Below are 230,686 nucleotides of genomic sequence, written 5' to 3'. Positions count from 1 at the left end.
TGCCGCTTCCACGGCTGCGTTGAGCGCCAGGATGTTGGTCTGGAAGGCGATGCCGTCGATCACGCCGATGATGTCGACGATGCGGCGCGAGGAGTCATTGATCAGCGACATCGTCGATACCACCTCGTTGACCACCTGACCACCCTGCGCGGCCACTGCCACTGCCCCACCCACCAGTTGATTGGCCTGCACGGCGTTGTCGGCGGTACGCCTCACGGTGGCCGTCAGGCCCCTCATGGAAACGGCGGTTTCTTCCAGTGCGGCTGCCTGCTGCTCGGTGCGAACGGAAAGGTCGCTGTTGCCTTCTGCGATCTCGCTGGCACCCACTGCGATGGTGTCTGCCGCCAGCTTGATCTGGGCGATGATGCCGGCCATCGCTTCGACCAGCGCATTGATGCCTGCGCAGAGCTCGCCGATCGGCCCGCTCTTGTCCTGTGTGTCGATATGCCCGGTCAGATCCCCGCTCTGGGCGGCCGCGACCACTTCGCGCGTCTGGGACACCGCCGCCTGCAGCGCCTGCGTGTCGCGTACCTGCGCGGTGATGTCGGTGGCGTACTTGACGACCTTGAACGGCCGCCCGTTCATATCGTAGATCGGGTTGTACGAGGCCTGGATCCAGACCTCACGTCCGCCCTTGCCCAGTCGCTTGTACTGGCCCGCATCGTACTCGCCACGGCCGAGTTTCAGCCAGAACGCGCGGTACTCGGCACTCTCGCGATATCCGGCCTCGGCGAACATCGAATGGTGCTGCCCGCGCACTTCGTCCAGCGTATACCCCATGGCCGCGAGGAAGTTCTCGTTGGCCGCCAGGATACGGCCGTCCAAGTCGAACTCGATCACCGCCTGGGACTTGTTGATCGCCGCCAACTGGCCGGCAAAATCGGCGGTCTGGAATTTCTGCGCGGTGATGTCGGTGGCGAACTTGACCACCTTGTAGGGCCGCCCGTTGGCGTCGAAGACCGGGTTGTACGAGGCCTGGATCCAGATATCCCGCCCCCCCTTGCCGATGCGGCGGTACTGCCCCGCGTCGAACTCACCGCGGCCCAGATTGGCCCAGAAGTCCCGGTACTCGCTGCTCTGCGCGTACTCGGGATCGACAAACATGGCGTGATGCCTGCCTTGGATTTCCTCCAGGGTGTAGCCCAGCGTCTGCAGGAAATTGTCATTGGCGTGCACGATGGTGCCATCGAGCTGGAACTCGATGACCGCCTGCACCCGATGCAGGGCCTTGACCTGGTCTTCCAGCTCGCACTGACGCTGTCGGGCGGCGGAAACAGCGCCCTCCGTGCTGCGGCGGGAAGCGAACAATGCGGCGAAAGCGTGTCGCGGGGACCATGCACCTCTATCGGAGGCACGGTCGGGCACATGCGTGTGCAAGCCTGAAGTAAGCATCGTTAGACCTCGGTGTCCGTTTAGCGAATAGGTCAACCCCGGGCGGTGGCCCGGTAGCGGTATTCCGTTGGCTGGACTCACGAAGATCGCCAGTGCGGCTGACGTTGCTTCAGTGCGCTTCAAACACCGCGCCAGGCGGCGGCAATGAACCGTTCGAACAGGTGTAAAGCCAGATATCCACGTGAGTGTGCAGGCAATGACTGCGAGTCATATAACGGCCGCGATTGCGCGAGCTTTAGGGCGCGCCGCAGTTCACCCTGAACCGGCTCACTCGCCACCCTCCGAGCCGTCCTGGCTCTCAAACACCTCCACGTCCCCCGCCACCAGAGTCTCCACCTGCACGTTGTCACGCCCCATCGCCTTGGCCCGGTAGCACTGCGCATCGGCGGCGGCCACTGCATCGTCCACGCTCATGCTGCCGCCGATCCGGGCGATGCCGATGCTGGCGCCCACCTTCAGCCGCTGCAGGTCCCAGGGAATGGACAGCCCGCGCAGCGACTCCAGCAGGTCGCTGGCGATCCGGCGCGCGCGTTTGAGCGAACAGCCGGCCAGGATCACCGCGAATTCATCGCCCCCCAGCCGCGCCACGATGTCCGAATCACGCACGCCATGGCGCAGCAGACTTGCCACCGCCCACAGCACGGCATCGCCGGCGAGATGACCATGGGTATCGTTGACCGGCTTGAAGCGGTCCAGATCGATGTACATCAGTGATGCCGACTGCCCGGTCCGCGCGACCCGGGTGATCGCCTGCTGCAGGTGGGCTTCAAACCCGCGCCGGTTGCTCAGTTCGGTGAGCGGGTCGACCTCGGCCAGGTGCCGTGCTTCCCGCTGTCGGGCGCGCTGCTGGGTGACATCACGGATGACCCAGACCGCGCCGGTCGTCTGCCCGTCCTCGCCGCGCAGCCAGGCGCGGGTGACATCCACCGGCAGCAGGTGGGCCCCCACCGACAGCAGTAGATCCGAATGGAGATCGACCGCATTGCTCTCCGGGTCCAGCAGCACCGCCAGGTCCAGCGGCGAGCGCGGCGCGTATTCGGTGGTCAGCTCCATGACGTCCTGCAGCTGACTGCCCGCCAGCGACTCGGCGCCCTCGCCGGCCAGCGCGCGCGTGGCTGCGGCGTTCGCGTACTGGATGCCACCGTGCAGGTCCAGGGTCAGCACCATGTCGGCGACCGCATCCAGGGTGACCCGGGTGCGCTGTTCTGATTCGCGTAGCTGCTGGCTACTCTGGTGCTGCACCGTCACGTCCTGGATCTGTGACACGAAATGCAGCGGCTCGCCGCTCTCCGAACGCACCAGCGAGACCGACAGGCGCCCCCAGACTAGGTTGCCGGCCTTGCCCAGGTAGCGTTTGTCCATGTGGTAGTGGTCGCGGCGCCCGGCCAGCAGATCGCCAAGCAGGGCCAGATCGGTGTTCAGGTCATCGGCGTGGGTGAGAGTCTGGAAATCGATCAGCAGCAGTTCGGCACGGGTGTAGCCGAGAATCCCGCACAGCGCATCATTGACGTCCAGCCAGCGCCCTTCCAGCGAGACCAGGGCCATGCCCAGCGCTGCCGAGGAAAACGCACCGGCAAACTTCTTCGCCGCCACGTACGCCCGTTCGCGCACTTCCAGCAGCGGGGTCAGATCCACTGCCATGCCGACGTAGCCGATCAATCCGCCCGCACCGTCGAGCGGACTGATCGACAAGCGGACCTGGCGTCGTTCACCATCCTTGCGCACGAAGGTCCACTGGCGTGACCACGTCCCCTGCGCCGCCCGTGCAGTGAGTGCCTGGAAGATGGTCGGCAGGCGCCCATCGGCATCGGTGTCGGCCTGCAGATAGGCGCGCATCTCATCAGGATCGTGGAACTGCCCAAGGTCGAGCCGGCCGATCACGTCCTCGGCGGCGTAGCCCAGCAACTTCTGTGCTCCGGTGTTGAACAGATTGATCACGCCGTTGACGTCCGTGGCGATCACCGCCACTTCGTCGGACGCATCGACCACGGCCTGCAGCCGCTGGCGCATCTCCGCCGCGTCCTGTCGGGCCTGCTGCAGATCGGTGACATCGGCATGCGCGCCGGCCATCCAGACCGGCCGGCCCTGCGCGTCCCGTTCGTAGACACGCCCGCGATCCTGCACCCATATCCAGTGCCCGCGCTTGTGGCGCATCCGGCACAGGCTCTCGTAATGCGCCGAGCGCCCCGCCAGGTGCTCGTCCAACAACATGTTGGACTGCGCCAGATCCTCGGGATGGACCAGCCGGAAAAAGGTCTCCGGCGTGATCGGCGCCAACTCCTCACGTGTATAGCCGACGATCTGCGCCCAACGCTCGTTGACCCGCATCAGGCCGTCGGGAATGTTCCAGTCCCAGGTGCCGGCCGCAGTGCCCTCGATGATCATTTCCAGGCGTCGGGCGTGTTCAGCCATGGCCGGCAGGGCGGCCTCGGCTTGAACACTGTGGCCCGGCCGGTCGCCCGGTTCTGCCTGTTTGTCGGTCATCTGGCCTCCCCGCCGCCCGTCCACCATACGGGCATTCAACAGGAAGTCTGCGTAAACGCACGTCAAACCAGAAGTGCCTTCGGCACGAACGGGTGGCCAGAAACCCCAAAGGCCGCCCGAAGGCGGCCTTTAAGGTGTACCCGAGCCGGACTCAACCGCCGCGCTTGGCCCGCGCGAAGGCATCGGCCAGCGCATTGTTGGCCGGCGGCGCGGCACTGCCCGGCCGCGGGCCGGACGGGGTGCCACGACCACCACCGCGCGGCCCATTGCCTGCCCCACCCTCGCGGCGACCGCCACCGGCTGGGCGCGCATCGCGCTCGCCGGGGGCCTTGGCCGGGGCAGGGGTGTCGTCCAGGCGGCGGGTCAGCGCGATGCGCTTGCGCGCCACGTCCACCTCCAGCACCTTCACCTTGACGATGTCACCGGCCTTGACCACGTCACGCGGGTCCTTGACGTAGGTGTCCGACAGCGCGGAGATGTGGATCAGGCCATCCTGGTGCACGCCGATGTCCACGAAGGCACCGAACGCGGCCACGTTGCTGACCACGCCTTCCAGAATCATCCCGACCTTGAGATCCTTCAGTTCCTCGACACCGTCGGCGAAGCGCGCGGCCTTGAACTCGGGGCGTGGATCGCGGCCCGGCTTTTCCAGCTCCTTGAGGATGTCGCGCACGGTCGGCACACCGAACGTCTCGTCGGTGAACTGCTCCGCCTTGAGCCCACGCAGGAAACTGCCGTCACCGATCAGCGCCTTGATCGGGCGCGCGGTGGCGGCCACGATGCGCTCGACCACCGGGTAGGCTTCCGGGTGCACCGAGGAGGCATCCAGTGGCTGATCGCCATCGGCGATGCGCAGGAAGCCGGCGCACTGCTCGAAGGTCTTCTCGCCCAGGCGCGGCACCTTGAGCAGGTCCTTGCGGCGCTTGAACGGGCCGTTGTCATCGCGGTGCCGCACGATGTTCTCGGCCACGGTGGACGACAGCCCGGACACGCGCGAGAGCAGCGCGGCAGAAGCCGTATTGACGTGCACGCCGACCGCGTTGACGCAGTCTTCCACGCGCGCATCCAACGCGCGCGCCAGGCGGTACTGATCCACATCGTGCTGGTACTGGCCCACGCCGATCGCCTTGGGCTCGATCTTGACCAGTTCGGCCAGCGGATCCTGCAGGCGGCGGGCGATCGAGACCGCACCGCGGATGGACACGTCCAGGTTCGGGAATTCCTTGGCCGCAAACTCCGACGCCGAGTACACCGACGCACCGGCTTCGCTCACGACGATCTTCTGCAGCTTGGTGTCACCCAGCGCCTTGATCACCTCACCGGCCAGCTTGTCGGTTTCGCGGCTGGCGGTGCCGTTGCCGATCGCGATCAGCTCCACGTTGTGCTGCACGCACAGCTGCTTGATGGTGTGCAGCGACTGGTCCCACTGGCGGCGCGGTTCGTGCGGGTAGATGGTGTCGGTCGCGACCAGCTTGCCGGTGGCATCCACCACGGCGATCTTGCAGCCGGTGCGGATGCCCGGATCCAGGCCGAGCACGGCCTTCGGGCCGGCCGGGGCGGACAGCAGCAGGTCCTTGAGGTTGTCCCCGAACACCGAGATCGCCTCGGCCTCGGCTTTCTCACGCGCTTGGTTGAACAGGTCCAGCAGCAGGTGCATGTGCAGCTTGGCGCGCCAGGTCAGGCGGCAGGCGTCGAGCAGCCACCGATCGCCGGGGCGGCCGGCATCGCGGATGCCCGCGTTGTGCGCCACGCGCCCTTCGGCATACAGATTACCAGCCTCCGCATCGCTGCCCGGGTCCAGCTCCAGGAACAGGATCTCTTCGCGGCGCGCGCGGAACAGGGCCAGCAAACGGTGTGAGGGAATCTTCGCCAGCGATTCTGAATGCTCGAAGTAATCACGGTACTTGGCGCCCTGCTCTTCCTTGCCCTCGGCGACACGCGCGCGGATCACGCCGTTCTCGCCCAGCCAGGTGCGCAGCTCGCCGACCAGCGCGGCATCTTCGCCCCAGCGCTCCATCAGGATCGCGCGGGCACCTTCCAGGGCTGCCTTGACGTCGGCCACGCCCCTGTCGCTATCGACAAAGGTCGCGCCGAACACCTGCGGGTCCAGGCCCGGATCGGCCAGCAGGCCATCGGCGAGCGGCTCCAGGCCGGCTTCGCGCGCGATCTGGGCACGGGTGCGGCGCTTGGGCTTGTAGGGCAGGTACAGATCTTCCAGTCGCGACTTGGTGTCCGCGCCGAGGATCTCGTTGCGCAGCTCGTCGCTGAGCTTGCCCTGTTCGTCGATGCTGGACAGCACCGCGGCGCGGCGGTCTTCCAGCTCGCGCAGGTAAGTCAGCCGCGTTTCGAGGTTGCGCAGCTGGGTATCGTCCAGACCGCCGGTGACTTCCTTGCGGTAGCGGGCGATGAACGGGACGCTGGCACCTTCGTCCAACAGGGCGATGGCGGCGAGGGCCTGGGCGGTCTGGGCACCGATCTCATCGGCGATGGTCTGGGCGATCTGCTGGGCGAGCTTGATGTCAGGCATTGCTTCCGGCCGGAGCCGCTTTGCGGAAAGAACCCATTCTGGCGATGCGCGGCGGCGGGGGAAAGCCGTTGACAGGCCGTGCCGAACCTGTCGCCCCGTGGCGATGAGCACACGAGGGGTCCTGCATTCACGCCGGCATCCTTGCGTGGGGCTGGGATGCCGGCGCGGGCGCCCGCGACAACCGGGCGCCTGAGCGGTGTGGCTGGCTTACCGGTAATGCACGGCTGCGCGCTGGTGGACGATCTCATCCTGCATCGACTCCAGCGCCATCACCCGCACCTTGCCCACACCCTGCAGTTCCATGAACCGTTCGGTGTAGATTTCCGGGCCCAGCTCGGTATCGGCCTGGGACTTGCTGAAACCATGGGGCACCAGGCCCTTGTCGCCATCCTTGCTACCACCGACATAAAGAACGATTGCCATGTGATGTATTCCTCCAGGTAACGTTACTGCTCATACAGCCATGCAAGCTTACCCCGGCAAACCTGACTGATTCGTCATGGAGGCTAATGACGTTTTTTTGCATGCAGATGACGTCGCGTTGTCGACGTTTTTCTTACATGGATTTAACGCGGAGATAACGTCACTGCGCAGCGCGCCGTGACGGCCACCAGCCGCGCCCCTGCAGCGCATAGACATCGGCCGCGCGCTCGAACGGATTGCGTGCACTGACCCCACCGCACAACAGGTACACCGGCAGGTACAACGGCCCCAGCACCAGATACTGGTAGACGTGCGCACGCTCGTGGTCGTGCAGCCCGATCACCGGCTCGGTGGCGTGACCGGCCTGGTGCGCATAGGTGCGGCACGGCACGTCCAGCACCGGACCGGTGTGCAGGATGACGTTGCCCAGCGTAATCGCCCCGCCCGGCCCCCAGGGAAACTCACGGAACACGATTGCGCAGTCGCGTGCGTTCCACGAAGGACGGGCACCGGCCAACATCCCGGCAGTGCCGGCAGCCAGGCCGATCAGGGTATTGGGCGACGTCCACAGCGCGCCCAGCCCCTGCAAGGCGCGCAGCAGCACCGGCGCCAAGGTCAATCGGCCTCGTTGGGGATCAACAGCCACAGGATCAGGTAGACCAGGATGCCCGGGAAGGCCGCCGAGCCGATCGACACCAGCACGAACAGCACCCGCACCAGGGTGACGTTCCAGCCGTAGCGATGTGCGATCCCGCCCATTACCCCGGCGATCATGCGGTCGTTGAGCGAACGGGACAGGGGGCGTGGCGGTGTGTTCATGCACGGGGTCTCGGTCCGGAATGGGCCGACTCTAGCGCGAACCGTGTCTACGGGGTGCGTTGGCGCAATGCCTTGAGCCGGGCAGCGAACCAGACGGCGGCGGTCTGCTCCGGCTGGCCCGGGCAGGCGATCCGGTACGGCTTGCCGCTCATGCTGCTCTGGCTGGCGGCCCGCTCGATGAACTGCTCGGCGGTGTCCACCTTGTCCTTCTTGAGCAGGTAGTCGTACTTGCGCTGCAGATGCGCGCGCGCCTCGGGCGCATCGTGCCAACTGCCGTTGCGCTGGAACCGGCAGCGCGAGCCATCCAGCGCACCGATCAGGCCGGCGATCTCGCGGCGGGCAGTCTCACTGGGGGCCGCGTGCGCGGTACCGATGCTCAACAGACCCACGGCCAGCCAGATGAGGTGACGCATCTTCATCGCGAGCGCTCGTTCAACCAACCGGTGATGGTCGCGGGCACTTCGCGCTGGGCGCGCCCGGACACGTAAATACCGATATGACCGCCGCGGAAACTGCTCTCCGTATAGTCCGTGCTGCCGATGCGGCCACGCAGCGCGCGGGACGCATCCGGCGGGACCAGATGGTCCTGCTCGGCGTAGATGTTCAGTACCGGCAACGTGACCTGCTTGAGGTCGACGGTGTCCTCACCGATGCGCACGCCATCGTGCATCAGGCCATTGCCCTGGTAGAACTGCTTGATGAAGTCACGGAAGGCTTCGCCGGCGAGATCAGGCGAGTCGAAAATCCACTTCTCCATGCGCAGGAAATCTTCCAGCGCGTCCTTGTCGTCCAGGATGTCGAGCAGCCCCACGTACTTCTGCACGTTGAGCCGGAACGGCTTGAGCATCAGGTAGCTGGCATTCATCAGGTCGGCCGGGATGTTGCCGAGCGTGTCCACCAGCAGGTCCACGTCCACCTGGCGCGCCCAATGCGAAAGCATGTTGTCCGGCGTGTGGAAATCGACGGGGGTGACCATCGTGATCAGATTGGCCAGCTTGGCTTGGCGCAATGCGGCGTAGCACAGCGCGAACACGCCGCCCTGGCAGATGCCGAGCATGTTGATCGGCTCGCCACCGTTATGCGCCTGCAGATGATCCACCGCGCCATCCACGAAGCGCAGCAGGTAATCCTCCAGCGTCTGGTAGCGCTCGGAGCGGTCCGGGTAGCCCCAGTCCAGTACATAGACGTCGTGCCCGAGCGCCAGCAGTTTCTGCACCAGCGAGCGGTCGGTCTGCAGGTCGACCATGTACGGCCGGTTCACCAGCGCGTAGACGATCAGAAGTGGTGTGGCATGCAACGGCGGCTCGCTGCCGACGAAGCGGTACAGCGTGACCTTGCCGTCTCGCCAGACCTCCTCGCGGGTGGTCGCGCCGTAATCGACATCGTCCACCGAGGGCAGCAGCTTCAGCCCGTCCATCAGCTTGCGCTGCATGGCCAGGGTTTCCTGCAGCAGGTCTTCGGCGTTGAAGCCCAAGGGGCCTTTCATGCGCTGCGCTTCCTGGGCTTGGTCGTGGGCTTGGTCGTGGGCTTGGTCGTGGGCTTGGTGGCCTTGGCCGGCGTGGACGCCTTGGCTGCGCGCTGGGTCGCAGCGGCTGGTTTGGCTTCTGGGTTGCTTGCCTTGGCCGGACGCGCTGCGGCAGGTGCCTTGCCCTGCTTCGGTGCTGCCTTGCCGGGTGCTGATTTCTTCGCGCTCGCCTTCTTCGCACCTGACTTCTTCGGCTCTGCCGACCTGGTGGCTGATCCAGCACCAGTTCCCGCCGCACCCGCCCCCGTGCCTGCACCGCTGGCCATACGCCGCACCAGCCGCTCCAGCTCGGCAATCCGGCGATGGGCGGCATCCATTTCGGTGCGCGTCGGCAGGCCGAAACTCTCGGTCAGCCGTTCGATTTCCTGCTGGGTGGCTGCGCGCAGCCGCATCTGGGCGTTGCCCAGCGAGGCATATACCGCCTGGAACGGCTCGGACAGCGCGACCTTCGCATAGGCTTCCTCGGCCGCGTCGATCCACAGATCGAACATCGCACGCGCGCTGGTCAGCTGGTTGCCCGGCTGTTCGTGCTCGGCCAGGCGCTGCTCGAACAGGGTGAACGCATCGTCCAGCGCCTGCTTGATCTGCTCCACGTAATCGCGCGAGTGCGCCTGGTAGTCCTGCTGGGCGCGCAACAGCGCCTGCCAGCGGGCCTGGTGCTCGCGTCCGGGACCGAATGCCGGGCTCTGCAACCACGGCCCGAGCTGGCGCTGCAACGTTTCCAGCAGCTGCAGCAGATCCGGCCCGTCGGCGTGGGTATGCCCGCGTGCGCCCTGCAGCATCCACTGCAGCAGCCCGTCGCCCTGCCCCAGCACGGCCGTGCGCCAGGCCTGTGCGACGTCGGCGCTGGTGGTGTCGCGGCCGGCGAACTGCGCGGCCACCTGTTGCATGGTGCCGTACCAGCCACCGGCCTGCTCGCGGAAGCGGTGCACGGCCTCGTCGGCCGGACCGCTGGCGGCATTGGGCATCATCTGCGCCCAGCTGTCGATTGCCTGCTGCCAGCTGCCCTGGCCTTCAGGGCCGGGGGTGTAGCCAGGCGGTGCCGCAGCGTGCCGCAGAGCATCGCCCCAGGCACTGAAATACTGCCGCGCCAAGGCTTCCACATCGCCTGCGCCGCTGCCGCTGCCCGCCGTGGTCATGACCGTCCTCCCGTCTCGGGAAACGATGATAGCAATGCCGCGCTGCCGTGCCTCACGGCTTGGGGATGCGCAGGGTCTTGCTGATCATCAGCGAGCCGGACAGCGCGAACAGCAGCACCAGCGGGTGCAGCTGCCACGGGCCCAACTGCCACTGGCCCAGCCACAGGTCCGCGCCGGTCGCGCCGACGCTCGCCGCCACGGCCAGCACCACCACCAGCGCCAGACTGGTCGGAATCGGGGTGCCCTCGAAGTACGGCACCTTGTCGCCTTCGCCCGCCAGTGCCTCGGCGGTCACGTTGTAACGCGCCAGGCGACTGACGCCGCAGCAGACGAAGTAGCTGAGCACCAGCCAGTCCCAGCCGCCCTGCATGCCGCAGGCGTAGGCCAGCGCGGCCGGGGCGACGCCGAAGGAGATGATGTCCGACAGCGAATCCAGCTCACGCCCCAGGGTGGAGCTGGATTTGCGCCAGCGGGCGATGCGCCCGTCCAGCGCGTCGAAAATGAAGGCCAGGGGGATCAGGGCCATGCCGAACAGCAGATAGCTGCGCTCGCCATCCTGCAGGTAGCGCATGGCGGCGAAGACCGCACCGGTGCCGCAGAACGCGTTGGCCAGGGTGAACCAGTCGGCCAGGTGGAACTCGCGCAACATCGAGAAATGACGTTTCATGGAAGATCGGGTGGCGGCAATCGCAAGAGAGTACCGCGAGCGGCCACACCGGGACACCCCACCCTACGCCACCGTACCCCCGCCTTGCCGCGCCGTTCACGCCGGGGCGACCTGCGGTGAATTTTTGGCCACCCATCTTGACAGCGAGTGCCAGCGGGGGCCGAAGCGGCTTATCCACAAACTTGCCCACGAGTCATCCACACCCCCTGTGGACAACTCGATCTCAATAGACGCGACGATGGTCATTTGTTGATCACCTCTCCGCATTGCGTCGGCCCGATTTCCGCGTGGATGCCTCCCAACAGCGGTCTCCCGTCGGCTAAGCTGGTCGATGGACTCCGCCGCCGCCAGGTCCTGCCGCCCACCGACAGGATTCTTGCGCGTGCTTTCCCCCGATGATCTGGCCGCCCAGTTGCGCCACCCCCATGGCGAGCATGCGCTTGCCGTGGCCGAATCGATGAACCACAGCAATGGCGAGCTCAACCGTGCCGCCATCGCCCTGCTCTCGGTCACTCCGGGCGAGCAGGTGCTGGAGATCGGCCCAGGCAATGCGGCCTTCGCGCAGGACCTGCTGCGCACGCCGCGCAGCCGCTACGTGGGTGTCGATGTCTCTGCGGCGATGGTCGACGCGGGTAACGCGCTGCTGGCCGCGCACGGGCTGCAGGATCGCGCCGACGTCCGCCTGGGCGATGCCCATGCCCTGCCCTTGGACTCGGCCTGCATCGATGCGGCGCTGGCGGTGAACACCCTGTATTTCTGGGACGAACTGAAATTCCCGTTCGCCGAACTCACCCGCGTGCTCCGCCCCGGGGGTCGGCTCTGCCTGGCCTTCGGCGATGCCGCCTTCATGCGCACCCTGCCGTTCACCGGCTACGGATTCCATCTGCACGAGCTGGCCGAGGTCGAGCAGGCGCTGCGCAGCGCCGGATTGACCGTGCAGGCCTGGCGCACGCATCGCGAAACCGGGTGCAGCAACGACGGGCGCGAAGTGAACAAGCACTTCCACCTGCTGCTCGCCCGCCGATAGTTCCGGCCGCTGGCCGGCAACCACGCACTACAGCCGGGTGTAACTCCACGACTGCATGGCGCCGTCACGGTACGGCATCACCCCATGGAACGCGCGCGGTTCATCGTCGAAGACCAGCGGCAGGAAGCTGCGATCGCCCTCCCACAGCGGCAGGCTGTCGATCTTGTCCACGTCCACCCACTCCAGCGTGCCCTCCGGGTTGGAGGTCAGCGGCGTGCCGGTGAAGTCATCGATGACGAACACGAAGCCGAACCAGTCCTCACCGTTCTTGCCGAAGCCCGGCCAGCTGATCGTGCCGCGCAGACGCATGGTGCCGCACTCGATCCCGGCCTCTTCGCGGATCTCGCGGCGCATGCAGGCGGCGGCATCTTCATCGCGCTCCATCTTGCCGCCCAGCCCGTTGTATTTACCCAGGTGCAGGTCACCGGGGCGGGCGTTGCGGTGGATCATCAGCACTTGCTTGCCGTCGGCGGACAGCACGTAGCCCAGGGTGGCCACGATGGGGGTATAGGGCATATCGCACAGGCTCGGGAACACAGACCCCCGATTATGCGTGATCCGCCCGGGGGTGGCTCAGGGCACCAGGCTGGCGCGGCGTGCGTCGGCCGGTGCGGTGACCGCGCCATCGCGGCGCAGGGTAGCCACGCCGTGGCCGCGTTCGGCCAGGTATTCCAGCCATTTGCCGAGGAAGGTGTTCATGCGCATGCGGTGGCTGATCAGCTCGGCCGGCGGCGGGTACATGCCCACCACGTCCTGCCAGCGGCGGCCCACGTAGCAATGGGTGGTCTCGGCCTGGCGGGCGTCGCGGTACAGGCGCACGTAGGCCGACGGATCCGGCTGCCCGGTGACCGGGTCGGCGAAGTCATAGGTCAGCCGAAGTTCGACCGTATAGCGGTGGCATTCGATCACGTCCAGGCGCACATCCAGCCCATCGCCGATCGAAGAAACGTAGCTGCCGGGGACGAGCTCGGCGGGTGCGAACAGGCGCACGAGGTGCTGGTAGTTCTCGGCGTACAGGCCCATCAGCCAGCTCAAGCGGCTGAGCCGGGGGATGCGTTCGATACGGGGCGATGCCTGGGCCATGGGTCGATCCTACACGTTGATCTCCCAACGTGGGGGCGGCGCCGCCCCGGCCAAAGGGGCGGCCCGCCACCGGTTCACGTCGGTCAATACATCTCGCGCTGCAACCCCAGCGTGCCCAGCACCTTGCTCGAGATTTCCTCGATCGAGGTATGGGTGGTGCTCAACGTCGGGATCCGCTCCATCCGGAACATGGTCTCGGCGGCGGCGACCTCGCGGCGGCAGGTCTCCAGGTTCGCGTAGCGCGAGTTCGGGCGGCGCTCCTGGCGGATCTGCTGCAGGCGGTCGGGGTCGATGGTCAGGCCAAACAGCTTTTTGCGGTACGGGCGCAGCCGCGGCGGCAGGCGATCCTGCTCCAGGTCCTCATCCGTCAGCGGGTAATTGGCCGCGCGGACCCCGTAATGCAGGGCCAGGTAGATGCAGGTCGGGGTCTTGCCAGCCCGGGACACGGCCACCAGGATCACGTCGGCATCGTCGTAATTGATGGCAATGCCGTCGTCATGGGTCAGCGCGAAGTTCATCGCGTTGATGCGGCGGTGGTAGGTCTCGAAGTCGACCATGCCGTGCGCCTGGCCGACCCGGGAATGCCGATTGACGGCGAGTTCGCGCTCCAGCGGCTCGATGAAGGGGGCGAACACGTCCAGCATCAATCCGCCGCTTTCGGCCAGGATGATGCTCAGCCCGCTGTCCACGCAGGAACTGACCACGATGGGCCGAACCTGGTACCGCTCCCCCGCTGCACGGATCCTTTCACAGGCTTCGCGCGCTTTTTCCGGATCATCGATGAACGACATCCGGTCGGTGATGAAGCTGAACCCGGAGAACTGGGTCAGGAGGCTATGCCCAATGGTTTCAGCGGTGATACCGGTTCCATCGGACACGTAGAACACCGGACGGATCGTCGACATACGGCTTTTACCCCCTCCGAAGCTTAAAAAGGCTGTCGATACAAGCTTGTGCCGACAGCGGTCTGCCCGGCATCATATCGGCTTCTTCCTACGGACGTGGCCATCCAGCCCGCCTCGGGCGATGGCCAAACGGAGCATCGCGCTTGAACGAGAACATCCTGTGGTTGCACGAACTGCGCCTGGCCGATCTGGCCCGCGTAGGCGGCAAGAATTCGTCGCTTGGCGAAATGATCGGCAATCTTGCCGGTCTGGGGGTGTCTGTCCCCGGCGGTTACGCAACCACCTCTGAAGCCTTCAAGGACTTCATCGCCCACAACGATCTGTCCAAGCGCATCTTCGACAAGCTGGCCACGCTGGACGTGGAAGATGTCGGTGCCCTGACGGTGGCCGGCAAGGAAATCCGCGGCTGGGTGATCGATGCCCCGCTGCACCCGGCGCTGGACCAGGACATCCGCACCGCCTACGCCAAACTGTGCAGCGAAAACGGCGGCGGCGATGTCGCGGTCGCGGTGCGCTCCTCGGCCACTGCCGAAGATCTGCCCGATGCGTCCTTCGCCGGCCAGCAGGAGACCTTCCTCAACGTGACCGGCGCCGACGATGTCGTGCACAAGGTCAAGGAAGTGTTCGCCTCCCTGTACAACGACCGTGCTATCGCCTACCGCGTCCACCATGGCTTCAAGCACGAGGACGTGTTCCTGTCCGCCGGCGTGCAGCTGATGGTGCGCTCGGGCGTGGGCTCCTCCGGCGTGCTGTTCACCCTGGACACCGAATCCGGCTTCCGCGACGTGGTGTTCGTCACCTCCTCGTTCGGCCTGGGCGAAATGGTCGTGCAGGGTGCGGTCAACCCGGACGAGTTCTACGTCTACAAGCCCACCTTGAGCGCGGGCAAGCCGGCGATCCTGCGCCGCTCGCTCGGCAGCAAGGCGATCCGCATGGTGTATTCGGATGTTCCCGGTGAGCGCGTGCGCATCGAAGACACCCCGGCCGAGCTGCGCAACACCTTCTCCATCAGCGACGAGGACGTGCAGGAACTGTCCAAGCAGGCGCTGGTGATCGAACAGCATTACGGCCGCCCGATGGATATCGAGTGGGCCAAGGACGGCGTCAGCGGCAAGCTGTTCATCGTGCAGGCGCGTCCGGAGACCGTGAAGTCGCGTGGCCATGCCACCCAGATCGAACGCTTCGCGCTGAACCAGAAGGACGGCAAGGTACTGGCCGAAGGCCGCGCCGTCGGCGCCAAGATCGGTGCCGGTACCGCCCGCGTGGTGCGTACCTTGGACGACATGGCCCGCGTGCAGCCCGGCGACGTGCTGATCGCCGACATGACCGATCCCGATTGGGAGCCCGTGATGAAGCGCGCCTCGGCCATCGTAACCAACCGTGGCGGCCGCACCTGCCACGCGGCGATCATCGCGCGTGAGCTGGGCGTGCCGGCCGTGGTCGGCTCGGGCAACGCCACCCAGCTGATCCAGGATGGCCAGGAAGTGACCGTCAGCTGCGCCGAGGGTGACACCGGCTTCATCTACGACGGCATCCTCGAGTTCGAGCGCACCACCACGGATCTGGGCAACATGCCGCCGGCGCCGCTGAAGATCATGATGAACGTGGCCAACCCGGAACGTGCCTTCGATTTCGGCCAGCTGCCGAACGCCGGCATCGGCCTGGCCCGTCTGGAAATGATCATCGCCAGCCACATCGGCATCCACCCGAACGCGCTGCTCGAGTACGACCGCCAGGACGCGGCGACCAAGAAGAAGATCGACGAGAAGATCGCCGGTTACGCCGATCCGGTCAGCTTCTACGTCGGTCGTCTGGCCGAAGGCATCGCCACCCTGACCGCGTCGGTCGCCCCGAACCCGGTGATCGTGCGCCTGTCGGACTTCAAGTCCAACGAGTACGCCAACCTGATCGGCGGTACCAACTACGAGCCGCACGAAGAGAACCCGATGATCGGCTTCCGCGGCGCCAGCCGTTACGTCGATCCGAGCTTCTCGGCCGCCTTCGCCCTGGAATGCCAGGCGGTGCTGCGCGTGCGCAACGAGATGGGCCTGGACAACCTGTGGGTCATGATCCCGTTCGTGCGCACCCTGGAAGAGGGCCGCAAGGTCGTCGAGGTGCTGGAACAGAACGGCCTCAAGCAGGGCGAGAACGGCCTGAAGATCATCATGATGTGCGAAGTGCCGTCCAATGCACTGCTCGCCGATGAGTTCCTGGAGATCTTCGACGGCTTCTCGATCGGCTCCAACGACCTGACCCAGCTGACCCTGGGCCTGGACCGTGATTCCTCGATCGTCGCGCACCTGTTCGACGAGCGGAACCCGGCGGTGAAGAAGCTGCTGTCGATGGCGATCAAGTCCGCGCGCGCCAAGGGCAAGTACGTCGGCATCTGCGGCCAGGGCCCGTCCGATCACCCGGATCTGGCCGAATGGCTGATGCAGGAAGGGATCGAGTCGGTGTCGCTGAATCCAGATACCGTGGTGGATACCTGGCTGCGCCTGGCCAAGCTCAAAGCCAAGGGTTGATCCTTCCGGCAATGAGATGAAGAACAACACCCCGCGCAAGCGGGGTGTTGTTTTATGCGGCGCCGGTAGAGCCGACCGCTGGTCGGCCGCAGCGCATCGCGCGACGGTTTCCTTCCCGCATAACGCGAGCGCCTTCAGGCCTCGGCGGTTGAGGCGATCAAGTACGCTCGGCCGCCAGCATCGAATAGGCCGCCCGAACGGTCTCGTAGCCGTAGGTCCGCTCCAGCCGGCGCACGATGAAATGACCGCGCGCCACGTCCTGGTAGTAGTCGGTGAACATGGTGTTGAGCGTCGCACCGGCCACCGCCCCCACGATCGGGACCGCCTGCGCGGCGAACTTCTCGGTGACCACCACGCCGAAACGCGCGGCGACCTTCTCCACGAGCTTGGCCAGCCACTTCCCCGCTTCCTTCGGGGTCAGCCCGATCATCACCGGGCTGCCGCCGACCGCGCGGCCGGCCAGCTCGGCGGACAGGTGACGCATCACCTCGGCAGTGAAGCCACGCGTAATGTAGTAGCCGGTCTCACTGGCATCGTCCTTGCCGGAGTTGCCACCCAAGGCAAACACCTCCAGGCAGGCATGCCGGGTGCTCATCTCACGCAGGTCGAAGCCCTCGCTGCGGGCCACGTCCGCCACCGAACGCATCATGATCGTGGTGGACACCGGCAGCTCGATGAACAGCGTGGTGAAGCCGAACGCGCCGCCCACCGCACCGGAGGTGGCCGCGGCCAGCTTATGCCAGCGCGTGGACGCTGCTTTGCCCGGTGTGTTGTCCATCGTCCACAACGCGGCCTGGGCGGATTTGAACAGCGCCGCTTCGACCGCGCCGTGGATGCGGCGTGACACCGAATCCGGCAGGCGTTTGACCGCGAATTCCAGCGGCGAACCGATCAGGTTGGCCATCTTGGCAGTCAGCGTGGGCGATTCCAACAGGTCCACCGCACGCTGCAGGTCGCGCCAATCCTGCGAGGTCGGCAGGATCGAGGAGGACAGCGGCGGCGGTTGCGGCGAGGTGATGGCGTTCATGGCCGCGATCATAGCGCTGCCGATGTATACCGCTCGTTGCCACGCCTGACGCTGGCTGAACGCCTGTGCACAGGCCGCGTTGCCACGCAGACGTGGCGGTTGGATCAGGCCGGCAGGCCCGACAGCGCGCCCATGAACTGGCGGTAATGGCGAAGCTCTTCAATGGAATCGTGCACGTCGCTCAGCGCGGTATGGCTGGCCGTCTTGCCGACGCCGGCAGCGACGCCGGGGGCCCAGCGCTTGGCCAGTTCCTTGATCGTGGAGACGTCCAGATTGCGGTAGTGGAAGTACTTCTCCAGGCGCGGCATTTCACGGTGCAGGAAGCGACGGTCCTGGCAGATCGAGTTGCCGCACATCGGCGACGCGCCGGCCTTGATCCACTGCTGCAGGAAGGCGATGGTCTGCGCTTCGGCCTGGCCCAGGGTGACGGTGCTGTCGACAACACGCTGCCACAACCCCGAGCGACGATGCTGGTTGCGATTCCACTCGTCCATGGACTCCAGGCGCTCGACCGGATGATGGATCGCGAACTCCGGACCTTCGGCCAGCACGTTCAACTGCGCATCGGTGACCACGGTGGCGATCTCGATGATTGCATCGTTGTCCGTGTCCAGACCGGTCATTTCCAGATCGATCCAGATCAGTCGCTCGCCTTCTGCGCCGTTGTCCGCCATGTGTTCGCCTTGTGCTGGGCCGCCGCTTGCGCCGCGACCAGGAATGGATAAGGCCACATGATACCGCCAACCCGTCACGACCCTGTCGCTGTGGCGCCCTTATTCCAGCAGCAGCGGTGGTTTGCCGCGCTTGGCGCGGAAATAGTTGGTCAGCCGGGTACTCGCATCCTTGGCCAGTACGCCACCGTGGATCTCCACACGGTGGTTGTGCCGGGGGTCGCCGATCAGGTCGAACACGCTGCCGCAGGCACCGGTCTTGGGGTCGGTGGCGGCGTACACCAGCCGCGCTACGCGTGCGTGCACGATGGCCATCGCACACATCGCACACGGCTCCAGGGTGACGTACAGCGTGCTGCCGATCAGCCGGTGGTTGGTGATCGCCCTGCCCGCCTGCCGCATCGCCACGATCTCGGCATGCGCGCTGGGGTCATGGTCGGCGATGTTGAGGTTCCAGCCTTCGCCGAGCACGGTGCCATCGGCACCGACGAGGACTGCGCCGACCGGAATCTCATCGAATTCGCGCTCGGCACGCTCGGCCAGGCCCAGCGCGTGGCGCATCCAATGCTCATCCTGGTCGTGCACGGGCACGCCCAACGGGGGTGGCGGCGTGAGGCGCTCAACCATGGCCGTTGGCCTTGCGCACGAAGGCCTCGAACGCGGCCAGGGTGGCCTCACTGACGTGATGCTCGATCCCTTCCGCGTCGCGTCGCGCCGAATCGGCGTCCACGCCCAGCGCCAGCAGGAACTGCTCCACGGTCTGATGGCGGGCGCGCATCTCCACCGCCAACTGCTCGCCGGCCGGGGTCAGGAACACGCCGCGATACGGCCGTTGGATCGCCCAGCCTTCCTTGACCAGCCGCTTGAGGGCCTTGGCGACGGTGGGCTGCGCTACGCCGAGCCGGGTGGCGATATCCACCTGCCGGGCCTCGCGGCCATCGGCGATCAGGTCCGCGATCAGCTCCACGTAATCCTCGACCAGCTCGGACCGGCGCGCTTCGCGCACCTGCACGAAGCCCTCGACATGCACCTGGGCATCGATCAGGGGCGAGGCGGCTTTACGGGTCGAGGACGGCATGGTGGCTCCAGCAATGGGCCGGTGGCGAAGGGCTGCGGCGCCGGAACAGTTTACCTAACGCCGTACCTCAGCGAGGCCGCCGCTGCAATACCGTCTCGAACAACACGGTCCCGTCTTCGTTGACGGCCACCAGTGTGCCCCCATGCGCACGCGCGAACTCGCTGGCGATGAACAGCCCCAGCCCCAAGCCGCGACTGTCGTGGAAACTGGCCTTGAACGGCTCGAACAGCCGCGGCAGCAAGGCCTCGGGGATCTGCCCCGCATTGCGCACCTGCAGCCGCAGCGGTCCATTGCGCTCCCCTTCCAGGCGGACAAGCACCGGCGCATCGCCGCCGTGCAGCACCGCATTGCTCACCAGGTTGGACAGCAGCTGCGCCAATCGATCCGGGTCGCCCTGGACATGCGCATCGCCATGTACCTTCAGCTCGATCGTTGCCTGCGGGTGGGCGCGGCCGATCTCGGCCACCACCAGCGAGGCAAGCTCGGCGAGGTCGCACTCGGTGCTGTGCAGGCGCAGGCCGCCGGTACGGATCCTGGAGAAATCCAGCAGCTGCTCGACCATCCGCACCATGCGCTGGGCACTGTTCTCCAGATGCACCAGCGTGCGTTGGACCTGGCTGTCGTCGGGCAGGTCCAGCGACAGCTTGTCGGCACACAGCAGGATCGCGGCCAGTGGCGTCCGCAGGTCGTGGGTCAGCACCGCCATCATCGTTTCATTGAGCTTGAGGGCATGCTCCAGCGCCTCGTTGCGCGCCTTGAGCAGCTGTTTCTGCTGGTAAAGCTCGATGAAGACGTTGACCTTGCTCATGATCACCTGCGGCTCGATCGGCTTGTGCAGGAAATCGACCGCGCCGGTCTCGTAGCCCTTGAAGGCGCGCACGGGATCGTTGGGGGACGCGGTCAGGAAGATGATCGGCACGTCGCGGCTGCGCTGGGAGCCACGCATCAGTTCGGCGAGCGAAAAGCCGTCGATCTCCGGCATGTGCACATCCAGCAGCGCCAGCGCCACCTCATGCTCGAGCAGCAGTTCAAGCGCTTCAGCGCCGGAAGCGGCACACAGGATCTCCAGGCCCGGGCGGCGCAGCAGCGCTTCCATCGCAACCAGGTTCTGCGGAATGTCATCGACAATCAGCAGCTTCACGCAATCGGTGGTGGCAGTCGACCCGGCGGGCTCGATCAGGTTCATCGGGTAAGACCTTTCATACGCGTGCAGATGGAGGTGAGCGGGAGCACCGCGTCGGCGCCGGCGTGCGCCAGGGCCGAGGCGGGCATCATCGAGGAATACGCCTCCTCAGGGCATTGGATCCAGGCTTCGCCGCCGGCCTGGCGGACCGCGGCGACCCCATCACTGCCGTCGCTGCTGGCACCGGTGAGCAGGATCGCCAGCACACCGTCGCCAAACACGTCGGCAGCGCTTTCGAACAGGGGGTCGATCGCCGGGCGCGAGAACAGCACGGGCGGATCGATGGACAGCGCGAGCGTGGCGCGGTCCTCCACCAGCAGGTGGTAGTCCGGTGGGGCGAAGGTCACGGTACCGGGGTGCAGCGGCTGCTTGTCCTCGGCCTCGCGCACCGGCAGCGGGCAGCCGGCGTCGAGCAGGTCGGCGATGCGGCTGGGCCGGTCGCGCGGCAAATGCAGCACCACCAGCACGGGCAGATCCAGCGTCGCCGGGAAAGCGGACAACAGCGACTGCAGCGCACTGACGCCGCCGGCGGACGCACCGATGACCACCAGATCGAACCGGCTGCGCTGCGACGTACCGATCATCAGGCCAGCTTCCGATACAGGCGCTGGTCGCGCGCGCAGGCTTCGAAGGCGCCTGCGTGTTCACCGAACTGCAGCGATTCCTTGCTGCCCAGCCCCAGGAAGCCCCGATGTACCAAGGCCTCATGGAACAGACCGATGGCACGGTTCTGCAGCGGGCGCTGGAAATAGATCAGCACGTTGCGGCAGGAGACCAGGTGCACTTCGGAGAACACGGTGTCGGTGGCCAGGCTGTGGTCGGCGAAGACGATGTTGCGCTTCAGGCGGCGGTCGAAGACCACGCTGCCATACCCGCTGCTGTAGTAATCCGACAGCGAGCCGGTGCCGCCGGCGGCCAGGTAGTTGCGGCTGAACTGCGCCAGCCGGTCCAGCGCAAACGCACCGGACTCGGCGGCCTGCAGCGCCTCGGGATTGATGTCGGTGGCGTAGATGATCGCCCGATCCAGCAGGCCCTCCTCATGCAGCAGGATCGCCAGCGACCACACCTCTTCGCCGGTGCTGCAGCCGGCCACCCACAGCTTGATCGAGGGATAGGTGCGCAGTACCGGTACCGCATGCTCGCGCAGCACCTTGAAGTACGGCGGGTCACGGAACATCTCCGAGACCTGCACGGTAAAGTACTGCATCGCCTGGGCGAACGTCTCCGGCTCGTGCAGCAGCCGGTGCTGCAATGCGCCCATGGTCGGGCACTCGAAGCGCGACATGGCATGCCGCATACGCCGCCGCAACGACGCCAACGCGTAGTCACGGAAGTCGTAATGGTAGCGCTGGTAGACCGCCTCCAGCAGTACCTTCAGCTCCAGATCGAACAGCTCCGTTTCATTCATCGGCGCGAGCACCACACGCGGCACAGCGAGACCAGCTTGTCCACGTCGATCGGCTTGGCGATGTAATCGTTGGCGCCGGCCTGCAGGCAATGCTCACGGTCATCGGGCATCGCCTTGGCGGTCAGCGCGATGATCGGCAGGTCGCGCCAGCGGTTGTCCGCGCGGATTTCGCGCATGGCGGTCAGCCCGTCCATCTCCGGCATCATGATGTCCATCAGCACCAGGTCGATCTCGGGGCGCAGCTTGTCCAGCGCCTCGCGACCATTGCGCGCGATTTCCAGGGTGACGCCCAACGGCTCGAGCACGCTGGACAGCGCGAAGATGTTGCGCACATCGTCCTCGGCCAGCAGCACGATGCGGCCATCAAGCACCGCATCGCGGCGGCGTGCTTCGCGCAGCAGACGCTGCTGGTCGGTCGGCAGCGAGGCCTCGACGCTGTGCAGGAACAGGGTCACTTCGTCGAGCAGGCGCTCCGGCGAGCGCGCACCCTTGATGATGATGCTCTTGGAATAGCGGCGCAGGCGCTGTTCTTCATCGCGGGTCAGCGCGCGGCCGGTGTAGACGATCACCGGCGGGAAGGCGACGGCATCGTTGCCCGCCATCCGCTCGAGCAGGTCGTAGCCGGTGCCATCGGGCAACGCCAGATCGGTGACCATGCAATCGAAGGTGGAGCCGGCCAGTTCGGCCATCGCCTCGGTGATGGTGCCCACCGCGGTGATTTCGAGCTGGTCGCGGCCGAGCAGCAGCTGCAGGTTGGAGCGCAGCTCGCTGTCATCCTCGACGATCAGCAGGCGGCGCACATCGCGCTGGCTGGTGGCTTCCAGCTGCTGGATCGCCCCGACCAGGCGCTCGCGCGTGGCCGGCTTGATCACGTAGCCGATCGCGCCCAGCTCCATCGCCACTTGGGACCGCTCCAGGCCGGAGACCACATGCACCGGGATATGGCGCGTCGCCGGGTCGCGCTTGAGGCGCTCGAGCACGCTCAACCCGGACACATCGGGCAGGCCGATATCGAGCAGGATGCCGTTCGGGCGCAGCTCGGTGGCCAGGCCCAGGGCTTCCTCGGCAGTACCGGCGACCACGCAGTCGAAATCCAGCTCGTGCGCCATCGAGACCAGCGCGCCGGCGAAGGTCGCATCGTCCTCCACCACCAGAATCATGCGGCCGGCACGGCTGCGACGGCCACGGTCATCGATGACCTTCGCCGCAGGTGCAGGCGCCTGCGCAGGGGCGGATTCGGCGTGGGCGCGGCCCAGCGGAGCAGCGGCAGGCAGGGCCGGTGCCGCCACGGCGGCGGGACGGACGTCGTGCACGACGCTGTGCGCGCTGCCGGTGCCACCGCCCGCCAGCAGCGGCAGTTCAAGCGTGAAGCAGCTGCCCCGACCCGGCTCGCTGGAGACGGTGATGCTGCCTCCCATGCGTGCCGCCAGATCGCGCGAGATCGACAGCCCCAACCCAGTGCCGCCGTAACGGCGGCGGGTGCTGCCATCGGCCTGGCGGAAAGCCTCGAAGATCACCGCCGTCTGTTCTTCCGGAATGCCGATACCGGTATCGGACACCGCGAACTGGATTCGCCCTGCCCCGGCACTGCGCACCTTCAACGACACGCTGCCGTGTTCGGTGAACTTGACCGCATTGGCCAGCAGGTTCTTGAGGATCTGCTGCAGGCGCTGGCTGTCGGCCAGCAGTTGGGTCGGTGCGTCCGGCGTGGCGCTGATCTCCAGGCTCAACCCCTTCTGCACGGCCATCGGCTCGAAGGTTTCCTTCAGGCGCTGCAGGACGCTGGACACCGCGAGGTTTTCCTCGACCAGCTCGACATGGCCGGCCTCGATCCGCGACAGGTCCAGAATGTCGTTGATCAGCGCCAGCAGGTCGTTGTTGGAGGAATGGATCGCCTGGGCGTATTTGACCTGCTCGGCGGTCAGCGTGCTTTCCTTGTTGTCGGCCAGCAGCTTGGCCAGGATCAGCGAGCTGTTGAGCGGCGTGCGCAGCTCGTGGGACATGTTGGCCAGGAACTCGGATTTGTAACGCGAGCTGGCTTCCAGCTCCGCGCTGTTCTGCACCAGCTGGGCCTGGGCCAGCAGCAGCGCCTGCTGGCGCGACTCCAGCTCGTGGGTGCGCTCTTCGAGCTGCACATTGGTCTGTTCCAGTTCGGCCTGCTGCTGCTCCAGGTTGGCCTGGGAATGCAGCAGGCTGCGGCTCTGCTCTTCCAGTTCCTCGTTGGCCACGCGCAGCTCTTCCTGCTGCGTCTGAAGCTCTTCGCTCTGGCGCTGGGTCTCTTCCAGCAGCTCCACCAGCTGCGCATTGAGCAATGCCGCGCGCAGCGCAATGCCGATCGGCTCGGCGCACTGCAGCAGCAGGGCCATCTCCAGGCCTCGCGCAGGCGAGACGCCGGCACGGCCCAGTTCAATCACGCCGATCACCGCGCCGTCGGCCGTGATCGGGCCCAGCAGGCGCTGGTGGACCGTGGTGCGGCCCAGCGGAGTATCGATATCCAGCGGGCTGTCACTGTCTTCCAGCCGACGCGCGCGGCCCTCGCGGATGATCTCGCCCCATTGGCCGGCATGCGCCGGCAGGGTCTCCGGCAGCTGCGAAGGCAGCGCGGCGCCACCGACCAACACCAGCCGCTCACCCTGCAGGCGGTACATCGCACCGACATCGGCGTTGAGCTGCGCGCACAACGCGCGCATGGCCTGGTCAGCCAGCTCACGCGGGGTGGGATCGCCCTGCAGGCTGGTGCCGACCACGTTCTCGCCGGCCTGCAGCCACAACGCATCGGCGGCTTCGCGGCGGGCGCCGATGGCCTTCATCACCGTCAGGGCCATCATCAGGAAAGCAACGCCACCGATGCTGCGGTTGACGAAAGAGAAGGCCGAATTGCTGCTGGCGGGCGCCACGTTGTAGCCCACGGCCAGCAGGATGCAGGACCCGATTGCCACCAGCAGAGGCACCTCCATCCGGCGCTGGAACAGCGTGATGCCCACCGCCATGAAGTAGGTCAGCCAGACCGCGTAGCCCAGTGGCACCACCATCTCCGTGCCCAGCGTGGCCGCCATCAAGGCGGCCGACGCAAGCCAGATCCAACGGTCACGGGAGGTGGGCGCAGAATTCATGCCGTGTTCCAGCTCAAAAGGGGGCTGATGGTACCCGAAGCAGTAAACGGCTGTTAAGCGCCAGAAGTCAGCGTGTTTGATGCACGTTCTTGACACTTTCTTCACATGATGGCCCCTACGGTTCGGTCCCTGATCGGGGGAGTCGATAGCCGTCGTGGTCCAGGCCGTATCCAGCGTCACACCGCTCGCCGATGAAAGCCGGCAGCTGAAGCTGTTGATCGACAACGTGAGCGATCACGCGATCTATCTGCTTGATACGCAAGGCAGCATCTGCAGCTGGAACCGGGGCTGCGAGCGGGTCAAGGGCTATACCGCCGACGCGGTGATCGGCAAGCATGTCGGCCTGTTCTATACCCCCGAGGACCAGCAGCTGGGTGTCCCGCAGCAGGCACTGGAGTATGCGCGTGACCATGGCCGCTTCGTCGGTGAAGGCTGGCGCGTGCGCTGCAATGGCGAGCGCTTCCGTGCCGGCGAGGTGATCGAGCCGGTGCGCGAGGATGGCTGCCTGCTCGGCTTTGTCAAAGTCACCCAGGACGTCACCGAGCGCTACCAGGCCCAACGTCTGCTGCAGGATGCGCAGCGCGCGCACGTGCAGCAGCGGCAACTGGACAATGTCGGCCGGCTGACCCGTGGCCTGGCCCATGAATTCAACAACCTGCTGACCACCATCGGCAACGCACTGGATATGATCGCCCTGCGCCCCGGCGCCGACGGGCGCACCCAGGAGCTGGTGGACCTGGCGCAGGCGGCTGCCGACCGCGGCTCGCTGCTGACCCGCCAGTTGCTGGCGTTTTCCTCGGATCAGACCCTGGTGCGCGAGCCGGTGGTGGTGCAGGACTTCCTGCTCGATGCCCTGCCCGTGCTGCGTCGCGCGTGCCCGGTCGGGATCGAAGTGAAGCTGGACCTGACTCCGAATCTGCCCCCGATCATCACCGATGGCGTACAGTTGCACAGCGCCGTGTTGAATCTGGTGCTCAATAGTGGCGAAGCGATGCCCCAGGGCGGCACGGTCACGATCACGGCCGAGGTCGAACAGCGACTGGCACCGGATCTGTCCCAGCCCATGCGCCGCCACTATGTCGCCATCGCAGTGACCGATGAGGGCAACGGGATGCCCCCGGACATCGCCGAGCGCGCCAGCGAGCCATTCTTCACCACCAAGGAAGTCGGCAAAGGCAGCGGGCTGGGCCTGAGCCAGGTATTTGGCTTCGTGTCCCAGTGCGACGGCTTTGTCGACGTACAAACCGCCCCCGGACGGGGCACCACCGTCCGCCTGTTGTTACCTGTCATTGAGGAAGTCGAGCATGTCTGAGCCCCTACGCGTATTGATGGTCGAAGACCAGCAGGACCTGCGTGAACTGATTGGCCAGGCGCTGCAGGACTTCGGCATCGAGATCCATACCGCCGATGACGGCCCGGCCGCGCTGCGGCTGATGCAGGATCCGGGTGGGTTCGATGTGGTGTTCAGCGATATCAGCATGCCAAATGGCATGAGTGGCGTAGAGCTGAGCGAGCATGTGGCCGATGTGCTGCCCAATGCGCGCATCATCCTGGCCTCCGGTTATGCGCGCTCCCAGCTGCCGCCGCTGCCGGAACATGTCGAGTTCCTGCCCAAGCCGTATCGCCTGCGCCAGCTGGTGACCCTGCTGCAGTCTCCCGTCTCGCCCTGAGCGGGCGAAACGCGCCCAGCGTGAACGCTTCATCCCAGCTGCATCTGCTTCACACCGGTTCTGCACGACACCCCGGATAGTAGCCGTGACGTCGGCACAGGGCGCGGTAGATGCTGGACAGGGGCAATGATGCAGATCGGATCGCGTTGATCGAGGCGCTCAACGTGATGGATCCAGCGTTGGGTACCGCGCTCGATCCCATTGCCGAGTTGACCGCCTTCAGCTTTGGCGTCCCGATCGCATGGGTGTCCATCCTCGATGCCGATCACCAGCACATCATCTCCCAGGTCGGCCTGGCCATCAGCCACACCGAACGGCATGCCTCCATCTGCGCACGGACGCTGGCAACCAACACCGTCATGCAGGTCGCCGATCTGCGACAGGACCCGCGCTTTGCCGACAACCCGTTGGTGACCGGACCGGAGCAGCTGCGCTTCTACGCCGGCGCGCCGCTGGTGACCAAAGCCGGCGTTGCGCTCGGCACGCTGTGCATCATGGACCGTACGCCACGGCAGCTCGGCGCTGAAGAGCAGCTGCAGCTGCAGACCTTGTCGCGGGTGGTGGTTGCGCAGATGGAGCTGAAGATGTCGTTGGGCCGACGCGAGCAGATCAGCGGGTTGCCCAACCGGCACCAGTTCCAGGCCGATCTCAACGCCTTGGCCCGCCATGCCGACGCGCGTGCATTCACGGCCGTGGTGCTGGATGTATTCGATCTGCAGAGCGCCAACGATGCTGGCCAGGCGCTGGGCATGAAGCCGGTGGAAACCCTGCTGCGGCAGGCCGCCCTGCGCGTGCAGGATGTGCTGCGTGACCTGGCGCAGGTGTACCACATCGGCGTGACCCGCTTTGCGTTCCTGCTGGCCGACCACTCGCATGAGCAGACCGAAGCGCTGCTGGATCGGCTGCGCATCCGCATGCGTCGGCCACTGATGGCCGGCAGCATTCCGATGTCGCCGCAGTTCCATGCCGGTGTCTGCGATTTCCTCTCAGTGCCTGAGCAGACCGGCGATCTGGTCCGCAAATGCCTGGTCGCCATGCACCACGCCATCCAGACGGACGCCTGCCTGTGCTGGTACTCGCAGGAGCGTGACGATGCACTGCGCCGCCGCTATCGGTTGGCCTCCGATGCCGGGCGCGGTCTGGCCCAGCACCAGTTCAGCCTGGTCTATCAGCCGCGCTTCGATCTGATCACCGGGCTGCCGGTATCGGCCGAGGCGCTGCTGCGCTGGACCCACCCGATGCTCGGTCCGGTCAGCCCCGGCGAGTTCATTCCGGTGCTGGAGCGCACCGCGCTGATGCCGGCCATCAGCCGGTGGGTGATCGATCATGCGCTGGCCCAGGCGGCGCAGTGGCAGAAGATCGTGCCCGGCTTCAGCCTATCGCTCAATCTTTCCCCGCGCGATTTCGACGACCAGCGGGTATGGAACGTGCTGTCCGAACGGCTGCACGCACATGGGCTGGTACCGGGACTGATCGAAATCGAGATCACCGAAGGCCAATGGCTGAACCACCACCCCGCGGCCCTTCCCCAGCTGCGGGAGATGGCCGCCGCCGGCATACGCATCGCGATCGATGATTTCGGCAGTGGGTACAGCAACTTCGGTTACCTCAGCGAGGTGCCGATCAGCCATATCAAGATCGACCAGACCCTGGTCACCGGACTGGCGCGCTCGCGCACGGCACGCCTGAAGGTGGAAGCCATCATCAAGCTGGCCCGCCAGCTTGGCTATCGCACCGTGGCAGAGGGCGTGGAGAACGAGGCCGAGTTGTCCCTGTTGCGCCTGTGGGGCTGCAATGAAGCGCAGGGCTATCACCTCGCCCGCCCGATGCATCCCGACGCCGTGCTGCACCTGGTCAGCGCCTGCCGGGCGGGGCCACTGCCGGACGCGGGCTGATCGCGCGACGGCGTCTGCACCTCAGGCGATAATGTCCAGCCCGCCTGCCTCACGTGCCAGACTCATGTCCGATCTCGCCCCACTGCCCACTCTGCCGCTCGGTCACTACCGCCACTTCAAAGGCGGCAACTACGAAGTGATCGGCGTCGTGCGCCACAGCGAGACCCTGATGCCGATGGTGCTGTACCGGCCGTTGGATTCGGAGATCGGCCTGTGGGTGCGTCCGTTCGAGATGTTCGTCGCGCAGGTGGAGGTGGATGGGCAGTGGCGTGCGCGCTTTGCGCGGGTCGATTTGGACGGCTGAGGGGCCAAAGACCTGCGCGTCGCTGCCCAGCGGCGCGATCAGCCCAGGACCGCCCGTCGCGCGTCCACCAGCTCACGCAACCGCGCGGTCACCGTGCGGAACTGCTCCGGCAGCATCGTCGCATCCAGGGCCTCGACCTGCCGGGACAGCACAGATAGTGCCTCGCTCATGCTGGTCACCGGCTGGCCTGTCTCGTCAGACCCGTGCGGCACGTCCAGTTGCGCGCCGATGATGCCCGCCAGTACCTCGAATGCCTTCACCGTGGCGGCATCGAGCTTGGAGGGGTTCGGGTCCAGCGCGCACAGGGTGCCGTGGAAGCCACCATCGCGGCGGAACATCGGCACCGAGATGTAGCTCTCGAAACCGTACAACGCCGGCGTGCGGTGGCTGGAAAATACCGGGTGGGTGCTCGCCTGGTCGAACTGCACCAGATGGCGATGCTCACGGATTTCATCGCAGATGGTGGTTTCCAGCACCAGGTCTTCGCCCGGCCGCAGACCAAAATCCAGGCCGTCATGGACGGCGCACGCCGTCCATCGATCCGCCGTGACGCGTGCCACGGCGACAAAACGCATGCCGGTCATCGCACTGGCCAACTCCAGCATGCCCGGCACGGCGGGCATCGCCAGCAGTGCGGCAACATCCGCCAGACGCGGGTCGGACGAGCTGGCAATCAGCGCCACCGGCGCGGAGCCCGGGCCATCCTCCTCAAGCGGATTGTCCATCGCTGCCAAACGGCGATCCAGTGCTTTCGCGTTGATCTCGTTGAACAGAGTACGCACCGAGGCTGACAACGCGCGCGGGTCCTTGATGGCGCCCACAAAGTGGATGCCCTGCCCGACCAGCCGGATCTGCTCGACGCCATGATCCAGCCGCAGCGATGGCCACGCCTGCCGATGCAGCATGCGCATCCAATCGTTGGGGGGCGTGTCATCCAGAAGTGCGGTGACGATCACGCGTGGCGCGCCGGCGGCCTCCTGGTGACCCGGCAGATCAAAGCCGATGAGCGCTGGAAAGCCCGCACTGGTAGACATCTCAACCCCTTTGGCCGCATGGCGCAGCCATCGACAGGTGGTGGCTTTGACGCTGAATTGTCGCACGAATGGACGAGACTGGCCGTGGCGCTGGCCGCGACCGCACTCGAGATTGATGCCGATACCGCCGTACAGCGCTGCGGCTATCATTCACGAACGGACTTTCTGACAGGTACAAAGGAATGCGCATCGCTGACGGTTTCTCCCTTTTCCTTGCGCTCGGCTGGGCGGTGTTCGGGCTGTTGTGGATCTTGGTTCCCTTCGCCATCTTCGGCATCAAGGGGCTGCTACGCGAGATGCTGGCCGAACAGAAGCAGACCAACGAGATTCTCAGGCGTGCGCATGGGGCCAGCACACCGCTGGACATGCAGGATTCCCAGCCGTTCAGGCCCGTGCGATATCCGTGAAGAACCGGCAATAGCCAGTCAGGACGGGCCTCGCAGGCCTCAACGGCCAGCGAGGGTGCGGGTACGCACGGCCGCCCGAATCCAGCGTTCTACCCGATGCACTGATTATGCTGCGCTGCAGCAGTACAATGCCGCGCTCCCCCGTTCGACGCCGCCTGAATGAGCTCTTCTTCCGTCCCCCTGGCCGCCCGGCTCTCGCCGCGCGAGCGCACCCTGATCCTGCTGGCCTTGTCGCTGGGCGGCTTTGCCATCGGCACCAGCGAGTTCGCCAGCATGGGGCTGATGCTGGAGATCAGTCGCGGGCTGTCCATCAGTGAGACCCAGGTCGGTCACCTGATCAGTGCCTACGCCGTCGGCGTGGTGGTCGGCGCCCCGGTGCTGGCCTTCGCCGGTGCAGGCTTCGCCCGCCGCAACCTGCTGCTGGCGCTGATGGGCTTCTACGCCATCGGCAACCTAGCGAGTGCACTGGCCCCCAACTACGGCACGATGCTGCTGGCCCGGTTCGTCGCGGGTCTGCCGCATGGCGCGTACTTCGGCGTGGCGATGCTGGTGGCCGCCGCGATCAGTCCCCCGGCCCAGCGCGGCGCGGCGGTATCGAAGGTCTTGCTCGGCCTGTCCGTCGCCATTCTGGTCGGCAATCCGCTCACCACGTGGCTCGGCCAGCAGCTCAGCTGGCGCACTGCATTCGCCGTGGTCAGCGTGTTGGCGATTGCCACGGTGGCCATGATCGCGCGCTTCCTGCTGCCCGATCCGGATGAAGTGCGCACCTCGCCGATGCGCGAACTGCGCGCGTTCAACCGCACCCAGGTGTGGCTGGCGCTGGCGATCGGTTCGGTGGGCTTTGCCGGCATGTTCTGCGTCTTCACCTACCTCGCCCCGACTCTGGTGCAGGTCACCGGGCTGGCCGAATCGTGGATGCCGCTGGCGGTAGGCATCTTCGGCATCGGTGCGATCATCGGCAACGTGGCGGGCGGCTGGCTGGTCGACCGCTTCCAGTTCCGCGCGGCGGCCGTGGTGCTGGTCTGGTCGATCATCGTGCTGCTGGCGTTCCCGCTGGCCGCGCAGTCGGTGTGGAGCGTGTTCCCGATGATCATCGCGGTGGGCACCATGGGCGCTCTGGCCGCAGTACTACAGACCCGCCTGATGGATGTGGCCGGCGAAGCGCAGACCCTGGCGGCGGCCTCCAACCACGCCGCGTTCAACACCGCCAACGCGCTGGGCCCGTGGTTCGGCGGCATGGCCATCGGCGCCGGCTTCAGCCCGGCCGTGACCGGTTACGTCGGCGCGGCCACCGCGCTGGGCGGCCTGCTGCTGTGGGGCGTGGCGATGCTGGTGGATCGCCGTTCCCGCAGCGAGCCTGTGCTGCAACAGTAAGCGCACCGCACCACCGCAGACCGACTCGACATCCCCGCCCAGGCGGGGATTTTTTCATTTCCTTATCATGGGTGTCCGATCAAACAGCGCTTACCGATGACGTACGAATGGGCCCCGAGCGACTGGGGTCAACGCCTCACGCGATCGCCGCACTGGCGCCTGCGCCTGGAAGACGACCAGCTGCTGCTGACCATCGACGGTCATCCGTACCACGCGCCCCTCTCCGCGCTGCAGGTGCACCCGCGCCTGCCGTGGGCGCGGCTCACCCTGCACCGCGATGGGCAAGCGCCCCTGACGCTGGGTGGCCTGTCTCCGGCCGCTGCCCGGCTGCTGGCGTCCGCCCTGGCCGACCGACGTGGCGCGCAGCATCAACGCGACCATGTCGCGCTGTTCCAGCAGGCCCACGCCGCGATCCAGCGCTGGCTTGCGCAGGTGCAGACCGCTACCGACCTGGCCGACGATGAGTCCCTGTGGTTTACGCATGAGCAGCAGCAGGCACTGCTGCGGGCGCGCCCTGACCTGCCGCTCGATGAGGACGCACTGTGGGCGGTCTTCGATGACGCCGAGCTGCGCAGTGCGTTGGACGGCGATCCCTCGGCCATCGAAGAAGCCCTGATGCTGTGGCTGGCCGACTGGCCGGCCGTGTGGGCGCGCCGCAATGAAGCGCATGAGGCGCGCGAGTTGATCGCCTGCCGGCCCCTGCTGGACCGTGTTGAAAGCCGCCCGCTCACCGACGAGCAGGCCCGTGCGGTGATCTGCTTTGACAGCCGCGTCCAGCTGGTGGCGGCAGCCGGTTCCGGTAAAACCTCGACCATGGTCGCCAAGGCGGCCTACGCCGTCGAGCGCGGCCTGGTCGCGCCCGAGCGCATCGTCATGCTTGCCTTCAACAAGGATGCCGCTACGGAACTGCAGGCGCGTGCCGACCGCGCCTTTCAGCGTCTCGGCCTGGGCGAGGTGCGGGTGGAAGCGCGCACCTTCCATGCGCTGGGCCGGCACATCATCGCCCAGGCCACTGGGCGGATGCCGCAGGTACCCGAGTGGGCCGTCGATGCCACGCAGGGGTTCCATCGGCTGGCCGAGATCATCGACGCGCTGAAAGACCGCTCCCTCCACTTCCGCACGCAGTGGGACATGTTCCGGCTGGTGTTCGGCCGTGATCTGCCCGTCATCGGCGGGCCCTTGGAGGCCGAAGAATGGGACAAGGACGGCCAAGGGTACGTGCGTACCTTGCAGGGCGAGCGCGTGTGCAGCATCGAGCACTGCGTGATCGCCGACTGGCTGTTCTACAACGGCGTGGCGTACACCTATGCACGGCGCAACACATTCGATGCCGGGACCGATGCGTACCGCCAGTACCGCCCGGATTTCCACTATCCGGGCATCGCGCTGTATCACGACCATCTCACCCCGGAGGGACACGACCAGGCGCCGGCCGATCACGGTCGCGCTCCGGTCACTGGCCATGGCATCGAGCGGGTCCAGACCACCTCTCACCAGTTGCGGACCGGCGACCTGTTCGTGCGGCTGGGCGAGGCCTTGTCACAGCGTGGCATCGAACTGGACCCGAATCCCGACCGCGAGCTGCCTGACGGCGGTGCAACGCCGATGCCGGACACCGAGCTGATCGGCCTGGTCCGCACCTTCATCAGCCACGCCAAGAGCAATGGCCTGCAGGTAGAGGACATGGTCGAGCGTCTGCGCCGCCTGCCCGACGATCACTTCAAGCACCGCTACCGGCTCTTCCTCGAACTCATCATCCCGATCCTGGACGGCTGGGACGATGCGCTGGTCGCCGAGGGCGGCATCGACTTCGAGGACATGCTGAACCAGGCCGCCGAACACCTGGAACAGGGCCGCTTTGTCGCGCCGTTCGATCTGGTGATGGCCGACGAATTCCAGGATGCCTCGCGCGCGCGGGCACGTCTGTGCCGAGCGCTGGTGCAGGCGCCGGGCAAGCATCTGTTCGCGGTCGGCGACGATTGGCAGTCCATCAACCGGTTCGCCGGCGCGGACGTCTCGGTGATGACCGGCTTCGTGGACTGGTTCGGCCAAGGACAGGTGCTCAAGCTCGAGCAGACCTTCCGCTGCCCGCAGGCGCTGTGCAATGTCTCCAGCGCGTTCGTGTCACGTAATCCGGCGCAGATTCCCAAACAGGTCCGTTCGGTCACGCCCGCGTATGGGGCGGTACTCCAGGCCTTCCAGGTGGCCTCGCGCGACCGGCTGGTCGGGGCGGTCGAACAGCATCTGGCGCAGTTGCACCAGCAGTTGCTGACCGGTCAGGTCCCGCCAGGCCGCGATGGCAAGGTCACGGTGTTCGTGCTCGGTCGCTACAACGCCGACCGTGCAATGCTGCCGGCCACGTGGCGCGCACGCCATGGGCAGCACATGGAGGTCAGCTTCCTTACCGCGCACCGCTCCAAGGGCACCGAGGCGGACTACGTCATCCTGCCCGGCATGCTGGATCGGCGCTTTCCCAACACGCGTGCCGACGACCCGGTACTGGCCCTGGCGATGCCCGAGAGCGACGCCTATCCACTGGGCGAGGAGCGTCGCCTGTTCTACGTCGCGCTGACGCGCGCGCGCCGCTCGGTAGCGATGTTCACCGTACAGGGGCGCCGCTCGTCGTTCCTGACCGAACTGGTCAACGACGGCGCGGTACGGGTCACCTCGATGACCGGCGATGCGATTCACGAGCAGGCCTGCCCGGCCTGCAGCGTGGGCGTGATCGTGCCGCGGACCGGGCCGTACGGCGCGTTCCAGTCGTGCTCGGGGTATCCACGCTGCGAGTACAAACCGCCGAAGGTGGGCGGGCCGGCAAACACCGATCCTCGCGCCTATGGCTAGATCAACCGGCAGTCGACACGCGCCAGGTCAGTGCGAGGCAGCCGCCAACTGCGCATCGATCTGTTCAATCAGCACCCGCCGCTCCGGAACGCCGGGCATCACCCGCACCAGATTGCGGACCATGCGCAGGTCCTGCTGCCAGCCCAGCTGATCGCTCAGCGCATGCAGGGCACGCGCGTGCCTGGTGTGCCCGGGTCCCTTGATCGGCACCGCGCGGGACGGCGCCAACCGCGGCACCGCCTCCAGTTGCATGCGCAGGCGACGCACCCTGCGGCGCCAGCGATGCAGGTCGTCGGCATCGTGGCTGCGTGTCGCGCGCTTCTCCGCCTTCTGCGTACGCCGTTCACTGCGCGCCAGCCCCTTGCGGATATCACTGCCTCTCAGGGATTCCCATGGCTGCGCCTGGAGATCGGTCGCGATACGCAGCAGGGCCGCCTGGCGGCGTGCAAAGGCAGGATCGCGCGCCAGCACGCGGGCGAGGACCGCCTCGCGCCGCGCGGTCAAGCGCATGCACACCGCCTCCCACCGTTGGTCGGGCTGCGCTGACGCCAGCCGTGCGCAGGTTTCCACCACCACGTGCGCGTCACGCAACGCCGAGAGGCCATCTCCCAGCCGACGCAGCGCGGCGTCCGCCGCGGCTGTCTCGAGCGCGCTGCTTTCCAGCAACGCCAGCAGGGCACGAAGGCGCCGGATGGTCTTGCGCGCCCGGTGCACCGCCTCGTGCACCTCCGGCGTGCGCTCAAATGCGTCGGCGATGGCCTTGCACTCACCGTGTGCCAGCGCACGGGCGGCAGGACCGATCTCAGGTGGCGTCATCGCGGTCTCCCCTGGGGGCGTCCGGCGATTGTACTCATGCCGTCGCGCGAGGTCCGCTCAGCCCGGATTGAACATCTGCCGCACGCCCCGGAGCAGCTCGTTCACGCTGAACGGCTTGGGCAGCAGGGACATGCCCTGCCCGAGGAACTCGTTGCGGACCACCGCGCTTTCCGTATAGCCGGTCACGAACAGCACCGGCAGATGGGGGCGCAATGCCCGCGCCGCATCGGCGAGCTCGCGGCCGTTCATGCCGGGCAGGCCCACGTCGGACAACAGCAGGTCCAGCTCGCGGTCCGAATGCAGCTCCAACAGGGCCTGCTGCGCATTGATGGCCTCCACGACCTGGTAGCCGGCCTCGACCAGCATTTCCCGGACCATCATGCGTACCGAATCGGTATCGTCGACCAGCAGAATCCGCTCGGCACTGCCACGGGGCAGTTGTGCAGGCGCCGATGGGTGCGCTGCGGCGGGCTGGAGCTGCCCCTCGGGCAGCAGCAGCTCGATCTCCGTCCCCTCGCCGCGCTCGCTGGCGATGCGCGCACTGCCACCGGACTGACGCGCGAACCCGTAGGTCATCGACAGCCCCAGACCGGTCCCCTCGCCCTGCGGCTTGGTGGTGAAGAACGGCTCGAACACCTTGGTCAACAGCTCTGCGGGGATGCCCACGCCGTTGTCGAGCACGGTCACGGTGATGTAGTGGCCAGGTGCCAGCTCATGGTCGCGCTCGATCTCGGCACGCCCGGCGCGGATGCGGATCAGGCCTTGGCCGGCCAACGCATCGCGGGCATTGATGACCAGATTGAGGATCACGTTCTCGAACTGGTTCGGGTCGGCCACCGCAATCAGCGGTTCAATGCCCAGTTCCAGCTCAAGCTCGATGTTCTCACCGATCGACCGCTGCAGCATGTCTTCCAGCGAGCGCACCCGCGCCACGACATCGAAGGTCTGCGGGTCGAGCGGTTGTTTGCGGGCAAAGGCGAGCATGCGCTGGGTCAGCGCGGCCGCACGGTGTGCCGAGCCGGTGGCGATCTCGACGTAGCGGGATGCCTTGTCCCATTTGCCGCTGGAGGCGGCGATCTCGATCATGTCCAGCCCGGAAATGATCGTGGTCAGCAGATTGTTGAAATCGTGCGCGATGCCGCCGGTGAGCTGACCCAGCGCGTCCATCTTCTGCGCCTGCATCAACTCGATTTCAGTGCGCTCGCGCTCAGCGATCTGGAAGGCGAGCTCGGAGGTCGCACTCTCCAGTTCCTGCCGCTGTTCATTGGCGCGCGCATGCTGTTCAGTGGTGTCTTCGATCAGCACCAGCCCCTGCCCGGCGGCCTGGTACGGCGTCACCCGCCATTCCGTCATGCGGGTGGCGCCACCGACACGAAGGCTGAAGGTGCCCTGCCAGCGCTCGCCTTCGGCCAAGGCCACTTTCAACGCGCTGAGCGGAGCGACCTGGTCCTGCAACAACTGATCAAGCTGCCCCGGCCCCACCTGCTGGCCCAGCAGGCGGGTAAAGGCATCGTTGGCATCGTGGGCATTGAGCGAGGCATCCAACACCGCGATCGGGGCATTGATGTGCCGGAAAATCTCGCGGAAGCGTGCCTCGGTCTCGCGCAACGCCTCCTCGGCGCGGCGGGCGCGCAGCAGACTGCGCAGTGTGGCCAGCAGCACGTCCGGATCGACGGGATGGATCAGATACGCATCCGCGCCCGCGTTGAGGCCGGTGATCATGTCACCGGTGGCGATCGATGCGGCCGAGACATGCACTACCGGCAGCAACTGCAGCCGGCTGTGTTCGCGCAACTGCCGCACCACATCGAACCCGCTCATGTCCGGCAGATTCACATCCAGCACCAGCGCGCCGAAATCATGCTCGGCCAGCCGTCCCAGGCCCTCACCGCCGGTACCGGCTTCCTCCACATGGAACCCGTGGTGCTCCAGCACGCGGCGCACCGCGTAACGGGTCGCCACGTTGTCATCCACGACGAGGATGCGATCAGGAATCGCCATGCACGGCCTCCGTGGCCAGGGTCAGCGGCAACACGACGTAGAAATGCGAGCCGGTACCGATTTCGCTCTCGACGCCGACATGGCCACCGAGCAGCTCGGCGAAACGCTTGCACAGCGACAGCCCCAACCCGGTGCCGCGCAGGCGCTTCTGCAGCGGGGTATCGACCTGCACGAAATCCTCGAAGAGGGTCGACTGCAGTTCGGCCGGTATGCCGATACCGGTATCGCGCACGCTGAAGCGCACCGCGTTCTCACCCTCCAGCTGGGTCGAGACCACCACCTGGCCGCTGGGCGTGAACTTCAGCGCGTTGGAAATGAAATTGCGCAGGATCTGCGCCAGCTTCTTGTCATCCGTGTACAGCATCGGCATCACCGGCGGGTCCTCGAACAGCAGGTCCACCTGATTGCCTTCCACCAACGGGCGGAACATGCCACGCAGTGCCGAGAACAGGTCCATCAGATCGAACCAGGCCGGCGAGATGGTGATGCGCCCGGCCTCGATCTTGGCCAGATCCAGCAGGTCGTCCACCATCTCGCGCAGCTCACTGGTGGAGGCGCTGATGAAACGCACCTGTCGGCGCTGCTCCGCGGTCAGCGGGCCATCCATCCCATCCTCCAGCAGCCGCGTCATGCTCAGGATCGAGCCCAGTGGCGTGCGGAACTCATGGCTCATGTAGGACAGGAACCGGCTCTTCAGCTCGGACACCTCACGCAGCTGCTCGGCCTGCTGATCCAGCTCGGCGTACAGCGCCAGCACGCCCTGATTGGTTTCATCCAATTCAGCGCGCAGCGCATCGGCTTCCAGGCGCAGCTGCTGCAGCTCCTGATCATGGGGTGAGGCGCTCAATGCAGGTCTCCAAGACGCAGGGCAACGATGCCGGCGTCATCCCGGCCACGATCGAAATCCCGGTGCAGCACCGCCACGATCAACGCGGGGTGGCGGTGGAACAGGCCGGGGTAGTCGCGCAGGCTCCAACGCGCCTGCAGTCCATCACTGTGCATGACCAGCAGCGTGCCTGCCGCGGCGTGAAAATGGAATGGTTGTGCCTTGCGGTACTGCACCCCGACGATGCCCGGGTGCGAGGCCATTCCGCGTGAGCCGGTGGGCTCGCACAGGCTGGCGGCAATGTTGCCGATGCCGGCGAACTCCACCTGACCGCTCGCCACGTCCACGCAGGCCACCGCTGCCGCACCGCCGCGGGTGCCGGACATGCCCGCGTGCAGGATGCCGATCAAGGCCGGTGCCCCCGCCGCGGAGGCCTGTGAAACGGCAGCCACACCGGCCTGCGCCGCATCGGCGGCCGGGAGTCCATGCCCCAGCCCATCGATCACGGTGACCGCCACGGTGTGTGCATCGGCACGCAGATGCCAGGCATCGCCACAGGCCAGCTCGTGGCGCATCGGAATCCGCAGCGCACCGTAGGGCACGTCGATATCGCCAGGCGCACGGCTGGCATAGATGCGCGCCACCACAACGGCACCTTTGGCATCGGACCAGGCATCCAGCACGGTGGCCTGGCGCTGGATCGCGCCCAGCCCCAGCCCTTGGGTGCCGCCTGTCGAATAACCGTCCGGAAGACACTCGGCCAACGAGAACCCAGGGCCGGCATCCACCGTCACCAGTTCCACCCCGTTGCCGCCGCGACCGCACACTGCGGACAGGTACATGCGGCCACTGCGGCCGTGCTTGAGCACATTGGTGGCCATCTCGGTGGCCACCAATGCCGCACGGCCGGCGTCCATTTCGTCCAGGCCGACATGATCGGCCAGCGCCAGCGCTTCGCGCCGGGCCTGCCCGACCTGTGAGGATTCCTCGACCACCACGATCCGCGTCACCTGGCCGCCGAAGTTCAGCTCCATTTGGTGATCGTGATACGGGTGCCCTGCCCCGGTGCACTCTCCAGTTCGAACTCATCCACCAACCGGCGCGAACCGGACAGGCCCAGGCCCATGCCGGAGCCGGACGACCAGCCATCGGTCAGGGCCTGTGCGACATCCGGGATGCCAGGACCGTCATCGGCGAACACCAGCCGTACGCCCTTGCGCAGTCCCTTCTCGACCACTTCCCAGCCCATGGTCCCGCCGCCACCGTAGATGACGGCATTGCGCGCCAGCTCGCTGGCCGCGGTGACCAGCTTGGTCTGGTCGATCAGGCGCAACTTGCACGCCACGCAGATCTGCCGCGCGGCCTGGCGGGCGAGCACGACATCCTGCTCGATACGGATCGGCAGCGAACCACTGGAAGCACTCATAAGGCGGCGTCGTCTTCGTCGTTACGCTGCAGCAGCTTCATGCCCCGCTCCACATTCAATGCGGTGCGCACGCCACTGAGGGTCAGGCCCAGCTCGACCAGGGTGATCGCCACGGCAGGCTGCATGCCGACCACCACCGTGGTGGCATCCATGATCCGGGCCAGCGATGAAATCGTGGCGATCATCCGCCCGATGAACGAATCAACGATATCCAGTGCGGAGATGTCGATCAGCACACCGCGTGCAGAGGTGCTGCGGATCTTTTCCGTGAGGTCGTCCTGCAGGGTCAGCGCGAGCTGGTCATGCATGTCCACCTGGATGGTCACCAGCAGCAGATCGCCCATCTGCAGGATCGGGATGCGCTCCATCTCAGCGGGCGGTCCGGGTAACGGTCTGGCCGGTGCGCTTGAGCGCCAGCGCCAGTGCGTCGGCCAGGTTGGCCTTGGTCACGATCCCCTGCAGGTCCAGCCCGAGGTGGACGATGGTCTGGGCGATCTGCGGACGCACACCGCTGATGATTGCGTCAGCGCCCATCAGCCGGATCGCGGTGACGGTCTTCAGCAGATGCTGGGCCACCAGCGTATCCACGGTCGGGACGCCGGTGATATCGATGATGGCGATTTCCGAACCGGTATCCACGATCCGCTGCAGCAGCGATTCCATCACCACCTGGGTGCGCTGGGAATCCAGCGTGCCGATCATCGGCAATGCCAGCACACCCTCCCACAGCTTCACCACCGGCGTGGACAGCTCGAGCATCTCTTCCTGCTGGCGCTGGATCACGTCTTCGCGGGTCCTCTGGAACACGGTGACCGTGTGCAGACCCAGCTGATCGATCAGTTCAGAGATCGCCCACAACTGGTCGCCCAGCTGGGCCGGATCGTCCGCGTATGCCTGCTGGATCACCTCGAACAGCGGTCGCTTCAGCGAGAAGATGAAGCTGGCGGTTTCCGAGGAGTTGAACCCCTTCAGCACGCGCTCGCGCGACAGCTCCTCCAGGAACCGCCGGACGTCCTGCCACTCGGCCCGAGCCACGGAGCTGACGTCGGCCGGGGACAGCGCCTCCAGAAACAGGCGCCAGAACTCGCGGACCTGGGTATCCAGCTCACGGGAAGAAAGGCGGCCGTCCTGTGCCTGGCCGGAACCGGCGAGAGTGCCGGCCCACGCGGCCAACAAGGGCTCCTGAAGGCTGCGGATGAGATCAATCGTGCGCTGCTGCAAAGCCGCCATGGAAATGTCCTGGAAGATGAGGGAACACCGGATGCGCTGGCGACCCATCACCCCTATGAATGGGGGCCGCAATCTCGAAAGCTTAAATGAATTCAGGAAGATTGGGCATCACGGGTGATGCTGAAGATGTGAAGACGATCTGCACGTGGCTGACTGGTTCATGCAGCCGCCGTGCTGCGCCATGTTGATGCGATCAATCCGCCGCCCTGCAAACGCATCAGGCCGCCCGAAGGCGGCCTGATGAGGGGTGCTCAGCGCAACAGCGCGAACAGGAGCAAGAGCGGAATCGGAATGCCCAGCATCCACAACAGAATGTACTTCATGGTGTTTCCTCCTTAAGGATGGTCAGGCTCACAGGTCGCGGCGGCGGCCGCCCCAGGTAGCACTCAGGCTGGCGATGAAGGCACCGATCAGCAGCGTGATGAACAGCCACAGCGCGGCATACGCGGTTGCCTTGCGTGCATCGTCCGCCGCCTGCTTGGCCTGCTGCGTGGCGTTGTCCAGTGCCGCACGCAGGCGCGTCTGCACATCGGTCACGCGGGCCTGCGCTTCGGCTTGGCTCATGCCGGTCTGTGCCGCCACCAGCTGGGCCAGGTACTGCGTATCGGCCGGGTCCATCGTGTCGGACTTCAGGCTGTTGAGGATGATGCGGTTGACCTCGGTACGCACCTCACGGCTGTCCGGGCGACGGTCGGCACCCGGCATCGGGCGCGGCGGCGGCGCACCGTTGGCAACCGGTGCCGGGGGAGCGAGGGCGGGCGCATCGGCCGGACCGGCGGGACCGGCCGGCGGCGCCGGTTGCGCTGCGGCCGGGTTGGCACGGAACAGCGAGTCCACCCAGTACTGCACGTCGCCCTCATCGCTGCCCATCGCCGCAGAACCTGCACCTGCGGCGGCAATACCGCCCGCGGTCGAGGCCGCAGCGCCGGCAGTGGCACCGGCCACCTTGGCACCTGCACCAAGAATGCCGCCGATCGCCGACGTCAACAGCGCAGCGGTCAGCAAGGTAGCCACGGCCCACGACACGAACCCATGTGCGGTATCGCGGAAATAGGTTTCATCGCCGTGGAGGTTGCTCCACTTCGTCCGCAGGCGGCCGGCCAGATAGCCGCCCAGGCCGGAGGCTGCGATCGCAGTGAAGGTCAGCCAGGCAATACTGGACCAACCGAACGTTTCAGCGGTCACCCCTTCAAACGACCAGGGCGACACCGACGACAGGCCCAGGCCCACACCAAGGATGACAAGAATCAGCGAGAGCGCAGCGGCGGCGATCGCACCGGCGAGAATCGCGCCCCACGACACTGCGCTGTCGCGCGGAATATCCACCACCGGCGGTGGGGTGACCACGGCCACGGTCGCTGCGGCGACGGGCTCGGGGTGGGCGTAATCGCCTCGGGTATTCATAGCAGGTGACACTCCTTTTCAAGCACTGCGGACGCAGCGCGCACCGGCAGGCTGCGCCTCAGGTTGTGAAATACGCGAGAGGCTGAAAACAAGATGGTGTGGATGCTGGGCCGGGATAACACCGGCACTCGCCCGTGCGATGGATGGCGCAGGATGTGCATGGACGGCACACGGCGCTGATATCAAAACGGTTATCAGCCTGCCATCGTCGCGCCGCTGAATATGCTGATGAAGATGCGTTCCAAGCCGCGATGAACTTTTACGACAATCACGTGGCAATAATCCCATCACGCCATGGATGGCACAGGACCGGCCACGGACGGCCATTCTGCGGATGCAGTGGAACGGGGGCTGCATCGCCGGCGACTTGGCGCGACCAAGGGGATTATCTGGAAGCACTCTCATGACACTGGCATTATCCGGTCGCGTCGTCGCGACCCTGTTCCTCGCCTCAAGCCTCTTGTTCGCTGCGCCTGCATCTGCTGCGGCGAAAGCACCGTTCCCCGCCGAAGGCATCTGGCGGGGCGAGTTCACCATCGATGGCGACCCGATTCCCTTCAATTTCGAAGTGAAGGGCAAGCGTGCGCAGGACGCGACCTTCACCCTGCTCAACGGCACGCGTACGGATAGATTCAACGTCACACCGCGCGATGACGGGACGTTCTCGGTGCGGATGAACACCTACGATGCCGTACTGGAGGGCAAGGTGTCCGAAGATGGAAAGCACCTCGCCGGCCAGTACAAGGACCTGGTGCCCAGCCGCAACGGTGCGCGCAACCTGGCCTTCACCGCCGAACACGATGCAGCCTGGCGCTTCGTCAAACCCGGCCAGGACGAGGCACCGGCGGCAGACCTCAGCGGCAAATGGGCCGTGCAGACGATCGACAAGGCCGCCCGCCAGGACAAGCGCAACCAGGTCGCCCTGCTCAAGCAGGAAGGCAATCGCCTCTCCGGCGTGTTCATGACCGTCGTCGGCGATACCCGCGAGCTGGAAGGCACCGTGCAGGGCAACCGTTTCTACCTGTCCGGCTTCAGTGGGCCCAGCCCGCTGCTGATCCGCGGCACGATCGATGAGGACGGCAACATCCAGGGCGCATTCGGCAGCGGCATCTACAACGTGGTCAAGTTCGAGGCCGAGAAAAGTGACAAAGTGGAGCTGCCCGATCCGTACAAGCTCACCTTCCTCAAGGATGGCCAGGAACGCATCGATTTCAGCTTCCCCGATCTGCAGGGCAAGCCGGTCTCGCTGCGGGATGACAAGTACCGCGGCAAGGTGGTGATCGTCGAAGTGATCGGCACCTGGTGCCCGAACTGCACCGACCAGACCTACTTCCTGGCACCGTGGTTCAAGCAGAACCAGCACCGTGGGGTGGAAGCGGTGGCCGTGGCTTTCGAGCAGGAAGACAACTTCGATTATTTCCAGAAGACCCTGACCACGTTCAAGGATTACTTCGACATCCGCTACGACATCGTATTCGGCGGCATCGCCGACAAGAAGGTGGCGACCGAGAAACTCAAGGGCCTGAACTATATGGCCGCCTTCCCGACCACGATCATCATCGGCCGCGACGGCAAGGTCCGCGAGATCTATACCGGCTATACCGGCACGGTCACCGGCGAGTATCACAAGGACTATGTGACCCGCTTCAACAGCCTGCTCGATGGGCTGATCGCCGAGCCGGATCCGTACGCCGTCAGCGCCGCCACACCCAGCACCGCAGCGTCCTTGGCGGTCGCTCCGTAATTCCCTGTGGCGGCCAGCACGCCTGGCCGCTGCTTCCCCTCCTGCACCGCACACCCCGCACGGCGTCTTCGTGATGCCGCGGGCGACTGCGCGCCACTGCCTAGAGACCTTCTCATGCGTCCTTCCCTGTTCCTGGCCCTGCTTGTCATTTCCAGCGCCCCCGCCGTGGCGAACGCCGCGCCGGTGACCTACCAGCTCGATCCCACCCACACCGACGTGCTGTTCACCTGGAACCACAACGGCTTCTCCTTCCCGACCGGCCGCGCGGCGATCAGCAGCGGCACGCTCATCTACGACGCGGCCAAGCCTGCTGCTTCGCAGGTACAGGTGGAGCTGCCACTGGCTGAGCTGGCCACCCACGTCCCGAAACTGGACGAGATCGTCAAGGGCGACAAGCTGTTCGATGTCGCCACGCACCCGCAGGCCAGCTTCCGCAGTACCTCGGTGGTGCCGCAAGGCACCGGTCGTCTGAAAATCACCGGTGATCTGACCCTGCATGGCGTCACCCGCCCGGTCGTACTCGACGCCACCCTCAACAAGGTCGGCGAGCATCCCAGCCGCAAGGTCCCCACGATCGGGTTCAACGCCACGGCCGTCATCCGCCGCAGCGAGTTCGGCCTGACCGGGTTCCTGCCCAACATCGCCGACGAGGTGCAGCTGCGCATCACCACCGAGGGCCAGGGGGCGAAGGAGTGAATCGCAGCCTTGCCCCATGGGTCGCCGCGCTGCTGCTCATCCCGTTCGGCGCGGCCGCCGCCGATACCCCGAAGGTCGCCCTCGATCCGCGCGTGGAAGCGCGCCCCGACGGCACCCGTGAACTGGTGATCGACGCCCACATCGAACCGGGTTGGATTCTGTATGCCTCCGATTTCGAGCAGCCGCAGATCGGCCCGCGGGCGGCGCGGATCAGCCTGGCGAACGGGGTGCAGACCGAAGGGCCGCTGCGCTCGGTAGATGCACGCGAGGGCCACGGCCGCAGCTTCGCCGGCGACTATCGCTACACCTTCTTCAGCGAGCGTGGGCAGCTGCGTCTGCCCATCGCCGCAGGCAGCGCCCCGGTGAACGGCACCCTGCGTGCGCAGGTCTGCTTTGAAGAGAGCGGCCTGTGCGAACTGGTCCAGCAGGAGATCGCTGCGCGTTGAGCGCGGCAATGTCATGCGCCGTCCTGCCCGCTCCCTCGCCCTGCTGACCACACTGATCGGTGTTGCCGTGCTGTCGCCGGTGTTTTCCGCCGATGCGCCGACCTATGACGGCGATCTGAGCGGCAACCCACGCGCCCAGCTCGGCCGGCAGCTGTTTTTCGATCCCATCCTCTCGCGTGATCGTACCGTCTCGTGTGCGAGCTGCCATCAGCCTGTGCGCGCCTTCGCCGATGACCGCGCCGTCAGCCTGGGCGTAGAAGGCCGCGCAGGCACCCGCAATACCCCCAGCGTCATGAACAGCGCCGGCCGGACCCGGTTCTTCTGGGATGGCCGTAGCGAAACCCTGGAAGAACAGGCCTTGGGGCCGATCGCCAACCCGCTGGAAATGGACCTGCCGGTGGATGACGCCGTCGCCCGCCTGCTTGCCGATCCGACCTGGGTGGCGCGCTTCCAGGACACCTACAACGCACCGCCCAGCCCGCGCACCCTGGGCCGTGCCCTGGCGGCCTACCAGAAGACCCTCAATACCGTGGACAGTCCTTACGACCGTTATGCCCTGGGCCAGGAAGACGCGATCAGCGATGCCGCCAAGCGTGGCCGCCTGCTGTTCATCACCAAGGCGCAGTGCGTGAGCTGCCATGCCGGCGAGGACTTCACCTCGGACCGCTTCAAGAACATCGGCATCTACAACGGCCGCCAGTTCAACGACGAGGGTCGCGGCGGCATCACCGGCGATCCGGCGCAGAAAGGCGAGTTCAAAGTGCCGGGCCTGCGCAACGTCGCGCTGACCGCCCCATATATGCACAACGGCATGTTCAACACCCTGCGCGAGGTGATCGTCTACTACGACGATCCCGGCAAGGTGATCCCCGATTCGATCGGCCGCGATGCGCAGCTGCGCGACCCGCTGCACCTGACCGAAGCGGAGATCGATGACATCGAGCAGTTCCTGCATACCCTCACCGACGATCGCTTCGCCGCCCGCACGACCTCCCCGACGGCCTCCCCGCCATGACGCTGCCCCACGTCCGTTTCGCCATCGTGCTGGCCATCGCGCTGTCCGTCACCCTGCCGATCGCCTCCCGCGCCGCCCCGCTGACCACTGCGCCGCCCGCGGGCCAAGTTGCACCTGCCCTGCAGTGGACGGATCTGGACGGCAGACGCGCGACGTTGGCGCAATGGCGCGGCCGCCCGGTCCTGCTCAACTACTGGGCCAGCTGGTGCGGGCCGTGCCTGAAGGAACTGCCCGATCTGCAGCGCTTCTCGCAGGCGCAGACGCCCCTGCCTGACGGCGTACACGTGGTCGGCATCGCCCTGGACGATATCGACGCCGCCAAGGCCTTGCGCGACCAGCTTCAACTCACCTACCCGCAACTGGTGGAGGGCGACGGCCCGCCCGGCACCGCGGCCGCCTTCGGGAACCGCATCGGCACGCTGCCGTTCTCGGTCCTGATCGATGCGCACGGCAAGGTGCTGCAGGTCCACAACGGGCCCCTGCATCCGGCCGACCTTGCTCGCTGGGCGGCTGCCGCAGGCGGGGCGCCGTGATCGGCACCAGGCGCATTGCCGCTGCCGGGCAACGCTGTTGTCCAGGCCAGTCGCGCCAACACACCTGCTGACCCGACCGTTCCAGTGCCGACTGCCGGTGTGCATGTCTGCACCTGTGTCCATCTGTCCGCCGCCATCGCTGCCGCACCGGCCCACCATTTCCCCGGGGGATCTTCCATGCTGTCCACGCACCATCGCCTGCCACTGGTTGTCGCCGTCCTGTCGGCACTGTCGCTGCCCCTCACCGCCCACGGCGCGCCCGAGGTGGACGCCGCCACCAGCGTCAACACCGCCACCCTGGATACCGTCACCGTGACCGGCACCCGCGCGCAGGGCCGCACCGTGCGGGAGAGTGCCGCGCCGATCGATGTGCTGTCGGCCGAGGACATCCGCGCCGCCAACGCGACCAGCCTGCTGGATGTGCTCAACACCACGGTGCCGAGTTTCAACCTGCCGCTGGAAACCGGCGATCTGAACAGCATGGTGCGCGCCGGGCAACTGCGCGGGCTGAACTCCAGCCACGTGCTGGTGCTGGTGGATGGCAAGCGCCGCCACGCCACTGCACTGCTGGGCGCGGGCGGCTTTGGTGGCGCTGCCCCGGCCGATCTGGCCTTGATCCCCACCGGCGCAATCGAACGCATCGAGGTGCTGCGTGATGGCGCTTCGGCAATCTATGGCTCGGACGCGATCGCCGGCGTGATCAACATCGTGACCAACAAAGCCGCACGGGGGGGCAACGTCTCCTACCGCGATGGCACCTACTTCGCCGGCGATGGACGTTCGCGCGTGGTCCAGGCCGATGCGGGGTTCGGCATCGGCGATGGCGGCTACCTGCATCTGGCCGCCCAGCTGGACGACCAGCACGCCACCGACTACACCAGCCCCGCGCGCGACACGTTCCTGTACTACTTCCCCCGCAACGCCGCCGGCAATGCGATCCGGCCCGGCGGCAACCAGGCCAGCAACCCGACGCTGCCGGCCGGTGCCACGCCGGACCCGCGCGAAGCCACACGCGACAACAACGCCTGGCGCAACCGCGGCATCCGCGCCTTCCGCACCAAGACCGCCACTGCCAATGCCAGCATTCCGCTGGCCGCGACGGTCGACGCGTACGGGCTGTTGACCCTCGCCCAGCGCGACGCGTGGGCACCGCAGAACTTCCGCCAGCCGCTGCGCAACGAAGTCGTGCGTGCCATCGATCCGGATGGCTTCGCCCCTACCGAGCACATCGATGAGAACGATGGCGCGCTGACGCTCGGCCTGCGCGGCCAGCTAGGCCAGTGGGATTGGGATCTGAGCAGTGGCTACGGGCGCGATGCGATGGACATCAATCTGCACAACAGCATCAACCCGACCTACGGGCTGGACAGCCAGACCGACTTCTACATCGGCGACCTGCGCTACAGCGCCTGGACCCACAACCTGGACCTGCGCCGCCAGCTTCAGACGGCGTCGCTGGCCGCGCCGCTGGAGTTCAGTGCAGGCGCGGAATACCGCGACGAGCGCTACCGGATCGGGGCCGGCGATGTGCAGTCCTACACCCATGGCGGGCAGCGGGTGCTGGATGGACCGTATGCCGGCACGGTGCTGGGCATCGGCCTGGGTGGATCGCAGGCACTGCCGGGCTATCGGCCGGAGGACGCGGTAGATGTCAGCCGCAACAGCGGCGCGATCTACCTCGGGGTCGCCGCCGATCTGGGCGCGCGCTGGCGCGTCGATCTGGCCGGCCGCCACGAGCGCTATTCGGATTTCGGCAGCGAGACCACCGGCCGTCTGTCCACCCGCTTCGCGCTGCATCCCCGGCTCGCCCTGCGCGGCACGATCAGCAACGGCTTCCAGGCGCCGTCGCTGGCGGCGCAGGCCTATCGCAACACCTCCAATGGCAACTTCTACACCGACCACATCCTGCAGGCCGGCTCGCCCCAGGCCATCGCCCTCGGCGCGCAACCACTTCGCCCTGAAACGTCCCGCAGCCTCAGCCTGGGCATCGTCGCCGAGCCGTGGCAGGGCGCCTCGCTGACGGTGGATGCCTACCGCATTGATGTGGACGACCGCATCGCGCTGTCCACCACCTTCCGCGAAGGGCTGTACCCGGGCTCGGGGGCGCTGGTCACCTCGGTAGGCCTGGGCGCCCAGGATGGCGTGCGCTACTTCATCAACGCTGCCGACACCCGCACCGAAGGCGTGGAGGCCACCCTGGAAGGCCGCTGGGACCTCGGGCGCGGTGGCAGCCTGCGCTGGACGCTGGCCAGCAGCCACACGCGCGCCAAGATCACCGGTCTGGCCCCCACGCCGCCAGTGCTGGCGGCCTTCAACGTGCCGGTGTTCAGTACCGGCTCGCAGAACGACCTGCTGTACAAGGCGCCCCGGTCGCGGCAGGTGCTGGGATTGGACTGGACCCTCGGGCGCTACCGGGTCGGCCTGCGCCAGAGCCGTTATGGCGACGTCCAGCGCTACGGCTCCCCCACCACCGTGGCCACCAGCGGCCCTTACGCCGGCCAGGCCGAGATCGCCTACGACATCGGGGGGCTGTGGATCACCGATCTGGAACTCGGTGCCACGCTTTCGCGCGGATGGGACGTATCCCTGAACGCCAACAACGTCTTCGACCGCAAGGTCACGAAACTGCCCGCGCCGCTGCTTGCGGCGAACGAGTACTACCGTTACGCCAATGGCGGCCCGATCGATGGCTCGGGGGGGCTGTGGTCGGCCACCGTGCGTTACCGCTGGGAATGAGCTTCGCGTGTCGCAAGGAACCCCGTCGCATCCTCACAGATCAGGACCGTCGCCTATGTAAAAATACAGGAACTGTGGCACACCGCGTCGCAGTGGACGGTGTGTGCTCCTGAGGGTCAGGCGGCGCCGTGCCATTCGAACGGTTTCCAGCACTATCAGGAGTCAATGAATGTCCTCGAGGAATTCCGGCGCAAGCGCCTTGGATCTGTCCAGCTGCGCGCGTGAGCCGATACGGACCCCGGGGGCGATCCAGCCCTACGGACTGGTCCTGGTCCTCGATCAGGCGACCTTGACCGTCAACGCCCGTGCCGTTGCCCGGCCGGAGCTGCTGGAGCACCTGGGCGATCCGCTGGGCCAACCGCTGGATCACGTGCTGGACGGTACCCTTGCCCACTGCGGGCCGGTCCTGGCGGCGCTGCAGGACGGCGCCTCCCATTTCCTCGGCGCGTACCAGGTAGGGCGCGCGGGCAACCACCACACGGTGGCGCACCGGATCGGGACGGACATCATCGTGGAGCTCGAGGCGCCGGTCGCCGGCGAACCAGGCTCCCTGGAAGACCTGTACCCCTCGATCCGCCGCTTCATGGCCGCCATCGAGCACGCGCCGACGACCCAGGCATTGTGCGAACTCGCTGCCGCGCATATCCGCGAGCTGACCGGCTTCGACCGCACGATGATCTACCAGTTCGACACGGACTGGAACGGCGCCGTAGTGGCCGAAGACCGCAACACGGTGCTGCCCTCCTACCTCGACCTGCGCTTCCCCGAATCGGACATCCCCGCCCAGGCGCGCGAGCTGTACCGGCAGAACCGGGTCCGGCTGATCGCCGACAGCCATTACACCGCGGTGCCGCTTGTGCGTGTGCCGGCCTTCGCCGATGCCCCGCCGACCGATCTCGGCCCGGCGATGCTGCGCAGCGTCTCCACGGTCCACCTGCAGTACATGCGCAACATGGGCACCGGTGCATCGATGTCGGTCTCGGTGCTGTGCGAGGGTGAGCTGTGGGGTCTGATTTCCTGCCACAACCAGGTCGCGCGCCGGGTGCCCTACCACGTGCGCACGGCCTGCGAGTTCATCGGCCAGATCCTGTCGCTGCAGATCTCGGTGAAGCAGCGCGCGGTGCTGATCGAAGAACGCATCGCGCGCCGGGCGATCCAGGTCCGGCTGCTCGGGCGGATGGCCGGCGATACCGACTTCATGGCCGCGCTCGGCCGCGACCAGCAGAGCCTGCTCGCGCTGACCCAGTCCGCGGGTGCGGCGATCGTGCACCGTGGCGAGTGCATCCTGCATGGCGAGTGCCCGAGCCAGCGCCAGGTGATGCAGCTGGTGCAGTGGCTGACCGCGCAGCAGATCGAGGGCGACATCTTCTGCACCGACACGTTGCCACAGGACTGGAAGGAGGCCGAGGCCTTCGCCGGTGTGGCCAGTGGCGTGCTGGCCATCTCGATCTCGCAGATCCACGACAGCTTCGTGATCTGGTTCCGGCCGGAGGTGGTCCGTACCGTGCGATGGGGCGGCGACCCGCGCAAGGAAGAGACCGGTCAGCCGCTGTCGCCGCGCACCTCCTTCGAGGGCTGGAAGCAGACCGTGCGCCAACAGTCGCTTCCCTGGAACGATGTGGACCGCGATGCCTCGCTGGAGCTGCGCGCGGCGATCGTGGACATCGTGCTGCGCAAGGCCGAAGAAATGGCCGCGTTGAACGAACAGCTGCTGCGCAGCAACAAGGAGCTCGAAGCGTTTTCCTATTCGGTGAGCCATGACCTGCGTGCGCCCTTCCGCCACATCGTGGGCTACTCGGAGCTGTTGTGGTCCTCGGCCGGCGAGAGGTTGAACGATTCAGAAAAGAGATTCCTCGAGACCATCGTGGAGTCGGCAAAATCAGCGGGAACGCTGGTGGATGACCTGCTCAGCTTCTCGCAGATGGGCCGCTCGACGATGGGCCAGATCGCGATGGACATGACCGCCCTGGTGGATGACGTGCGCCACAAGCTCGACATGGAATACACCGGCCGCGCCATCGACTGGCAGATCGCGGGCCTGCCCAAGGTGCTGGCCGACCCCGGCATGCTGCGGCTGGTCTGGCAGAACCTGCTGGCCAACGCGATCAAGTTCACCCGGGACACGGCCGAGCCACGCATCCAGATCGGGCACGAACGCAACGACACGGAGGACATCTTCTTCGTGAAAGACAACGGCTGCGGTTTCGACATGCGCTATGTGGACAAGCTGTTTGGCGTGTTCCAGCGGCTGCATCACGTCGATGAGTACGAAGGCACCGGCATCGGCCTGGCCAACGTGCACCGCATCATCACCCGCCATGGCGGCCGGACCTGGGCCGAAGGCCAGGTTGGCGCTGGCGCGACCTTCTATTTCACCATCCCCTTTGTTACTGGAGACCACCTATGAGAGATCTGCGACCGATCCTGCTCGTAGAAGACAACCCGAATGACGCAGAATTGACCATGGCAGCGCTTGCACGCTGCCAGCTGCTCAATGATGTGACCCATGTGCGCGACGGCGTGGAAGCGCTGGAGTATCTCCGCTGCCAGGGTCGTTATGAAGGCGCCATGCACGGCGGGCCCGTGGTCGTGCTGCTGGATCTGAAGCTGCCCAAGCTCAATGGCCTGGAAGTGCTCAAGGAAATCCGCACCGACCGCGCGCTGAGCAGCACCCCGGTGGTGATGCTGACCTCCTCACGCGAAGAGCAGGACCTGATCCGCAGCTATGAGCTCGGTGTCAACGCGTTCGTGGTCAAGCCGGTGGACTTCAAGGAGTTCCTCGAGGCCATCCAGGGCTTGGGCATGTTCTGGGGCATCACCAACCAGCCCCCGCCCCACGGCACTCTGTTTGGCGGGAAGAGTAGACAAGATGGCTGAGGCTGCCACAACAAAGACCATCAGGATTCTGATGGTCGAAGACAGTGCGCTGGATGCCGAGCTGATCACGGCCCAGCTGCGACGCGCCGGCCTGCCCTTCACCTTCGAACGGACCTGGTCCCACGATGGTCTGGTCCAGGCGCTGGCCGCTGGCGGCTTCGATGTGATCCTGGCCGATCACGTCCTGCCCGGGTTCGACGGCGATGCCGCGCTCGCCCTGGCCAGTGAGTTGGCCCCCGAGATTCCCTTCATTTTCGTTTCCGGCACGCTCAGTGAAGAGCTTGCCGTCAAAGCCCTCAAGCGAGGTGCCCGCGACTACGTGGTCAAGTCGCGTCTGCAGCGCCTGCCCGATGCCGTGGTCCGGGCCATCCATGAAGCTGACGAGCGCCGCCGCCTGCAGCGCGTGGAGGCCGAGCTGCACGACAGCCACCAGCGGCTGCGGCTGATCACCGATTCATTGCCCGCGCTGATCGCCTACTTCGGGCACGACCACCGCTTCCGCTTTGCCAACAATGCCTACGTGGAATGGCATGGCCTGACGCCGGACAGCCTGGTCGGCAGGCATACCCGCGAAATCATCGGCGAGGAAAGCTTCACCGAGGTGCAGCGTCACCTGGAGCGCGTCCTGGGCGGGGAGAAAGTCAGCTTCGAAATGCTGTCCCGTCGCAGCATTGGCGAGTCACGCCACGCCCAGATCGACTGCGTCCCCGAGCTGGCGCCGGATGGGTCGGTGCTGGGGTATTACGCCATGGCACGCGATATCAGCGAGCTCAAACTGGCGCAGTCGCTGTTGACCGCCAGCAATGCCTCGCTCGAGCGCCAGGTGGGTGAGCGCACCGCCGAACTGCATCGCAGCGAGAGCCGCCTGCAAGCCCTGTTCGAGTCCAGCTTCCAGCACCAGAATCTGCTGAGTCTGGACGGGCGCATCATCGACACCAACTCCGCCTCGTTGGCTGCCATCCTGGCCGACAAGGAGGACGTCCGTGACGCCGTGTACTGCGAGTCGGCGTGGTTCGCCGATACCCCCGGCATACCCCAGGTCGTCTGCGCGGCCGTTGATCAGGCGGCGGCGGGCACTGCCTCCCGGCATGAGCTCGAACTGCGCCTGCCGACCGGCAAACGCGCCTTCGAGTTTTCCTTCCGGCCATTGCTCGATCACAACGGCCAGATCACCGCCGTGGTGTCTGAAGCGGTGGAAACCACGGCCCGTCGCCAGGCCGAAGAGGCGCTGCGGCAGAGCCAGAAGATCGAGGCGGTCGGCCAGCTGACCGGCGGCATCGCGCACGACTTCAACAACATCCTGACCGTCATCGCCGGAAACATCGAGTACGCCAAGATGTTGACCGACCGGCTGGGCGACACGGCCGGCAATTCGTCGCGCTCGCTGGACAATGCGATGAAGGGCGTGATGCGCGCGGCCAACGTCACCCAGCGCTTGCTGGCGTTTTCGCGCCGGCAGCCGCTGAAGAACATGCCGGTGGATCTCAACGAGCAGCTGCGTGGCATGCAGGACATGCTGCAGCGCTCGTTGGGCGAGCTGGTTCAGATCGAGATGGTGTACAGCCCGGATATCTGGTGCGTGGAGATCGACCCCAGCCAGCTGGAGGCCTCCGTCCTCAACCTGGCGGTCAATGCACGCGATGCGATGCCCGAGGGCGGCCGCCTCACCATCGAGGTCGACAATATCCATCTGGACGAGGATTACGCCGCGCAGCATCCGGACGTGCCCGCCGGCCAGTACGCCATGGTCCGGGTCCGCGACTCCGGCCAAGGCATGTCGGCCGAGGTGATGACACGGGTGTTCGAGCCGTTCTTCACCACCAAGGAAGTCGGCCGCGGTACCGGGCTGGGGTTGTCGATGGTATACGGCTTTGCCAAGCAGTCCGGCGGCCATGTGCTGCTGGATTCGACCGAGGGCGCCGGCACCACGATCACCCTGCTGTTCCCGCGCTCGGCTGCGGCGCTGCCCAGCGAGCGCCTCGCCGACGAGCAGGCGCTGAACGCCTACGAGGCACAGGACGAGACGACCGTTCTGGTGGCCGAGGACAACGACGATGTGCGTGCCTACACCGTAGAGACGCTGCGCCAGCTCGGCTACCGCGTATTGGAGGCCCACGATGGCCCCTCCGCACTGCGCCTGCTCGAACGCCCGGAAGCCGAGGTGGACCTGCTGTTCTCGGACATCGTGATGCCGGGCATGTCCGGCTGGGCGCTGGCCAAGCAGGCACTGGGCCAACAGCCCGGCCTCCGGGTACTGTTCACCTCGGGCTATCCCCGCGATATCGAGGCCAGTGGCGCGGTCGGCCGGAACATCGCCATCCTGCCAAAACCCTTTACCCGTACCGACCTGGCACGCTCGATCCTCGGCGCGCTTCGCGAGGATGGCGGCGCCCCTTCGGGCAATGCGCTGAATTGAGCGGTGTGTGGGAGCTGCCGACGGGGGCAGCTTCCTGGGACTCATGACGCCGATCTGCCGCGCGGTGCACGGCGGGCTAACAGGCGCGGGCGCTAAGGTGGACCTCCACGCAGACCACTGCATGCCACGAGGACGCTTGACCGCGATGACCGTTGTGACAGACCACCCGCGATGCCGCGTGCTTCTGGTCGAAGACGATGCACCCATCCGGGAGATGACCAAGGACATCCTCAACGAAGACGGCTTTGATGTCCTGGATGTTGGCGATGCCGAAACGGCGCTGGGGTGTCTGAAGCAAGGACCGTTCGATCTGCTCGTCTCCGATGTCGGGCTCCCCGGCATGGATGGCCGCGACCTGGCCACGCTCGCTACCACGCTCCACCCGGCCATGCCGATCCTGCTGGTCACCGGCTACGCCGGTCAGGCGGGTGCCCGCCCCGACTTCCTGGCCTGCGGCATCAAGCTGCTGCGCAAGCCGTTCACGCTCAGCCAATTGCTCAGTACCGTGCGGGCGCTCGTCTAGGCGCCCGGAATGCGTTCTGCGCCGGCAGCAGACAGCAATGCACGCGCCCTGCGCTCCAGTTCGGTAGTGGTGAACGGCTTGGTGAGCACCTCCATGCCCTCCTCCAACTGCCCCGCGCCTACGGCCGCCGACGCCGCATAGCCGGTAATGAACAACACGGGCAGCCCCGGGCGAACCTGACGCCCGGCATCAGCGACCTGACGACCGTTCAACCCACCTGTCAGACCGACATCGGTGATCAGCAGATCGATGGTCTCCTCCGAGCGCAGCACCTCGATCGCCTGCCCGCCCTCCGGTGCCTGCAGGACCCGATACCCGGCCCCACCCAGCACCTCGGTCAGCAGCGCACGGATCGCCTCCTCGTCCTCGACGACCAGAATCGTCCCGACGCTCGGCGACATTCCTGAATTCACATCCTGTGTGCGTTCCTCTGCCGTCTCATCCACCGCTTCACCAAGGAACCGCGGCAGATACAGCTCCACGGTCGTGCCCTGCCCGACCTGAGAATCGATCCGCACCTGCCCGCCGGATTGCCGGGTGAACCCGTAGATCATCGACAACCCCAACCCGGTGCCCTGGCCGATCGGCTTGGTGGTGAAGAACGGCTCGAACACCTTTTCGATGACCGCCGCGTCCATTCCCGTACCGGCATCTTTCACTGCCAGGCGGATGTAGTCACCCGGCGGTGTATCCAGCGCTGCCGCTGCCGCCCCCCGCACCGTGACGTTCGCAGTACTGATGATGAGCGGCCCGCCGTCAGGCATGGCATCACGCGCGTTGATGCACAGGTTCAACAACGCATTCTCCATCTGTGGCACATCGACCAGCACCGCCCAGGGATCGGAATCCAACTGCGTGGAGATCGAGATCGAGGGCCCCAGCGTTCGGGAAATGATATCCAGCATGCCGCGCACCATCGCATCGGCCACCACCGCCGTCGGCGCCAGCGTCTGCCGGCGTGAGAAGGCCAGCAGACGCTGGGTGAGCGCGGTGGCGCGCGAGGCACTGGACTGCGCCATCTCCAGGTAGCGCCCCACATCGTCATAACGCCGCTGATCGATACGCAGCTCAAGCAGTTCCAGGCCCACCGAGATGGCGGTCAGCAGATTGTTGAAGTCATGCGCCAGGCCGCCGGTCAACTGGCCGACCGCCTCCATCTTCTGGCTTTGCCGCAACCGCTCCTCGGCCACCTGCAGCTCGGCGCTGCGGGCCTGCACGCGCTCTTCCAGGGTCAAGGTCAGCTCACGCAGTTGTTCCTCGGCCAGGCGACGCTCGGTCACATCGGCGGCGGTGCCGAACCACTCGGTTACATCGCCCGCAGCATCCAGCAAAGGTACCGCCCGCATCTGCACCCAGCCCACGCTGCCGTCCGCGCGCAACGTGCGGTGTTCCAGTTCCAGCGGCTGACGATGCTCCATCGCACGTGCGATTGCCTGCTCCAGCAGGCGCATGTCATCCGGATGGACATACTTGTCCCGCCAATCGGTGATCGCCGGGAAACCTTCACTGGCCGGCTCCTCGCCCGTGGCCAGGATCTGCCGCATCTCACGCCAGTCGGCGGTGACCGCATACAGCGACTCGGAGGACGCACTCACCAGCGCGCCCAGGCGGCGCTCGCTGTGTACCAGCGCGGCACTGGCCCGTTGTTCCTCGGTGCGGTCGCCCAACACCTTGACGAAACCCAGCACTGCGCCATCTTCGCCGCGCAGCACGGTCATCGCGCCATTGGCCCAGAAACGCTCCCCGGACCGGCGCATCAACCAACGCTCGCCGCTGACACCGCCCGATTCGATCGAGACGACGCGATTGTGATGGAGGCGCCCGGCCTGGATGTCCTCCGGTGTATAGATCACCTCGACGTTCTGGCCCAGCATCTCGGCTTCGGTCCAACCGAAGATGTGCTCGGCACCCGCGTTCCAGAGGGTCACCCTGCCCTCCAGATCGGAGGCCACGATCGCGTAGTCCTTGGCACTGTCGATGATCTGGCGATTGCGGGCCTCCACCCGCCGCATCGAGCGCTGCAGCTCGATGTGCGAGGTGACGTCCAGGCCCTGCACGAAGACACCGGCGGTGCTGCCATCCTCGCCGGCCACCGGCTGGAACACGATGTCCAGCATGCGCCTGGCCGACGACGGATCGGATGGGAAGGGCGCGTCGTACACCACTTCGTTGCCGATGTACGGCTTGCCGGTGCGATACACCTCATCCAGGATCGGCAGAAAGCCCTGCTCGACGATCTCCGGCAGCGCCTCGCGAATCGATTTGCCAAGCACGTGGCGGTTGCCTACCAGCCGCTCGTAACCGGGATTGGCCAGCTCCACGCGATGCTCAGGCCCACTCAGGAACGCCATGAACATCGGCGACTTGTCGAACAGTGCGATGAGACGCTCGTTCTCACGGGCCAGGCGCTGCTGGGCCACGATGATGTCGGTGACCTCGTTGGTCACGCAGAACGCACCGCCTACGCTGCCGTCGTCCAGATAGATCGGCGAGAAGGAAAAGGTCCACCAGGTATCTTCCGGCTCACCGCGGCGGCTCATGGAAATGGGCAGGTTCTCGTAGCGCGACGCGCTGCCCGCAAATGCCGCCTCGATCGGGACTCGCACCGCATCCCAGGCATCGGCCCACAGCTGCCTCAGCGGGGCGCCCAGCGCTCCCTCCAATCGAGGGCCCAGAATCGGGCTGTAGGCGTCGTTGAAGAAGAACGTCAGGTCCTCGCCCCAGACCACATACATGCTCTCGGGCGAGGCCAGGATCAGGTTGATGGCGTTGCGAAGCGCCCCGGGCCAGGTTTCGATTGGCCCTACGGGCGTGGCCTGCCAATCAAATGCCCGCACCTGCTCGGCCAGCGGACCGGTGCCGCCCGGAAAACGCCCTTCCCGTCCGCTCACGCAGACCCCCACGGCATCGGCGGTATGCGCGCACCGCGCACCGGCGCGACAGAGAAGGGACGGACAGACATCATCGGGGCACCAGAGCTTGAACGGAAGGCATTGCAGAGCGCGGGACGTAGCGGCGGGCAGCGGGCGGCCGACCGTAACGGAGGAGCAATCTACGCCACCGCCTGCAATTCTGCGTCAACGCGGTGGCCGGTGGAATCCCCGCGCCGATGCCCGTGCGGCCACGGCCTGCACGCGGCCCGGACAGCCGGTTGAGGATGATGCGCTTCTCCCCCTCCCCTGCGCTCCGCCATGGCCAAGCCAACCGGCTCCCGTCTCGTCATCTACGCCGCCCTCGCCGGCAACCTGGCCATCGCCATCGCCAAGTTCATCGCCGCCGGCATCTCGGGCAGTTCAGCGATGCTCAGCGAAGGCGTCCACTCGCTGGTGGACACCATCAACGAGCTGCTGCTGTTGTACGGCCTGCGGCGGGCCGAGCAGAAACCCGATACCACCCATCCGTTCGGCTACGGGCGTGAGCTGTACTTCTGGAGCTTCATCGTCGCGCTGCTGGTGTTTGCCGCGGGTGCGGGCGTTTCGGCCTATGAAGGCATCCAGCACATCCGCAACCCGGAGCCAGCCACCAATCACCTGATCAGCTACGTCGTGCTGGGCGTTTCCCTCGTGTTCGAGGGCGCCTCCTGGTGGATCGCGCTGCGCGAGTTCCGCGCCACCAAAGGCGCGATGGGTTACTTCGAGGCCTTCCGCCGCAGCAAGGATCCGTCCACCTTCACGGTGTTGCTGGAGGACAGCGCGGCCCTGCTCGGCCTGGGCTTCGCACTGATCGGCCTGCTGGCCGCGCAACTGCTGGACATGCCGATCCTGGATGGCGTGGCCTCGCTGTGCATTGCCGGCGTGCTGGCCGTCACCGCCTTCCTGCTGGCGCGCGAAACCAAGGGCCTGCTGGTGGGCGAGCCTGCGCACCCCAGCGTGGCCAAGCGCATCCTCGCCGTGGCCACCGGGGATGCCGATCTGCGCCGCGCCAATGGTGTGACCACCATGCAGATGGGCCCGGACCAGGTGGTCGCGATGCTGAGCGCGGAGTTCGAGGATGATCGGACGACGCCGCAGATCGAGGCGTGCATCACGCGTATCGAAAAGGCGGTGAAAGCGGAGTATCCGGAACTGGTGGCACTGTTCGTGAAGCCGCAGACGCCGGAGGTGTTCCAGGCGCGCAAGGCGGCGTTGGGGGATCCCCACTCTCCAAGCTGAAACGCACGAACACCAGCACGACACCATCACAGCCGCCGGTGGATGCTCACTCCACCCCACTCCCTCAGGACCAACGATGCCCCATGCACGTCCCTTCGTTGTCCATGCCTTCGAGGCCGCCTACTCCTACGCAGGCGCGGTCGAACGCATCATCGCGCTGACCGTCGAATGTGGCCCCTGCGGCACCACCTCCTCGGCCGATGCCAGCCTGATCCACCTGCCCGGCGGCGCGCTGTTCCGCTGCCATCACTGTGGCTCGCACCAGGCGATCAGCCACGCACGGCTGGATGCCTGCAACGACATGGCGCCGCAGACTTCCAGCGTCGCCCTGCTCTGAGCGAAGCGGCCCCGGAATCCGGGGCCATGAGCCAACGCCATGCGCCGTTTTGCACAAGCCATTGCTGACACAGAGTCGCTTCCTGAGGGACTCCCGAGGGCGCTTGCCCGCGCTCTGGCGACCGCGCCAGACCACTACAACATCGCCAAAGGCGGCGTCGCCGCGCTGATCGCACGTGACCACGATGGGACGATCGTGGTGGCGGACATGGTGTGGGGCTTGGTGCCACGCTGGTCGAAGGAACCCGCCACCCCGTACACGACGGTCACCGCGCGCCTTGATCGCGCGCCGCGAAGCAGGATCTTCGCGCAGGCATGGGCGCAGCGCCCCTGCGTGCTGCCCATCACCGGCTACTACAAATGGGACAGGGAGCGCCGGCCACCCTGGCCACTGTTCGTGCAGCGCAAGGACGGCCTGGCCCTGCTCGCAGCGGGGCTGTGGGAGCACTGGGAAAACGAAGATGGCCAGCAGCTGGACAGCTTTACGGTGTTGACCGGACCGAACAACGCGATCCCCTCCCCACTTACACCGGACGGACCGATATTCATCGCGCCAGCCACCGCACTGGAGTGGTTGAGTGGCGCCTTCAAGACACCTGTGGCATTACGTGCCCACGCATCCACCCCAGCGCTGGAGGCCTATCCGGTCAGCCGCGCATTCCGTGATCCTTCGCGCGACGATTACACGCTGTTGGAGCCTGTCGATCCGGACGCCGCCGCAGCTATCGCCGAACCGCAGCAATGGGATGGTGATGGATGGGATGAGCGCGATGCGGATGAGTGACGTGCAGCGCATGTGAGCATCAACCTTTCCCGCGCTTGAACAGATTCCGCGGTCCCAGCGAATTTCACCTTCGCGCCACTGCGCTCGCGTCAGGGTGGAGATGCCCGGCAACACGGGCCCTCTCTCTAACCAATCGTGGAGTCAACCATGGACAAGAATCGCACTGAAGGCGCCAAGAACCAGGTCAAGGGCACTGTAAAGGAAGTCGTCGGCAAGGTCACCGGCGACAAGACGAAAGAAGTGGAAGGCAAGATCCAGAAGGGTGTTGGCGAAGTCCAAAGCGACGTAGGCAAGGCGCGCGACGACGCACGCCGTTGATGCTTGATCCCGCGGCTCTCTGACCCGTTCAGGGCAGAGAGCGGCAGGAAGGCGGCAAGCTCTGGGGTGTCATTGAGGCAGCAATCGTCTACTCAAGCAGACCCATCAACGAGTGGTGTACGGCTACGCCAGCCAACGCGCCCTCACCGACGGCCAATGCGATGCTCCCAGCCATTCGCGCGGCATCGCCGCAGGCAAACACACCCGGCACGGTTGTCTGCTTGGCGGAATCGGTCGTGATGCATCCGCCATCCTTCAACTCGCAACCGAGTTGGTCGGCCAGGTGACTGGACAGCCGGGAGTGCGGAGAAATGAACAGCGCATCTACGCCCACGCGGCGTCCATCGGCCAGCACGACGGTCGAGGTGTCTTCCACGGCACGCACGTGGGTCGATTCGATCACTACCCCGCTTTCTTCCAGCCGGACACGCTGCGCCGCATCGATCTGCGCCGACGCTCGGCTGCAGAAGAGCGTGATCTGACCCCAGTCGCTCAGCAGCAGCGCCTGCGCTGCGCCGCCATCCTTGGCGCACCCGATGACGCCGATCCGCCCTTCGAACACTTCATAGCCATGGCAGTACGGGCAGTGGAAGACACTTCGGCCCCAACGCTCGCCGATGCCCTCGATTTCGGGCAGATCGTCGCTCACGCCGTGCGCCAGGATCAGTCGATCAGCCCGAATCGTCTGCCCCTCCTCCGTGTTGATCTGGAAGGCCCCGCTGCCTTCGACCGCCGCGCCCCGCAGGGCCTTGCCGGCCAACCACGTCAGCGTGGGGTAGCGCAGCAGTTCGTCGCGGGCCTGGGAGGCGATGTCCGCCGGCGCCAGCCCCTCCCGCCCCAGAAAGCCATGGGCCACCTTCGCATTGCGGTTACGCGGTTGCCCGGCGTCGATAATCACTACCCTTCGCCGGGCACGGACCAGTTGCAACGCCGCGGACATGCCCGCGTAGCTGCCGCCGATGATGGCGACGTCGTATGTCTCGTTTTCAGTCGCACGTATCGGCATGGGAGTTCCAGGTATCGGTTCGGGGGATGGCTTGAACAGGCATCATGCGCCTGCCGGCGAGTGGGCGCATGACAGAGAGTGTGTGGTGCAAGCCCGCCGCCCGCGCGGGATGGGAATGCGTGTTCATGCAGCGAGCGACCAGAACCCCTGTGCACGGCTGGCGGGTTACATCGTTGATCGCACGACCGGCCAGTCTCTGGACACCTACACCGAACGCCGTATCTTCAAGCCACCCGGCATGAACAGCATTGTCTTCTTCACCAATACGTCTGGAGCTGAGACCGAGAAGGCCTATGTCGCCATTCTCAAGGCGCTGTTCGAGCAAGCAGAGGCACTTCGCCAGGGGCAACACGAGTAAGGCGTTGCGCTCGGTCTGAATGACTCACGCACCGTCAACGCGACAATGGCATCCTGCATGTTCGTGCGGGAGCCCAACGATGCAGATGACCGGAAATTCCATTGCTGCCACTGCTGTCACGCTGAAGGTCGGCGTGGTGTTCTGGGTACTGGTGGCCTGGCGGACACCTGGCGGCGAGCCTTGGGATGCGCCTGCGTTCTGGACCGTCGTCTATCCCATCGCACTGGCCATTGCCGCAGTGCTTGGTGCCTGTTTTCCCCGTAAAGCATGGCTATGGGGATTGTTGTTCATGGTGCTGCAGGTGCCAGTGGTGGCCGTGATGTCGGGCGTTGGCCCGTTGTTGCTGGCCGGACTGGTGTATGCGCTGGTGCTGGCGTTACCTGCGATGGCGATCGCGTGGGCGTCTGGCTTGCTGCGTAAACGCCTGCATGGGAGGGCTTGAGAAGCTCATCGCTTCGCCGGCTGCCACCCCGCTCGCAGTGCATCCGCAGGGCTGCAGAACATGCGCTCGCCGCGGCTCAGGTCGATGCTCGTGCGTTCGTAGTCCCGCTGGCCTGGCACGTGGTAGATCCTCCTGCCTTCGCGGGAGATGTTGCCCTTGATGCGACATCCTCCCGGCGCCGGCGGCGAAGCCACCGGGGATTGTCGTGCCGTCTGCTCACGCCTGCTGCGACGATAGTCAGCTGGCATCTGGAATGGCCCCTGCCAGAGATTCCGCTGGTGCTGGCGCGCGTCGCCTTCGTCTGCGATGAATGCCGTCGCGTACTGGCGATACGCGACCGCCCAACCGGCGCGCACCATCCGCCGATTGACCGACTGCCCTTGGACAAAGCACTCCGCCACCACTCGGCCGTAGCGGTCCGTGTCTTTCGGCCGGCAACGAACGGTTTTATCCAGCACATAGCCATCCAGGGCAGCCGCGGACCGTCGGCCACAAGGCCATGGACGTCCGTCGTTGCTGGTGCATTGCTGGGCGCTTTCCGGCGCATCAATGCCCCACAGGCGGATGCGCTGCTTGGCGATGGTGAGCGTGTCCCCGTCAGTCACCGTCGCGCGGCCGACCAGCTCTGCTGCCACACCAGGAACCGACGCCAACACCAAAAACAACACCACAAGACCTTTCAACACCATCAACAACAACATCCTCTAAGCGCATGCTCGGGTGCGAGCGCCAGTTCAACGGGGTGCGACACTCTAGCGGAAGTGGTCGGCTGTCGGCTAAATATGAAACGCTGGACCTGCCGACAACGTCGGCGGGCTCACCCTGACCCTCAGCGCGATGAGCAGGCTGGCGAGCAGCATTACTGCCGCGGCAACGGTGAGGACGGCAACGATGCCTCCCATCCCGAACACCAAGCCGCCCAAGGCGGCGCCCGCTGCGATGGAGGACTGCACTGCAGCGACCACCATCCCGCCGGCACTCTCGGCCTGATCGGGCACCGCGCGCGCGACCCAGCTCGACCAGGCAACGGGCACGCCACCGAAGGCCAGGCCCCAGAGCGCGACCAGGATCGCCAGCCCGCCGACGCCCACCGGCAACAGGAGCATGCCGAGCGCGGCTGCGCCAACCAAGGCAGGCATGATCACCAACGTGACTTTCAGACTGCGCTCCATGAGCCAGCCCGCCAGGAGTGTGCCGACAAAGTTCGCCACACCGAATCCGAGCAGAATCAGCGCGAGGCCATCAGCGCTCATCTGCCCCAGGCTCTCCAACGTGGGGCGGATGTAAGTAAAGAGCGAGTACTGACCGGTGTGCGCCAGAACGCAGCCCAGCATTCCGACCGCGATGCCTGGCCGGCGCAACAGGCCCACCACCGACTCTGGGAGCGCCGCCTTGCGTGGCGCCATACGGGGCAGCGTGAACCACTGGAACGCAAACGTGAGTCCACCCACCGCCGTCGCCGCCCAGAAGGCGCTGCGCCAGCCCAGCAATCCTCCCAGGTAGCTCCCCAAAGGAACCGACACCACCGTGCCGACCGCAATCCCGCTGAAGATGATGGACAGCGCGCGAGGCACGCGCTGTGGCGGCACCAACCGCATGGCCACGGCCGCTGCCATGCTCCAGAAGCCGCCCAGCGCCACGCCCAGAAGGACGCGCATCACCAGGAGGACGCCCATGCTGGAAGACAGCGCCACCAAGGCGTTGGAGAGGATCATCAGACCCGTGAAACTCAACAGCACCAGGCGCCTATCGATCGAACGGGTCAGCCGTGGCACAAGCAGGCCGGCGAACAGGGCCACGACAGCGGTGACCGTCACTGCTTGACCGGCCAGCGCCTCCGATACCCCCAGGTCCGCCGCCATAGGCGTCAACAGGCTGGCAGGCAGATACTCCGCCGTGAGCAGCCCAAAGACGCCCATGGCCAGCGAAAACACCGCCACCCAGGCTGATGAAGACGGCTCTCCGCTGCCCCTCTCCACAGAATCAGGCGCGTTCGCGGCGTCAACTACGTTATTGCTCATCAAAGATCCCAGTGCGTTCGTGCAGCCGAGAGTCTAGGGAGCCAGATCAGGATGATCTATGATTGTCCAACCTGTATTTTTGATCGAAACCCCGGGCCATCTCCATAAGCCACGCTCCACCCCAGTCCACCGACCTGATCAGCGAGCTGCTGACCGGCATGCGGCTGCATGGCGTTCAATACCGACGCATCCAGACCGGGCCGACCTTTGGGCTTGGATTTCCACCGAAGCCGGGCCATGCCTACTTCCATTACCTGGCAGTGGGCACTGCGATTCTTCGTGGCGCGGACGGCAGCCAACACGTTCTCTCCGCCGGGGATGTCGTGCTTCTTCCCCGCGGAGAAGGCCACACATTGATCTCGGGCGAGGACCATCCCGTCCAGTGCCTGGAAACGATAGTCGCAGCCCCACTGGGTGAGGCAGTGAGCGGGATAGACACGTGCCCGAGTACACATGCCGTGCCAAGCGCAGTGCTGTTCCACGGATGCATGCTGTTCGATCTGGGGGGCATGCAAGGGTTGAGCAAGTTGATGCCGGCCGTGATGTTGGCTGATGGCAACGCCACTGCCTTCCCTGGGCTGCTGCCGATGGTCGACGCGATGAAGCGCGAGGTGTGCTCCGGACGCATTGGCTATGCAGGCATACTCGCGCGGCTGGCGGATGCCGTCGCCGCCATGATCGTGCGTGACTGGGTTGAGCGCGGTTGCGACGGCGCATCCGGCCTGGTCATGGCAATGCGCGACCCTCGTCTGTCGCTGTCGTTGCTTGCGCTGCACAGAGACCCTGGGCGTGACTGGACTGTCGAAGCGCTGGCTGCAGAATCAAACACCTCGCGTTCGGTCTTTGCAGACCGGTTCCAGAGTGTGATTGGAACCGCGCCTCTGCGATACGTGACTGAGCTGCGAATGCAATTGGCGAGTCAGTGGCTGAGCCAGCAAAGCCTATCCATCGAGGTGGTGGCAGAGCGTCTTGGGTACGCGTCGCAGGCGGCTTTCAGTCGCGCTTACAAGCGGGTTATGGGGCAGTCTCCTGGCGCGACTCGGCGCGGGCGCGCCTTGGCCTCAGCATAGGGGGAGCCAGTCCTTCCTTCGAACATCGCCTCGCGCTTCGCGGCTCATCGCCGCTGCGCCGTCGGTGCTTGGCCCGCCTTGAGCTTGGGTCAGCCGCAGACCGAGGTCGGCCGCTGCTGCGCCTGATTCTGCTTCAGGCACCTACACTTCAGTCGGGCACCATGCCTTCGCCTGAGGAGAGCCACAGGATGCAAAAACTTCCGAGTTCCATCTCGACCGTCGGCATCCCCTCTGACCCCTGCACGCCGTCTCGTGACTTAAGGGAGCCCTGCCCCATCCCCAAATCGGGAAAACGGCCATCAAGAGCCAAACGCGCCTGTCAACGCGTGCCACCCGAAGGTGGTGCCTCGGTCAACAGCAGTCAACTGGATCAGTACCAACCAAGGTAGAGCGTCGCCACTCCCCACGTATCGATCAAGCCGTGCGCCAACACGAGCGACCAGAGGTTGCGCCCAGATCGAAGGTAGGCAAACCCAAAAAGTGCACCGACCAGACCCGTCACGACGATCCCCGACAGCCCTTGATTTGCATGCATGAGGCCGAAGACCAGTCCGCCCATCAACGACGCGGGATAGATCCGACCAGGCACCTCACCGAATAGCGCGTGAAGCTGGTGCATGAGGAACGCGCGAAAGACGAGTTCCTCGCCGATTGCCGCGCTAAGCCAAGCGCCGGCAACAAGCGTCATTGCAGCGGGCAAATTGCCAAGCAACGGTCCGTAGCCGCTGTAGTCGGCCTTCGTGTCCGTCAGATGATCCACGAGGGGTTGAATGAGCGGGTCGACAAGGCCCACGACAATCCCGACCACCAGGGCCATCCACGCCAGCGTTTGGCCGAGTGATCGCCGTTGCAGCCCGCAGGACGACGGTGAGCGAATCTCCATCCAAACGAACGTGATGCCTAGCAGACCGACCAAGGGCATGCGCCAAGGGAATGGGAGCCACGGGAAATATGCCAATGCAAGCACACATGCCACCAGCAACAGCCTGATCGGCATTGCTATCCGGACGTGCGGGCGTGAGGGCACTTTCGAGTCAGAGGTGGTCTGCATAGGGGATTGTTGGTGTCAAAGGTCAGTCATCACCTTGGGAGCGGTCTCGGTCCTTGCAGCGACTAACGCCACAAGGCGTGGAAGTGGTGGACAGGACCCTGACCCTGGCCTACGTCGAGCTTCTCAGCTGCGTTTATCGCACCACTTAGGTAGGCCTTTGCCTCCCCAACTGCATCGACTACGGGCATTTTGGGGATCAACGCGGCAAGTGCCGCAGATAGCGTGCAGCCGGTTCCATGCGTGTTGCGCGTGCCGATCCTCGGTGCGTTGAAGGTCCACCTCCCTCCATGTCCGGCCAGCAGGTCGGTGCTCTCAGCACCCTTCAGGTGTCCACCCTTCAACAGCACCCACTCGCTCCCAAGCTTCATCATTGCCTCCAGGGTTTGATGCATCTGCTCAATGCTGGCGGCCTCTGGCACACCAAGCAAATCGCTGGCCTCGGGCAAGTTGGGAGTGACGATCGTGCATAGCGGAAGCAGCTCATCCCTCAGCACTGCAACCGCGTCTTCCTCCAAGAGGCGGTCACCACTTTTGGCCACCATCACTGGATCCAGAACAATAGGGCACGTGGCACGCTCACGGAGCGTCCTGGCAATAGCACGGGCAACGCCCGCATTGGCAACCATGCCAATTTTGATTGCATCCACGCGCACATCATCGAAGACAGCCTCAAGCTGCGCTTCCACGAAATCGGGGTCAAGTGCTACAAATCGCCAGACACCTTGGGTGTTTTGGGCGACAACGGCAGCAATGACAGTCATGCCATAGGCACCCAGCGCTGAGAACGCCTTAAGGTCTGCTTGAATGCCGGCGCCGCCGGTGGGGTCTGTTCCTGCAATGCTCAAAACGTTGGGGATCACGCATTCCTCCAAAATCCGGTCAACCGCAGAGCCGGAGAGCTTAGCGCTCGGCCTGCGCAGGGTGAACTGCCAATTCGTTCACTTCGACGAGGGGAGCGAGTCACGGTCACTTTTCAGTGCCGCTCGCAGGAACCGGATGACAGCCGCCCCACCTTCGCGATCCGCGCGCGCATAGCCCTCCGGAGTGCCGCCCACTTTGAGGTAAGGACCCAGGTCGTGTCGATACGTGGTTGGCTGCCAGAACAGGGAGATCAAGTGCCCGGCATCACTGAAATAGACGATCTCGTCGGACTTATCACGATGATGCTTCGCCAGATACCGACTCGCCACCGCCGCCATCTCACCAGAGAGACCAAGCCGGTCGTCTCCAGCCGCTACGAGCATGAGCGGGCCGTTGATCTTATCGATCGGCAACATGGCATATTTCAATGCCGACTGCGCCGTAGCGTCTTCCTCATCAAGCCATCGCGAATCCTCCATATACGGCAGGAAGGGCAGATCCTTCCCCTTCAAGGTCAGACCGGGCTCATCGACCGCACGGAAATCGGCTGGTGCGATATCTCGCCGTATGCCTCGGAAGGGGGCAGGACTTCCCACTATCGAGACCACGGCGCGTAGGCGCTGGTCATGCGACGCGGCCGCCATGGCAATGGTGCCGCCCCAAGACCCTCCCAACACACCTATTCCAGACGCGTCGACGTAGCGTTGCTCTTGCAGCCAATCCACAGCCACCGACACAGGATCAATCGGAACGCGCACGAGGTCCTTAGGCAAGCCAGGCATGCGGTAGTAGGCCACTGACATGGCCAAGAACCCATGAGAGGCAAGCCACGCGGCATACATGTTTGCGCTCTCAATACCACCCTCGGAGCCACCGAGCGTAATGACAACGGGATGACGGCGGCCGTCTGTCAGCGCCCCTCTAGGTGCATAGATGTTGGCGACCAGGCCAGGAGACTCCACAGTGAACGCGGAAACCTCTTCGCCGTCGATCCAGCGGCGGAGTTCGACGGTTTGCGCGACGTTTCCTTCAATAACCATTTCGAGCGTGAAGATCGCAGGCTCGAATCGCAGGTCTCCATCCCTCCTTTTGATGGGGAAAGGCGAGGGTTTTCCTGGACCGTCCGGCTTCATCGACCAGAACAGTCCCGCCTGATCGATTCCCGTATAGCTGCCCGCCTCGGCGGCCGTCGTCGAGGGGTCAACCCTGCCTTCCAGATCCGCTCGATAAACCGCGTTGGAGCGCCAGTTGGTGCCTTTTGAGTCACGCATGGCCAGCCTTAGCTCAACGACATCCGTGGGCCGCATGCCTGAGACAGACACCCCCAGTGGCGCGTCAGCTCGACTGTCTGCCGAGATGATGTTCAGCGTCGCGGCATAACTATCGGCGCAAGCCAAAAGAAGCGAAAGGAGGGCGAATCGACGCATCGAGGTGGCGCTCTGAGGGAGACCTCAAAGCTTGCGGGCAGGACGCATTCCTGAGACGGACTTTGGCGTGAGCCGTGCTCTACGTGGCGCCAATCGTGCAGACATCTACGGCAATCGCGGCAAACTGGCTTCAAGTTGTGTTCGGAACTGTCTACTGACCCGAAGGATCGTGCCGTCAATGAGTTCCAGGAGAGCGTCCTGGTTGCGTGCGGGACGAAGTGCCGCAATGCGTCTTACATTCACCACTGAAGATCGGTGGATACGGAGGAACCCGCTCGGCTCCAACGCCTCCGCAAGACTTGCCATGCTATCGCGGCGCAGATACGTGTCCTTTCCCACATGGATGCAAACGTAATGGCCAGCTACGTCAACATAGTCAATGTCTGCCGGCAACAGATAGACCGTCCGATCGCCCGATTGAACCGCTAGACGCACGGCGCGTTCGACCTTTCCCTCCAGGCGCTCCCGGACACGGCGCATGGCCAATTGCAACCGGTGTGGATCCACCGGCTTCAGCAAGTAATCCAACGCCCCTGTCTCGAAGGCGCGAACAGCGTGTGCACTGTAAGCAGTGATGAAGACGATGTGCGGCACCAGTTCCTCAAGATGCCGCACAAGATCCAAACCACTGCCATCCGGCAGCCCGATATCTAGAAGAACGAGATCGATATCACCAACCTTGGCGCGCTCAAGCGCAGCTTCCAATGTTGATGCCTCCCCTACGACCGTGACGTCAGGCTCGCTTGCCAGCAACCGAATGACTCGCTCTCGCGCAAGAGTAATGTCGTCAACAATCAGTGTACGAATCATGGTTGATCGTGTTCCATCAGCGGGAGACGGATCGAAGCAACAAACCGATTCTTCCCAGACTGGGTCGTCAAGGATGCCCCAGCCCCATGCGCCAGTATCAATCTCTTCCTGAGGTGGTCCAAGCCAATGCCCAGACCGCCAGATGAGCGCCCATTAACAGAGTTCACCACACTGATGACAAGATCCCCATCTTGAAGGGTGGCCCCAATGTTGATCTCGACGGCCCCGTCAGTATCCGCGCCGTGTTGGATGGCATTCTCTAAAAGCGGCTGCAAGACCATCAAGGGGACGGACGCATCCCAGGCACCAGGCTCGATCTCCGCAACGAACGTGATGTTGCCGGACAGCACCTGATGCAACTCGATGAATTCAGCGCATGCCCCAATCTCGTCCCTCAAAGCCACCGCAGGCGCGCTTTCCAGCAGCGCTCGAAGCAAGTTTGCAACATGACCCAAGGCCCGGTCAGCTTTGGGAGCATCACGATATCCAAGCTCACCGATGGCATTGAGTGCGTTGAAGATGAAGTGCTGGTGTAACCGTGATCTCAGTGCTTCTTCGTTCAACCGCGCCAGAAGCCTCTCTCGCTCGCTTTTCAGGGCCGTATGGGCCAACAGCTGCCCTACCCCCATGACAGCCAGGTAAAGCGGTATGGCAAATAGAGCGGTGGCGACCAAAGCACGCTGGCTGCTGCGCAGCTCCAACTGCCCTTGCCCAGCAAGTCCGAGCATATTTAAGACGCCATGCCCCAATCCCCAACCCGCCCCTGTTAGAAAGGGAATCGCTAGAAGACCGAATAATGCAACCCAAATCAGGTGGTAAGCAGTCCGACCAGTTCCGATGATCCATCGTCCTGACAGACCGAGCAGCATGGGGGTGGCCAATGCCCATGGCGTGTAGCTGCCGGCGAGAAACAAGAAGGCATGCAGGAAATCCGAAGCCTCCGGCGTACCCGCTGAGGGGGCAGTCAAGACGACGGCAGGTGTGTAGGCAAACGCGAGCACGAGCCAAGACAGCCCAACCCAATGCCCCCGAACTCTCAAAATGGAGCGATTGCGCGTCATCCGGGCGCTTAAAGGCGTAGAGATGGTGTTCGACCTGATGAAAGGAGGTGCGGGCATCGAATCATCCGGCCCACTTTCTACTCCCTTAGACAGACTGCAAGAGCAAGCCGCAGCTCAACAAGGAGAGCCTTGGCGAGTCCTTACCACCGCAAAAGTGCCCACCTGGTAGCTTGCCGACGGCGGTGAGCCGAGAGCGGGCATCTGGCTAAAAGGACACATCAAACGTTCTTATTTAGAATCAGTGACTACATGATTGGCGGAGAGAGTGGGAATAAACGTGCCGACTCTTAAGCCGTTGATATGCCTACAGAACTCAAATCGGACTGTGTCCTGGTGAGTGTCCTTCAAGTCTACGATCTGGGCACCCGCCAAGCAACATTAGCCCCACCGAGTCTTATGTCCATGGGCAGCGGGATGATCGCTCTTGGTTCCCATTGTCGAGCGCCGCTAGTCACTCAGCACAAGTCTGCGCGTTCAGTATGGTGCGTTCAGACAGTCGCGTGCGTCCCCCATTTAAGCCTTGGGTCGAGCAGGGCGTGGGCGAAGATCAAGCTGGCCATTGGAATGAACGCCGTTCCGGGCGTCACCCTCGCCTAGGTTGATGCCTGAGCTCCTTGCACGGGGTCCCTTTATGCCAAATCTTCGCTCAAGGTGGTTGCCCGCTTCCACCATCTGCTCGCGAGCCTGATTGATCGCTTCCGCTTGAAGCGCCCCTGCGCGCTTGGAAATGTGCGCCTTGGCACGGAAGTAGCGCTGCTTGGCACGAGCAGCTTCGCGAGATGTGGGCGTAGCGTCATACTCGGACAGCTTAGCCCGAGCCGATAGGTAGGCCATGCGGGCACGCTGAGGCCTCACGACCGCATGCGCGTAGCTCATCACCGCCAGCGCCAAACGTTCAGTGTCCTCATACAAGAACGAACTGGTCGCATAGGCGTCGACTCGTCGACACATGAGTGTGGTGTAGGCTTTTTGAAACTGTGGTTCGATCTGGATGCCGCCCACGCTTCTAAGCATATCAAGCGAGTCTTGCGCAGCTTGGCGCTGGCTCTCCAACCATTGTTCGACAAGCTCTGCTTCGGCGTTAAGAACCTCCGCGTCTTGCCCAGTCGCCCGTGCCAAACGCATAACCCGGCTGATGCGTCGCGTAATCCCCACTGGAACGGCAGTGGGCATAATCCGTGCACCAGTCGGTCTCGCTATGCCTGCGGTGTTTCCTCTGCCTGGCGTCCCCTCCGGTAGGGCCGCCTGTTCGCGCGCACGGTCCGCCAACGCGGCCTGGTGGGAGTGTCCTTCGGGAACGCCATGCGTCAAGGTGGTTGTTTGCAAGCGCCGGCTAATAATCCGCTCCACGAAGCTCCCTGCTGCAAGCGCGTGTTCCACACCCAACTTACTGACCTGGCGCATCATCTCGGTCCGGGTCTTGCCCATATGCTTCGTTGGAGGACGGCTGAACTCTTTGGCTCGCGCGAAATCTTGCTTCAATGCCGCTTCCCGCGCTTGAGCCCTTAGGGATCGGTGGTCTACTCGATCCGTGCCACCTGCGCGCTCTAAGTGCGCGTTGATGACCCCTTCAATGGCTTTTCGAAGTTCCCGAATAGCCTTGGCGCCGCCGCCCTGGCGCGAGTCAAACGCCATGCCGGCGCGCTCGCCGAGTCCTTTAGAGCCGACCTGTCGCGCCGACATCAACAAGTGCACATGGTGATTACGCTGATCGCCTTCTTTGGAGGGGGCGTGAATGGCAACCAAGACTGCCACTTGATAGCGGTCCACCATGAGCTGCTCCAGATCCAGCGCAAGGGCCTTGCGTTGCGCGTCTGACAGGCTGTGGGGCAAAGCGACCTCGACCTCACGGCAAACGCGGGCGTTAGCACGTGTTTCGGCTGCTTCGTTGGCGTCCCAGAACTTTTGAGGGTCGTAGCACCAGCTTGGGGCCCCAATTGGCGCGAGCATCTGGTGGTGAGCAACGCCATGACGATGAGAGTAGCGGTGGTAAAGACCAGTGGCGTTGTCGACGAGATCAAACCCGGCACGATAGGCAGCAGCGGCGACAGACGATTCGCCTTTGCCACGCGAGAATGATTTGAGTGTTGCGTGATAAATAGCCATTTTTTTAGCGCTCCTGTGGATGACACCCCCAACTAAACGCGCGACTTCTCTTCGTCTAGTGCAAACGGTCAACTGCGTGAGCGAGCTCTAGCTCACACTTTCCTCTGCGACTCGATTGGTCTGCCTGCCTGGCCATTTGACCCCGTCAAATGCGAGCGCGTCAGCGATCGGCCAAACCCTGGCAGGCCGCACGGTTTACGCGAAGCGAAAACCATAAGTGCGGTTTTGACTTCCTGTTTTAGGGGTCTTCCACACCCTAAATCCCGCCCCAATTGACGCCCCCAATCGCCAACAAACCTACGCTGAGCGTATCTTTTTGTGAACGCAATATGAATGGAGAGCACCAGTGGTTGACGCTGGCGCCGTTTGCTCTCGCGCTAGACTGAGATGCTGGTCACAGAGAGGGCCCCGTCATGCGGCGCGTCGTCCCAGTCCACATTTGCAAGGAATGCTATGCCGATCACCGGGGTCAAGATCAAGGGTATGAGCTGTTTCACCACAGAGTTCTGCGGCTTCGACGAGTTCAAGCTGATCAACGTCATCATCGGGCGCAACAACACTGGCAAGTCGCAGCTGTTGAAGATCATCCAGAGCCTCTGCTCGCCCGATCACACCAAGTCGCGACTTCCTGCCTCGTATCGTTTTACAGGCACATTCGACGAGGTGACGCTCCAAGGAATTTTTGCCAACTCTCAGCGCTCTGGCGCCCTCGGCGTTCCAAACACGGACAGCAACTGGACGTTTCACGGCCTGCGCTTCGTTGATACACCAGTGAGCTGGATCGAGAATGCGCACGGATCCGTAAATGACCTGTCACATCAGGCGAAAGAGATGTCTGATGCCTTGGGCAGGATCCTCTCCCATCAGGTTAACGAAGCGACGGAGATGGAGCTTGCTAAGGCAGCAAGTCGACTCAAAAGTCCGTTCACCGACAAGATCTTTCGTCATATGCTGGCTGATCGCGACATACGGAATGAGCCTGCCGCCGCTAAGCTCGCTCTTCGCTCAGATGGACAAGGGGCGACAAATATCATCCGCGATCACTTGATCCGGGCTGACAACATCATGGTGACGCGGCGCCGCATTCAAGATGAACTGCGAGGGGCACTTAACCATATCTTCGGCCCGGACGGGTCCTTTTCTGCAATTTCTGTGCAACAGCATGAGGACGGGGAATGGGAGATCTTCCTTGAAGAGGCGGAAAAAGGGCTGATCCCGCTGAGCAGCTCAGGCAGTGGCTTGAAGACAGTCATCCTCGTTCTGCTCAACCTCCTGGTGATCCCTACGCTTGAGAATAAAGCGGCAAGTGACTATGTGTTTGCGTTCGAAGAGCTTGAGAACAACCTTCATCCTGCGCTTCTCCGACGCCTGCTGCGGTTCATCGACGGGTTCGCCGACGAACACCAATGCCCGATCTTTCTGACTACCCACTCCAGTGCCACGCTCGATCAGTTCAGTCGCTCGGATCACGCCCAGTTTGTGCGCGTTTCACATGATGGGACTGCTGCATCGACCCAGACCATCTCCGCGCATTTTGATCACTCTCAGGTAGTCGGTGACCTAGGTGCCCGCGCGTCAGACATCTTGCAAGCGAACGGAATCATCTGGGTTGAGGGTCCCTCAGATGCCATCTATCTCAACCATTGGATTGAGACCTTCTCCGAAGGTAGTCTCTTGGAAGGCCGTGACTACGCCTGCGCCTTCTACGGCGGATCATTGCTCTCTCGGACCACGCTCAGTGACCCTACGGCAGCCAACCCGGAGTTGATCAAGCTCATCCAACTCAACCGCAACGCAGCAATGGTTTGCGACAGCGATCGGTCATCAAAGAGCAGTTCGCTCAAAAAGCGAGTTCTGAAAGCGCAAGAAGAAATGGCAAAGCTGCGTAATGGATACATGTGGGTGACTGCCGGCAAAGAAATTGAGACTTACCTGCCTGGCTCAGTGATTGGCAAGGCACTCAGCCTGAAAGCCGATCCCGTTGATCCTGCGCAGTTCGAGCTCTTCTTTCCAAGCGCATCTAAGTCGAAGAAGGGTGACTCTTACGTTGAGGCCAAGCTCAATCGGGCCAGCATTGACAAGGTTGAGCTTGCCCTCGCCTCTCGCGAACACACCACATCAGCCATCATGGCGCCACGCTTTGACTGGGCCGAACGCATGCGAGAACTGGTGGCCACAATCCGAACGTGGAACGATTAGTCCGGCTCGGTGAGGCGCTTCAAATGCTTGTTCAGGACCCATCCGAACCGCAACGCGCCCTCGTCGTCCACCGTTTGGACAAAACGCCACTTGCCGGCAGCGCGCAGGACCTGCACTTCCTCACCGTAAGGCAACCAGTGGGTGGCTGGCTCAGAGAGCTCTGCCCGAAATGGAGCGGAACGGACGATGACCTGGTAGGTGTGATCAGCCATCTCTAGATCCAATATGGCTTGATTTAGCGCGACCATCTGACGCCCGCTTCGATTCTGCTCGTCAAGCTTGGCGTTCATCGCCTGACTTTGCGCGTCAATCTTGGCCATGTGCTCAGCGTGATCTTGATTGCTTCCTATTTCCGTATAGAGGAAGCAAGCGATTGTCAGCGCATATCCATAGAGGACCATTCGATCTGCATGCGGTAGACCGGATGATCGCAACGCAGCCAAACACCCCACCAACCATGAAACCAGAGACGTTGCCGTTGCCGGCATTGCAGCAGGGGGCGTTGCCATGTCTGGTGACGAGGCTGACGTATCCTCCGACGCCTCCTGCAAAAGCTGCTCCATGCGCTCTTGCATCTCGACGCTGGACATCTCCGATAGCCAAGACTGAAATGCCGGCGATTGGCTCAGCTGCGCTGCTACGTGCAACTGCTCGCCGAACTGCTCAGCCAAGCGCCTGACAGGTCCAATGCTTGACTCGAGTCGGCGCATCGCCTCGACGGCAGCGTCGCGTTGGGGCGCATACCGGTCGCGCCAAGCAAGAATGTCATTTGCCGTTCGGCTTGCAGCTATCGCGAGTTCGCTGACAACCGGCTGCCAAGGCATGAGGGACTGGCGCAATGCCATGGCTGATCGCCTGGCCATCTCTGCATACTCGTTCAACTGACCCATGCGGTCGGCCAAGTTCTGTCGTATGCCTGAGGACATACGCAGCACGTCGCTGTTGGCCAGCTCTATCGCAAATCGGGTAGCGGGTGACTCGATATCTCGCATAGCCGCAATCGATGGATGCTGCTGGGCCGCGTGGAGAGCATGAATGGCTGAGTTGCGTTGCATCTGCTCAACAAGCCGCGTTGCCGAGCTTCGGTCAATCACACGCGTGAGCCGCGCACCCGGCGTTTGGTCTGGCTGACACGCGTCTTCCTGGTCCGAAGTCATTGGCAGCTCGCAGATAGGTTGCCCTATCTTAAAAGCAGCCTACCCGCTCGGCCAGCTTCCGCTGCGCAGTTGGGTTCTACGCAGGCAAACCGCTACGGCTGATCCTGCGCTGTGCGATCAATCTGAGCGTGGCGAACCCGGATTTCTTCGGCTAGTGCCCGAAGCTCTTCGGGTTCGTAGTCCTGGACAGCTTTGATCAGCTCGGCTAGTTCCGGCGTCTCGGCAACCAAATACGCCACGGACACGCCCAAGGACTGGGCGATCTTCAAGGTCGTTTCCCAGTCGGTCGCATGGACGCCGCTCTCATAGCGGCTTATGTAGGGCCCCGCCCGCTTTTCATCCAACCCCACGCTCTTCCCCAGGGCCCGCTGAGAGACGCCAGACGCTTTGCGGACCTCCTTCATGCGGGTCGCGATAAGGGTCTGGATCGAGAGGGCGAGCGCGTTCATCTGGGAATGATGAACGTCAGTTACGCCCAACGCAAAGTTACGTTGAACGCATCATACGTTTGACGTAACCTTTTTGGCAAGCCCGCTCCGGATCGGCACCCCTCCATCGCCTGATGCTCGCTCAAGCGCGCTCGTCCAATCGGCCCCTACGGTCTCCGGCCGAGTCCCGGGACCTGCCTAAACCTTTGTCCACACTCCCTGCCCTCACCCATCCGCTTTCAGACCTCAAAGGAATGACCATGCCCAAGACCCTTCTGGCTTCGCTTGCCACCGCCTTGCTGCTGACTGCGTGCTCTGCTGCACCGTCTGCAAACAAGGCGGAAGACGCGATGCTTGTCTTTGTGAAGGCCAACGGATCTGACGAAGCTCGCTTGACCAAGTTTGCTATCGGCAAGTGCGAGAAAGGCGACGGTGGCTACAACTGCCCCGTCCAGGCCCGCGTCTTGGCCATGAATGGTCGCTTTGACGAAGACTTCAATGGCGTCTTTACGTTCGCCGAGGTGGACGGCAACTACCGAGTCGTCGGCGTCGTCAGTCGCACCCTTTGATTGACCCCGACGCACTTCGCACCGCAGCCCGCGCTTATCACCCCAGAGCCAATCAGGAATTCCCATGACCGTCGGCACGTTCTTCCTCCTGCTCGTCCTCGGCGCCACCGCGCTTGTGCTTATTGGCTTGGGCCGCAGTTTCAAACTGCGGAGCGAGCGCGGCAACTTTGAGCAGGACTACGCGCGAAGCTACTTCTATCGCTCGGGCGCCATCGCGCTGTCCCCTGAGCAAGCGAGGATCAAGCTTCGTGACCGCAACCAGACCAAGATCTACCCTTTTGCTGACGTGCGAGCCTGGGAAAAACACTGGCACAACACCAAGCGCGAAGGGACACTGACGGTGAGTGTGCGCGACGTCGACCAGCCTGTCTGGACGATCAGGTTCGGCAACGAAGCGGAGATGAATCGCTGGTATGAGCTTCTGAACCAGGCAATCAACGCCGACTAAGCGGATCAAAGAAGAGGGCAGGATGATCCCGCCCTCTTCGCCCTCACTTGCCCAGGTGGCGCTTTACATCCTTGGTCATCACGCCCACTGCCGCCACAGCCTCTTTCAGCTTTGCCGGTGTGACGTTGAAGTGCTTGGACCAATCCCGCAGTTCCCACGCTTCATTTACGTTGATACGGATTCCATCAGGCGGGCCGCGCTTGCTCAGATCATCTGCCATTGCCAATCCCCTCCACGCCTCGAAATGTGAGGCGCCTCACGGTCTCGCCACACCTAGCCTCAGTCCAGTCGGATTTCTCCGCGACCAAACGTAGGCCATTTCCTACTTCCGACAAGCCCAATCCTTGCTTGATCTGAGCACAGGGAAGCGGACGCAGATGCGGGCGATCCAAAGCATCGCGGCGTGGCGGCTAGGGGCACGCCACGGCGCGTTGGCCTTCCCAAGGCCGACCCCGATACCCGAGGACCCGCCACCAGTAGGCGGAGCAAGACAGCAAGTCAATCAGACCTCGCCCTGCGGAACCAACTGCCGGCTTTGGCATATGCGTCCGCTGGGGAGGCAGCAGTCGTTGTCCCTGAGCAGTTACAAAGGTCGGAATGGCGCAATGATTGATTGTCGGCATGAATGGCGACCGGGCGAGCAGCCGACTTCTTTTTTAGCGCTTGTAGGGGCGCGCGTGCTCGGCCCTGCACATCAAACGGGCACGACTACCAATCTAAGCTTTATACGCCGTCAAGAGATTTGACAACATCGCGATTCCTGTTAGGAATCAGGCATGAATACCATTTCCTGTAACCTCAACGCCTCAGATTTTCCCGACTTTGACGAGCCAAACACCCCGGAATCGCGCCGAACGCATTTGCGCTTCTGGCTCCGATGCTTAGCTGATCGGGGAGAACAACCGGACGCCCGCATCCATGACGCTTTAGGTCGGTATGTCGATGGCACCTATGATCTTCATGCACTCAGCCGAGCAGTCATCGAGCCCTACCTGCACTGACTATTAGCTGACCGCTAGTAACTAGGCGTCTTAGCGCGAGACTGAGTCTACGACGCCCAGGAGGATCGCTCGTTGACGGCATGCTTGGCGCGCGAGCCACCAAGCAGACCATTCGTTGTTGAGACTTTGCGCAACCTTACGACAGGCGATGCGAAGGCGCGCCGTTCGCCTTCTGCCATGCCGCAAGCACCGGGTCACTGTGGCTCGCAACAGTTTTGTTGTCGACAGCAGGCCATGGCCAAGCGACGTTTTTTTCCTGATGCGCCAGCATTGCGCCTTCGAACTCTTTGACCAGTCTGGACAACAGGTGCCCTGGGGACGAGGGACGAGCATTCGCCTCTTTGGCACGCAGTTCCGCGCGTCCAGCACTTGATGCCTATTGCAGGTGCGTCTTGACGGATTGCATGACGGTTGCGCGAACCCATTCGACCTGTGGCTTGCCATTAATGACGCCATCGAGCTCACGTGTCTTCTGAGCGAGTCCCCGCGCATCTACCTTGCGTGTCGTTGCCAGGAGGTGGGCGTAGTAGTGGCGAGCATCTGCATTCTTAGGCGGTTCGTGCATGCTGACTTGAATGGCGAACTGGAAACGCAGCACAAGTTTGCGAGCGACATCCAACGCGAGTTCCCAGCGCTGATCATCATCAAGCTCGTGGGGCAGCGCTATCTCGAAGTCACGAGCGACCGTGCTGTCTTTGCGCCTCTCAGCAGCTTCGACTGCGCTCCACAACTGCTGAGGATCTTCCGTCCACTCAGGCGAGCCGATGGGGCTGATGCAGATGACGCGCTGGACGCCAGAACGAGTTTGATAGTTGTGCACGATCCCTGTGCGCGTGTCTGTAAGGCACAACGCACCGCGATAGGCGGCAGCCGCGACGGCTGAGTGTTGTTTGGCACGACTGAAGGTCTTAACGCGAGTGTGGTAAATGGCCATAGATGCTCCTTTGATTGAGCATCCATGTATAGGCGGCTGGGGCTAACAAACAAGGAGTCTGGTCGATAACAAATCAACACAAGAGTGACGCCTAAAGGCCATGGATTTTCGCTCCCGACATGTCATTAGGCGACCGTTCAGCCACGCTCCGCCGCATCGTTCACTGCTTGGCCACGGGAGTAGATCTCACACTTTCCGGCAAAAACAACACACTCGTTGGCAACTCAGCCTCGGGATAAATCAGCAAAAATATGTTGTGCTTCGTGTCGAACCCCTCGCCGATGCACTGGTGCCTAGTCCCATTCTGATCAGCGTAGACGAAGTCGCGCGGCGCCGTCATGCGCTTCCCAATCGGAATCAAGCTAGCAAGCGCGTGCTTGTGATCAATAACGAGATCGGAGGGCCGGCCAAACCTCAGCAGAAAACTGGGAGACGGCTCGATCCTACGCACCTCTGCCTTAAATTCACCCGAGTCGACAAATTCCAGCGGATTGAGGACGTATACGACACACGGCGCATGGTGAGTGCGTGCAAACTCGCGCGCCGCAGCATAGTTGGACGAGCCAAACCGCTTGGCGAGGGTAATGGGCGCACGGATTCCCATCTTGAGATCCGCAGCAGCATTGCGAAATGTATCGCCTTGAAAGAGTACGAAGCGGGCAAAATTGTTGGCTTCGCGCTCGAATCGGTCAGCAATGTCAGGCGCAAGCGTTTGCTCACAGTCCTGAAAAAACTTGAACACGGTCTTGTGAGTGGGCATCTCGTGGTGCCCCGCCTCATGAAGTTTTAAAAACGTTTGCTTGGTAGGGCCGACCCCGTGGTCGATATGAACAACGCCCTCCATAGAGTCATAGAGCCCGAGAACCTTGCCGAGCGCGCGCTTTAATGTTTCCGCAGCCTTGTGTGTCTTCTGCTTGATGTAAGCAAACAACATTGCCGGGTCAAAAGCACTTTTAGGCGCGACTTGAAGCTTCGCCGCCTCCATCAAAGTATCGACTGGCGTTGGAAAAACGCCCCATGCGTCCGCTCGATCAAGGAATAGCTTTGCACGACCTTCGACAACAACAAGGTCACCTGGATCAAGCGAACTGTCATCGGGCTTCATGTTCGTTTCTTCGTCCTGAGAAATTGTAGGTAGTCGAGAAGCTCGACTTCCTCATCCTTGCTTAAATTATGCTCGGCGAAAGTGGCCGCTCGACCATGACGGGCCAAGTCAGGGCGCTCACTTATAGCAGGCAAATAACCCGCCAGCTGCATCAAGGTGATGTAATCAACAGCGTAGGCTTCGGCTAACGTGTGCAGAACATTGGGGCTTGGAGTAGTAATGCGACCGTTCTCCAACTGACTTATATAGGCGTTGGATACCTCTTTGTTTGTCGCCTCCTCTACTTGTCGTAGTGACATTTTCCGATCAAGTCGGATCGAACCTAAGTATTGGCCAAGAGTCAGGGCCACTTGGTCCTCCTAATCGTGCAGGGGCGATGGATTGTAGCCAGCCGCGCTTGATCCGTCAAGCATGCTCCAGGTGCTTGACAAACTACGCATGCGTTCCGCATCATGTGGTCAACGGGGCACCCTGCTTCCGGGAGACGTGACATGACCATTGAACTGGCTGTTGAAGAAGACGTTGAACGCGTAGTGATGGCTGGGCGCGCCGTGAGCCATGAAGGACCTTGGCGCATCCAAGTAGGAGACGACACGCTCCAATTCCGCTCCATCGTCGTGACGGACCCCATCATGACGGGAAGCCAGATCCTGGCCGCTGCGGGCGTCCGGGACCGGGTTGAGCACCTGGTCTACCAGATGCTGGCTAATGGGCTTCTGGAGGAAATCAACCCGGAAGAGACCACTGATATCCGCTCCAACCGCGCGGCCCGGTTTTTGGTGTTCAAAAACGACAGGTCATTCCGCTTGCTGGTAGACGACCGAACGCTGGATTGGGGTGCAGGACACATATCCGGCGCAACGCTGCGCGCACTCGCGGGACGCGATGAGGCTGATCTTTTCGTCTGGCAAGACATGCGCAACCAAGCCGATCTGCTCGTTTTGGACGAGGATCTTGTCGATCTCACCTTGCCGGGCGTTGAGCGTTTCTACCTGCGAGAGGTGGCATTCAACATCTTCGTCAACGGATCGCCCGAGACCGTATCCCGCCCTCGCCTGGCGTATTGGGACGTCGTCAAACTTGGCTTCCCCGATGCGAACGCTGCCGAGGAGATCGTTTACACCATCGATTACACGGGCGGCCCGCACCAAAATCCCGAGGGCACGTTGTCAGCTGGCCAGTCCGTTCGGATCAAGGAGGGGATGAAATTCTATGTCACACCTTCTGACAAGTCGTAATCCCGCCCTGGCCAAGCTGGTCCAGGAAGGCTATGAGCTGGAGTTCCGACCTGGACTCTTGCTCGTCCACGCCGTGCCTTATGTCAATGCGGCCGCACAGATCGCCCACGGCACACTCGTGTCTGAGCTTTCGATGGAGAGCCCTGATATCGTCGGGAAGCCTGGTTCCCACCAGATGCACTTCATCGGTGATCATCCTTGCTTTGCGGATGGGCGCATCTTTGCGCCCGTCCAGCACAGCTCCGGCGACTTCCCCTTGGGCAACGGTGTGTCTGCCCATCACCACTTCTCTCACAAGCGCAAGGATAAGGACCGTAACTGGATCGATTATGAGGACTACTACGTCAAGGTGAAGACGTATGTGGATGTGATCTCAGGTCCAGCAAAGATCATCGATCCTTCTGTCGATGCGCGAACACGGAAGGTCGCTACTTGGAGCGATGATACGACCCCGTTCGTTTACTCCGACACAGCTTCGACTCGAGCGGGGATTTTAGCCATAAATGAGCGTGCTTCCCAGGTCCGGGTAGCCATCGTGGGCCTTGGCGGGACAGGCGGGTATGTCCTTGATCTACTTGCCCCTACGTATCTACCAGAAATTCACCTTTTTGACGGCGACCAACTTCACCAACATAACGCTTTCCGCGCGCCGGGTGCCGTCCCAGCCGAAGCATTGGGTCGGCATCTACACAAGGTGGAGTGGTATGCGGAGCATTACAGCAACCTGCGTCGCGGAGTTGTGCCTCACTCCGAGATGATCCACGAAGCAAACGTTCACGAGCTGGCTCAGTTTGACTACGTGTTTTTGTGTATCGATCGCGGACAAGCTCGGGCGTTGATCCTTGATCATCTCAGAAAAACAAGCACGGTCGTGATTGACTGCGGCATGGGGATGAACGTCGCAAAGGATGGGCAAAAGCTATGGGGCACAATCCGGACCACAGTCAGCACACCGGCAAACCGCGATGAAGCGGCCAGCTTGATGCCCTTAGTTGATCGAGATGACGATCTCTACCGGTCTAACATTCAGATCATCGAATTGAACGCGCTCAATGCCGCAATGGCAGTGCTACGCTGGAAACGACTGATCGGAATGTTTGCTGACGACCGCTTAGAGATGGAGGGCACCTACAACACAGCCCTTAACCAGATCGGAAACAAGCCGGAGCCACTATGAACACCGCGTTCCCCCACCGCTTTGTGGACGTGATCCCTAAGGAGCCGGAGGAGAGAGTGTTGTTCGTCTCGATCGAACACGCGGTAGCAGTGCACCGTTGCGCTTGCGGCTGCGGTCGAAAGGTTGTGACACCCTTGGCACCAGTCCATTGGAAGCTCATCTTTGATGGCAGCTCTGTGAGTCTCTACCCTTCCATCGGCAATCACGCTTTTCCGTGCAAGTCCCACTACTGGCTCGAAAACGGCCGAGTGAGATGGTCATATGAGATGTCGCAGCATGAAGTAGAAGCCGTCCGAGCTCAGGATAAACGCCGTCGTGCTGAGTTCTATGGAGAAACCGGGAAGAGCTCGACCCGACCTGTTCCACCGTCTCAGCAGCCAAGCACTCAGCCTGCCAGGCAACCGAAGCTGGATGCCCCCCGGCCTTGGTGGAAACGCTGGTTTGACTAAGCGCCTCCACCTCAGTGCGTCCTTTCACGTGCTGCAAGCAGGGGTATTCAGACGATGCCCCTGCCCCCCATCCCTTTAGGCAGGCGCCGAGCCGGCCTAACGCCCTCATCTTCGTTATAGCTGAGCGCTTCTGACCAACATCGACAACGGCAATCCCAAAGCATCTGCCAAGCGCATTAGGGTCGAGAGCTGGAAGTCCTTCTTGCCCTGCTCAACATGCCCAAGCTGCGTGCGATGCATCCCCAACGTCTTGGCCAGCTCAAATTGTGTCAGCCCTTGGCTCGTCCGTGCACGACGAATGGCATCGCCTAGTGCCCGCTGCCCCGCGACGACCGGCGCGGAGCGGGACGCGGACTGCCCCGGCTTTCGGCCACCACGATTGGCGCTCAATAATGCGAACGGCTCCATTGCTAGTTCGCAGGCAACTGATCTCTAGCCGAGAGCACCGACCGCAGGCGCGCGACCTCTGCCTCGTCCACGGGCTTGGCTGCGTTACCCCAGGAAATTCGGATGTAGTCCAGCGTTTCGGCGATCTGGCGGTCACTCATCTTCCAGGCAAAGGACGGCATACCAGCGCCTGTTGGTTTGGCATCTGTCGCAGCTGCGCGTTCACCCACAAGCATGACGTGCATCAAGCTTGCCGCATCATCCGATTGCAAGGATCGGTTGCCGGCAAACGCGGCGGTCGTGCCGCCCATCCCCTCGCCCCTTACTCTGTGACAAGTTGCGCAGTCCACCTCGTAGCGCAGCGCACCGCGCTGCCGGGGTTGCCGGTGCTGACCCTGGAGTCACTTTGCCCCCGCCGCTTCCCCTGGGAGGCGGCCCCAAGCCTGGCGACCACCGGGGCGGATGGTCTGCCGCCACCCGCCTGCCGGTGCTGTACAAGCACTTAGCCTGAGTCATTTCCGGCAACAGCATCATACCGTCCAAATATGACAGCAGCACCTTCTATTTGGATACGCAAATCAGACAGGCGAGACGCCGTCAACGCCAGTTATTCTTAATTTCCACTTTTTGATCAGCGCGCACTGAATGGATCCAGCCGGCGAGCCCACAGAATGCCTAAAGGCCATCTTTAGATACTACCGGCATCGCGCCCAACCCGACTCATTTATCTTACGTTCATATTAAATTCCAATTATTTTTGGCGTATATACATAACTAAACACTATGGCAAGTTCTTTTATAACAATGCATAGATAAACTCTAGGGGCTATACGCCCCAAATGTTCTACGGCAATTCTTAGCAATAATATTCTTCAAAAATCTACTTCGATTGCAAGGCGATTTCTCAACGCCCGGGCATCAACCATCCACGAGAAAGTAGTTCAAAATTGTCAATTGACAGAACATGTTTATCTCTTATCAACAGTCTACCTTCATAAATACGGATTGTAGATGCCCTCTGATTTACCCCACTTCAACCCCGAAACACCGCTCAGCGCCAACGACTCACTTCAAATCAGCAGCATCAAGCTCGGCAAGCTCGAACTGAGAGACGTCGTCGTCAACAGTCGCCAGGCTGGCATCCAGCTTTACGAGATCTTGCAGCTTACGATCCAGCAGATCGAAAACTCTCGACGCCGTCGCAATAGCACGCGCTTCCCGGACGCGCTTCCAATCGCGAGCCCTGCCCGGCGGCTATCAGAAGAAGTTGCGGACTACTTAGCCGACATGACGCGCCGCGCGTTGCAAGACACAACGACCAAAGCAGCTGCGCGCTCGTTGAAGATCTTACAAATAACGTGTGGCGACATCCCGGTGTCGATGATTGACCATCGCCACATACATCAGATGTGGAACCTGCTGCGCTCATCGCCGCCGACCTTGACCTCTGACCCTAAGCTTCAATGCATGACGGTTGATGCACTGATTGCCCTAGGCAAAAAACTCAACGTGCCTGCCCCCGCCATAGCGACTTTAGAGCTTCATCGTCGAATGCTTACAACGTTCTTCCAAGCGCTGGTCAACACCAAGGCCATCCCCCACTCGCCGATGGCCGCGTTCCGCCCGGTCAAGGCAAGTCTTTTAGAAAGCAGCAAGAGCGCAGAGCGGCTGCTAAGCACCGCAGACGTGCAAAGGATCTTCAATCCAGACACGTTCACGCCGTGGGCATCCAAGTTCCCACATCGCTGGTGGGCAACGATGATCGGCCTCTTCACTGGGGCACGGGTCAACGAAGTCGCACAGCTTAAAGTTGCAGACATCATCCAAGACCAAGGCACCTGGTGCATCGCAATTCGGATGACCAAAGATGCTGATCTTGCTAAAAGCGACGGGCAGCAAACCCGGCAGCGCCTCAAAGGAAAAAGCGCGATTCGCACGATCCCTGTGCACCCTGCCCTTCTAAAAGCTGGACTCCTGGACTTCGTTGCTGACATCCGAGCATGTGGGCACCCTCGCCTGTTTCCACAGCTTTCAGCGGGTGTGAACAAGGCAACGGGCAGGTCAAACGCAAGATACAGCCAGGCGCTCGTCATTCAGCTCAGCAACTACTTCAAAGACTTGGGCTTCCCGAAAGGTGTTGGCTTCCACGGCTTCCGTCACACGCTTGCCACGGAGTTGAAAGCTGCCGGCGTCAGTGAAGAAGACATTGCACTTATAACGGGCCACTCGATCTCTAAGAAGGTGCCCGTGCTGCATACCAACTACATCCATCGCTCGCCGCAGCTGGTGCGAGAGCGACAAATCGCGGCACTGGCAAAATACAACCCACCCGTTACGCTTCCTGTATACCAGCGTGGACAGTTCAAGGAAAAGCTTGGCAAAGGGGCGAGAATGTATCCGTGATAGTCCTGGCGTCATAGCTGCTCTGGTCGCAAAGCCAGCGCTTCCCTATCCAGTAGAGGATAGGCTATCGTCGCAGGAAACAATACGTGGCGGCGATGATGACTTTCTTCGAGGTACTTTCACTGTGTATCGCGCTTCTAGCCGTCATTCCGGCGCTTGTTGCACTGATCAGACAAAGCAAGCAGCGCAAACGCCTAGACCTCATTGAAGAAGCGCAGCTACGGCAGAACCGAGCGACAGCTGCGCTCCACGAGAAGCAGCTTGAGCTTTTGGTCGCTGCTCCAAGTGCCACGTCGGCTGCGCAAATCAAGCTGGAACTCATCCGCGATGACAGGAACTACCGCTTCCGCGTCAGCAACATCGGCAACGCACCGGCCCGATCAGTCAAGGTCAAGATCCTCCCCGGCGCAGAGGGCCACGACCCGACCGTGGACGGCGACTATGAGGCCAAGTTCCCGGCACCAATCATGGAGCCCGGGTCCTCGATCACCTACCTCGCCGGCATCTACCTCGATAGCCCATCTGCTTACAACGCGCTCGTCTCTTGGCAAGATATGGATGGCAAGGACGTTGTTCGAGAGACCTATGTAGCCATATAGCGCTCGAGGCGACAGGCCACCTAATTAGCCATCACGAATTCTATGCCCAATACCTCTAGCGCTCGTCAAGTAGCGCCCTCTGTGAGGCCGCGCGGCAAGATCGACCCAAAACGCTTCGCAGGCGACGAGGCGAAGCTCCTTCGTGCCGCGACGAAAGAAGCGTTTAAGCGCATCACATCACTGCTAGAGGCCTCCTTTTCCGATTTCAGTCCCGCGCAGCAGCAGCACATACGCCAAATGGTCGGCCAGAAGACAAGCCTCAGCTCGCGTGGGCAGCTTCGGACGAATTCCAAGCCAGTGGCTAATGAGTCACCACCGCGCTTCTGGCTTCCGTGCAGTGGTGAGACTTGATCAGGTCGGGGCCGTCCGCCAAAGGCGTTTGTCGCTTGGGAAGGGACCGTCGCGCACAGCGACTGGAAGAAAAACCACCCAAACGAGCGCCTCCCCGCCTTCCCGGGTTGACGGCATCCGATGCCCTAGCCTGGGAACGGGCCTTCCGTGCAAGGACAGCGGACGCTCGCGCGGGGATCGAGGCTGGCCTTGCAGCAGGAGCCATCGTCTTGAATGTTGGTCCGCGACCTCCCGAGCAAAACGCTCGCATCATCGACATTGCCTCGCTGGAAGACCTCACCATCGACGTCATTGGAGATGCCCTTAACATTGACTATGTTGAGCGCAACACCAACCCATAGTTGCTCGCATTAGGATGTGGTGCTGATAAGCGCTCCATGTGTAATTGGAAGCGACACGCCGTGAACCTCCCTACTGCTGTTTCCCTATTCCATGGAAGGATGCCAATGAACGCTCCCGCGACACCTGCCGCCAAACCAACCGCCCCCTCTGAGAAGCCAGGCCCCAGTGCATTGATGACACTGGCCACCATTGCCGGCGGCCTGGTGGCATTAGCCACGCTGCTTGGATTTGTTCTTCATGGCTGCGGCCATGTGGCATACAGCACTTACCTCAATGACTGGGGCGTGCAAGAGGGCTTGTTCCCGCAAACAGCGGATTGGAAGGTCGTTCGGGGCTACTACGCCATCGTGCTCCAAGGCAGCCAACTGATCTCTGATATCCCTTGGCTCCTTGTCTTCTACGCGTTCTGTGGCATGACGATAGCCATCTTCGCCGCAAACCTGCCCACCGTTCAACGCACAGCCTTTCACGATTGGTTTGCAGCACGACCATTCTGGGTCCGCGAGCCGGTCAAAGCGATGGTGGGATCCGCCGCCGTGCTCTATGTGGCGCTAACGATGACTTTGATCGGCACACTTCTCGCCCTCATCCCTGGGTGGCTCGGTGAACGGGCCGGGCATCATCAGGCCTTGAAAGAGCGCGAAGCGATCAAAAACGAGGACGGCGCCGAGCTTCCTTCTGCTGAGCTCTGGCGAGACGGAAAGAAGGAGGTCAGCGGCAAGATCATCGCCTCATCTGAGGCGCTGGTTGCCATCTACGACCAAGATCTTGACTTGGTTCGCACGCTCGAACGCACTGGGTTTGAGATCCGAGCAGGGAAAGCGCCACTTACTGGGAAGTGAGCGCACCTGCGTCAGATGGGCCTCAGCACTGTATGAGAGCGAACTACCAGCACTTGTGGCGGTCTAAGTAGTGGCTGGCAGATTTATCTGGCCCTCCAAAATCTCTGACTCCCAACGTCACTCGGCCTCGACGACACGTGTTGAAGGGCTTAGCGGGCAGTTGGCGAACTGCCGGGTAGGCAATGCGACTTGCGGTAGAGCGCCTTCCGTGCCGGCGCACGCGTCGAGAGCTATCATTTCGCACCTCAAGATTTCGCGCCAGCAGTCGCTAACGAGCTACCGCTACTGCATGGACGCACGATGGAAACGACTGCGACTTGGAAAGAGATGTTCACGTTGCTTGAAGCGGCCGTGACATTGCTGGCACTGCCCTGCGCCGCACTCCTTCTCTGCTACATATCGGGAACGCTTCACCCGCTTCGAAATCGACTGATGCGGCTTTTCATCAGCCGCGACGATGTGGAGCACGGCACCATTCGAGGCAGTATTTCTGACCGCTCCGCCGTCGTTTCCTTCGGCATGATCTACGGCATCCATCTGGATACCACGGCCGAAGTCGAGTCAATGATCAAGGGCGCGCAAACGCACGACGTGCCGCTTCACCTCATTGGCGCGGCGGGCAGCGCATTTGATCGTGAGGCATTTGCAGTCAAGCCGCACAAATCGCCTGGAAAGTGGGGAGACGCGATGAGCAGCATCGCGCTCATGATCTTCTACTTGGCGACAGTATGCCTTCTGTTGGGAGCCTTTAGCAGCGAGGTTTTGATCCGAATTAGGGACACCGACACGCTTCTGCGGGTGACCACAAAAGGTGATGAAGGCACTGCTCACGGCATCTTCCGTGACAAGAACCTCACTTTCTCGCAGCAAGAGTGCGCCGCTCTTCCGCAGCCGATTGAGATTGAGCCCTTCGTTGACGACGAAGCACGCTATAACTTGTCGGTGCTTTGCGCGATCTGGACCTTGCCGGTCGAGCGAAAAGAACTCACGGAGTCGCTGCCCGTGCAGCGCACTGCATTCGGTGCAGCCGCATTGGTGACCTTCATGCTCCTGCTGGCGTGCTGGCGCTCGTTGCTCAAACGATTTGCCATCCGAAAGCTAGAGCGCAGGACTGGCCTTGCGCGACCGCCAGTGGCTTCCACCTCACAGCGCCAGTTCGTGCTGCGAGTTGGAAAATTGTTCTATCTACGCTACCGCAAAGAATAGACTCCTTCCCATGGCTCACATACGCAAGAGTAGTTAACCCGAAGCGGCGACCGGGGTCGGTGCGGGCAGTGGACCGCCAAGGCGGAGAACACGGCGCCATGGACACCTAGCCAGCACGGTCATGCAATCCTGGTGAGCTCCTAGATCCGTGCAGGCCGATGCCGCTTCAATGCGGGAACGCTTGTTTGATCACCTAGGTGCTTCCGCGTTTGGGTAGCCTGACGCTCGGCGATGAGCAAGGCAAGGCGCGACTTTCTGTCAGGAAGGTAGAGCGCCCGCTCAGCTTCGGCGTGATCAGCGTGGTCCAACAGTGCAATCGCAGTTTCCCGCTTGCCTCCCTCGATGGCTGCCGCTAGAGCGTGGGAACACACCGACTGACTCACTACCCCAATCAGACGCTCAACAATGCGCGTGTGCCCAGCTCTCGCCGCCTCATAGATGGCCTTGTTGCCGAACCCGCGTGGTGCGCCGGCTTTGGTGATCGCTGGTACTAGCACATTGACCGTATCCAGATGCCCGTTCGTCGCCGCTGCATCCAATCCCGTTGCATAGGTATCGCCCGCATCGGGCAGCTTAGCCTTGAGCAAGATTTTGATGACATCCGTCGCGCCGCGCGCAGCTGCATCGGGCAGGATGCTCATCGCGCAAACGATGGCCGACGAGACGGGAAGAAGGAGCTTCACGATGTTGAGGTGTCCGTGGGTTGCAGCCTCCCAGAGTGCACGGTTGCCATTCGCCTTGGGATCGCTCAGCGGAATGAGAAGCGCAACGATCTCTGCATGTCCCTCCCTTGCAGCGTGAACTAACGCGTTTGAGTCGCTTGCCAAGGGATCAGTGAAAGGAAGAAGCGCTTCTACGGCTTCAACAGATCCACTTCGTGCAGCCCAAGATAGCGCCAACGATTCGTCGGCCCTGGGGTTAGACAGCGGAATTAACTTGCGAAGTATCGACACCTGCGCCCGCGAAGCTGCAACGGCCAGCGGGAAGGCACTTTGCGTCGGCAGGAGCGACGGCAGTAATGCGTCAATGACCTCCTCTTGGTTCGCCTCAACTGCCTCTTGAACGGCCTCCCAAGCCAGTCGAGAACTGATCGGGGACGCAGCCACGATCTTCAATACACGCGCCACGTCACCCGCCTTCACCGCTTCTTCTAACTTCTCCCGCTCTTTCACTGCGCTCAGCCCCTCAAAAAGTCGACGCTAAGGCAGATTCTGGATCAGTCAAGCAATTGGCCAAGAGCGGACAAAAGATCCATCTCTGTGGGACAAGTCATTCAGCCTCCAAAGGAAGCATCAAGCCCACGCAGCGCCTCGACGATACGCCGCAGCGTTGGCTCCTCAAAATCCTCACGATCTTCTTCTTCGTGGGTTCCCTTGTTCAACGACATCCATGCCAATGAGTTTTGACGGGCGTTGACGATGGTTTCCATGTGATCTCGCCTAGTGATCCAGACTCCGTCTAGGGTGCCAGCGCTGACCGCCTTGTTCAGAGCGCCCAGCAGCGACTGAGCAATGTTGCTCAGATCGGTAGGCGCGCCAGGTCGTCGCGTCTTCAATGAAAGCTCGGCAATGTTTGGCGCAGTATCGGCTAACTTCTTCCACGTCTTGGTGACCATGGCTTCGAGCGCCTGTCGACTACACGACAGTGCCGCTCGCGAATCAAAATCAGCGATGTGCGACTCCGCCCGCTCAATGTAGTTGCGTGTTTTGCCCCCTGACACAAACGGGTGATGATCTCCGCGATGGTGTTTCAGAATATAAAGCGGGGCGCCCTTAGTGTGATGGTTGAAGATGTCCTTGATGAACTCAGGGCTATGGCAAGTCACAATGAGCTGCTTTTCCTTCAACGCCGGATGACCAAACAACGTCACACGGATACCTTCTCGATGTTCGTGATCGATGGCGTTGACGGCATCGTCAAGCAGAACTGTCGGGAGATTAAGTTTGATGTTCTTAGCCAACAGGATCGAGAGGCCCAGGCAGCGAAGATGTCCTTCGCTTAAGATCGCCAAAGCGTTGTGGAAGCGCTCTGGCTCGCGTGTAAATGCAATCTCAAGCGGCGCCCCGCCTCTCAACGGAAGACGCAAGGTGTGGATCAAGTCATCTGCGTGGTCATGCGCATTGAAACTATTGTAAAGCTCTACCGTGATCTCGTTGAGATCAGCCATCAGCTGCTCAGGCAGCGCTGCCAGGTAAGCTCTCAACAATGCCAGGAAAGACTCGTAGGCCTCTTTGATTTGCACCTCGACACCGTGCGCTGCTGCCTCTTTTGCCACCTCCACCACCAAGCCGGCGGTCTGAGTTTCAAATGTCGCAACACGCTCCCTAGCTGACGCCACATCTGCGTCGAACTGGCGCTGCTGACCTGCAATTGTTGCCAACAGCGCCCTGGCTGCTTGCAGCCTCTCAGCCTCTGCCTCCAACGCTTGCCGCTCGACCCGCTTTCCGGCCAGACCTTCGTCAACGCGTTTCAGCTCCCGAGCTGCCGCTAGTAATTGACGCCAACTTTGCCCATCGGCGTTTGCCAATAGCTGCTCTACTGGCGCAAGCGTGCCAACATTGGGGAGCTTCGCGATATGTGCGAGCGCTTGACGTAGGCCGATGTCTAGCGCGCCCTGGCCCCTGATGACCTGTCGCTCCAATCGGTCCGCTTTTGCTTCAAGCTGTGAGAGTTCACTGAGTGCCGCCAAGCCAGCCGCTGCCCGACCAAACGGATTCATGGCTACTTGGTCCAGCGGGGTCTCGCACGCCGGGCATCTGTCTGCATATGCGTCTTGGAGCGCAACGACAGAGTGATACAGCTCCCGATACGACACCTCCTGAGCCCGCGTTGCCAGCGCTCTCTGTGTTGCGTCCAGCTCTTGGGTAAGATCGCGATGTTCTCGACGCAAAGCGATCAAGTGCTCAGGACGAATTCCCGTCTCGGCGGCTAAAGGTGTCGCCAGGATCGCGCGGATCTCTTGAAGACGGCCGGGGACCTGGGCAGTTCCAATTCGCGCCTTTAACCCTAGATAGTCAAGACCAAACTCGAAATCGGTGGCCACCTGATCACGCTGTGCATTCAGTGCAGCGTGTGTGGCAGCTTCGGACGCGATCTTGGTGCCGTCGGCCTGGATTGCAACACGTCGCTGCGCCAGGTCAGCTGCCTTGGGAAGAGCAAGATTGAGTTGTCGATCCAGACTCCCACCAAAGCCCGCCACGAAATCATTGAAAGCGGTGAGGCCGAACAATGCCGCCAGCATCGACGTGGCCTCCGCTGGCCTACGCGCCCCTATACGCGCAAATGACTCAATACGGTTGCGCTCGATGATGATGAAGCGATGGCGCTCCTCATCTGGGCGAACTTGGTGCTCCCTTCCGCTGCTTTTAGCAATCAATACAGGCAGCTGGTGGCTACCTTCATGGGCGTTGTCAAAGTAGCGCCGAGCATCTAATGCTCGCTCATCGGCTTCTTCGATGCGACCGAGCAGTGCAAGTTCAAGCGCTTCACAAAGACTGCTCTTACCCGTCCCGTTGGCGCCCAAGACGAGCACCGTTGGATGGTCAAGCTCAAACACCTCTTGGCGGCGGAATCCCCGAAACGGTCCAAGTTGCACCCTGGACAAACGGGTCCATCCCAGCTCTGACTGCACCACCGGCGCTGTCTCTGGTCTTTCGGGAAGCGGGCGCGACAGCGCGGCACGAATAAGGGGCGTAATCATCCGTGACCGCTGTCCGCCCGCATGTGTCGTCCGCCCGATTTGACTTAGGTTGGCTTCAACCACCGAGCAGATCTTTAATACTGCTTCGGTTGGTCGCTGCTCTGCCACCCATTGCTCAAAGCGGTTAAAATCGTTGTAAAGCGCCATCTTGGCTCCCCCTTTCCAGAGGCCAAGAGTAAGGGAAAGCTGGCGCTATCGCTATTCGGGCAGTGCTCTGCACGGCGGAATCGGATGAATTCTGGCTTGCGCACCCATGTTCAAGCATCGGAATTCAAACACTAGGGTCCGGGCGGCGGCAGCGCAGGCTGGCCCTTGATTAGTGATCTATTATGATGTTTCTCAAATGCAAGTCGGGCTGTGCGGTAGACCGCTATACCCGCAGCGTCTAGCTCGCCCATTCTCGGATAGACCTTTGACAAAGCGCACGAGAACCACGCCTCATTGTAATTCAGAACTGCCGTGCGACTCAGGTCGAACATTGTCGGCTTAACTCGACTAGCACGCTTCGCGGAGGCATGGTCATCGGCAGGCGGGATGACGAACTGCCACGCCCCGGCTACCTGCACTTTGCTGGTGCCGTAAGCCACAAAAACCTGCCAAGGATTTACTTTGCGGTTGATCGCCAAGACAAGAGCCGGATGATAATCAAGTCCTGGGCGACTGACGGCTTCTCGATAAGGAAAATAGGAAAGCAGTATGTCGCCAGGCTTGATGATCGTGCTCTGCCACTTTACCGGCGTGAGCGCCGCTGGATCGACTGACCGCCGGGGCTGGCGCATTGATGAGTTATACGTCCGTGTATGCGCCATCCCTCAGAGCGTCTCCCAATCCTTCATATCGACATCCTGATCCACTGCCTCGCCTATCCTCACCAACATTTGATCGGTAGGAAGCCGGGATTTTGAAAGCGAAACGGCGACCTGGCGCTTCAAGACGTTGAGCCTATGAGCGCTAAGAACCTTCGGTGAGCGTGACAGCGCACTCCCACTAGAATCGTTGCGCACAAGCGCAACCAACGGCGGTGACTGCTTGAATTTCACACTCACGGTTCCTCTCCCATCATGGGGCCAATACCCCACCTTAGACCTTAATTAACTCCTTGTCAATTTATCATCATCGTGCTAGGTCCATTTTTTCAGCGTGCGGTTATATGGAAACCAACGCTCGTTCTGGTGCCATATCGGTGTGCCAAGGCACCGAGGTATAGCGCTAAAAGGTATCTTTCGCACCCAAGCGCAACTCGTAGTTCAATGCCGCAAGTCCAGGCGAATGCTTGCCCACTCCGTGCAGCTTTTCCTTCGCAGTGAAGGCACGACTGTAAGTGGCGTGATGTTCATCATCCAACTCATGACCGACGATCTGAGCACGCAATTCAGACGCCACACCGAGTGTTTGCAGCTCTTGGATGAAGGTCTTCCGCAAAGAGTGAAAACCCCGTTTTGCCTTCGGCCACCCCTTGCCGATTGTCGCCAGATGTCGGCTAAACGCTTTGGTGATCCAGTTTCCCTGGCCGTTTAGTGCGTCACCCTTCGCTTGGGGGAACAGGCGTTTGTGCCCTGCCGCTTTGCGCGTTGCAACCCAATCCATGAAGCCCAGTGCCAGGAAATCTGGATGCAGAGGAACGGTCCGAAGACTGACCTCCGTTTTGACTTTTTGGTTCTCGCCCTCGTCCGAAATTCGAATGCAAGGGACCTTTCCTTCCCACACGATGTCTGCAATCAATAGCTGCCCCACTTCCGACGCTCGAGCGCCTGTGTAGAGGCCAATGAGCGACGCCCATCGAGCGTTCTCAGAGAGCTTCTCGAAGTTGCTTGGCGAGAAGATCGTTTGGATCTGATCACGGTCGTACGCCTTGAAGCCGAGCTTGCGCCGAGCGCGTTTCTCCCGCAGCGAGTAGCTCACATGCCCAGTTGCGGGATTGTCGCCTTTTGGGTAGTAGCCGGACGCAATCGCCCAGTCGAAGAAGCCCGCTTTCCCACCTACATAACTCTGCTTGTTCGTCAGCGTAGGCGTGGATGCCCCACCGTCACGAAGATGTTGATACCAACGCGCCAAGTCAGGTCTTGTGACAGTGTGAAGCTTGGACTTGGGTTCTAGAAACGCAACGAGTGACTCTATTGCGGCTTTCTTGATTGTGTAAGTCTTTGGCAACGTGCGCGGCTTGATGCTAGCCAGCCACGCATCGCGCGCCTTCTCCAACGAAATCGTCTCCGTCACTTGCGGACGAGTTTCGCGAACCGGCCTAGGTCCCGGATCAAGGACGCCGATGGCGGCCACCTCTGTCGCCGTTGCAAAGCTTTGGGCTTGGCGAAACAGTCGGACATCGTCGTCGCTGTCGATCTGCCAGCGTTCCGTGATCGTGCCGTCCGCAGCCTGCGTCCGATGAAGCGTCAGATCGCGCCGATCTGCACCGCCACTCAATCGCTCAACAAGCGCTTCCAGATCCTTCTTGCTAAACCGATCCACCCGTCGATCCCTCAACACGTCATACGCGTGAGCATAGCCTGATGCCAAGACGATCGCGCGCAGTCTGGCGGAGGCTAAGTTCGCGGTACGAAGCGTTTGCTTGATGAGCTTACGGCCGATGACGGCCTGCAAGTCGTTCGGCACGCGCTGACGAAACGCGTAAGTGCCGGAAGGAGTGCGGATGAGGTGATGGGGGATGCGCATTTCGGGAGATATGTCCCGATTTGTGTCCCGCCGGCAAACCTAACTATCCAAAATAAGTTCAATCAAATCAATAACTTATATAGATATTGGCGGAGAGAGTGGGATTCGAACCCACGGAAGGAATGACCCTTCGCCGGTTTTCAAGACCGGTGCCTTAAACCGCTCGGCCATCTCTCCGGTGTGCGGTCCGGCGCTTGGCCGGGGCCGCATTCTCGCATGACAGGCCCGGTTTACCCAAGCCCGCGCGGCTCACCCCGCATCCACCGCCAACGCACCCAAGGCACTGGCCTTGATCTTCTCCTTGGCCCGCTCGCACGCCCCACCGCAATCCAGGCGCGAGGCCTCCAACTGCGGCGGCAGGTGCTCGGCCAGGAAGTCGATGAACACGCGCACCGCCGGCAGCAGGCCACGGCGGGAAGCGAACACAGCGTGGCAGATGCCCTGCGGCAGCGACCAGTCCGGCAGCACCACTTCCAGCTCGCCATTGCGCACCGCGTCGGCACAGACGGTCTCCGGCAGCATGGTGATGCCGAAGCCGTCCTTGACCATGCTCTGCAGCAGTGGGAAATCGAAACCGGCCACGCGCGGCTGCAGGTCCACCCGACGCACCGCGCCTTCGGGGCCGTGCAGTTCCCAGCGCTGACGGGCTTCGTCTTCGCTGATGCTCAGGGTGACGTGATTGGTCAGCTCGTCCGGGTCTTTCGGGCGGCCGGCGCGGTCGAGGTACTTGGGGCTGGCCACCAGCAATTCCTGCACCTGGCCGAAGCTGCGCATTACCAGGCTGCCATCGTCATCCAGGCGCGAACGCACGCGCAGGGCGACGTCGTAGCCTTCGTTGATGATGTCCACGCGGCGGTTGCTGATGTTCAGCTGCAGCCGCACCTTGGGGTACTGCGCCAGGAAGATCGGCAGCAGCTTGGGCAGCTGCATCTGCGCCAGCGAGACCGGCACGCTGGCGCGCACGAGGCCCCTTGGCTCGGCGCTGAGGCGATCCACCACCTCACGCGCGGCCTGGGCCTCGGCGAGCATGGTCTGCGCGTGGCGATGCACGCTGGTGCCGACGTCGGTCACCGCGAAGCGGCGCGTGGAGCGCTGCAGCAGGCGGACGCCCAGGTCGGTTTCCAGCTGGCTGATGCGGCGGCTCAGGCGGGATTTGGGGATGCCGAGCGCGCGTTCTGCTGCGGCGAAGCCACCATGATCCACCACCATGGCGAAGTAGTAGAGGTCGTTGAGGTCTTGCATACCGAAGTTCCAGATATAGAACAATACGTGGTATTCAACCACCTTTATTCCAATCAAGCAACAACCTAACCTGTTCTTCGTCGGCGGCGCCTTGCCCCGCCCCTCCCCAGATAACAGGTGATTGCCATGAAGCTTCTTCACATCGATGCCAGCGTGCTTGGCGACAACTCGGTCTCCCGCCAGCTCTCCGCCGCCGTGGTCCAGCAGTGGCGCGACCAGGTGCCGGGCCTGGAAGTGAGCTACCGCGACCTCGACGCCCAGCCCGTGGCCCATCTGCGGAGCTCGTCCCTGGCCCAGTCCGACCCGGCCGAAGTGGCCGACGCCGAGCAGGTGCTGGAACAGTTCCTGGCCGCGGACGTGGTGGTCATCGGCTCCCCAATGTACAACTTCAGCGTCGCCTCCACCCTCAAGGCGTGGATTGACCGCCTGGCCGTGGCCGGGCGCACCTTCAAGTACACCGAGAATGGCCCGGTGGGCCTGGCCGGCGGCAAGCGCGTGATCGTGGCCAGCAGCCGCGGCGGCCTGCATACCGGCGCACCGACCGACTTCCAGGATCCGTACCTGCGCCAGGTGTTCGCCTTCTTTGGCATCGACAACGTCGAGTTCGTGCGCGCCGAGGGCATTGCCTATTCGCCGCAGCACCGCACCGACGCGATTGCGCAGGCCCTGGCTTCCCTCCCGCAGCCGGAAGCACTCGCTGCGGCCTGAGCCGCCGCAACCCACACCGTTCCCTCCCCCTCGTCGTGACGGTGTGGATGTGGCACGGATGGCCCCGTTCGGGGCCATCTTTTTTTCAACGGCCCGCCTTACTGAAGCTCACAGTCCCGCGTGACCGGTGAGCCCAGCATCATGCCATTGCCCGTGCAGGCCACAATCACGGCGTCGCCCTTGCTGAGTCCTGCCGCCTCATCTTTGGAGAGGCCGGAAATCATCACCTGCTCGATGGGTCCGGCTTTCAGGTGGACCTGCGGTAGATCCAGCAGATCCGTCTGGATCATCGCCACTTCGCCGGCGATCAGCAGTGGCTTGCCCTTGTAGAGGACGTCCGCCGCGACCTCATTGGCCTGATAGTCCAGATACAGCTGGCGCGCCGCAACTTCCACGGCAGCGGCCTGCGCTGTAGCCGTTTCGGTTGCGCTGTCCGGGTCGGCACGGATCTCGGCAGATGGCTGGCTCATCGCTCCGATGGCGCCCGCGAAGACCACGCCCCCCACGAAGTACACCAGCGGCGACACGATCAACGACAGCAGAAGCTGGAAAATTCCCTTGCCTGCGCCTCCCTTGGCCATCGCAACGACCGCCAGAATGAAGGCCACCAGATTGAGTGGCCAGCCAACCACGATGCCCAGCCCAGGGAACGGGATCAGGAAGCACAACCAGGCGATGCCCAGCATCAGCCATGCGGCGATTCCGGCGGGATTGGAGGATGGGAGGGGTGCGGCCGCTTTGTTCACGGGGCGTCCTGTAGGAAGTGGATATCAGCGCTCAGCCTGTCTGCTCCGTGGCGCCGGAAATGGGCGCCGATCACATCTCATCCTGCCGACCCTGCCGCTCGCCTGACCCGTGCTGGCGCCATGCCGCGTCGTCCACGCGGCGGTTGTTGGAGATCGCGTCGCGCTACGCGTCACGACTGGTCACTTCGCCTACATCGCATCGCTGAAATATCCGACATGCGTGAGCGCTTTCCGGGAAGCCATTCAACTGACGCGTTCAGCCCTACGGCGTTCGATGCATGGCCGGTAAGCTGGACCCTTTGTAGACGGATACATCCGCATGGGCGCCGATGACGCCCCGGGTGCCAACAAAAAACCCGCCTTTCGGCGGGTTCTTCTTCATGCGGTCACAGCGCTGGATCAACCGATGGTCTCAACGCCACCCATGTACGGCTTCAGCACGTCCGGCACGGTAATGCTGCCGTCGGCGTTCTGGTAGTTCTCCATCACCGCGATCATTGCGCGGCCGACCGCCACGCCGGAACCGTTGAGCGTGTGCAGCAGCTCGGGCTTGCTGGTTTCCGGGTTGCGCCAGCGGGCCTGCATGCGGCGCGCCTGGAAATCACCGCAGTTCGAGCACGAGGAAATCTCGCGGTAGGTGTCCTGCGAGGGTAGCCACACTTCCAGGTCGTAGGTCTTGATGGCCGAGAAGCCCATGTCGCCGGTGCACAGCAGCACCTTGCGGTACGGCAGGCCGAGCTTTTCCAGCACGACTTCCGCACAGCGGGTCATGCGCTGGTGTTCTCCGTCGCTCTGCGCCGGGGTGCATGCGGCGACCAGTTCCACCTTCTCGAACTGGTGCTGGCGGATCATGCCGCGCACGTCCCGACCACCGCTGCCGGCTTCGGCACGGAAGCACAGCGAATGGGCGGTCATGCGCAGGGGCAGCTGCTCGGCATCGATGATCTCATCGCGCACGATGTTGGTCAGCGGCACTTCCGAAGTCGGGATCAGGTAGCGCGTGGACTCGCCCACAGCGGTCTTGAACAGATCGTCCTCGAACTTCGGCAGCTGGCTGGTACCGCGCAGCGACTCGGCATTGACCAGCGCCGGCACATTGGTTTCTTCATAGCCATGCTCGCCGGTGTGCAGGTCGAGCATGAACTGCGCCAGCGCACGGTGCAGGCGCGCGATCGGGCCACGCAGCACGGTGAAGCGCGAGCCGGACAGCTTGGCGGCGGTCTCACCATCCAGCCAGCGGTTGCGGGCGCCCAGCTCGACGTGGTCAAGCACCGGGAAATCGAACGCGCGCGGGGTGCCCCAGCGCTTCTGCTCGACATTCTCCGACTCGTCCTTGCCGGCCGGCACATCCTCGGCGGGCAGGTTCGGAATGCCCAGCGCGATCGCTTCGATCTTCTCGCGCAGCTCATCCAAGGCCACTTCCGAGGCCTTCAGCTCATCGGCGAACGCGGCCACTTCGGCCATGATCGCCGAGACGTCTTCGCCCTTGGCTTTGGCCTGGCCGATGGCCTTGGAACGGCTGTTGCGCAGGCTCTGCAGCTCCTGCGTGCGCACCTGGATGCGCTTGCGATCGGCTTCCAGCGACTCCAGCCCGGAGACATCCAGCTCGAAACCGCGCGAGGAGCGCAGGCGTTCGGCAAGGTCGGCGGGCTGTTGGCGGAGCAGGGCTGGATCGAGCATGGCGGCAGAGGGGTCTACGGATTCGGAGGGGGATTATCGCCTGTTATGCGTTTTTCTGCCGCCGGTTCATCCCGGGCGTGGCAGAATCGCGGTGATCCATACGGTATGCCCCATGTCTGCTTCCCGCTCGACTTCTGGCAAGAACATCACCTTCCACCTGCCCCGCCGCAGCCTCGTGATCGCCGCGATCGCCTTCGGCGTCGGCCTGCTGCTGTTCCTGGTGGTGTGGCTGAGCAGCCGCAACAACGAGTTCTACAAGGCCGACCCGGCCGCGCAGACCCCTGCCCAGGTGGCCGAGGTGGTGCCGCTGCCCGAGCCGCTGGCCGCTGCTGCCGGCTCCAGCGACATGCCTGATGCCAAGGCCCCGCCGGCCAATGAAGAGAAGCCGCAGCTGGTGGAGACGGCCCCGCCGCCACCGCCGGCCGCCCCTGCTGCGCCCGTTGCACCGGCGGCCCCCACGGCGATGGCGCCTACCGACCGCCCGCAGCCGATCGCCGACCAGTCGCCGCCGCCGAGCTACCCGCCGGCCGCATTGCGCCGCGGGGACCGCGGCACGGTGGTGGTGCGCGTGGATGTGGACGCCACTGGCTATCCCTCGGCCGTGACGCTGATCCAGCGCAGCGGTTCACGCGACCTCGACCGGGCGGCCTCCGATGCAGTGCGGCGCTGGCGCTTCCAGCCGGCGCAGAACAACGGCGTACCGGTGCCTGGCAGCCTGGAAGTCCCGTTCGACTTCACTCCCCAGTAAGCGTTCGCCGCCGAGGGCGGCGATTTGGCAACGGCTCAGCAAACTGAACCCCGATGGGAATGCAGTCGTCGCGTTGACGTTGCGCTGACACATCCACAACCGCGCACGGGCAAGACTGCGGGTGTCACATCGACACCAGGAGTCAGCCATGAGTGTTACCCATGCCCCGGACATGCCCCGCTCGCCGCAGCATCAGCGCGACGTGAGCGATGAACCCCACCATCGCCGCACGTCGCCCTGGTTGTGGGTGGCCTTGATCGTGGCGATGTTCGCCGCCGCACTGGTGTGGCTGCGTTATGCCACCCCGGGCGATACGAATGACGCGCCAGTGGGCCAGCGCATGCTGCCGGCCGCCGAAACCGCCCCCGTTGCTACCGCGCCTGCCCCGGCAGCGCGCCAGGCGGCACCAGTCGCTCAGCAGCGCAAGGCGACCCCGGCGGTGCGCAACCGTGAGGCCCGCCCGCTGGCGAGCAACGCCAAGCCGGCCTACCCGCGCACTGCGCTGCGCAGCGGTGTGCAGGGCAGCGTGGTGGCCAGCCTCAACGTGGACACCCGTGGCCAGGTGACCGACGCCAGCATCGTGCAGCGCACCGGTACGCGTGACCGCGATCTGGATCGCGCCGTGCTGACCACCGTGCGCGACTGGAAGTTCGAGCCGGCCATGAACAATGGCCGTGCCGTCGCCAGCGTGGTGCGCGTACCGGTGGATTTCCGTACCGAGCGCTAAGGTGATGCGCTGAGGCGGGAACGAAAAGGGAGGCCACTGGCCTCCCTTTTTTTGCGCCACGCGAGAAATGCGTCAGCCAGCGCGAAGCCCGAAGCCCGCACCGGTCGCCAGGCCATCGAAGTCCGGGAACGAGGTCGCCACGTTGGCGATGTCGTTGACCCGCACCTCGCCGCTGCTGAGCTGGCCGGCAATCGCGAAAGCCATCGCGATGCGGTGATCGCCGTGACTCTCGATGGTGCCGCTGCCCAGCACGGCGCCGCCGTGGATCGTGGCGCCATCATCGGTTTCATCCACCTGCACGCCCAAGGCCCGCAGACCGGTCGCCATTGCGGCCAGACGATCCGATTCCTTGACCCGCAGTTCGGCCGCACCGCGCACCACCGTGTTGCCCTGCGCTGCTGCCGCCGCGACGAACAACGCCGGGAACTCATCGATCATGTCCGGCACCAGCGCTTCGGGAATTTCAGCACCGTGCAGCGGTGCGTAGCGCACCACCAGATCGGCCACCGCTTCCCCGCCCTGCTCGGCATGGTTCTCTTCGGTGATGTCCGCGCCCATCAGCCGCAGCGCCGCCAGCAGGCCGGTACGGCGCGGGTTGAGGCCCACCGCGCGCAGGCGCAGCTCGGAACCTGGAATCACGCTCGCCGCCACCAGGAAGAACGCCGCCGAGGAGAAATCGGCCGGCACCACGATATCGGTCGGGCGCAGGCGCTGGCCACCGCGCAGGCGCGCCTTGCCTGGCGAAAAATCGATCTCCACGCCGAACGCGCGCAGCATGCGCTCGCTGTAATCGCGGGTGGGGTGCGGCTCGGTAACGGAGGTTTCGCCCTCGGCATACAGGCCGGCCAACAGCACGGCGGATTTGACCTGTGCGCTGGCCACCGGCGAGGCGAACGTGATGCCGTGCAGCGCCCGGCCGCCATGCACGCGCAGCGGCGGCGTGCCATCGGCCTCGGTATCGATCTTCGCGCCCATCTCGGCCAGTGGCCCGGTCACGCGACGCATCGGGCGGCGCGACAGCGATTCATCGCCGACCATCACCGAATCGAACGGCTGCGCAGCCAGCAGACCGGCCAGCAGGCGCATGCCGGTGCCCGCATTGCCGCAGTCCAGCGGAGCGCTCGGCGCCTTCAGGCCATCCACGCCGACGCCGTGCACGATGCGCTGCGAGGGCGACGGCGTTTCAATGCGCACGCCCATCTGCGAGAAAATCGCGGCGGTGGCGCGGGTGTCTTCGCCTTCCAGGAAGCCATCGATGCGCGACACGCCATCGGCCAGCGCGGCAAACATCACCGAGCGGTGCGAGACGGACTTGTCGCCGGGAATGGTCAGGCTGCCCTGCAGGGGCTGGCCCTTGTGGGCGATCCAGTACGGAGAAGCGGTCATCGGAAATCCTTTGAGGCAGGCCGCCACGGCGGCGATGCAACGGTGTGCGGGAGGGGCCGCGGCGCCCACACAGGCGCCGGGCCGGGCGTAGCGCGCGAGGCGGCTACGCCGATCGGATCAGGGCACGGCGACCGGATAGGAGCCGAGGATCTTGATCTGCGCCGAGTGGGCTTTCAGTTCGGCCAGCGCCGCCTGCATCGCCTCGTCCTCGACATGGCCGGCCAGATCGATGAAGAAGCCGTACTCCCACTTGGCGTTGTGCGAGGGGCGCGACTCGATCCGGTTCATGCTGATGCCGTGCCGCGCGAACGGGCTGAGCACATCGAACAGTGCACCGGGCTTGTCGTGGATGAACACCAGCACCGAGGTGCGGTCATGGCCGGAGGTCGGGAAGATGTTGCGGCCGATCACCAGGAAGCGCGTGGTGTTGTCCGCATCGTTCTGGATCGGCTTGGTCACTACCTTCTTCAGGCCGTACACATGCCCCGCACTTTCGCCACCGATCGCGGCAGCGTCATCGGCATTGCGCGCGCGGCGCGCACCTTCGGCATTGCTGGAGACCGGCACCTTCTCGGCTTTGGGCAGGTTGGCGCGCAGCCACGAGGAGGTCTGCATGAACGACTGCGGGTGGCCATAGACACGCTCGACATCTTCCAGCCGGCCACTGCGCGACATCAGGTACTGCTGCACGCGCAGTTCCACTTCGCCACAGATCTTCAGGTTGGAGGTCAGGAACATGTCCAGCGTGATCTGGATGGTGCCCTGCCCCGAGTTCTCCACCGGCACCACGCCGAAATCAGCGTTGCCCGCTTCCACTTCCTGGAAGACTTCTTCGATGCTGGCCAGCGGCAGCCCCAGCGCCGAGCGCCCGAAATGCTTGAGCACGGCCTGCTGGCTGAAGGTGCCTTCCGGACCGAGGTAGCCGATCTTCAACGGCTCCTGCTGGGCCAGGCAGGCCGACATGATTTCGCGGTAGACGTGGACCAGCACTTCATCGCTGAGCGGGCCCTCGTTGCGGTCCACCACCATGCGCAGCACCTGCGCTTCGCGCTCGGGGCGGTAGTAATCCACGGCGGCAGCGAGCTTGCCCTTGGCCTTGCCGACCTGGTGGGCGAAGTTCGCGCGCTCGGCGATCAGCGCCTGGATGCTGCGGTCGATATGGTCGATCTTGGCGCGCACGTCCGACAGCACGGGCGCGGCAACCGCCGGCGCGGCATCGCGCTTGGCGGCCTTGGCCTTCTTCGCGGGGGCAGCCGCCTTGGGCGGGGTCGGTGCCGGCTTGGCAGCCTTGGGCTTGGCGGGTTTGGTGGCCATCTGGGTTCCAATTGCAGTGGGGCGGCGAGCGCCCCGGGAAAAACGAATTCTTCAGCCGTTGCGTTGCTGGAAATCGCGCATGAAGGCGGCCAGCGCCTGCGCGCCCTCCACCGGCATGGCGTTGTACAGCGAGGCGCGGATGCCGCCGACCGCCTTGTGGCCCTTCAGCGCCAGCAGGCCGGCCGCCTTGGATTCACTGACAAAACGCGCATTGAGCGTGTCGTCGGGCAGGAAGAACGGGATGTTCATGCGCGAGCGTGCGGCCGGCACGACCTCATTGCGGTAGAAGCCGCCGGACTGGTCGATCGCCCCGTAGATCAGGCCCGACTTGACTGCGTTGCGGCGCGCGAATTCCTCCACGCCGCCTTCGGCCAGCATCCACTGGAACACCAGGCCGGCCAGGTACCAGTTCCAGGTGGGCGGGGTGTTGAGCATGGAATCGCGGGCAACGTGCGAGCGGTAATCGAAGATGTCCGCGCGCGGCTGGCCACTGCGCTCGAGCAGGTCGCGGCGCACGATCACCACCGACACACCGACCGGGCCGAGGTTCTTCTGCGCGCCGGCATAGATCACGCCGTACCTGCTGACATCCAGCGGCTCGCTGGCGATCGAGGAGCTGAAATCGGCGAACAGCGGCACAGCGCCCACGTCCGGGGTGTCACGGAACTCGACCCCGTGGATGGTTTCGTTGGCGGTGATGTGCACGTAGGCCGCGTCATCGGAGAGCTGCCAACCGTCGCGCGCCGGGATGTCGTGGAAGCTGTTGGCCTCGCTGCTGGCGGCGACGTTGACCGTGACGTACGGGCTGACCTGCTTGATCGCGGTCTTGCCCCAGTGGCCGGTGACCACGTAATCCACGGTCTGGCCGGGCTGGGCGAAGTTGAGTGCGAGCAGGGCCTGCTGGGTGGTTGCGCCACCGGCCAGGAACAGCACCGCATAGTCGTCCGGGATGCCGATCAGGCGCCGCAGATCGGCGTCGGCCTGGGCGGCAACGGCCATGAACTCCGGGCCGCGATGGCTCATTTCGACAATGGAGGCGCCCGCGCCGTTCCACTCCAACATCTCTTCCTGCGCCTGGCGCAGGACCGATTCCGGCAACGTTGCAGGGCCGGCACTGAAATTGAACGCGCGCGTCATGTCACACCTATGGGGCAAGACCCCTAGTATGCCGCAGCGCACCAGCCTTTAGGCCTTGCAGGACAAGGCGAATTTGGTTGCAAACGAATCTAATGGCCCACGCGGGACGTGCCTGGTTGCCGGCCAGCGGCCGGCACTACCTCGCCCCGAACCAGAGCAGCCCGCTGAGCGCTGCGGCCAGCAGCAACGCACTGGCCAGCAGCCACGGCCAGCGGCTCACCCGCTTGGGCACGGCGACCGGTTCCGGACGCTGACGCGCCTCGAAGCCGTCGTCCTCTTCTTCAACCACGATGCGCTTGCGGCCATCGTGCGGGACTTCGAGCACAAAGCGGTGCTGCGCATCGAAGACCAGCTGATCGCCCGGCTGCAGCCAGCAATGGCGAACGGTGACGCCATTGACCCGCGTCGACTCGCCGGCGCCCAGGTCGCGCAGCAGCAGGCGCTCCCCGTGCTGCTCCAGGCGGGCATGCTGTTCGGCGAAGGCAGGGTCGTCGATGACGATGTCCGCGTCCGGTCCCCGCCCGATCACGCGCGGCCGATCCAGCGTGAAGCTGCGCCCGTGGTGCTGGCCGCCGACCCCGCGCAACAGCCGCTGGTCGTCGCCGCCATCATCGCTGCGCGGCGGCGCATGGACGACGGCCTCGCAACCGCCCTGCACCACCATCTCCACGCCATCGGCGTAGACCGCGTCACCGGCGCGCAGCAGTGCCATCCGGCGCACCGGGCGGCCGTTGACGTGGATGCCGCGGATGCCGTTGGCGACCTGCAGCCACAGGCCACGGTCGTCCAGGCAGAACTGAGCCAGCAGCAAGGTGCCGGGCGTGTCATCGCCAAGCCGGACAGTGCCCGAAGCATGACGCACGATGCGCTGCACCCCGGGCCGCAGCGGCTGGTCGGGATGTTGGCGTTGAGTAAAGTGAACTAGCAGGTTCTGCACGCGGCGCAGCCTAGCAGGTTGAATGTCAGGGAAGAAGAAGTGTGACGCAGACCTTGGAGTTGTGCCTGAGGATGCGCACAATGCACGCCCATATCCGCGCCGTTGTCCGCCAGGAGGCTGTATGTCCACCATCGATATCCGTCACGCCCACACCCTGCCCGCCGAAAATGCGCGCAAAGCCATCGAGGAAGTCGCCGCCAAACTGTCCGAACGTTTCGGCCTGGAGTCCAACTGGGTGGGCGATGTGCTGAACTTCAACGGTTCGGGCGTGGATGGCGCGATCGCCCTGCAGCCGGGCCAGGTGCAGGTCACCGCCAAGCTTGGCTTCCTGCTCTCTGCCATGAAAGGCATGGTGGAAAGCGAGATCCAGCGGGTGCTCAAGGAAAAGCTCGGCTGAACCGACGCTCGGCCTGGCGCCGCACGGGCGCCGGCCATCACATCGCTTGAAGCCGGCGATGCATACGATCCAAGGGTGTCCACCCACAGGGATCGCCCCATGAATTCACCCAACGACTTCGACGATCGCATCCCGGGCGAGAAGCCCTCGCTGCAGGATCAGGCCGAGCGCTTCTCGCGCAAGCTGACCGATTCGGCCCAGCAGATCTGGCTGGCGGGCCTGGGCGCCTTCGGGCGTGCGCAGGCCGAAGGCAGCCGTGTTTTCGACAACCTGGTCAAGGAAGGCGAGAACATCGAGGCCCGCAACCGCGAACAGACGGACGACACGCCGCGCTGGCGCGACAATGTCGAGGAGCACCTCGGCGAGGCCCGCGAAAAGGCCAGCGGCACCTGGGACAAGGTCGAGAAGGCCTTCGATGATCGGGTCCAGGGCGTACTCAAGCGCCTGCACATTCCGACCGCCGAGGACGTCGCCGCGCTCAATGCCCGGATCGACGCGCTCAACACCCGGGTCAACCGGGCCGAGGCCCGCAATGCCTCGCCGTCGGGTGCGCCGTCCCCAGGCACCCACCAGTCGCCGACCTCCGACGCCTGACCTGACTGTCGATTGTTGCAAAGCAGCACAACTTTGTTGACAATCGAAACCGACCCGCCAATCGCTTCCACCGCCGTTTGTTCCCTCCCCTCACGGCTCTGGATTGGCGGGTTTTTTGTGGGCGCTCGATCCGAGGATCGCCACAAAGTGCGACGGCCGTCACCGACGTGATCACCGGCCCCCTCCCAGTGCGAAAACGACGCGCCGCAGACGTGCAAAGGCGCATATAAACTGTCTATCGCACTTCCCTGTTCATATCCCCCTGCATGCTCTCCTGGATTCTGGCCCTGCTGTTGGCCCTCATCGTGTGGTTGTTGGCCACGGCCTACTTCTGGCTGATCAAACGGAAGCAGAAGGAGACCCAGCTTGGCCTGACTGCTTTGGCGGGCATGCACTGGCGCGAGTTTTCGATGATCGTGCGGCGCGCGATGCACGAGCAGCGTGGGCTGCAGGACGTGGCCGACGAGGCTGCCGACCGCGGTGAACCTCGCAGCGATTTCCTGATGCACGATGGCCCGCAACGCTGGCTGCTGTCCTGCAAGCATGGCCGTGCCTACCGGATCGGCACGGCGGCGGTGAACGAGCTGGGCGCCGCCGCGCGCCTGGCCGGTGCCCGCGGCGGCATCCTGATCACCGAAGGCAAGGTCGAGCGCGATGGCCGCATCGCCGCTGAAAAACAGGGCGTCGAGGTGCTGGATGGTCCGCTGCTGTGGCCGCTGCTCAAACCCTACCTGCCCGGCGACATGGAAGCCCGTGTCGAGGATGGCGCGCGTGGCGAGGCGATCCGCCGCATCTCGATCGCGGCGCTGGGCGCGGCGACGCTGGGCCTGATGGTGGGCTTGGGCTCATTGACCGCCGGGCTGGAGAAAGACGGGTCCGACGACGAAACCGCGGTGGCCGCACCTGCCGCCGCTCCATCAGCCGCGGGGGATGCCCCCGCAACGGTCGGCACACAGCCCCCTGCTGCAGCGACGTCCGCCCCGACAGGCCCGGGCAGCACGGAAAACCGCGCCGCCGATGCTGTCCCGTCTGCGATGGAAGCGAACCCGGACAACGCGACGCTGGACCGGTATCAGCAGGAACTCTCCCGCAAGGTCGCGACCCGTCCCGGGGTGGCCAGTGGCATCTGGCTGACCCGCCAGACGCTGGCGATCAACCGCACCGGTGAGATCGAGACGATCTGGCCGCTGATCTGCGAAGAAGTGACCCGCTACCCCGCGCTGCGCACGGTCCGCATCCAGCTCAACCCGCGCCCCGGCGTGGATGAGCCGGTCCGCTGGCGGCAGTGCACCACGCTGTAAGGCTCAGCGCGCGCCCGGCGAGAAACGGGCAACCAGATCGTAGGCATCGCCCAGGAACATCTGCCGCACGCAGGTGATCGGCTGCTCCCCGCGCCAGGTGAGGCGGTCGATGACCAGGCACGCCGTGCCGGGTTTGACCTGCAGCAGCGTCGCTGCCGCCTCATCGGCGCCCCAGGCGCTGATCCGGTGCTGGGCGCGCGTCCACGAGACGTTCTGCAGCAGCCAGCTGCCCGGCGCCGTGGTCTCGAAATCCACCTCCAGCACCTCCGGCACACCGACCGGGCTGATCAGGCGGTGCTCCAGCGCCAACGGCCGCCCATCGGCCAGATGCAGGCAGCGGATCGCCAGCAGCTTCTCACTGCCGGACAGCGCCGTTTCTTCGGCCACGTGCTCACGCGGCAGCCGGTACGCGCGCTCCAGCAACTGGTAGCCATACACATGGCCACGCGCCTGCACCGCCATGGCGATGTCGGGAATCTCCAGCGCCACCTGTTCCAGGTGCGGCGGCTGGCGCGCGACGAACGAGCCCGCACGCCGGCGGCGTTCGATCATGCCGCTCTCGGCCAGTGCAGTCAGCACCTTGTTCACGGTCATCCGCGAGCAGCCGTACTGCTCCATCAGTTCGTGTTCGTAGGGGATGCGGAAGCCAGGCTCCCACTGTCCACTGAGGATGCGGCTTTCCAGATCAGCACGGATGCGCTGATTGAGGGTTGCTGCTTTCTTGCCCGTCACTCTGGATTCCTGCATGGGAGGGTCGGATCAGACCCTCAACAACGGTCGAAGTGCCGCGGCGAACCGTGCGGCCACCGCCTCGCGTTGCGGGTGGCGACCATCACGGACCAACTGGCGCCCTTGGCGCCACACCGATCGCACGGCGCCATTACGTGCGGCGAATACCCAGCTGTCAAGCAAGGCATCGCCATCGCGGGCGATCAGCGCCGGGTGGTCCGGATCGAGCTCGACCAGATCCGCCGGTGCGCCGGCCCGCAGGCCGGTGGCCACGCCCAAGGCCTGCGCGGCACCGCTCAACGACTGTTCGTACAGCCAGCGGCCGGTGGATTGACCATCGCCCGGGGCCAGCACATTGCGGCCGCGCAGTTGCAGGCGCTGGCCGTACTCGAGCAGGCGCAGCTCTTCGGCCGCGTCGATCAGCACGTTGGAATCCGAGCCGACCCCGAACCGTCCGCCGGCACGGGCGAAGGCCTGCATCGGGAACAGGCCGTCGCCCAGGTTCGCCTCGGTGATCGGGCACAGCCCCGCCACCGCATGGCTGGCCACGATCTGCTGCATCTCCGCCTCGGTGATATGGGTGGCGTGCACCAGGCACCAGCGCGCATCCACCGGCGCGTGTTCGTACAGCCACTGCACCGGGCGCATCCCGCTCCAGGCGATGCAGGCATCGACCTCGCGGGTCTGCTCGGCGATGTGGATGTGGACCGGCCCGGTGTTGAGCGGCAGCAGCGCCGACAGTTCCTCGCCGGTCACCGCGCGCAGGCTGTGCGGGGCAAAGCCGAGCACCGCATCGTCCTGGTCCTGCAGCGCGCGCGTGCAGCCCTGCAGCAGCTCGGCAAAGCCGTCGACGTCGTGGATCAGGCGGCGCTGGGCCGGGTTCGGTGCGGCGCCGCCGAAATCGGCATGCGCATAGAACACCGGCAGCAGGGTCAGCCCGATCCCGCTGGAGCGCGCCGCGGCGGCGATGCGCTCGGCGATTTCGGCACGATCGGCGTACGGCACGCCGTCCGGACCATGGTGCAGGTAGTGGAACTCGCCGACCCGGGTGAAGCCGGATTCCAGCATTTCCACATAGGCCTGCTCGGCAATCGCCTGCATCGCCTCGGGCCGCAGATGCGCCAGGAAGCGGTACATCAGCTCGCGCCAGCTCCAGAAGCTGTCGCCGCTGTTGCCGCCGATCTCGGTCAGCCCGGCCATGCCGCGCTGGAACGCGTGGCTGTGCAGGTTGCCCAGACCGGGCAGCACGATCGCCAGTGCGGTATCGCCCGGCTCAGCCGACACACCTTCGGTCACCTCGAGGAGCGTGCCGCCCTGGCTGAGGATGCGCACATCGCGCGCCCAGCCATGCGGCAGCAGTGCATGGGCGGCATGGAAACGAAGGATCGGTGCGGGGTTGGCTGGCATCACTGGACATCCCGGAAGAGGCGCCTATATTGTATAGACATATACGCCGATGTGGTTGCTGCCATGCACTGTGACACCCTCTGGTACCACGCCAACCTGATCACCGTCGATGGCCCGGGCCTGGGCGTGATCGAGGATGGCGTCATCGCCGCCACCGATGGCCGCATCGTGCATGTCGGGGCGGCGGGGTCGGCCGAGCATCTGCAGCCGGCCCAGCGCGTCGACTGCGCAGGGCGCTGGATCAGCCCCGGCCTGATCGACTGCCACACCCACCTGGTCTATGCCGGCAACCGTGCCGGCGAGTTCGAGCAGCGCCTGCAGGGCGTGAGCTATGCCGACATCGCCCGCGCCGGCGGCGGCATCGTTTCCACCGTGCGCGCCACCCGCGCCGCCAGCGAGGCCGACCTGCTCGCCGCCAGCCTGCCCCGGCTGGATGCCATGCTGGCCGAAGGCATCACTACGCTCGAGATCAAATCCGGTTACGGACTGACCCTCGCCGATGAGACCAAGCAGCTGACCGTCGCGCGTGAGCTGGGCCGGCAGCGCGCGGTCGAGATCGTACCGACCTTCCTCGGCGCGCATGCAATTCCGCCGGGCCGGCAGGCACAGGAGTACATCGACGAGGTCTGCACCGTCATGATTCCGGCCGTTGCCGCCGCCGGGCTGGCCGAGGCGGTGGATGTGTTCTGCGAGAACATCGCCTTCAGCGCCGCGCAGGCCGAGCAGGTGTTCATCGCCGCCCAGCAGCACGGATTGGCGATCAAGATCCACGCCGAGCAGCTCAGCAACCAGCACGGTGCAGCGCTGGCCGCGCGTTACGGCGCACTGTCGGCCGACCATATCGAACACCTCGACGCCGATGGCATCGCCGCCATGCGCAGCGCCGGCACCGTAGCCGTGCTGCTGCCGGGCGCGTTCTATTTCACCCGTGATACCACCCTGCCCCCGATCGCCGCCCTGCGCGCCGCCGGCGTACCGCTGGCGCTCGCCACCGATTCCAACCCCGGCACCTCGCCGCTGACCAGCCCGCTGCTGGCGATGAACATGGCCGCCACCCTGTTCCGCATGACGGTGGAGGAGTGCATCGCCGGCTTCACCCGTGAAGCGGCGCGCGCACTTGGCCGCCAGGACCGGATCGGCCGGCTCGCCATCGGACTGGACTGCAATCTCGCCCTGTGGGACATCGAGGCGCCTGCCGACCTTGTCTACCGCATGGGCTTCAACCCCCTGCACGCCCGCGTGATGCGCGGCCAACCCGTCTGAATCTAGTGATGTCTGGAGATTTCATGAGCACTACCCTGACCCTGCACCCCGGCGCCGTCACGTTGGCGCAATGGCGCGCGATCCACGACGGCGCGCGGGTGCGGCTGGACCCGGCGTCTGCCGCGGCCGTGCTGCGCAGTGCGCAGACCGTGGCCGACATCGTCGCCAAGGGCGCGCCGGTGTACGGCATCAATACCGGTTTCGGCAAGCTGGCGAGCGTGCGCATCGAGCGCGACGACCTGGAGACCCTGCAGCGCAATATCGTGCTCTCGCATGCGGCCGGCGTCGGCGAGCCGATGCCCACACCGGTCGTGCGCCTGATGATGGCGTTGAAGCTGGCCAGCCTGGCCCAGGGCGCCTCGGGCATCCGCCCGCAGACGCTGGCCCTGCTGGAAGCCTTGCTGCAGCACGACTTCATTCCGGTGATTCCGTGCCAGGGCTCGGTCGGCGCCTCCGGCGATCTGGCCCCGCTTTCGCATCTGGCGAGCGTGATGATCGGTGTCGGCGAAGCCTTCGTCGATGGCGTGCGCCTGCCGGCTGCCGAGGCGCTGGCCAAGGTCGGCCTGGCCCCGCTGGTGCTGGGCGCGAAGGAAGGCCTGGCCCTGCTCAACGGCACCCAGTACTCCACCGCCTATGCACTGGCCGGGCTGTTCGCGATCGATACCGTGTTCCGTGCAGCGCTGGTCACCGGCGCGCTGTCGGTCGAAGCGGCCAAGGGCTCGGACACCCCGTTCGATCCGCGCATCCACAGCATCCGCGGCCAGCGCGGGCAGATCGCCACCGCCGCCGCGCTGCGCACCCTGATGCAGGGCTCGGCGATCCGCGAATCGCACCGCGACAACGATGTACGCGTGCAGGACCCGTACTGCCTGCGCTGCCAGCCGCAGGTGATGGGCGCCGCGTTCGACGTGATGCGCCAGGCTGCCACCACGCTGGCGATCGAAGCCAACGGTGTGTCCGACAATCCGCTGGTGTTCACCGATACCAACGAGGCCCTGAGCGGCGGCAATTTCCACGCCGAGCCGGTCGCGTTCGCGGCGGACATGCTGGCGATGGCCGTGTGCGAAATCGGCTCGATCAGCGAGCGCCGCACCGCGATGCTGGTCGACCCGGCGCTGTCCGGGTTGCCCGCGTTCCTCACCCCGAAGCCCGGCTTGAATTCCGGCTTCATGATTCCGCAGGTCACCGCCGCGGCGCTGGTCTCGGAAAACAAGCAGCGCGCCTACCCGGCCAGCGTCGACTCGATCCCGACCTCGGCCAACCAGGAAGACCACGTCTCGATGGCCGCACATGGTGCGCGCCGCCTGATGGCGATGGCCGAGAACGCCGCCAACGTGATCGGCATCGAGCTGCTCGCCGCTGCGCAGGGCTGCGATTTCCATGCCCCGCTGCGCTCCAGCGATGCACTGGAAGCCGTACGCCAGCGCCTGCGCGCGCAGGTGCCGACGCTGGAAGACGACCGTTACTTCCACCCGGACATGGTGGCCGCGACCAACCTGGTGCGCAGTGGCGTGCTGGCTGCCGGGCTGGACGACATCCTGCCGCCGTTGGAGCCGCTGGCATGACGACCCAACCGGATTGGCTGCAGATCCACCGCGGCGACGTGCCATTGATCGTCAGCTTCCCGCACACGGGCACCGAGCTGCCCGATGCACTGGCCGCGCAGTTCGTGTCGCCGTGGCTGGCCCGCCGCGACGCCGATTGGTGGGTGCATGAGCTGTACGGCTTCGCGCAGGCGATGGGCGCCACCACGATCCGCTCGGCGGTATCGCGCTCGGTCATCGACCTCAATCGCGACCCCAGCGGCACCTCGCTGTACCCGGGCCAGAACACCACCGGCCTGTGCCCGCTGACCACCTTCGACAACCAGCCGCTGTACCGCGATGGGCACGGCCCCGACGAGGCGGAGATCGCGCGCCGCCGCGATACCTGGTTCGCGCCTTACCACGACGCCCTTGCTGCGGAGATCACGCGCCTGCGCGCCGTGCACGGCACCGTGGTGGTGTATGACGCGCACTCGATCCGCTCGCACATCCCGCACCTGTTCGATGGCCAGCTGCCGCAGTTCAACCTCGGCACCAACGGCGATACCACCTGCGACAACGCGCTGACCGATGTAGTCGACAACCTGTGCGCCATGAGCGGCATGAGCCATGTGCGCAACGGCCGCTTCAAGGGCGGCTACATCACCCGCCATTACAGCGACATCCCCGGCGGCGTGCACACGCTGCAGATGGAGCTGGCCTGCCGCGGCTACCTGCACGAGCCCGAGGCCGTGGATGAGCACAGCTGGCCCACGCCGCTGGATCCCGATCACGCTGCCCCGCTGCGCGCCACGCTGCAGCAGGTGCTCGATGCCTGTCTCGACTTCGCTACGTCCCGGAGTGCTGCATGACCCGTCTCGATTCTACCCGCACCATCCTCGCCCCGACCGGCACCACGCTCACCTGCAAGAGCTGGCTCACCGAAGCGCCGCTGCGCATGCTGATGAACAACCTGCACCCGGACGTGGCCGAGCGCCCGCAGGAGCTGGTGGTCTACGGCGGCATCGGCCGCGCCGCGCGCGACTGGGAGAGCTACGACAAAATCATCGAGACCCTGCAGCGGCTCGAGGATGACCAGACCCTGCTGGTGCAGTCCGGCAAGCCGGTCGGCGTGTTCCGCACCCACGCCGATGCCCCGCGCGTGCTGATCGCCAACTCCAACCTGGTGCCGCGCTGGGCCAACTGGGATCACTTCAACGAGCTCGATAAGAAGGGCCTGGCCATGTACGGCCAGATGACCGCCGGCAGTTGGATCTACATCGGCGCACAGGGCATCGTGCAGGGCACCTACGAGACCTTCGTGGAAATGGGCCGCCAGCATTACAACGGCAGCCTGGCCGGCAAGTGGCTGTTCACCGGTGGCCTGGGCGGGATGGGCGGCGCGCAGCCGCTGGCCGCGGTGATGGCCGGCGCCTCCTGCCTGGCGGTGGAATGCCGCAAGAGCAGCATCGAGATGCGCCTGCGCACTGGGTATCTGGATACCTGGACGGACGACCTTGACGAAGCGCTGCGCCTGATCGAGGAATCGTGCACCGCGAAGAAGCCGCTCTCGGTCGGGTTGCTCGGCAATGTCGCCGACGTGCTGGACGAGCTGCTGATCCGCGGCGTGAAGCCGGACCTGCTGACCGACCAGACCTCCGCGCACGACCCGGTCAACGGCTACCTGCCGCAGGGTTGGACGGTGGAAGAATGGGACGCCAAGCGCGTTTCCGCACCGAAGGAAGTGGAAGCGGCCGCACGCGAATCGATGGCCAACCACATCCGCGCCATGCTCGGCTTCCACTCGCTCGGCGTGCCGACCGTGGACTACGGCAACAACCTGCGCCAGATGGCGCTGGAAGAAGGCGTGGAAGATGCCTTCGACTTCCCCGGCTTTGTACCCGCTTACATCCGCCCGCTGTTCTGTCGCGGCATCGGCCCGTTCCGCTGGGCCGCACTGAGCGGCGATCCGGAAGACATCGCCAAGACCGACGCCAAGGTCAAGGAGCTGATCCCGGACAACCCGCACCTGCACCGCTGGCTGGACATGGCCGCCGAGAAGATCAAGTTCCAGGGCCTGCCCGCGCGCATCTGCTGGGTCGGCCTGGGGGACCGTGATCGACTCGGTCTGGCCTTCAACGAAATGGTCGCCAATGGCGAACTGAAGGCGCCGGTGGTGATCGGTCGCGATCATCTGGATTCGGGCAGCGTCGCCTCGCCCAACCGTGAAACCGAGGCCATGCAGGACGGCTCCGATGCCGTCTCCGACTGGCCGCTGCTCAACGCCCTGCTCAACACCGCCAGCGGCGCCACCTGGGTCTCGCTGCACCATGGCGGCGGTGTCGGCATGGGCTTCTCGCAGCATTCGGGCATGGTCATCGTCTGCGACGGCACCGAAGCCGCGGCCAAGCGCATCGCGCGCGTGCTGTGGAACGACCCGGCGACGGGCGTGATGCGGCATGCCGATGCGGGGTATGAGATCGCGGTGGAGTGCGCGAAGGACAAGGGGCTGGATCTGCCTGGGATTCTGGGCTGATCTGGGTGGGCCCCGGCCGACGGTCGGGGCCTTTCACGACCGGGGGTGACTTCCGCCGCATTGACCGGGGTGCCAGCGCTTCCTACTGTGCGGGCTCACCCACGAGGATGCCCGCAATGCGTCGTTTCGCCTTTGTCGCGGTCCTGCTGCTCGCGGTATCGACGCCGTCCGGCACCGTGCGCGCCGCGGAGTTAGACGCCCGGATCACCCGACAACTCCACACAAACGCAGCTCGCTATGGCATCGCCGGCCAGGCACTACTGATACGGCACAACGGCACGCTGCTTGCGCAGGCCGTCGCCGGAGAGGCCGACCTCACCACGCACCAACCGGTGACACCCGAGACGGTGTTCAACACTTACTCCCTGGCCAAACTGCTTGTCAGCGCTCTGGTCATGCAACGGGTGGAGGCCGGCAGGGTCGAGCTGGATGCACCGGCCAGCCGCTATCTTCCCGATCTGCCCGAGGCCTGGCAGACGATCACCGTGCGGCAGTTCCTCAACCATGCGTCCGGCGTTCCCGAGTATTTCCAGTATCGGGAAGGTGAGGTGATCACCTCGCAGGGCAACCGCTTCCCGACCACGGCGGCGGAGGTGTTCAAGGCACTCGCCGGCGCACCACTGCAGTTCACGCCGGGCACTGCCAATCGGTATACGCAGACAAACTATCTGGTCCTCACCGCGCTGTTGGAAGCGCAGTACCAGCAGCCCTATGCGCAGATCGTCCAAGACCGCGTGCTTCGTCCGCTGTCGATGACGCACACCTCGCTGGGCCCGGCAACGGATGTGCCGCACGACATTACCATCGCCTATATCGGCAAACAGGGCGCCCTGCAGCGCGAAGACGACATCGCCTGGCCATCCTATGCCTACGGGCATGCCGCACTGCATACCACCGTCGGTGATCTGGACCGCTTCCTGATGGCCCTGACCCGCGGTGAACTGGTGGGTCGTGCCACGCTGCAGCAGCTGTGGCAGCCACAGCTGCTGGGCAACGGACGGCGCAGCGGCTTCTCCACGGGTTGGGAATTCGAAGAAAGCGGCGAGTACCGCTTCGTGGGGCATGACGGTGGCACGCGGGTACGTGCACGGATAGCCTTCCTGGACGGCTTGGGTGGGGATACCTACAGCTTTATCTACCTCACCAACGGCAGTGCGACGAATGTGTGGTCGCGCACGCTGGTGGACAGCACCATGGCGGTGGTGGCCCCGATGCAGTTCCCTCGCGAGGCCCTGTCGGAAAGGCTGATCACCTACGCACTGGAGCCGCAGACGGCCGCACGCACAACCGCGTTGAAACAGTGGCTCATCACTACCGGGCGCGGTGATCAGCCGATGCTGGAGCAGGACATCAACCGCGTGGGCTACGCGGTGGCCGAGAATCTGGGCCATGCCACCGCGCTGCCGCTGTTCGCCTTCAACGCGACGCTGTTCCCGCGCTCGGCCAATGCCTGGGACAGCTTGGCAGAAACGTATGCCGCCTTGGGCGACGCAAAGCAGGCCGAACGGCTGTACGCCAAGTCGAAAGCGCTGGCAGCGGCCCGGTAATGCCGGCCGCTGGCCGGCAACCACGCGATCCTGGTTCTCACGCAATGGAATCGCACAGTTCCTGGCGAGCCGGCCAGCGGCCGGCACTACCGACATCCAGTTGTCGGCACGCGACCGCCCCCATGCGCCTGCCCCCATACGCCCCACACGGGTGACGAACACGCAACATCCTGTTAACTTGCGCGCCCCACATGAAGTTGACAGGGTGCCGCGGCGACGTGGGCGCTGTCCGCACTGATACCGCGCACGAATGACTACCCTCCCGCATCGTTCCACCGCCCCTGCCCTGTCCCTGCTGGCCGCCGCCCTGCTCGCCAGCCTTGCCGCCACCAGTACCGTCAATGCCGCGCCCGCCGGCCAGGCCGTCACGCTGAATGCAGTGAACGTCACCGCCGCCGATGCCACCCAGGCCGCGCGCCGCGCGCTCGACCGGGTCCCCGGTGCAGGCAACGTGGTGGATCTGGCGCAGGTCGGCCAGGGCCGCGTCGCCGGCACGGCCGATGTACTGGCGTACCAGCCCGGCATCAGCGCGCAGAGCGCCGGCAATGAAGGCGTCAAGGTCTCCATCCGGGGCTCGGGCCTCAACCGCGCGCCGGGTGCGCATGCCTCCGGCCTGTCGGTCTCGCTGGACGGCCTGCCCCTGACCGGCCCGGGTGGCACGCCCTACGAGCTGCTGGAGCCGCTGTGGCTGAGCCGTGTCGAGGTGCTGCGGGGTGCCAACGGGTTCGAGCGCGGCGCGTTGGCCTTGGGCGGTGCGATCAACTACATCACCCGCAGCGGCCGCGATACGCCGGGGCTGGAGCTGCACTACGAAGCCGGCGCACGCGGGTACCAGAAGCGAGGCATCAGCGTCGGCGGCGTGCACGACGCTGTCGACTATTTCCTGGCCTACACCGACACCGAGTACGACGGCTATCAGCAGCACGCCGCCGGCAAGGGCAAGGGTGCGGTGGCCAACATCGGCTGGCAGCTCACGCCGCAACTGGAGACGCGCTTCTTCCTGCGCTACCGCGAGACCGATCACGAAACCCCGGGGCGCCTGACCCGCGCGCAGATCCGCAACGATCCCCGCGCCGCCAATCCGGCCAACGTGGCCATCGATGCGCGCCGGCCGCAGCCGGGCAGCACCTGGATCGGCAACACCACCACCTACACGATCGATGAAGATTCATCGCTGCAGGCCGGCCTCGTGTATCACAAGTACCCGATGGACTTGAACGAGAGCCTGTACCGCCAGCAGCTGGATTACGCCAACCTCAACGGCACGCTCGACTACCGCCGACGGCACGCGCTGTTCGGGCATGACAGCGTGACCACGATCGGCGTGCGCGTCACCCACGATCTGGATGCCAACGTGCGCGAGACCCTGCGCTTTTCCAGCAACGGGTATGCAGCCGGCACGCACACCCGCGACTTTGAGCATTACGGCACCGACAGCGTGCTCCACGTCGGCAATGATCTGGCGCTGAGCGACACGCTGCGCCTGCAGACCGGCATGGCGTTGATCCACACCCGCCGCGATGTGCAGGTCACCTGGCCCGCGACGCCGGAGAAATTGTCCGAGCGCCAGTGGGATTTCGCGCCGCGGCTGGGCTTCACCTGGCAGCAGACCCCGCAGACGCAGTGGTTCGGCAACCTGAGTCGCTCGGTGGAACCGGCGCATCCGTGGTCGATGATCTGGGGTTCCAACCAGTACTTCGCCGCCGGCAATGGCGCCTCGACCGGCCGCCAGCGCGCGCCGGTGCAGCTCGACAACCAGACCGCGACCACGCTGGAACTGGGTGCACGCGGCGACAACGCGCTCGGCCGCTGGGAGCTGACCGGCTATTACGCGCGGCTCAACCACGAACTGCTCACCGTGGAAGTGCGGCCGGTACCGAACCTGTTCATTGCCGAATCCAATGCCAGCCCGACCGTGCACCGCGGCATCGAAGCTGGTCTGGACAGTGCGCTGTGGCAGGGCGTCGGCGGTCGGCTGTCGCTGCGCCAGGCCTACACCTTCAGCGACTTCCGCTACCGCGACGATGCGCGCTTCGGCAGCAACCGCCTGCCCGGCCTGCCGCGCCACTACTACCAGGCCGAACTGCGCTACGACCACCCGGCCGGCTTCTACGCCGGGCTGAACACCGAGTACGCGTCGAAGATGTTCGTCGACTATGCCAACAGCATGGCCGCCGACAGCCACGTGATCTTCGGCACCCGCATCGGCTATGACGCCGCCGGCGGCCGCTGGCAGGCCTGGGCCGAGCTGCGCAACCTCACCGACCGCCACTACGCCGCCACGGTCATCCCGGGCTACGACGACGCAGGCCGGGATGTGGCCCGCTCCACGCCGGGTGATGGGCGCGGTGTGTATGCCGGCGTACGCTGGCGCTTCGACTGACGTCGTTGCGCTCTGGTTGGGCCAGCCGGCTGGAACCCAGTCTCAGCGCGCCAGTGCCTTGGTGACGGCAGCCTCGGCCAGCGGCACCATCTTGGCGTAACCGGCCGGCGTGGGATGCACGCCATCGCTGGCCAGCTCGGGATCCAGGCCGCCGTCCTTGTTGGTCAGGGCCGTGTGGTAGTCCAGATAGACCACGCCCTGTTGCTCGGCATAGGCGCGCAGGGCCTGGTTGAGCGCGGTCACTTTGCCGGCGGGCTGCACGCCCGGCTGCCACGGGTAATCGCTGACCGGCAGCACCGAGGCGAGCACGATGCGGATGTTGTGCGCCTGCGCCAGTTCCACCATAGCGTGCAGGTTGTCCTCGATCATCGCCTGCGTGGTTGGCCCGGTATTGCCGGCGATATCGTTGGTGCCGGCGAGGATCACCACCAGCGCCGGTTTCAGCGCGATGACGTCCTGCTGGAAACGCACCAGCATCTGCGCCGTGGTCTGTCCCGAAATACCGCGGTTGACGTAGGGCTTGCCCGGGAAGAAGCGATCACTGCCAGTCGGTCCCCAGCCCTCGGTGATCGAGTCGCCGTAGAACACCACGCGCTTCGTCCCGGGCGCAACGGGTGCCAGGGCGGCGTTCTCGGCGCGGTAGCGCTGCAGCTGCGGCCAGTCCAGCAGGCGCTGCTGCATCTCCGTGATCTGCGCGGGCGTCGCCTTGTCGGCAGGCACCAGATACAGCGGATTGGTCGCAGGGCGATCCTGCGCCTGGGCGAGTGGTTGAAGCGCGCACAGCACCAGGCCGGCGGCAAGGGCGAAGGGACGGGTCAAGGCTGGCACGATGCAGCGCTCCGGTAAGGGCAAGCCGGCAGTCTCCGCGATCGGCCACCCACCGCACAAGCTGCAGTGCGACGGGATCAAATGCGCGATGGGCCCAGCGCTCCAGCGGGCAAAGCGGCACCGGCGTTGCCTGGAAAACGGCCGGCCCGACGGGTGGCTGCGGCGTTCAGACCACGCGCCAAGGCAGGATAATGGCCTTGGCCGCCATCGCCTGTTCGATCACGCGCAGGCACTTCCCCTCCGGACTGATCAGATACCACTGCTCGCTGTTGCGCAGCAGTGGCAGATCCGCGCGATGATCGGTGTAGGCGATGCGCCACGGTGGCGGATAGCCGCGCTCGGTCAGCATGGGAATCTTGTTCTCACCGAGGCAGTGGTTTTCGCTCACCCAACCGCCGACACACGGCCGCAGGGTCGAGGCGACCAGCGGTACGTCCTTCAGACCTTCGCGTTCCAGCAACGCGCGCGCCAACGGCTCCCAGCAGCCGGTGGCGATGACAACCTCGTCGCCCTGGGCAAGATGGTGGCGCAGTCGTTCAACGCCCTCAGGCAGGAACACAGGCGCCGGGCCGGCGAATACCTCGTCGGCATGCGCCACGGCGAGCTTGGCCAGCGCCTCGCGGCTGCGTCCGAACGTCGCCATCCACACCGCGAAGCGTACCGGCCTCCGTCGCGTGGGCGGTAGTGCCCAGAGCGGCACCAGCACCGGCAGCGCGAGCACGACACCGGTGATCCGCCATGGCTGGCGGCGCAGCAGACTTTTGAAGAACCGGCTTGCCGTTTCCCAGCGGGTCAGCGTCAAGTCGAAATCAAATACCACCACAGTGCGGTCTGACATCCGTATCAGCTCCTTTCAGAAGACGCCTTGCACCAGCAGTTTGTCGTCATCGGTCGGTGTGAGCACCAACCCGTAAGCCTCGTTTCCGCGATGGAAGCCTGCCGAGCAGATCGCGTCCCAGCCCTGCCCGCAATCCACCTCGGGATGCGCGGCAAAGACGGGCGTGCCCTCGTTGTCGGGCGCGGATGCGAGCCATCCGGCCTTGATGAGCAGCGCCTTGGCCTGCGCGTACGGCATCCCCACGGTAATGCCGATCTGCGTCCACGCTGCGGGCAGCGACGGTGCATCAGCGGCATGCACGTGGCCGGCAGACAGCAGGAGAACCACAGCCAGGAACATCGATTTCATCGGCATCACATCAACACCATGGCTGCACAGCATAAAGCGCAGAGCCCATCAGAACCCATCCAGCGTCCGCAGCAGTGAGCCAAAAGTCAGATAGAACGAGTTGTGCCCGCCCTGCGCGCGGCCGTAGCCAAGAAACACCGGCCCCAGGAACGTATCGGCGCCGACGAACAGGCTGCCTGCGGTCTGCATGCCATCCAGGCTGACATCCTCGCGGCGCTGCCAGAATCCGCCCCACTCCACGCTGCCGCCGACGTACAGCGGGATGGTCAGCAGCGAATCGGCGTGCGCGACGCGACGGTAATACACCACCCGGGCCAGCGCGGTCTGCGGCGCGAAGATGGATTCTTCCGGATAGCCGGACAGATTGCCCAGCCCGCCCAGGAAGCCGTAGGTGGCCAGCAGATCATCGCCACCGTGCGCGGAGGACGCACGCAGCCCACCCAGCCAGCGGTTCTGACCGTGCGCCCATGCCCCATCCCACTGCACCCGCGTCACCGCCGCCGAATTGTCGGTGCCGAGCGCATCGAGATAGTGCTGGCGCGTCAGTGACACGCGCTGGCCGCGACTGGGGAAGGCCGAGCTGTCGATCGAATCGTGGCGCAGCTGCCAGCCGACGCTGCCCATGTCGGCGCGGTAATTGCCCAGCTCGGTGGGGTTGCCGACGTCCAAGCGCAGGCGCTCACGGCCGCGTTCGCCGAAGAGCGCGATTTCCCAATCCGGATGTGGCGAATACGCCCAGCGCAGTCCACCCAGCCACTGGCTGTAACGGAACTCGGCGAGTGCGCCGCCGCGCATCAGCGCCAGGTCCAGATCGGTGGCGCGGTATTTGGCATAGGTCGACAATGCATGCCGGCCACTGCTGCCGAACGGCCGGTAGTACTCGGCGAACGCCTCTTCCACTTCGCCCAGCCCAACGCGCAGTTTCAGCTCCGCGCCCTGCTCGCTGAGACCGGTGCGGGTCAGCTCCGTGATGAGCTGGTAGTTGCTGCTGCCGTCGAAATCATCGGACAGGCGCAGCGCGAAATGCAGGAAATCCGGCCCCCACCGCTTGTCCTGGGGCGCCAGTACCAGACCCTGCTGCCCGTCGCGCTCCTCCAGCCGCCACTGCACCTGCTGGTAGCGGCCTTCGCCGTAGGCCGTGGCGACCTTCTGCTCCACGCGGTCCGGCGCCAGCGGTTGACCGACCTCCGGCTGCAGGCGCTGCTCGATGTAGCGTGCGGTACGCGTTTTATCGCGCAGCACATCGATGAAGGCCACGATCGGCGTCTCGTAGGCTGGCGGGCGATGCTGGCGCTGGAAGGTGGCGTAGCGGGTGTCGTCCACCTGGAAGCGACGAACCGCCGCCACCTCGGCCTGCGCGGCCTGCTCGCCGACGCCGACCGCCTGTGGCGAGCGGTTGAAGTCCTGGCTGCCCATCTCGCCCAGCGGCGGTGTGATCAGCAGATCCTGCGAGCCGAGCGTGGCCAGCTGCGCCAGCACTTCGCGCTGCATCAGCACGCTGGCCATCTGGTGGCTGATCGCCAGCGGCGAATCCAGCTGCGCCTCGGTCATCAGCGGCGAGCCCACCCGCGAGACGATCAGCCGCTGCGCGCCCAGCCGACGCGCTTCATCGATCGGCACGTTGTCGACCACCCCGCCATCGACCAGCAGATGGCCCTCATAGCGGACCGGCGCGAACACGCCCGGCACCGACATGCTCGCGCGGATGGCCAGGGCCAGATCGCCCTGCCCGAACACCACCTTCTCGCCGCTGACGATATCAGTGGCGATGGCCCGGAACGGAATCGGCAGATGATCGAAATCGCGCACCTGCCAGGTCGGCAGCAGCAGGCGGCGCAGCAGCATCTCCAGCTTCTGGCCCTGGATCAGCCCCTGCGGGAAGGCGATCTTGCCGTTGCTCAGGCCGACTTCGACGCCGCCCAGCAGGCGCAGGTCATCTTCCTTGCGGCGCATGCTGCGCTCATCGCGTGGCGGCTTGTCGCGCAGCACCTCGGCCCAGTCGATCCGGTCCAGCACCGCCTCGATCTCGTCGGCCGTGTAGCCAGAGGCATACAAGCCGCCGACCACCGCGCCCATTGAAGTGCCGACGATGCAATCGATCGGCACGCGCTCGCGCTCGAGCACCTTGAGCACGCCGATATGGGCCGCGCCGCGGGCACCGCCACCGCCAAGGACCAAACAGTTGCGGGGGCGGTCGGGATCCTGCGGTACGGAATCAACGGACGCTGGAACAGTCTGCGCAGCCGCCAACAGCGGGGCGCACGCCAGCGCTGCCAGGACGAACAGCCAGCGGCTGCACCGACGCCGCGTGGCGGTAGCGGTGAGGTGTAATGGTGTCTGCTGCATTCGATCCCTCATTCCCCGGTACCCGTCATCCCCTTGAAGCGCACTTTGCCTGCCGGCATCGGCGAGGTCCACCCGTCGGGCATGGGGCCAGCGTTTCAACTGCCACTAGAAAGAAAGCCCACCAGTGCCACGACCAGACAGACCAGGCCGCCAGCCAGCGGCAGATAGGTGGCCCATACCGGCGCGCCTTGGCCGATCGCGAAGGCAACGAACGCTTCCCGTACGCTTCGGCCGGTCAGGAACGGAATGACGACCAATGCCAGCAGGGGCAACAGCGAGGCGAGCCCGAAGCCGAGAAATGCCGGCCGATGATCGTTGTGGGCAAATCCGCCCAGCGGGTACAGGGCCAAGCCACTGAACAGCCCCGCGAAGAACAGGATGTTGGCGACCCGGATCGTGGTGCGGTGGCGGCGCCGCAGCGCGGCCCGGGACCAGCCACGGTAGTGCGTCTGCAATCCCCTCGCCCAGTACGCAACGAGCCAGGTTGCAATGATGCCGCCGACGATCCCGCTGCCCGCCGGTCCCCAAGACTGGATATCCATGCCTGCGTCCTTGTGGTCTGACCCGAGTGTAATTCCCTCCCCCGCCCAGGAATGCAGAACGGCCGCCCATTGAGGGCGGCCGTGGGTCTGATGCGAAGCGCAGCCGAGGGACCAGCGGCGCTACCGATGTCGCGCCTCAGTGCTTTGGCGGCGGCGCATTCTTCACATAGGTGTCGAACCAGCTCAGCATTTCCGACACCAGCTGCTCATTGGATTCCAGTGCGGTATACCAGTGCGGTTCGTGCGGCAGCATCACCAGTCGGGTCGTGCCGCCATTGCCGCGGATCGCCTGGAACAGCTTGCGCGACTGGAACGGCTCGGTGCCCGGGTTAGCGTCATCCTCGCCGTGGACCAGCAGCAGCGGCAGCTTGATCTTGTCGGCGTAGAAGAACGGCGAGGCCTTCAGGTAAACGTCCTGCGCCTGCCAGACCGAGCGGCGTTCGTTCTGGAAGCCGAACGGGGTGAAGGTCTTGTTGTAGGAACCACTGGTGGCGACCCCGGCCTTGAACAGGTCGGTATGCGCGATCAGGTTCGCGGTCATCAGGCCACCGTGGCTGTGACCGGTGACACCGATCCGGTTGCGATCGACCACGCCCAGGTCCACGGCCTTGTCCACCGCGGCCTTTGCATCGGCTTCAAGCTGTTCCAGATACGTGTTGTAGGCGGTTTTCGGATCGCCGACGATCGGGAACGAGGCGTTATCGATGATCGCGTAACCGGCCAGCAGCATCAGCCGGTACGGTGCCAGACGGGTGAAGGTCTGCTGCGAACCGGACACCTGCCCTGCCTGCGCCGCGTTGGCGAAGTCGGCCGGGTACGCGTAGAGAATCGCCGGCACACGCTGGCCTTCCTTGTAACCCGGCGGCGTGTACAGGGTGAACGACAGGTCCACGCCATCGGCGCGCTTGTAGGTGACCAGGCGCTTCTTGATCTCACGCACTTCGGGGGTCGGATCCACCAGATGGGTCAGTGCATCCGGTTTGGACGCGAACTGCGCTTCGCCTGGCTGGGCGCCGGCGACCGGTTCGCCGAGCAGGCGCACGAAGGCATTCGGCGCATCGGTCACCGACTGGTGCCAGGTGAGGAGGTGGCCCGGGATCGCGCTGAAGCCGATGAACTGCTCATAGGCATCGGCATCGCTGCGGAACAGGCGCTCGGTTTTCAGGCTGTCGAGGTTGAGTGCATCCAGGAAGGGACGATCCCCCTGCGGCGAAGCGCCCTGCCCGCGCAGGAACACGCTATTGCCTTCCTGGCGCACCACGTAGGCGCCGGTGGGTAGGCGCTGGTAAACGAAATTGCCCGGATCTTCGTACAGCTCATCACTGGAGATATCCCACAGCAGGCGACCTTCCTGCTTCGGGTTGTCCACGTTGACGATGCGGGTCTGGCGCCAGTGCCGGTTTTCGTCGTTCTCATCCAGGAAAGCAACGTCAGGTTGCGCGGTCCACGCAAGGCCTTCGAAGCGCTGCGCGGTGCGGGCGATCTCGGTCGGCTTGGCGGTGAACGGAGCCCTGAGCATCAGCACGCGGTCGCGGTGCGGGACGGTGACTTTCCAATCGCCTTTGTCCAAGGCTTCGGCATACACCAGCGTGGCTGGATCGGTGGCGCGCCAATCGAAATCACGCGGGCCTTCCGGCACGCCATGCACGGGCACGCGGTCGGCCAGCGGCAGGCTGGCGATCGGCGTACTGCGGCCGCTGGACACATCCAGCACCGCCACGTCATTGGCGAAACGCTGGTAGGTCACCGCGTGTGAGAACGGCGCTTTGAGCGTCCTGGTGAGCACGTGCACGCCATCCGGTGCGGCTCCGACGCTGTCCAGCAGCGCCGGTGTGCCGACCGTGCGCACGGTGTTGGCCGCGGTATCCACCACCGCCAGCTGCGACTGGCCGTAATAGGCGAACAGCGCTTCATCGTAGGCACTGGTCAGCGTATCGCGTGCCTCATAGGTGCTGCTCTCACCGGCAGTCCCCAGCGACTCCTGGATGTCTGGGCCGATCGCGCCGTCCGCAGACGGTGCCGGGCCCTGCCTGGCGGGCACCAGCTTGACCAGCAGCTGCTGGCTGCCACCGAGCCACTGCACGGTGCTGCCGAAGATCGGGTTGAGCGCGACGTTGGGGACCTGGCGGACCTGGCCGGTGACCGCATCGCCGACCCACAGCTGCACGCTGTCATCGACCACATTCTGGAACGCGAAGCGCTGGCCGTCGGCCGACCACTGCGCCATGCCGGCGCACCCGTTGGGTAGCACCACCTTGGTGGAGCGGCCGGTGGTGGTCTCCACCACGGTGAAGTCGCCCACGCACGGAGGAATGCCGTAGCCACCGGGGGTGTCATGGCGGCTGCGGTTCTTCAGCTCCAGGCGCACACCGGCCAGCTTCAGATAGGGCTGGGCGACGCGGGTGATCGAGGGATAGGTCTGCGTGGTGGTCAGCAGCAGGCGCTGCCCGGTCGGGTCGACACTGGGTGTCGGCGGCGGCGGTGCCTTGAGCACCTTGAGCAGGCTCTCCGGTGGTGTGGCGTAGCCACCGGCATGGGCGGGCATCGTGCCCAGCGTGGCGAAGGCTGTCACGGTGAACGCCGTGGACCAGAACGTACGAGCAAGCATGCGTGTCCCCTTGGATATGGTGGGAGCCGGCACGGCAGGGTCGTCGGTCGGCACCTCTCGAATCTAGCACTGCCGCCCTTCCCGAAGATGGGCCAGAAGGAATGACCGGCGGACATCGAGACCGGTATCGTGCGGTACCCTTGTCGTTCCATTGCTTCCGGGTTCCGCTGTGCGAACCGTGCACGCCCTCCGTTATGTCACCCCGCTGCGTGAAGGCGGCTCCCTGCCCGCCGTGGTCGAGACCGACGACGATGGCATGGTGGTGCTTAAATTCCGTGGCGCCGGCCAAGGCCCAAAGGCCCTGATCGCCGAACTGATTGCAGGCGAAATCGCGCGGACGCTCGGCTTGCCGATTCCAGAGATCCTGTTCGTCGAGCTGGACCGCGAGTTCGCGCGTACCGAACCGGATCCGGAAATCCAGGACCTGATACGCGCCAGTGAAGGCCTGAACCTGGGCAGCGATTATCTGCCCGGCGCGATCAACTACGACCCGGCAGCGATGCACCCCGATGCGGAACTCGCTTCGAAGATCGTGTGGTTCGATGCGTTCACCAGCAATGTGGACCGCACCGCGCGCAATCCCAATCTGATGGTGTGGCACCGCAAGCTGTACCTGATCGACCATGGTGCGGCGATGTACTTCCATCACGACTGGGCCAGCGCTGGCGAGGCGTGCAAGAAGCCGTTCGTGCTGATCCGCGATCATGTGCTGCTGCCGTTCGCCACGCAGATTGCCGAGGTCGATGCCGGGCTGGCGGCGATGCTGCCCGATGCGGAGATCGAACGCATCGTCGGCCTGGTGCCGGACAGCTGGCTGGTGGACGAACCCGCGTTCGACAGCCCGACGGCCTACCGCCAGGCCTATATCGATTACCTGCAGCACCGCCTTCGCGTGCGCGCCGCCTTTGTCCAGGAGGCCGTCCGTGCCCACACTGCACACGTATGACTATGCGGTGATCCGCGTGGTGCCCCGCGTCGAACGCGAGGAGTTCATCAACGTCGGGGTGATCGTGTCCTGCCCGGGTGCCAAGCACCTGGAAGCAGCGATCGAGCTGGATCTGGAACGGTTGCGCGCGTTCGCGCCTTCGCTGGATATCGAAGGCCTGCAGCCGTGGCTGGATGCCATCGTGGCGATCTGCCGCGGCGACGCGAACGCTGGCCCGATCGCGCAGTTGCCGGCGCGCGCACGCTTCCATTTTCTGACCGCCAAGCGCAGCTCGGTGGTGCAGATGTCGAGCACGCATGTGGGCCGCACCGCGGATCCGACGGGTGTGGTGGAGCATCTGATGCGGAAAATGGTGCGGGTACCGGCGTAGCTCACACCGGCCAGCGGCACCACGCGAACGGATAACCGTGCAGCCCCTGGGCCAACCCGGCACGTATCGGGCTGGACAGGATGTCGGTGGCGCGTGCCAGCAGTTGACGCTCGTCGCGTTGGAGCTGGTCGTAGTAGCCCGGCTGCCAGACCCGGCCACAGGCAGCATTTCGCTGTTTGAGTGCCTGGGCCGAACGCGATTTGAGCGAGCTCACCACGGATGAGAGGCGCGTGGTGCGCAGGCGGAACAGCCAGTGCACGCAATCGGGCATGACGACCCAGGCCAGCGATTCCGTGCGTTTTTCAGCATCCGAGGCACGCAGCCAGTGCACGACATCCTGCGCATTGGCGTGCTGAGTAAAAAGAGGGGAATGATTGGTGGTGACGGCGGTGACGACGTAGCAGGCGTTTTGCAGCGAACATCGCCCGTCTGAAACACATGAACTAGGCATCCGCCCATCATGGCAGTGGATGCCAGCGCACCTAAGCGGGAGAAAACACGCCCGCTTGTCAGAGTTTTGCGTGGAGCACTGTAGTCGCGTGACCAAACCGGACACGACGCAGCGCAGCCACGATGGCAACCCGGGGCGCGGTTCGTCGCCCGCCTTTCACCCCTTGGGCAGCGCGTAGGCAATCACGTAATCGCCCGCTGGGGTCTCCATGAAGTGGTGGCCGCCGGCCATGATGACCACGTACTGGCGCCCGCCAAATGCATAGATCATCGGGTTGGCCTGGCCGCCGGCAGGCAGCTTCGCATGCCAGAGTTCCTTGCCGGTTTTCAGATCGATCGCGCGCAGCAGATCATCGGTCGCCGCCGCAATGAAGATCAGTCCGCTGGCGGTGACCACCGAGCCACCGTTGTTGGGCGTGCCGATCTCGATCGGCAGACCGGAGCGGATGCCGAACGGGCCATTGCCGCGCGCACTGCCGAACGGGCGATCCCACAGCGTCTTGCCGGTGCGCAGGTCGACCGCGCGGATGCCACCGTAGGGCGGCTCCTTGCACAACAGCTTGGTAAACGGCAGGCGCCAACCGGCGTTGACGTCGATGGCGTACGGCGTGCCCACCTGCGGATCCCCCGCGCCTTCCGCGCCGCCCTTGTCCGCTTTGACGTCCTCGCGCGGCAGCCAGCCCAGCTTGTCCGCCTTTTCGCGCGGCACCAGCCGGTTGTAGTTGGGCATGTCGTTGTAGTTGGCCACGATCACGCCACGGCGCGGGTCCACGGAGACACTGCCCCAGTCCGAACCGCCGTTGTAACCAGGGTATTCGATGGAATGACGGTCCGCCGTTGGCGGGGTGTAGAAGCCTTCGTAGCTGGCCTTGCGGAACTGGATGCGGCAGACCAGCTGATCGATCGGGGTCATCCCCCACATGTCGCGCTCGGTGAGGTCCGGCTTGCGCAGCGTGTGATACAGCGAGAACAACTGGGTCGGGGAACGCTGTTCCGGCTCGACACCACCGGTCGGGACCTTGCGCTCTTCGGCCGGAGTCAGCAGCTTGCCGGTGCGGCGGTCGAGGATGTACATGTCGCCCTGCTTGGTCGGCAGCAGCAGCGCCGGGACTTTGCCGGCGGCGGTCGGGTAGTCGATCAGCGTCGCCTGGGAGCCCATGTCGTAATCCCAGACATCCTTGCGCACCGCCTGGAAGTGCCAGGCCGGCTTGCCGGTGTTGACGTCGATGGCGACCAGCGACGTGGCGTATCTGTTTTCGTTCTCGGTGCGCGAGCCACTCCAGTAATCGCCGGCCGAGTTGCCCATCGGCAGGTAGACCAGGCCGAGTTCGTCGTCGCCGGTCGCGGTAGTCCACATGTTCGGCGTGCCGCGGGTATAGGTCTCACCCGCCGGCGGTGCACCATTGCGATCGGGGCGGACCATGTCCCAGGCCCAGCGCAGCTTGCCGGTGACGGCGTCGTAGGCCTGGATCACGCCGGAGGGGGCGTCGCGACGCTGGCCATCCAGCACCTGGTGACCGGTCACGATCACGCCCTGCACGATCGCCGGCGGCGAGGTGATGGAGACATACCCGGCCGGACTGTCGCCCATGCCGACGGTGATGTCGACCTGGCCATTGTTGCCGAAGCCTGTGCACGGCTTGCCGGTCGCGGCATCGACCGCGATCAGGCGACCATCCAGCGTGCCTTCGATGATGCGGGTGGCGCAGGCGCCACGCGGCACCTGGGTCAGCACCGGCACGCCACTCGGGACGGCAAGATCCGCTGCGACGTCATTGAATGCAGCATCCTGCGCAGTGGCCGGCACTTCGTAATAGGAGACCCCACGGCAGGCCGCGGTGTACGGAATGGAGGTGTCCTTGATCTTCGGGTTGTAGCGCCAGCGCTCGGTGCCGTCGGCGGCGTTGAGCGCGACCAGCTGGTTGCGCGCGGTGCACAGGTACAGGCTGTCGCCGACTTTCAGCGGCGTGGTTTCCGCGCCCCAGCGCTTCTCGGGCAGGTCACCGGTGCGGAACAACCAGGCCTGCTCGAGCTTGCCCACGTTGTCCGGGGTGATCTGCTGCAGGGGCGAGAAACGCGTCGCGGCGTTATTGCGGCCGTAGGCGGCCCAATCGCCATCGACCGGGCGATCGGCCGGCTGCAGCGGCGCATCGGCGGTCGGCGCCAGGCCGGTGCTGGTCATCGGCTCCGGGAACGCGCCCTCGGCAGCGGTGACGCCGTGCGGCACGAAGGCAAGCGTAAAGGCCGCCACGAACACGAGGGCCAGCACGCCGGCGATCCCGCGCGAGACCTTGCGCGAGACCGGGCGATCCAGCGTCGGCAACAATAGTGACAGCACGAAGCCGATGGCCACGATCAGGCCCAGGCGCGGCACCCAGCGCCAGTAGTTGCTGCCTGACTCCCACCACGTCCACAACAACGTGCCGACGAACACCAGGGCGAACCACAACGCGCCGCTATACCGGCCCCGCCACAGCTGTCCCCCCGAGATAAGCAGTCCGATACCGGCCAGCACGTAGTACCAGGAACCACCGAGGCTGGCGAGCCAGGCGCCGCCTGAGGTGAATACAACGCCCAGCAACAGAGTGACAATGGCCAGCACTGCCACCAGCCAATGGCGGGGGTGGCGGGTCTGCGTCGTGGTGGACATCGGTCTCTCCTGAAGCGCGAAGATCGCCGACGTTGCTGTCGGTCCCGCGGCTCTTATCCCACCGGGGTCGTGAACGTTGCGCGTTCTTTGCAGCGCTCGCCAACGTCGGCAAAGCCGACGATGAAACCCGGCAAGTTCCTGCCCTGCAACGAAAAACGCCGGCGTGTGCCGGCGTTTTTCGTGTGACTCCCACTGGCAGGCCTTACGCCTCCGGCGGTGCCACCACCGGGCTGGCCTCGACGGCCGCCGATGTTTCTTCTTCCACACCCTCGTCCAGCGAGGCATCCATGCGTTCCACCGCCTGGAGCTTCTCTTCCTTGGACAGACGGATCAGGGTGACGCCCTGGGTGTTGCGGCCGACGCGCGAGATTTCCGAACCACGGGTGCGCACCAGGGTGCCACCATCGGAAATCAGCAGCACTTCGTCGCGCGGCCCCATCAGCACCGCACGCACCAGCTTGCCGTTGCGCTCGGTGGTCTGGATGCCGATCACGCCCTGCGTGCCACGGCCCTTGCGCGGGTAATCCGGCAGCGGGGTGCGCTTGCCGTAGCCGTTCTCGGTCGCGGTCAGGATGTACAGCGCGTTGTCGTCGTCAGCCCCGTTCTCGATCACGGCATCGCCGCTGTCGATCACGGTCTCATCGACCTGGCTCTCGTCCTCGTTCTCGTCCTCACTGCCGCCTGCACTCTCGGCCACGATCAGACTGACCACTTCCTCGCCCTTGGGCATCTTGATGCCGCGCACGCCGGTAGCGGTACGGCCCATCGAGCGGACCTTGTCCTCACCGAAGCGCACGGTCTTGCCGTTGGAGGCGAACAGCAGGATGTCGCGCTCACCGTCGGTCAGGCCAACGCCGACCAGCGCGTCACCCTCATCGAGGTTGATCGCGATCTTGCCGCGTGCCAGACGGAAGGCGAACTCGCTGAGCGGGGTCTTCTTGACGGTACCGTTGCGGGTGGCGAAGAACACGAACTGGCCTTCGGCATACTCACGGACCGGCAGCACGGCCTGCACCCGCTCACCGGTTTCCAGCGGAATCCAGTTGATGATCGGGCGGCCACGGGCGTTGGAACCGGCTTCCGGCAGCTGATGCACCGGCAGCCAGAACACCTTGCCTGCGCTGGTGAACGTCAGCAGCGTGTCGTGCGTGTTGACCAGCCACAGCTGTTCGATGAAATCCTCTTCCTTCGTCGACGCGGCGCTGCGGCCACGGCCACCGCGGCGCTGGGCCCGGTAGGCACTGACCGGCTGGCGCTTGGCATAGCCGGCGTGCGACAGGGTGACCACCACGTCTTCCGGGGCGATCAGGTCGAGGATGTCCAGGTCTTCTTCGCTGTGGCGGATCTCGGTGCGGCGTTCGTCACCGAACTCGGTACGCACGTTGATCAGCTCTTCGCGGATCACCTGCAGCAGACGGTCGGGATCCTCCAGGATTTCGATCAGCCCGGCGATCACTTCCAGCAGCTGCTTGTACTCGTCGGTCAGGCGGTCCTGCTCCAGCCCGGTCAGGCGGTGCAGGCGCATTTCCAGGATCTGGGTCGCCTGGATCTCGGTCAGCTGGTAGCCGCCCTCGAGCAGGCCCACACCCTTGGGCAGATCATCCGGACGCGAGGCTTCGGCACCGGCGGCGCCCAGCATCGAGCCGACCAGACCCGGCTCCCACAGGCGGGCGAGCATGCGTTCGCGCGCTTCGGTGGGGTTCGGCGAGGTCTTGATCAGTTCGATCATCTCGTCGATGTTGGCCAGCGCGACGGTCAGGCCTTCCAGCACGTGCGCACGGGCACGCGCCTTGCGCAGCTCGAACACGGTGCGGCGGGTAACCACTTCGCGGCGGTGGCGCACGAAGGCCTCGAGCATCTGCTTGAGGTTCATCAACTGCGGGCGGCCATCGACCAGCGCCACCATGTTGATGCCGAACACCGACTCCATCTGGGTCTGCTGGTAGAGGTTGTTCAACACAACTTCCGCCGACTCGCCGCGCTTGATCTCGATGAAGATGCGCATGCCGTCCTTGTCGGACTCATCGCGCAGTTCGCTGATGCCTTCGAGCTTCTTTTCCTTGACCAGCTCGGCGATCTTCTCGATCAACCGGGCCTTGTTCACCTGGTACGGAATCTCGGTGACGATGATCGATTCGCGGCCGTTGTCAGCCACTTCAACCTCGGCCTTGGCGCGGATGCGCACACGGCCACGCCCGGTCCGGTACCCGGCCACGATGCCGGCGGTGCCGTTGATGATGCCCGCGGTCGGGAAGTCCGGGCCCGGGATGAACTCCATCAGGCCGTCGACGTCGATCTCGGGATTGTCGATCAGCGCGATGCAGGCGTTGATCGATTCGGTCAGGTTGTGCGGCGGGATGTTGGTCGCCATGCCCACCGCGATACCGGCCGAACCATTGACCAGCAGGTTCGGGAACCGGGTCGGCATGACCGTCGGCTCCAGTTCCTTTTCGTCGTAGTTGGGCTGGAAATCGACCGTTTCCTTCTCGATGTCCGCCATCAGCTCATGGGTGAGCCGCGACATGCGGGCTTCGGTGTATCGCATCGCAGCGGCGGAGTCGCCGTCGACCGAACCGAAGTTACCCTGGCCATCGACCAGCATGTAACGCAGCGAGAACGGCTGCGCCAGACGCACCAGCGTGTCGTACACCGACTGATCGCCATGCGGGTGGTACTTACCGATGACGTCACCGACGATACGCGCCGACTTGAAGTAAGGCTTGTTGGCGTGCGCGTTGAGTTCACTCATCGCGAACAGCACGCGGCGATGCACCGGCTTGAGGCCATCGCGCGCATCCGGGAGTGCGCGCCCCACGATCACGCTCATCGCGTAATCGAGGTAACTCTTGCGCATCTCGTCTTCCAGGTTGACCTGGATGATTTCCTTGGCGGTTTCTGCCATTCGGGTTCCGTTGTCTGGTAGCGGTCCAGTCCGTCACGACCGCCCTTTCGGGGCGGTTGCGCCGGAATCTCGATTAACCGTTGGATTCTACCACAGCGGGCCATTTTCCGCCCGCTTTTACGGGGGTTTTACCGGCAAGAATCAGGAACTTACGGGAGCATTGCCGGCCAGCGGGCGGCACGGCCGCAGGTATCCAGCAGGGGAGCCCCCTGGGCAAGGGGGCAGCCGCAACGCGCCAGTGCTGGGGCTTATCCGAATGCAGCCTGCATATTGGCCACCGTCGGGTTCAGGATCACCCCGCGCTCGGTCACGATGGCATCGATCAGGCTGCCCGGGGTGACATCGAACACCGGGTTCCAGGCGGCGATGCCCTCGGCCACGGTGCGGGTCCCGCCCACGCCGTACAGCTCGCCCGGGTCGCGCTGCTCGATCTCGATCTGCTCGCCATCGGCGGTGTCCATGTCCACCGTGGAGGACGGCGCCACCACCATGAACTTCACCCCGTGGTGGCGGGCGGCGATGGCCAGCTGGTAGGTGCCGATCTTGTTGGCGGTATCGCCATTGGCGCAGATGCGGTCCGCACCCACGATGACCCACTGCACCGCGCCGGTCTTCATCAGGTGCGACGCGGCCGAATCGGCGATCAGGGTGGCGTCGATGCCGTCCTGCTGCAGCTCCCACACGGTCAGGCGCGCGCCCTGCAGCCACGGCCGGGTCTCGCCGGCGAACACACGGGCGATGCGGTGCTGGGCCATACCGGCGCGGATGACACCCAGGGCGGTACCGAACCCGGCGGTAGCCAGCGAGCCGGTATTGCAGTGGGTCAGCACGCCGCTGCCAGCGTCGATCAGGCCTGCACCCAGCGCGCCCATGTGGCGGTTGGCGGCCAGGTCTTCCTCGGCGATGGCCTGCGCCTCGGCAGCCAGCACCTGGCGCCAGTCCGCCCCGGCCGGGGCCAGCACGCGACGCATGCGGGCCAGCGCCCAGGCCAGGTTGACGGCGGTCGGCCGCGAGGCGTTGAGGCGCTGCAAGGCAGGTTCGAGCTTCAGCAGTGCCTGCGCGCCGTCGTCGGCCTGTACCTCATTGGCCGCCAGCACCACACCCCAGGCAGCGGCAATGCCGATGGCCGGCGCGCCGCGCACGGTCAGCGCATGGATTGCTTCGGCGACCGCGTCGCTGTCGCGGCACTCCACGTGCTCGACGATGAACGGCAGTTTGCGCTGATCGAGCAGCTGCAGGCTCTCGCCGGTCCACAGGATGGGGCGGATATGGTCGTAGCGGGCGTAATCGATGTCGGTGGATGCGTTCATCCGACCATTGTAACGGCGCGCCGTTGCACGCGGAATCGGGCGCTCAGTTGACCGCGAATTCGGCGCGGCAGCCCTTGTCCACCCAGACCCCACGGCTGTCCCAGCCCCAGCTGCTGCCCTGCTCGCAGGGCGTGCCGGACAGCTGCTTGTTGAGCGTGACACCGTGGGTGATCCCGGCACCACAGAACCGGCGCTGGCGCGACTTGGACTCGCAGACCAGGATGCGCGGTACGTTGAGGAAGCCACTGCCATCGGCGGCCCCCACTTCAAACTCGCCCTGGCAGCCGCGGGTCACCCAGATCTCATTGCGGCGATAGCCCCAGCTGTGACCTTCGCGGCACGGCAGCGAGGTGAGCTGGCGAAGCAGACGGACCGGCGCGCCCTGCAGGACGACCGGACAACTCTGCGGGCGACCATTGGATTCGCAGCGCACCACGCGGCGGGTGCGGCGTTCGCCATCGGCGCGGGTGGCAGCAACGGCAGTCCGTGCGCGGAACTCGGCGCGGCAGCCCAGCGTGACCCAGATACCGGAACGGTCAGTGCCCCACTCCGAACCACGCACACAGCTGTTGTCGGAAAGCTGGCGGATCAGATCGACGCCGCGTTCGGTGGGGATGTCGCAGTGCACCCACTCCATGTCGCGTGATTCGCATCGCACCACTTCGCCGGCATATCCGCCCGGCTGCGCGAGCGCCGTCTCCGGCATCAGCGCAGTCCACAGCAACACCGGCCACAGGGGCATGCCCGCGCCTGACAACAGCTTCATCAACACGATCCCCGCCACGCTTGAACGATCACACGACCACCTTGGGACATCCCGTGTGATCAGAGCATCATCATGCAGCCCGTGCAAGACGCGAATGCGTCAAGAACAGCTCACGCCCGGGCGAAATCGAAGGCCAGCACGTCGGCGATCCGGCCGGTGCGGTTCATCGCCATCAACAGGCGGTCCACGCCGACCGCGACGCCTGCGCAATCGGGCAGCGCCGGCAGGGCCGCCAGCAGGTGTTCATCCAGCGGCGGCAGCACGTCGCCCCGTGCGGTGCGGATCGCATGGTCGCGCTCGAAACGGGCACGTTGCTCAGCCGCATCGTTCAGCTCGTGATAGCCGTTGGCCAGCTCCACACTGCCCAGGTAGAGCTCGAAGCGCTCGGCCAACGCCGGCGCCCCCGGACGAATCCGCGCCAGTGCCGCCTGCGTGGCTGGCCAATCGTGCACCACCGTCATCGTGTCGTCACAGAAGTGCGGTTGGATGCAATGGGTCATCAGCAGATCGAGCCAATCGTCGCGGGTGAGCCCCTCGGCATCGATGCGGACGTCGGCCAGCGGTGCCTGCAGCTGGTCCAGGCTGGCCTCGAACGGGTCCAGCCCAACGTGCCGCTGGTAAAGACCGCGGTAATCGATCACCTCCACGGTGGCCTCGCGCTGGACCAGGTGCAGCGCCGCGCGCACCAGCTCGGCCGTCTCGTCGATCAATCGATGGTGATCCCAACCGACCCGATACCACTCCAGCATGGTGAACTCGGGGTTGTGGCGCCCCCCCGCCTCGCCATTACGGAACACGCGGCCGAGTTCGTAACAGTCCCCCACCCCGGCGGCGAGCAACCGCTTGAGCGGAAACTCCGGGGAAGTGCGCAGCCAGCGTTGCGGCGTGCCCGCATCGACGTGCCCACTGAAAGGGGTGTGGAAACTGTCGATGTTCGGTTCGGTGTTGCCGGCTGCGGACAGGATCGGCGTTTCCACCTCCAGCACATTGCGCGCGGCGAAGAAGCTGCGGATCAGTGCATTGAGCGCGGCACGCTGCCGCAGCGCGGCGATCATGCGCGCGCGTCCTTCAGGCGCTGCGCAAGCGGCAGGGTCAGCAGGTCACGGGTGTCATCCACATAGCCGGTGGCCAGGTACAGCCGGCGCGCCAGTTCGTTGTGGTGGTTCACTTCCAGCCGCATGCGTTCCACGCCGCGTGCGTTCGCACGCTGTTCCAGGATGGCCAACGCCTGCTTGCCGCGGCCGCGGCCGCGTGCGGCGTGGCTCAGGTACAGCTCGTCCAGCAGCGCGAAGTGACCGCCCTGCTCCAGGCTGAAGCCCATCGCCAGCGCGCCGTAGCCGACCACGCTGCCCGCCTCGTCCAGCCACAACAGCACTTCACCGTTGCGCGGATCTTCCAGCAGCGACGCGAGGGCCCTGCGCACGCGGGTGTCGTCGAAATCGAGTTTGTCTTCCGCGTAGAAATCACGCATCAGCCCGATCAGCAGCGCGGTGTCGGCCACGGTGGCCAGGCGGAAATCGAGGGGGGCGGTATGCATGCGGTTTCTCTTGGAAGGACGAAGCGCGGGGCACGGCGGCCCCGCGACAGATTCAGTGCTGCGCCAGGAAGGCCACCAGCTGGTCTTCGTCCCAGACCGGAACACCCAGCTCCTGCGCCTTGGTCAGCTTGGAACCGGCCTCGGCACCGGCGACCACGAAGGACGTCTTCCTGGAGACACTGCCGGCCACCTTGGCGCCCAGCGCTTCCAGCCGCGCCTTGGCCTCGTCACGGTTCATCTGCGTCAGCGTGCCGGTCAGGACAGCGGTCTGGCCCTCCAGCGGACCGGCAACCTGTTCGGCCTGTTCCGGCGCCAAGGCCAGCAGCCTCTGACGGTAGTCCTCGGCCTTGAGCAGCATCGGACCATGGCCTTCGCGGTCCAGCCAGTCGGCAAGGCCCATGGCCACTTCGTTGGGCAGGCCGGCGGCCACGAAGCGCACCGGCTCGGCATCCAGCACCGAGGCAGCGTCGGGCAGCATCGCCACCAGCTTCTCGGCGCGCAGGCGGGTGATGCCCGGAATCTCTGCCTCGACCAGCAGCTGCGCGAAATCCAGACCCTCGCGCAGCTTGGCGATCGGCGGATGCACATCGCTGATCCGCACCTGGCCGACCTGCAACAGTGCATCGATCGCCTCCTGGTTGCCGGCCTGCTCGAAGAAGTGGCCGAGCGAGCGTGCGACTTCGCCACCGATGTCCGGCACGCGCTTGAACAGCGGCCAAGGCAGGTGCCGGATCAGCTCCAGATCACCGAACCAGGTTGCCAGGGCCTTGGCGGTGCTCTCGCCCACGTGTTCGATGCCGAGCGCGAACAGCAGGCGTTCCAGCGTCGTGGTGCGGCTGGCGTCGATCGCTGCGATCAGGTTGTCGGCCCACTTGGTCGCGATCTTCTTCGTGTTCCAGGCGAACGTGGCCGGCATCGCCAGCGCCTGCGCGCGCCACGACTCATCGCTGGCATCGAGCTTGAGAATGCCACGCAGGTAATCGCCACTGCCTTCCGGCGGCAGGTGCAGCGCGATCTGGCTGGCCAGGGCCTCGGGCGACTCGGCATCCAGCACCAGTTTCAGCTGCAGCAGTTGGTCGCGCTGCAGGCGATACAGATCGGCCACGCCACGCACGATGCCCGCATCGACCAGCGTCTCGATGTACTTGCCGCCCAGACCGTCGATATCCATCGCACGGCGCGAAGCGAAGTGCGCGATGGCTTCCTTGCGCTGCGCGGGACAGCTCAGCTCACCCGAGCAGCGCCAGGCGGCCTCACCCTCTTCGCGGACGATCTCCGCACCGCACACCGGGCACTGCGACGGCATCTGCCACGGGGTAGTACCGGCGGGGCGACGGTCGGCGATCACGCTGACCACTTCCGGGATCACATCGCCGGCGCGACGCACGATCACCGTATCGCCCACGCGGACATCCAGACGCGCGATCTGATCGGCGTTGTGCAGCGTCGCGTTGGAGACGATCACACCAGCCACCGCGACCGGCGCCAGACGCGCCACCGGGGTTGCCGCGCCCGTGCGGCCGATCTGGATCTCGATCGCCTCCACCGTGGTGGTCTGTTCCTGCGCCGGGAACTTGTGCGCGATCGCCCAGCGCGGGGCGCGCGCAACGAAGCCCATCTGCTCCTGGCCGGCGCGGTCATCGAGCTTGTAGACAACGCCGTCGATATCGAACGCCAGGCCATCGCGGCACTCGCCGATATCACGGTAGTAAGCGAGCAGCCCGTCCGCGCCTTCCACCACCTGGCACAGGTCGCTGACCGGAAAGCCCCATGCACGCAGCTGGGCGAGTGTGGCCGAGTGGGTGGGCGGCAGTTCACCGCCGTCGACCTCGCCGATGCCATAGGCGTAGAAACTGAGCTTGCGCTTGGCGCTCATCTTCGGATCCAGCTGGCGCAGCGAGCCGGCCGCGGCGTTGCGCGGATTGGCCAGCACCTTGCCGTCATGCAGGCGGGCATCGGCGTTGTAGGCCTCGAAATCGACGCGGGCCATATAGACCTCACCACGCACTTCCAGCACTTCGGGCCAGCCTTCGCCGTTGAGCGTCTGCGGGATCACACTGATCTGGCGCAGGTTGGCACTGACATCTTCACCGGTGGCGCCATCGCCCCGGGTTGCGCCCTGTACGAAGCGGCCGTTCTCGTAGCGCAAGCTGATCGCCAGACCGTCGAGTTTGGGTTCGGCGGAAAAATGCAGCGTGCTGCGGCGCAGGCGCTCGCCGATGCGGCGCACGAAATCCTGGACCTCCTCATCGCTGAAGGCGTTGCCCAGCGACAGCATCGGCACCGCGTGGCGGACCTCGGCGAAGCGCGAAGAGGCCTTGCCACCGACCTGCCGGGTGGGCGAGTCGGCCGCGGCCAGCTCCGGGTGCGCCTGTTCGATCGCCTCCAGCTCCCGCACCAGCAGGTCGTACTCGACGTCAGGAATCAGCTGCTCGTCGCGCTCGTGGTATGCCTTGCCGGCATCCTCGATCTGGCGGCGCAGGACATCGGCACGTGCGGCGGGGCTGGGGGTCATGCGGAAGGCGATCCTGGTGGGGCGGTCAATTTTACCCCTCCCCCCGCTCCTGCGCGCAGTGAAGAACGCTTGCCGCCGGTTCGCAGTGGCGTTAGGTTGCGCCGAACCCCTTTCTGCCGGTGCACCGTGCCCCCTGCCCTTGCCGCTTCCCGTCGCTCGTTCCTGCAACTGGCCGGTACCGGTCTGGCGTTGTCCGGCCTGGGGGCACTGCCTGCATCGGCTGCGCCCTCGCGCGCGCTCCCGGCCAGCACAGGACCGGTGCTGCTGAACTTCAACGAATGCCCGTATGGGCCGTCGCCCGCCGCGCAGGCCGCGGCACGCGACATCGTCGCCGGCAGCGGGCGGTATCTGTTCGCACTGGCCGGCGAGCTGCGCGACCTGTTCGCCCAGCAGGAAGGCATCGGCAAGGATCGCGTGCGGTTCTATCCCGGTTCGAGCGAACCGCTGAACCGGGCGGCCGTCGTATGGACCTCGGCGACAGCCGGGCTGGTCGTCGCTGATCCGACCTTCGAAGCGCTGGGCGATCTTGCTGCTGCGCGCGGGGCCACCGTGGCCAAGGTGCCCTTGCGTGCGGACGGTGCGCACGACGTGCGCGCAATGGCCGCTGCCGCCGCGCGGGTCAACGCCGGGCTGCTGTATCTCTGCAACCCCAACAATCCCACCGGCTCGATCACCTCCGCCACCGACATCGCCTGGCTGCTGTCCAACAAGCCCGCGCAGACCCGGGTGCTGGTCGACGAAGCCTACCTGCAGTACAGCGGGCAGCGCTCGGTGATCGCCCAAGTGATGCAACGCGACGATGTGATCGTGCTGCGCACCTTCTCCAAGCTCTACGGCATGGCCGGACTGCGCCTGGGTGTGGCGGCCGCGCATCCGGATCGGCTGAAGGAACTGGCCAGCCTCGGCGACAACCCCCTACCGGTCACGGCGATGGCGGCAGGCCTGGCGAGCCTGCGTGATCCCGGGCTGATCGCGCAGCGCAGGGCGGAGAATGCGCTGGTTCGGCAGGACACCGTTGCGTGGCTGGGCAAGCGCGGCTTTGCGTGCGTGCCGTCGGAAGCGAACTGCTTCGTGGTCGATGTGCAGCGTGACGGCGCCGCCTTCTCTGCCGCCATGGCCGCGCGCGGCGTGGTGATCGGCCGCAGCTGGCCGATCTGGCCGCAGCGCGTGCGCGTGACCGTCGGGACCGCCGCCGAGATGGCGCGGTTCCGTGAGGCGTTCGAGGTCGTGGTCAGCGAGAACGGGTAGAGCCGACCGTTGGTCGGCTCCACTTCATCACCAGCGCGGTGCTTTGGTGAGCGGCGGGGCCTGATGCTGGCGGTCGTAGGCACGCAGCTCGTCGCGGATGTGCGCGATGCGCTGGCGGCCCAATGCGTTGCGGCTGTCATCGAGTACCACGCCGTCCAGCAGCTCGCCCATGCGCTGCACGGTCGGCAGCATCTTTTCCCAGGCATCCAGCGCGGTCAGCGGTGCCGGCAGGGTCAGGAAGAAGGCGATCGCCGGCGTTTCCATCTCGCGGATGTTGGCCATGTCGAAACTACCCGGCTTCATGATGCTGGCCATCGAGAAGATCGGGCCGCGCTCCGGGTGGCCTTCGACCAGGCGATGGAAGACATTCATGTGGCCGAATACCAGGCCGGTCTTTTCCGCGGCGACCACAATGTCTTCGCCACGCAGCTGCTCGCCCGCACGGGCGGCGACGAACAGCGAGACGATCTTGTCGAAATCCTGGGTGGCGCGCTTGCCAAGGTCACTGGCCGGGCCAGCATCCACCTCGGGCAGACCGAGTTCGGGCTGGGTCACGCCATCTTCGCCGACGACGGGCGCAGCGCCCTCGGCCGGGGCTTCGCCCTCGCCCAGTACGGGCTCGCGGCGCTGGCCGTTGGTGCCTTCAGCACCTTCGACGCGGCGGCCCTGCACTTTCTTTTTTGGACGGCCAAACAGGAAGATCGCAGCGATCAACAGCAGGCCGGCGGCCAGGATGCCGATGCGGAGCAGTGCCATGTCGGACATTCGGGAAGTTCTCCGGCTAAATCATTCAGGTACTTAAGGATGGCACGTCACGCCGCGCCCGCCAATCGCGCGGCTTCCTCCAGGTCGACACTGACCAGTCGGCTGACGCCCGGTTCGCGCATGGTCACGCCGGAAAGCTGGTGTGCTGCCTCCATCGTGGCCTTGTTGTGGCTGACAAACAGGAACTGAACCTTCTCGCTCATTTCCTTGACCATGTTGGCCAGGCGGCCGACGTTGGCTTCGTCCAGCGGCGCGTCCACCTCGTCCAGCAGGCAGAACGGCGCTGGGTTGAGCTGGAAGATCGCAAACACCAGCGCCACCGCGGTCATCGCCTTCTCGCCACCGGACAGCAGCGAGATGCTCGACACCCGCTTGCCCGGCGGCCGCGCCATGATCGCAACACCGGTGTCGAGCAGGTCTTCACCTGTCAGCTCAAGGTACGCGTGGCCGCCGCCGAACAGTCGCGGATACAGCTGCTGGACGCCGGCATTGACCCGGTCGAAGGTGTCCTTGAAGCGGCCGCGGGTTTCGCGGTCGATCTTGCGGATGGCATCTTCCAGCGTTTCCAGCGCGGTGGTGAGGTCGGTGTTCTGCGCGTCCAGATACTCCGAACGCTGTGAGGCCTCGCCATATTCCTGGATGGCGGCCAGGTTCACCGGCTCCAGGCGACGCATGCGGCCGTCGATCTGATGGACCGTCTGTTCCCAATCGGTGATGCGCGCATCCTCGGGCAGGCCGTTGATCACGTCCTGCAGCACGAAGCCGGCCTTCTCCACCGAGGCCGACAGCTGGTCGGCACTGAGCACCAGCGCCTGCTGGTCGAGTTTGCGCTGGGAAATCCGCTCGCGCTGCGCAAGTGCCTGTTCGTCGCGCTGGTGGCGCGTCTGTTCGAAAGTGCGCAACTCGGCATCGATGCCATCCAGCAACGTGCGCGCCTCACCCAACACACGGTCGGCGCGCACCCGCTCACCAAGCGCGTTCTGATGCTCGGCTTCCAGCGCCTTGACCGGCGAATCACCTTCATCCAGCTGCGAGTGCAGCTCACCCAGACGCGTGTCCAACTGGCCTCGCTGAGTGCTCATGCGCTCCAGCGCCTGGCTCAACGATGCAATCTGCGCGCGTTGCGATTCCAGGGTCAGGGCCAGCGAATGCGCCGCTTCGCGTACGTTGCGTGCCTGATCGCGCGCCTGATCACGGGCATCGGTGAACTGGCGGCGCTCACCCTCCAGCGCGGCGCGGACCGACTCCAGATCGCCCATGCTGGTCACTGCATCGTCCAGCCGCGCGCGTGCTTCACGCACCTGCTCGCGGCCGGCATCCAGCGTTTCCAGCAGCTGCACCAGTTCGCCTTCGATGCGATCGATGCGGGTGCGTGCAGCCTCCACCTTGCCCTGCTGACTCTGCAGCTGACCACCAAGTTCGGAGACGCTGCGATGGGCCAGGTACAACTGGCGCTGTGCGTCCTCGCGCTGCTGCTCGCCGGCCAGCAACTGGTCACGGAATCCGGCCAGCTGCTGTTCCAGGGCCGCTTCGCGGTCCTGCAGCGTTTCAATCTGCTCGCGCAGGGTAACGATCTCTCGCTCACGCAGCAGCGCGCCCTGCTTCGCGGCACCGGAGCGCGACACGCGCACCCAGCCCTCGCCCAAGCGCTCGCCACCGCGGGTAATCACCGAGTCGCCGTCACCCAGCGTGGCCTGCAGTGCACGCGCCGACGCAAGATCGTCGGCCGCGTGCAGGCGCGCCAGCAGGCGACGGATCGCGGTCGGGCCCTGCACCTTCGCCGCCAGCGACGTCGGCGCAACGGTCAGCGCCTCCTGTTCGGCCGACACCAGCGCGATGCGGCCTTCGCCAAGTTCGCTCAGCGCATCGACCAGTGACTCCGGGGAATCGACCAGCACACCCTCGATCAGCTGACCGAGCGCGCTTTCCACGGCGTTCTCCCAGCCGCTTTCCACGGTCAGGCGCTCGCCGACGCGCGCACCGGAGTCCAGCCCCCGTGCCTTCAGCCATGCCACGGCGGCACCCTGCTCCTGACCCAAGGCGGCCTGCTGCAGGGTTTCCAGCGAGGACAACCGGCCGCGTGCGGCCTGGGCCTGCTTGCGGATCTCGGCCAGCTCGGTCTGCCCGGTGCGCTGGCGATCCTGCAGCCCGGCCACGGCAAGTTTGCGTTCTTCCACCTGCTCGTTGAGTGTGTCCAGTGAGGCCTTCTGGGTCTCGTGCTGGATATGCAGCTCCTCGAACACCTCGGCCAATGCGTCCAGATCCAACCCGGCGCGCTCGGCCTGCAGCGACTCGCGACGGCGGTCGGCTTCCAGCACCTGGCGGTCCAGATAGTCCACGCGGGTGCGCTCGACTTCACCGGCGCGCGAGGCTTCCGAGGTATTGCGGGTATGGGCTTCCCAGCGCTGCTGCCAATCGGCCAGCCGCGCCTCGGCATCGCGCAGGGCTTCCTGCTTGATTTCGTTTTCTTCCTGCAACTGCTCCAGGCGCGGCTCGGCATCGTCCACCGCCTCGCGCAACACCATCAGCTTGGCCTCATCGCCACTGATGTGTTGACCCAGATCGGCCAGCGCCTGCTGTGCCTCATCGCGCGCCTTGTTCAAGCGCTGCGACATCTCGCGCTGGTGATGGATCTGCTGTTCCAGTCGGGCCAGCGTGCTGCCGACCTGGTACACCTCGGCCTGCGCGGTATTGAGCGCATCGGAGGCTTCTTCGCGGCGCAGGCGGCTGGTTTCGATACGGGCTTCGGCGTCACGCTGTTCGGCGATCAACTGCTGCAGACGCGTTTCCTCGCGCGACAGCGCTTCGCGCAGGCCGCCCAGGCGCCCATCCAGGCCGCGGTATTCCAGCGCCTTCCACTCGGCGTCCTTGATCTTGCGTTCTTCCTGCAGCGCCTGGTATTGCTCGGCCTGCCGCGCTTGGCGCTTGAGATGCTCGAGCTGCTTGCCGATTTCCTCGCGAAGATCGCCGAGGCGATCCAGGTTTTCGCGGGTGTGGCGGATACGGGTTTCGGTTTCCTTGCGGCGCTCTTTGTACTTGGAGATGCCGGCGGCCTCTTCCAGGTACACACGCAGGTCTTCTGGCCGGGCCTCGATGATCTGGCTGATCATGCCCTGCTCGATGATCGAGTAGCTGCGCGGCCCCAGGCCGGTGCCGAGAAACAGATCGGTGATGTCGCGCCGGCGGCATTTGGTGCCGTTGAGGTAATAGTTGCTGCTGCCGTCGCGGCTGACCTGGCGCTTGACCGAGATCTCGTTGAACGAGGCGTACTCGCCGGAGATGGTGTGGTCGGTGTTGTCGAAGATCAGTTCGACGGTGGCCTGCGAGACAGGCTTGCGGGCGGAGGAGCCGGAGAAGATGACGTCGGTGAGCGAGTCGCCGCGCAGGCGGCTGGCGGAGCTTTCGCCCATGACCCAGCGCACGGCGTCGATGATGTTGGATTTGCCACAGCCATTGGGCCCCACCACGCCGGTCATGTTGGTCGGCAGGTGCAGCGTGGTCGGATCGACGAAGGATTTGAATCCGGACAGCTTGATCGTGGACAGACGCATGGCGTGATGGTTTTCCGGGCGAAGGCCTGAAACGACCCCCACCATGGTGGATTACGGAGCGGATTTACCCTTCAAACCATTGATGTTGCAGGGCTTCAATGGTCCTGGGGGCGACGCGATAGCCTGAGTATAACGGGGCGGGTGTTCAGCGGGCTGCGGGTGTGGATGTTGGGCTTAGCTGGAGCTGGAGCCAAGGCAGAAGCGGCATTTCAGGTTAGTGCGTGGCGGGACGGCGTGGGTGGGGTCGCGGGACCCGCCGTGAACCCATCCATTTGAAGCGGGGGTAAAGCCACGCCATGCGCGGCTGGGGCGGTACGGAAAGCAAGAGCGTGGATCTACCTGGGCCTGGACCCGGAGCATGCCGACTTGGGCACCGCCCGCCACAGCCACCGGAAGCCAGCTCTTCCCACCGCCCGGACGGGATACTTGGCTGGAGGGTGCCGGGTAGCCTGGGCTGGGACCGTAATGCGCCATGGATGGCGCATTTCGAGCCCCCATGGACGGGTTTACGGCGGGTCCCGGCCCAGGCTACCCGGCGCCCTCCCCCTGATGTCATCAAGGCGCCAAGCCGTTGCCGTTGCCGTTGCCGTTGCCGTTGCCGTTGCTACCGCCAAAAACAAAAACGGGCGCCCTCGCGGGCACCCGTTTCAGTGACTCCTGCCTTTCGGCAGGGATCAGGCCTTTTCGGCTTCCACAACCACCTTGACGGTGGTTTCCACGTCGGCGTGCAGGTGAACAGTCACCTCGTACTCGCCCACGTTGCGGAAGGCGCCTTCGCCCAGGATCACTTCGCTTTTTTCCAGCGGCAGGCCGGCAGCGGTGAAGGCTTCGGCGATATCGCGCGGGCCAACCGAACCGTACAGCTTGCCTTCGGTCGACGCGTTCGCAGCGATCGTGACGCTCTTGCCTTCCAGCTTCGCCTTGCGGGCTTCGGCGTCAGCGTGGATCGACTGGGCCTTGGCTTCGTAATCAGCGCGCTTGGCTTCGAACTCAGCCACGTTGGTCGCGGTGGCCGGAACGGCCTTGCCGGTCGGAACGAGGAAGTTGCGGCCGTAGCCCGGCTTCACGTCGACCAGATCGCCCAGACCGCCGAGGTTGGTGACCTTCTGAAGAAGAATCAGCTTCATGGTGTAGCTCCAAATATGTATTCGTTAGCGAGGCTCAGGCCCCGCAGCGGATGGCTGTCCGAATATCCGAACGGCGAATCCTTAAAACCGCCCGACGCCTTGCAGCGCGGGCGGCCGGATCCGCGAAAGCGGCGACCGACAGGCCGCCCGCCTTCATCAGACGTCGTGGTTGTCGGTGTACGGAATCAGGGCCAGGAAACGGGCGCGCTTGACGGCCGTTGCCAGCTGGCGCTGGTACTTCGACTTGGTACCGGTCACGCGGCTCGGCACGATCTTGCCGTTCTCGGTGAGGTACTGGCGCAGGGTGTTGAGATCCTTGTAATCGATCTCCTTGACACCTTCGGCCGTGAACTTGCAGAACTTGCGACGACGGAAGAACTTGGACATGTCAGTGCTCCTTAAGCGGCCGAAGCGGCGTCTTCGCCGGCATCGTTGTCAGCGGCGGGGGTGGTTTCGCCTTCTTCGTCATCACGACGACGACGCTCGCCACGCTCGGGCTTGTCGCCCTTCTCGTCCTTGCTCTTCATGATCAGCGACTGCTCGGTGTCAGCCTCGTCACGCTTGATGACAAGGTTGCGCAGCACGGCGTCGTTGAAGCGGAAGCTTTCCACCAGCTCGCTCAGCACGGCCTGGTCGCACTCGATGTTGAGCATGACGTAGTGGGCCTTGACCAGGTTCTGGATCGGGTAAGCCAGCTGACGACGGCCCCAATCTTCCAGACGGTGGATGGTGCCGTTGCCGTTCTCGACCAGCGCCTTGTAGCGCTCGATCATGGCCGGGACCTGTTCGCTCTGGTCCGGGTGGACCAGGAACACGACTTCGTAATGACGACTCATGTGTTTTTACCTTTCGGATGTGGCCCTTTGAGGGCCGGACAGCCCCCCGCAGGTGAACGCGGTGGGGCAAGGGTCCTGCCCGGAATCAGGCAGGAAGCCGCGCATTGTGGCAGCAGAAGGCCTTACAGGCAAGCCGGGCAGGCGGAACAGGCCCGGCGCGCGGGCGAATCAGGCCTTGTCGGCCTCGGTGGTGAAGCTCTCGCCGCAGCCGCATTCAGCCGTCGCGTTCGGGTTCCTGAACGTGAAGGTCTCGCTCAGGCCGTGCTTGCCGAAGTCGATTTCGGTGCCGTCGACTAGGCCCAGGCTAGTGGCATCCACATAGATGCGGACCCCATCCTGCTCGAAGACGGTGTCGCCCTCGCGCTCATCGCGGGCCAGATCGGTGATGTGGCCCCAGCCGGAACAGCCGGTGCGGGTCACGCCGAAACGCAGGCCCAGCGCGCCGGGGGTCTGCTCGACGAACTTGCGCACACGGGCAAAGGCAACAGGGGTAAGGCTTACGGCCATGACAGGCAACTCCAGCGGATCGTGATCATTATAGAGGGTATGGCGCGGCCCGGCTTCGGCGGCCATAGCTGCGGTTCACACCGCGCGCAGCCCCCGGCGGACGCGAGAAATGCCTCGCAAGCCGAACACCGCACCCGTTAAACTCCGTGTTCAGAGATCGAGTCGATCAACAGAGGATTCAAGTCATGACGGTGGTCAGCGTTGAACATGCGCTTGCCGGGAAGATCCCGGAAGGCGGCGAGGCAACAGTACGCGGATGGGTCCGCACGGTGCGCGGCTCTGCGGCGCTTGCCTTCGTCAATGTCACCGATGGCTCCTGCTTCGCCCCCATCCAGGTGGTGGCCAATGACACCCTGGCCAATTTCGACGACATCAAGAGCCTGACCCCGGGCTGCTCGGTGATCGCCCGCGGCACCCTGGTCAAGTCCCAGGGCAAGGGTCAGTCCTTCGAGATCCAGGCCAGCGACATCGAGATCGTCGGCCTGGTCGAAGATCCACTGACCTACCCGATCCAGCCCAAGCCGATGAGCCCGGAGTTCCTGCGGGAAGTGGCGCACCTGCGCCCGCGCACGAACCTGTTCGGTGCGGTCACCCGCATCCGCAACTGTCTGGCCCAGGCCGTGCACCGTTTCTTCCACCAGAACGGCTTCAACTGGATCAGCACCCCGATCGTGACCACGTCCGATGCCGAAGGTGCCGGCCAGATGTTCCGGGTCTCGACCCTGGACATGGCCAACCTGCCGCGCAACGACAAGGGCGAGGTGGATTTCAGCCGCGATTTCTTCGGCAAGGAAACCTTCCTGACCGTGTCCGGCCAGCTGAACGTGGAGGCTTACTGCCTGGCGCTGAGCAAGGTCTACACCTTCGGCCCGACCTTCCGTGCCGAGAATTCCAACACCACCCGCCATCTGGCCGAGTTCTGGATGATCGAGCCGGAAATCGCCTTTGCCGATCTGGCCGAAGACGCGCGCCTGGCCGAGCAGTTCCTGAAGTACCTGTTCCGCGCGGTGCTCGATGAGCGTGGCGATGACCTGGCCTTCCTGGCCGAGCGCGTGGACAAGAACGCGGTCACCAAGCTGGAAGGTTTCATCAACGCCCCGTTCGAGCAGATCGACTACACCGAAGCGGTGAAGCTGCTGCAGAACTCGGGCAAGAAATTCGACTTCCCGGTCGAATGGGGCCTGGACCTGCAGACCGAGCACGAGCGCTGGCTGACCGAAGAACACATCGGCCGCCCGGTGGTGGTGACCAACTACCCCGAGCACATCAAGGCGTTCTACATGCGCCTGAACGACGACGGCAAGACCGTCGCGGCGATGGACGTGCTGGCCCCGGGCATCGGCGAGATCATCGGCGGCAGCCAGCGCGAAGAGCGCCTGGATGTGCTGGATGCGCGCATGGCGCAGTTCGGCCTGGATCCGGCGCACTACGGCTGGTACCGCGATTTCCGCCGCTACGGTTCGGTGCCGCACGCCGGTTTCGGCCTGGGCTTCGAGCGCCTGGTGGTCTACGTCTGCGGGCTGAGCAACATCCGCGATGCGATCCCCTACCCGCGCGCACCGGGCAGCGCCGAATTCTGATCGACCTACGGAGGCACTGAGCCATGACCCTGTTCTTCGCGCTGTGTTTCGTCGGCGTGGCGATCGCCGGGTTCAGTGCCTTCGTGATCTTCTGGCCGCTGACCCTGGTCCACATCCGCGACCGCCACCCGGTGCTGGCGGATCGTTTCGGCACGGGCGCATTCCTGCGCCCGGATGCGCTGCGCTGGCTGCTCGGCCGCGATTATCGCCAGAGCAGCGATCGCTCGCTGACCGGCCTGGCCGCGCCGGCCTGGCTTTCCCTGCTGACGCTGCTTGCTGGACTGGGCATGGCTGCCCTGCTCTGGCTGCTTTCGATGGTAATCACATGAACGACAATACCTCCCACCACGACGAGTGGTTCCTGGCCAGCCTCGGCAACACGCTGATCTGGGCCCGCCTGCGCGTGCGCCCGGCCGGCACCGCCGAGGTGCTGGACAGCGACGGCAACACGCTGAGCTACGACAGCGAAGACACCGCACGCTCGCAGCTGTTCGACGCCGAGTTCGTCGCCTACGACGGGCTGGATGAAGAAGACGCCCTGGTGCGCGGCTTCTCGCTGCATGAAGTGCAGCCGCCACAGGCCGACAGCGACGACGCACTGCACGGTCGCATGATCCAGAGCCTGGGCGCCCGCGCGTAACCTGACGATGTTCATCCCGTCCGCCTTCGTCGAGACCGACCTGATCTGGCTGGACCGGCTGCTGGCGCGCGATGCCTTCGTCACGCTGGTCACCACCGGGGCCGACGGTCTGCCGCAGGCCACGCGGATGCCGGTGCTGTACCGACGCGACGCCGACGGCATCCTGATCGAAGGTCACTGGGCCAAGCCCAACCCGCAGGCCGGCCATGCCGGCCCCGCGTTGATGCTGGTGCACGGCCCGCATGCATACGTGTCGCCGGGCTGGTATCCGGACAAGGCCGCACAGGCACGCGTGCCGACCTGGAACTACGCCGCCGCGGAACTGCGTGGCGTGCTGGAACCGACCACCGATCCGGACACATTGATCGCCATGCTGGACGGCCTGAGCGCGCACTACGAAGCGCAGGTCGGCGGCGACTGGGATCTGCTGCCGATCGAGCCCCGCCAGCAGCGCATGCTCGGCGGCATCGTCGGTTTCCGTTTCCGCCCGGCGCAGGTGCAGATCAAACTCAAGCTCAGCCAGAACCACCCCGAGGCCAACCAGTCCAGCGTGATCGATGCGCTGTCGGCACTGGACGCCCCGGCATCTCGCGAGCTGGCGCAGTGGATGCGCTGGCGCCGTGAGGGCGGCACTGCCGCCGACTGACCCTCCCTATTTCCTGCGACGACGCGGCCACGCTGGCCGCGCCTTGCCCCCACCCGACGCCAGGGACCCCGCACGATGAAAGACATCCACAAGCTGCTGCAGAACAACCGCGAATGGGCCGACCGGATCGAGAAAGAAGACCCGGAGTTCTTCCACCAGCTGGCCAAGCAACAGCACCCGGAATACCTATGGATCGGCTGCTCCGACTCCCGTGTACCGGCCAACCAGATCATCGGCATGGCACCGGGCGAGGTGTTCGTGCACCGCAACGTGGCCAACGTGGTGGTGCATACCGATCTGAACTGCCTGAGCGTGATCCAGTACGCGGTGGATCAGCTGAAGGTGAAGCACATCCTGATCGTTGGCCATTACGGCTGCGGCGGCGTGCACGCCAGCTTGAACAACACGCGCGTCGGCCTGGCCGACAACTGGCTGCGCCACGTGGGTGACGTGGCGCAGAAGCACTCGGCGATCATGGACGCGATCGAGGACCCGGCGCTGAAGCATGCGCGCCTGTGCGAGTTGAACGTGATCGAGCAGGTGGTCAACGCCTGCCGCTCGACGATTGTGCAGGACGCCTGGGCACGCGGCCAGAAGCTGATGGTGCACGGCTGGGTATACAGCCTGAAGGATGGCCGGGTGCGTGAGATGGGCATCGATGTGGGCGCACCGGAAGAGCTGCAGGCGGCCTACGAAAAGGCGTTGTCCTACGTGCCGCGCCACGGTCGGCGCGACTGATCCTTCCTTTTACGGACAGCCCCCATGCTTGCCTCCCCCATCAATCTGCTCGGCTGGATCGAGGAAAACCGGCATCTGTTGAAGCCGCCGGTCGGCAACAAGATGATCGAGAACGGCGATTTCATCGTGATGGTGGTCGGCGGCCCGAACAGCCGCACGGATTTTCATTACGACGAGGGCCCGGAGTGGTTCTATCAGCTTGAAGGCGAGATGACGCTGAAGGTGCAGGAGGATGGCGCGGTGCGCGACATTCCGATCCGTGCGGGGGAGATTTTCCTGTTGCCGGGCGGTGTACCGCATTCGCCGCGCCGCCCGCCGGGCGGTGTGGGTCTGGTGGTGGAGCGCAAGCGGCTGGCGCATGAGCGCGACGGGTTGATGTGGTTCTGCGAGCGGTGCAATCACAAGTTGTACGAGGAGTTTTTCGCGCTGGAGAACATCGAGACGGATCTGCCGAAGGTGTTTGATCGCTATCACTCCTCGCTGGAGTTGCGCACGTGCGATGCGTGCGGGCATGTGGATCCGTTGCCTGTGAAGGTGGCTGTTGAGGGGTGATGGTTCGCTCGCTTCAAGGCGTCAGCACTTGAGGGCTTGAGAGGCTGAGAGCTTTAGAGCTTTAGAGCCGGCGGTTGAGGTGCCTGCGAGTGGGCCGGCGGGGGTGGATTTCCGGGACCCGCCGCAAGTACGTCCATGTAGGCTCGTAGTGCGGCATCCATGCCGCACACGGCCCCGGAAATCCACCCCCACCGACCCATCCACACTTCGTCGGTGCGCATGGAAAAGAGCAGAGCTGGAGCTAGCGCGGCTGCTGCTGCTTCTGCTGCTTCTGCTTCTGCTTCTGCTTCTGTGATTGTGACTGCGCCTGCTGATACGGCGCCGCAGCCGCGCGGGCAAAATCAAGCTGCGCTGGTCCCAGTGCCACCAACCTCGGCACAGGCATAAATGACAATGACTGCGACTGCGACTGCGACTGCGACTGCGACTAAGTCTGGACCAGCTCCGAAAGTTGAAGCGAAGACCGACCAAATGGGCGAGCAAGCGCCGACGCGGTGTTCGATCATGGCCGGCAACATGCATCAACGAGTGGATGCATCATCCACCGATGTCAGCTCGCCGGCCCTGAACCCCAAGGATGCAACCTAGAGCACCCACAAGGCGTGGGTAGTGCCCGCCTTTACCCTGCGCACCAGCCAATTGTCAGCGGGCCGGTGTGGGTGGGTCTGCTGCGCACCCCCCATGTGTCCGCGGCCCGGTGGGGGGGGGTGGCCAGGCCCGTGTGCGGCATGGATGCCGCACTACGAGCCTACACGGACGTACTTGCGGCGGGTCCAGCAGACCCACCCACACCGGCCCGTACACTGGAACGTCACCCCGTACGCTTTGGCTTCGGCCTTGGCGTTGGCGCTGGGTCCGCCTCCGCCTTGAGCGCCAGCTACCAACCACCAGCCCACGCCAAATCAGCACCGCAAGCCAGATTCAGCCCACGCCCTCACCACCCGGATAAACTGTCAGCTCACTGACACCGCCGGTTGCACCATGTCCGAACTCCTCAGCCGCACCCATGCCGTTGCCCTGGACGCCGCCGACCCGCTGCGCACCCTGCGCAACGAATTCGTCTTCCCCCAGCACAACCACCGCGACCAGACCTACTTCGTCGGCAACTCGCTGGGACTGCAGCCGCGCGGCGCACGTGCCGCCGTCCAGGACGTCATGGATAAATGGGCCTCGCTGGCGGTAGAAGGTCACTTCACCGGCGACACCCAGTGGCTGCACTACCACCGCCTGGTGAGCGAACAGCTCGCCCGCGTCGTCGGCGCCCTGCCCAGCGAAGTCGTGGCGATGAACACCCTCAGCGTCAACCTGCACCTGATGATGGTCAGCTTCTACCGGCCCACCGCAGAGCGCCCCGTCATCCTCATGGAGGCCGGCGCCTTCCCGACGGATCGGCATGCAGTGGAATCGCAGATCCGCTTCCATGGCTTCAACCCCGATACCGATCTGATCGAAGTGCAGCCCGATGAGCCCAACGGCACCATCTCGCTGCAGGCCATCGAACGCGCCATCACCGAACATGGCCCGCGCCTGGCGCTGGTGCTGTGGCCTGGCGTGCAGTATCGCAGTGGCCAGGTATTCGATCTGGACGCCATCACCCGCATGGCGCGCCTGCAGGGCGCCCGCGTCGGCTTCGATCTGGCGCATTCGGTCGGTAATGTGCCGCTGCAGCTGCACGACATCGCGCCGGATTTTGCCGTGTGGTGCCATTACAAGTACCTCAACGCCGGCCCGGGCGCCGTCGCCGGTTGCTTCGTCCATGAACGCCATCATCGCGATACCACGCTGCCGCGCTTCGCCGGCTGGTGGGGCCATGAGGAAGCCACCCGCTTCAAGATGGCGCCGCAGTTCGTGCCCGCCGTCGGTGCCGAAGGCTGGCAGCTCAGCAATCCGCCGGTGCTGGGCCTTGCCCCGCTGCGCGCTGCCCTGGATGTCATCGACAAGGCCGGTGGCATCGACGCGCTGCGGACCAAATCGCTGCGCCTGACCGGCATGCTGGATGCGCTGGTGCGTGCGCGCCTGTCCGGCGTGCTGGAAGTACTGACGCCTTCGGAGCCGGATCGCCGCGGCTGCCAGCTTTCGCTGCGCGTGGCCGGTGGCCGCGAGCGCGGCCGCAGCCTGTTCGTGTACCTGCAGACCGTGGGCGTGCTCGGCGACTGGCGCGAGCCCGACGTGATCCGCATCTCGCCGACACCGCTCTATAACCGCTATCTCGACCTGCACCACTTCGTCGAGGAAGTGGAAGCCTGGGCCGGTCTTTGACCCGACCGCCCTCCCCGCCCCCACGGACATCGCCTTGATCGCTACCCCCTCCCGCTCGCTGAGCATCATCGGCGCTGGCCTGGCCGGTTCATTGCTGGCCATCCTGCTGTCCCGCCAGGGCTGGCAGATCACCTTGTATGAGCGCCGCGGCGATCCGCGCGTGAGCGATTACGAGTCCGGTCGCTCGATCAATCTGGCACTCGCTGAACGTGGCCGGCACGCGCTGCGCCAGGCCGGCGTCGAAGACGCGGTCATGGCCAAGGCGGTGATGATGCGTGGGCGCATGATCCACCCGCGCGACGGCGCGCCGCAGCTGCAACGCTACGGGCGCGACGACAGCGAAGTGATCTGGTCGATCCACCGCAAAGACCTCAACACCACGCTGCTGCAGCTGGCCGAGGATGCCGGTGCCACCGTGCACTTCCACCGCCGCCTGCATACGGTGGACTTTGACGCGGGCTACGCACGCTTCATCGATGACCGCGACGACCAGCCGCACGACATCCGCTTCGACACCCTGATCGGTGCCGACGGTGCCGGTTCGGCGCTGCGCGCGGCGATGAACCGCAAGCAGCCGCTGGACGAGCGCATCGACTTCCTGGATCACTCCTACAAGGAGCTGGAAATCCCGCCGACCGACGATGGCGGGTTCCGGATCGAGGCCAATGCGCTGCACATCTGGCCGCGCGGGCACTACATGTGCATCGCATTGCCGAACGACGAAGGCACGTTCACGGTCACCCTGTTCCTGCCCAATGAGGGCGATCCGAGCTTTGCCACCACCAACAGCGGGGCCGAGGCCGAGGCGCTGTTCGCGCGCGACTTTCCCGATGCGCTGCCGCTGATCCCGAACCTGCGCCGCGACTGGGAGCAGCATCCGCCGGGCCTGCTCGGCACGCTGCACCTCAAGCACTGGCACATGAAGGGCCGCGCGGTACTGATCGGCGATGCCGCCCACGCGATGGTCCCGTTCCACGGCCAAGGCATGAACTGTGCCTTCGAGGACTGCATCGCCCTGGCGGGGCATCTGCTGGAGCAGGAGTCGCTGGGCGAGGCCTTTGCTGCATTTGAAACGGACCGCAAGCCGAACGCCGAGGCGATCCAGCAGATGGCGCTGGAGAACTACCTGGAGATGCGCGACCGCGTGGCCGATCCGCAGTTCCTGCTGCAGCGTGAGCTGGAACAGGCGCTGCAGGCGCGCTGGCCGACCCGCTTTGTGCCGCACTACACGATGGTCACCTTTCTGCGTACCCCGTATGCCGTTGCGTTGGCGCGCACCGAGCTGCAGCGGCGCATGCTGGAGGAAGCCACTGCCGGGCACAACAGCCTGGCGCATATCGACTGGGCCGCACTGGAGCGGCTGGTCCACGAGCAACTGCCCGTCCTGGAGGGCGCGCACTGATGGCCGACAGCTTCCTGTTCTACGACCTGGAAACCTTCGGTCAGGACCCGCGCCGCACACGCATCGCGCAGTTCGCCGGTATCCGTACCGATGCCGATCTGAATATCCTCGACGCGCCGGTCAGCTTCTATGTCAAACCGGCCGACGACCTGTTGCCCTCGCCGATCGCCACCCTGATCACCAGCATCACCCCGCAGCACGCGCTCAGCGCCGGCGTCTCAGAGGCCGAGGCGTTCGCACGGATCAACGACCTGATGGCGCAGCCGGGCACCTGCTCACTGGGCTACAACACGCTGCGCTTCGACGATGAGTTCGTCCGCCACGGGCTGTTCCGCAACTTCTACGACCCCTACGAGCGCGAGTGGCGCAACGGCAATTCGCGCTGGGATCTGCTGGACATGATGCGACTGCTGCATGCACTGCGCCCGGACGGGATTGTCTGGCCGCAGCGCGAAGACGGCGCCACCTCGTTCAAGCTCGAGCATCTGGCCATCGCCAACAACGTCCGTCATGGCGATGCGCATGAAGCGCTGTCCGATGTCTACGCGACCATCGGCCTGGCGAAGTTGTTCAAACAGGCCCAGCCACGCCTGTGGGACTACGCGCTGAAGCTGCGCGACAAGCGCTTCGTGGGCAGCCTGCTGGATGTGGATGCGATGCAGCCGGTGCTGCACATCTCGATGCGCTACCCGGCCCAGCGCATGTGCGCCGCCCCCGTGCTGCCGCTGGCGCGCCATCCCTTCATCAACAACCGCATCATCGCGCTCGATCTGGAGGGCGACATCGAGCCGCTGATCGATCTGCCGCCGGAAACCATCGCCGCGCGCCTGTACACCCGCGCAGCCGACTTGGCCGAGGGGGAGCAGCGCGTGCCGCTCAAGGAAGTGCACCTCAACAAGGTCCCGGCGCTGGTGGCCTGGAACCACCTGCGTCCGGCCGACCATGCGCGCTTGGGCATCGACCCGGCCGCGATCGAGGCCAAGGCCGAGCGCCTGCGCCAGATCGGTCCCGCCCTGGCCGAGAAGGTGCGCCAGGTGTACTCGGGTGAGCGCACGCTCGCGCCGAGCGATGTGGACGCCTCGTTGTACGACGGTTTCCTCGCCGACGGCGACAAATCCCTGATGTCGCGAATCCGCACCAGCCCACCGGCCGAACTGGCCAGCTTCGCCGAGCGGCTGCGCGACCCGCGCATGCCCGAGCTGCTGTTCCGGTACCGCGCCCGCAACTACCTGGACACCCTGGACACCACCGAGCGCTCACGCTGGAACGACTATCGTCGCCAGCGCCTGCTCGGCGATGCATCGCTGGGCGAACAGACCCTGCCGCAGTTCACCGCGCAGCTGGATGCACTGGCCGCAGAGCATGCCGACGATGCAGGCAAGCTCGCCCTGCTGCAGCAGCTGCGCGACTGGGGCACCCACCTGCAGAGCAGCCTATGAGCACCTATTTCAGCCCGGCCACCTTCACGTTCCTGCGTGGCCTGGCCCGCAACAACGACAAGACCTGGTTCAACGAGCACAAGCCCAAGTACGAAGAGCACGTCCGGCAGCCGTTCCTGCGCCTGATCACCGATCTGCAGCCGGACCTGGCCGCGGTCAGCGAGCACTTCCGGGCCGACCCGCGCACCGTGGGCGGCTCGCTGTTCCGCATCTACCGCGATGCGCGCTTCTCCAACGACAAGTCGCCCTACAAGAGCTGGCAGGGCGCGCGCCTGTTCCATGAGCGCCGCAAGCAGGTACCGGCCCCGTCGTTCTATATCCACCTGCAGCCGGGCGAGAGTTTCGTCGGCGCGGGGCTGTGGCATCCCGAGCCGGCCACCCAGCGCAAGGTGCGGCACTTCATCGTCGACAACCCCGGCAGCTGGAAGGCGGCCGCGCATTCGCCGGTGCTGCGCAAGAAGTTCGATTTCGAGGAAAGCGAGAAGCTGGTGCGCGCCCCACGCGGGTTCGAGCCGGACTTCGAGTTCATCGACGATCTCAAGCACCGCAACTGGGTCTTCTGGCGCTCGCTGGACGACGCCACGATGACCGGCCCGCGCCTGCGCCAGACCATCGCGGCCGACCTGGTCACGCTGGCGCCCTTCGTGGATTACCTGTGCGCGGCGCTGGACCTGGAGTTCTGAACTTCACGCGCACTGACACCCGCTGCGGCAGGCTGGACCAGATGAGGACGAGGCAGACCCAATGAAGAAAGTGCTCTGGTTGACGGCCGCGGTGCTGCTGGTACTTGCGGGTGTGCTGTTCAGCGGCCCCTACGTGACCGTGCATGGCCTCAGCCGCGCGATCGAACAGCGCGATACCGCCACGCTCGACCGCTACGTGGATTTTCCGATGCTGCGCGCCAATCTGCGGGCGCAGCTGAGCGACTACGTGGTGCGCCGCGCCGGGCCGGACCTGCAGTCCAGTCTGTTCGGCGCGTTGCTGCTGTCGGCTGGTGACCGGCTCAGCGCGACCGCCGTGGACGCGCTGGTGACCCCGACCGGCATCGGTGCGCTGCTGGAGGGGCACACCCTGTGGAAACGCGCCAGCAACGACCTGGACAGCCCCAGCAACGACGCCTATGCCGCGCCACGGCCGGCGCGGCCCCTGAAGGGCGCCACCCACCATTTCGAGTCGCTGTCGCGGTTCACCGCCACCACCTACACGCCGCAGGGCGCACCGGTGGTCTTCGTCCTGCAGCGCTCTGGTCTGCGTTGGCGGCTGGTCGACATCCGTCTGCCGCTGAATCCTGACACCACCGCGCCGTCGGTCCTGCCGATCCAGTAGGTCCCCACCGTTGGTGGGTACATGGGCCGCGCGCACATCGGGGCGATGCATCAACCGCCGTTGGCAACCCCGTGCGGCACATGCCCGGCGGCCACGCTCTGGTGTTGCAGCGCGCTGTCGATGTTGTGCTGGGAATCGTCGAAGAAGATGTCCGCGCCGAAGGCTTCCAGGAACGGGCCCTTGTGGCGGCCACCGAGGAACAGCGCTTCGTCCAGGCGCACACCCCATTCGCGCAGCGTGCGGATCACGCGCTCGTGCGCGGGCGCCGAGCGTGCCGTCACCAGAGCGGTGCGGATCGGCGCATCCTCGCCCGAGGGGAACACCGCCTGCAGCGTATGCAGGGCCGACAGGAAGTTGCGGAACGGCCCGCCGCTGAGCGGCTCGCGGGCGTTCTCGCGCTCATGGCGGCCGAACGCTTCCACGCCCTGCTCGCGGGAAATGCGCTCGCTCTCGTCCCCAAAGATCACCGCATCCCCATCGAAGGCGATGCGCAGCTGGCCCAGCGGGCGACCGAGGTCGACCTGCTCGGCTGCGGCAATCGTCTCGCCCGGCGGCTTGGGCAGGATGGTCGCCGCCGCGATCCCGTGCAGCAGCGCACGGCGCACCGATTCCGGGTTGGCCGACAGGAACAGATCGGTGCCGAAGGGCTTCACATACGGCCAGGTCGGCTCGCCCGCAGTAAAGGTCGCGCGGATGATGCCCAGGTCGTAGTGCTGGATCGAATTGAAGATGCGCAGGCCGGTATCGGCCGAGTTGCGCGACAGCAGGATCACTTCCACCCGCGGCTGTTCCGGCGACTGGCCCTGGTTGAGCGCGAGCAGCTTGCGCACCACCGGGAAGGCCACGCCGGGGCGCAGCACATCATCTTCGTGCTTGCGCTGGTACTCGGCGTAGGCATCGACGCCTTCGGCCTCGAACAACGCGTGGCCCTCTTCCAGATCGAACAGGGCCCGCGAGGTCACGGCAACGGTCAGCAAACGGGGGGTGTTGTCGCCCATGGCAATCAGCAATCCAATGCGGCCGCAGCGGCCGGCCAGCCATTCTCCCACAGTGCATGGCCACCACGGCCGTGCACCGTCAGAACATGAACTGCTCGCTCAGGATGCGGTCTTCCAGATTGTGTTCCGGGTCGAACAGCATGGTGACCCGGCGCTCGCGCGATTCGCGGATGGTCACCTCCACCACATCACGGGTTTCGTGCGAATCGGCGGTGACGCTGACCGGGCGCTTATAGGGATCGAGCACGCGGAAACGCACTTCCGTGGCGGCCTTGAGGATCGCGCCCCGCCAGCGGCGCGGGCGATACGGGGCCAATGGCGTCAGTGCAATGGTGTGCGAGCCCAGCGGCAGGATCGGGCCATGCGCGGAATAGTTGTACGCCGTGCTGCCGGCCGGGGTGGCGACCAGCACGCCATCGCCGATCAGCTCGGCCACGCGCTCCTGGCCGTTGAGGTCGATGCCGATATGCGCGGCCTGGCGGGTCTGGCGCAGCAGCGATACGTCGTTGTAGGCGAGCGACCCGGTGGTGGTGCCGGACTCGGTCAGGGCCAGCATCTCCAGCGGCCGCAGGTTGGCCGGCTCGGCGGCCGCCAGGCGCGCGGGCAGATCGTCATCACGGAACTGGTTCATCAGAAAACCGACCGTGCCCAGCTTCATGCCAAACACCGGCTTGTCCAGCGACCCGTAGCGATGCAGGGTCTGCAGCAGAAAGCCATCCCCCCCCAGCGGGCACAGCACCTCGGCCTGCTCGGGCGTGTAGTCGCCATAGCGGGCACGCATCTGTGCCAGCGCGAGCTGCGCCGCTTCAGCGGAGCTGGCCAGAAAGGCGATACGGGGGGTGTCGCTCATCGGTGAATCCGGGTGGGGTATGCCGGCAAGAGCATAACCGTTCGTGCCGGCTGCGGGCCGGCACGCTCGGAAACGAAAACGGCCCCGCCGAAGCGGAGCCGTGTGTTTCTCATGCAAGGCCGTTATCAGCCCCCGCTAATCCCTCTGGAGCAGAGCCCCCCTGAGTCAGGGGGGCGCGCCGAAGGCGCGGGGGTCTGGACGCATGGTTTGCATGGGGCCCACGGCTTGCAGAGCAAACCGTGGGGCGCCAGCGCGAATGCGCTCACGCACCATGCTTACGCACCATGCGAGGCCAGCTGACCCAGGCGCTGCACCGCGACCGAAACGGTCGGGTAGTCCAGGGTTTTCTGCTCGGCCAGTTCGGCCAGCATCGCCAGCGTGAAGCGCAGGCTGCTGTCATCGCGGCCCATCCAGGCGGCAACCTTTGCTTCGGCGTTGCTGCCCTTCATCGACAGGACCTGGGCAGCCAGGTTGCGATGGTGAGCGGCCAGCTCGTCGCGCAGCACGCCACGGGCCACGGCGTGCCAGCGGCCGTTGACCTCCAGCGCGTCGATCTGCTCGAACAGCCACGGCAGCTGCAGGGCGTCGCCCAGGCGGAAGTGGACCTTGGAGACGTCCACCGGCTTGAGCTTGCGGGTGCGGGCCAGTTCGATGATGTCGAACGCCGGCTCCAGGAACTGCAGTTCCGAAAGCTGCTGCGACAACGCCGGCGGCAGACCCTTGTCCTTCCACTCCTGCACGCTGGCCTCGTAGGCCGGGCGCTGCGAATCCGGCAGCACGCCGGAGGCGTCGCGGATGTCGTTGAATGCGGCCTGGTAGCGGTTGACGGCTTCGGTGATGCCCGGCATGGCGCCCGGGCGCGAGAGCAGCCAGCGCACGAACGAGCGCTGCAGCTTCCAGATCACTTCCAGCGCGTCGATCTGCACCGACTCCGGCAGCGTGCCGTCGAGGGCGTCGATCTGTGCCCACAGCGCGCGTGCGTCCAGCGTTTCACGGCTGATCGTGTACGCCTTGGCCACCTCGGCCACGGTGCGACCGGTATCTTCCTGCATGCGCATCAGGAAGGTGGCGCCCATGCGGTTGATGGTCTGGTTGGTCACGGCCGTGGCGATGATTTCGCGCTTCAGGCGGTGACGCTCCATCGCATCGGCGTACTTCTTCTGCAGCGGCGTCGGGAAGTAGCGCTGCAGCTCCTTGGACAGGTACGGATCTTCCGGGATGTCCGACTCGAGCAGCTGCTGGAAGGCCACCAGCTTGGAGTAGGACAACAGCACCGACAGTTCCGGACGGGTCAGGCCCTGGCCACGCGCCTTGCGTGCGGACAGTTCCGCATCCGAAGGCAGGTACTCGATCTGGCGATCCAGCAGACCCTGCTGTTCCAGAGTGCGGATGAAGTGCTGCTTGGAACCCAGGCGCTTGACCGCCATGCGCTCCATCAGGCTCAGCGCCTGGTTCTGACGGTAGTTGTCCATCAGCACCAGCGCGGCCACTTCGTCGGTCATCGAGGCCAGCAGCTTGTTGCGCTGTTCGACGGTCAACTTCTTGGCCCGCACCACATCATTGAGCAGGATCTTGATGTTGACTTCGTGATCGGAGGTGTCCACACCGGCCGAGTTGTCGATGAAGTCGGTGTTGAGCAGCACGCCGGCCTGGGCGGCTTCGATACGGCCGAGCTGGGTCATGCCCAGGTTGCCGCCCTCGCCCACCACCTTGCAGCGCAGCTCGCCGCCATTGACGCGCAGCGCGTTGTTGGCGCGGTCGCCGACATCGCTGTGCTGCTCGCTGGCCGCCTTGACGTAGGTGCCGATGCCGCCGTTCCACAGCAGATCGACCGGCGCCTTGAGGATCGCGCTCATCAGATCGTTCGGCGCCATCGACTTGACGCCGTCGTCCAGGCCCAGTGCCTCACGCACCTGCGGGGTGATCTCGATCGACTTCAGCGTGCGCGGGAAGATACCGCCGCCCTTGCTGATCAGCTTGGCATCGTAATCGGCCCAGCTGGAGCGCGGCACGGTGAACAGACGCTCGCGCTCGACGAAGGTCGTGGCCGCATCCGGGTTCGGGTCCAGGAAGATGTGGCGGTGATCGAACGCCGCGACCAGGCGGATGTGGCGCGACAACAGCATGCCGTTGCCGAACACGTCGCCGGACATGTCGCCCACACCGACCGCGGTGAAGTCCTGGCTCTGGCTGTCACGGCCCAGCGCACGGAAGTGGCGCTTGACCGACTCCCACGCACCGCGAGCGGTGATGCCCATGCCCTTGTGGTCGTAACCGACCGAGCCGCCGGAGGCGAACGCATCGCCCATCCAGAAGCCGTGCGCCACGGCCAGGCCGTTGGCGATGTCGGAGAAGGTCGCGGTGCCCTTGTCGGCCGCCACCACCAGGTACGGGTCGTCCATGTCGTGGCGGACCACATCCACCGGCGGCACGATCTTGTTGTTGACGATGTTGTCGGTGATGTCCAGCAGGCCCTGGATGAACAGCTTGTAGCAGGCCACGCCGTTGGCGAACACCGCATCACGGTCACCGTTGACCGGCGGCATCTTGGCGAAGAAGCCGCCCTTCGCGCCGACCGGCACGATCACGGTGTTCTTGACCATCTGTGCCTTGACCAGGCCCAGCACTTCGGTGCGGAAGTCTTCGCGACGGTCCGACCAGCGCAGGCCACCACGGGCCACGGCACCAAAGCGCAGGTGGGTACCTTCCACGCGCGGGCCATACACGAAGATTTCGCGGTACGGACGCGGCTTGGGCAGGTCCGGCACCAGCGCCGAATCGAACTTGAAGCTGATGACGTGGCCCGGACGGCCCTCGGCATCGGTCTGGTAGTAACTGGTGCGCAGGGTCGCATCGATCACGCCCATGAAGCTGCGCAGGATGCGGTCTTCATCGAGGCTGGAGACGCGGTCCATCAGCTTGAGCAGCGCATCGCGCGCGGCATCCATCTGCACGGTGCGGTCGCCCTTGCGCGCATCGACCACGGTCTTGAGCACTTTCAGGGTGGCTTCGTCACCGCCGGCGAGCACGGTCAGGTGCGCGCGCAGCTGGGCCTGGCCCTCGGCGATCGCGTCCTTGCTCTCGTTGCCGGTGGCCGGATCAAAGCGGGCTTCGAACAGCTCCACCAGCAGGCGGGCCAGCAGCGGGTAACGGGTGAAGGTGCCTTCCACATAGGCCTGCGAGAACGGCACGCCGGTCTGCAGCAGATACTTGCAGTAGCCACGCAGCATCGCGACCTGGCGCCAGTGCAGACCGGCCGCGAGCACGAGGCGATTGAAACCATCGTTCTCGGCATCGCCGTGCCACACGCGGGCAAAGGTTTCACCGAAGGCGGCATCGACGCTCGGCGCGTCGATCGCACCCGCCACCGATTCCACTTCGAAGTCCTGCACGTACACCGGGGCGTTGTCGACCGTCAGACGGTACGGGCGCTCGGAGATCACGCGCAGGCCCATGTTTTCCATCATCGGCAGCGCATCGGACAGCGGGATGTCATCCAGCTGGCGATACAGCTTCAACCGCAGGCCATCGCCTTCGTCGCGATGCACGGCCTGCAGGCTCAGACGCAGATCGTCCGGGCCGGTCAGCGCATCGAGCTGGCTGACGTCGTTGGCGGCAATTTCGGTGCTGGAGTCTTCGATGTAGCCGGCCGGCAGTGCCTTGCCGATACGTGCGGCGATGCGCAGGCCTTCGGTTTCACCGTGGCGGGCCACCAGCGCCTCGCGCAGATCGTCCTGCCAGTTGCGCAGCACCTGGGCAAGCTTCTGCTCCAGTGCGCTGGTATCCACTTCCAGGGACTGGCCAGCCTTGGGGCGCACGATCAGGTGGACCTGGGCCAGCGGCGATTCACCGAGCACGACCGAGCTGTCCACGTACTCGCCCTGCAGGGCGTCCTTGAGCATGGCTTCGATGCGCAGGCGCACATCGGTGTTGAAACGTTCGCGCGGCAGGTACACCAGCGCGGAGATGAAACGGCTGTACTTGTCGCGGCGCAGGAACAGGCGGCTGCGCACGCGCTCCTGCAGGCCCAGCACGCCCATGGCGGTGCGGAACAGCTCGTCCTCGCTGGACTGGAACAGCTCTTCGCGCGGCAGGGTTTCCAGGATGTGGCGCAGGGCCTTGCCGCTGTGGCTGCTCGGTGCCAGGCCGGACTTGCTCATCACGTACTCGTGGCGCTGGCGCACCAGCGGGATCTCCCACGGGCGGCGGTTGTAGGCGCTGGAGGTGAACAGGCCCAGGAAGCGCTGCTCGCCGATGATCTTGCCCTTGGCGTCGAATTCCAACACGCCGATGTAATCCATGTAGCCGGCGCGATGCACGCGCGAACGGGCATTCGTCTTGGTCAGGATCAGCGCGTCCTTCAAGCCGGTAGTAGCGTTGAGGCCCTGCGCGGCGAGCGTCTTGACCGGACGTGCGGCGGACTTGTCCTGCCCGCGCATCAGGCCCAGGCCGGTGTCGTTGAGCGGCGCCAGCACGTCTTCCTTGCCCTGCTTCTCCACGCGGTACTCGCGGTAGCCGAAGAAGGTGAAGTGGTTGTCGGCGGCCCAGCGCAAGAATTCCTGCGCTTCGGCGCGCGAAGCGGCATCCACCGGCAGCTGGCGGCTGCCCAGGTCGTCGGCCAGGCTCTGCGCCTTGGCACGCATCGCGTCCCAATCGCGGACGATGGCACGCACCTCGTCCAGCGCCTTGATGATCGCCTTCTCGACGTCGGCCATGGCGTCGGCCGGCTGGCGGTCGATCTCCAGCAGCATCACCGATTCGGCGGTGCCGTCGCTGACACCGGTCAGCTTGCCGGCCTTGTCACGGGCAAAGCGGATCACCGGGTGTCCCAGCACATGCACGCCCACGCCATGCTCGGCCAGCGACATCGTCACCGTGTCGACCAGGAACGGCATGTCGTCGTTGACGATCTGCAACACCGTATGCGGCGACTCCCACCCGTTGCTCTTCAGCGTCGGGTTGAACACGCGGACGTTGGCCTTGCCGGACTTGCGCACACGCGCGAATTCCAGCGTGTCCGCTGCCAGTGCGGCCCACTCCTCCGCGCTGTGGTGCGGGAACTCGTCCGCCTCCATGCGCTTGTAGAAGTCGGCGGCAAAAGCCACTGCCTCGGCCTGCCCGGCCGACGGGTAGCGCTTGCGCAAGGCCGTGTACACCGGCTCCAGCGAGAAGCCCACTGGCGAAACAGTCTGCGTATCGGCTGGTTTGGATTTGTTTTTCACGGTCTTGGCTGCTGGTTTTTGCGGTTTCATGACGGAGCGGTGCGTGATGCTCAGTTGGGAAAATGAAATTGTAGGCCTACCGCACAGAAATACCTTGCTGCAGGACGGAATAAGGTCTTTCGGGTTGGGTCCCGTTTACATCGGGCGCTTCAATCCGACGCGGTACGGAGGATCGCGTTGAAGCGCTGCACAGCGCAGCATCGGCCGCTTCGATTGCAACTTGACGTTGGGTATCAAAAACCGCCGAAAATCAAGGCTTCTACAATTCTGAACTGGACGGTATAGTCCACCCCGTGACTCCCCCACCCCCCGCCGCCAGCTCCCTGGACGCGCGCGATCACCGCGTGTTCGATGCCGTGCGCGAGCTGCTGGCCAGCCAGGGCATGCAATTGAGCATGGACGCGGTGGCACAGCACGCGGGATGTTCCAAGCAGACCCTCTACAGCCGCTATGGCAATAAACAGGAACTGCTCAAGCGGGTGATGCAGCGGCACGTCTGCCGCGCCACCGCCGGGCTGCGCTCACTCGACGGTGACGACCTGCGCGGCAGTCTGCTGCGGTTCGCCAACGACTATCTGGATCACTTCAACCAGCCGCATGTGGTCCAGGCCCGCCGCCTGATCGCCGCCGAGTCCAGTCAGTTCCCGCAGGAAGCCCGTACGCTCTACCAGGACGGTGCCGGAGCCTTGGCACTTCACGTTTCTGAATGGCTGGCAACCCGTTCCGCCGAGGGTCAGCTGAGGCATGACGACCCGCACTTCATGGCCGAACTGCTATTGAGCATGATCGCCGGCTTGGATTTCGAGAAACAGCGCTTCCATATCCCCCACCGCGATGACGCCGCCGTGCGCCGCCGCTGGGCAGAATTCTCCGTCGACAGCTTCCTGCGCGCGTTCGCTGCGCCCGATGCAGCCACGGCTTCGTATTCAAACCAACACCGGAGCTTCTCCTGATGATCGCCCCACTCCGCACCCTTGCCCTGACGTGCGCAGTCGCCCTTGCGTTGACCGCCTGCAAAAAGGAAGAGCAGCAGGCCCCGCCGCCGCCGGAGGTGGGCGTGATCGAGGCCAAGCCGCAGACCCTGCCGCTGCAGCGTGAGCTCGTCGGCCGTCTGTCGCCGTTCCGCAGCGCCGATGTGCGTGCCCGCGTGCCGGGCGTGCTGCTCAAGCGCGTCTATCAGGAAGGCTCGGATGTGAAGGAAGGCCAGGTGCTGTTCCTGATCGACCCGGCCCCGTTGCGCGCAGCACTCAATGCCTCCCAGGCCGAACTGGTCTCGGCCCAGGCCACCGCCGCGAACGCCAGGGCCGCCGCCAACCGCGCCCGCTCGCTGGCCCCGCAGGCTTACGTTTCCAAGTCCGATCTGGACGCGGCCGAAGCCACCGAGCGCACCGCCGCGGCGGCCGTGCAGCAGGCGCAGGCCTCGCTGGCCAGCGCGCGGATCAACCTTGGCTATGCCGAAGTGCGCTCGCCGATCAGCGGCCGCGCTGGCAAGCAGCAGGTCACTGAAGGTGCGCTGGTCGGCCAGGGGGATGTGACCCTGCTGACCACCGTGGACCAGCTCGACCCGCTGTACGTGAACTTCTCGATGAGCGTGGATGAGCTGACCCAGATGCGCGCGGCGCAGGCCAAGGGCGCACTGGCCCTGAGCGGTGACGGCAAGTCCACCGTGCAGGTGAAGCTGGCTGACGGCACGGTCTACGACCAGCCGGGCACCCTGGATTTCTCCTCGACCACGGTTGACCCGGCCACCGGCGCAGTCTCGCTGCGTGCGGTGCTGCCGAACCCGCAGCAGATCCTGCTGCCGGGCGCCTTCGTCAGCTTCCAGGCGACGCTGGGTGAGCGCAACAACGCCTACCTGGTCCCGCTGCAGGCACTGCAGCGCGACACCACCGGCGGCTACGTCCTGGTGGTGGGCAAGGACGGCAAGGTCGCCCGCAAGAATGTGAAGAGCGAAGGCCAGCAGGGCAGCAACTGGCTGGTCAGCGGTGGTCTGGATGCCGGCGATCAGGTCATCGTGGCCGGCGTGCAGAAGGTCAAGGAAGGCGAACCGGCCAAGGCCGCTCCGTGGAACCCGGCCGCCGGCAACGGCAATGGCCAGGCCCCGGCGGGTGCTGCTCCAGCAGGCGCCCCTCCGGCGGCTGCCGCCAAGCCTGATGCCGCGGCCGCCCCGGCCGATGCCGCCGCCGCAACGTCCGACGCCGCTCCGGCTGCCGAACCGAACAAGCAATAACGGGAATCCTCCGTCATGCCTAAATTTTTCATTGAACACCCGGTATTCGCCTGGGTGGTCGCGATCCTGATCTCGCTTGCGGGCGTGATCTCGATCCTGGGTCTGGGCGTGGAGTCCTACCCGAGCATCGCGCCTCCCCAGGTGACGGTGAGCGCCACCTACCCCGGCGCCAGCGCCGACACCGCCGAAAAGTCGGTCACCCAGGTGATCGAGCAGCAGCTGACCGGTATCGATCACCTGCTGTACTTCAGCTCCTCCTCGGCCTCCAACGGCCGCGTCACCATCACCCTGACCTTCGAAACCGGCACCGATGCCGATATCGCCCAGGTCCAGGTGCAGAACAAGGTTTCGCTGGCGACCCCTCGCCTGCCGACCGAAGTGACCCAGCAGGGCGTGGTGGTGGCCAAGGCCAACGCCGGCTTCCTGATGGTGGTGGCCCTGCAGTCCGACAGCGCCTCGATCGACCGCGATGCGCTGAACGACATCGTCGGCTCGCGCGTGCTCGACCAGATCTCGCGTATCCCCGGCGTGGGCAGCACCCAGCAGTTCGGCTCCGAGTACGCCATGAACATCTGGCTCAACCCGGAAAAGATGCAGGGCTACGGCCTGTCCGCCACCCAGGTGCTGGCCGCGATCAAAGACCAGAACGTGCAGTTCGCCGCCGGTTCGCTGGGCTCGGATCCCTCGCCGGAAGGTCACTACTTCACCGCGACGGTCTCGGCCGAAGGCCGCTTCAGCTCGCCGGAGGAGTTCGAGAACATCATCCTGCGCGCCAATCCCGACGGCTCGCGCGTGCTGCTCAAGGACATCGCCCGGATTGCCTTTGGTGCGAACAACTACGGCTTTGATACCCAGTACAACGGCAAGCCGACCGGTGCCTTCGCCATCCAGCTGCTGCCCGGCGCGAATGCGCTGAACGTGGCCAATGCGGTCACCTCGAAGATGGACGAGCTCAAGCCGAGCTTCCCGGCCGGTGTCAGCTGGTTCTCGCCGTACGACAGCACCACCTTCGTGAAGATCTCGATCGAGGAAGTGGTCAAGACCCTGATCGAAGCGGTCGTGCTGGTGTTCCTGGTGATGCTGATCTTCCTGCAGAACTTCCGCGCCACGCTGATCCCGACCCTGGTCATCCCGGTCGCGCTGCTGGGTACGTTCCTGGGCATGAGCATCATCGGCTTCACCATCAACCAGCTGACGCTGTTTGCGATGGTGCTGGCGATCGGCATCGTGGTCGATGACGCCATCGTGGTCATCGAGAACGTCGAGCGAATCATGACCGAGGAGAAGCTGCCGCCCAAGGCAGCCACCCAGAAGGCCATGACCCAGATCACCGGCGCCGTGGTGGCGATCACCGTCGTGCTGGCCGCGGTGTTCATTCCGTCCGCCCTGCAGGGTGGCGCCGCCGGTGAGATCTACAAGCAGTTCGCGCTGACCATCGCCATCGCGATGGCCTTCTCGGCCTTCCTGGCCCTGGGCTTCACCCCGGCGCTGTGCGCGACCCTCCTCAAGCCGACGCATAACGACAACCCGAACATCGTCTACCGCACCTTCAACAAGTACTACGACAAGGTCAGCAACACCTACGTGGGCCACATCACCTCGGCGGTGAAGCATGCCCCGCGCTGGATGATCCTGTTCGTGGTGCTGACCGTGCTGTGCGGTTTCCTGTTCACGCGCATGCCGGGCAGCTTCCTGCCCGAAGAAGACCAGGGCTACGCGCTGGCGATCGTGCAGCTGCCGCCGGGCTCGACCAAGTCGCAGACCAACCACGCCTTTGCCCAGATGCGCGGCATCCTGGAAAAGCAGGATGGCTTTGAAGGCATGCTGCAGGTGGCCGGTTTCAGCTTCGTCGGTTCCGGTGAAAACGTGGGCATGGGCTTCATCCGCCTCAAGCCCTGGGCGGACCGCGACATCACGGTGCCCGAGTTCATCAACAACATGAACGGCGCGTTCTACGGCATCAAGGAAGCACAGATCTTCGTGGTCAACCTGCCGACCGTGCAGGGCCTGGGCCAGTTCGGTGGCTTCGACATGTGGCTGCAGGACCGTGGCGGCGTGGGCTATGAGCAGCTGACGCAGGCCCGCAACATTCTGCTCGGCAAGGCGGCGCAGGAAAGCGATCTGCTGACCGGCGTGCGCCCCAACGGCCTGGAAAACGCCCCGCAGCTGCAGTTGCACGTAGACCGTGTGCAGGCGCAGACCATGGGCCTGTCGGTGTCGGACGTGTACAGCACCATCCAGCTGATGCTGGCCCCGGTGTACGTCAACGACTTCTTCTATGAAGGCCGCATCAAGCGCGTGACCCTGCAGGCCGATGGTCCGTACCGCACCGGTGCGGAATCGTTGAACAGCTTCTACACGCCCAGCACGCTGCAGACCAACCCCGACGGCACGCAGGCGATGATCCCGCTGAGCACCGTGGTGAAGTCCGAGTGGGTGTCCGCACCGCCGTCGCTGAGCCGCTACAACGGCTATTCGGCGGTCAACATCGTCGGCTCGCAGGCGGCCGGGCGCAGCTCGGGCGAAGCGATGCAGGCGATGGAGCGGATCGTCAACGACGACCTGCCGGCCGGCTTCGGCTACGACTGGTCGGGCATGTCCTACCAGGAAATCCTGGCCGGCAACGCCGCGACCCTGCTGCTGGTGCTGTCCATCGTGGTGGTGTTCCTCTGCCTGGCCGCGCTGTATGAAAGCTGGTCGATCCCGGTGGCGGTGCTGCTGGTGGTGCCGCTGGGTGTCCTCGGCGCCCTGGCCTTCTCGCTGGCACGTGGCCTGCCGAACGATCTGTACTTCAAGATCGGCCTCATCACGGTGATCGGCCTGGCCGCGAAGAACGCGATCCTGATCGTGGAGTTCGCGGTGGAGCAGCGGGCTGCGGGCAAGAACCTGCGCGAGGCGACCATCGAAGCCTCCCGCCTGCGGTTCCGCCCGATCCTGATGACCTCGTTCGCCTTCATCATGGGCGTGGTGCCGATGGCCATCTCCACCGGTGCCGGCGCCAACGCGCGTCACGCGATCGGTACCGGCGTGATCGGCGGCATGGTGTTCGCCACCTTCCTCGGTCTGCTGATGATCCCGGTGTTCTTCGTGGTGGTCCGCCGCATGCTGGGTGACAAGCTGGACGAACCGTCCAAGGAGTTCCTGGAACGCCAGGGCGAAGCCAACACGGCGCACCGTCCGGATCGTTGAGGGATTGGGGCAGCCCCGGCTGCCCCTCCGGTAGGTGACCACCGTGGGTGGTCACACTGAAACGAAAAAGCCCCGGCGCGAGCCGGGGCTTTTGCGTGTGCGGTGCGTGCCGGTTAATGCGGCTCACGCCAGGCATGCATATGGGGACGAGGTAGTGCCGGCCGCTGGCCGGCTGCTCCGGGCACCCGCGAGACAAGGACCGCCTGGTTGCCGGCCAGCGGCCGGCACTACCACATGGTCTCAGCGCAGCAGCGCCACCGCTGCACAGGCGACCACGATCGCCAGCGACGGCCACTGCATCGGCAGGTAGAAGAAGTGATGGCGGGCAGGCTCGCCTTCACCGCGCGGGCCGCGGTTGAGCACCATGCCCAGCACGACATTGATCGCTGCGCCGATGCCGAAGCCGATCAACAGCTGCGCCAGCGAGGTATTACCTTTGGCAACAGCAGGATCGGGCCACAGCCACATCAGCAGCAACAACGCGACGATGGGGGTAATCAGGGTCAAGAACCCTGCGCCTCGATAAATAACCATGGGATGACCTGCAGAACGGGACCGCACATTCTGCACTACCCCACGTGCCGACCAACGGTCGGCACCTAGCAGCGGCGCCAGAATGGCGCCGCCTTCCCATCGATCAGCGCAGACCGGTTTCGTTACGCGCGATCACCAAGCGCTGGATTTCCGAGGTGCCCTCGTAGATCTCGGTGATCTTGGCATCACGGAAGTAGCGCTCCAGCGGCATTTCCTTGGAATAGCCCATGCCGCCGTGGATCTGCACGGCCTGGTGGGTGATCCACATGGCCGCCTCGGAGGCGGTCAGCTTGGCGATCGCCGCTTCATTGCTGAAGCGCTTGCCCTGGCCCTTCACCCATGCCGCGCGCAGCGTCAGCAGCATCGCTGCGTCCAGCTTGCACTTCATGTCGGCGATCTTGGCCTGGGTCATCTGGAACGTGCCGATCGCCGCGCCGAAGGCCTTGCGGTCCTTCACGTATTCGATCGTCGCTTCGTACGCCGCACGGGCGATGCCGATCGCCTGCGAGGCGATGCCGATACGGCCGGCATCGAGCACCCCCATGGCGATCTTGAAGCCCTCGCCTTCCTTGCCCAGTACGTCGTCGGCGTCCGCCACGTAGTCCTGGAACTCGATTTCGCAGGTCGCCGAGGCACGGATGCCCAGCTTCGGCTCGGTCTTGCCGCGGTGGAAGCCGGCCTTGTCGGTGTCGATCATGAAGGCGGTGATGCCTCGCGAGCCCTGTTCCGGATCAGTCATCGCAAACAGCACGATGTACTTGGCCACCGGGCCGGAGGTGATCCAGCTCTTCTTGCCGTTGATCACGTAGGTGCCGTCGTCCTGCTTGACCGCGCGGCAGCGCATGGCCGTCGCATCGGAACCGGACTGCGGCTCGGTCAGCGCGAACGCGCCGATGGCCTCGCCCTCGGCAATGGCGCGCACGTACGTCTGCTTCTGCGCTTCGCTGCCGTGGGTCAGGATGCCGTTGCAGAACAGCGAGTTGTTCACCGACATGATCGTCGAATGCGCAGCGTCTCCAGCGGCGACCTCCACCATCGCCAGGACGTAGGCGATCGGGTCCATGCCCGCACCGCCGTAGGCTTCGGGCACTTCAATGCCCATCAGACCGTTCTCGCCGAGCAGGCGGATGTTCTCCAGCGGGAACTCGCCGGTGCGGTCGTGGTGTTCGGCGCTGGGCGCGATTTTCTCCTGCGCGATTCGGCGCGCAACGTCCTGCAGCATCAACTGCTCTTCGGTAAAGCTGAAATCCACAACACCCTCCCGGGTACAGAGTGATAAGGGCCGCAGTGCGCGCGGCCCGGTCCGGCGATTGTACCGGGGGGGCGGGAAAAGGACGCCTGACTTGACCGGACCGCTGCCAAAGGACGAAAATATCTCTATATCGCGATAGGTAGATATTTATGGATCTCGAGGACTGGTCCGTCCGGCTGAAAGTGTTCGCCGACGCCACCCGGGTGCGCCTGCTGGCGCTGCTGGAACAGGAAGAACTCACCGTGGCCGAGCTGTCGGCCATCACCACGCTGGCGCAGCCGCGGGTGTCCACCCACCTGGCCCGACTCAAGGAAGCCGGCCTGGTACGCGACCGTCGCTCCGGCGTCTCGGCGTATTACCGCTTCGATGACGCCGCGCTGGATCCCGCGCAGCGCGCATTGTGGCATGCCCTGAGCACCGGCAGCGACGACCCGCTGCTGCGCCAGGATGCTGAACGCGTGGCGGCCGTCATGGCCAGCCGCGCGGCCGACCAGAACTGGGCTGACAGCGTCGCTGGCGACATGGAACGGCATTATTCCCCGGGCCGCACCTGGGAGGCGCTGGCACGCACCGCGCTGCCGCTGCTGGAAACCGGTGACGTGCTCGATATCGCCTCCGGCGACGGCGTACTGGCCGAACTGGTCGCCCCGCATGCCAAGCGCTACGTCTGCATCGACACCAGCGCGCGCGTGGTCGCCGCCGCCAGCGAGCGCCTGCGCCGGCTGGCCAACGTGGAAGTGCGCGAGGGCGACATGCATGCCCTGCCCTTCCCTGACCAGAGCTTTGATCTGGTGGTGCTGATGCACGCACTGACCTATGCGGCCAAGCCGGCCCAGGCCGTTGCCGAAGGCGCGCGCGTGTTGCGTCCGGGCGGTCGCCTGCTGCTGTGCAGCCTGGCCCGTCACGAACATCGTGCGGCGGTGGATGCCTATGGCCACGTCAACCTCGGCTTCAGCGACAAGGAACTGCGCAAGTTCGTGGAGAAGGCCGGCCTGGTCGTCTCCAGCCTGGAAACCGTGACCCGCGAGAAGCGCCCGCCGCATTTCGAAGTCATTTCGCTGATTGCCAGCAAGCCCTGAGGTCTGCCCATGTCGTCCCTGCCCTGGCTCCACCCCGACCGCGTACATGCGCTGGAAACGGCGCTGGCCCAGCGCATCCTGATCATCGATGGCGCCATGGGCACGATGATCCAGCGGCATGGGCTGGAAGAGGACGACTACCGCGGCGAGCGTTTCGCCGAGGGTTACGACCATCAGCACGGGCCCGGCTGCGATCATGCCGGGGCCGGTGACACGCCGCAGGGGCATGACCTGAAGGGCAACAACGACCTGCTGCTGTTGACCCGGCCCGAGGTGATCGGCGGCATTCACACCGCGTACCTGGAGGCCGGCGCCGATCTGGTCGAGACCAATACGTTCAATGCGACCTCGGTCAGCCAGGCCGACTACCACCTTGAACATCTGGTCTACGAGCTCAACAAGGCCGGCGCCGCGGTAGCACGCGCCTGCTGTGATGCGGTCGCGGCGACCACGCCGGGCAAGCCGCGGTTCGTGATCGGCGTGCTCGGCCCGACCAGCCGCACCGCCTCGATCAGCCCGGACGTGAACGATCCCGGCTTCCGCAACACCAGCTTCGATGCCCTGCGCGAGACTTACCGCGAAGCCATCGATGGCCTGATCGACGGTGGCGCCGACACCCTGATGGTGGAAACCATCTTCGACACGCTCAACGCCAAGGCTGCGCTGTTCGCCATCGAAGAGGTCTTCGATGCCCGCGGCGGGCGGCTGCCGGTGATGATCTCCGGCACGATCACCGATGCCTCCGGCCGCACCCTCTCCGGGCAGACGGCCGAGGCGTTCTACGCCTCGGTCGCGCACGGCCGGCCACTGTCGATCGGGCTGAACTGCGCGCTCGGTGCCAGCGACATGCGGCCGCACGTGGAGACCCTGTCCACCGTGGCCGAGTGTCTGGTCAGTGCGCATCCCAATGCCGGCCTGCCCAACGCCTTCGGCGAGTACGACGAAACCCCGGAAGAAATGGCCACCACGCTGCGCGAATTCGCCAGCGCCGGCCTGCTCAACCTGGTGGGCGGCTGCTGCGGCACCACCCCGGCCCACATCCGTGCCATCGCCGACGCGGTGGCGGACCTGCCGCCGCGCCGCCTGCCCGCACCACCGCTGGAAGATGCGGCATGACCGCGTCCGCCCCACGTTCCCGTTGTCGTTGACCCTCCTCCGCCAGCCCGTGCCAGCCTGCCCATGACGTCTTCCCGCCACACCCGCCTGTCCGGCCTCGAGCCGCTGGTGATCACCCCGGACCTGCTGTTCGTCAACATCGGTGAGCGCACCAACGTCACCGGCAGCGCGCAGTTCCGCAAGCTGGTGAAGGAAGAGCGCTACGAAGAAGCGGTGGAAGTGGCGCGCCAGCAGGTCGCCAACGGCGCGCAGATCCTCGACGTCAACATGGACGAGGGCCTGATCGATTCCGAAAAGGCGATGACGCGCTACCTCAACCTGATCATGTCCGAGCCGGACATCGCCCGGATTCCGGTGATGGTCGATTCCTCCAAATGGAGCGTGATCGAGGCCGGGCTGAAGTGCCTGCAGGGCAAGAGCGTGGTCAACTCGATCTCGCTCAAGGAAGGCGAAGCGCAGTTCATCGAACAGGCGCGCAAGGTGCTGCGTTACGGCGCGGCGGCCGTGGTGATGGCCTTCGATGAAGAGGGCCAGGCCGATACCTGCGCGCGCAAGGTCGAAATCTGTACCCGCGCCTACCGGATCCTGACCGAGCAGGTCGGCTTCCCGCCGCAGGACATCATCTTCGACCCGAACATCTTCGCCGTGGCCACCGGCATCGAAGAGCACGACAACTACGCGGTCGATTTCATCGAAGCCACCCGCATCATCAAGCGCACCCTGCCGCACTGCCATGTGTCCGGCGGCGTCTCGAACGTGTCGTTCTCGTTCCGCGGCAATGAAACCGTCCGCCAGGCGATCCACTCGGTGTTCCTGTTCCATGCCATCGGCGCGGGCATGGACATGGGCATCGTCAACGCCGGTGCGATGCCGATCTACGACGATCTGGATGCCGAGCTGCGCGAGCGCGTGGAGGACGTGATCCTCAACCGCCGCAGCGATGGCACCGAACGCCTGCTGGAGATCGCCGAACGCTACAAGGGCAAGAAAGGCGAAGTGCGCGGCGAAGACCTGGCCTGGCGCGAAAAGCCGGTCAACGATCGCCTTGCCCATGCGCTGGTGCACGGCATGGATGCGTGGGTCGAGCAGGACACCGAAGAAGCGCGTGCGCGCTCGACGCGTCCGCTGGATGTGATCGAAGGGCCGCTGATGGATGGCATGAACATCGTGGGTGACCTGTTCGGCGCCGGCAAGATGTTCCTGCCGCAGGTAGTCAAATCCGCACGCGTGATGAAGAAGGCGGTGGCCTACCTGCTGCCCTACATCGAGGCGGAAAAGGCCCGCAGCGGTGACACCGCCAAGAGCAACGGCAAGATCATCATGGCCACGGTCAAGGGTGACGTGCACGACATCGGCAAGAACATCGTCGGCGTGGTCCTGGCCTGCAACAACTTCGATGTGGTCGATCTGGGCGTGATGGTGCCGGCGCAGAAGATCCTGGATGCCGCACGCGCGGAGAACGCGGACATCATCGGCCTGTCCGGGCTGATCACGCCCTCGCTGGAAGAAATGAGTCATGTCGCCCGCGAAATGGAGCGGCAGGGCTTCACGATGCCGCTGATGATCGGCGGTGCGACCACCTCCCGCGCACACACCGCCCTGAAGATCGACCCGCACTACAAGGCGCCCACGGTGTGGGTGAAGGACGCCTCGCGCGCGGTCGGCGTGGCGCAGTCGTTGATTTCGCGAGAGCTGCGCGATGCGTTCGTGGCCGCCAACGAGGCCGACTACGCCGACATCCGCCAGCGACACCGCAACCGCGGTGATGCCAAGCGGTTGGTCACGCTGGCCAAGGCGCGCTCCCAGCGCTTCACCGGTGATTGGGCGAACTACACTCCTCCTGCGCCGCGCAAGCCGGGCCTGCATGTGCTCGATGATTACCCGCTGGCCGATCTGGTCGAGGTGATCGACTGGACGCCGTTCTTCCAGGCCTGGGAACTGGCCGGCAAGTTCCCGGCGATCCTGACCGATGAGATCGTCGGGCCCCAGGCGACCGATCTGTACAAGGACGCCCGCGCGATGCTCACCCGCATCGTCGAGGAGAAGTGGCTGACCGCCAAGGCCGTGTTCGGCCTGTGGCCGGCCAACAGCGTCGGCGATGACGTGCACCTGCGCACCGACGACGGCCCGGCCGTGCTGCACTTCCTGCGCCAGCAGGTGGACAAGCCGGTCGAACGCCCGGATTTCTGCCTGGCCGATTTCATCGCCCCGGCCAACAGCGGCAAGCAGGACTGGATCGGTGCATTCGCGGTGACCGCCGGCATCGGCATCGATCCGCACGTGGCCCGCTTCGAGGCCGACCACGACGATTACAACGCGATCCTGCTCAAGGCCCTGGCCGATCGTCTCGCCGAAGCCCTGGCCGAGCGGCTGCACCAGCATGTGCGCATGGATTACTGGGGATATCAGCCCGATGAGCAGCTGGACAACGAATCGCTGATCGCCGAGAAGTACGCCGGCATCCGCCCTGCACCCGGCTACCCGGCCTGCCCCGAGCACAGCGAGAAAGCCACGCTGTTCCGCCTGCTCGATGCCGAACGCAACGCGGACATGCAGCTGACCGAGAGCTTTGCGATGCTGCCCACTGCGGCGGTCTCGGGCTACTACTTCAGCCACCCGCAAAGCCAGTATTTCGTGGTAGGCCGGGTCACCCGCGAGCAGGTAGTGGACTACGCCAAACGCAAAGGCGTGGACCGCGTGCAGGCCGAGCGCTGGCTGGCCTCCAACCTGGATTACGATCCGGAATGAGTGCGTCACCCCGCATGACCGCCCTCCCCCGCGACGCCGTACCGGCCGTCCGCCTGTCGTCGTTCTACCTGTTCTATTACGCTGCCCTCGGCGCGTTCACGCCGTACTGGTCGTTGTTCCTGACCTCGCGCGGCATGAGCGTGACCGCGATCAGCGTGATGATGGGCATCTGGTATGCCACCCGCATCGTGGCGCCCACCACCTGGACCTCCCTCGCTGCCGCCTCGCCGCGCCCGATCTTCTGGCTGCGGCTGGGCTGCGTGCTCACCCTGCTCACGTTCTGCGCCTTCCTGCTGCCGTTGCCGCAGCCGTGGCTGTACCCGGCGATGATCGCGTTCTGCTTCTTCTACAACGCGGTGATGCCGCAGTTCGAATCCATCACGCTCACCCACCTGGGCAGCGACAGCCACCGCTACGGGTTGATCCGGGTGTGGGGCTCGCTGGGCTTCATCGCCGTGGTGATGCTGTTCGGCTGGATCATCGAAGGTGATGGCGGCGCCGGCAATGCGCACCTGCTGCCGTGGCTGATGCTGCCGCTGTTCGGCCTGCTCACCGCCTCGGGTTTTGCCAACCACTACGCACGCAACCTGCAGCGCAGCGACGGCGACGCGAGCGGGTTCTGGGCGATCGTGCGCAAACCGCAGGTGCTGGCATTCTTCCTGGCTGCCTTCATGGAGCAGCTCTCGTTCGGCCCGTACTACACGTTCTTCTCGGTCTACATGGATCACCACGGCTATGCGACCTCCACCCTGGGCGTGCTGTGGACGGTCGGGGTGGTGTTCGAAGTGGGGGTGTTCTTCACCATCGGCCGCTTCTTCCGCCGCTATGACGCCAGCTGGATGCTGCTGATCGCTCTGCTCAGTTCCACCGTGCGCTGGGCCGTGACCGCGCTGTTCCCGGAAAATCTGCCAGTGATGCTGGTTGCCCAGACCGCGCATGCGCTCGGTTTTGCCGCCTTCTTCGCCGCGGCGATGCAGATGCTGGCGACCTACTTTCCCGGGCGCCTCAACGGCCATGGCCAGGGCCTGCTGTACGGCTTCTCCTCAGGCGTCGGCGGCGTGCTCGGCGCGCTGATCGCGGGCCAGCTGTGGCCGATCGATCAGGGCCATACCGCGTTCCTCGCGGGCAGCGGGTTTGCGCTGGCCGGCGCGCTGCTGTGCTTCTTCGCGATCAGCCTGCCGCTGCTGCGGGCGCGCACGCGCTGATCGTCCGTTCCTGGTAATGCTGGCCACTGGCCGGCAACCCTATCCCCGGGATGGGGTAGGCTCAATGCTCCCCCTCACTGGAGCCGCTGATGCGACCGACCCGCCTGTGGGCGTTGCTGCTTGCCGCCACCACCACCCTGCCCGCCGCGGCAGCGCCGATCCTGTTCGAAAATGCGCGCGTCTTCGATGGCACGCGCGACCTCGGCATCACCTCCGTGCTGATCGACGGTGCGCGGATCGTGCATGTCGGCACGCCGCTGCCGGCGGCCGCCACCGGTGCCCGCCGCATCGATTACACCGGCAAGACCCTGTTGCCCGGCCTGGTCAGCGACCATGCCCACGTTGGCAATACGCAGGGACTGGAGCACGGCGACCGTTTCTACACCCATTACAACGTGGTGCGCGACCTGCGCCAGTTCCAGCGCTACGGCATCACCACGGTGACCGCGCTGGGCATGAACGGCGCGGACTTTTTCGCCATCCGCAAAGCGGTGAACGCCGATCCTCGGCTGGGGGCGCAGCTGTATGGCGCCGGCGGCGGTATCGGCGCCCCGGATGGCGCGCCTCCGGCCGATACCATGGGCCTGAGCCACGATCCGGTGGCGCGTCCGCGCAACGCAGAAGAGGCGCGCGCGGCCGTGGCCACCCAGCATGCCGATGGCGTGGACCTGATCAAGCTATGGGTGGACGACCTCGGTGGCAAACGTCCGATGATGACCCCGGAGGTGTACCGCGCCGCCATCGCCGAAGCGCATGCGCGCGGGCTCAAGGTCGCCGCGCACATCCACGATCTGGAGCAGGCCCGCGATCTGGTCGATGCCAAGGTGGACATCCTTGCCCACGGGATCCGCGACCGGGCGGTGGACCCGATGCTGGCGCGGAAGATGCGTGACCAGGGCACCTGGTACATCCCCACGATCGCCATTGATGAGGCCAACTACGCGTATGCCGAGCATCCGCAGGCCTTGCAGCAGCCCTTCCTGCGCCAGGCACTGCACGCCGATGTGCTCGCGCGCTGGTCGCAGCCGGAATGGCAGCGCACCCAACTGGCCGGCAGTGGGGTGCCGGCCGCACGCAAGGCAGTCGCCACCAATCTGGACAACGTGCGTCGCCTGCATGCGGCCGGGGTGAAGCTTGGCTTCGGCACCGATGCCGGCGCGATGCCGCAGCGGGTGATCGGCGTGGCCGAACATCGCGAACTGCAGCTGCTGGTGGAGGCCGGGCTGACGCCCTCCGAAGCGTTGCAGGCCGCCACCATGCAAGCGGCAGCCTTGCTGGGGCTGACCGACCGCGGCCGCATTGCCGCCGGCAAGCGCGCCGACCTGCTGGTGCTCGATGCCGATCCGCTGGTGGACATCGCCAACACGCAGCGCATTGGTGCGGTCTGGCAGGCGGGCGAAGAGGTCGCCGGGCCGATCACGGAGTAATGCCATCCGGGGGCGCTGCGATGCCAGCGCCCCACCGTGCCATCGGCCGTGCTGTCAGTGCGGCGTGGCCACCAGCGTTGCCTGCAACGAGGGCAGCAGCAGCCGATTGCCGTATCCGCTCAGATGGTCGCCATCGAAGAACAGCGGATGTCCGTCGCGCTGGGCACGGCAGGCGTCGGCGTCACACAGGATCGGCAACGGGTCCCAGATCACCGCACCGGGCAAGCCGGACGCCACCCGCCGCAGCGCGACCAGCGCCGGGGCGCGATAGTCGTCCATCCAGTCGCGTTGCACCTGCAGACCATTGCGGCACACCGTGTTGTCGGCGTTGAACCGATCCGAGCAGCGGTATGGCGGGGCGGGCAGTACCGGCTTGGGCGCTTCCAGCACCACGCGCACCCCAGCGTCGGCGAGCGGACGCCAGCTCGCGATCGCGCGCTCAGCCTCGGCCGCACGCCCAGCGTACCCCTGCTCGCTGTGTTCGCTCTCGCGCTGCTCGCGCGCGTCGAACAGGATGAACTGATCGGACAAACGCGGCACCCGCAGCGAGGCCAGCAGGACCACGTCGCCGGGCGTTGCGTGGCGTGCGATATCGGCACGCACCGCCGTGTCATAGCCTTGGCAGTCGGGCGCAGCCCAACGCCATTCCTGCAGGCCCAGCTGCGGGCAGCCGCCGCGGCCGTATTGCCACACCGTTGCGCCCGTCTCCAGCGCCAGGCGGCGCAGCAGTTCGTTATAGGCCATCGCGTGCGAATCGCCGGCCACGAACACGTTGCGCGGCATGCCCGGCGGCATCGGGCGATCACACTCACCGCGTGAGAACGTGCGGGCACGACCGGCCTCGAAGCGCGCCTTGCCCACCCGCAGTTCGCAGCCCGGGTAGTCTGCCGCAACGGACTTTCCGTCCGGGTACCAGTCCAGTGGATGGCGGCTGACCGTACTCAGCGACAGCCGTGCCGACTGGGAATACAGCACGGCCTGCAGGCCCCCGCCAATGAACAGGGCCGCCACGCCCACCACCACCCACCGGCGGGTGGTGAGGCGCTGCGACAACGGCCCGCGGAACGGCCGCTCGACCCAACGCCAGGACACCCAGGCCAGCAGCCCCACCACTGCTGTGGCGAACACGCGCTGGCCGACGGTCTCCACCCCTACCGTCCAGCGCATCAGCACGAACACCGGCCAATGCCACAGGTACAGCGAGTAGGACAACAACCCGATCCGCCGCAGCGGCGGGCTGGACAGAAGCCTGCCGATCAACGCTTGCGGGTGGTAATGCAAGGCCAGCAGCAGCCCGGCGCTACCCAGGACCGCCCAGAGTCCATCCGGCCAGGGCGAATGCCCTGCCCGCGCCGACCACAGGTTCCAGCCCAGCGCACCGAGTGCGACCAAGGCCAACAGCGACCATGCCAGCCGCGAACGGCCGGGCGCGCGCGCCGCCTCGGGATCGCGCTCGCGCAGATGCAGCCACTGGAACAGCAGCACGCCTGCACCGAGCTGCCAGAACCGGGTAGTCGTTGCATAGAACGCCCGCACTGCGTATTCCGGATGGCTGCCGGCATGGATGGCGTGCCCCAGGGACAGCGCGCTGGCCAGCGCGAACAGGCCCACGCTGATCGTGCGCCCGCGCCCTCCCCGGCTCCAGAACAGGAACAGCAGCGGGAACAGCAGGTAGAACTGCTCTTCCACGCCCAGCGACCAGGTATGGGTAAACGGGTTGAACTCCGCGCGCGGCGCGAAATAGTCGGTGCCTACGCCCACCAGTACCCAGTTGCTGAGGCCCACGAAGGCCATCAGACCGGTCATGTCACTGGCTTCGCTCAACCACGACTCGGGAATGAGCAGGACACTGGCCACACCGGTCAGCAGCAGGCAGCTCAGCAGCGCCGGCGCGATACGACGCAACCGACGCGAGTAGAAGCGCAGCAGCGACTGCCCCAACGGCAACGGCGGGAGCCGGTGCACCGAGGCACTGACCACGAAGCCGGAGATCACGAAGAACACGTCCACGCCGGTGAACCCACCGGGCAACCAGGCCGGGTCCAGGTGGAAGACGATCACCGCCAGCACCGCGATGGCACGCAGCCCGTCGATGTGCGGCACATAGCCGCGACTTGGGTCAGCCGTCATGCGCATCCCTGCAAACGAAGGGTCGCCGAGCTGCGACCCGGTTGGAATTACCAGACCAGGTCGTCGGGCACCTGGTACTGCGGATCGGCGTACGGATCTTCGCCCGCCGGTGCATCCGGGTCGACCTTCAGCGCCACCGACGGTGCGAACACCGCTTCGGCCTCGGCCAGCACTGCGGCGGTCACCAGCACGTAGCGACCGTTCTGCTGCAATACGCCAAGCTCACCGGCATTGAGCGCCTTGAGCTGATCGGCGGTGACGTAGATGCGCTTGATCTTGCCGCCATACGGGAAGTGGCGCGCGATGTCGGCCGCTTCAGCGTTGAGGGACTTGCCTTCCAGCAGGACCTCCAGCTTCGCCTTGGCTTCGCGACGGACGCGCGCTTCTTCCTGCTTCAGCCGCTCGGCCTCGATGCGGTCGTCTTTTTCTTTCTGCGCACGGATCGCATAGGCCTTGGCGAGATCGATGTCCTCGCGCGAGCGCGGCTTGCCAGCTGCGCCCTGCGGCGGCCGGGCACCGGCGGGACGGCCCTTGCCCTGCGGGCGGCGGTCACCGTCGCGGGCGGGACGCTGCCCCTCACCGGGCTTGCCGGCCGGGCGCGCGCCCTGCGGCTTGCCGGCCGGGCGGCCATCGCGGCGCGCATCGGGTCGACGATCCGGCTTGCGGTCGTTGGTTCGTTCGGGTTTGGGCGGGGCTTTGAAGCCAAGGCCCAGCAGCTGGTCGCGGAGAGTATCGCTCATGACGTCAGATCAGTAATGCGGAGGCGGCGGCTCTTCGGCCGAATCGGAATACAACGCGGTGCGGACCTTGCCGAGGTCTTCAAGCAGGATGCGGGTGAGGTCGGCATTGCGGTTGCCTTCCATGCGCGCATCAGCGAGTGCCTCGCTCAGTTCGGCCAGCGCCTGCTCCTGGAAGGAGACGCGCATTTCCAGCTCGATCAGGCGTGCTTCCAGTGCCTGTTCGCGCTCGGAGGGTGTGGACTCATGCATTCAACGAACGTCCCCGGCCAATGCCGTAGTAAGCCAGGCCCGCGGCTTCGATGTCCTGCGGGTCGTACAGATTGCGGCCGTCGAAGACGACCGCATCGTTGAGCATCTCGCGCAGGCGGACGAAATCCGGGCTGCGGAACTGCTTCCATTCGGTCACCACGACCAGCGCATCGGCGCCCTCGAGGGCGTCGTACGCGTTGTCGCAGAACACCAGATCATCACGCTCACCGAAAATGCGGCGCGCTTCTCCGGTCGCTTCCGGATCATAGGCGCGCACCTGCGCACCGGCCTCCCAGAGCTGCGCCAGCAGGCGGCGGCTGGAGGCTTCACGCATGTCATCGGTGTTGGGCTTGAACGCCAGGCCCCACACCGCGAAGGTCTTGCCGCGCACGCCTTCGTCCTCGCCACGATCGTAATGGCGCTGGATCAGGGCGTACAGATGACCCTTCTGGTGCTCGTTGACGGCTTCGACCGCATTGAGCAGCTTCGGCTCATGGCCGTACTGCTGCGCGGTCCGGGCCAGCGCCTGCACATCTTTGGGGAAGCACGAGCCGCCGTAGCCGGCGCCGGGATAGATGAAGTGCCAGCCGATGCGTGGATCCGAGCCGATGCCCTGACGGACCTGCTCGATGTCGGCACCGACCTTCTCGGCGATGTTGGCGATTTCGTTCATGAACGAAATCTTGGTCGCCAGCATCGCATTGGCCGCGTACTTGGTCAGCTCCGCCGAGCGCACATCCATCTCCACCACGCGGTCGTGGTTGCGGTTGAACGGCGCATACAGGCGGCGCATCAGTGCGACCGACTCGGAGTTGGACGCGCCCACCACGATGCGGTCCGGCCGCATGCAGTCGGCGACCGCGTCACCTTCCTTCAGGAATTCGGGGTTGGAGACCACGTCGAACGCGATCTCCACGCCGCGCTCGGCCAGCGCCTCTGCGATGGCCTCACGGACTTTGTCGGCCGTGCCTACCGGCACGGTCGATTTGTTCACCACCACCACCGGCAGCGTGATGTGCCGGCCGATGGTGCGGGCCACGGCCAGCACGTACTGCAGGTCGGCACTGCCGTCCTCGTCCGGTGGCGTGCCCACGGCAATGAAGATCACCTGGCCATGCGCGATCGCGGCGGCGGCGTCGGAGGTGAAGGTCAACCGCGACGCAGCGTGGTTGGCCTTGACCATCGGTTCCAGACCGGGCTCATAGATCGGGATGATCCCGCTGTTGAGACCGTCGACCTTGGCCTGGTCAATATCGACACAGATCACCTGGTGGCCAACCTCGGCCAGGCAGGTACCCGTGACAAGACCGACGTAGCCGGTACCGAAAATCGCAACGCGCATGGGCGGTGGGGCTCCAGATCCGTTACGGCAGGACGTTCAGCAGCTCGACGTCGAACGTCAGCGTCGCGTTCGGACCGATCGGACCACCCGGGGTGCCCTGTTCGCCATAGGCCAGCTCGCCCGGAATCCAGAAGCGGTACTTGGAACCGGTCGGCATCAGCGAGACACCTTCCGACCAGCCCTTGATCACCTGGTCCAGACCGAACTCGATCGGCTGGCCGCGCTGGTAACTGCTGTCGAAGACGGTGCCGTCGAGCAGCTTGCCTTCGTAGTTCACGCGCACCTTGCTGGTCGGCATCGGGCGCTCGCCCGAACCCGGACGCAGCACCTGGTACTGCAGGCCCGAGGCGGTGGTCACCACGCCCGGCACGGTCTTGTTCTTGGCCAGGAAGTTGTTGCCTTCCACGCGGTTGGTGCCAGCCTGGGCGGCGGACTTGGCCTCCATCTCAGCCTGCTTGCCCTTCATGAAACCTTCCAGCGTGGCCTTGGCCTGCTCGGCGGTCATCTTCGGGGTGCCGTTGTTGAACGTGGTGCTGACCGCGTCGAACAACGCGTCCAGATCCAGATCATCCTTCAGCGGTGCCAGCGACGGGCCCACGGCGAAGCTGCCCAGCATCAGGCCGACCTTCTCGCGGTCCACCTTCGGCGGCGCGGTACCCGGCGCAACACCCGGCACCGGCTGGCCGTTCTTGGCCATCACGGCCTGGCGCAGGGCAGCGTCGGTCTTCTGCGCTTCTTCCTGGCTGATCAGGGGCTGCTTGCCTTCAAAGGCGTTGGTCACACCGCGGCGCAGGGCGGCCAGGTCGATCTCGCTGGAAATCGGTCCGAACGAATTGGCGACATCGATACCGATGGCGTAGCCAAGCTTTTCGCGTTGGGTGTTCAAAGTGGAAGTCTCCTTGACAGCCGCGCGGGCGGCTGGTTGTTGCGACATCGCGGTACCGGTGGCACCCATCGCCAGAATCAGAACCGACGCCGCGGCGCCGCGCATTCCCATCTTCATTCGCTGCATTCCTGGAAGTGACTGGACGCCGACGTCGGCGCGAAAGCAACCATTGTCGCACGCGCGTCCGAGATGTCGATATCGTCAGCGCTTGTTGGCGGTGACAGAGAGTTCACGTTCGATCGCCGCGACGAGCTTCGGATCGTCCGGCGTGACCTTGCTCGGGAACTGCGCCACCACCCGGCCATCGCGACTGATCAGATACTTGTGGAAGTTCCAGCCCGGCGACACGCCCGTGGCGGTGGCAAGACTGCGGTAGAGCGGCGTCGCTTCCGGTCCGGTCACCACCACCTTCTGGAACATCGGGAACTTCACGCCGTAGGTCAGCGTGCAGAACTCCTGGATCTGGGCCTCGTCGCCCGGCTCCTGGCCCTTGAAGTCATTGGACGGGAAGCCCAGCACCGAGAACCCGCGTGCGCTGTACTTGCGCTGCAGGGCTTCCAAGCCTTCGTACTGCGGGGTGTAACCGCACTTGCTGGCCGTATTGACCACCAACAGCACCTTGCCACCGTACTGCTTGGCCAGATTGACCTCACCCTTGCCCGCCAGGGGCCGGTAGGTCACATCCAGCAGATCGGCCGCCTGGGCCGACGCGCCCACCAGCAGGCCGACGGCCAGCAGCAACAGCGACCCGCGCCGGGCAAGGTCGCGACGGACGGGCGACAACAGAGACACGTAATGCATCGCGACACTCCAAGGTGGGAAAACGAGCGCTCAACCGGCCCGGCAAGGGCTGCCAAGGCCGCGGCGGCACTATATCACCGCTGTTTTTGCCGCCGGATGGCCGTAGGCCGGCCCACTGAAGGGAGCAGTGTTCGGGCGCCGCTTTGCCGTTTCTGGCCGTGTCTGCTCGATGACAGGGATCCTGCAGACATCACCTGAATGCGCCCATTGCTTGCCATACCATTGACATCAATGAATGTGCGCTGGCAGAAAACGCCCGCCCGCTCAGACACCTATCCATTTAAATTCAACACCTTACGATCAACGCATGCCTGTCATACGCCCCCTGCCATCAGTTGGGTACGCCCCCCTGTTGACCTTGGGCGTGCCGGTGTTATAGTTGCATACAACACCAGTCACCTAGACAGGGGAAGCCCATGAACCGCATGCGCCACCGCCACACCACCAAAGCCATCACCGCCGCCTCGGCGTTGTTGTTGCTCGGCTGGTTCGGCCTCCCCTCCGGTGACGCTGGCAGCCCTGCCACCAGCGCAGATTTGTTTGAAGGCCCGCAGGACGCAGGCGTCATCGAGGCAGGGAACGCCAACGGCGCCCCTACGCCCCCCCGCCGGCTGCACAGCTCCCTGTCCATGCCTTACTTCTCATTCGCGCAGTCGCTGAACCCACGGAGCTGACCATGAGCGATATTCAATGGAGCGATGGTGCTCCGATCTACCGCCAGCTGAAGGAGCGCGTGATCGCCATGATGCTTGACGGCATCATCAAGCCCGGCGACGCCCTGCCCTCGGTCCGGCAGGTTGCCGCCGAGTACCAGCTCAACCCCATCACCGTATCGCGCGCCTACCAGGAACTGGCCGACGAAGGCCTGGTCGAGAAGCGCCGCGGCCTGGGTATGTTCATGACCGAGGAAGCGGCCACGCAGCTGCGCAGCAGCGAGCGCGACCGCTTCCTCAATGAAGAATGGCCATTGGTGCTGGAGCGCATCCAGCGCCTGGGCCTGAACCTCGACGAATTGCTGCCCCAGGGGAAATCCTCATGAATGCCGTTGCAAGTGATGTCGTCATTTCCGCTCGAGGCCTGCGCAAGGCCTACAAACAGACCGTGGCGCTGGACAACACCAGTTTCACGATCGCGCCCGGCCGCATCACCGGCCTGATCGGCCCCAACGGCGCCGGCAAGACCACCCTGCTCAAGGCGCTGCTCGGCCTGACCTCGGTGCAAGGCGCGCTGCGTGTGCTCGGTCTGGACCCGAGCGAGCAGCGCAATGCCCTGATGAACGATGTCTGCTTCATCGCCGACGTGGCCGTGCTGCCGCGCTGGATGAAGGTGCGCGAGGCGATCGATTTCGTCGCCGGCACCCATCCGCGTTTCGACCGGGCGCGCTGCGAGCGCTTCCTGGCCTCCACCAAGCTGCACCCCAAGCAGCGCGTACGCGAACTGTCCAAGGGCATGATCGTGCAGCTGCACCTGGCGCTGGTGATGGCCATCGATGCCAAGGTGCTCGTGCTGGACGAACCGACCCTGGGCCTGGACATCCTGTACCGCAAGGAGTTCTACCAGCGTCTGCTGGAGGATTACTTCGATGAGCAGAAGACGATCATCGTTACCACCCACCAGGTGGAGGAGATCGAGCACATCCTCACCGATGTGATGTTCATCCGTGACGGCCGCATCGTGCTCACCACCGATATGGAAGACATCGGCGAGCGCTATACCGAAGTCCTCGTCTCGGCCGACACCGTGGAGGCTGCACGCGCGCTCAAGCCGATCGACGACCGCGCCCTGCCCTTCGGCAAGACCGTGCTGCTGTTCGACGGGGTGCCACGCGCCCAGCTCACGCCCCTGGGCGAAATCCGCAGCCCCGGGCTGGCGGATCTGTTCGTGGCCATCATGAAGGGAACCTACGCATGAACACCGTCAACCACCCCATCAGCAAGGCCAGCGCGTTCAAGTGGCTGCTCAAGCGTGAGCACTGGGAAAACCGCGGCGGGTTCCTGTATGCGCCGGTGATCGCCGGCGGCATCTCACTGGTGATGAGCCTGCTTGGCATCGTGTTCGGCCTGGTGGCCATGCACCGTGCGGTCAAGAGCGGCGGCATCCAGATCGACAATGAAAGCGTCAACATCAACGGCCTGGACCTGAGTCTGCTGACCAGCAAGCTGGATGCCAAGGACCTGCACGACCTGGCCAACGGGCTGGACCTCACCCTGATCCTGAGCTCGGGCTGGCCGCTGATCGTGCTCGCCTTCGTGGTGTTCTTCTACTGCCTGGGCGCCCTGTACGATGACCGCCGCGACCGCAGCATCCTGTTCTGGAAGTCGCTGCCGCTGTCGGATACCTCCACCGTCCTGTCCAAGGCGCTGAGCGCCCTGCTGATCGCGCCGATCATCGCGGTGATCGCCTCGGCCCTGACCATGTTCGGCTTCCTGGTGATGATCTCCATCGTGGTGATCGCTCACGGCGGCGACCCGATGATGTTGATCTGGGGACCGGCCAGCCCACTGACCATCATCGCCGGCCATCTGTCCTGGATTCCGGTCTACCTGCTCTGGGCGTTGCCGACCGTCGGCTGGCTGCTGCTGTGCTCGGCCTGGGCCAAAACCAAGCCGTTCCTGTGGGCCGTCATGCTGCCGCTGTTCGCCGGCATCATCGTCAGCACCACCAAGGTCATGACCCTGTTCGACCTGACCGGTGGCTGGTTCTGGAAGCACATCGTCGGCCGTCTGCTGCTCAGCGCGGTGCCGGCCACCGACCAGTTCTACCGCGGCGAATCGATGTTCAGCGGTACCGGCGGCAACATGGACAACCTGGTCAATGAGCTGGGCCCGAGCCATCAGCTGGCCGCCTTCGCGATGCCGGAACTGTGGATCGGCGCCGCCATCGGCGTGGTGTTCCTGTTCCTGGCCATCCGCCTGCGCCGCCGCGCCGGCGAAATCTGATCCCTGCCCCTCATCGAGGAATCACCCATGATCCGCACGTTCGCTGTTGCTTCCCTGCTGTTGCTGCCGCTGACCGCGCTCGCCAATGAGCCGCAGTGCACGTTCAACGAAGCCCGTGACCTCAAGCTCGACCTGGCCGGCGCCAAGGCGGTGGTGTTCGAAGTGAACCAGCACGATCTGGTGCTCCAGGCCGGCCCGGGCGCGGCCCAACTCGGGGGGCGCGCCTGCGCCTCCAATGCGGATTGGCTGCGCGAACTGACCGTGACCCAGCAGAAGGTCGGCGACAAGCTGGTCGTGCGCCTGCAGCGCGAGGGCCGCAACACGCTCACCATCAGCGGCAGCAGCTATGCCTACCTGGACATGCGCGGCACCGTGCCGGACACCATCCTGGTCCAACTCAAGGTCGGCTCGGGCGATGCCAGCGTCACCGGTGCGCACTCGCTGAGCGCCGACGTCGGTTCGGGTGACATCAAGCTGCAGGAGATCAAAGGCCTGGTGACCGCCGCGGTCGGCTCGGGCGATGTCATCCTCGGCGGTGCCGGTGCACTGAACCTGCTCTCGATCGGTTCCGGCGATTTCAAGGCCCGCAACGTGCGCGGTGATGCGAAGGTCGGCACCATCGGCTCGGGTGATTTCGAGCTGGATACGGTCGGTGGCAACGTCGAGATCGGCGTGGTCGGCTCCGGTGATACCGACGTGCGCAAAGCCAAAGGCAATGTACGCGTCGGCACCGTCGGCTCCGGCGACACCGACCTGCGCGATATCGGCGGCAGCGTCACCGTGGACCGTCATGGGTCGGGCGATGTCACCGTCCGCGATGTCGGCGGCGACCTGCGCGTGGCCAACAGCGGCAGCGGCGATATCCGCCACAGCAACGTGCGCGGCCGGGTTGAACTGCCGCGCGGCAAGTAAGCCCCCCTTCTCTGACGGATACGCATCATGACGACTCGACTGCTGCTGCCTGCCCTGCTGTTGTGCCTGCCGATCGCAGCCTGTACCGCCCCCGACAGTGGCAAGGGCAAAGCCCCCGCCGACCAGAGCGCCGCCGCCCCGGCCACCAGCGCGCTGGATACCGATGGCATTGGCAAGACCGTGCAGGAGGCCACCGACAAGGCCCGCCGGGAAATCAGCCAGGGCAACATTTCCATCGCCAACGGGAAGACGCCGAAGGCGGAGATCAGCCCGCAGGGTGACCTGCTCATCGATGGCAAGGCGGTCACGGTGGATGCCCACCAGCGTGCGCTGCTGCTGGACTACCGCAAGCAGGTCGAAGCACTGGCCGGCGCCGGCATGGAGATCGGCGTAGCCGGCGCCAATCTGGGCGTGAAAGCTGCCGGTGAGGCGATCCGGGGCATGTTCTCCGGTGACACCCAGGGCATCGAAGCGCGGGTGAATGAAGAGGCCAAGAAGATCGAGGACCAGGCCCAGAAGCTGTGTGGGCTGCTGCCGGCCATGATGGCGAAACAGCAAGCGTTGGCGGCCGCCCTGCCGGCCTTCCAGCCCTATGCGACGATGGACCAGAGCGACATCGACGACTGCGGCAAGTAACCCGGCACTGCCTGCGACGATGCGTCGCAGGCAGGCCCTTCCGGGGGCGGGAGGACTACAATCTCCCCTCCCGCCGCACGCGTTGCCCTGCTCATGAAGAAGCTGAGTCTGTTGCTGTTCGCCCTGTTCTGCCTGGTCGCCACCGGTTGCGATCAGGAGTACCGCAATCACCGCGCCGAGCGCAGCAAGCCCAAGATCACCGTCAGCGACGGCATGGTCACCGTGCGCCGCGCGCCTGCGCCTAACATCATCATCCTGCCCAACGGGCACATGAAGATCGATGAGATCGAGATCCCGCTCAACCAGGAGCAGCACGCGATGCTGCAGGGCATGTTCGGCCAGCTGCAGGTGCTGCGCCAGAACACGCTGACCGACGCCCCGCCGGACCCGGCCAAGCGCTCGGTGAAGATACAGGTACCTGACGGCATGCAGCCGATCCCGCCGGACCTGATCACGAAGATTCCCGAGTTCAAGGATTACACCGAGACCTTCGGCAATCTGCAGGCCGATCGCCACTGAGTTCGCGCAAAAAAACGGGCCGTTCGGCCCGTTTTTCGTTTCAGGTAGTGCGAGCGCTCAACCGCCCCCGCCGCCGCCGGCATGGATGCCACCGGCGGTCAGCGCCGCCGGATCCAGCAGACGGCGCAGTTCGGCTTCGGACAGGCCACTGTCTTCCTTGGCCACGTCCAGCACCGGGCGCTGCTCCTTGTAGGCGCGCTTGGCGATGGCGGCCGCCTTTTCGTAGCCGATGATCGGGTTCAACGCCGTCACCAGGATCGGGTTGCGATCCAGTGCCTCGCGGACGCGGTCCTCGCGTACCTTCAGTCCGGCGATCGCGGTGTCGGCCAGCAGACGGGTGATGTTGGCCAGCAGGGTGATGCCATCGAGCAGGTTCGCCGCGATCAACGGCAGCGTCACGTTCAACTGGAAGTTGCCGGTCTGGCCGGCCACGGTGATCGCGGTATGGTGGCCGATCACCTGGGCACACACCATCACGGTAGCTTCGGGTATCACCGGGTTGACCTTGCCCGGCATGATCGAGCTGCCCGGCTGCAGTGCCGGCAGTTCGATCTCGCCCAGCCCGGCCAGCGGCCCGGCATTCATCCAGCGCAGGTCGTTGGCAATCTTGATCAGGGCCACGGCCAGCGCGTTGAGCTGGCCGGACAGCTCAACCGCATCGTCCTGCGCGGCGAGGCCTTCGAACTTGTTCTCGGCGCTGTCGAACTTGATGCCGGTCTGCTGCTTGAGCTGCTTGGCCACCTGCGCGCCGAAACGCGGATCGGCATTGATGCCGGTCCCGATCGCCGTGCCGCCCAGCGGCAGGCGCCGCAGACGCTTGAGGCTGTCTTCGATGCGCTCCTGCGCGGAGGACAACTGCGCCGACCACGCACCGAATTCCTGCTCGAAGGTCAGCGGCATCGCATCCATCAGATGGGTGCGCCCGGTCTTGACCACCTTGCGCAGCGCGCGGCCGCGCTTGTCGATGGTCTTGCGCAGGTGCACCAGCGAGGGCAGCAGCTGCTCATGCACACCGAGCAGCGCCGAGACCCGCAACGCGGTGGGAATCACATCGTTGGAGCTCTGCCCCTGGTTGACGTGATCGTTGGGATGCACCGCGGTCTTGCCGGCCTTTCCGGCGCGGTTGGCGAGCGTGGCGATGACCTCATTGGCATTCATGTTCGAGGAGGTGCCCGAACCGGTCTGGTACACATCGATCGGGAAGTGCGCGTCATGGCGCCCATCGGCAACTTCCGCGGCCGCCGCTTCGATGGCCTTGCCGATGGTGCGCGGCAGATGGCCGAGCTCGACGTTGACGTTCGCGGCAGCACCCTTGACCAGGCCGAGCGCGCGGATGAATCCACGCGGCATGCGCTGGCCCGACACGGGGAAATTATCGACGGCGCGCTGGGTCTGCGCGCCCCACAACGCATCGGCGGGCACCTGCAGCTCGCCCATGCTGTCGTGTTCAATCCTGAAACCCTTGCTCATTGCATCAACTCCGCACGTCTTTCGTGGATGAAAGGGAACCTGCGGCTGGCAACGGGCCTGATTCCCTGGCTGGCGGCGCACATCACGATACTCTCAAGCGCCGCTGAAACCCAAGAAAGCAACTGATCGGCTAGACTCGGGATTCGTTTCCATTCAGACAGACTGCCGCCCCCATGGGTGACGATCCCGACAGTAGTACCGGGCGTGCCGCCGCGCACGCACCGATGACCGCCCTCGCCGCCCTGGCGACCGCGGGTGCCGTTCTCGCCTTGGCAGCCATGCTGTGGGGTCGCGAATGATCGGCAACCTCCTGCTCCTTGCGCTGGCGCTGCTGCTGGTGGTGCTCAACGGCTTCTTCGTGGCCGCCGAGTTCGCCCTGGTCAAGCTGCGCCACACCCAGGCCGTCGGCCTGGCCGACAACAACGGCTGGCGCGGCCGCCTGCTGCTCAACGTGCATTCGCACCTGGATGCGTATCTGTCCGCCTGCCAGCTGGGCATCACGCTGTCCTCGCTGGGCCTGGGCTGGGTCGGCGAACCGGCGTTCGCGCACCTGCTGCAGCCGTTGTTCGATACGCTCGGGTTGACCCCGGAAGCCTCGCGCCTGACTGCTTTCATCATCGCCTTCAGCATCATCTCGTTCCTGCACATCGTGCTCGGCGAACTGGCCCCGAAATCGATGGCGATCCGCCGTCCCGAAGCGATGTCGCTGTGGACGGCCGCACCGCTGTACCTGTTCTACTGGGCGATGTACCCGGCCATCTGGCTGCTCAACAACAGCGCCAACGCGCTGCTGAGAGCGGCCGGCTGGGGCGATGTGGAGCACACCTCGCACCGCTACTCCCGCGAGGAACTCAAGCTCATCGTGGGCCGTCAGCAGCCCACCGGCACCGCGCCGGACCAGGACCTCACGCTGATGAGCCATGCACTGGAACTGCCCGAGCTGGTGGCCGGCGACCTGATGCGCTCGCGCGACCATATGCGTTCGTTCCGCGACGGGATGAGCCTGGCCGATGTCATGGCCGAGTTCGCCGAGAGCCGCTACAGCCGCTACCCGTGGTTCGACCGCGACGGCGAGGAAGTGCTGGGCATCCTGCACATGAAGGACCTGCTGGTGGAGATCGCCCGCGGCAATCCGACCGACGATCTGCGCCCGCTGCTGCGCCCGGCCAACCTGATCGCGCTGGAGACTCCGGTGCCGCTGGTGCTCGAGCGCTTCCGTACCGGCACCACCCACCTCGCCCTGTGCGTGGAAGAGCACGGCCGCATCCTGGGCTACTTCACCCTGGAGGACCTGCTGGAAGTGGTGGTCGGCGATATCGAGGACGAGCACCCGCATATCGTCAAGGATGCCCCCACCCGCGGCGCGGACGGCACCCTGCTGGTGGCCGGCTCGACCTCCATCTTCCGGCTGGAGCGCCTGCTGGGCCATGACCTGAGCGCACCGGACCATCTGAATTCGGTCGGCGGGCTGATCGTGCACCAGCTCCAGCGCCTGCCCGAGGAAGGCGAGCAGCTGGAAATCGACGGGCACCTGTTCACGATCAAGCGCATGGCCGGGCACCGGATCCAGGCGGTGACGGTGCGCATGGCACAGGCCGAGGACGCCGGGGCAGCGTAGAATGGCGGCCCCCGCTGCCACCGATCTGCGCCCTGCCATGTCCGAATTCGCCCTGCTCGCCCTGTCCCCGCTCGATGGCCGCTACGCCGGCAAGGTCGACGCCCTGCGCCCGATCTTCTCCGAATACGGCCTGATCAAGGCCCGCGTGAAGGTGGAAGTGGAATGGCTGCTGGCGCTGGCCAATGAGCCGGGCATCGTCGAACTGGCCCCGTTCTCGGCCGCTGCCACCGCCCGCCTGCGCGCCCTGGCCGACGATTTCGCCCCGGCCCACGCCGCGCGGGTGAAGGAGATCGAGCGCACCACCAACCACGACGTCAAGGCCGTGGAGTACTTCATCAAGGAACAGCTCACCGCCGATGCCGAGTTGGGCCCGGCGCTGGAGTTCGTGCATTTCGCCTGCACCAGTGAGGACATCAACAACCTCAGCTATGGCCTGATGCTCGAGCAGGCCCGCCGCGAGGTGCTGCTGCCGTCGCTGGACAACATCGCCGGCGTGCTGCGCGCCCTCGCCCACGCCCAGGCCGCCCAGCCGATGCTGTCGCGCACCCACGGCCAGACCGCTTCGCCGACCACGCTGGGCAAGGAAGTGGCCAACGTCGTGGCCCGCCTGGAGCGCCAGCGCCGCCAGATCGCCGCGGTGGAGCTGACCGGCAAGATCAACGGCGCGGTGGGCAACTACAACGCCCACGTCATCGCCTACCCGGACGTGGACTGGCCGACCTTCGCCCAGCGCTTCGTGGAAAGCCTCGGCCTGGTGTTCAACCCGTACACCACCCAGATCGAGCCGCATGACAACGTCGCCGAAATCGGTGATGCGGCGCGCCGCGCCAACATCATCCTGATCGATCTGGCCCGCGACGTCTGGGGCTATATCTCGCTGGGCTACTTCAAGCAGAAGCTGAAGGAAGGCGAAGTCGGCTCCTCGACCATGCCGCACAAGGTCAACCCGATCGACTTCGAGAACGCCGAAGGGAACTTCGGCATCGCCAACGCCCTGTTCGAGCATTTCAGCGCCAAGCTGCCGATCAGCCGTTGGCAGCGCGACCTGACCGATTCCACCGTGCTGCGTGCGGTCGGCACCGCCTTCGGCCACACCCAGGTCGCCCTGGATTCGCTGGCCAAGGGCCTGGGCAAGCTGACCGTGAACCCGGAACGCCTGGATGCCGATCTGGACGCCGCGTGGGAAGTGCTGGCTGAAGCCGTGCAGACCGTCATGCGCCGCCACGGCCTGCCCAACCCCTACGAACAGCTCAAGGCCCTTACCCGTGGCCAGGGCATCACCACCGAATCGATGCAGGCCTTCGTCGAATCCCTGGATCTGCCGGCCGACGCCAAGCAGAGCCTGCGCGCGCTGACCCCGGGCGGCTACATCGGCCTGGCGGCGGACCTGGCCAAGGCAATCTGAAGGCATGGGCGTGGCACGGCCGCGCCCCCGAATACCCGTCTATACGCTGCAAGGATCTCCCCCATGGCCGCACGCAAGATCAAAACTCCCGCCATCGAAGTCCAGGCCCGCCCCGGCCTGCCGCTTGGCATGCCCGCCGCCACCTTCCTGCGCGACTACTGGCAGAAGCGCCCGCTGCTCATCCGCGGCGCGTTTCCCGATTTCGAAACGCCGGTCCAGCCTGAAGACCTCGCTGGCCTGGCCTGCGAGGAAGGCGCCCTGTCGCGCCTGATCACCCACGATCGCGCCACCGATGGCTGGAGCGTGCGTACCGGCCCGTTCCAGGAAGAGGAGTTCCCGGGCATGCCCGACCACGACTGGACCCTGCTGGTCCAGGACGTGGACAAGTGGGACGCCGACGTGCGCGCCCTGATCAGCCACTTCAACTTCCTGCCGCGCTGGCGCATGGATGACGTGATGATCAGCTTCGCCGCCACCGGCGGCTCGGTCGGCGCCCACGTCGACCAGTACGACGTCTTCCTGCTGCAGGCTTACGGCCACCGCCGCTGGCAGATCGACGCCAGCGAATCGATCAAGGGCAAGCGCCCGCCGCTGGACTTCCGCGATGACGTCGAACTCAAGCTGCTGCGCCGCTTCAAGCCGACCCACGACTGGGTGCTGGCCCCGGGCGACATGCTGTACCTGCCGCCGAACGTGCCGCACAACGGGGTCGCCGAAGACCCCTGCCTGACCTTCTCCTTCGGCATGCGCGCCCCGGCATCGGCAGAGCTGATCAGCGACTACCTCGACACCCTCATCGACGGCGCCGACGAGTCGATCCGTTATCAGGATCCGGACCTGAAGGTGCCCGAGGACCCGAACGAAATCGACGTGGTCTCGATGAACCGCGTGGTCGAAGCGCTCAATGCGATCCGCATGAACGACCCGGACAAGCTGGGTGACTGGTTCGGCCGCTTCATCACTACCTACCGCGCCGCCGGGGAAGTGATGGCGCACGGCGAGCCGCTGCCGCGCGAAGAGATCGAAGCTGCGCTGGGCGCGGGCGTGGAACTGCAGCGCCACCCGTGGGCGCGGCTGGCCTGGCGCCGTGCCAAGCGTGGCGCCAGCCTGTACTGCAGCGGGCTGGACTTCGCGCTGCCGGTCAAGGATGCCCAGGTACTGGCCGGCACCGAACAGATCGGCGCGGCGCTGTACCAGAAGCTCTCGGCCAAGGGCCGTGATGCCGTGCAGGCGCTGGTCGCCGGCGGCTTCTACCAACTGGTGGACGATGCCGGGTTCGAGGACGAAGACGACTACGTCGCCGAGTACGACATCGTCGACGGCACCGACGCGGTCGAGGTCATCGATGACGAGGCCACCCAGGCCGACGTGCACGAGGTCACCATCCATAACGACGGCATCGAAGTGATCGTGGATTTCGACGACAGCGACGAGACCGACGGCAAGGACGAGCCCCCGCGCGGCTGATCCGCCCACCCGCCATGGCCGCCCTTGGTTTCCAGGTTGACGTGGTCGATTACCCGGCGCAGCACGCCGCGCTGCACCGGGTGCGGTTCGCCGTGTTCGTCGACGAACAGCAGGTGCCGGCCGAACTGGAGATCGACGCGCTCGACCCCCTGAGCGTGCACGTGCTTGCCCGGGACACCGATGGAACGCCGATCGGTGCCGGCCGGCTCACCCCCGATGGCCGGATCGGCCGCATGGCGGTGCTTGCGGCATGGCGTAGCAAAGGCGTCGGCGACGCCCTGCTGCAGGCCCTGATCGATCAGGCCCGGGCCCGTGGCTGGCGCGAGGTCGGGCTGCATGCGCAGTTGCCGGCCCGCGTGTTCTACACCCGGCAGGGCTTCCTGCCGGAGGGAGAGGTCTTCCAAGAGGCCGGCATCGCTCACCAGCACATGCGGCTGGCGCTGACCGGCGCGGTCGCCATCGACCGTGCCGACGAGGCGGTGGCGATCACCACTGCCCTGGTCCACCGTGCCCGCCGCCAGCTGTGGATCCACAGCCGCCAGCTCGACCCCGGTCTGCTCGATGCACCGCCGGTTCTGGAGGCCCTGCGCCGCTACGCCACTGCCCGCCACGACAAACAGGCCTGGCTGATCGTCCACGACAGCGCCGCCATCCGTCAGGCCAGCTCGCCGGTACTGAGCCTGCTGCAGCGCCTGCCGAGCGTCTTCCGGGTGCGCGAGGTGAGCGATCCCATCGACCGTGCCGTCGCTTCTGCCTGCGTGCTCAATGACGCGGGCGACTACTACTTTCGTAGTAGCGGGCATCGCGTCGAGGGAGAGGCGGGGTTGGCCCAACCGGCACGTTCGCGACCGTTGCAGGACGGTTTGCAGCGCGTATGGGAACGTTCGCGTGATTGCAGCGAGCTGCGCGCGCTCGGGCTGTAGCTCACACCCCGGTCCCGAACCTGTCTGGGAATGACACCGCAGGCCCCGCACTGGACCGTACGGTGCCCCTTCCTGTCTCGATGGGGGTACAATTTGGGGTGTTAGATACCGCCCGCGCAGGGCTATTCACTTTTCCCTGCCGGATCATCGAAGCCTTACCCCACAAGCGAATCCGACTCTCCATCGTGGACAATCAACTGAAGCAGTTTGCGCAATCTTCGCAGCTCGCCGGCGGCAACGCCTCCTATATCGAGGATCTGTACGAGCAGTACCTCGTTTCTCCGGACAGTGTCGATCCCAAATGGAAGACCTACTTCGACGGCTTCCAGGGCCGCGAAGCCGGTGATATTCCGCATTCGGCCGTCATCGCCCACATTGCCGACGCCGCCAGGAATGCCGTCAAGAGCGGCACGGCCGCCGCCGGTGCCGGCGACGAGCGCGAGCGCAATGTCGGTCGCCTGATCACCGCCTACCGTTCGCGTGGCCACATGGCCGCCCGCCTGGACCCGTTGAGCCTGACCGCGCCGACCAATCCGCCGGATCTGGGCCTGCCGTTCCACAGCCTGTCGGAAAGCGACCTGGGCAGTGAGTTCAGCACCGGCGGCGTCGCCGGCCAGCCGCGCATGAAACTGCGCGATCTGCTGGAGCGCCTGAAGAAGACCTACACCGGCTCGATCGGTGCGGAGTTCATGCACATCTCCGAGGTCGAGCAGCGCCAGTGGCTGTACCAGCGCCTGGAACTGGCCGGTGGCAGCTACAACCTGGATGCCGATACCCAGCGCCGCACCCTGGAGCGCCTGACGGCTGCCGAGGGTCTGGAGCGCTACCTGCACACCAAGTACGTCGGCCAGAAGCGCTTCTCGCTGGAAGGCGGCGACTCGCTGATCCCGATGATGGACACCATCATCCGTGATGCCGGCAAGGATGGCGTCAAGGACGTGGTGATCGGCATGGCCCACCGCGGCCGTCTGAACGTGCTGGTCAACACCCTCGGCAAGAGCCCGCGCAAGCTGTTCGACGAGTTCGAAGGCAAGTTCGAACACGACGACCACGCCTCCGCCGGCGACGTGAAGTACCACATGGGCTTCTCGGCCGACGTCTCCACCCCGGGTGGCGCCGTCCACCTGGCGCTGGCGTTCAACCCGTCGCACCTGGAAATCGCCGACCCGGTCGTGGCCGGCAGCGTGCGCTCGCGCCAGGAACGCCGTGGCGATACCGCCCGCAAGCAGGTGATGCCGATCCTGATCCACGGCGACGCGGCCTTCTCCGGCCAGGGCGTGGTGATGGAGCTGTTCCAGATGTCCCAGGCCCGCGGCTTCGCCGTCGGTGGCACGGTGCACATCGTGGTCAACAACCAGGTTGGTTTCACCACCTCCAACCCGCTGGATACGCGCTCCACGCGCTACGCCACCGATGTGGCCAAGATGATCGCCGCCCCGGTGCTGCACGTGAACGGCGACGATCCGGAAGCCGTGGTGTTTGCTGCCCAGCTGGCGTTCGAGTTCCGCCAGAAGTTCGCCAAGGACGTGGTCATCGATCTGATGTGCTACCGCCGTTGGGGCCATAACGAAGCCGACGAACCGGCGATCACCCAGCCGCTGATGTACCAGGTCATCCGCAAGCACCAGACCACCCGCGAGCTGTACGCCGCGGCGCTGGAAGCGGCCGGCGTGATCGAAGCCGGCGGCGGCAAGGCGCTGGTCGATGCCTACCGCAACAAGCTCGATGCCGGTGAAGTCACCACCGAGCTGGCCCAAGTCGAAAAGACCCCGGCCACCAGCAAGATGTACGTGGATTGGCCCAAGCTGCTCAACGGCAAGCTCTCCGACGCGGTCTCCACCGCTGTCGGCATGGAGAAGGTCAAGCAGCTGGCGCAGATCATCAACACCGTTCCCGAAGGCGTGGAACTGCACTCGCGCGTGGCCAAGGTCTATGACGACCGCCGCAAGATGGCCGCCGGCGAGATCCCGGGCGACTGGGGCTTTGCCGAGAACCTGGCCTACGCCACGATCCTCGACGAAGGCAACAACCTGCGCCTGGTCGGCCAGGACGTGGGCCGCGGTACGTTCACGCACCGCCACGCGATTTTGCACGACCAGAAGACCGACAACTATTACCTGCCGCTGCGCCAGCTGGTCGAGTCGCCGGAACAGGCCACCATCATCGATTCGCTGCTCAGCGAAGAAGCGGTGATGGCTTATGAGTACGGCTTCTCCACCACCGATCCGAACACCCTGTGCATCTGGGAAGGCCAGTTCGGCGACTTCGCCAACGGCGCCCAGGTCGTGATCGATCAGTTCATTGCTGCCGGCGAAGCCAAGTGGGGCCGTATCACCGGCCTGACCCTGCTGCTGCCGCACGGTTACGAAGGCCAGGGCCCGGAGCACAGCTCCGCGCGTCTGGAGCGTTTCCTGCAGCTGTGCGCGCTGGAGAACATGCTGGTGTGCGTGCCGTCGACCCCGGCGCAGGCGTACCACATGCTGCGTCGCCAGATGCGCATGACCACCCGCAAGCCGCTGATCGTGATGTCGCCCAAGTCGCTGCTGCGCCACAAGCTGGCCGTGTCGACCCTGGAAGAGCTGGCCAACGGCGAGTTCCAGCACCTGATCGGCGATGCCAACGCAGACACCAAGAAGGTCAAGCGCGTGGTGCTGTGCTCGGGCAAGGTCTACTACGACCTGCTGGAAGACCAGACCAAGCGTGGCCAGGACGATGTCGCCATCATCCGCGTTGAACAGCTGTATCCGTTCCCGCGCGTGGCACTGGCAGCAGAGCTGAAGAAGTACGGCAAGGCGGCCGATGTGGTGTGGTGTCAGGAAGAACCGCAGAACCAGGGTGCCTGGTACCAGATCCGTCACCACCTGCAGGCGTGCCTGGCCGATGGCCAGAGCATCCATTACGCAGGTCGCGCCCGTTCGGCATCGCCGGCCGCTGGACACATGGCTGACCACATCATCGAACAGCAGAAGCTGATCGCCGATGCCCTGGTCAACACGTTCAACGACTCGGTCGCTGAATAACTCTCCCCCTCATTCTAGAAAAGACAAACCAGGAAGCTCCCGCATGGCCACCGAAGTCAAAGCCCCGGTACTGCCCGAATCCGTCGCCGACGGCACCATCGCCACCTGGCACAAGAAGGTCGGCGATGCCGTCAAGCGCGATGAAAACCTGCTTGATCTGGAAACCGACAAGGTCGTCCTGGAAGTGCCGTCGCCGGTCGACGGCGTGCTGAAGGAGATCAAGTTCGAGGTGGGCGCCACCGTGACCTCCAGCCAGGTTGTGGCGATCATCGAAGAAGGCGCCGTGGCCGATGCCCCGGCTCCGGCCGCGGAAGAGAAGAAGGCCGAGGCCGCACCGGCCAAGGCGGCTGCTCCGGCCGCTGCCGCAGCGCCGGCACCGGCCGCCAAGTCCGCTGCCGACTCCCTGCCCCCGGGCGCCCGCTTCACCGCCATCACCGAAGGCGTGAACCCGGCCGACGTGGACGGCACCGGCCGCCGCGGCGCGGTGACCAAGGAAGACATCGTCAACTTCGCCCGCAACGGTGGCGCCGGCAAGTCCGGTGGCGCACGTCCGGAAGAGCGCGTGCCGATGACCCGCATCCGCAAGCGCATCGCCGAGCGACTGATGCAGTCCAAGAACGGCACCGCGATGCTGACCACCTTCAACGAGGTCGACCTGTCCAAGGTCTCGGCCGCGCGCAAGGAGCTGCAGGACGAGTTCGTCAAGGCCCACGGCATCAAGCTGGGCTTCATGAGCTTCTTCGTGAAGGCCGCCGCCAACGCGCTGCAGCGCTTCCCGCTGGTCAATGCCTCGATCGATGGTGACGACATCATCTATCACGGCTACTCGGACATCTCGATCGCCGTGTCGACCGAGAAGGGTCTGGTGACCCCGGTGCTGCGCAACGTCGAGCGCATGTCGTTCGCCGACATCGAAAAGACCATCGCCGACTACGCCAAGAAGGCCCGTGACGGCAAGCTGAGCCTGGAAGAACTGCAGGGCGGCACCTTCACGGTGACCAACGGCGGCACCTTCGGCTCGCTGCTGTCGACCCCGATCATCAACCCGCCGCAGAGCGCCATCCTGGGCATGCACGCCATCAAGGAGCGTCCGATCGCCCAGAACGGCCAGGTCGTGATCGCGCCGATGATGTACCTGGCGCTGTCCTACGATCACCGCATCATCGATGGCAAGGACTCGGTCCAGTTCCTGGTGGACATCAAGAACCAGCTGGAAAACCCGGGCCGCATGCTGTTCGGCCTGTAAGACCTCCCACCCCTCCGCGCCTGCGCGGAGGGGTTCTGGTAAAGAAACAAGGAATATCTCAATGGCTGAACAATTCGACGTCGTCGTCATCGGTGCCGGTCCGGCCGGCTACCATGCCGCCATCCGCGCCGCGCAGCTGGGTCTGAAGACCGCCTGCATCGACGCTGCGCTGGGCAAGGACGGCAAGCCGGCCCTGGGCGGCACCTGCCTGCGCGTGGGCTGCATCCCGTCCAAGGCGCTGCTGGATTCCTCGCGTCAATTCTGGAACATGGGCCACATCTTTGGCGACCACGGCATCAGCTTCAAGGACGCCAAGATGGACGTCGAGGCGATGGTTGGCCGCAAGGACAAGATCGTCAAGCAGTTCACCGGCGGCATCGCCATGCTGTTCAAGGCGAACAAGGTCACGGCGTACTACGGTTTCGGTGAGCTGCAGCCGGGCAACATCGTCAAGGTGAAGCAGCACGACGGTTCGGAAGTCGAGCTGAAGGGCACCAACGTCATCATCGCCGCCGGTTCGGATTCGATCGAACTGCCGTTCGCCAAGTTCGACGGCGAGACCATCGTCGACAACGTCGGCGGCCTGGACTTCACCGAAGTGCCGGCCCGCCTGGCCGTGATCGGTGCCGGCGTGATCGGCCTGGAACTGGGCAGCGTCTGGAAGCGCCTGGGCTCGGAAGTGACCATCCTGGAAGCGCTGCCGGACTTCCTGGCCGCGGCCGATGCCGAAGTGGCCAAGACCGCCTTGAAGGAATTCAAGAAGCAGGGTCTGGACATCCGCCTGGGCGCCAAGGTCTCCAAGGCCGAGGTGACCGGCAAGGGCAAGAAGAAGGAAGTCGCGCTCACCTACACCGATGGTGAAGGCGAGAAGAACCTGATCGTGGACAAGCTGCTGGTGGCCGTTGGCCGTCGCGCCGCCACCAAGGGCCTGCTGGCCGAGGGCACCGGCGTCAAGATCAACGAGCGTGGCCAGATCGAAGTGGACGCGCACTGCCACACCGGCGTCGCTGGCGTCTGGGCGGTCGGTGACTGCGTGCGCGGCCCGATGCTGGCGCACAAGGGCTTCGAAGAAGGCATCGCCGTGGCCGAGCTGATCGCAGGCCTGCCGGGCCACGTCAACTTCGACACCATCCCGTGGGTCATCTACACCGAGCCGGAGCTGGCCTGGGTCGGCAAGACCGAGCAGCAGCTCAAGGACGAAGGCATCCCGTACAAGGCGGGCAGCTTCCCGTTCGCCGCCAACGGCCGTGCCGTGGCGATGATCGAGCCGTCGGGTTTCGTGAAGGTCCTGGCACATGCTGAGACCGACCGCATCCTGGGCATGCACCTGGTCGGCGCGAACGTCTCCGAGCTGGTGCACGAAGGCGTGCTGACCATGGAGTTCAGTGGTTCGGCCGACGACTTGGCGCGCATCTGCCACGCCCACCCGTCGCTGTCCGAAGTGGTGCATGACGCCGCGATGGCCGTCAGCAAGCGCGCGATCCACAAGGCGAACTGAGCTGTATCCGGGTGTGTGCCGACCATTGGCCGGCACACACCTGCAGACGAAAAACCCCGCCTCGGCGGGGTTTTTTGTTGCCTGCAACAGCGTCGCGTGTCTTGACCCTGCAATACTGCGGTTCAATGATCAAGGCATCTGACCAAGGAAGGAAAGTCCATTCGTTTGATTCCCCTCGCCCGCACGTCGCGCGCCGCTGCGGTGATGTCGATGGCAGCATTTGCTCCACTGCTGGCCTGCGCAGCCGAACTGATGGAAGGCGACTACCGCAGAGCGTCGGTGCAACCGGTTGAAGTGAGCCCGCTTGGCGCCAACCAGATCAGGATCCGCTACAGCATGCCGGGCCAATCCCTGTTCCACTTCCCCGGCGACTTTGTAGGGCCGCATACTCGGCTGGCCGTTGCGAACATCAGCCGAGCATGGGCTCGGCTCTACAGGCGTTAGCCTTGCTTGGCTGGCGCCACCGGCTTGGGCGGGTCGTCACAGACGCGATGCTTGACCACGGTGTCCTCCACCTTCCATTGCTTCACGACCCTACAGCGCTCCTTGGCCTCGGGCGCTTTCGTAGACATCGACCCGGCCGCATCCGCCTCATCGGCAGCGGCCGTCTGCTTGCGCTCCAGCCACGCCGAGGACGGTGCCGGCGACTGCGCCAATGCCGGGCCGGCCAGCGCCGCCAGGGCAACCAGGAGCAGCGCCTTCATGCCACCACCGCACGGCCGCCCAGCACGCGGGCCGGCAGCATGAACAGCGCGCCCAGGAAGGCGAACAGCGCCGAGAACGTGATGCCGACCAGCCGGAACGGCAGACTCAACAGCCACACGAACGGCCACGCCACCAGGGCCAGGATCGCCAGCGGCCAGCACAGCACGAACAGCAGGCACCACACGCCCAGCGCGAACAGGGTCTTCATCGTCAGTCTCCATTGGCGGCACCCCGCCGCCCCGAGACCACCATCGCGCCCTGCACGGGTGCGCTGCAACGGGTTTGCGACGAAACCGGGAATATGCCGATGAAACGCCTTATTCGAACGAACCCACCGAGTCGTGCGACAGGTTGTCGAACCGGGTGTACTCACCGAAGAATTTGAGCTTGCACGAGCCGGTCGGGCCGCCTCGGTGCTTGCCGATGATGATCTCGGCCAGGCCCTTGTCCGGCGAGGTTTCCTTGTTGTAATAGTCGTCGCGGTAGATGAACACGATCATGTCCGCATCCTGCTCGATAGCGCCGGATTCGCGAAGATCGGCCATTACCGGGCGCTTGTCGGTACGCGTTTCCAGCGAGCGGTTGAGCTGTGAGAGCGCGATGACCGGCACGTTGAGCTCCTTCGCCAGGCCCTTCAACGAACGCGAGATTTCCGAGATTTCGGTCGCGCGGTTTTCGCTGTTGCCCGGCACGCTCATCAGCTGCAGGTAGTCGATGACGATCAGGCCCAGGTCGTGCTCGCGCTTGAGGCGGCGGCACTTGGAGCGCAGGATCTCCGGCGACACGCCAGGCGTATCGTCGATGAAGATCTTGGTCTCCTTCAGCATCCGGATCGCACCGGTCACCCGGCTCCAGTCCTCATCTTCCAGCTGGCCGGTACGCAGGCGCTGGGCGTTGATGCGGCCGTTGGAGGAAATCAGACGCATCGCCAGCTGCGAGGCCGACATTTCCATCGAGAACACCGCCACGCCCTTCTTGGACTTGATCGCGGCGTACTCGGCGATGTTCAGCGCCAGCGTGGTTTTACCCATGGCCGGGCGCGCGGCCAGGATGATCAGATCGGTCGGCTGCAGGCCGGCGGTCATCGCATCGAAATCGGTATAGCCGGTCGGCAAGCCGGTGATGTTGCCGCCGTTCTCGAAGCGGTTGCGCAGCTCTTCGAAGGCGTCTTTCAGCGCACCGGGCATCGCCACGAAATCGGTACGGCCGCGTGCGCCCTGCTCGGCGATCGCGAACACGGATTTTTCCGCTGCCGAGAGCAGCTCGCTGCTCTCGCGGCCCTCTGGCTGGAAGCCATCATTGACGATGTCGGTGCCGACCTGGATCAGCTGACGCAGCACCGCCTTGTCGCGCACGATCTCCGCGTAGGCACTGATGTTGGCGGCCGACGGCGTGGTGCTGGCCAGCTCGATCAGGTACGCGCCATCGCCGACCAGCTCCATCTTGCCCTGCGATTCGAACCACTCGCCCAAGGTCACCGCATCGAACGGGCGATCGCGTTCGGACAGCTCGCGGATCGCGCGGTAGATCATCTGGTGATCGCGGCGGTAGAAGTCGGTTTCGGTCAGCTGGTCGTTGACCCGGTCATAGCTCTCCGGGGCCAGCATCAGCCCGCCCAGCACCGCCTGTTCGGCCTCGATCGAATGCGGCGGCACGCGCAGGGCGTCGATGCGCATCTCATCGCGATCAAAGCGGTCACCGCGGTCTTTGCGGTCGGAACGGAAGCCAGAACGGGCGGACATGGGGGGCGTACTTCCTGCAGTGTGAGGCGTAGGACATGGTAGGCACGCGGGGAGCCCCGCAGCCATGCACAACCCTGTGGATAAACAGTGGATGAGCTGGGGATACCGGCGCCTGCCGGTACGATCGGCCGGGGCCGTCGCATCGCGTGCGACGGACGCCGTTGCGACGTCCGTCCACGCCATTATCGCAGATGCATGACCCGCTCGCGGTGGATCAGTGCGTGCCGCCGTGGGTGCCGACCCACGCGATGAATTTGTCCACGAAGCCCTGCAGGAAGTCCTTGGTGCCCTCGTTGCTGATCGTGCCGTGCGCGTCGATCAGCCCTTCCTTGAAGTGCAGGAAGGCCTCGGGCTGGCCGAGTACCGGCATGTCCAGGTAGGCCAGGATGTTGCGCAGGTGCTGCTGGGCCAGTGCGGTGCCGATCACGCCGACCGAGGCGCCAATCACCGCCGCCGGCTTGCCGGCAAAAGCGCTGTCGCCATACGGACGCGAGCCCACGTCGATGGCGTTCTTGAGCACGCCCGGGACCGAGCGGTTGTATTCGGGGGTGACGAACAGCACCGCATCGGCATCCCGGATCTGCTGCTTCAGGCGGACGCCCTGGCTGGGGTAGTCCTTGTCGAAATCCTGGTTGTACAGCGGCAGGTCACCGATCTCCACGTAGGAGAACACCGCCTTGCCGGCGGCGAGTTTCTCCAGCGCGTGGGCCAACGCCTGATTGTGCGAGCCCTTGCGCAGGCTGCCGACCAGTACGGCAATCTTGTATTCGGCCATCACGTTTGCTCCGTTGGGGGAAGGCCCAGCCTAGGCGGGCTTACCTTCGGCAACGGTGAAGGCGACGTCAGCCACGCATCGCGTGGCTGCCCTTCGTCCAGACGAACCCGAACGCGCGGCGCTACGCGCGCGTCACTTCGGCGCGCACGCTGCGCCAATGCGCCTGCCAAGCCTGGAACATCAGCACGTTCCACAGATGCGTGTGCCACTTGCGCTCGCCCTGCTTGAACTGCTGCCACAGCGGCGCCACCGCCTCGACGTTGAACACGCCCTCCTCGGCCAGCCGCGCCGGATCCAACAGTTCATCGGCCCAGCCACGCAGGTCGCCCTTGAGCCACGCGCTGACCGGGGCACCGAAGCCACGCTTGGGGCGGTGCACCATGTCCTGCGGTACATAGCGGCCCAGCACGCGCTTGAGCAGGTACTTGCTGACGCCATCGCGCTGCTTCATGGCCATCGGCAACGACCAGGCGAACTCGGCCACCCGCCAGTCCAGCAGCGGTGCACGCGCCTCCAGGCTGACCGCCATGCTGGTGCGGTCCACCTTGCACAGCAGGTCATCGGGCAGATAGGTGCTGAAATCGGCCAGCATCATCGCGTCCGCCGGTGAGCCGGCACCGTGCAGCGGATCGGCCAGGTCGTAGAAGCTGCCGGCCGCCTGTGCACCGCGAACGGCCGCCACCGGATCGCGCCAGCGCGAAATACGGTTGCGGTAGACATCGCCGATGCCGCGCGCGCCCGACTCGGCCAGCAGCGCGGCCAGCCCGCCCGTGCGCGAGGCCTCGCCCTGCGTATGCGCATGGCTGGCCATCCAGCGCCGCAGCGGCGCAGGCACCTTGCCGAGCAGGCGCCAGTTGCGCATCGCCCGCTGGTAACGGGTGTAGCCGAAGAACAGTTCATCGCCGCCGTCACCGGACAGCGCCACGGTCACGCCCTGCCGCGCCAGTTTGGCAACCAGCGCCGTGGGCACCTGCGAGGCATCGGCGAAGGGTTCGTCGAACATCGCCGGCAGACTGGGCACCACGGCCAACGCATCGGCGCCGCTGACATACAGCTCGGTGTGATCGCAGCCCAGGTGCTGGGCCAGCGACTTGGCCAGCGGCGCCTCGTCATGATCCGAGCCGGTGAAGCCGATGCTGAAACTGTGCACCGGCTGGCTTGACTGTGCCTGCATCAAGGCGGCCACCACTGAAGAGTCGGTGCCGCCGGAAAGGAAGACGCCGACCGGCACGTCGGCCACCATGCGCAGCGCCACCGCGTCGCGCAGCACGGCATCAAGACGCTCTTCAGCCTCGGCCTCGTTGCCGGTGAACGGCGCGGCCAGTGCCTGCTGCATGCGCTCGCGCGCATTCCAGAACGGCTGCTGCAGCTGGTCCGGGCGATGCGCGGCAGCGCCGGCGGCCACCGCCTCGGCGTCCAGCCGCAGCACGCGGCCGGGCATCAGCTTGAAACAGCGTGCGTGGATGCAGTGCGGCGCGGGAATGTAATCCAGCCGCAGCAGCAGGGTCAGCGCATCGCGGTCGACCTCGTTGTCGAAGGCCGGGTGCTGCCACAGCGCCTTGAGCTCGGAGCCGAACACCAGCGCTTCACCGGCCCAGCCGTAGTACAGCGGTTTCTTGCCGACCCGGTCGCGGGCCAGCCACAGGCAGCGCTCGGCGCGGTCCCACAGGGCGATGGCGAACATGCCGTTGCTGCGCTGCAGGGTCTCGTCGAAGCCCCACTCGGTGATCGCGGCCAGCAGCACTTCGGTATCCGAATGGCCGCGGAAACCATGCCCCAGCGCTTCCAGCTCGGCGCGCAGTTCGGCAAAGTTGTAGACCTCGCCGTTGTAGGCCAGCACATAACGACCATCCACCGAGGTCATCGGCTGATGGCCCAGCGGCGACAGGTCCAGAATGCTCAGCCGGCGGTGCGCCAACGCGATGCCGGCCGAGGCATCGGCCCACACCCCGCTGTCATCCGGGCCACGGTGCACCAATGCGTCGCCCATGCGCCGCGCCTGTTCTTCCAGTGCTGCCTGCTCCCTTGCCGGAGCGGGCAGCAACATGCCTGCCAATCCACACATGTATCAATGGTCCTGCGCCAGCGCGAGGGCGGCGTTCAATACCGCATTGTCGCTTGGAAGCACGCACAATGCTGCCCCCGCCAGCGGGGTGTAGGTATCGGCTCCGCATACCCGTCGGATCGGCAGGTGCCCCAGCCCGGCCTCGACCAGCGCGGTGATCACGCCCTCGCCCACCCCGGCGCTGTGCCGCCCCTCATCGACCACCAGCACGCGCTGGGCATCGGCAGCCTGCGCGGCGATGAAACCCGCATTGAGCGGCACCAGCCAGCGCAGATCGACCACCCGCACCTGCCAACCCAGCTGCTGCTCGATCGCCCGTGCCGCCCGCAGGCTCATCGGCACGCCATTGCCGTAGGTGAAGATGACCAGGTCATTGGCCTCCGGCGCGTAGACCCGACCCTCGCCGAGCACCAGGGCCTGGTCCGGTGCCGGATACGGGAACAGCCATTGCCCATCGCCCGGCGCGTGCAGGTCCTTGGTCATGTACAGCGCGATCGGCTCGAGGAACACCGCGACCCGGCCATCGACGGTCGCCAGCGCCGCCAAGGTGCGCAGCATCATCGCCGCATCGTCACCGCGCGACGGACAGCCGACCACCAGGCCGGGAATGTCGCGCAGCGCAGCGATCGAGTTGTCGTTGTGGAAATGCCCGCCGAAGCCCTTCTGGTAGCCAAGCCCGGCAATGCGCACCAGCATGGGGTTGCGGTACTGATCGTTGGAGAAGAACTGCAGCGAGCACGCCTCGCCACGCAGCTGGTCGACCGCGTTGTGCAGGTAGGCCAGGTACTGGATTTCCGGGATCGGCAGCATGCCCAGGTTGGCCAGGCCCTGCGCCATGCCCAGGATCATGGTTTCGTCCAGCAGGGTGTTGAACACGCGGCGCGGGCCAAACGCCTTGAGCAGGCCCTTGCTGACCGTGTACACCCCACCCTTCTGCGCGACGTCCTCGCCGAACAGCAGCGTGGCCGGGTACTTGGCCATCAGATCGTGCAGGGCCTGGTTGATCTGGATCGCCAGATGGCGCGGTGGCTGTGTCTCGGGCAGCTGCGCCTCACCACCGAAGGCGGCAGCACGCGCGTCATCAGCGGCCACGCGCGTGGCTTCGGCATGGACCGCCACCGGCGAGTACGGCGCCAGTGGGGCGATGACCTCGGCGAGAGCGGTCAGCTTTGGGCGTTGATCCGCTTCGGCGGCCGCCGCGAAACAGCGCGCGCGCACACGCTCGTACAGATCCAGCACCTGGCCGGCGGTCATCCATCCGGACTGCATCGCGATCGCCGCCGAGCGCAGCAGCGGATCGCTGGCCTCGGCCGCGCACAGCTCCGGCAACGGCCGCCATTCGATCTCGAAATCGGTGCCGGCATGGCCCATCAACCGCGTGGTGCGCAGGTGCAGGAAGGTCGGGCGGCGGGTCTGCCGGCAATGCGCCAGCGCGCGCTCGACCTGCGCATGCCCCTCCACCAGATCCAGCCCATCAGCGAAGAAGTAATCCAGGCCCGGGCGATGCGAGAAACTCTGCGCGATCCAGCCGTCCGGCGTCTTCACCGAGATGCCGATGCCGTTGTCCTCGCAGACGAACAGGATCGGCGCCGGCAGCCGCTGGTACGCCGCCCACGCCGCCGTGTTGAACGCGGTCTGCGCGGTGGCGTGGTTGGCCGAGGCATCGCCGAAGGAGCAGATCACCACGCTGTCCTCGGGAATCGGCAGCGTGTGGCCGATGCGTCGCCCGCTTTCGATGGCCAGCGCGGTACCCAAGGCCTTGGGCAGGTGCGAGGCGATCGTGGAGGTCTGCGGCAGCACCCACAGCGGCTTGCTGCCCCACACCTTGTGGCGCCCGCCGCTGGCCGGATCGTCCCGACTGGCCGCGAACGAAAGCGCCGCATCCATCACCGGATCCATGCCCGGCAGCTTGCGGAAGCGCTCGGCCATGAAGCCGCCGGAGCGGTAATGCAGGAACGCCGGGTCGGTGTGCCGGGCCAAGCGTGCCACCAGCGCATTGCCTTCATGGCCGGACGAACCGATGGTATAGAAGACCTTGTTCTGCACGCGCAGCACGCGCGCCATCAGATCCAGGTGGCGACTGATCAGCTGGGATTCGAACAGTTCGGCAAAGCCCTGCGCGACCAGCGTGCTGCCGGGCAGGATCGGCATCTCCGGGGCGGGTGTCGGGGCGGGATCGCCGCGCCACTGCTTCACGAAATCGATGAAGTTGGCGTCGCAGATCTCGGCCCGGTTGAGGCCTTTCATGCGCGCGGGAATCGGATCGGGAACCACGGCAAACATGCATCACCCTCCGTGACGTGTTGCGGGTGTGGACAGCCGGATGGACTCTTGCTCATACATCGCGGGCGGCTCGCCCGCGATGGCGAGTCTGGCCTCACCGCATCGGGTTTGCCAAGCGCGGGGGCAGCATCATCGTTGGCCGGCGCGACGCTGCTGCCACTGCTGCCGCGACTGGCCCCAGATCTCGATCGGCTTGCCGGCGTGTGGCGGCGGCAGTTCGCCGATGCGCAGCAGCGAACTGCCCAGCTTGCGCGCGACCACCTTGGAATTTTCGTTGGCGGCATCGATGGTGTGGATGATCTCTTCCCAGCCCAGCGTGTCGAACGCCCAGTCCATGCTGGCCGCTGCTGCCTCGGGCGCATAGCCCTTGCCCCAGCTCTCGCGGCGGATGCTCCAGCCGACCTCGGTGCCCGGCCAGTCCAGCGGCTGCCACGGGCCCATCCGGCCGACCCAGTCACCGCTGCTTTTTTCGATCACCGAGAACATCGAAAACCCGTACAGATGCCAGCTGCCAGCCAGACAGCTGAAGCTGCGCCAGGCCTGGGAAGGCGCCTGCACACCACCGAGGTGCTGCATCACCTCCGGGTCCGAGCAGAAGCGCAGGAAGGCATCAAAATCCTCGGCGCGCGGTGGGCGCAGGATCAGACGGTCGGTCTCCAGCTGGAGGTCGAAAATGCTCATGGCGTCCTCATGTGTTGCATGCGTGCCGGCATGATCGCAGATGCACTGGTCGGCGTGCCGTGCGGCTCGCCCCAAAACGCAGCACGCCGGCAGATGCCGGCGTGCTGGTGGTGCATTGATGCGGCAGGAACTTACTGCCTGTTCGCATCCAGTGCAGCGGTCTGGGTAACCAGCTGACCGTCGATCACTGGCAGGCGATCGCTGCTCGGCTTGTTGTCCATCTTCACGGTCTTCTCGGCGCCGTCATAACGGTAGGTCACGTTGTAGCCGGTGACCGCGTTGGTGGTGCCCATCGGGATGCGGTTGCCCGGCTTGCTGGCCATGCGCATGGTGCCGGTGGTGCCGTCTTCATTGCGGTAGGTGACGTTGTAGCCGGTCACGCGGGTCGACTCGGAGGTCGCGGTTTCGGTGTGGCACTGGCGCTCGGTACGGTTGACCACGCGGCCACCCACATGGCGCTTGTCGACCTGGTTACCGATCATGCCGCCAGCGACAGCACCAGCAGCCGTGGCGGCCTTGCGGCCATTGCCACCGCCGACCTGGTTGCCCAGCAGGCCGCCGATCACGGCACCGGCGACGGTACCGCCCACATTGCCGTCGCGTTCGGGCAGGCGTTCCTGCACCACCACGTCCTGGCAGACTTCATGCGGCGTCTGGGTGCTGGACGTCTCGCGCACCGGCTCGGTGCCGATCACGGTGGCGTACGCCTTTTCTTTCTTGGTCAACGGATCGACCTTGACGATGTCGGCGTATTCCAGCTTGCCCGCCTTGTCTTCAATGGCCAGCTGATCGGTGCGCGCGCCATCGTCGGCCAGCGGCGTGGTGTCCAGGGTGGGCCGGGTCTGTGCAGCGGTCACCGCCTCGGGCGAGGAACCGCCCTTCATGAAGGCAGCGGTGGCGATACCGCCAACCAGCAGCGCACCCGCAGCGACCAAAGCAGTAGTAGTTGTACTTTTCATAACCGGCTCCTTGCGGACGATCCGCAACGTTCTTGAGTGAATTCCAGCACGGCCACCCTGAACGGAATCTCCACGGATCGTGAACATCCGGGCGCCCATTCAGGTTCGGTGAGCCTCAGGCTCGTGATAGCGTTTACAGCATCTGCCCAGGAGTGCGTCATGTCCAATCCCATACTGTTGCCGGTGCTGGAATGGGCGCGTCGGCTGCGCTACCCCACCCTGTTCAAACTCACGGCCGCGCTGTTTGCGGTGACGTTGGTGATTCCCGACCCGCTGCCGTTCGTCGATGAAATCCTGTTCGGCCTGGGCACGCTGCTGCTGGCCAACTGGAAGCGTCGTGGCGACAAGCTTCCGCCGCCACTGCCCGCCAAGCGCCGCGCGTGAGGTTGATCGACAGCCACTGCCACCTGGATGCGGGCGAATTCGATACGGATCGCCCGGAGGTGATCGCGCGCGCCCGCGCGGCGGGCGTCATGGCCCAGATCGTGCCCGCCGTGACTGAGGCGAGCTGGCCCGGCCTGCGCGACGCCTGCCGGCTGGCGGATGGGCTGCACCCGGCCTACGGGCTGCACCCGATGTTTCTGGACCAGCACCGCCCGGAACACCTGGCGGAACTGCGCACGTGGCTCGAGCGCGAGCGCCCCTGCGCCGTGGGCGAGTGCGGGCTCGATTTTTTTGTCGAAGGGCTGAATCCGGACACGCAGCAGCACTACTTCCTCGGGCAGCTGCGGCTGGCCCGCGAGTTCGATCTGCCAGTGATCGTGCATGCGCGCCGCGCGGTGGATGCGGTGATCGCCGCGATCAAGCAGATCGGCGGCCTGCGTGGCGTGGTGCACAGCTTCCCGGGTAGTCCGGAGCAGGCGGCGCAGCTGCACAAGCTGGGCTTCCTGATCGGGCTGGGCGGCCCGTTGACCTATGACCGCGCCCAGCGCCTGCAGCGGCTGGTGGCGCAGATGCCGCTGGAGCAGCTGCTGCTGGAAACCGATGCCCCCGACCAGCCCGATGCCGGGATTCGCGGTGAGCGTAACGAACCGGCGCGTCTGCCGGTGATCCTGGAGACGGTGGCGCGGCTGCGCGGGGAACCGGCCGAGGCGATCGCCGCGCAGACCACCGCCAATGCGCAACGCCTGTTTGCGCTGTCCTAGCGGCGACCGGGGCCGGCCACGCCATCACCCTGTCTGGACCGGCTCGTCGTCCGTTGTCCCCGCCGATCCCCGCTGCGCCGCGTCAGACCAGATCTGGCCGGTTCAACCAACTTCGGTGTCCATGCCCTGCGGCAGTCAACTGCTCCACCAGCGCTTCCCTAGCTTTCCGGCCTCTCACGCGCACGTGTTCAAGTTCTGCTGCGGTGATCAGCACCACGGGCACCAACGCCACTGGGGAAAGCGGCATGTCTTCAAGCCGTGTCACGAAATCCGGCATCGGCGCACCTACCAGCACACCTACGCAGTCGTCCTCGGTGACGAATCGCGCGGGTATCTGATCGGTGAGGTGAGGCGCCTGGCTGGCACCGGGCAACTCCAGTGACAGCACCCCGTAGGTTTCCAGCTGGTGCCGGATGCCACCAGCATTGGCAACGGTCGAAGCAACCGTACGCACTACATCGAACGCCCAGCTGCGCATCAACGGACTTACGTCACCGACGGCGCCGCGAGTCCCTTCGGCAAGATCCCCGGTTTCCAGAAAGAGCTCCATTTCGAAACCGTTGCCGAGATGGGGGGCGCCATCAAACGGATCCGACAATCCGTCCGTAGCGATAATGACGGAATCTCCACGGCGCACAATGCGATACGCCTGCCGCGTGGACGGCCAGTCGGGCCCGCCAAGGAAGCTGGGACTGATGGCATGGCCCAGTACGTCCTGCTCGACGTCACCCACGGACTGCCAGTGACGGTCGAGGCACTCGCTCGTTGCACGTCGCGCTGCTTCATCGGCCGCATCATCCTCTTTACTGGCCGGCCCCAGCCCTTCCGACTCCATCGTCGAGCGTGTGATCGGATCAGCCGTGGATGCATCGGAAGCAATGTCCCGCTGTTTAAACGACTTGAAAAGCCTCTTGAGAAAATCCATACCCATGCACCTCAAACAATGACATTGAAATTGTCATTTTCCAGCGTTGCCTGCAACTGGACGCGCCATATGCAACGATCGCCGGATGCATGCAAGGGGCATCGCGCTGGCTCGGGCGACAGCAGCCGACCAACGGTCGGCTCTACCTGAGAGCGGCAGCTGAATCCGCCTGGATCAAGCCTCGGCGGGCGCCACACCCTTCGTCGGCTTCATCAGCATCTCCAGCGCTTTGCCCACTGCCGCGAACGCGAACGCACCGGTGATATGCGTGGCGGCGCCCAGCCCGGCGCCGCAGTCCAGCTTCAGCGCCGCGTCCGCGCCAAGGTTCGGGCGGATGCCGCACACGCTGCCGTCGGCCTGCGGATACTTTACGTTTTCCAGCGAGTACACCGCCGGCACGCCGAAGTAACGCGAGGCGTTCTTGGGGAAGTTGAAATCGCTGCGCAGCTTCTTGCGGATCAACGCCATCATCGCGTCGTGTTCGGTGCGCGAGACATCGCGGATCCGAACCAGGGTGGGATCGGTACGGCCACCGGCCGCGCCCACGGTCAGGATCGGCAGCTTGCGGCGGCGGCACCAGGCGATGGTCTCGACCTTGACCCGGAAGCTGTCGCAGGCATCGATCACCAGATCGAAATCACGGTCCAGCAGCTCGACCATGTTGGACACGGTCAGGAACGAGGCAACCGCATCGACGCTGATGTCCGGGTTGATCGCGCGGCAGCGCTCGGCCATCGCCTCGGCCTTGTTGCGCCCGTATTGCCCGGCCAGCGCCGGCAGCTGGCGATTGGTGTTGGACACGCAGATATCGTCGGCATCGATCAGGGTCAGATGGCCGACGGCCGTGCGCGCGAGCGCTTCGACCACCCACGAGCCGACGCCGCCCATGCCCACCACCGCCACTCGGCGGCTGGCGAGCAGATCCACGGTGCCCACCCCATACAACCGGTCAATGCCGGCAAATCGTTCGCGCAGTACGTCGTTCTTCATGCCCCTATTTTAATGCGCACAGCGCAGTCCGGGACGCGCCGTGGACAGGACGCGTCGTACCATCGCCGCAGCCACCCTCAAGGACGCCCCCCATGAACGACCCCGTGACCCCACCCCGCCGCCCGTCCGCCGCCTACCGCTACCTGTTCGTCGGTCTGCTCGGCCTGGTCATTGGCCTGATCGCCACGGTGATGGTCTCGCGCGCCATCCAGGCACGTCAGGATCCGTTCCCGGATTCACTGATGCACGTGATGAACCGCCAGGTGGAGCTGCTGCAGGCCGCCCAGGCCCAGAACCGCTGCAGCCTGGCCGACACCGTGCCGCGCCTGCAGACCCTGCGCTCGCTCTCCAACGATCTGGACCTGGCGTTTCCCGGCCTCAAGGACAGCCAAGGCTTCCAGCAGCACGCCAGCGCCCTGCGCGCCACCCTCAACGAGGCCCTCGCCGCACCGCCGGCCGACTGCCCTGGCATGGCGACGCTGGTCGAGAAGATCCAGGCGGACTGCAAGGCCTGTCACCAGGATTTCCGCTGATTCATCTTCCAGCCACCCTGGTGGCCCGGGATTGGCACGCTGTTCACGCAGCACAGGACACGATCTGCTCCATGCGCACCAGACGCATTCGACCACCCCTCTGGCCAGGAGATACACCATGAAGATTCAACTGATTGCCGCCGCTGCCGTTGCCACCGTCGCCCTGGCTGGCTGTGCCACCACCTCGCCGGGCTACGGCAGCAGTGGTTACAACAACGGTTACGGCAATTCCGGCGGCAACTACAACACCAACCGCTGTGCCGACTGCGGCATCGTGACCCGCATCAACCAGGTCGCGTCGGGCCGCAGCGCACCGAGCGCCACCGGTGCCGTGCTGGGCGGCATCGTCGGCGCGGTCGCCGGCCATGAGATCTCCGACCACACCGGTGGTAGCCGTGGCAACAAGAACATCGCCGCCGCCGCAGGCGCGGTGGGTGGCGCGCTCGCCGGCAACCAGATCCAGAAGAACGTCACCAGCGATACCTTCGACATCACCGTGCGCATGGATGACGGCCGCACCGTCGTCGTGAACCAGCGCGATCTGGGCGGCATCCGCGAAAACACCTACGTGCGCGTGGTCAACGGCAAGGTGATCCTGCGCTGATTGGCGCAACCGCCCTGCACGCGACAAAAAAGGGCCCGCGCAAGCGGGCCCTTTTGCTTTCGGTGTTTCAACCAGGCAGGACCCGGTCTGCGCTCAGAGCGGCTTGACCTTGTCGGCCTGCAGGCCCTTCTGCCCGGTCACCACTTCGAACTCGACCGCTTGACCTTCCTTCAAGCTCTTGAAGCCCTGGGATTCGATCGCGCGGAAGTGCACGAACACATCTTCGCCGCTCTCACGGCTGATGAATCCGAAACCCTTCGCGTCGTTGAACCACTTGACGGTGCCCTTCTCAGCCATCTCAGCTACTCCCTAACTGTCTTGTTGTTGGATACACCCGTACAGGCGGCTGACAGCAAGGGGGAAGCGGGGTGCAACGATGCAGCGGATCTGGAAGATCTACCATCATCAGGCCACGATCCACGGTGACCTTGCCAAGCTCAGCGCCTGCAACTTAACCCGAGCAAAACGAAAAAGCAACTGGCCAAAACTTTCAGATGTCAACCCCATTTCAGGAACCATACTCGACAGCATGGACCATTCATTCATCTTGTATCTACTGGCCGTCGTTCTGGTGCTCGTCGGCATCGCCGGCGTGATTCTCCCCGCCCTGCCCGGCATCCCGCTGGTGTTCGCCGGGCTGGTGCTGGCGGCATGGGCCGACGATTTCGTCCATGTGGGCTGGCTGCCGCTGACGGTGCTGGGCCTGCTGACCGTACTGTCCTTCGCCGTGGACATCCTGGCCACGGTGGTCGGCGCGCAGCGAGTAGGTGCGAGCCGCAAGGCGCTGTGGGGCACCTTTGTGGGCAGCATCGTCGGGGTGTTCTTCATGCCGATCGGCCTGTTCGTAGGCCCGCTGGCCGGTGCGCTGCTCGGCGAGTACTGGCACACCCGCGAGCTGGGCCGCTCCACCAAGGTGGGCCTGGCGACCTGGCTCGGCATCCTGCTGGGGTTCGCGCTCAAACTGGCGCTGGTGATCGCCATGCTGGGGCTGTTCGCGTTTGCCTGGTTCTTCTGAGCCGCACCCCGGAACCGGGCTTCACGCCCCGAGCACACCATCCACCGGCATAAACCGGATCAGATCGATGGATGTCGTGCGCTGGCGGGAAATCCGGGCAGCGGCCACACTGTGCGGTTAGACCCACTCATTCTTGTCACGCGGCCCTGCTCCCATGACCCTGCCCTATTCCCGCTCCGCCCTGTTCACCGCCCTTGCCCTGGCCGGCACCGTCCTGCCCGCTGCAGCGCAGGAGGCGGCACCGAAGCCGGCGTCACCGGAGGCCTGCGCTCTGGTGGACACTGACGCAGCGCGCCTGGCCTGCTACGACACGCTGTTCGGGCGTACGCCCGAGGTCACCCTGGCCGCCGATGCCGCTGCCACCGCCGCCAAGCAGGAGCGCCGGGAAGAACGTCAGGCCTCCCGCAGTGCCGACGCGCCCGCGACGCAACGGGTCAAGCAGCGCCTCGGCGAAGTGTTCAAGAACGACGGCCATGAAGACGCGCTGGCCAATGCCGGCAAGGGTTCGCTGCTGGACAGCCGCTGGGAACTGGCGCAGGACTCCAAGCTGGGCGCCTTCCAACTGCGCGCCTACAAACCCGTCTACCTGCTGCCCGCGTTCTGGACCAGCGACAAGAACCAGATGCCGCAGTCGCCCAATCCGGTCAACACGGTTACCACCTCGCAGCAGCTGGACAGCGCGGAACTGAAGTTCCAGCTCAGCTTCAAGACCAAGGTCGTGGAGAACCTGTTCGGCGACAACGGCGACATCTGGGCCGGCTACACGCAGAGCTCGCGCTGGCAGGCCTACAACGCCGACAACTCGCGTCCGTTCCGTGAGACCAATTACGAGCCGGAAGTGATGATGATGTTCCGCAACGGCTACTCGATCGGCGGCTGGCGCGGGCGCATGAGCGGGATCAGCGTCAACCACATGTCCAACGGCCGCGCCGATCCCCTGTCGCGCAGCTGGAACCGGGTGATCGCCACCGTCGGCCTGGACCGCGAAAACTGGGCGCTGGTACTGCGCCCGTGGTATCGCATCCCGGAAGACCGCAAGGACGACAACAACCCGGACATCTCCGATTACATGGGCCGCGGCGACGCCACCCTGACCTGGAACAAGAACGGTCATGAGGTCTCGCTGATGGCGCGTCACTCGCTGCGCGGCGGCGACCGCTCGCACGGTGCGCTGCAGCTCGATTACGGCTTCCCGATCAGCAATCTGCTGCGCGGCCACGTGCAGATCTTCGATGGCTACGGTGAGAGCATGATCGACTACAACCACAAGGCCACGTATGTCGGCCTGGGTGTGTCGCTGCTGGAGTGGTATTGATGGCGGTGACGATCTGGCACAACCCGCGCTGCAGCAATTCGCGCGGGGCGCTGGAACTGCTGCGTGAGCACGGCATTGAGCCGGTGGTGATCGAGTATCTGAAAACGCCGCCGGACCGCCCGACGCTGGCTGCCTTGATCACGCGCATGGGTATCGCTCCGCGTGAGTTGCTGCGCAGCAAGGAGCCAGCCTATGGTTCGCTGGGGCTGGACGACGCTGCCCTGTCCGATGCCGCCCTGATCGAGGCGATGGTCGCCCACCCGGAACTGATCAACCGCCCGATCGTGGAGACCCCGCGCGGGGCACGCCTGTGCCGACCGCCGGAGACCGTGCTGGAGATCCTGCCGGCGTAAGGCCGCGCCTCAGCTGCCTCCGCAGCGGCTGGTACATCGGCTGCGGTCCTCACCGCAGCTCAGCGCGGGCAGCCGGTTGCGGCAGTAGTCGCTGCTGGCCTGGCATGACTTACGCAGGTCCGGGTTGTCGATCTTGTCGCACTTCGCGTCGCGCTGGGTCGCCACCCCGGCACCACAGCTGTCGCCGCTGCCAAACCCGGTACGGCTGGTCATGCAACCGTCGTACTGGCGCTGGCACTGCTGCATGCATTGGTTGGCAGCGGTGACCTCGCGCAGGCTGGGCGGGGCGGCGTGGAAATCGCCATCACTGCTGCAGGCGCTGACCAGCAGGATCAACAGCAGGACAAAAAGCATCCGTGGCATCGTCGTGCTCCGTGTAGAAAGCCTCCGGCCAGCGCCGGCAGGTGTGCATGCCCGGAATGTAGCACTGCTTGTTCTCCGAATTAAGACCGGGACTCCCGGCGCAGCTCGCCAATGCCTCTCCTGTTACGTCTGCCACGCCGCGTGCACCGGCTTCGACGAATTCGTCGACTGACGCGAGTCAGCGCCAGTCGGTGATCCCCTCGCGCCGGTAGACCTCGGCAAACGCCGGCCGGGCTTTCATGCGATCCGCGTAGGCCTTCAATGCCGGCCAGGTATCGCTCGGGGTGGGCATGTTGCGCGACCAGCGCATCAACATCACCAGCATGAAATCGACGACACTCAACGCACCGCCCAACACATAGGGGCCGCGCGTGGACAGATGCTCGGCCAGATGCTGCCAAGCGCCTTCCAGCCGCTCACGTGCTTGTTGCCGGGTCGCGTCCACGTGCTCGGGGCCGGCCATTTCCTGCGGGTAGAACCACGCCCGGTACGCCGGCTGTACGGTGTTGGCGCACCAGAACATCCAGCGGTAAGCCTCGGCGCGACCGGAAGTGCCAGGCGCCGGCAGCAGGCCCGCCTCGGGATGGCGGTCGGCCAGGTGCAGCGCGATCGCTGCCGCTTCGGTCAGAACCAGCCCGTCGATGCTCAACGTCGGCACCAGACCAGCAGGATTCAGGGTGAGATACGCCGCGTCCTTGTGCTCGCGCTTGTCGAAATCCAGCAGCACCAGTTCGTGCTCGATCTGCAGTTCCAGCAACAGCCAGTGCACGACCAAGGCGGCGGTACTCGGCGATCCATACAACGTGGTGCGCATGCGTGGGGCCTCTTGAGGGAGGTGCACAGTATGCGCCCGCTCTGGGCGCCATCACATGGGTACAGAGCACGTGCGGGCTGGCGCATTCTGTCTCTGCCACTGGCTCCCGGACTCTCGCAGAATCCCCCTCTGCACTGCACGCCCACCCCAGGAACAGGCCATGCCCGATTCGTCCGCCCTGCTTTCATTCGCCCTCATCTCGCTGGGCATGGTGCTGACGCCCGGCCCCAACATGATCTACCTGATCTCCCGTTCGATCTGCCAAGGCCGCGCGGCTGGGCTGATCTCACTGGCCGGCATTGCACTGGGTTTTCTGATCTATCTGGCATGTGCCGCACTCGGCATCACCGCATTGTTGATGGCCGTGCCCCATGCCTACGATGTGCTGCGCCTGGCCGGTGCGGCATATCTGCTGTATCTGGCCTGGCAGGCGCTGCGCCCCGGCGGGCGTTCGCCGTTCCAGCTGCGCACGCTGGACTACGACAGCCCGCGCCGATTGTTCGGCATGGGCCTGTTCACCGCGCTGCTCAATCCAAAGATCGCCGTGATGTATCTCTCGCTGCTGCCGCAGTTCATCCAGCCACACGGGCATGGCAGCGTGATGGTGCAATCGGTGATGCTGGGTCTGGTGCAGATCGTGACGAGTGTGAGCGTCAATGCCGCGATCGTGATGGCAGCTGGCAGCATCGCCGTCTTCCTCGCCGGGCGGCCGCGCTGGCAGGTGGTACAGCGTGGCCTGATGGGCACGGTGCTTGGCGCGCTGGCGGTGCGCATGCTGGTGGACACGCGTCGCTGACGGCGGGTGCCGCAACGAAAAACGGCGCCTCGCGGCGCCGTCTTCGTTTCAGCGGGATACCAACCCTGGGCGATATCTCCCCGGTGACGCCGCTGAGTCAGGCCACCACAACCGGAATCTTGCCGATGCGGGCCTGCCATTCGCGCGGGCCGGTCTGGTGCACGGACTCGCCGGTGGAATCCACCGCCACGGTGACCGGCATGTCCTGCACGGTGAACTCGTAGATCGCTTCCATGCCCAGGTCGGCGAAGCCGACCACCTTGGCCGCCTTGATCGCTTTGGAGACCAGGTAGGCCGAGCCGCCAACCGCCATCAGGTAGGCCGACTTGTTGTCACGGATCGCCTCGATCGCCGCCGGGCCGCGCTCGGCCTTGCCGACCATGCCCAGCAGGCCGGTCTGTTCCAGCACCTGGCGGGTGAACTTGTCCATGCGGGTCGCCGTGGTCGGGCCGGCCGGGCCCACGACTTCGTCGCGCACCGGATCGACCGGGCCGACGTAGTAGATGAAGCGGCCCTTGAGGTCGACCGGCAACGGCTCGCCCTTGTCCAGCATCTCCACCATGCGCTTGTGCGCCGCGTCGCGGCCGGTCAGCAGCTTGCCGTTGAGCAGCAGGGTCTGGCCCGGCTTCCAGCTGGCGACGTCTTCCGGGGTGATCGTGTCCAGATCGACACGGGTGCCCTTGGAGGCGTCATAGGTGATCTGCGGCCAGTCTTCCAGCGACGGCGGATCGAGCATCACCGGGCCACTGCCATCCAGGGTGAAATGCGCATGACGGGTGGCCGCGCAGTTCGGGATCATCGCCACCGGCAGGTTGGCCGCGTGGGTCGGGAAGTCCTTGACCTTGATGTCCAGCACGGTGGTCAGGCCGCCCAGGCCCTGCGCGCCGATGCCCAGCGCGTTGACCTTGTCGAACAGCTCCAGGCGCAGTTCTTCGGCGCGGTTGGAGGCGCCACGGGCCTTCAGTTCGTTGATGTCGATCGGCTCCATCAGCGATTCCTTGGCCAGCAGCATCGCCTTCTCGGCGGTGCCGCCGATGCCGATGCCGAGCATGCCCGGCGGGCACCAGCCGGCACCCATGGTCGGCACGGTCTTGAGCACCCAGTCCACGATCGAGTCGGACGGGTTGAGCATGGCGAACTTGGACTTGGCTTCCGAACCGCCGCCCTTGGCAGCGACGATCACCTCGACGGTGTCACCCGGCACCACCTTGACGTTGACCACGCCCGGGGTGTTGTCCTTGGTGTTGACGCGCTTGCCGGCCGGATCGGCCAGCACCGAGGCGCGCAGCTTGTTGTCCGGGTAATTGTAGGCACGGCGCACGCCTTCGTTGGCCATGTCCTCCACGCCCATCGTGGCGTCGTCCCAGCGCACGTTCATGCCGATTTCCAGGAACACGGTGACGATGCCGGTGTCCTGGCAGATCGGCCGGTGGCCTTCGGCGCACATGCGCGAGTTGATCAGGATCTGGGCCATTGCCTCCTTCGCGGCCGGCGACTCTTCGCGCTCGTAGGCAGCGTTGAGGCTCTTGATGTAATCGACCGGGTGGTAGTACGAGATGTACTGCAGCGCGTCGGCGATGGACTGGATGAGGTCTTCCTGCTTGATCGATGTCACGACTTGCTCGCTTGCTGGAGGCTGGCGGGGGTTGAACCGCCGATTTTAACAAGGACGGCCCGGCGGCGTTGAGAATCGCTCGCGGTGGCGGGGTTTGGTGCACAGTGGGCGCCCTGCTTTGTCACAGCGGCCTGCCCGGCCGCGTCCTCCCGGCATGACCCCGACCGATACCTTCCAGACCCACCGCCCCCGCCTGTTCGCCCTGGCCTACCGGCTGCTGGGCAGCCGCAGCGATGCTGAGGACGTTGTCCAGGATGCCTGGCTGCGCTGGCAGGGCACCGACCCCGGGGCGATCCGCGACCCGGAGGGCTGGCTGGTCACGGCCACCACCCGGCTCGGGCTGGACCGCCTGCGCGCACTGCGCGGTGCGCGCGTGGAGTACGTCGGGCCCTGGCTGCCCGAGCCGCTGGAGATCGCCCTGGACCCGGACCCGCTGCAGGACCCGGCCCAGCGCCACGCCTTGGCCGACGAGGTCTCGGTGGCCTTCCTGGCACTGCTGGAGCAGCTCACGCCGGACGAGCGCGCGGCCTTCCTGCTCAAGGACGTCTTCGACTACGACTACCCGGACATCGCCCCGCTGCTGGAGCACTCGCCCGCCAACTGCCGGCAACTGGTGCATCGGGCGCGGCAACGGCTGCAGACCGGGGCACCCCGCTTCGTCGCTTCGCCGGCGCAGCATCGCGACCTGCTGGCACGCTTCATGGACGCCTCCCAGCAGGGCAACCTGGCGGCCATCCGCTCGCTGCTCGACGCCAACGCGGAGATGATCTCCGATGGCGGCGGCCGCGTGACCGCAGCGATCCGCCCGCTACTGGGCGCCGAGCGCATCGCGCAGCTGTACTGGGCGATCGCGCGCCGCAACGGCCAGCACCCCGCCCGGCTCGGCCAGGTCAATGGCGAGCCGGCGATCCTTCGCTTTGCCGGCGACCAACTGCACTCGATCACGATGATCACGGTCGATGCGGGGCGCATCGTGCGCGTGCTCAGCGTGCTCAATCCGGAAAAACTCACTGCGCGTGTCACAGCGCGCGATGCTGGCGCGTCCTCCTGATGAAGACGGCCGCTGCGACCGTCATGGAGTCCGTCATGTCTGCTTCTCCCCGCGTTCTGTATACCCGCCTCGCCGCCGAGGCCTTCAAGGGCCTGCTGGCCACCAGCAAGGCCGTGCACGACAGCTCGATCGATCCGGTGCTGATGGAGCTGGTGTTCCTGCGTGTCTCGCAGATCAATGGCTGCGGCTACTGCATGGACATGCACGGCACCACGCTGCGCAAGGGAGGGATCGAGCCACGCAAGCTGGATACGCTGCCAGCGTGGCACGAGAGCCGCTTCTTCGATGCACGCGAACGTGCCGCCCTGGGCTGGGCTGAAGCACTGACCCGGCTGAGCAGCGCGGCGCCGTCCAATGCCGCGTACGAGGCACTGGTCCCGCACTTCGATGAAAAGGGCATCAGCGACCTGAGCATGGGTATCGCGGTGATCAACGCCTGGAACCGCCTCGGCGCTGGCTTGCTGCCGCCCCTGCCGTAAGCGCAGGGTAGTGCCGGCCGCTGGCCGGCTCCGCACGATGCGGGATGCCACCTGGAGGCGGCCAGCGGCCGGCTCTACCGGGCTGCGGTACGCGCGCACTCCCGCGCTGTGGTGCGTACGCGTCCGCGAACTGCGCGTGCACTGACTTCATGCATCAACCACGCTCGCGGCGCGCACAATAGCGCCCATGCCCGCCTCCCCCGCTGCCGGTGCTCCCGGCCAGAAGAATCCCAGCCTGCGCGAGCGCGTCAATGCCATGCGCAACCTGCCGCCGTTCCTGCGCCAGGTCTGGCAGACCAGCCCGGGGCTGACCCTGGCCAGCCTCGGCCTGCGCGTGATCCGTGCCTTGCTGCCGGTGGCGATGCTCTATGTCGGCAAACTGATCATCGATGCGGCGGTGCTGCTCAGCCAGCATGATGCGGGTTTCCCGCCGTTCGGCGAGGCACTCTCCAGCGGGCTGCTGAATCCGCTGCTGGGCCTGCTCGCCCTCGAATTCGGCCTGGCGATGGCCTCGGACCTGCTCGGCCGCATGGTCAGCTACGCCGATACCCTGCTGTCGGAGCTGTTCACCAACGTCACCAGCGTGCGCCTGATGGAGCACGCCGCCGAGCTGGACCTGGAGGATTTCGAAGACCCCGACCTGCAGGACAAACTGGACCGCGCACGGCGCCAGACCATGGGCCGCATGAACCTGATGAGCCAGCTGTTCGGCCAGGTGCAGGACAGCATCACCGTGGCCAGCCTCGCGGTGGGTCTGATCGTCTACGCACCGTGGTTGATCCTGTTGCTCGCGGTGGCGCTGATCCCGGCGTTCATTGGCGAATCGCATTTCAATGCGGCCGGTTACAGCCTCAATTTCCAGTGGACGCCCGAGCGCCGGCAGCTGGAGTACCTGCGCCAGATCGGGGCCAGTGTGGAAACCGCGAAGGAGGTGAAGATCTTCAACCTCCATCGCTTCCTGATCGACCGCTACAAGCTGCTGGCCGAAAAGTTCTATCTGGCCAACCGCGCTCTGGCCCGCAAGCGCGCGATCTGGGGCACGCTGCTCGCCGCACTGGGGACGCTGGGCTACTACGCGGCCTACGCCTACATCGCCTGGCGCACCGTGCGCGGTGATTTCTCGATCGGCGACCTCACCTTCCTCGCCGGCAGCTTCCTGCGTCTGCGCCAGCTGCTCGAAGGCCTGCTGATCGGGTTTTCGCAGGTCGCCGGGCAAGCGCTGTACCTGGACGATCTGTTCTCGTTCTTCCAGATCGAACCGGAGATCCACTCGCGCCCGGATGCCATCGCCATTCCGCAGCCGATTACCCACGGCTTCGTGTTCGAGAATGTCGGCTTCCGTTATCCCGATGCCGAACGCTGGGCCGTGCGCCACCTGGATTTCGAACTGCGTGCCGGCGAAGTGCTGGCACTGGTCGGCGAGAACGGCGCCGGCAAGACCACCCTGGTCAAGCTGCTGGCCCGCCTGTACGACCCTGACGAAGGCCGCATCCTGCTCGATGGCCGGGACCTGCGCGATTACGACCTCGATGACCTGCGCGCCAACATGGGCGTGATCTTCCAGGATTTCGTGCGCTACAACCTCAGCGCCGGCGAGAACATCGGCGTCGGTCTTGTCGAGGCGATGACCGACGACGCCCGCATCCGCGATGCCGCGCGCCGTGGCATGGCCGATGAAGTCATCGCCGCCCTGCCTGGCGGCTACGACCAGCTGATCGGCCGCCGCTTCAAGATGGGCGTGGACCTGTCCGGCGGGCAATGGCAGAAGATCGCGATCGCCCGTGCCTACATGCGCGATGCGCAGGTGATGATCCTCGATGAACCCACCGCCGCACTGGATGCCCGCAGCGAGTTCGAGGTGTTCCAGCGCTTCAAGGAACTGTCTGACAACCGCACCGCCGTGCTGATCTCGCACCGCTTCTCCTCGGTGCGCATGGCCGACCGCATTCTGGTGCTGGCCGACGGCCGCATCGAGGCCAGCGGCACCCATGCCGAGTTGATGACCCAGGGGGGCCGCTACGCCGAACTGTTCGAGCTGCAGGCGGCTGGCTACCGCTGAAACCCGCGGCTGGCGGGCCTGTCCCGCCAGTCAATGAGAATTTATCTCATTTGAGATAAACTAGACCCGACGAAACCGACCAGAACCCCACCCCATGTCTTCCGCTTTTGGCGCCGAAACGGTGCTTGAGGTCCGTCACTGGACCGACGCCTACTTCAGCTTCACCACGACCCGCGACAGCGGCTTCCGCTTTGAGAACGGCCAGTTCGTGATGATCGGCCTGGAAACCGAGGCGCGCCCGCTGCTGCGCGCGTACTCCATCGCCAGCGCCAACTGGGAAGAAAATCTGGAGTTCTTCAGCATCAAGGTCCAGGACGGCCCGCTGACCTCGCGCCTGCAGCACATCAAGCCGGGCGACAAAGTACTGGTCGGCAAGAAGCCCACCGGCACCCTGCTGATCAGTGACCTGCACCCGGGCAAACACCTGTACCTGCTGGGCACCGGCACCGGCCTTGCGCCGTGGCTGTCGGTGATCAAGGACCCGGAAACCTACGAGCGCTTCGACAAGGTGATCCTCACCCACGGCGTGCGCTACGAAAAGGACCTGGCCTACCGCGACCTGTTCGAGAAGGAACTGCGCGAGCACGAATTCCTCGGCGAGATGATCGGCGACAAGCTGCTCTACTACCCGGCCGTGACCCGCGAAGCCTTCCCCAACCAGGGCCGGCTGACCTCGCTGATGGAAAGCGGCGAGATGCAGAAGACCCTCGGCCTGCCGCCGCTGGACCCGGAGAACGACCGCGCCATGATCTGCGGCAGCCCGCAGATGCTGGCCGACCTGCGCACCGTGCTGGACAGCCGCGGCTTCCAGACCTCCCCGCGCATCGGCACCCCGGGCCACTACGTATTCGAGCGCGCCTTCGTCGAGAAGTAAGGTGCGCGGGCGAACGGCCCTCCAGCCCGACGCCCTGCCTGCTGGTAGTGCCGGCCGCGCGCTGACCGGGCCGATCAGCCCAGCGCCGCCTCGATGTCGCCGCGCAGCGACTCGGGCTTGTCGGTCGGCGCATACCGCGCCAGCACCTGCCCATCGCGCCCGACCAGGAACTTGCTGAAGTTCCACTTGATCCCGCGCGTGCCCAATACCCCGGCCTTCTCGGCCTTGAGCCACTTCCATAGCGGATCAGCGCCGGCGCCGTTGACCTCGACCTTGTCCGACATCGGGAAACTGACCCCATAGGTCAGCGAACAGAATTCCCCGATCTGCCCCGCATCACCCGGCTCCTGGTGCCCGAACTGATCGCAGGGAAACCCGACCACCACCAGCCCCCGCGGCCCGAACTCCCGCCACAGCGCCTCCAGCCCCTCGTACTGCGGCGTAAAGCCGCACTTGCTTGCCACATTGACCAGCAGCAACACCTTGCCCCGGTACTGCGCCAACGCCTGCGGCTGACCGGACAGGTCCACGAACGGGAAATCGAAGGCAGTGGTCATGGGAGGAGGGCCTGGTGGAAAGACCTCATCTTAGCCCGCCCACCGCGTTCGGCATGGTGGGCTGAGGAGCCGGCCAGCGGCCGGCCCTACCACCCACACTCAGGGCCACACGCTCCTTCTCAAGGCGCCAATCAACTGTCCAGCGCGGGGCGGGTGGGGGTTGGCGGGGCCGTAGTGCGCCATGGATGGCGCACTACGAGCGTACATGGACGTATTCACAGCGTGCCCCGCTGGCCCCCACCC

At 65.1% G+C, this 230,686-nt stretch carries 203 protein-coding genes, 1 tRNA gene and 1 pseudogene (1 of these 205 running past the window's edge); 97 read left to right on the top strand and 108 right to left on the bottom strand.

The annotated features are described in order from the left end of the window. The 10 genes from AC13F7_RS12425 to AC13F7_RS12380 form a co-directional block, all read right to left on the bottom strand. Positions 1-1,392 carry the 5' portion of a methyl-accepting chemotaxis protein gene (locus tag AC13F7_RS12425; protein WP_481469752.1) on the bottom strand. 459 nt of this gene lie to the left of the window's left edge, so only the first 1,392 of its 1,851 coding nucleotides appear in the window; it begins with the start codon at positions 1,390-1,392; its stop codon lies off the left edge, out of view. A gap of 267 nt (positions 1,393-1,659) precedes the next feature. Continuing rightward, a complete protein-coding gene (locus AC13F7_RS12420; protein WP_483001044.1) occupies positions 1,660-3,804 on the bottom strand; it encodes a PAS domain S-box protein in 2,145 nt (714 codons plus the stop codon). Positions 3,805-4,027: 223 nt separating this feature from the next. Then, positions 4,028-6,403, bottom strand: a complete 2,376-nt coding sequence (locus AC13F7_RS12415; RefSeq protein WP_483000712.1) for a Tex family protein — start codon at positions 6,401-6,403, stop codon at positions 4,028-4,030. Between the two features lie 207 nt (positions 6,404-6,610). Next, entirely contained in the window at positions 6,611-6,826 is a 216-nt protein-coding gene (locus tag AC13F7_RS12410) for a hypothetical protein (protein ID WP_121037322.1), read from the bottom strand. Between the two features lie 160 nt (positions 6,827-6,986). Further along, a complete protein-coding gene (locus AC13F7_RS12405; RefSeq protein WP_483000710.1) occupies positions 6,987-7,445 on the bottom strand; it encodes a hypothetical protein in 459 nt (152 codons plus the stop codon). Beyond that, positions 7,442-7,645 (bottom strand): PspC domain-containing protein, encoded by a 204-nt coding sequence (locus AC13F7_RS12400; protein WP_346470841.1) that lies wholly within the window; start codon positions 7,643-7,645, stop codon positions 7,442-7,444. Before AC13F7_RS12400 ends, AC13F7_RS12405 begins: the two co-directional genes overlap by 4 nt. 47 nt (positions 7,646-7,692) lie before the next feature. After that, entirely contained in the window at positions 7,693-8,058 is a 366-nt protein-coding gene (locus AC13F7_RS12395) for a YfeK family protein (protein ID WP_483001039.1), read from the bottom strand. A gap of 2 nt (positions 8,059-8,060) precedes the next feature. Then, entirely contained in the window at positions 8,061-9,131 is a 1,071-nt protein-coding gene (phaC, locus tag AC13F7_RS12390) for a class III poly(R)-hydroxyalkanoic acid synthase subunit PhaC (protein WP_481469760.1), read from the bottom strand. Further along, entirely contained in the window at positions 9,128-10,309 is a 1,182-nt protein-coding gene (phaE, locus tag AC13F7_RS12385) for a class III poly(R)-hydroxyalkanoic acid synthase subunit PhaE (RefSeq protein ID WP_483000708.1), read from the bottom strand. The genes phaC and phaE overlap by 4 nt, the downstream gene beginning before the upstream one ends. 52 nt (positions 10,310-10,361) lie before the next feature. Next, positions 10,362-10,976, bottom strand: a complete 615-nt coding sequence (locus tag AC13F7_RS12380) for a CDP-alcohol phosphatidyltransferase family protein (protein ID WP_070474651.1) — start codon at positions 10,974-10,976, stop codon at positions 10,362-10,364. A 376-nt stretch (positions 10,977-11,352) separates the two neighbouring features. Between AC13F7_RS12380 and AC13F7_RS12375 the strand changes: the two genes are divergently transcribed. Then, positions 11,353-12,003, top strand: coding sequence for a class I SAM-dependent methyltransferase (locus AC13F7_RS12375; RefSeq protein ID WP_483000706.1), 651 nt, complete (start codon positions 11,353-11,355; stop codon positions 12,001-12,003). Between the two features lie 27 nt (positions 12,004-12,030). Here AC13F7_RS12375 and AC13F7_RS12370 read toward each other — a convergent pair whose 3' ends face one another. The 3 genes from AC13F7_RS12370 to ppsR all read right to left on the bottom strand — a co-directional run bounded on the left by AC13F7_RS12370 (position 12,031) and on the right by ppsR (position 13,991). Then, positions 12,031-12,519, bottom strand: a complete 489-nt coding sequence (locus tag AC13F7_RS12370) for an NUDIX hydrolase (RefSeq protein ID WP_088435401.1) — start codon at positions 12,517-12,519, stop codon at positions 12,031-12,033. A gap of 57 nt (positions 12,520-12,576) precedes the next feature. Beyond that, positions 12,577-13,086, bottom strand: coding sequence for a DUF1249 domain-containing protein (locus tag AC13F7_RS12365; RefSeq protein ID WP_481469766.1), 510 nt, complete (start codon positions 13,084-13,086; stop codon positions 12,577-12,579). 83 nt (positions 13,087-13,169) lie between these two features. Beyond that, positions 13,170-13,991 carry a posphoenolpyruvate synthetase regulatory kinase/phosphorylase PpsR gene (ppsR, locus tag AC13F7_RS12360; protein WP_019184148.1) on the bottom strand — a complete coding sequence of 274 codons (822 nt, stop codon included), beginning with the start codon at positions 13,989-13,991 and terminating at the stop codon, positions 13,170-13,172. A gap of 143 nt (positions 13,992-14,134) precedes the next feature. On the opposite strand from ppsR, the gene ppsA reads away from it, so the two are divergent. Beyond that, complete coding sequence (ppsA, locus tag AC13F7_RS12355) at positions 14,135-16,513, top strand: phosphoenolpyruvate synthase (protein WP_483000703.1); 2,379 nt, start codon at positions 14,135-14,137, stop codon at positions 16,511-16,513. 157 nt (positions 16,514-16,670) lie between these two features. On the opposite strand, the gene AC13F7_RS12350 is transcribed toward ppsA, so the two are convergent. From AC13F7_RS12350 to AC13F7_RS12315, 8 genes are all read right to left on the bottom strand, one after another. Continuing rightward, positions 16,671-17,540, bottom strand: coding sequence for an EcsC family protein (locus AC13F7_RS12350; RefSeq protein ID WP_123729765.1), 870 nt, complete (start codon positions 17,538-17,540; stop codon positions 16,671-16,673). A 104-nt stretch (positions 17,541-17,644) separates the two neighbouring features. Then, the gene (gene orn / locus AC13F7_RS12345; RefSeq protein ID WP_483000701.1) at positions 17,645-18,214 is read right to left on the bottom strand and encodes an oligoribonuclease; all 570 of its coding nucleotides are present in this window, start codon (positions 18,212-18,214) and stop codon (positions 17,645-17,647) included. A gap of 99 nt (positions 18,215-18,313) precedes the next feature. Next, entirely contained in the window at positions 18,314-18,838 is a 525-nt protein-coding gene (gene tadA / locus AC13F7_RS12340; RefSeq protein WP_481469774.1) for a tRNA adenosine(34) deaminase TadA, read from the bottom strand. Beyond that, positions 18,831-19,289 (bottom strand): manganese-binding transcriptional regulator MntR, encoded by a 459-nt coding sequence (gene mntR, locus AC13F7_RS12335; RefSeq protein WP_123729561.1) that lies wholly within the window; start codon positions 19,287-19,289, stop codon positions 18,831-18,833. Before mntR ends, tadA begins: the two co-directional genes overlap by 8 nt. A gap of 67 nt (positions 19,290-19,356) precedes the next feature. Next, the gene (locus AC13F7_RS12330; RefSeq protein WP_483000699.1) at positions 19,357-20,475 is read right to left on the bottom strand and encodes a hybrid sensor histidine kinase/response regulator; all 1,119 of its coding nucleotides are present in this window, start codon (positions 20,473-20,475) and stop codon (positions 19,357-19,359) included. After that, complete coding sequence (locus tag AC13F7_RS12325; protein WP_483000697.1) at positions 20,472-21,056, bottom strand: chemotaxis protein CheB; 585 nt, start codon at positions 21,054-21,056, stop codon at positions 20,472-20,474. The genes AC13F7_RS12330 and AC13F7_RS12325 overlap by 4 nt, the downstream gene beginning before the upstream one ends. After that, positions 21,056-21,880: a CheR family methyltransferase gene (locus tag AC13F7_RS12320; protein ID WP_483000695.1), complete on the bottom strand. Its 825-nt coding sequence runs from the start codon at positions 21,878-21,880 to the stop codon at positions 21,056-21,058. The genes AC13F7_RS12325 and AC13F7_RS12320 overlap by 1 nt, the downstream gene beginning before the upstream one ends. Next, positions 21,877-24,993, bottom strand: coding sequence for a response regulator (locus AC13F7_RS12315; protein WP_483000692.1), 3,117 nt, complete (start codon positions 24,991-24,993; stop codon positions 21,877-21,879). Before AC13F7_RS12315 ends, AC13F7_RS12320 begins: the two co-directional genes overlap by 4 nt. Positions 24,994-25,147: 154 nt before the next feature. Between AC13F7_RS12315 and AC13F7_RS12310 the strand changes: the two genes are divergently transcribed. From AC13F7_RS12310 to AC13F7_RS12295, 4 genes are all read left to right on the top strand, one after another. Continuing rightward, the gene (locus tag AC13F7_RS12310) at positions 25,148-26,305 is read left to right on the top strand and encodes a two-component system sensor histidine kinase NtrB (RefSeq protein ID WP_483000689.1); all 1,158 of its coding nucleotides are present in this window, start codon (positions 25,148-25,150) and stop codon (positions 26,303-26,305) included. Next, entirely contained in the window at positions 26,298-26,663 is a 366-nt protein-coding gene (locus AC13F7_RS12305) for a response regulator (RefSeq protein WP_123729566.1), read from the top strand. Before AC13F7_RS12310 ends, AC13F7_RS12305 begins: the two co-directional genes overlap by 8 nt. 110 nt (positions 26,664-26,773) lie before the next feature. Beyond that, complete coding sequence (locus AC13F7_RS12300; protein WP_483000684.1) at positions 26,774-28,558, top strand: putative bifunctional diguanylate cyclase/phosphodiesterase; 1,785 nt, start codon at positions 26,774-26,776, stop codon at positions 28,556-28,558. Between the two features lie 64 nt (positions 28,559-28,622). Further along, positions 28,623-28,862: a DUF1653 domain-containing protein gene (locus AC13F7_RS12295; RefSeq protein ID WP_481469790.1), complete on the top strand. Its 240-nt coding sequence runs from the start codon at positions 28,623-28,625 to the stop codon at positions 28,860-28,862. A 38-nt stretch (positions 28,863-28,900) separates the two neighbouring features. Here AC13F7_RS12295 and AC13F7_RS12290 read toward each other — a convergent pair whose 3' ends face one another. Beyond that, positions 28,901-29,896 (bottom strand): GAF domain-containing protein, encoded by a 996-nt coding sequence (locus tag AC13F7_RS12290; protein WP_483000674.1) that lies wholly within the window; start codon positions 29,894-29,896, stop codon positions 28,901-28,903. Between the two features lie 182 nt (positions 29,897-30,078). On the opposite strand from AC13F7_RS12290, the gene AC13F7_RS12285 reads away from it, so the two are divergent. From AC13F7_RS12285 to AC13F7_RS12275, 3 genes are all read left to right on the top strand, one after another. After that, positions 30,079-30,303 carry a hypothetical protein gene (locus AC13F7_RS12285; RefSeq protein ID WP_483000672.1) on the top strand — a complete coding sequence of 75 codons (225 nt, stop codon included), beginning with the start codon at positions 30,079-30,081 and terminating at the stop codon, positions 30,301-30,303. Between the two features lie 159 nt (positions 30,304-30,462). Beyond that, positions 30,463-31,677 (top strand): MFS transporter, encoded by a 1,215-nt coding sequence (locus AC13F7_RS12280; protein ID WP_259259710.1) that lies wholly within the window; start codon positions 30,463-30,465, stop codon positions 31,675-31,677. 96 nt (positions 31,678-31,773) lie between these two features. Then, positions 31,774-34,521, top strand: coding sequence for a UvrD-helicase domain-containing protein (locus tag AC13F7_RS12275; protein ID WP_483000668.1), 2,748 nt, complete (start codon positions 31,774-31,776; stop codon positions 34,519-34,521). Between the two features lie 27 nt (positions 34,522-34,548). On the opposite strand, the gene AC13F7_RS12270 is transcribed toward AC13F7_RS12275, so the two are convergent. The 8 genes from AC13F7_RS12270 to AC13F7_RS12235 form a co-directional block, all read right to left on the bottom strand. Beyond that, positions 34,549-35,337, bottom strand: a complete 789-nt coding sequence (locus AC13F7_RS12270) for a CHAD domain-containing protein (protein WP_483000664.1) — start codon at positions 35,335-35,337, stop codon at positions 34,549-34,551. Positions 35,338-35,394: 57 nt separating this feature from the next. After that, on the bottom strand, positions 35,395-37,338 hold the full coding sequence (locus tag AC13F7_RS12265; RefSeq protein WP_483000661.1) for a response regulator: 1,944 nt from the start codon (positions 37,336-37,338) through the stop codon (positions 35,395-35,397). Next, the gene (locus AC13F7_RS12260; RefSeq protein WP_481469804.1) at positions 37,325-38,185 is read right to left on the bottom strand and encodes a sensor histidine kinase; all 861 of its coding nucleotides are present in this window, start codon (positions 38,183-38,185) and stop codon (positions 37,325-37,327) included. The genes AC13F7_RS12265 and AC13F7_RS12260 overlap by 14 nt, the downstream gene beginning before the upstream one ends. Continuing rightward, positions 38,182-39,198 carry an ATP-binding protein gene (locus AC13F7_RS12255; protein WP_483000659.1) on the bottom strand — a complete coding sequence of 339 codons (1,017 nt, stop codon included), beginning with the start codon at positions 39,196-39,198 and terminating at the stop codon, positions 38,182-38,184. The genes AC13F7_RS12260 and AC13F7_RS12255 overlap by 4 nt, the downstream gene beginning before the upstream one ends. After that, positions 39,189-39,590 carry an anti-sigma regulatory factor gene (locus AC13F7_RS12250; RefSeq protein WP_481469808.1) on the bottom strand — a complete coding sequence of 134 codons (402 nt, stop codon included), beginning with the start codon at positions 39,588-39,590 and terminating at the stop codon, positions 39,189-39,191. Before AC13F7_RS12250 ends, AC13F7_RS12255 begins: the two co-directional genes overlap by 10 nt. Further along, positions 39,587-39,958 (bottom strand): STAS domain-containing protein, encoded by a 372-nt coding sequence (locus tag AC13F7_RS12245; protein WP_353085897.1) that lies wholly within the window; start codon positions 39,956-39,958, stop codon positions 39,587-39,589. The genes AC13F7_RS12250 and AC13F7_RS12245 overlap by 4 nt, the downstream gene beginning before the upstream one ends. A gap of 1 nt (position 39,959) precedes the next feature. Beyond that, complete coding sequence (locus AC13F7_RS12240) at positions 39,960-40,820, bottom strand: STAS domain-containing protein (protein WP_483000656.1); 861 nt, start codon at positions 40,818-40,820, stop codon at positions 39,960-39,962. Positions 40,821-41,171: 351 nt separating this feature from the next. Then, positions 41,172-42,224 carry a hypothetical protein gene (locus AC13F7_RS12235; protein WP_483000654.1) on the bottom strand — a complete coding sequence of 351 codons (1,053 nt, stop codon included), beginning with the start codon at positions 42,222-42,224 and terminating at the stop codon, positions 41,172-41,174. A 403-nt stretch (positions 42,225-42,627) separates the two neighbouring features. Between AC13F7_RS12235 and AC13F7_RS12230 the strand changes: the two genes are divergently transcribed. The 10 genes from AC13F7_RS12230 (at position 42,628) to AC13F7_RS12185 (ending at position 55,210) form a co-directional block, all read left to right on the top strand. Then, the gene (locus tag AC13F7_RS12230; protein WP_483000652.1) at positions 42,628-43,968 is read left to right on the top strand and encodes a peroxiredoxin family protein; all 1,341 of its coding nucleotides are present in this window, start codon (positions 42,628-42,630) and stop codon (positions 43,966-43,968) included. 114 nt (positions 43,969-44,082) lie between these two features. Continuing rightward, positions 44,083-44,664 carry a YceI family protein gene (locus tag AC13F7_RS12225; protein ID WP_483000650.1) on the top strand — a complete coding sequence of 194 codons (582 nt, stop codon included), beginning with the start codon at positions 44,083-44,085 and terminating at the stop codon, positions 44,662-44,664. Then, a complete protein-coding gene (locus tag AC13F7_RS12220; RefSeq protein WP_483000648.1) occupies positions 44,661-45,110 on the top strand; it encodes a protein-disulfide reductase DsbD domain-containing protein in 450 nt (149 codons plus the stop codon). Before AC13F7_RS12225 ends, AC13F7_RS12220 begins: the two co-directional genes overlap by 4 nt. A gap of 13 nt (positions 45,111-45,123) precedes the next feature. After that, complete coding sequence (locus AC13F7_RS12215) at positions 45,124-46,125, top strand: cytochrome-c peroxidase (RefSeq protein ID WP_483000646.1); 1,002 nt, start codon at positions 45,124-45,126, stop codon at positions 46,123-46,125. Continuing rightward, positions 46,122-46,658: a TlpA family protein disulfide reductase gene (locus AC13F7_RS12210; protein ID WP_483000644.1), complete on the top strand. Its 537-nt coding sequence runs from the start codon at positions 46,122-46,124 to the stop codon at positions 46,656-46,658. Before AC13F7_RS12215 ends, AC13F7_RS12210 begins: the two co-directional genes overlap by 4 nt. Before the next feature lie 177 nt (positions 46,659-46,835). After that, complete coding sequence (locus tag AC13F7_RS12205) at positions 46,836-49,394, top strand: TonB-dependent receptor plug domain-containing protein (RefSeq protein ID WP_483000642.1); 2,559 nt, start codon at positions 46,836-46,838, stop codon at positions 49,392-49,394. A 169-nt stretch (positions 49,395-49,563) separates the two neighbouring features. Next, complete coding sequence (locus AC13F7_RS12200) at positions 49,564-51,801, top strand: ATP-binding protein (protein ID WP_483000640.1); 2,238 nt, start codon at positions 49,564-49,566, stop codon at positions 51,799-51,801. Further along, entirely contained in the window at positions 51,798-52,271 is a 474-nt protein-coding gene (locus AC13F7_RS12195; RefSeq protein WP_346470804.1) for a response regulator, read from the top strand. Before AC13F7_RS12200 ends, AC13F7_RS12195 begins: the two co-directional genes overlap by 4 nt. Positions 52,272-52,302: 31 nt before the next feature. Continuing rightward, positions 52,303-54,687: a hybrid sensor histidine kinase/response regulator gene (locus tag AC13F7_RS12190; RefSeq protein WP_483000638.1), complete on the top strand. Its 2,385-nt coding sequence runs from the start codon at positions 52,303-52,305 to the stop codon at positions 54,685-54,687. A 145-nt stretch (positions 54,688-54,832) separates the two neighbouring features. Then, positions 54,833-55,210, top strand: coding sequence for a response regulator (locus AC13F7_RS12185; protein WP_481469883.1), 378 nt, complete (start codon positions 54,833-54,835; stop codon positions 55,208-55,210). Here AC13F7_RS12185 and AC13F7_RS12180 read toward each other — a convergent pair. Next, positions 55,207-58,101, bottom strand: a complete 2,895-nt coding sequence (locus AC13F7_RS12180; RefSeq protein ID WP_483000636.1) for a hybrid sensor histidine kinase/response regulator — start codon at positions 58,099-58,101, stop codon at positions 55,207-55,209. The two genes, AC13F7_RS12185 and AC13F7_RS12180, sit on opposite strands and share 4 nt — an antisense overlap. 300 nt (positions 58,102-58,401) lie before the next feature. Here AC13F7_RS12180 and AC13F7_RS12175 point away from each other — a divergent pair, with 300 nt between their 5' ends. From AC13F7_RS12175 to AC13F7_RS12160, 4 genes are all read left to right on the top strand, one after another. Further along, a complete protein-coding gene (locus tag AC13F7_RS12175) occupies positions 58,402-59,361 on the top strand; it encodes a cation diffusion facilitator family transporter (RefSeq protein ID WP_483000634.1) in 960 nt (319 codons plus the stop codon). Between the two features lie 76 nt (positions 59,362-59,437). Continuing rightward, a complete protein-coding gene (locus AC13F7_RS12170; RefSeq protein WP_481469832.1) occupies positions 59,438-59,698 on the top strand; it encodes a hypothetical protein in 261 nt (86 codons plus the stop codon). 39 nt (positions 59,699-59,737) lie between these two features. Then, positions 59,738-60,481, top strand: a complete 744-nt coding sequence (locus tag AC13F7_RS12165) for an SOS response-associated peptidase (RefSeq protein ID WP_483000631.1) — start codon at positions 59,738-59,740, stop codon at positions 60,479-60,481. Positions 60,482-60,628: 147 nt separating this feature from the next. Continuing rightward, positions 60,629-60,799 (top strand): CsbD family protein, encoded by a 171-nt coding sequence (locus AC13F7_RS12160; RefSeq protein WP_019184192.1) that lies wholly within the window; start codon positions 60,629-60,631, stop codon positions 60,797-60,799. 88 nt (positions 60,800-60,887) lie between these two features. Here the strand turns inward: AC13F7_RS12160 and AC13F7_RS12155 are convergent, their stop codons facing one another. Continuing rightward, on the bottom strand, positions 60,888-61,805 hold the full coding sequence (locus AC13F7_RS12155; RefSeq protein ID WP_483000629.1) for an NAD(P)/FAD-dependent oxidoreductase: 918 nt from the start codon (positions 61,803-61,805) through the stop codon (positions 60,888-60,890). Positions 61,806-61,920: 115 nt separating this feature from the next. Here AC13F7_RS12155 and AC13F7_RS12150 point away from each other — a divergent pair, with 115 nt between their 5' ends. Continuing rightward, positions 61,921-62,163, top strand: coding sequence for a hypothetical protein (locus AC13F7_RS12150; RefSeq protein ID WP_483000625.1), 243 nt, complete (start codon positions 61,921-61,923; stop codon positions 62,161-62,163). Positions 62,164-62,242: 79 nt separating this feature from the next. Beyond that, positions 62,243-62,605, top strand: coding sequence for a hypothetical protein (locus AC13F7_RS12145; RefSeq protein WP_481469837.1), 363 nt, complete (start codon positions 62,243-62,245; stop codon positions 62,603-62,605). A 5-nt stretch (positions 62,606-62,610) separates the two neighbouring features. Here AC13F7_RS12145 and AC13F7_RS12140 read toward each other — a convergent pair whose 3' ends face one another. After that, positions 62,611-63,306 carry a thermonuclease family protein gene (locus AC13F7_RS12140; protein WP_483000622.1) on the bottom strand — a complete coding sequence of 232 codons (696 nt, stop codon included), beginning with the start codon at positions 63,304-63,306 and terminating at the stop codon, positions 62,611-62,613. 75 nt (positions 63,307-63,381) lie between these two features. Further along, positions 63,382-64,626, bottom strand: a complete 1,245-nt coding sequence (locus AC13F7_RS12135; protein ID WP_483000619.1) for an MFS transporter — start codon at positions 64,624-64,626, stop codon at positions 63,382-63,384. A 98-nt stretch (positions 64,627-64,724) separates the two neighbouring features. On the opposite strand from AC13F7_RS12135, the gene AC13F7_RS12130 reads away from it, so the two are divergent. After that, entirely contained in the window at positions 64,725-65,696 is a 972-nt protein-coding gene (locus AC13F7_RS12130; RefSeq protein WP_483001033.1) for an AraC family transcriptional regulator, read from the top strand. Positions 65,697-66,066: 370 nt separating this feature from the next. On the opposite strand, the gene AC13F7_RS12125 is transcribed toward AC13F7_RS12130, so the two are convergent. From AC13F7_RS12125 to AC13F7_RS12100, 6 genes are all read right to left on the bottom strand, one after another. Then, positions 66,067-66,618: a CPBP family intramembrane glutamic endopeptidase gene (locus AC13F7_RS12125; protein ID WP_483001030.1), complete on the bottom strand. Its 552-nt coding sequence runs from the start codon at positions 66,616-66,618 to the stop codon at positions 66,067-66,069. 191 nt (positions 66,619-66,809) lie between these two features. Further along, positions 66,810-67,607 (bottom strand): bifunctional hydroxymethylpyrimidine kinase/phosphomethylpyrimidine kinase, encoded by a 798-nt coding sequence (gene thiD, locus AC13F7_RS12120; protein WP_483000617.1) that lies wholly within the window; start codon positions 67,605-67,607, stop codon positions 66,810-66,812. Between the two features lie 78 nt (positions 67,608-67,685). Continuing rightward, positions 67,686-69,035: an alpha/beta fold hydrolase gene (locus tag AC13F7_RS12115; protein ID WP_483000615.1), complete on the bottom strand. Its 1,350-nt coding sequence runs from the start codon at positions 69,033-69,035 to the stop codon at positions 67,686-67,688. A gap of 105 nt (positions 69,036-69,140) precedes the next feature. Further along, positions 69,141-69,845: a LytR/AlgR family response regulator transcription factor gene (locus tag AC13F7_RS12110; RefSeq protein ID WP_481469849.1), complete on the bottom strand. Its 705-nt coding sequence runs from the start codon at positions 69,843-69,845 to the stop codon at positions 69,141-69,143. Beyond that, entirely contained in the window at positions 69,842-70,963 is a 1,122-nt protein-coding gene (locus AC13F7_RS12105; protein ID WP_483000611.1) for a sensor histidine kinase, read from the bottom strand. Before AC13F7_RS12105 ends, AC13F7_RS12110 begins: the two co-directional genes overlap by 4 nt. Before the next feature lie 456 nt (positions 70,964-71,419). Further along, the gene (locus AC13F7_RS12100) at positions 71,420-73,012 is read right to left on the bottom strand and encodes a MobA/MobL family protein (RefSeq protein ID WP_483000608.1); all 1,593 of its coding nucleotides are present in this window, start codon (positions 73,010-73,012) and stop codon (positions 71,420-71,422) included. Positions 73,013-73,465: 453 nt separating this feature from the next. Between AC13F7_RS12100 and AC13F7_RS12095 the strand changes: the two genes are divergently transcribed. Next, positions 73,466-75,211 carry an ATP-dependent nuclease gene (locus AC13F7_RS12095; protein ID WP_483000605.1) on the top strand — a complete coding sequence of 582 codons (1,746 nt, stop codon included), beginning with the start codon at positions 73,466-73,468 and terminating at the stop codon, positions 75,209-75,211. Here the strand turns inward: AC13F7_RS12095 and AC13F7_RS12090 are convergent. Beyond that, on the bottom strand, positions 75,208-76,203 hold the full coding sequence (locus AC13F7_RS12090; RefSeq protein WP_229289963.1) for an SH3 domain-containing protein: 996 nt from the start codon (positions 76,201-76,203) through the stop codon (positions 75,208-75,210). The two genes, AC13F7_RS12095 and AC13F7_RS12090, sit on opposite strands and share 4 nt — an antisense overlap. Before the next feature lie 257 nt (positions 76,204-76,460). Next, entirely contained in the window at positions 76,461-76,817 is a 357-nt protein-coding gene (locus AC13F7_RS12085) for a helix-turn-helix domain-containing protein (protein ID WP_229289964.1), read from the bottom strand. A 239-nt stretch (positions 76,818-77,056) separates the two neighbouring features. On the opposite strand from AC13F7_RS12085, the gene AC13F7_RS12080 reads away from it, so the two are divergent. Further along, positions 77,057-77,365, top strand: a complete 309-nt coding sequence (locus tag AC13F7_RS12080; RefSeq protein WP_483000597.1) for a hypothetical protein — start codon at positions 77,057-77,059, stop codon at positions 77,363-77,365. Positions 77,366-77,429: 64 nt separating this feature from the next. Then, positions 77,430-77,813, top strand: a complete 384-nt coding sequence (locus AC13F7_RS12075; RefSeq protein WP_483000593.1) for a hypothetical protein — start codon at positions 77,430-77,432, stop codon at positions 77,811-77,813. A 43-nt stretch (positions 77,814-77,856) separates the two neighbouring features. Here AC13F7_RS12075 and AC13F7_RS12070 read toward each other — a convergent pair whose 3' ends face one another. Then, positions 77,857-78,033 carry a DUF3606 domain-containing protein gene (locus AC13F7_RS12070; RefSeq protein WP_004149767.1) on the bottom strand — a complete coding sequence of 59 codons (177 nt, stop codon included), beginning with the start codon at positions 78,031-78,033 and terminating at the stop codon, positions 77,857-77,859. A gap of 556 nt (positions 78,034-78,589) precedes the next feature. Between AC13F7_RS12070 and AC13F7_RS12065 the strand changes: the two genes are divergently transcribed. Further along, positions 78,590-78,814: a hypothetical protein gene (locus AC13F7_RS12065; RefSeq protein WP_483000587.1), complete on the top strand. Its 225-nt coding sequence runs from the start codon at positions 78,590-78,592 to the stop codon at positions 78,812-78,814. Positions 78,815-79,190: 376 nt separating this feature from the next. Here AC13F7_RS12065 and AC13F7_RS12060 read toward each other — a convergent pair whose 3' ends face one another. The 3 genes from AC13F7_RS12060 to AC13F7_RS12050 all read right to left on the bottom strand — a co-directional run bounded on the left by AC13F7_RS12060 (position 79,191) and on the right by AC13F7_RS12050 (position 81,203). Beyond that, the gene (locus tag AC13F7_RS12060; RefSeq protein ID WP_483000585.1) at positions 79,191-79,748 is read right to left on the bottom strand and encodes a MobA/MobL family protein; all 558 of its coding nucleotides are present in this window, start codon (positions 79,746-79,748) and stop codon (positions 79,191-79,193) included. Between the two features lie 160 nt (positions 79,749-79,908). Next, positions 79,909-80,853, bottom strand: coding sequence for an ImmA/IrrE family metallo-endopeptidase (locus AC13F7_RS12055; protein WP_483000583.1), 945 nt, complete (start codon positions 80,851-80,853; stop codon positions 79,909-79,911). Continuing rightward, positions 80,850-81,203 (bottom strand): helix-turn-helix domain-containing protein, encoded by a 354-nt coding sequence (locus AC13F7_RS12050; RefSeq protein WP_483000581.1) that lies wholly within the window; start codon positions 81,201-81,203, stop codon positions 80,850-80,852. The genes AC13F7_RS12055 and AC13F7_RS12050 overlap by 4 nt, the downstream gene beginning before the upstream one ends. A gap of 141 nt (positions 81,204-81,344) precedes the next feature. On the opposite strand from AC13F7_RS12050, the gene AC13F7_RS12045 reads away from it, so the two are divergent. From AC13F7_RS12045 to AC13F7_RS12035, 3 genes are read left to right on the top strand one after another with little or no spacing between them, the layout of a single operon-like run. Next, the gene (locus AC13F7_RS12045; protein WP_483000579.1) at positions 81,345-82,091 is read left to right on the top strand and encodes a multiubiquitin domain-containing protein; all 747 of its coding nucleotides are present in this window, start codon (positions 81,345-81,347) and stop codon (positions 82,089-82,091) included. Then, positions 82,066-83,268, top strand: a complete 1,203-nt coding sequence (locus AC13F7_RS12040) for a ThiF family adenylyltransferase (protein ID WP_483000577.1) — start codon at positions 82,066-82,068, stop codon at positions 83,266-83,268. The genes AC13F7_RS12045 and AC13F7_RS12040 overlap by 26 nt, the downstream gene beginning before the upstream one ends. Beyond that, positions 83,265-83,717 carry a ubiquitination-like system serine protease family protein gene (locus AC13F7_RS12035; RefSeq protein WP_483000575.1) on the top strand — a complete coding sequence of 151 codons (453 nt, stop codon included), beginning with the start codon at positions 83,265-83,267 and terminating at the stop codon, positions 83,715-83,717. The genes AC13F7_RS12040 and AC13F7_RS12035 overlap by 4 nt, the downstream gene beginning before the upstream one ends. A 114-nt stretch (positions 83,718-83,831) precedes the next feature. On the opposite strand, the gene AC13F7_RS12030 is transcribed toward AC13F7_RS12035, so the two are convergent. Together AC13F7_RS12030 and AC13F7_RS12025 are read right to left on the bottom strand one after the other, a co-directional pair. Next, entirely contained in the window at positions 83,832-84,125 is a 294-nt protein-coding gene (locus AC13F7_RS12030; RefSeq protein ID WP_483000573.1) for a helix-turn-helix domain-containing protein, read from the bottom strand. 2 nt (positions 84,126-84,127) lie between these two features. Continuing rightward, positions 84,128-84,466, bottom strand: coding sequence for a c-type cytochrome (locus tag AC13F7_RS12025; RefSeq protein WP_483001027.1), 339 nt, complete (start codon positions 84,464-84,466; stop codon positions 84,128-84,130). A gap of 649 nt (positions 84,467-85,115) precedes the next feature. Between AC13F7_RS12025 and AC13F7_RS12020 the strand changes: the two genes are divergently transcribed. The 4 genes from AC13F7_RS12020 to AC13F7_RS12005 all read left to right on the top strand — a co-directional run bounded on the left by AC13F7_RS12020 (position 85,116) and on the right by AC13F7_RS12005 (position 89,847). Further along, positions 85,116-86,507 (top strand): site-specific integrase, encoded by a 1,392-nt coding sequence (locus AC13F7_RS12020; RefSeq protein ID WP_483000571.1) that lies wholly within the window; start codon positions 85,116-85,118, stop codon positions 86,505-86,507. 95 nt (positions 86,508-86,602) lie between these two features. After that, complete coding sequence (locus AC13F7_RS12015) at positions 86,603-87,106, top strand: hypothetical protein (RefSeq protein ID WP_483001024.1); 504 nt, start codon at positions 86,603-86,605, stop codon at positions 87,104-87,106. A 797-nt stretch (positions 87,107-87,903) separates the two neighbouring features. After that, positions 87,904-88,641, top strand: a complete 738-nt coding sequence (locus AC13F7_RS12010; RefSeq protein WP_483000569.1) for a hypothetical protein — start codon at positions 87,904-87,906, stop codon at positions 88,639-88,641. A gap of 327 nt (positions 88,642-88,968) precedes the next feature. After that, positions 88,969-89,847: a DUF6216 family protein gene (locus tag AC13F7_RS12005; RefSeq protein WP_483000567.1), complete on the top strand. Its 879-nt coding sequence runs from the start codon at positions 88,969-88,971 to the stop codon at positions 89,845-89,847. A gap of 140 nt (positions 89,848-89,987) precedes the next feature. Here the strand turns inward: AC13F7_RS12005 and AC13F7_RS12000 are convergent, their stop codons facing one another. From AC13F7_RS12000 to AC13F7_RS11980, 5 genes are all read right to left on the bottom strand, one after another. Further along, on the bottom strand, positions 89,988-91,019 hold the full coding sequence (locus AC13F7_RS12000; RefSeq protein WP_483000565.1) for an ankyrin repeat domain-containing protein: 1,032 nt from the start codon (positions 91,017-91,019) through the stop codon (positions 89,988-89,990). A 101-nt stretch (positions 91,020-91,120) separates the two neighbouring features. Continuing rightward, positions 91,121-93,694, bottom strand: a complete 2,574-nt coding sequence (locus AC13F7_RS11995) for an AAA family ATPase (RefSeq protein ID WP_483000563.1) — start codon at positions 93,692-93,694, stop codon at positions 91,121-91,123. A 1,062-nt stretch (positions 93,695-94,756) separates the two neighbouring features. Beyond that, the gene (locus tag AC13F7_RS11990) at positions 94,757-96,217 is read right to left on the bottom strand and encodes a DUF6538 domain-containing protein (RefSeq protein ID WP_483000561.1); all 1,461 of its coding nucleotides are present in this window, start codon (positions 96,215-96,217) and stop codon (positions 94,757-94,759) included. An 87-nt stretch (positions 96,218-96,304) separates the two neighbouring features. Beyond that, positions 96,305-96,394 (bottom strand) — tRNA-Ser (locus AC13F7_RS11985). A 72-nt stretch (positions 96,395-96,466) separates the two neighbouring features. Continuing rightward, positions 96,467-97,459: a LysR substrate-binding domain-containing protein gene (locus AC13F7_RS11980; protein ID WP_019184298.1), complete on the bottom strand. Its 993-nt coding sequence runs from the start codon at positions 97,457-97,459 to the stop codon at positions 96,467-96,469. Positions 97,460-97,585: 126 nt separating this feature from the next. Between AC13F7_RS11980 and AC13F7_RS11975 the strand changes: the two genes are divergently transcribed. After that, the gene (locus AC13F7_RS11975) at positions 97,586-98,167 is read left to right on the top strand and encodes an FMN-dependent NADH-azoreductase (RefSeq protein ID WP_483000559.1); all 582 of its coding nucleotides are present in this window, start codon (positions 97,586-97,588) and stop codon (positions 98,165-98,167) included. 98 nt (positions 98,168-98,265) lie between these two features. On the opposite strand, the gene AC13F7_RS11970 is transcribed toward AC13F7_RS11975, so the two are convergent. Then, on the bottom strand, positions 98,266-98,913 hold the full coding sequence (locus AC13F7_RS11970; protein WP_483000557.1) for an OB-fold protein: 648 nt from the start codon (positions 98,911-98,913) through the stop codon (positions 98,266-98,268). Positions 98,914-99,312: 399 nt separating this feature from the next. After that, entirely contained in the window at positions 99,313-100,593 is a 1,281-nt protein-coding gene (gene serS, locus AC13F7_RS11965; RefSeq protein WP_483000555.1) for a serine--tRNA ligase, read from the bottom strand. A 112-nt stretch (positions 100,594-100,705) separates the two neighbouring features. Between serS and AC13F7_RS11960 the strand changes: the two genes are divergently transcribed. Both AC13F7_RS11960 and AC13F7_RS11955 read left to right on the top strand, forming a co-directional pair. Further along, positions 100,706-101,341, top strand: a complete 636-nt coding sequence (locus AC13F7_RS11960; RefSeq protein ID WP_483000553.1) for an energy transducer TonB — start codon at positions 100,706-100,708, stop codon at positions 101,339-101,341. 148 nt (positions 101,342-101,489) lie between these two features. Beyond that, positions 101,490-102,068 carry an energy transducer TonB gene (locus AC13F7_RS11955; protein ID WP_483000551.1) on the top strand — a complete coding sequence of 193 codons (579 nt, stop codon included), beginning with the start codon at positions 101,490-101,492 and terminating at the stop codon, positions 102,066-102,068. 72 nt (positions 102,069-102,140) lie between these two features. Here AC13F7_RS11955 and aroA read toward each other — a convergent pair whose 3' ends face one another. The 4 genes from aroA to AC13F7_RS11935 form a co-directional block, all read right to left on the bottom strand. Next, complete coding sequence (gene aroA / locus AC13F7_RS11950) at positions 102,141-103,454, bottom strand: 3-phosphoshikimate 1-carboxyvinyltransferase (protein ID WP_483000549.1); 1,314 nt, start codon at positions 103,452-103,454, stop codon at positions 102,141-102,143. A gap of 117 nt (positions 103,455-103,571) precedes the next feature. Continuing rightward, positions 103,572-104,768, bottom strand: coding sequence for a prephenate dehydratase (gene pheA, locus AC13F7_RS11945; RefSeq protein WP_481469863.1), 1,197 nt, complete (start codon positions 104,766-104,768; stop codon positions 103,572-103,574). Positions 104,769-104,819: 51 nt separating this feature from the next. Further along, entirely contained in the window at positions 104,820-105,905 is a 1,086-nt protein-coding gene (gene serC / locus AC13F7_RS11940; RefSeq protein WP_483000547.1) for a 3-phosphoserine/phosphohydroxythreonine transaminase, read from the bottom strand. 136 nt (positions 105,906-106,041) lie between these two features. Next, the gene (locus AC13F7_RS11935; protein ID WP_483000545.1) at positions 106,042-106,842 is read right to left on the bottom strand and encodes an FHA domain-containing protein; all 801 of its coding nucleotides are present in this window, start codon (positions 106,840-106,842) and stop codon (positions 106,042-106,044) included. Between the two features lie 121 nt (positions 106,843-106,963). Here AC13F7_RS11935 and AC13F7_RS11930 point away from each other — a divergent pair, with 121 nt between their 5' ends. From AC13F7_RS11930 to AC13F7_RS11920, 3 genes are all read left to right on the top strand, one after another. Then, positions 106,964-107,239 carry a polyhydroxyalkanoic acid system family protein gene (locus AC13F7_RS11930; protein ID WP_123729622.1) on the top strand — a complete coding sequence of 92 codons (276 nt, stop codon included), beginning with the start codon at positions 106,964-106,966 and terminating at the stop codon, positions 107,237-107,239. Between the two features lie 99 nt (positions 107,240-107,338). After that, positions 107,339-107,833, top strand: a complete 495-nt coding sequence (locus AC13F7_RS11925) for a phasin family protein (RefSeq protein WP_483000543.1) — start codon at positions 107,339-107,341, stop codon at positions 107,831-107,833. Between the two features lie 266 nt (positions 107,834-108,099). Continuing rightward, on the top strand, positions 108,100-109,134 hold the full coding sequence (locus tag AC13F7_RS11920) for a restriction endonuclease (RefSeq protein ID WP_483000541.1): 1,035 nt from the start codon (positions 108,100-108,102) through the stop codon (positions 109,132-109,134). A gap of 3 nt (positions 109,135-109,137) precedes the next feature. Here AC13F7_RS11920 and hutC read toward each other — a convergent pair whose 3' ends face one another. Both hutC and AC13F7_RS11910 read right to left on the bottom strand, forming a co-directional pair. Beyond that, positions 109,138-109,881 (bottom strand): histidine utilization repressor, encoded by a 744-nt coding sequence (gene hutC / locus AC13F7_RS11915; protein ID WP_483000539.1) that lies wholly within the window; start codon positions 109,879-109,881, stop codon positions 109,138-109,140. A gap of 12 nt (positions 109,882-109,893) precedes the next feature. Beyond that, positions 109,894-111,270, bottom strand: a complete 1,377-nt coding sequence (locus AC13F7_RS11910) for a formimidoylglutamate deiminase (protein WP_483000537.1) — start codon at positions 111,268-111,270, stop codon at positions 109,894-109,896. A gap of 63 nt (positions 111,271-111,333) precedes the next feature. Here AC13F7_RS11910 and hutI point away from each other — a divergent pair, with 63 nt between their 5' ends. The 6 genes from hutI to AC13F7_RS11880 all read left to right on the top strand — a co-directional run bounded on the left by hutI (position 111,334) and on the right by AC13F7_RS11880 (position 120,522). Then, on the top strand, positions 111,334-112,533 hold the full coding sequence (hutI, locus tag AC13F7_RS11905) for an imidazolonepropionase (protein WP_481469873.1): 1,200 nt from the start codon (positions 111,334-111,336) through the stop codon (positions 112,531-112,533). 23 nt (positions 112,534-112,556) lie between these two features. Further along, positions 112,557-114,098, top strand: coding sequence for a histidine ammonia-lyase (gene hutH, locus AC13F7_RS11900; RefSeq protein WP_483000533.1), 1,542 nt, complete (start codon positions 112,557-112,559; stop codon positions 114,096-114,098). After that, on the top strand, positions 114,095-114,928 hold the full coding sequence (gene hutG / locus AC13F7_RS11895; protein WP_483000531.1) for an N-formylglutamate deformylase: 834 nt from the start codon (positions 114,095-114,097) through the stop codon (positions 114,926-114,928). The genes hutH and hutG overlap by 4 nt, the downstream gene beginning before the upstream one ends. Then, positions 114,925-116,592, top strand: a complete 1,668-nt coding sequence (hutU, locus tag AC13F7_RS11890; protein ID WP_483000529.1) for a urocanate hydratase — start codon at positions 114,925-114,927, stop codon at positions 116,590-116,592. Before hutG ends, hutU begins: the two co-directional genes overlap by 4 nt. A gap of 116 nt (positions 116,593-116,708) precedes the next feature. Then, positions 116,709-118,139 carry a serine hydrolase domain-containing protein gene (locus AC13F7_RS11885; RefSeq protein WP_483000527.1) on the top strand — a complete coding sequence of 477 codons (1,431 nt, stop codon included), beginning with the start codon at positions 116,709-116,711 and terminating at the stop codon, positions 118,137-118,139. A gap of 250 nt (positions 118,140-118,389) precedes the next feature. Further along, entirely contained in the window at positions 118,390-120,522 is a 2,133-nt protein-coding gene (locus AC13F7_RS11880; protein ID WP_483000525.1) for a TonB-dependent receptor family protein, read from the top strand. 42 nt (positions 120,523-120,564) lie between these two features. On the opposite strand, the gene AC13F7_RS11875 is transcribed toward AC13F7_RS11880, so the two are convergent. The 6 genes from AC13F7_RS11875 to AC13F7_RS11850 all read right to left on the bottom strand — a co-directional run bounded on the left by AC13F7_RS11875 (position 120,565) and on the right by AC13F7_RS11850 (position 128,032). Continuing rightward, the gene (locus AC13F7_RS11875) at positions 120,565-121,341 is read right to left on the bottom strand and encodes an SGNH/GDSL hydrolase family protein (RefSeq protein WP_483000520.1); all 777 of its coding nucleotides are present in this window, start codon (positions 121,339-121,341) and stop codon (positions 120,565-120,567) included. Between the two features lie 175 nt (positions 121,342-121,516). Beyond that, entirely contained in the window at positions 121,517-122,188 is a 672-nt protein-coding gene (locus AC13F7_RS11870; RefSeq protein WP_483000516.1) for an HAD family hydrolase, read from the bottom strand. A 15-nt stretch (positions 122,189-122,203) separates the two neighbouring features. After that, complete coding sequence (locus AC13F7_RS11865; RefSeq protein ID WP_123729636.1) at positions 122,204-122,536, bottom strand: hypothetical protein; 333 nt, start codon at positions 122,534-122,536, stop codon at positions 122,204-122,206. 48 nt (positions 122,537-122,584) lie between these two features. Continuing rightward, the gene (locus tag AC13F7_RS11860) at positions 122,585-124,714 is read right to left on the bottom strand and encodes a patatin-like phospholipase family protein (RefSeq protein ID WP_483000512.1); all 2,130 of its coding nucleotides are present in this window, start codon (positions 124,712-124,714) and stop codon (positions 122,585-122,587) included. A gap of 263 nt (positions 124,715-124,977) precedes the next feature. Continuing rightward, on the bottom strand, positions 124,978-125,424 hold the full coding sequence (locus AC13F7_RS11855; RefSeq protein WP_483000508.1) for a hypothetical protein: 447 nt from the start codon (positions 125,422-125,424) through the stop codon (positions 124,978-124,980). Between the two features lie 136 nt (positions 125,425-125,560). Continuing rightward, the gene (locus AC13F7_RS11850) at positions 125,561-128,032 is read right to left on the bottom strand and encodes a S9 family peptidase (RefSeq protein ID WP_483000506.1); all 2,472 of its coding nucleotides are present in this window, start codon (positions 128,030-128,032) and stop codon (positions 125,561-125,563) included. A 169-nt stretch (positions 128,033-128,201) separates the two neighbouring features. On the opposite strand from AC13F7_RS11850, the gene AC13F7_RS11845 reads away from it, so the two are divergent. Then, the gene (locus AC13F7_RS11845; RefSeq protein ID WP_483000502.1) at positions 128,202-128,978 is read left to right on the top strand and encodes a HipA family kinase; all 777 of its coding nucleotides are present in this window, start codon (positions 128,202-128,204) and stop codon (positions 128,976-128,978) included. Further along, entirely contained in the window at positions 128,956-129,348 is a 393-nt protein-coding gene (locus AC13F7_RS11840) for a DUF3037 domain-containing protein (protein WP_481470666.1), read from the top strand. Before AC13F7_RS11845 ends, AC13F7_RS11840 begins: the two co-directional genes overlap by 23 nt. Position 129,349: 1 nt before the next feature. Here the strand turns inward: AC13F7_RS11840 and AC13F7_RS11835 are convergent, their stop codons facing one another. From AC13F7_RS11835 to ligA, 8 genes are all read right to left on the bottom strand, one after another. Then, the gene (locus AC13F7_RS11835; protein WP_483000501.1) at positions 129,350-129,799 is read right to left on the bottom strand and encodes an REP-associated tyrosine transposase; all 450 of its coding nucleotides are present in this window, start codon (positions 129,797-129,799) and stop codon (positions 129,350-129,352) included. A 156-nt stretch (positions 129,800-129,955) separates the two neighbouring features. Continuing rightward, positions 129,956-132,448 carry a membrane-bound PQQ-dependent dehydrogenase, glucose/quinate/shikimate family gene (locus AC13F7_RS11830; RefSeq protein WP_483000500.1) on the bottom strand — a complete coding sequence of 831 codons (2,493 nt, stop codon included), beginning with the start codon at positions 132,446-132,448 and terminating at the stop codon, positions 129,956-129,958. Between the two features lie 202 nt (positions 132,449-132,650). Next, positions 132,651-135,350 carry a DNA gyrase subunit A gene (gene gyrA, locus AC13F7_RS11825; RefSeq protein WP_481470669.1) on the bottom strand — a complete coding sequence of 900 codons (2,700 nt, stop codon included), beginning with the start codon at positions 135,348-135,350 and terminating at the stop codon, positions 132,651-132,653. A gap of 248 nt (positions 135,351-135,598) precedes the next feature. After that, complete coding sequence (mtnA, locus tag AC13F7_RS11820; RefSeq protein WP_481470670.1) at positions 135,599-136,660, bottom strand: S-methyl-5-thioribose-1-phosphate isomerase; 1,062 nt, start codon at positions 136,658-136,660, stop codon at positions 135,599-135,601. A gap of 43 nt (positions 136,661-136,703) precedes the next feature. Further along, positions 136,704-137,402, bottom strand: a complete 699-nt coding sequence (locus AC13F7_RS11815) for a DUF3011 domain-containing protein (RefSeq protein ID WP_481470682.1) — start codon at positions 137,400-137,402, stop codon at positions 136,704-136,706. A gap of 134 nt (positions 137,403-137,536) precedes the next feature. Continuing rightward, complete coding sequence (epmA, locus tag AC13F7_RS11810; RefSeq protein WP_483000499.1) at positions 137,537-138,481, bottom strand: EF-P lysine aminoacylase EpmA; 945 nt, start codon at positions 138,479-138,481, stop codon at positions 137,537-137,539. Further along, positions 138,478-138,963, bottom strand: coding sequence for an N-acetyltransferase family protein (locus AC13F7_RS11805; protein WP_481470672.1), 486 nt, complete (start codon positions 138,961-138,963; stop codon positions 138,478-138,480). Before AC13F7_RS11805 ends, epmA begins: the two co-directional genes overlap by 4 nt. Before the next feature lie 52 nt (positions 138,964-139,015). Next, a complete protein-coding gene (gene ligA / locus AC13F7_RS11800; RefSeq protein WP_483000497.1) occupies positions 139,016-141,478 on the bottom strand; it encodes an NAD-dependent DNA ligase LigA in 2,463 nt (820 codons plus the stop codon). Between the two features lie 126 nt (positions 141,479-141,604). Here ligA and AC13F7_RS11795 point away from each other — a divergent pair, with 126 nt between their 5' ends. Beyond that, on the top strand, positions 141,605-142,726 hold the full coding sequence (locus tag AC13F7_RS11795) for a pyridoxal phosphate-dependent aminotransferase (RefSeq protein WP_483000495.1): 1,122 nt from the start codon (positions 141,605-141,607) through the stop codon (positions 142,724-142,726). Positions 142,727-142,753: 27 nt separating this feature from the next. On the opposite strand, the gene zipA is transcribed toward AC13F7_RS11795, so the two are convergent. The 6 genes from zipA to AC13F7_RS11765 all read right to left on the bottom strand — a co-directional run bounded on the left by zipA (position 142,754) and on the right by AC13F7_RS11765 (position 149,512). Further along, positions 142,754-143,491 carry a cell division protein ZipA gene (gene zipA / locus AC13F7_RS11790; RefSeq protein WP_481470675.1) on the bottom strand — a complete coding sequence of 246 codons (738 nt, stop codon included), beginning with the start codon at positions 143,489-143,491 and terminating at the stop codon, positions 142,754-142,756. A gap of 47 nt (positions 143,492-143,538) precedes the next feature. Continuing rightward, positions 143,539-147,042, bottom strand: coding sequence for a chromosome segregation protein SMC (gene smc, locus AC13F7_RS11785; protein ID WP_483000492.1), 3,504 nt, complete (start codon positions 147,040-147,042; stop codon positions 143,539-143,541). A 674-nt stretch (positions 147,043-147,716) separates the two neighbouring features. Next, positions 147,717-148,169, bottom strand: a complete 453-nt coding sequence (rplI, locus tag AC13F7_RS11780) for a 50S ribosomal protein L9 (RefSeq protein ID WP_123729653.1) — start codon at positions 148,167-148,169, stop codon at positions 147,717-147,719. Positions 148,170-148,325: 156 nt separating this feature from the next. Continuing rightward, positions 148,326-148,556: a 30S ribosomal protein S18 gene (gene rpsR / locus AC13F7_RS11775; RefSeq protein WP_002804494.1), complete on the bottom strand. Its 231-nt coding sequence runs from the start codon at positions 148,554-148,556 to the stop codon at positions 148,326-148,328. An 11-nt stretch (positions 148,557-148,567) separates the two neighbouring features. Next, the gene (rpsF, locus tag AC13F7_RS11770; RefSeq protein ID WP_346470754.1) at positions 148,568-149,005 is read right to left on the bottom strand and encodes a 30S ribosomal protein S6; all 438 of its coding nucleotides are present in this window, start codon (positions 149,003-149,005) and stop codon (positions 148,568-148,570) included. A gap of 168 nt (positions 149,006-149,173) precedes the next feature. Further along, positions 149,174-149,512, bottom strand: coding sequence for a HesB/IscA family protein (locus AC13F7_RS11765; RefSeq protein WP_481470683.1), 339 nt, complete (start codon positions 149,510-149,512; stop codon positions 149,174-149,176). 185 nt (positions 149,513-149,697) lie between these two features. On the opposite strand from AC13F7_RS11765, the gene asnS reads away from it, so the two are divergent. From asnS to AC13F7_RS11710, 11 genes are all read left to right on the top strand, one after another. Next, positions 149,698-151,092: an asparagine--tRNA ligase gene (gene asnS / locus AC13F7_RS11760; protein ID WP_481470677.1), complete on the top strand. Its 1,395-nt coding sequence runs from the start codon at positions 149,698-149,700 to the stop codon at positions 151,090-151,092. 23 nt (positions 151,093-151,115) lie between these two features. Beyond that, a complete protein-coding gene (locus AC13F7_RS11755; RefSeq protein WP_483000489.1) occupies positions 151,116-151,421 on the top strand; it encodes a hypothetical protein in 306 nt (101 codons plus the stop codon). Further along, positions 151,418-151,732 (top strand): hypothetical protein, encoded by a 315-nt coding sequence (locus AC13F7_RS11750; protein ID WP_088434176.1) that lies wholly within the window; start codon positions 151,418-151,420, stop codon positions 151,730-151,732. The genes AC13F7_RS11755 and AC13F7_RS11750 overlap by 4 nt, the downstream gene beginning before the upstream one ends. A gap of 7 nt (positions 151,733-151,739) precedes the next feature. After that, positions 151,740-152,378 carry an FMN-binding negative transcriptional regulator gene (locus tag AC13F7_RS11745; protein WP_483000487.1) on the top strand — a complete coding sequence of 213 codons (639 nt, stop codon included), beginning with the start codon at positions 151,740-151,742 and terminating at the stop codon, positions 152,376-152,378. Between the two features lie 75 nt (positions 152,379-152,453). Then, complete coding sequence (gene can, locus AC13F7_RS11740) at positions 152,454-153,116, top strand: carbonate dehydratase (protein ID WP_346470750.1); 663 nt, start codon at positions 152,454-152,456, stop codon at positions 153,114-153,116. Positions 153,117-153,140: 24 nt separating this feature from the next. Further along, positions 153,141-153,668 (top strand): 3-hydroxyanthranilate 3,4-dioxygenase, encoded by a 528-nt coding sequence (locus tag AC13F7_RS11735; protein ID WP_483000485.1) that lies wholly within the window; start codon positions 153,141-153,143, stop codon positions 153,666-153,668. 981 nt (positions 153,669-154,649) lie between these two features. After that, positions 154,650-155,927 (top strand): kynureninase, encoded by a 1,278-nt coding sequence (kynU, locus tag AC13F7_RS11730; protein ID WP_483000483.1) that lies wholly within the window; start codon positions 154,650-154,652, stop codon positions 155,925-155,927. Positions 155,928-155,961: 34 nt separating this feature from the next. Continuing rightward, a complete protein-coding gene (locus AC13F7_RS11725) occupies positions 155,962-157,329 on the top strand; it encodes an FAD-dependent oxidoreductase (RefSeq protein ID WP_483000481.1) in 1,368 nt (455 codons plus the stop codon). Next, entirely contained in the window at positions 157,329-158,768 is a 1,440-nt protein-coding gene (sbcB, locus tag AC13F7_RS11720; protein WP_483000479.1) for an exodeoxyribonuclease I, read from the top strand. Before AC13F7_RS11725 ends, sbcB begins: the two co-directional genes overlap by 1 nt. Further along, complete coding sequence (locus tag AC13F7_RS11715; protein WP_019184359.1) at positions 158,765-159,451, top strand: DUF2461 domain-containing protein; 687 nt, start codon at positions 158,765-158,767, stop codon at positions 159,449-159,451. Before sbcB ends, AC13F7_RS11715 begins: the two co-directional genes overlap by 4 nt. 61 nt (positions 159,452-159,512) lie before the next feature. Then, positions 159,513-160,094: a DUF2939 domain-containing protein gene (locus tag AC13F7_RS11710; protein ID WP_483000477.1), complete on the top strand. Its 582-nt coding sequence runs from the start codon at positions 159,513-159,515 to the stop codon at positions 160,092-160,094. A 50-nt stretch (positions 160,095-160,144) separates the two neighbouring features. On the opposite strand, the gene AC13F7_RS11705 is transcribed toward AC13F7_RS11710, so the two are convergent. The 3 genes and pseudogenes from AC13F7_RS11705 to AC13F7_RS11695 all read right to left on the bottom strand — a co-directional run. Continuing rightward, positions 160,145-161,092, bottom strand: coding sequence for a 5'-nucleotidase (locus tag AC13F7_RS11705; protein WP_026069966.1), 948 nt, complete (start codon positions 161,090-161,092; stop codon positions 160,145-160,147). A 79-nt stretch (positions 161,093-161,171) separates the two neighbouring features. Then, positions 161,172-161,942 (bottom strand): NAD kinase, encoded by a 771-nt coding sequence (locus tag AC13F7_RS11700; protein ID WP_483000475.1) that lies wholly within the window; start codon positions 161,940-161,942, stop codon positions 161,172-161,174. Between the two features lie 275 nt (positions 161,943-162,217). Next, positions 162,218-167,113, bottom strand: a pseudogene (locus tag AC13F7_RS11695) (NAD-glutamate dehydrogenase); the annotation flags it as partial. 344 nt (positions 167,114-167,457) lie between these two features. On the opposite strand from AC13F7_RS11695, the gene AC13F7_RS11690 reads away from it, so the two are divergent. Genes AC13F7_RS11690 through AC13F7_RS11680 form a run of 3 tightly spaced genes read left to right on the top strand, consistent with a single transcriptional unit; the run spans position 167,458 to position 172,583 of the window. Further along, entirely contained in the window at positions 167,458-168,117 is a 660-nt protein-coding gene (locus AC13F7_RS11690) for a TetR/AcrR family transcriptional regulator (protein WP_483000473.1), read from the top strand. After that, the gene (locus tag AC13F7_RS11685) at positions 168,117-169,394 is read left to right on the top strand and encodes an efflux RND transporter periplasmic adaptor subunit (protein WP_483000471.1); all 1,278 of its coding nucleotides are present in this window, start codon (positions 168,117-168,119) and stop codon (positions 169,392-169,394) included. The genes AC13F7_RS11690 and AC13F7_RS11685 overlap by 1 nt, the downstream gene beginning before the upstream one ends. 15 nt (positions 169,395-169,409) lie before the next feature. Continuing rightward, positions 169,410-172,583 carry a multidrug efflux RND transporter permease subunit gene (locus AC13F7_RS11680; protein ID WP_483000469.1) on the top strand — a complete coding sequence of 1,058 codons (3,174 nt, stop codon included), beginning with the start codon at positions 169,410-169,412 and terminating at the stop codon, positions 172,581-172,583. Positions 172,584-172,823: 240 nt separating this feature from the next. Here the strand turns inward: AC13F7_RS11680 and AC13F7_RS11675 are convergent, their stop codons facing one another. Together AC13F7_RS11675 and AC13F7_RS11670 are read right to left on the bottom strand one after the other, a co-directional pair. After that, entirely contained in the window at positions 172,824-173,117 is a 294-nt protein-coding gene (locus AC13F7_RS11675) for a hypothetical protein (protein WP_481470814.1), read from the bottom strand. A gap of 103 nt (positions 173,118-173,220) precedes the next feature. Continuing rightward, the gene (locus AC13F7_RS11670) at positions 173,221-174,369 is read right to left on the bottom strand and encodes an acyl-CoA dehydrogenase family protein (protein ID WP_483000464.1); all 1,149 of its coding nucleotides are present in this window, start codon (positions 174,367-174,369) and stop codon (positions 173,221-173,223) included. Positions 174,370-174,518: 149 nt separating this feature from the next. Here AC13F7_RS11670 and AC13F7_RS11665 point away from each other — a divergent pair, with 149 nt between their 5' ends. The 5 genes from AC13F7_RS11665 (at position 174,519) to AC13F7_RS11645 (ending at position 181,944) form a co-directional block, all read left to right on the top strand. After that, positions 174,519-175,448 carry an ArsR/SmtB family transcription factor gene (locus AC13F7_RS11665; RefSeq protein WP_046274305.1) on the top strand — a complete coding sequence of 310 codons (930 nt, stop codon included), beginning with the start codon at positions 174,519-174,521 and terminating at the stop codon, positions 175,446-175,448. Between the two features lie 9 nt (positions 175,449-175,457). Beyond that, entirely contained in the window at positions 175,458-176,564 is a 1,107-nt protein-coding gene (locus tag AC13F7_RS11660) for a homocysteine S-methyltransferase family protein (RefSeq protein WP_483000460.1), read from the top strand. A gap of 63 nt (positions 176,565-176,627) precedes the next feature. Continuing rightward, positions 176,628-179,312: a methionine synthase gene (gene metH / locus AC13F7_RS11655; RefSeq protein WP_483000457.1), complete on the top strand. Its 2,685-nt coding sequence runs from the start codon at positions 176,628-176,630 to the stop codon at positions 179,310-179,312. A gap of 14 nt (positions 179,313-179,326) precedes the next feature. Continuing rightward, the gene (locus AC13F7_RS11650; RefSeq protein ID WP_483000453.1) at positions 179,327-180,517 is read left to right on the top strand and encodes an MFS transporter; all 1,191 of its coding nucleotides are present in this window, start codon (positions 179,327-179,329) and stop codon (positions 180,515-180,517) included. 89 nt (positions 180,518-180,606) lie between these two features. Further along, complete coding sequence (locus tag AC13F7_RS11645) at positions 180,607-181,944, top strand: amidohydrolase family protein (RefSeq protein ID WP_483000451.1); 1,338 nt, start codon at positions 180,607-180,609, stop codon at positions 181,942-181,944. Positions 181,945-181,998: 54 nt separating this feature from the next. Here the strand turns inward: AC13F7_RS11645 and AC13F7_RS11640 are convergent, their stop codons facing one another. The 6 genes from AC13F7_RS11640 to AC13F7_RS11615 all read right to left on the bottom strand — a co-directional run bounded on the left by AC13F7_RS11640 (position 181,999) and on the right by AC13F7_RS11615 (position 188,092). Continuing rightward, the gene (locus AC13F7_RS11640) at positions 181,999-184,074 is read right to left on the bottom strand and encodes an acyltransferase family protein (protein WP_483000449.1); all 2,076 of its coding nucleotides are present in this window, start codon (positions 184,072-184,074) and stop codon (positions 181,999-182,001) included. Between the two features lie 47 nt (positions 184,075-184,121). Further along, complete coding sequence (locus AC13F7_RS11635) at positions 184,122-184,814, bottom strand: DUF2058 domain-containing protein (RefSeq protein WP_483000446.1); 693 nt, start codon at positions 184,812-184,814, stop codon at positions 184,122-184,124. 9 nt (positions 184,815-184,823) lie between these two features. Continuing rightward, positions 184,824-185,063, bottom strand: coding sequence for a SlyX family protein (locus AC13F7_RS11630; protein ID WP_019185948.1), 240 nt, complete (start codon positions 185,061-185,063; stop codon positions 184,824-184,826). Beyond that, entirely contained in the window at positions 185,056-186,405 is a 1,350-nt protein-coding gene (locus AC13F7_RS11625) for a UDP-glucose dehydrogenase family protein (RefSeq protein ID WP_483000440.1), read from the bottom strand. Before AC13F7_RS11625 ends, AC13F7_RS11630 begins: the two co-directional genes overlap by 8 nt. A gap of 22 nt (positions 186,406-186,427) precedes the next feature. Further along, entirely contained in the window at positions 186,428-187,408 is a 981-nt protein-coding gene (locus tag AC13F7_RS11620; protein ID WP_481470822.1) for an FKBP-type peptidyl-prolyl cis-trans isomerase N-terminal domain-containing protein, read from the bottom strand. A gap of 84 nt (positions 187,409-187,492) precedes the next feature. Then, positions 187,493-188,092: a glutathione peroxidase gene (locus tag AC13F7_RS11615; RefSeq protein ID WP_483000436.1), complete on the bottom strand. Its 600-nt coding sequence runs from the start codon at positions 188,090-188,092 to the stop codon at positions 187,493-187,495. Positions 188,093-188,508: 416 nt separating this feature from the next. On the opposite strand from AC13F7_RS11615, the gene AC13F7_RS11610 reads away from it, so the two are divergent. From AC13F7_RS11610 to AC13F7_RS11580, 7 genes are all read left to right on the top strand, one after another. Then, entirely contained in the window at positions 188,509-188,766 is a 258-nt protein-coding gene (locus AC13F7_RS11610; protein ID WP_481470824.1) for a hypothetical protein, read from the top strand. Between the two features lie 2 nt (positions 188,767-188,768). Beyond that, on the top strand, positions 188,769-189,131 hold the full coding sequence (locus tag AC13F7_RS11605) for a GntR family transcriptional regulator (protein ID WP_019185943.1): 363 nt from the start codon (positions 188,769-188,771) through the stop codon (positions 189,129-189,131). After that, a complete protein-coding gene (locus AC13F7_RS11600; protein WP_483000435.1) occupies positions 189,128-190,003 on the top strand; it encodes an ABC transporter ATP-binding protein in 876 nt (291 codons plus the stop codon). The genes AC13F7_RS11605 and AC13F7_RS11600 overlap by 4 nt, the downstream gene beginning before the upstream one ends. After that, the gene (locus AC13F7_RS11595) at positions 190,000-191,031 is read left to right on the top strand and encodes a hypothetical protein (RefSeq protein ID WP_483000434.1); all 1,032 of its coding nucleotides are present in this window, start codon (positions 190,000-190,002) and stop codon (positions 191,029-191,031) included. The genes AC13F7_RS11600 and AC13F7_RS11595 overlap by 4 nt, the downstream gene beginning before the upstream one ends. Before the next feature lie 27 nt (positions 191,032-191,058). Beyond that, positions 191,059-191,943: a DUF4097 family beta strand repeat-containing protein gene (locus AC13F7_RS11590; RefSeq protein WP_483000433.1), complete on the top strand. Its 885-nt coding sequence runs from the start codon at positions 191,059-191,061 to the stop codon at positions 191,941-191,943. 27 nt (positions 191,944-191,970) lie between these two features. Next, a complete protein-coding gene (locus AC13F7_RS11585; RefSeq protein WP_483000432.1) occupies positions 191,971-192,579 on the top strand; it encodes a DUF2884 family protein in 609 nt (202 codons plus the stop codon). A 93-nt stretch (positions 192,580-192,672) separates the two neighbouring features. Then, complete coding sequence (locus AC13F7_RS11580) at positions 192,673-193,098, top strand: hypothetical protein (RefSeq protein WP_481469408.1); 426 nt, start codon at positions 192,673-192,675, stop codon at positions 193,096-193,098. Between the two features lie 57 nt (positions 193,099-193,155). Here AC13F7_RS11580 and AC13F7_RS11575 read toward each other — a convergent pair whose 3' ends face one another. Then, positions 193,156-194,568 carry a class II fumarate hydratase gene (locus AC13F7_RS11575; RefSeq protein ID WP_481469410.1) on the bottom strand — a complete coding sequence of 471 codons (1,413 nt, stop codon included), beginning with the start codon at positions 194,566-194,568 and terminating at the stop codon, positions 193,156-193,158. A 295-nt stretch (positions 194,569-194,863) separates the two neighbouring features. On the opposite strand from AC13F7_RS11575, the gene AC13F7_RS11570 reads away from it, so the two are divergent. The 7 genes from AC13F7_RS11570 (at position 194,864) to lpdA (ending at position 205,745) form a co-directional block, all read left to right on the top strand. Next, positions 194,864-196,186 (top strand): hemolysin family protein, encoded by a 1,323-nt coding sequence (locus AC13F7_RS11570; RefSeq protein ID WP_483000431.1) that lies wholly within the window; start codon positions 194,864-194,866, stop codon positions 196,184-196,186. Positions 196,187-196,223: 37 nt separating this feature from the next. Beyond that, a complete protein-coding gene (purB, locus tag AC13F7_RS11565) occupies positions 196,224-197,591 on the top strand; it encodes an adenylosuccinate lyase (RefSeq protein ID WP_483000430.1) in 1,368 nt (455 codons plus the stop codon). Positions 197,592-197,654: 63 nt separating this feature from the next. Then, positions 197,655-199,058 (top strand): ribosomal protein uL16 3-hydroxylase, encoded by a 1,404-nt coding sequence (locus AC13F7_RS11560; RefSeq protein WP_483000429.1) that lies wholly within the window; start codon positions 197,655-197,657, stop codon positions 199,056-199,058. 14 nt (positions 199,059-199,072) lie between these two features. Beyond that, entirely contained in the window at positions 199,073-199,981 is a 909-nt protein-coding gene (locus AC13F7_RS11555) for a GNAT family N-acetyltransferase (RefSeq protein ID WP_483000428.1), read from the top strand. Positions 199,982-200,166: 185 nt separating this feature from the next. Beyond that, positions 200,167-203,001, top strand: a complete 2,835-nt coding sequence (locus AC13F7_RS11550; RefSeq protein WP_481469419.1) for a 2-oxoglutarate dehydrogenase E1 component — start codon at positions 200,167-200,169, stop codon at positions 202,999-203,001. A 43-nt stretch (positions 203,002-203,044) separates the two neighbouring features. Next, positions 203,045-204,247, top strand: a complete 1,203-nt coding sequence (gene sucB / locus AC13F7_RS11545) for a dihydrolipoyllysine-residue succinyltransferase (RefSeq protein ID WP_481469421.1) — start codon at positions 203,045-203,047, stop codon at positions 204,245-204,247. A 61-nt stretch (positions 204,248-204,308) separates the two neighbouring features. Further along, a complete protein-coding gene (lpdA, locus tag AC13F7_RS11540; RefSeq protein ID WP_481469422.1) occupies positions 204,309-205,745 on the top strand; it encodes a dihydrolipoyl dehydrogenase in 1,437 nt (478 codons plus the stop codon). Positions 205,746-206,185: 440 nt separating this feature from the next. Here lpdA and AC13F7_RS11535 read toward each other — a convergent pair whose 3' ends face one another. The 8 genes from AC13F7_RS11535 to AC13F7_RS11500 form a co-directional block, all read right to left on the bottom strand. Beyond that, a complete protein-coding gene (locus AC13F7_RS11535) occupies positions 206,186-206,449 on the bottom strand; it encodes a hypothetical protein (protein WP_483000427.1) in 264 nt (87 codons plus the stop codon). Beyond that, complete coding sequence (locus AC13F7_RS11530) at positions 206,446-206,658, bottom strand: hypothetical protein (protein WP_481469425.1); 213 nt, start codon at positions 206,656-206,658, stop codon at positions 206,446-206,448. The genes AC13F7_RS11535 and AC13F7_RS11530 overlap by 4 nt, the downstream gene beginning before the upstream one ends. Before the next feature lie 109 nt (positions 206,659-206,767). Next, positions 206,768-208,192, bottom strand: coding sequence for a replicative DNA helicase (locus AC13F7_RS11525; protein ID WP_121037974.1), 1,425 nt, complete (start codon positions 208,190-208,192; stop codon positions 206,768-206,770). 214 nt (positions 208,193-208,406) lie between these two features. Continuing rightward, positions 208,407-208,967, bottom strand: coding sequence for an NADPH-dependent FMN reductase (locus AC13F7_RS11520; RefSeq protein ID WP_483000426.1), 561 nt, complete (start codon positions 208,965-208,967; stop codon positions 208,407-208,409). A gap of 121 nt (positions 208,968-209,088) precedes the next feature. After that, on the bottom strand, positions 209,089-211,032 hold the full coding sequence (gene asnB, locus AC13F7_RS11515) for an asparagine synthase (glutamine-hydrolyzing) (protein ID WP_481469429.1): 1,944 nt from the start codon (positions 211,030-211,032) through the stop codon (positions 209,089-209,091). A gap of 3 nt (positions 211,033-211,035) precedes the next feature. Then, positions 211,036-213,315, bottom strand: coding sequence for a thiamine pyrophosphate-dependent enzyme (locus AC13F7_RS11510; protein WP_483000425.1), 2,280 nt, complete (start codon positions 213,313-213,315; stop codon positions 211,036-211,038). A gap of 129 nt (positions 213,316-213,444) precedes the next feature. Continuing rightward, the gene (locus tag AC13F7_RS11505; protein ID WP_346470712.1) at positions 213,445-213,996 is read right to left on the bottom strand and encodes a GNAT family N-acetyltransferase; all 552 of its coding nucleotides are present in this window, start codon (positions 213,994-213,996) and stop codon (positions 213,445-213,447) included. Positions 213,997-214,127: 131 nt separating this feature from the next. Next, entirely contained in the window at positions 214,128-214,955 is an 828-nt protein-coding gene (locus tag AC13F7_RS11500) for a glycine zipper 2TM domain-containing protein (protein WP_483000424.1), read from the bottom strand. A gap of 159 nt (positions 214,956-215,114) precedes the next feature. On the opposite strand from AC13F7_RS11500, the gene AC13F7_RS11495 reads away from it, so the two are divergent. Further along, the gene (locus AC13F7_RS11495) at positions 215,115-215,339 is read left to right on the top strand and encodes a DUF6116 family protein (protein ID WP_481469434.1); all 225 of its coding nucleotides are present in this window, start codon (positions 215,115-215,117) and stop codon (positions 215,337-215,339) included. Beyond that, positions 215,336-216,100 carry a TatD family hydrolase gene (locus AC13F7_RS11490; protein WP_483000423.1) on the top strand — a complete coding sequence of 255 codons (765 nt, stop codon included), beginning with the start codon at positions 215,336-215,338 and terminating at the stop codon, positions 216,098-216,100. Before AC13F7_RS11495 ends, AC13F7_RS11490 begins: the two co-directional genes overlap by 4 nt. Positions 216,101-216,182: 82 nt before the next feature. On the opposite strand, the gene AC13F7_RS11485 is transcribed toward AC13F7_RS11490, so the two are convergent. Then, a complete protein-coding gene (locus AC13F7_RS11485) occupies positions 216,183-217,025 on the bottom strand; it encodes a hypothetical protein (protein WP_483000422.1) in 843 nt (280 codons plus the stop codon). 174 nt (positions 217,026-217,199) lie between these two features. Beyond that, positions 217,200-218,015 carry a tRNA threonylcarbamoyladenosine dehydratase gene (locus tag AC13F7_RS11480; protein ID WP_483000421.1) on the bottom strand — a complete coding sequence of 272 codons (816 nt, stop codon included), beginning with the start codon at positions 218,013-218,015 and terminating at the stop codon, positions 217,200-217,202. A gap of 92 nt (positions 218,016-218,107) precedes the next feature. Between AC13F7_RS11480 and AC13F7_RS11475 the strand changes: the two genes are divergently transcribed. Together AC13F7_RS11475 and AC13F7_RS11470 are read left to right on the top strand one after the other, a co-directional pair. After that, positions 218,108-218,548 (top strand): hypothetical protein, encoded by a 441-nt coding sequence (locus AC13F7_RS11475; RefSeq protein WP_481469441.1) that lies wholly within the window; start codon positions 218,108-218,110, stop codon positions 218,546-218,548. 118 nt (positions 218,549-218,666) lie between these two features. Beyond that, positions 218,667-219,152 (top strand): glycine zipper 2TM domain-containing protein, encoded by a 486-nt coding sequence (locus tag AC13F7_RS11470; RefSeq protein WP_019185918.1) that lies wholly within the window; start codon positions 218,667-218,669, stop codon positions 219,150-219,152. Between the two features lie 93 nt (positions 219,153-219,245). Here AC13F7_RS11470 and AC13F7_RS11465 read toward each other — a convergent pair whose 3' ends face one another. Continuing rightward, entirely contained in the window at positions 219,246-219,449 is a 204-nt protein-coding gene (locus AC13F7_RS11465) for a cold-shock protein (RefSeq protein WP_019185917.1), read from the bottom strand. Positions 219,450-219,681: 232 nt separating this feature from the next. Between AC13F7_RS11465 and AC13F7_RS11460 the strand changes: the two genes are divergently transcribed. The 3 genes from AC13F7_RS11460 to arsC all read left to right on the top strand — a co-directional run bounded on the left by AC13F7_RS11460 (position 219,682) and on the right by arsC (position 221,835). Continuing rightward, positions 219,682-220,167: a DUF456 domain-containing protein gene (locus AC13F7_RS11460; RefSeq protein ID WP_346471117.1), complete on the top strand. Its 486-nt coding sequence runs from the start codon at positions 219,682-219,684 to the stop codon at positions 220,165-220,167. A 154-nt stretch (positions 220,168-220,321) separates the two neighbouring features. Continuing rightward, positions 220,322-221,482, top strand: a complete 1,161-nt coding sequence (locus AC13F7_RS11455; protein ID WP_346470706.1) for a phospholipase A — start codon at positions 220,322-220,324, stop codon at positions 221,480-221,482. Beyond that, positions 221,482-221,835, top strand: a complete 354-nt coding sequence (gene arsC, locus AC13F7_RS11450) for an arsenate reductase (glutaredoxin) (protein ID WP_346489713.1) — start codon at positions 221,482-221,484, stop codon at positions 221,833-221,835. The genes AC13F7_RS11455 and arsC overlap by 1 nt, the downstream gene beginning before the upstream one ends. Before the next feature lie 9 nt (positions 221,836-221,844). Here the strand turns inward: arsC and AC13F7_RS11445 are convergent, their stop codons facing one another. Both AC13F7_RS11445 and AC13F7_RS11440 read right to left on the bottom strand, forming a co-directional pair. Then, on the bottom strand, positions 221,845-222,198 hold the full coding sequence (locus AC13F7_RS11445) for a hypothetical protein (RefSeq protein WP_483000420.1): 354 nt from the start codon (positions 222,196-222,198) through the stop codon (positions 221,845-221,847). Positions 222,199-222,376: 178 nt separating this feature from the next. Beyond that, the gene (locus AC13F7_RS11440; RefSeq protein ID WP_483000419.1) at positions 222,377-223,012 is read right to left on the bottom strand and encodes a glutathione S-transferase family protein; all 636 of its coding nucleotides are present in this window, start codon (positions 223,010-223,012) and stop codon (positions 222,377-222,379) included. A gap of 160 nt (positions 223,013-223,172) precedes the next feature. Between AC13F7_RS11440 and AC13F7_RS11435 the strand changes: the two genes are divergently transcribed. Then, positions 223,173-223,808 carry a LysE family translocator gene (locus AC13F7_RS11435; protein ID WP_481469445.1) on the top strand — a complete coding sequence of 212 codons (636 nt, stop codon included), beginning with the start codon at positions 223,173-223,175 and terminating at the stop codon, positions 223,806-223,808. A 97-nt stretch (positions 223,809-223,905) separates the two neighbouring features. Here the strand turns inward: AC13F7_RS11435 and AC13F7_RS11430 are convergent, their stop codons facing one another. After that, a complete protein-coding gene (locus tag AC13F7_RS11430; RefSeq protein ID WP_261996983.1) occupies positions 223,906-225,423 on the bottom strand; it encodes a fumarate hydratase in 1,518 nt (505 codons plus the stop codon). Between the two features lie 154 nt (positions 225,424-225,577). Between AC13F7_RS11430 and sigJ the strand changes: the two genes are divergently transcribed. From sigJ to AC13F7_RS11410, 4 genes are all read left to right on the top strand, one after another. Continuing rightward, a complete protein-coding gene (gene sigJ, locus AC13F7_RS11425) occupies positions 225,578-226,474 on the top strand; it encodes an RNA polymerase sigma factor SigJ (RefSeq protein ID WP_483000416.1) in 897 nt (298 codons plus the stop codon). A gap of 35 nt (positions 226,475-226,509) precedes the next feature. Continuing rightward, entirely contained in the window at positions 226,510-226,953 is a 444-nt protein-coding gene (locus AC13F7_RS11420) for a carboxymuconolactone decarboxylase family protein (protein WP_483000414.1), read from the top strand. 187 nt (positions 226,954-227,140) lie between these two features. Continuing rightward, complete coding sequence (locus AC13F7_RS11415) at positions 227,141-229,012, top strand: ABC transporter ATP-binding protein (RefSeq protein ID WP_481469451.1); 1,872 nt, start codon at positions 227,141-227,143, stop codon at positions 229,010-229,012. Positions 229,013-229,106: 94 nt separating this feature from the next. Then, positions 229,107-229,886 carry a ferredoxin--NADP reductase gene (locus AC13F7_RS11410; protein WP_019185907.1) on the top strand — a complete coding sequence of 260 codons (780 nt, stop codon included), beginning with the start codon at positions 229,107-229,109 and terminating at the stop codon, positions 229,884-229,886. 74 nt (positions 229,887-229,960) lie between these two features. Here the strand turns inward: AC13F7_RS11410 and AC13F7_RS11405 are convergent, their stop codons facing one another. Further along, complete coding sequence (locus tag AC13F7_RS11405) at positions 229,961-230,443, bottom strand: glutathione peroxidase (RefSeq protein WP_483000412.1); 483 nt, start codon at positions 230,441-230,443, stop codon at positions 229,961-229,963. Positions 230,444-230,686 lie beyond the last annotated feature (243 nt).

Source organism: Stenotrophomonas sp. K-6, assembly GCF_056861555.1.
The sequence above is the reverse complement of the archived record's forward strand: the minus strand, read 5'-3'. Positions and strand labels throughout refer to the sequence as shown.

Bases quoted from the DNA above. Each gene is read 5' to 3' on its own strand.
- AC13F7_RS12420 (WP_483001044.1), bottom strand. From the start codon at position 3,804: ATGGCTGAACACGCCCGACGCCTGGAAATGATCATCGAGGGCACTGCG.
- AC13F7_RS12415 (WP_483000712.1), bottom strand. From the start codon at position 6,403: ATGCCTGACATCAAGCTCGCCCAGCAGATCGCCCAGACCATCGCCGAT.
- AC13F7_RS12410 (WP_121037322.1), bottom strand. From the start codon at position 6,826: ATGGCAATCGTTCTTTATGTCGGTGGTAGCAAGGATGGCGACAAGGGC.
- AC13F7_RS12400 (WP_346470841.1), bottom strand. From the start codon at position 7,645: ATGAACACACCGCCACGCCCCCTGTCCCGTTCGCTCAACGACCGCATG.
- AC13F7_RS12395 (WP_483001039.1), bottom strand. From the start codon at position 8,058: ATGCGTCACCTCATCTGGCTGGCCGTGGGTCTGTTGAGCATCGGTACC.
- phaC (WP_481469760.1), bottom strand. From the start codon at position 9,131: ATGAAAGGCCCCTTGGGCTTCAACGCCGAAGACCTGCTGCAGGAAACC.
- phaE (WP_483000708.1), bottom strand. From the start codon at position 10,309: ATGACCACGGCGGGCAGCGGCAGCGGCGCAGGCGATGTGGAAGCCTTG.
- AC13F7_RS12380 (WP_070474651.1), bottom strand. From the start codon at position 10,976: ATGAAACGTCATTTCTCGATGTTGCGCGAGTTCCACCTGGCCGACTGG.
- AC13F7_RS12370 (WP_088435401.1), bottom strand. From the start codon at position 12,519: ATGCCCTATACCCCCATCGTGGCCACCCTGGGCTACGTGCTGTCCGCC.
- AC13F7_RS12365 (WP_481469766.1), bottom strand. From the start codon at position 13,086: ATGGCCCAGGCATCGCCCCGTATCGAACGCATCCCCCGGCTCAGCCGC.
- ppsR (WP_019184148.1), bottom strand. From the start codon at position 13,991: ATGTCGACGATCCGTCCGGTGTTCTACGTGTCCGATGGAACCGGTATC.
- AC13F7_RS12350 (WP_123729765.1), bottom strand. From the start codon at position 17,540: ATGAACGCCATCACCTCGCCGCAACCGCCGCCGCTGTCCTCCTCGATC.
- orn (WP_483000701.1), bottom strand. From the start codon at position 18,214: ATGGCGGACAACGGCGCAGAAGGCGAGCGACTGATCTGGATCGATCTG.
- tadA (WP_481469774.1), bottom strand. From the start codon at position 18,838: ATGGTTGAGCGCCTCACGCCGCCACCCCCGTTGGGCGTGCCCGTGCAC.
- mntR (WP_123729561.1), bottom strand. From the start codon at position 19,289: ATGCCGTCCTCGACCCGTAAAGCCGCCTCGCCCCTGATCGATGCCCAG.
- AC13F7_RS12330 (WP_483000699.1), bottom strand. From the start codon at position 20,475: ATGAACCTGATCGAGCCCGCCGGGTCGACTGCCACCACCGATTGCGTG.
- AC13F7_RS12325 (WP_483000697.1), bottom strand. From the start codon at position 21,056: ATGATCGGTACGTCGCAGCGCAGCCGGTTCGATCTGGTGGTCATCGGT.
- AC13F7_RS12320 (WP_483000695.1), bottom strand. From the start codon at position 21,880: ATGAATGAAACGGAGCTGTTCGATCTGGAGCTGAAGGTACTGCTGGAG.
- AC13F7_RS12315 (WP_483000692.1), bottom strand. From the start codon at position 24,993: ATGAATTCTGCGCCCACCTCCCGTGACCGTTGGATCTGGCTTGCGTCG.
- AC13F7_RS12305 (WP_123729566.1), top strand. From the start codon at position 26,298: ATGTCTGAGCCCCTACGCGTATTGATGGTCGAAGACCAGCAGGACCTG.
- AC13F7_RS12300 (WP_483000684.1), top strand. From the start codon at position 26,774: ATGCTGGACAGGGGCAATGATGCAGATCGGATCGCGTTGATCGAGGCG.
- AC13F7_RS12295 (WP_481469790.1), top strand. From the start codon at position 28,623: ATGTCCGATCTCGCCCCACTGCCCACTCTGCCGCTCGGTCACTACCGC.
- AC13F7_RS12290 (WP_483000674.1), bottom strand. From the start codon at position 29,896: ATGTCTACCAGTGCGGGCTTTCCAGCGCTCATCGGCTTTGATCTGCCG.
- AC13F7_RS12285 (WP_483000672.1), top strand. From the start codon at position 30,079: ATGCGCATCGCTGACGGTTTCTCCCTTTTCCTTGCGCTCGGCTGGGCG.
- AC13F7_RS12280 (WP_259259710.1), top strand. From the start codon at position 30,463: ATGAGCTCTTCTTCCGTCCCCCTGGCCGCCCGGCTCTCGCCGCGCGAG.
- AC13F7_RS12275 (WP_483000668.1), top strand. From the start codon at position 31,774: ATGACGTACGAATGGGCCCCGAGCGACTGGGGTCAACGCCTCACGCGA.
- AC13F7_RS12270 (WP_483000664.1), bottom strand. From the start codon at position 35,337: ATGACGCCACCTGAGATCGGTCCTGCCGCCCGTGCGCTGGCACACGGT.
- AC13F7_RS12265 (WP_483000661.1), bottom strand. From the start codon at position 37,338: ATGGCGATTCCTGATCGCATCCTCGTCGTGGATGACAACGTGGCGACC.
- AC13F7_RS12255 (WP_483000659.1), bottom strand. From the start codon at position 39,198: ATGGAGCTGAACTTCGGCGGCCAGGTGACGCGGATCGTGGTGGTCGAG.
- AC13F7_RS12250 (WP_481469808.1), bottom strand. From the start codon at position 39,590: ATGAGTGCTTCCAGTGGTTCGCTGCCGATCCGTATCGAGCAGGATGTC.
- AC13F7_RS12245 (WP_353085897.1), bottom strand. From the start codon at position 39,958: ATGGAGCGCATCCCGATCCTGCAGATGGGCGATCTGCTGCTGGTGACC.
- AC13F7_RS12240 (WP_483000656.1), bottom strand. From the start codon at position 40,820: ATGGCGGCTTTGCAGCAGCGCACGATTGATCTCATCCGCAGCCTTCAG.
- AC13F7_RS12235 (WP_483000654.1), bottom strand. From the start codon at position 42,224: ATGAATACCCGAGGCGATTACGCCCACCCCGAGCCCGTCGCCGCAGCG.
- AC13F7_RS12230 (WP_483000652.1), top strand. From the start codon at position 42,628: ATGACACTGGCATTATCCGGTCGCGTCGTCGCGACCCTGTTCCTCGCC.
- AC13F7_RS12225 (WP_483000650.1), top strand. From the start codon at position 44,083: ATGCGTCCTTCCCTGTTCCTGGCCCTGCTTGTCATTTCCAGCGCCCCC.
- AC13F7_RS12215 (WP_483000646.1), top strand. From the start codon at position 45,124: ATGCGCCGTCCTGCCCGCTCCCTCGCCCTGCTGACCACACTGATCGGT.
- AC13F7_RS12210 (WP_483000644.1), top strand. From the start codon at position 46,122: ATGACGCTGCCCCACGTCCGTTTCGCCATCGTGCTGGCCATCGCGCTG.
- AC13F7_RS12205 (WP_483000642.1), top strand. From the start codon at position 46,836: ATGCTGTCCACGCACCATCGCCTGCCACTGGTTGTCGCCGTCCTGTCG.
- AC13F7_RS12200 (WP_483000640.1), top strand. From the start codon at position 49,564: ATGTCCTCGAGGAATTCCGGCGCAAGCGCCTTGGATCTGTCCAGCTGC.
- AC13F7_RS12195 (WP_346470804.1), top strand. From the start codon at position 51,798: ATGAGAGATCTGCGACCGATCCTGCTCGTAGAAGACAACCCGAATGAC.
- AC13F7_RS12190 (WP_483000638.1), top strand. From the start codon at position 52,303: ATGGTCGAAGACAGTGCGCTGGATGCCGAGCTGATCACGGCCCAGCTG.
- AC13F7_RS12185 (WP_481469883.1), top strand. From the start codon at position 54,833: ATGACCGTTGTGACAGACCACCCGCGATGCCGCGTGCTTCTGGTCGAA.
- AC13F7_RS12175 (WP_483000634.1), top strand. From the start codon at position 58,402: ATGGCCAAGCCAACCGGCTCCCGTCTCGTCATCTACGCCGCCCTCGCC.
- AC13F7_RS12170 (WP_481469832.1), top strand. From the start codon at position 59,438: ATGCCCCATGCACGTCCCTTCGTTGTCCATGCCTTCGAGGCCGCCTAC.
- AC13F7_RS12165 (WP_483000631.1), top strand. From the start codon at position 59,738: ATGCGCCGTTTTGCACAAGCCATTGCTGACACAGAGTCGCTTCCTGAG.
- AC13F7_RS12160 (WP_019184192.1), top strand. From the start codon at position 60,629: ATGGACAAGAATCGCACTGAAGGCGCCAAGAACCAGGTCAAGGGCACT.
- AC13F7_RS12155 (WP_483000629.1), bottom strand. From the start codon at position 61,805: ATGCCGATACGTGCGACTGAAAACGAGACATACGACGTCGCCATCATC.
- AC13F7_RS12150 (WP_483000625.1), top strand. From the start codon at position 61,921: ATGCGTGTTCATGCAGCGAGCGACCAGAACCCCTGTGCACGGCTGGCG.
- AC13F7_RS12145 (WP_481469837.1), top strand. From the start codon at position 62,243: ATGCAGATGACCGGAAATTCCATTGCTGCCACTGCTGTCACGCTGAAG.
- AC13F7_RS12140 (WP_483000622.1), bottom strand. From the start codon at position 63,306: ATGTTGTTGTTGATGGTGTTGAAAGGTCTTGTGGTGTTGTTTTTGGTG.
- AC13F7_RS12135 (WP_483000619.1), bottom strand. From the start codon at position 64,626: ATGAGCAATAACGTAGTTGACGCCGCGAACGCGCCTGATTCTGTGGAG.
- AC13F7_RS12125 (WP_483001030.1), bottom strand. From the start codon at position 66,618: ATGCCCTTGGTCGGTCTGCTAGGCATCACGTTCGTTTGGATGGAGATT.
- AC13F7_RS12115 (WP_483000615.1), bottom strand. From the start codon at position 69,035: ATGCGTCGATTCGCCCTCCTTTCGCTTCTTTTGGCTTGCGCCGATAGT.
- AC13F7_RS12110 (WP_481469849.1), bottom strand. From the start codon at position 69,845: ATGATTCGTACACTGATTGTTGACGACATTACTCTTGCGCGAGAGCGA.
- AC13F7_RS12105 (WP_483000611.1), bottom strand. From the start codon at position 70,963: ATGCCCGCACCTCCTTTCATCAGGTCGAACACCATCTCTACGCCTTTA.
- AC13F7_RS12100 (WP_483000608.1), bottom strand. From the start codon at position 73,012: ATGGCTATTTATCACGCAACACTCAAATCATTCTCGCGTGGCAAAGGC.
- AC13F7_RS12095 (WP_483000605.1), top strand. From the start codon at position 73,466: ATGCCGATCACCGGGGTCAAGATCAAGGGTATGAGCTGTTTCACCACA.
- AC13F7_RS12090 (WP_229289963.1), bottom strand. From the start codon at position 76,203: ATGCGAGATATCGAGTCACCCGCTACCCGATTTGCGATAGAGCTGGCC.
- AC13F7_RS12085 (WP_229289964.1), bottom strand. From the start codon at position 76,817: ATGAACGCGCTCGCCCTCTCGATCCAGACCCTTATCGCGACCCGCATG.
- AC13F7_RS12080 (WP_483000597.1), top strand. From the start codon at position 77,057: ATGCCCAAGACCCTTCTGGCTTCGCTTGCCACCGCCTTGCTGCTGACT.
- AC13F7_RS12075 (WP_483000593.1), top strand. From the start codon at position 77,430: ATGACCGTCGGCACGTTCTTCCTCCTGCTCGTCCTCGGCGCCACCGCG.
- AC13F7_RS12070 (WP_004149767.1), bottom strand. From the start codon at position 78,033: ATGGCAGATGATCTGAGCAAGCGCGGCCCGCCTGATGGAATCCGTATC.
- AC13F7_RS12065 (WP_483000587.1), top strand. From the start codon at position 78,590: ATGAATACCATTTCCTGTAACCTCAACGCCTCAGATTTTCCCGACTTT.
- AC13F7_RS12060 (WP_483000585.1), bottom strand. From the start codon at position 79,748: ATGGCCATTTACCACACTCGCGTTAAGACCTTCAGTCGTGCCAAACAA.
- AC13F7_RS12055 (WP_483000583.1), bottom strand. From the start codon at position 80,853: ATGAAGCCCGATGACAGTTCGCTTGATCCAGGTGACCTTGTTGTTGTC.
- AC13F7_RS12045 (WP_483000579.1), top strand. From the start codon at position 81,345: ATGACCATTGAACTGGCTGTTGAAGAAGACGTTGAACGCGTAGTGATG.
- AC13F7_RS12040 (WP_483000577.1), top strand. From the start codon at position 82,066: ATGTCACACCTTCTGACAAGTCGTAATCCCGCCCTGGCCAAGCTGGTC.
- AC13F7_RS12035 (WP_483000575.1), top strand. From the start codon at position 83,265: ATGAACACCGCGTTCCCCCACCGCTTTGTGGACGTGATCCCTAAGGAG.
- AC13F7_RS12030 (WP_483000573.1), bottom strand. From the start codon at position 84,125: ATGGAGCCGTTCGCATTATTGAGCGCCAATCGTGGTGGCCGAAAGCCG.
- AC13F7_RS12020 (WP_483000571.1), top strand. From the start codon at position 85,116: ATGCCCTCTGATTTACCCCACTTCAACCCCGAAACACCGCTCAGCGCC.
- AC13F7_RS12015 (WP_483001024.1), top strand. From the start codon at position 86,603: ATGATGACTTTCTTCGAGGTACTTTCACTGTGTATCGCGCTTCTAGCC.
- AC13F7_RS12010 (WP_483000569.1), top strand. From the start codon at position 87,904: ATGAACGCTCCCGCGACACCTGCCGCCAAACCAACCGCCCCCTCTGAG.
- AC13F7_RS12005 (WP_483000567.1), top strand. From the start codon at position 88,969: ATGTTCACGTTGCTTGAAGCGGCCGTGACATTGCTGGCACTGCCCTGC.
- AC13F7_RS11995 (WP_483000563.1), bottom strand. From the start codon at position 93,694: ATGGCGCTTTACAACGATTTTAACCGCTTTGAGCAATGGGTGGCAGAG.
- AC13F7_RS11990 (WP_483000561.1), bottom strand. From the start codon at position 96,217: ATGCGCATCCCCCATCACCTCATCCGCACTCCTTCCGGCACTTACGCG.
- AC13F7_RS11980 (WP_019184298.1), bottom strand. From the start codon at position 97,459: ATGCAAGACCTCAACGACCTCTACTACTTCGCCATGGTGGTGGATCAT.
- AC13F7_RS11975 (WP_483000559.1), top strand. From the start codon at position 97,586: ATGAAGCTTCTTCACATCGATGCCAGCGTGCTTGGCGACAACTCGGTC.
- serS (WP_483000555.1), bottom strand. From the start codon at position 100,593: ATGCTCGATCCAGCCCTGCTCCGCCAACAGCCCGCCGACCTTGCCGAA.
- AC13F7_RS11960 (WP_483000553.1), top strand. From the start codon at position 100,706: ATGTCTGCTTCCCGCTCGACTTCTGGCAAGAACATCACCTTCCACCTG.
- AC13F7_RS11955 (WP_483000551.1), top strand. From the start codon at position 101,490: ATGAGTGTTACCCATGCCCCGGACATGCCCCGCTCGCCGCAGCATCAG.
- aroA (WP_483000549.1), bottom strand. From the start codon at position 103,454: ATGACCGCTTCTCCGTACTGGATCGCCCACAAGGGCCAGCCCCTGCAG.
- pheA (WP_481469863.1), bottom strand. From the start codon at position 104,768: ATGGCCACCAAACCCGCCAAGCCCAAGGCTGCCAAGCCGGCACCGACC.
- serC (WP_483000547.1), bottom strand. From the start codon at position 105,905: ATGACGCGCGCGTTCAATTTCAGTGCCGGCCCTGCAACGTTGCCGGAA.
- AC13F7_RS11930 (WP_123729622.1), top strand. From the start codon at position 106,964: ATGTCCACCATCGATATCCGTCACGCCCACACCCTGCCCGCCGAAAAT.
- AC13F7_RS11925 (WP_483000543.1), top strand. From the start codon at position 107,339: ATGAATTCACCCAACGACTTCGACGATCGCATCCCGGGCGAGAAGCCC.
- AC13F7_RS11920 (WP_483000541.1), top strand. From the start codon at position 108,100: ATGCTCTCCTGGATTCTGGCCCTGCTGTTGGCCCTCATCGTGTGGTTG.
- hutC (WP_483000539.1), bottom strand. From the start codon at position 109,881: ATGCAGGAATCCAGAGTGACGGGCAAGAAAGCAGCAACCCTCAATCAG.
- AC13F7_RS11910 (WP_483000537.1), bottom strand. From the start codon at position 111,270: ATGCCAGCCAACCCCGCACCGATCCTTCGTTTCCATGCCGCCCATGCA.
- hutI (WP_481469873.1), top strand. From the start codon at position 111,334: ATGCACTGTGACACCCTCTGGTACCACGCCAACCTGATCACCGTCGAT.
- hutH (WP_483000533.1), top strand. From the start codon at position 112,557: ATGAGCACTACCCTGACCCTGCACCCCGGCGCCGTCACGTTGGCGCAA.
- hutG (WP_483000531.1), top strand. From the start codon at position 114,095: ATGACGACCCAACCGGATTGGCTGCAGATCCACCGCGGCGACGTGCCA.
- hutU (WP_483000529.1), top strand. From the start codon at position 114,925: ATGACCCGTCTCGATTCTACCCGCACCATCCTCGCCCCGACCGGCACC.
- AC13F7_RS11885 (WP_483000527.1), top strand. From the start codon at position 116,709: ATGCGTCGTTTCGCCTTTGTCGCGGTCCTGCTGCTCGCGGTATCGACG.
- AC13F7_RS11880 (WP_483000525.1), top strand. From the start codon at position 118,390: ATGACTACCCTCCCGCATCGTTCCACCGCCCCTGCCCTGTCCCTGCTG.
- AC13F7_RS11870 (WP_483000516.1), bottom strand. From the start codon at position 122,188: ATGTCAGACCGCACTGTGGTGGTATTTGATTTCGACTTGACGCTGACC.
- AC13F7_RS11865 (WP_123729636.1), bottom strand. From the start codon at position 122,536: ATGAAATCGATGTTCCTGGCTGTGGTTCTCCTGCTGTCTGCCGGCCAC.
- AC13F7_RS11855 (WP_483000508.1), bottom strand. From the start codon at position 125,424: ATGGATATCCAGTCTTGGGGACCGGCGGGCAGCGGGATCGTCGGCGGC.
- AC13F7_RS11850 (WP_483000506.1), bottom strand. From the start codon at position 128,032: ATGCTTGCTCGTACGTTCTGGTCCACGGCGTTCACCGTGACAGCCTTC.
- AC13F7_RS11835 (WP_483000501.1), bottom strand. From the start codon at position 129,799: ATGCCTAGTTCATGTGTTTCAGACGGGCGATGTTCGCTGCAAAACGCC.
- AC13F7_RS11830 (WP_483000500.1), bottom strand. From the start codon at position 132,448: ATGTCCACCACGACGCAGACCCGCCACCCCCGCCATTGGCTGGTGGCA.
- gyrA (WP_481470669.1), bottom strand. From the start codon at position 135,350: ATGGCAGAAACCGCCAAGGAAATCATCCAGGTCAACCTGGAAGACGAG.
- mtnA (WP_481470670.1), bottom strand. From the start codon at position 136,660: ATGAACGCATCCACCGACATCGATTACGCCCGCTACGACCATATCCGC.
- AC13F7_RS11815 (WP_481470682.1), bottom strand. From the start codon at position 137,402: ATGCCCCTGTGGCCGGTGTTGCTGTGGACTGCGCTGATGCCGGAGACG.
- epmA (WP_483000499.1), bottom strand. From the start codon at position 138,481: ATGATCGCCGCGCTGCGGCAGCGTGCCGCGCTCAATGCACTGATCCGC.
- AC13F7_RS11805 (WP_481470672.1), bottom strand. From the start codon at position 138,963: ATGCATACCGCCCCCCTCGATTTCCGCCTGGCCACCGTGGCCGACACC.
- ligA (WP_483000497.1), bottom strand. From the start codon at position 141,478: ATGACCCCCAGCCCCGCCGCACGTGCCGATGTCCTGCGCCGCCAGATC.
- zipA (WP_481470675.1), bottom strand. From the start codon at position 143,491: ATGTCCGACATGGCACTGCTCCGCATCGGCATCCTGGCCGCCGGCCTG.
- smc (WP_483000492.1), bottom strand. From the start codon at position 147,042: ATGCGTCTGTCCACGATCAAGCTGTCCGGATTCAAATCCTTCGTCGAT.
- rplI (WP_123729653.1), bottom strand. From the start codon at position 148,169: ATGAAGCTGATTCTTCTTCAGAAGGTCACCAACCTCGGCGGTCTGGGC.
- rpsR (WP_002804494.1), bottom strand. From the start codon at position 148,556: ATGTCCAAGTTCTTCCGTCGTCGCAAGTTCTGCAAGTTCACGGCCGAA.
- rpsF (WP_346470754.1), bottom strand. From the start codon at position 149,005: ATGAGTCGTCATTACGAAGTCGTGTTCCTGGTCCACCCGGACCAGAGC.
- AC13F7_RS11765 (WP_481470683.1), bottom strand. From the start codon at position 149,512: ATGGCCGTAAGCCTTACCCCTGTTGCCTTTGCCCGTGTGCGCAAGTTC.
- asnS (WP_481470677.1), top strand. From the start codon at position 149,698: ATGACGGTGGTCAGCGTTGAACATGCGCTTGCCGGGAAGATCCCGGAA.
- AC13F7_RS11755 (WP_483000489.1), top strand. From the start codon at position 151,116: ATGACCCTGTTCTTCGCGCTGTGTTTCGTCGGCGTGGCGATCGCCGGG.
- AC13F7_RS11750 (WP_088434176.1), top strand. From the start codon at position 151,418: ATGAACGACAATACCTCCCACCACGACGAGTGGTTCCTGGCCAGCCTC.
- AC13F7_RS11745 (WP_483000487.1), top strand. From the start codon at position 151,740: ATGTTCATCCCGTCCGCCTTCGTCGAGACCGACCTGATCTGGCTGGAC.
- can (WP_346470750.1), top strand. From the start codon at position 152,454: ATGAAAGACATCCACAAGCTGCTGCAGAACAACCGCGAATGGGCCGAC.
- AC13F7_RS11735 (WP_483000485.1), top strand. From the start codon at position 153,141: ATGCTTGCCTCCCCCATCAATCTGCTCGGCTGGATCGAGGAAAACCGG.
- kynU (WP_483000483.1), top strand. From the start codon at position 154,650: ATGTCCGAACTCCTCAGCCGCACCCATGCCGTTGCCCTGGACGCCGCC.
- sbcB (WP_483000479.1), top strand. From the start codon at position 157,329: ATGGCCGACAGCTTCCTGTTCTACGACCTGGAAACCTTCGGTCAGGAC.
- AC13F7_RS11715 (WP_019184359.1), top strand. From the start codon at position 158,765: ATGAGCACCTATTTCAGCCCGGCCACCTTCACGTTCCTGCGTGGCCTG.
- AC13F7_RS11710 (WP_483000477.1), top strand. From the start codon at position 159,513: ATGAAGAAAGTGCTCTGGTTGACGGCCGCGGTGCTGCTGGTACTTGCG.
- AC13F7_RS11705 (WP_026069966.1), bottom strand. From the start codon at position 161,092: ATGGGCGACAACACCCCCCGTTTGCTGACCGTTGCCGTGACCTCGCGG.
- AC13F7_RS11700 (WP_483000475.1), bottom strand. From the start codon at position 161,942: ATGAGCGACACCCCCCGTATCGCCTTTCTGGCCAGCTCCGCTGAAGCG.
- AC13F7_RS11685 (WP_483000471.1), top strand. From the start codon at position 168,117: ATGATCGCCCCACTCCGCACCCTTGCCCTGACGTGCGCAGTCGCCCTT.
- AC13F7_RS11680 (WP_483000469.1), top strand. From the start codon at position 169,410: ATGCCTAAATTTTTCATTGAACACCCGGTATTCGCCTGGGTGGTCGCG.
- AC13F7_RS11675 (WP_481470814.1), bottom strand. From the start codon at position 173,117: ATGGTTATTTATCGAGGCGCAGGGTTCTTGACCCTGATTACCCCCATC.
- AC13F7_RS11665 (WP_046274305.1), top strand. From the start codon at position 174,519: ATGGATCTCGAGGACTGGTCCGTCCGGCTGAAAGTGTTCGCCGACGCC.
- AC13F7_RS11660 (WP_483000460.1), top strand. From the start codon at position 175,458: ATGTCGTCCCTGCCCTGGCTCCACCCCGACCGCGTACATGCGCTGGAA.
- metH (WP_483000457.1), top strand. From the start codon at position 176,628: ATGACGTCTTCCCGCCACACCCGCCTGTCCGGCCTCGAGCCGCTGGTG.
- AC13F7_RS11650 (WP_483000453.1), top strand. From the start codon at position 179,327: ATGACCGCCCTCCCCCGCGACGCCGTACCGGCCGTCCGCCTGTCGTCG.
- AC13F7_RS11645 (WP_483000451.1), top strand. From the start codon at position 180,607: ATGCGACCGACCCGCCTGTGGGCGTTGCTGCTTGCCGCCACCACCACC.
- AC13F7_RS11640 (WP_483000449.1), bottom strand. From the start codon at position 184,074: ATGACGGCTGACCCAAGTCGCGGCTATGTGCCGCACATCGACGGGCTG.
- AC13F7_RS11635 (WP_483000446.1), bottom strand. From the start codon at position 184,814: ATGAGCGATACTCTCCGCGACCAGCTGCTGGGCCTTGGCTTCAAAGCC.
- AC13F7_RS11630 (WP_019185948.1), bottom strand. From the start codon at position 185,063: ATGCATGAGTCCACACCCTCCGAGCGCGAACAGGCACTGGAAGCACGC.
- AC13F7_RS11625 (WP_483000440.1), bottom strand. From the start codon at position 186,405: ATGCGCGTTGCGATTTTCGGTACCGGCTACGTCGGTCTTGTCACGGGT.
- AC13F7_RS11620 (WP_481470822.1), bottom strand. From the start codon at position 187,408: ATGAAGATGGGAATGCGCGGCGCCGCGGCGTCGGTTCTGATTCTGGCG.
- AC13F7_RS11615 (WP_483000436.1), bottom strand. From the start codon at position 188,092: ATGCATTACGTGTCTCTGTTGTCGCCCGTCCGTCGCGACCTTGCCCGG.
- AC13F7_RS11610 (WP_481470824.1), top strand. From the start codon at position 188,509: ATGAACCGCATGCGCCACCGCCACACCACCAAAGCCATCACCGCCGCC.
- AC13F7_RS11605 (WP_019185943.1), top strand. From the start codon at position 188,769: ATGAGCGATATTCAATGGAGCGATGGTGCTCCGATCTACCGCCAGCTG.
- AC13F7_RS11600 (WP_483000435.1), top strand. From the start codon at position 189,128: ATGAATGCCGTTGCAAGTGATGTCGTCATTTCCGCTCGAGGCCTGCGC.
- AC13F7_RS11595 (WP_483000434.1), top strand. From the start codon at position 190,000: ATGAACACCGTCAACCACCCCATCAGCAAGGCCAGCGCGTTCAAGTGG.
- AC13F7_RS11590 (WP_483000433.1), top strand. From the start codon at position 191,059: ATGATCCGCACGTTCGCTGTTGCTTCCCTGCTGTTGCTGCCGCTGACC.
- AC13F7_RS11585 (WP_483000432.1), top strand. From the start codon at position 191,971: ATGACGACTCGACTGCTGCTGCCTGCCCTGCTGTTGTGCCTGCCGATC.
- AC13F7_RS11580 (WP_481469408.1), top strand. From the start codon at position 192,673: ATGAAGAAGCTGAGTCTGTTGCTGTTCGCCCTGTTCTGCCTGGTCGCC.
- AC13F7_RS11575 (WP_481469410.1), bottom strand. From the start codon at position 194,568: ATGAGCAAGGGTTTCAGGATTGAACACGACAGCATGGGCGAGCTGCAG.
- AC13F7_RS11570 (WP_483000431.1), top strand. From the start codon at position 194,864: ATGATCGGCAACCTCCTGCTCCTTGCGCTGGCGCTGCTGCTGGTGGTG.
- purB (WP_483000430.1), top strand. From the start codon at position 196,224: ATGTCCGAATTCGCCCTGCTCGCCCTGTCCCCGCTCGATGGCCGCTAC.
- AC13F7_RS11560 (WP_483000429.1), top strand. From the start codon at position 197,655: ATGGCCGCACGCAAGATCAAAACTCCCGCCATCGAAGTCCAGGCCCGC.
- AC13F7_RS11555 (WP_483000428.1), top strand. From the start codon at position 199,073: ATGGCCGCCCTTGGTTTCCAGGTTGACGTGGTCGATTACCCGGCGCAG.
- sucB (WP_481469421.1), top strand. From the start codon at position 203,045: ATGGCCACCGAAGTCAAAGCCCCGGTACTGCCCGAATCCGTCGCCGAC.
- lpdA (WP_481469422.1), top strand. From the start codon at position 204,309: ATGGCTGAACAATTCGACGTCGTCGTCATCGGTGCCGGTCCGGCCGGC.
- AC13F7_RS11535 (WP_483000427.1), bottom strand. From the start codon at position 206,449: ATGAAGGCGCTGCTCCTGGTTGCCCTGGCGGCGCTGGCCGGCCCGGCA.
- AC13F7_RS11530 (WP_481469425.1), bottom strand. From the start codon at position 206,658: ATGAAGACCCTGTTCGCGCTGGGCGTGTGGTGCCTGCTGTTCGTGCTG.
- AC13F7_RS11525 (WP_121037974.1), bottom strand. From the start codon at position 208,192: ATGTCCGCCCGTTCTGGCTTCCGTTCCGACCGCAAAGACCGCGGTGAC.
- AC13F7_RS11520 (WP_483000426.1), bottom strand. From the start codon at position 208,967: ATGGCCGAATACAAGATTGCCGTACTGGTCGGCAGCCTGCGCAAGGGC.
- asnB (WP_481469429.1), bottom strand. From the start codon at position 211,032: ATGTGTGGATTGGCAGGCATGTTGCTGCCCGCTCCGGCAAGGGAGCAG.
- AC13F7_RS11510 (WP_483000425.1), bottom strand. From the start codon at position 213,315: ATGTTTGCCGTGGTTCCCGATCCGATTCCCGCGCGCATGAAAGGCCTC.
- AC13F7_RS11505 (WP_346470712.1), bottom strand. From the start codon at position 213,996: ATGAGCATTTTCGACCTCCAGCTGGAGACCGACCGTCTGATCCTGCGC.
- AC13F7_RS11500 (WP_483000424.1), bottom strand. From the start codon at position 214,955: ATGAAAAGTACAACTACTACTGCTTTGGTCGCTGCGGGTGCGCTGCTG.
- AC13F7_RS11495 (WP_481469434.1), top strand. From the start codon at position 215,115: ATGTCCAATCCCATACTGTTGCCGGTGCTGGAATGGGCGCGTCGGCTG.
- AC13F7_RS11485 (WP_483000422.1), bottom strand. From the start codon at position 217,025: ATGGATTTTCTCAAGAGGCTTTTCAAGTCGTTTAAACAGCGGGACATT.
- AC13F7_RS11480 (WP_483000421.1), bottom strand. From the start codon at position 218,015: ATGAAGAACGACGTACTGCGCGAACGATTTGCCGGCATTGACCGGTTG.
- AC13F7_RS11475 (WP_481469441.1), top strand. From the start codon at position 218,108: ATGAACGACCCCGTGACCCCACCCCGCCGCCCGTCCGCCGCCTACCGC.
- AC13F7_RS11470 (WP_019185918.1), top strand. From the start codon at position 218,667: ATGAAGATTCAACTGATTGCCGCCGCTGCCGTTGCCACCGTCGCCCTG.
- AC13F7_RS11465 (WP_019185917.1), bottom strand. From the start codon at position 219,449: ATGGCTGAGAAGGGCACCGTCAAGTGGTTCAACGACGCGAAGGGTTTC.
- AC13F7_RS11460 (WP_346471117.1), top strand. From the start codon at position 219,682: ATGGACCATTCATTCATCTTGTATCTACTGGCCGTCGTTCTGGTGCTC.
- AC13F7_RS11455 (WP_346470706.1), top strand. From the start codon at position 220,322: ATGACCCTGCCCTATTCCCGCTCCGCCCTGTTCACCGCCCTTGCCCTG.
- arsC (WP_346489713.1), top strand. From the start codon at position 221,482: ATGGCGGTGACGATCTGGCACAACCCGCGCTGCAGCAATTCGCGCGGG.
- AC13F7_RS11445 (WP_483000420.1), bottom strand. From the start codon at position 222,198: ATGCCACGGATGCTTTTTGTCCTGCTGTTGATCCTGCTGGTCAGCGCC.
- AC13F7_RS11440 (WP_483000419.1), bottom strand. From the start codon at position 223,012: ATGCGCACCACGTTGTATGGATCGCCGAGTACCGCCGCCTTGGTCGTG.
- AC13F7_RS11435 (WP_481469445.1), top strand. From the start codon at position 223,173: ATGCCCGATTCGTCCGCCCTGCTTTCATTCGCCCTCATCTCGCTGGGC.
- sigJ (WP_483000416.1), top strand. From the start codon at position 225,578: ATGACCCCGACCGATACCTTCCAGACCCACCGCCCCCGCCTGTTCGCC.
- AC13F7_RS11420 (WP_483000414.1), top strand. From the start codon at position 226,510: ATGTCTGCTTCTCCCCGCGTTCTGTATACCCGCCTCGCCGCCGAGGCC.
- AC13F7_RS11415 (WP_481469451.1), top strand. From the start codon at position 227,141: ATGCCCGCCTCCCCCGCTGCCGGTGCTCCCGGCCAGAAGAATCCCAGC.
- AC13F7_RS11410 (WP_019185907.1), top strand. From the start codon at position 229,107: ATGTCTTCCGCTTTTGGCGCCGAAACGGTGCTTGAGGTCCGTCACTGG.
- AC13F7_RS11405 (WP_483000412.1), bottom strand. From the start codon at position 230,443: ATGACCACTGCCTTCGATTTCCCGTTCGTGGACCTGTCCGGTCAGCCG.